Source organism: Burkholderia sp. NLJ2 (assembly GCF_049487195.1).
Lineage (GTDB): Bacteria > Pseudomonadota > Gammaproteobacteria > Burkholderiales > Burkholderiaceae > Burkholderia > Burkholderia pyrrocinia.
This window is the reverse complement of record NZ_CP137809.1, coordinates 574,118-802,518: the sequence shown is the minus strand read 5'-3', so window position 1 is coordinate 802,518 and position 228,401 is coordinate 574,118. Positions and strand designations below refer to the sequence as shown.

Below are 228,401 nucleotides of genomic sequence, written 5' to 3'. Positions count from 1 at the left end.
GCGCTGGTCGATTTTATCGAGGACGAAGGCTTCCCGATCGAGCGGATGGGCTATGACGCGTGGCTTGCCGCACTGGCAGAGCATGTACGACGCGACCCGTCGCACCCGCTGTCGATGTTGATTCCGGTGCTGAAGAAACTGAACCCTGCCGCGGATCCGACGGTCGGGCGCATTTTGCCGATCGACGTCACGCAACTGAGGCGGCTCGCGGGCGGCGTGCTGGCATCGAGTCTGCGGCCGACGAACGACTGGTTGCGCACCTTCTTCGACTACTTTTACGAATCGGGCTTTCTCGAACGGGCACACGCGAAGCTGGCCTCGGCGTGAGGAATTCGGGCGTGTCGGCCGCTCGCGCCGGCGCGTCCTTTCGAGGATCGATGCCTGCAACCGGCGATCGCGGGCTTCCGGCAAGCCGGTCGGGACGGGCCCGTCTTCGGGCCAGGTCCGCGTCGCCGGGCGTGAGCGCCGCCATTGTCGAGATTCATCGACGCGCGCGAACCCATGGAACCTCCAATCTCAAAATATTGCGTTAACCTGTTGAATTGGTTTATAAATGGTAATGATTCGCATTTTCTTTATCGTCTCTCGTCTTTAAAGCCGAAGGGGTTGTTCCATGTCCGTCGCCCAACTCGCCGTGTATCACGATGTGCAGGCTCTTTATCGCGACCACCATGACTGGTTGCAGGGCTGGCTGCGCAGGCGACTGGGTAACGCTTTCGATGCGGCGGACCTTGCCCAGGACGCATTTCTTCGTCTGATCCTCAAGTCGGCGCCGAAGCGCTTCGACAGTGATGCCGAGGCGCGGGCCTACCTGCGCGCGATGGCGCAGGGCATGTGCATCGACCTGTTCCGCCGCCGACAGGTCGAGCAGGCGTGGCTCGATGCGCTCGCCGCGCAGCCGGAGCCCTGCGAGCCTTCGCCCGAATCCCGTGCGATCGTCATCGAGACGCTGATGGAAATCGGCGCGCTCATCAGCCGGCTGTCGGACAAGGCGAGGGACGCGTTCGTCATGGCGCAGATTCATGGTCTGTCCACGCGCGAGATCGCCGACGAACTCGGTGTATCGGCTCGCATGGTGCAGAAGTATCTCGCTCAGGCGATGCTGCAGCTGGCCTTGGTCGACGCCGGCATCAATCACTGACCGATGGCCGCCTCGTCGTCTTCCTCCACCGTGGAGCCCGGTGCCCCGGCCGATTTCGAAAGCCTCGAGCAAGCCGCCAACTGGTTTGCGCTGCTGCATGCCGATGGCGGGAGCAGCGAGCATCGCGGCGCCTGGGCGGCGTGGCTGGCAGAGCGGCCGGAACATCGGCGAGCGTGGGCGCATGTCGAAGCGGTCAGCCGTCGATTCGCGCCGTTGAGGAGCGAGAGCCAGGGCGAGCGCGATGCTGCCGCGGCAGCCGTGCACGTTTCCGCGACACGTTCGGCGAGCCGGCGCCACGTGCTGGGCAGTCTCGCGGCGCTGGCCGGGACCGGTCTCGCCGGCTGGCTCGCCTGGCGTTGCACGCCGCTGCCGGCCCGCGTCATGGCATGGCGGTCGGATTACCGCACCGGTGTTGGCGAGCGACGGGATGTGCAGCTCGCCGACGGCACGCGAGTGTGGTTGAACACGAACAGTGCATTCGACGTTCACTACGACGATACCAAGCGGGCCCTGACGCTGACGATGGGCGAAATGCTCATCGATACGGCCAAGGACAGTCAGGGGCGTGCGTTCTTCGTCGACACGCCGAACGGCCGGATGCGGGCGTTGGGTACCCGGTTCACCGTCCGGCAATCCGGAGCGCACACGCTGCTGGCCGTATTCGACGGCCGGGTCGAGATTCGCAACCTGGCCGGGCACGTCGAAATCGTGCCGGCCGGCCAGCAGCGGCAGTTCACGGCGGAGGCGATCGACGCGCCGGAGCGAGTCGATCCCGCACGCGAAACGTGGTCGCGCGGCGTGATCCTGGCTGACGACGTCACGCTCGACGCGCTGATCTCCGAACTGGATCGCTATCAGCACGGGCACATCGGCGTCGATCCGTCGGTGGCGGGCATTCGCGTCGTCGGCCGTTTCCCTGCCGACAACCCCGGCCAGATGCTCGCGATGCTGGAACGCGACCTGCCGATCCGCGTACGTCGCACGTTGCCGTGGTGGGTCACGATCGAAGCCCGGTGACGGGCGCGATGCCGGCCGGAGTCCGGGCGTCGGAGGTGATCTCGTCCTGCAGCAAAAAAACGCCGGTTCCGGTTCGCGTTTCCGGGCGTCATCCGATTAACAGATGAAAGAGGACCATTCGGAGATCAAGCAGTGCTCTGAATGCCGACCCGGCGCCATCAGGCGGGGCATCTGCTCCGGCCGGACGCTGCCTGCTTCCCGGCGGAAACAGGCACCGTCGCGATGGCGACAGTCGCAGCCAGCATGGCACCGCCCGAACGACCGGGCGCGGCCGCTATCAAGCCAAGGTATCCGGCTCTGTTAGACGCGCGATGGACCTCCCCTTGGTCACTTCATTCTCAAGGAATGCCGTCCATGCATTGCCCGTCGTTTGCGTCGAATCCCGATTGTTCGTTGCCCGTGCGCAGCGGCGCACGGATGCGCACCGCGCGCCGTCCCGCTGCGCACGCCGTGCGCTGTGCCGTTGTCGGCATCGCGCTCGCCGGGAGCGGCGCGTGGCACGTGGCGTCCGCCCAGTCTGCCGCCGGCGCGGCGGCGCCGGCGGCCACCCGGCGTTACGACGTTCCGGCCGGCCCGCTGTCTGCGTCGCTGAACCGACTTGCCGATCAGGCCAACGTGATGCTCAGCGTGCCCGGCGACCTGACGGCCGGGAAGACCAGCGCGGGCGTCCATGGCACGTACTCGGTACAGGGCGCATTCCAGGCATTGCTGGGCGGCACGGGCCTGGAGCCGGTGCAGCAGTCCGACGGCAGCTTCTCGCTGCGTCCGGCTCCTGCCGCGGCTACGGGTGCCGAAGCCGCCGTGCTGCCGGCCGTGAAGGTGCTTGGCAAGCGGATCGATGACGCGGTTCCCGAGGTTTATGCGGGGGGGCAGGTGGCACAGGGCGCGAAAGTCGGCCTGCTCGGCAATCGCGACTATATGGACACGCCGTTCAGCATCTCGAGCTATACGGAAAAGCTGATCCGCGACCAGCAGGCGACCAGCGTTGCAGATCTGCTGACCACGACGGATCCCTCGGTCCGTGCGGCGATCGACAGCACCAACCGCTACGACGCGATTACGATTCGCGGGTTGCGTGTCGAGAACGGCGAGATCGCGCTCAATGGCCTGTACGGGCTCGTGCCGGCCTATCGCGTCGGCGCGGATCCGGTCGAACGGGTCGAAATCCTCAAGGGGCCGGGTGCATTGCTGAACGGGATGATGCCGCAGGGCAGCGTCGGCGGCAGCGTGAACGTCGTGACGAAGCGTGCCGACGACACGCCGCTCAACCGCCTGACCGCCGAATACGCGTCGAGCTCGGTGTTCGGCGGCCATGCCGACCTCGGCAGGCGCTTCGGCCAGGACGGCGAGTTCGGTATCCGCGTCAACGCGGCCCACCGCGAAGGCGACACGCCGATCGACGAACAATCGCGGCGCAACACGTCGCTGTCGGTCGGGCTGGATTACCGCGGCCGCCGCCTGCGCGTGTCCGGCGACGTGATCTACCAGGAGGACTTCATGCGGGCACCGGTGCGCGGCTACACGCCGATCGCCGGCATCGCGGTGCCGGAGGCGCCGAATTCGCGGACCAATCTCGCGCAGACGTTTTCCTATTCGAATTCCCACAGCCTGACGGCGCTCGGGCGCGCCGAGTACGACCTGTCGTCGAACGTGACGCTGTTCGGCGCGATCGGCGTGAACCGCTTTGGCTTCGACAAGATGGAAGACCCGGGCGCGACGATCATCAATGCGCGGGGCGACGCGAGGTCCACGTCGAGATACCAGTCGGGCGCATCGCATGCGCTGTCGGCCGAGGCGGGGGCGCGGACGCGTTTCAGGACGGGCCCGATCGATCACCAGCTCGTCGTGAGCGGCAGCTACCTTCAGCAGACGACGTGGTTCGGTCAGACCGCCTACGGCAGCTACGCGACGAACATCTACATGCCGACCCGCCTCGCCGGGCCGGGTGCGCCGGTCTCGGTGTCGCCTGAAGCGAAGGACAGCGCGCAGATCCTGCGCAGCATCGGCGTGGCCGATACGCTGTCCGCCGCCGGCGGGCTCGTGCAGCTCACGGTCGGCGTGCGTCGCCAGCAGGTGAGCAGCCGCAACTTCGACACGTCCGGCGCGGAAACGTCGCACTACGACCAGGGTGCGACGACGCCGTCCGTCGCGCTCGTCGTCCGGCCGCTCGACCAGTTGTCGTTCTATGCGAACTACATCGAAGCGCTGACGCCCGGTTCGGCACCGCCGCCCGACGCGGCGAACCCGAACCAGGTGTTCGCGCCGTTCAAGTCGAAGCAATACGAAGTCGGCACCAAGCTCGATCTCGGCAGGTTCGGCGCAACGCTCGGGCTGTTCCAGATCGACGTGCCGAGCGGGATCGTCGATCCGGTCAGCAAGCTGTTCAGCCTCGACGGGCTGCAGCGCAATCGCGGCCTCGAACTGTCCGGCTTCGGCGAAGTGACGCGCGGCGTGCGTCTGCTGGGCGGCGTCACGTGGCTCGATGCGCGGCTGCGCCGCACGCAGGGTGGCGTGTACGACGGCAATCATGCGGTCGGCGCGCCGTCGCTGCAGGCCACGCTCGGCGCGGAATGGGATACGCCGTTCGTGCCGGGCGTCACGCTGACGAGCCGGATGATCTACACGGGCAAGGCCTACGTGAGCCAGGACAACACGCAGCACGTGCCGAGCTGGACGCGCTTCGATCTGGGCGGTCGCTACGCGACGAAGGTCGCCGGCCGCGACGTGACGCTGCGCGCGAACGTGACGAACCTGTTCAACCGCGACTACTGGCAGGCGAACCCGACCGGGTATCTGTTCACGGGGGCGCCGCGCACGTTCTGGCTGTCGGTGTCGACCGACCTGTGACGGACGCCGGCAATCTGGTCGCATTCGCGAGCGGGCCGGCCGCCACCGCGACGATGCTGCTGCGCAAGTTCGCGTGCCGGCTGCGCGTGTGGGTGAAACAGGCCGGAGCGACACGATCGTGAACGAACGGCCCGTGGCGGCAAAACACCTGCGCGTTCTGCGGCCGGGTTCGGCGTCCGGGGGACGGGCACGTGTCGGCGTGATCGCGCTCGTGCTGATCGCCGGCATCGGTGCGATCGCGCTTGCGAGCCTGTGTGCCGGCAACCTCGTGCTCAGCCCTGCCGCCGCGCTCGATGCGCTGGCCGGCGGCGACACGCCCGCCGCACAGATCGTGGGCGCGCTGCGTCTGCCTCGCCTGATCGCGGCGTTGATGGTCGGTGCGAGCCTCGCGGTGTCCGGCGCGCTGATGCAGGGCATCACGCGTAATCCGCTGGCCGACCCGACGTTGACGGGTGTCGTCAGTGGCGCCGCGCTCGCGGTCGTCGCAGCGACCGTACTGGCGCCGGCCCGGACCGCGGGCATGCTGCCGTTCGTGGCGCTGGCCGGCGGCGGCATCGCGGCAACGCTGACGTTCGCGCTGGCGTGGCGCGCACAGCTGTCGCCGTTGCGTCTCGCTCTGGCCGGAACGACGATTGCCGCACTCGGCAGCGCGGGTGTCATTTCGCTGATGATCGTGGCGGGGCCGCAGGCCGGGCCGTTGTTCTACTGGCTGGCTGGCGGCTTCGCGGGTGTCGGCTGGCAGCAGGTCGCGATGGTCGCGCCGTGGACCGTCGCAGGTCTCGTTGCCGCCCTTGCCGGCGCACGCGTGCTCGACACGCTTGCGCTCGGCGACGAAGCCGCGCAGGGCGTCGGCCTCGACCTGTTGCGCTGGCGTTTGATTCTCGGCGGCATTGCGGTCGCCTTGTCTGCGTCGGTCGTTTCGATCGCGGGGCCGGTCGGCTTCGTCGGTCTGTGCGTGCCGCATCTCGCGCGCGTCGCAATCGGCGGCGGCTATCGGCGAACGTTGGCCGTGACGGCGCTTGGCGGCGCATTGCTCGTGTCGGTAGCGGATCTCGTCGCCCGCACGGTCGCGGCGCCACGCGAACTGCCGGTCGGCTTCCTGACCGCGCTGGTCGCGACCCCGCTGCTGATCGCGATGATTCGCCGCGACGAAGGTGTATCGACATGACGGGCGTCCCGATCCGGCCGATTCGTGCGACGCGCGTACAGGGCATCGCGACGTGGCGGACGTTTGCGCACGGCGCAGGGTGGGCGGCGATCCTGATGCTCGTGGTCGTGGTGTCGGTGTGTTTCGGCGCGGCCGACTTTCCGTTGACGTCGGCAGTGCAGGCGCTGATCCATCGTGACGGCGCGCGCGACGTCGCCTTCGTGATGTGGGCGCTGCGCATGCCGCGCGTGCTGCTTGCGCTGATGATCGGCGCGCAACTGGCAGCGAGCGGGCTCGTGCTGCAGGCTGCGCTGCGCAATCCGCTCGCGGAGCCCGGCGCGATCGGCGTGTCGTCCGGCGCGACGCTCGGCGTGATGTTGCTGCTGCTCGTCGCGAACTTCGCGGGTTCGCTCGACGGCAGCCGGCTCGACGCGTACGACATCACGTGGATGCCGCTCGTCGCGCAGGTGGGCGGCATCGGTGCGGCGCTGGGCGTCTACGCGCTTGCATGGCGCGACGGCACGGCGCCGTTTCGGCTGATCCTGATGGGCGTCGCCGTCAGCGCGGCGATGTATGCGGTCGCGATGACGATACTCGCGGGCTGGGGTTCGAGCCGCATCGAGGTACTGCTGACGTGGCTCGCCGGCAACCTCTACGCGCGCGGCTGGCAACACGTGCTGCTGCTCGCGCCGTGGACCGCGGCGACGATTGCGTTGCTGCCGGTCGTGTTGCCGGCGGTGCAGGTGCTGTCGCTCGGCGACGACGCGGCGGCGAGTGTCGGCCTGAACGTCGAACGCTGGCGCCTCGTCGCGATCGCCTATGCAGGCTTCGCGGCCGCCTGCGCGGTTGCGATCGCCGGGCCGGTCGCGTTCGTTGGCCTGATCGCGCCGCATCTCGCGCGGCTGGCCGTGGGCGGTTCGCTCGCGCGGCAGGCGCCGTTCGCACTCCTTTGCGGTGCGTTGATCGCGGCGCTTGCGGATCTGACCGGCCGCGTCGTCGTTGCGCCGGCCGAAATTCCCGTGGGAGCGGTCACGGCGCTGTTCGGCGCGCCGCTCTTTCTTTATCTGCTGTCCCGCTCCTCACGATGACACTCGTTGCCCGCGATCTCTCGCTCGGATATGGCCCGCGCCGCATCGTCGACACGCTGTCGCTGTCGATCGAGCCCGGCCGGATCACGATGTTGCTCGGTCCGAACGGCTCGGGCAAAAGCACGCTGCTGCGCGCACTGGCTGGCCTGCTCGCGCCGCGCGACGGCGATGCGTTGCTCGATGACGTGCCGCTGCGGCAGTGGCCGCGTCGCAAGCTCGCGCGACGCATCGCGTTCCTGGCCCAGACGCAGGACATTCCGTCCGGCCTGACGGTGCGGGCGCTCGTCAGCCACGGACGGTTCGCGCACCGGAACTGGCTGCGCGGAGAAACGGACGACGATCGGGACGCAGTCGATTGGGCGCTGGACATGACGGGGCTGGCCGCGATGCAGGATCGTTCGCTCGTCGCGCTGTCGGGCGGCGAACGTCAGCGCGTATGGATTGCGATGGCGCTCGCGCAGCGCGCGGACATTCTGCTGCTCGACGAACCGACGACCTATCTCGACCTCGGCCATCAGCTCGACGTGATGCAGACGCTGCAGCGGCTCAACCAGGCATTCGGGCTGACGCTCGTGATGTCGCTGCACGACCTGAACCAGGCGATGCGTTTTGCGGATCGGGCGATCGTGATGCGTGACGGGCGGCTCGTTGCCGACGGCGCGCCGGTCGACGTGCTGACGCCGTCGTTCGTTGCGGACGTATTCCATGTGCGCAGCGAACGATTGCATGGTGCGAGCGACGGCGTGCCCGTCTGTCATCCGCTCGGTTATGCCGCACCCGGCAGCGGAGAGGACGATGCGGGTCCACCCGTTCGCGACGCGGTGTCGTCAGTCGGAGAGGCCAGCGATGATTGATCGCAAGCGCCGCACGCTGTCGTTCGCGTTGCCGGCTTCGCTTGCATCGGTGCTCGCGCGGCCCGTTCGCGCGGCGGTGCCGGGGGCGCCGTACAGTGTCGTCGACGATCGCGGCGCGACGCTGCGCTTCGATGCTGCGCCGCGCCGGCTCGCGGCGATTTCGTACTTCGGCGCCGATACCGCACTGGCGCTCGGCGTGCAACCGATCGCGTCGACGTTTCTCGTGCGCGACCGGCGGCCCGCCTATCTGCTGGACAGAATGGATCGCGTGATCGACCTGGGGCAGCGCGCGAGTCCGAATCTGGAATTGCTGGCGAGCGCTCATGCGGATCTGATCGTTGCGATCCGGCGCTACACCGAAGCGAACGCGGCGCGGCTTCAGCAGATCGCGCCGTATCTTGCGCTCGATATCGAGGTTGGCGCCGACAGCGACCGCAGTATCGCGCTCGTCGGGGCAGCGCTGGGTCGTGCCGAGGCTGCTGCCGCACTCAACCGGCGCTTCGCCGACGTGCTGGCGGGATTCCGTGCGCGTGCAGCATCACGCGCCGCGCCGCGCTACCTGTTCGTCTGGGGGGCGGGGGTTGCGCCGTGGGCGTTCTACGACGAGAACATGACCTGCTCGCTACTGAACGCGCTGGGTGGCGTCAACATCGCCGGACGCAATCCGTTGCCGTCGCAACGCGACAATACGGCGTTCCAGATGAGCCTCGAGACGTTGTTGCTCGCGAAGCCTGACACGATTTTCGTCTACGACGACAGCGGTCGGCGCGCCTTCGAGCAGAACCCGGTCTGGCAGCACCTGGTTTCGACGCGCAGGGTGAGGATCGTGAGCGTGGGCGATCACTGGATCGAATCGTTCGGACCGATTGCACGGCATGCCGTGCTGGCTGAAGCGGCCGCGTTCCTGCATCCGGGCTTGTTCGCGCCCCCGGACTTGCGGGAGATCGCGTCACCCTATTTGAGACGTGCGGATTGATGCGCTGCCCTGGGGCGTGACGGTCGCGACGAGATCTTGCAGGTGCGTTTGCGACTACAGACGCAAAACGGCCTGACAACGACCGAGAGGCCGGTGGGGCGATCTGGATTTCTCGCGCTCCAGATGCGTTGAGGCAATGCGCTGCAGCGGAGCGTTGGGCGACGCAGCGATCCGTCAGTGCTTGCGTGTCGAGTGTGCGGTCGCCGGTTGATCGGATCGGCGGCACGCTCACGGGCGTTGCAGCGACGGGCCGCGGCGGTGCGCCACCGCAATGCCGATGCGCGCACGGTCGACGATGCGCCGCCCGTTCCTCCGGCGCGAAAAAACTTCGATTGCTGATGGAAATGGGCAGCCGCATGTGCTATGCACGGATTCAAGAATGAAACGCGTCGAAGGATGCAAACCCGTATCGCGCAAACCGGAAAGTATTCATAGGATAGGTAAACCGCGCGCGCATGCCGCGGCGATCGCCATCGATACGGGGTGTCGATGGCGCCCGGAACCTGGGTGGTGACGTTTGGTGGTGGCCGCGATGCATCGAGACAGGCGCGCGGCCGGTCGCGATTGCCCAATCCGGGTCCGTTCGTTTTTACGGGGGGCAGCATGGTGAACTGGATCAGCCGGTGGGCGATGCGTCACGCCCCGACGCCGGAAAAAACCGCCGCGTCGATGCTGGTGACTGCTCGCATGGAATTGTTTGCTGCCGAGCAGCGTGTCATCGATGCAAAATTGCGAGCAAGCTACTGGAGCACGCGCGTTGCGTTTCTCGAAGAAGTGCGTCAGCAGGGCATCGATCCTTGGGTACACGCGCTGCCGTCGCCACGGCCTGAAGCCGAGGTCACTCCGCTTGGCGCGGGCCCGCGTCTCGCCGCCGGCACCTGACGGCCATACGCTGCGTGATCGCTCGCGGTTTCTGGAAAAGTCGATCCGGTAAATGCGAATCGATCAGTCAGGACGCTGGTGGCGGACGTCGCGAAAGGTGCGCCCGCCGGCTCCGAGGCCGCCAGTGCGGCGCTGGATTCGGCGATTGCCGCCAAACGCGCTTTGCGCAACACTGCAACGAATCGGCCAACAGGCGGTCCAGGTCGCCCAAAGCAACCTCGACATCCATCAGGCGCGCTGTCGAGTCGGCCGCACAGGCCTCCAAGCGGTAACGGCTGACTGCCGTTGGAGAGGTGGCCAGGCGTGAGCGCTCGCGGCTAGGCTATAAGGCGCCAGGGGTACCGGCGCCTGCAGATCGCGGCGCGATTCGATCCTCTGGTTTGTTGCCATTGTTATTGTTGGAGCGTGCCGGAATGGGAAAGCACCTTGATATTCGCTTCCGTTATGCTTTCGTCGCTGCCGTCGGCTTGGCCGCTGCGGGCTTTGCGCATGCCGACGACGGCGCGCCGCAGACGTCGAGTGGGGCCGGCCCGGGGCAACACACGCTCGACGCGTTCGCCGTTTATGGTAATGGCCGTGCGACCGAGGGCGGCAACATGCACTGGCGTGCTTACGAAATCGGCTTTGGCCAGGCACTGAACGATTACGCGTCGGTGTTCGTCGCCTACCTGAACGAAGGCCATCCGACGGACAACCATCGCGACGGTTTCGCGCTGCTCGGCGCGGCACGCTTGCCGCTTGGCGGGAGCATGGCGCTCGAATTCGCAGCGGGCCCGTATTTCAGCATGAACACGACGCACGTCGACGATCAGGCGCACAACGAAAAACGTCTCGGGGTCCTCGCATCGGCTGCGTTGCGTTACGCGTTCACACCCAACGGCATCTACCTCAAGGCACAGTACAACCGTGTTCAGATGGCGGGTGGGCACGCCTCCGATATGGTGCTGTTCGGCATCGGCTCGGGATTCGGCGGCGACCCTCATCCGTCGTTTTCCGACGGCAGGACGCAGCTGAGCGTCTGGGCCGGAACGTCGCAAACGAACCGGCCGAGGGTTCCAATCCAGAAGGGTTACCTGGTCGAACTCAAACGGCCGATCGGCAATGCCTGGGCGTATTCGGCGAGCTTCGTTTACGAGGGTGTCAACGACGTCGCTGCCAGAAGGGGCGTCGCAGCTCAATTCTGGTACGTCGCGCCAATCGCGAGCAGATGGAGTCTCAGTGCCGGAGTCGGCCCCTATCTCGCCTACGACAAGAGTGTGCCTTCCGACAGGATGAAGCTGGCGGCGCTGTTCAGTGCGCAGGTCGGCTATGAATTCATGAAAGACTGGAGTGCGAATCTTCGCTTCAACCGGGTTGCGAGCGGCAACAACACCGACCAGGACATGTTCATGATCGGATTGGCCCACAATTTCTGAGGTGGGGTTGCCGCGCAGGAATCCTGGCAGTTCTGCAATCTCCGCGTCGGCGAGGGGCTGGCCGCGGGACCCGCGCAACCGATGAGTGGACGGGCCTCGCGGCGATCTTCGCTTCCGGAATGGACGCATCCGAGTATGTGGGGCGTTCGACGAAAGCGGTGCGAAAGTACGCTGATTTCGAGCAGGGGCGGCGTCCCTGGTCTTTGCTCAGGCGGACGTTCGTCAGTATTCGCGATGCTCGTGTTCGTGCATGCGCTCGTGCTCATGCTCGCGCCACGGATCACGGCCATGCGGATGACGATGCCTCCATTCGTCGTGCTCCCAGTAGCGATCGCCGTCCCAGTAGCGGTCGCCGTGCATGCCGAGTGTGATCGACACGCTGGGCGCCGGGGCGGGATATGGCTCTTCGTACCTCGGTGGCGGTGCAACGTAGACTTGCGCGAACGCCGCACCGGCCGCGACGAGTGCGCCGCCTGCCACGAGTGTTGCCAGCATCCGACGTATTGCAATTGTCATGGGTTTCATCGAGATGTCCTCCGTCAAATATCCGAGAACGAGCACGATTCGTTCCCATACGGAGCGGCAGACTCTTCGCTCGTTATTCCCCCATCAGCAGATCCGCTTCCTTCAGGTGTTCAGGGCGATTTCCTGGCGCCGCCCGAATTCGAGGCCGGCCCCGTGGGCGGCGGCACCGCACCGCTGGCCGCTTCTCCCGTGTGTCCAATACCTCGCGGCCCCAAGGCTCCGGAAGCCGCCTTCATGTACTCCGGCGTCCCTTTCGCCTTCTGTCGTACGCCCGGCGTCGGCGCGGTCGGCCGCTTTTCCATGTCGGCAAGCATCTGCTGGCACGGCAATGGTCGATTGTTGCTCGGCTGAAGCAACGCGACAAGCGACGCGAACGGATTGAGCAACCCCAATCCGACCGCCACCCCGCCGCGTGCAATCAGCGCACCTGGCTGAACGCCGACGTGCGGCTGCCTGAATGTCCCGCGCACATACAACGGCGAGCGCAGCGAAATCACCCGGAAGCCTTTGGTATGCGGGTGTATCCGCAGGTTCATCGACTCGTCGCGCATATTGATGTTGCCGTCCATGTCGATCACGGCGTCGTCGGTGTCGAGTGCGAATACGCGCGAATCAAACACGCCGTCGGTCGCAACCAGATCGGCCGCCGCACAATTGATCTTCACGTCCCGCTTGCCGAATAGTTTCTCGTAGACGACATTCGCGACATTCAATCCCGCCGCCTCCATCAGCAGCCGGCTGACTGCACCGTCCGTGACCAGTGTCTTCACCTCGCCGTTGGCGCTCGCCGCAAGTGCCGCCGGCGAATTGCCTGTCGCCGATAGCGCCATGTCGCCGTTGATTTCGCCCAGGCTCGTCTGCATCACCTCGAAGGTCGGAAAGAGCTGCTTGAGCCGCAGGTGCCGCGCTTGCATCGAGACGCGTGCCTTCAGGGGCATTGCGTTGCTGTCCAGATGCATCGTCATGGCAAGTGTGCCGCCGGCGACGCCAAATTTCAGCGGATCGAGCGTCAGCACGCCGTCGTGCAGGACAACGTGCGTGTCCAGCGCCGTGACAGGCAGGTTGGCGTTCTTGATGATGCGCCGGCCGGTGAACGCGACGTCCGCGTCGATCGCTTTCCACCGCTCGGTACGGAATGCCTCGACCGGCAATGCCTTGTCGGCGGGCTGGTTAGGAGCCGCGCCGCGACGGGTCTTGTTCGCATTCGAGTCTGCTCCAATGATCGGCGCGAGATCGGCGAACTGGAGCAGATTCGACGCGACCTTCCCGGACAACACCGGTCTCGGTTTGCGTGCCGCGTATGTCAAGGATCCGTTCAGGTCGCTGTCGCCCACCCGCCCGGTGAAATTCTCGTACTTGAAGACGTTCCCCGCTTCACGAAACTGGCCGATCAGCCGGCCCTCGGTCGCGAACGGGCGCGTTTCCGGCAGCGTGACGCCGCTGATCTCGTAGAGATGCGCCATGCTCAGTCCTGCCAACCAAAGGCGCAAGTCGAGCGCCGCCAGGTGTGCCGGATCGGTCAGTGTGCCGACCAGCGCGATACGCGTGTCGCCGATGCGTACACTCGCTTGCACCGGGATCGGCCGCCGCGCGTCCTGCAATGCCAGCACACCGCCAACCTTCCCGCTGCCGCTCACCGCCAACTTCCTGTACGTTCCATTGACGGTCCAGCCAATCGCATAAGCAGCGATCGAGCCTTGATCGGAAGCCGCGCCCGCACTGTTCGCGCCGAGTGCCGCGGCTGCGCCGGAGGTCTCGGTCGTCACCGAGGCCGCGGAAGGCGAGTGCGCCGGCGCTACCGACGATGCGCTGGCGGCAGCGGGAGCACCTGTTGCCTTCGACGCGCCGGGTGCGGCCCTGGCCTGCACTTGTGCGTTGAGCTTCGACATGTTTGCGCTACCGACCACCCCCGCTGATTCCTTGCGCGAACTTTTCTCCTGCTGCCTGAGCACTTCGCCGAACGGAATCGGCTGACCAAGCGTATCGATCGTCGTCTTCAGGTCGGCACGTTTGAACTCGTCGTAGTAGGCGACACTGCCCTTCATGAATGCGATGTCATGCAGGTCGAGTGTCCAGTTGCGCGGCTTGCCGGACGATTTCAGATTGAAAGTCCAATTCTCGCGCCCGTCCTTCAGGCGTTCGAGATCGACCGACGGATTCAGGAACTCGATCGTCGGAATGACGATGCGCCTGTCGATCAGCGGTAGCGCGGCCACGTCGAAGCTGATCGCGTCGAGCGTCGCGAAATCCTTCGAGCGAGCCCAGTCGGGGTTCGCGATTGCGATGTTGCGCGCGGTAAACCTCGGCCACGGTACCCATGCACGCCAACCGTGCTCGAACGGCGGCCGGTGCCAGTCCACGCGCAGATCCCCGTTGATCGAAAATGGCCGGCCGATGGCTTCGGTGACCTTGTCGTCAAGCCACGGGCGGGCGTGGTTCCAGTCAAACGTCTGCACAAAGAGCGCCAGCGCGCCGACCACCACGGCGACGGTCACGGCAAACCACGCGACTGCCTTGCCGAACGGGCGTGCGATGTGCATTGTCCACTCCGGGTCGCCCACGATGGTCAAGTACGCTGCAATCCGTGTTCCCGGCACCGGGCCGACATGCAGGCGCATGTGCAATGCGTGCCCGGCGGTTGCTTCCCGTGGCCGGGCCGGGATGCAGCCGTCCACGGTGGAACCGATCGAGCCGCGACGCCACGCGATACACGGACGATATTCCGGGCGGGAAATCGAGCACGACAACCCGCGAGCGAGGCCGTCCAACTTGCGCCGACGAGCCTGCTCGCCGCATTGCATCGTGACCTGTCCGTGCGCGGCCGCGAAACATAGGATGGATGCGACACCTGACTTGCTCGTGCATCAATCGCAGACGGGGCGAATTTACAGCGCGGTTATAAAAACGCCGTGACGCTCCCGGCGCTCGCGACGCAACGTCCATGCCGCCGCCGCGCAGTGCGTGGCGACCGACTGGCATGGAAATCGCTGATTCTCGTTCAGCGGCGCTTGCCTCGACAAACGTCGCATGTTGCGATCCTTCCACAGCGTTCTACCAGGTGCATGCGACTCGAACCCTTGATCCGGCGAGGTTGGCGCTCGACGGCAAGAACGTGCTCGTCACGGGCCGCGGGCGCTGCATTTCAGAGTACCTTTCTTATGACATTCGATCCTCCGTTGCCGGATGCCGTTGACCGGCCCCGCATCGCAGTGTTCCGGGCGCTGCAACTTGGCGACATGCTGTGTGCGGTACCCGCGCTGCGTGCGCTGCGGCGCGGTGAGCCGAACGCGCGCATCACGTTGATCGGCCTGCCATGGGCGCGCGAGTTCGCATCGCGATTCAGCGAATATATCGACGATTTCATCCGGTTCCCGGGCGGGCCGGGTCTCATCGAGCAGGCCGAGCCCGACGCCGCGCAAGCAGACGCGTTTCGCTCGACATGCTGCGCGCGCGGGTTCGATCTCGCGCTCCAGCTTCACGGCAGCGGCGAGCACGCGAACGCGGTCGTCGCGTCGCTAGGTGCGGAGCGTACCGCGGGTTTCGTGCCGCCCGGCGGCCGTGCCGCGGCGCTCGATCACGTGATTCCGTGGCCCGCCGACCAGCCGGACATCACGCGGTATCTGCAACTGATACGCAGTCTCGGCTACGACGACTGGGGCGACTATCTCGAGTTTCCGCTCGGGGGCCTCGACCATGCGATCTGGCAGGTGCTCGGCGAGCAGCACGGGCTGAGGCCCGGTCGCTATGCAGTCGTCCATCCGGGGGCGCGGATGCTGTCGCGGCGCTGGCCGGTCGAGCGTTTTGCCCGGGTCGCACGCTGGCTCGCGGAGCACGGCCTGCAGATCGTGCTGACCGGCACGCGCGGCGAAGCGGATCTCGCGGCCGAGTTCGTCGCAGGCCTCGGGCAGCCATGCGTCAATCTGTGCGGCGGCACGCCGCTCGGCGCGCTCGCGGCGCTGATCGGCCGCTCCCGGCTGCTCGTCTGCAACGACACGAGCGTCTCTTACATCGCAGCGGCGCTCGGCACGCCGAGCATCGTCATCGCGTGCGGCAGCGACGTCGTCCGCTCGGCGCCGTTCGATCGCGAGCGGCATCGCGTGCTGGCGGTCTATCCCGCCTGCCGGCCGTGCAGGTTCGATAGGTGTCCCTATGAGCACGTGTGCGCGACTGCAATCGGCGTCGACGAGGTGATCGGCCACGCCTGCCAGCTGCTCTGCAAGGAGGCGCGCCATGCACGGTAAGCGGCTGCGCGTGCTGACCTGGCACGCGCGCGGTAACTACCTGTACTACCTGTCACAGGCGCCGCACGAATTCTTCATCGTGACGAAGGCGCAGCGTCCGCCCGGCTATGCGGGGTGCATCGGTCATGTTCCGTGGGGCAACAACGTGCACGAAGTACCGCCGGAATGCGTGCGTGACACGGAGTTCGACTGCGTGCTCTATCAACATCACCGGCATTATCTGCATGATCGCCTGAATTTCCTGAGCGACGCGCAGCGCGCCTTGCCCGCGCTGTTCATCGAACACGACCCGCCACGCGGGCATCCGACGGATATGCTGCATCCGGTGCAGGATCCGAACGTGCTGCTCGTGCACGTCACGCCGTACAACGCGCTGATGTGGGACAACGGCATCACGCCGACCCGCGTGATCGAATACGGGGTGCTGATTCCGGACGACGTGGCATATCGCGGCACCTTGCCGAAAGGCGTGACGATGGTCAATCATCTTGCCAGCCGCGGGCGGCGGCTCGGCGCGGACCTGTTCGATATCGTGCGCCGCAGCGTGCCGCTCGATCTCATCGGCATGGGTTCGTCCGAATTCGGCGGTATCGGCGAGGTGCCGAATCCCGCGCTGCCGGGCTTCCTGTCCCACTACCGGTTCTATTTCAATCCGATTCGCTATACGAGCCTCGGGCTCGCGGTGATCGAGGCGATGACGATCGGGTTGCCGATCGTCGCAATCGCGACGACCGAAATGGCCCTGCTCGTGAAGTCCGGGCACAACGGTATCGCGGATACGCGTCCTGCAGTGCTGATCGATGCGATGCATACGCTGATTCGCAATCCGTCGCTCGCTCGCGCGTTGGGCGCTGTCGCACGCCAGGATGCGCTCGCGCGCTTCGGCATTGCGCGGTTCGTGCAGGATTGGGATACGGTGCTGCTCGAAGTCGCAGCGTGACGCGATGCACGCTCAGCGCGTGGTTGAAGGCACGTCGCGTTCGTGTTCGGGAATCAATGCAAGCCGGTTGTACAGGGTCTTGAGGCTGATTCCGAGCGCTCTTGCGGTGCGCGGTTTGTCGCCGTTGAAATGCCTGAGCGATGCAACGATGAAGCGCTGCTGGGATTGCAGCAGCTTCCTGCCGAATTGCAGCGTCATCGCGTTCTTGCGAACCTCGTCGCGCGGAAGCAGCCGGGGCGGCAGATACAGTTCGATCTGTTCGTCGGCGAGGATGAATGCGCGTTCGAGCACGTTGCGCAGCTCGCGCACGTTGCCGGGCCACGAGTAGGCGAACAGTGCCTTCGAGGCCTGGCTCGACAGCCGCTTGCGCGTGCAATGACGCGCGTTCAATCGGTCGACGAGTGCCTGCGCGATGTCGCCGACGTCCTCGTCGCGCTGCCGGAGCGCCGGGACATGTAGCGCGATCCCGGCGATCCGGTAGAACAGGTCCTCGCGCAAGCGACCTTCCCGGACGGCTGCCACCGGATCGTGATGGGTGGCCGCGATGATGCGGACGTCGAGTGGAACAGGTTCGGTGCCGCCCACCCGCATGATCATGTTCGATTCGAGCGTGCGCAACAGCTTCACCTGCAACTCGGCGGGCATTTCGGCAATTTCGTCGAGAAACAACGTCCCGCCACGTGCCGCTTCAAAAAAACCGACGTGTTGCGATATCGCGCCGGTGAAACTGCCTTTTTCGTGACCGAACAATTGCGATTCCGCAATATCGGGAGGAATGGCGCCGCAATGGATCGGAACGAACGGACCACGCCGCCGTGGACTCATGTTGTGCACGAGGCGGGCCACGATGTCCTTGCCCGCACCGCTCTCGCCGACCACCAGAATGCTGGCATGCGTCGCCGCAACCTTCGCTATTTTCCGTAACAGGGTCTGGATCGAGCGCGACGAGCCGAGCAGCCGCTCGCGATGATTGTCGGGTCTCGGCATGGCGAAATATCTGATGAAAAAATTAAGCGATTCTCTCGTGAAAAGCATAGTGATTTTCACGCTGCAACGCATTGAATCTTGCGATGCGTGACGCGCGAACGGATAGATTCAATCGATAGCCGCGAACGCATGGCGTGCGACGCGCGCAGGGAGCCGGTTGCGTGCCGGGGCGTGGCATGCGAATTGCGGCACCGTGACCGGATCGGCGCAATGCCGGCATGACGAAAGGAGGTCACGATGAATGCGAGACAGTTGCAAGCCTGGACCGAATGGCTGAAGCGTCATCCGTCGAAACGGCTCGGCGCGGCGGTCGCGCTCACGGCGGCCGCATTCTGCGCCGCCGCCGCGCCACACGTGGCGGTGGCCGCCGACAACGACAACGACGTGAAATCCACGCTGACGACGGCCGGCGCGAGAATCCACGACGCGGAGATCACGACCAAGGCGAAGGCCGCGCTCCTCGGCAAGGACAACCTGTCGTCCGGTGACATCCACGTGAGGACACGGCACGGCAACGTCGTGCTGACGGGCAGCGTGCCGGACCTGCAGCAGCGCACGCTTGCGGTCAATACCGTGAAGCAGGTCGAAGGGGTGCAGGACATCCACGACCAGCTGACGATCCGGCCTAAATGACGCTGAGTCGGGCAGGGCGTCCACTCATGAATGGCACGCTTGAATCAGTCTGCGGACAGACGATCCGGACTCCGTTGCAACCGTGACGGCTTGCGGCTGTCAACCGGCGTTGCCCGACCATTCGGGACCCAGGACGTGCTCGTGTCGTTCATGCGCTGCGCGCGCCCGAGCCGGCCGCACCGAATGTCCGCAGGAACGAGGCCGCACCGGCGGCGGTCCGGACGCCGCCGACTCCGCCGACGTTGACGGCCATGCCAAGGAGATATCGCATGAAGCCCAGCATCCGGATCCTCGCGGTGCTGGCGGCCGGCGCGCTTGGCGCGGCGGTTGCCGCGCACGCGCAAATGCCGAGCGAGCCGCCCGCGTCCGATTCGCGGGCACAGCGTGGCGTCATCAACCCGTCGCCGGGGCCGGACGATGCGCGAATCGCGCGGCCCCCGCAACGCGCCGATGTCGAATTCGTCGACCAGGCCGGGCTCGCCGGCAAGAGCGTCATGCAGGCGAGCCGGCTCGCACTCGAAAAATCGACGTCGTCGGACGTGCGCGCATTCGCGAAGCGGATGGTCGACGATCAAGGCAAGGCGAACGACCGGTTGCATCAGCTCGCGGCGCGCAAGGGCGTGCCGATGCCGGCGGCGCGCATCGTCGATCCTGACGTCGACGTGCTGCACGACATGAGCGGGCGGGATTTCGACGCTGCCTATGTCGCCGCAGTCGGGCCCGACGCGCAGCGCAACGCAATCCGGCTGTTCGAGGACGAAGCGCGCGCCGGTCGCGATCCCGACTTGCGCGCGTTCGCGGAGGCGACGCTGCCGGTGCTCAGGCACCATCTGACGATGGCGCAGGCGCTCGCACGCAAAGTGGGCGCGCCATAGCGTGTGCGTCGTTCAACCGGTGGGCGGCGCGCTGTTTTCGCGTCCCTTGCGAGCGATCCGGATGCGGATTGCACCGCGTGCGCCGCAGCGTCGGCACGCCGTTGGCGCCGATCGACCGTATGCCGCAATGAGGACCGACCATGAAGCTTGACCCCGTGACATCGCTGCATCGGCCTGAGCCGACGATGCCTGACTTCAATCCGGATCCCCTGCCGCCAGACTTGCCGAAGCCGTATCGACACCCGGAAGGCGATCCGCCGGAGCACCGGCCGCCCGAGCATGAACCGCCAGGTCGCAAGCCGCCGGTGCATGTGCCGCCGGCGCCGAGCGCACGCGTGCCCGCGTGCCCGGGCGGGTGACGGCCGCGCACACGCTACAGGGGAATTGTAAAAATGCGCACACGTGGCACGCGAAGTCCGTGCTCCAGCGCGTGCGCATTCACAGGGGCGGGACCGGCACGGAATTCGCTTGATCCCGGGCAGCGATCTTTGTCCCGACAGGCGTGGCCGATTTCGATCTTCCAGCAGGCGGCACACATGAATCAGACCCTCGATCCTGCCAGGACACCGCCGGCCGGCAACGACTACTCCTGACAGGCGATGGGCACGACGTTGGCGCGAGGCGTGACCGGCTGCGCGCGGAATCGAATCCTGCCATGCGTGCGCTCCCCCGGCGGATAGATTTAATCGATGATCGCGGATTGCGTGATATGCCTTCTATACTCGTAAGTAATCGTCATGTCCCAATCGTGCGGCACGCGGGAAGGCTGCGGCCCTCCTGCACGAGTCCGCCGTCGCGCACCGCTCGACGCCGGCACCGGCCTGACGCCGGTCGTGGCAGCGTGTACCGCAGCAGCCCACAGGAGTCCGGATGCCCTATGTCCTGATTGTCGAAGACGACGCCGATTCGCGCGCGATGCTCGCCGCGCTCGCGAAGTCGCAGCAGTTGGCGTGCGATACGGCGGCCACCCTCGAGCAGGCCCGCACGCTGATCGCCACGCACACGCCGGATCTCGTGCTGTGCGACCTCGTGCTCCCTGACGGCAACGGCATGGCGCTGTTCGACATGCTGCCGAAACATGCGCACTGCGAAATGGTGCTCACGACGGGCCACGCGAGTCTCGAAACCGCGATCGATGCGCTGCGTCGAGGCGCGACCGACTATCTCGTGAAGCCGGTCAACATGCAGCGGCTCACCAGCATTCTCGCGCGCGTTCCGCGCACGGGCGCCCTGCACGAGGAAATCGCGGAACTGCGCTCGGAGCTCAAGCGCCTCGGGCGCTTCGGTCGCATGCTCGGCCGTTCGCCGCCGATGCAGGCGATGTACGACGCGATCGGCCGCGTCGCGCGCACCGAGGCGTCGGTGTTGCTGACCGGCGAATCGGGAACGGGCAAGGAGTTGGCTGCCCAGACGCTTCACGATCTCAGCCTGCGCCGGCAAGGTCCGTTTCTCGCGATCAATTGCGGCGCGATCGCGGCCAACCTCGTGGAGAGCGAAATGTTCGGCCACGATCGCGGCAGCTTCACGGGGGCCGACCGCCAGCACAAGGGATTCTTCGAACGCGCCGACGGCGGCACGCTGTTTCTCGACGAAATCACCGAAATGCCGATCGAGTCGCAGGTGAAACTGCTGCGCGTGCTCGAGACAGGACAACTGACGCGGCTCGGTTCGACGCACGAGATCGATGTCGACGTGCGGATCATCGCGGCGACGAACCGCGATCCGGAAGCCGCGATGGAAGACGGCAAGCTGCGGCCCGATCTCTACCATCGGATCAATGTATTCCCGATCGCACTGCCGCCGCTACGGGAGCGGGGCGACGACATTCCGATGCTCGCCGATACGTTCCTGCAGGGCTTCAACGAGCAAAACGGACGCAATCAGCGCTTTGCGCTTGCCGCGCGCGAAGCACTGAAATCGTATCAGTGGCCCGGCAACGTGCGCGAGCTACGCAATTTCGTTCAGCGTGCCAGCATTTTCTGCGATGCCGACGTGATCGAAACGCTGCCGCCGCCAATCATGGAAGAGCTCTCGACGATGGTCGATCCGAACGACGATCAGGTTACCGTGCCGTTCGGCACGTCGCTGCAGGAAGTCGACCGCCAGTTGATCGAGGGGACGATCGCCCAGTGCGGCGGCGTCAAGGCACAGGCTGCCGAGTTGCTGGACGTCAGCCTGAAGACAATCTACAACCGACTCGCGCAGCTCGATGGCGCGTCGGCCGAATCCGCGGACAACAAGCCCGCGGACAAACCGGATTCATGATGGGGCGGTGCGCACACATGCCGCGGCGGTGTCGCCGGACGGATTGTCTACGACGATGACAGCCGGGCGCGCGCGGGCTGCGCACTGAGTGGAGGCAACACAATGATGCGGTTTTCACGAACGCAAGCCCGACATGGCGCGGTCGCGATCATGCTGGTGGCCGCCGTGACCGGGTTCCAGGCGGTCGCGATCCGGCTTGGCGGGGTGAACCTGCCGCTGCTGCTGTACTACCCGATGCTCGTGGTCGTCGTGTGGATGACCACGTTCCGGTTCGGGCTTGCCGCGACCGTGGTGAGCGGCGCGCTGGTCTGGACGCTGTTCCTGTCCGATCCATCCGCCTACACGTTGCCGCTGCCCGAGCGGCTCTTGCGACTCGGTTCGTTCGTGCTGTTCGGGGCGCTGGCATGCGCGCTTGCGTCGGCGCTGCGCCGCGCGCAGTTTCTCCAGCATGCGCAGCTGCGCCGCGAAACGGACGCGCGTCGGCGGGTCGAGGCCCTGCTGCAATCGCTCACGCTGGGCGTGCTGGCGACCGACCGGCAAGGCCGGGTCACCTACCTGAACGAACGGGCTGCGGAGTTGGTCGGCTGTGTGCGGGACGACGTGCAGGGCCGGCGCGTGAGCGACGTGCTGCGGGTGTACGACAGCGACGGACGGCGTGTGCCGCTTAAGTCGCTCGAGCACGCACTCGAAGGCGGTGGCGGCGCAGTGCCGGCGCAGCACTGGCTGCACACCGGCGGTCGTGAGGCGCCGCTGCCGATCGTGGGCACCGCGTCGCCGATTCGCGACACGAAAGGCAACCTCGACGGCGCCGTCATGGTGTTGCGCGACGCACGTGGAGAACGTGTGAACGACAAGGCGAACCGGATGCTGCGCGCGGTCGTCGACGCGTCGCCGGACGCGATCGTCGGCATTGCGGCCGATCGCCGGATCGTCAGCTGGAACCCTGCCGCGCGGCGGATGTTCGGCCACGACGCGCGCGACGTGCTGGGGCGCGACGTGGCGATGCTGGTCGCGGCACGCTGGTGGCGGCGGACTGCGGTTGCAGAAGCGTTCAGCAACATGCGCATTGCGATCGGCCCCGTCGACCTGCTGTGCATCGCGCGCAACGGCGAGCGGTTTCGGGCGACCGTCGCAGCGGAACCGGTGCGGGACTTCGCGCGCGAACAGGTCGCGCTGTCGATGACGCTGCGGCCTTCAAGCGATCAACGCCAGCGCGATCGCCGCGCGCAGCGCACACTGCGCGGTGCGCGTAGCGCGCGCAAGCAGGCCGACACGTCGAACCGGATCAAGGATGAGCTGATCGCGACCATGTCGCACGAGCTGCGTACGCCGCTCAACGTGATCTACGGCTGGGTCGAGGTATTGCGCCATTCCGTCGATGCGAACCTGCAGCAACAGGCGATCGACGCGATCGACCGTAGCGCGCGATCGCTGTCGCGGATGGTCGGCGACATCCTCGACGCGTCGTCGCTTGCGACGGGCAAGCTGCGCTTCGACGCGATGCCGGTCGATCTCGTGCGTATCGTCTCCGACGTCGCCAGCGCGTTCCGCTCCGCGGCAGAAACGGACGGCATCGTGCTCGAGACGGACTGCCCGCTGAATGTATGTGTCGTGACGGGCGACGGCGAGCGTCTGCGGCAGATGCTGTCGAATCTCGTGTCGAACGCGCTGAAGTTCACGCCGCATGGCGGGCGCATCAAGGTCGGCCTTGCATGGACCGACGCAAGCGCGGTGCTGACGGTCGCGGATACGGGGCAGGGCATTGCCGAGGATTTCATGCCGCACGTGTTCGAGGCGTTTCGCCGCGCGGACAATTCGCCGGCGTCGTCGCGCCGCGGTCTCGGTCTCGGACTGTCGATCGTCCGTCACATCGTGGAGCTGCATGGCGGCTCGGTGTCCGTGACGAGCGCCGGACGTGACCTCGGTACGACGTTCACGGTGACGCTGCCGGGCGGCTGGCGGCCGATCGGCCCGATGGCGTGGGCGGCCGCCGGATCGGCGGACATCGGCCGTCCGCCGGCGATGCTCGACGGGCAGCGTGTGCTGGTGGTGGACGACGACGCCGCGACGCGTTCGAGCCTGTCCGCCGCGCTCGTCACGCTTGGCGCCGAGGTCGATGTCGCGTCGTCGGGCCGCGAGGCGCTCAGGCGGGTCGCGCGCCAGTGCCCGACCGTCGTGCTGTCCGATCTCGCGATGCCCGACGGCGACGGATTCTGGCTGCTCGACGCGTTGCGGCGCGATTCGCAACCCAACGTGCACGACTTGCGCGTCCTGGCCGTGACTGCTCATGCGGGGCTGGCCGACGAGCGCCGCGCGCTGGCGGCGGGGTTCGACGCCTATCTGTGCAAACCGGTCGACCTGCAGCAGCTCGCACAGGCGATCTCGAGCGCGAAGAACGGCGACGGCTGAACGGCGTGGGCGGCAGACCTCGAGCGCCGCTGTCGGTCCTGCTACGTCAGCTACGTCAGACGGAAGCGAGGGGGTGTGTACGCCCTCAGCTTCGGTGGCCCTCGGAATCGCTCTCGCCGATGCAGCCGTTGCGCGTCAGCGCGGGTGTGCGTCGCGCGCAGGGTGGTCCGGCGGTAGCTCGTCTTTCGGCATATCGGAGCCGAACTCGTCATCGACGCTCCAGTAAGGCACGCTGCTGTAATAGTCGTGGATCGGCCCCGCCCATTGCGGATCGGCCAGCGTCGGCCAGTGATCCTTGTCGAATCCCGGTGCGCTGCGAATCTGTTCGATCGACACCGACAACAGGAAGCACTTGTGCTCGGTATCGAGCGTGAGCGCGTTCCATGGAACTGCGTGCAGCGTGTCGCCGATCCCCAGCAGGCCGCCGCTCGACAGCACCGCATAGGCGATACGACCGGACGCGACGTCGAGCATGATTTCCTTGAGCTTGCCGACATCGTCGCCGTCGGCGGTGAGCACCTTGTCGCCTGCGAGCGTGCTGGCGGCCATGACGTCGGGGCCGGGGCCGCGCGTTGTTTCGCGTCCCTTGCGGATGATGCGGGTTGTGCCTTGGTCGGGGGCGTTCATGATGATTCTCCTGGCTGGCGTGGCCGTCGCCCGTGTCGGGCAGCGTGTCGTGCGGGCGAATGTCCGGACTGTCGTGACGCGCCGCGCGTCGTCACGTCCGCTTGCGCTTCGGTATGCGTAGGTGCGCGTTGGATCGAGCAAGCGGCGTGCCTCGGCGCAAAGCGCGTTCGGGCGCCGCGCGAGCGTGCGTGCACCGTATCGGCGATTGCTTCCGGCCTGGCTTCGACGGATCGATGCGCGTGACGCCGCCGGTTGCCGGCGGATCGCTGGCCTGGAACGTGTTCTCGAGCGCGTCGTCGATGTGCTGCTCCGAATGACGCGAGTGCGTGTCGCCGTGCAGCTTCAGCGGCAGCGCCGAATGCGTGGCGCGCCGGCCGCGCGTCGGTACGTCGCCGCCGGTGCGGTGGAGCCTGGTCATGTCGGATGCTCGTTCAGGGATCGTAGGTTCGCCGGCGCAACGGACGTGCCGATGGCATCGCGGGTATGGCGCTTGCTCCAGGGAATTCACCGCAACGCGAAGCCGGCGTCGTGCGCGGCGGGAAGGACTGGCCTGCGGGCCGCACATGGCAAGACGGTGCAACGCACGCAACGACGGCGGCGAAAACGCAGGAGGGAGCCATGACTTCTCCTAAGCAGACACATCAGGTGCATTACGAAATCAACGTATGCGGCGGCGGATTCGATACCGTCGGGGTTCGCTTTGAGGCATGGAAGCTCGAGCCGCTGATTTCGCGGCCCGACAGGCTGATGTTCGAGGGCAAGACGGAGGTGCGGCAGCTCGGTGGTGCCGGGTTCGACGGTACCGACGCCGCGCGTCGCGCGCTGCAGCAGGCGAGCCGGCCGCAGGACGATTTCGCGCTCGCCGCCCACTCGTCCGATGACGGCTGCGAATTGTGGATTGTGCTGGCTGCCTACGAGGCGTGAGTGCTTCACGCCGGTTGAAAGTTTTGCCGTGCTCGAAGCAGGTATTTCAACGACCGGCGGCTTGCGGTTGCAGGTGTGCAGCCTCGCATCGCGCGGCGCAGGCGGCACGCCCTTGCGAATCGACGGGCATTCCGTGGCGGTGGCCAGCACGTTCGACGAGGACGTGTTCACGGCGTTCGAGCAGTGGGACATCGAACAGAAGCGCCTCGCGCTGAAATCAATCGCGGCGGAATTCGCTGCCACGATCGTGCAACGCAGCCCGAACGCAAATGCCGGGAATTTTCACGTTAACCGGTTCCGAGCGCGACAGGCGCATGGCCGGCTGCATGTTCTGGAGGACTTCGATGAAACCGATCCTGATACACGGCGCCGCCGTATGGGCGATCGCCGCGGCGTGCGGTGTCGCAGCGTGCTCGCAGGCGGGCTCCTATGAAACGCGTCCCGACGTTGCGTCGCAACAAGGCGGCGCGATGCAGTCACATTCGACGCAAGACGCAAACAGTCATTACGACACGGGACCTGCAGCAGGCGGGACTGCTTCGGCGCCATCGACGGACGACCGCCGCCCCCCTGGCTCGCAGCCGCCCATGATGTATTGACGGCTGCCGCAACAAGCGTTCTCGCGCGTCACGCATGATCGACGACGCAGTGCGCGGCCCGTAATGTGCGGTGCACCTGCACCGACCCGGTGCTCGCCGCCGCGCATTCGGGCAGGGCTCGCCGTTCGACTGCGTCGCCGTTGATTGCCACCCTCATCGCGTTGTTCGCGATCGCGGGCGTGACGGCTCAGGGCTGACGCGGCCGCCGGTGATACCTGCTCATCAACGGCGTTGCGGACACCCCGTGCACGATCACCGACGCGGCGACGATCGCAAGCACCGGCGCCGCAAGCGGACGCACCGCGTCGGCGGGCCCGTGTTCCAGTGCGAACAACAGGTAGTAGAACGAGCCGATGCCGCGGATGCCAAACCACGCCATCAACCGCCGCTGCGCACGCGTCGCGCGCGAGCCGGCGAGCGACAGGCAAACCGCGGCCGGCCGCACCACGAAGAACAGGATGGCGGTCAACCCGGCCGTGCGCCACGTGATCAGCGCACCGGGCTGTGTCGCGAGCACGCCGCCGACCATCGTCATCACGACCGCCTCCGCGATGCGCTCGAGTTCGATCGTGAAGGCCAGCACCGATTCGGCCATGTACGCATGTGCCTTTTCCGGATGCTGCTCGGTGGCGACGACGTCCGCCGAGTCAATCTTGCCGATCACTTCGCGCGGCGGGCGGTCGCCGCTCGCCAGGTGTTCGACGCGCCGCATCGCGACGCCCGCAGCGAACGTCGCGATGAAGCCGAACGTTTGCGCGAGCTGCGCCGCGCCGAACGACAGCACGATCAGCGCGAGCGCGAAGAATCCCTCGAGGCCAAGGGCCTGCGCGTGTTGCGTGCGCAGCCAGCCGATCAGCTTCGTGGTCGTCCAGCCGAGCGCGCCGCCGATCACGGCCGCGCCGGCGATGCCCCACAGCGCGGCCAGCGCGAACCCGGCGGACAGCGGCGGCATCCGGTGCGTCGCGTCGGGATTGCCGCACAGCGCGAGTCCCGCGAGCGCGAACGGCAGTGCGATGCCGTCGTTCAGACCGCCTTCGCCCGTCAGAGCGAAACGCACGAGATCGCGGTCGCCCGGGTCGCGCACCTGCACGTCGTGCGCGAGCACCGGGTCGGTGGGCGCGAGGATCGCCGCAAGCAGCATCGCGGGCCCCCAATCGAGCCGCAGCGCGAACACTGCGCAACCGGCAAGGAGCGGCACGGTGACGATCATTGCGAGCAACCCGAGCCGGCACGGCACGAGCCAGAGCGGGTCGAACCATGGCACGCGCAGCCGCAACCCGATCGCGAACAGCGACACGAGCAATGCGACCTCGACAACGCTGCGCAGCAACGGTGCGTCGCGTTCGAGGTCGAGGTGCAGCAGACCCGCGCCGGCCGGCCCCAGCAGCACCCCGAGCAGCAGATAGATCATCGCCGTGCTGCACGGCAGATGGCGCAGTGCCGAGGTGGCGATGCCCATGCCCATCAGCACCGCACCGACGATCAGGTACCAGAGGGTTTCGTGCATGTGCTGCCTCCGCGCGGACGTCCGCGGATCGTGTCAAGGCTTGCGGCCGAATGCCTCGCGCAGCTTCCGCTTCGCGTGCTCGAGCGTCGCCCGTCGCGATTTCGGCAGATTGCGGCCGGCACGGTTCATGTAGAAGTTCAGCATCGACATGGTTGACTGGAACGGCGTCGCCTTGCGGCGCCGGCTGCGCTCGGCGGAGCGCTTCAGCGACGCTGCGATCGCGCCCGGATCGTCGCTCTTGTAGATGTCCGGCTCGAGGTCGAGCGCCTGGCTGGTACGCGTGACCTCGCCGGACCAGCGCCCGCGATGTTGTGGATCGGCATTGCGACGTCGGCCCGGCCGCCTCGCCGGGCGTTTTCCATGGCCTTGCACTGCTGAAAGATGACTCATCGATCGTTCTCCGTCGAGGCGAGTGAAACGGACAGGCACGGTGACGCCTCGTCGCGTGCCGCAATTCGCATGCCGCGCGGCGTGCGGTGAGCCCGGTGCGAGGTAGCGGGCACGGCGATTGCGAAAAATTCAACGGATGCGCGTTTCCACGGAGGACATACACGGTGGTATTCGCAACCTGACCCGGGCAATGATCGAGCCCCCTGGCGAGTCGACGCAGGCACCTGCACGATGCAGCCGCCGACAGACGGGGCCGGCCAATTCAACGGAGGACATCATGCATTCGAATGCCGAAAGGGAACTGGACACAACCGTCCGCTTCGACCCTGAGACGGGCACGATCACTTTTCATGCAGCGTGGGCTGTCGCAGCCTGCGCCGCGCCCGGCGGTGCCCCGGGTCCTGCAATCGACCTCATATTCGATTGCTGGGCGATGGAACGCTATGCGAATCTCGATGCCGCCGCACGTGGGCGCGTCCACGCACTGCTGCAAGATGCCGTGGAGCAGACGGTCGACTGCCTGCCAGAGCAAGCGGACGAGTGCAAGCTGACCATTGAAATCACGGATGCGCTGATTGATGTGGCGACACGGCTGCATTGACGACTGACCGGGCGTCGCTCATGACATGCGTTTGAAAAGAATTGACGCTGTTCCGATCGCGTTGATTCATCAGGCACTTCGACTCGATGAAGATGTCCTCCGAACAGCGCGAACAGCCCGGTGACGATCAGGTATATCGCAACGATGTCGTTCAGCAGGCGGGGTACCGCGAGCATGAGAATGCCGGCGATCAGCGAAACCAGCGGGCCGGCGCTAGTGAGAATGTGCATGCCCCCTCCGCGAGATTGACAATGAGTGGGCACGGCCTGCCGTGCCTCCGGCACCCGTCTCGACGATGCTGGCCACAAAAGTGTCTACGGCTCGGCCGATGTCGTTGAGTACCCGTCCAAAACCGCAACTGAAAGCACGCGTGAAGTCCGCAGCCGTCGCGGTTGAGTATTTGTTATCGGATCCTGCGGCTAGCCGCTGGTGCAGCGCCGGCCGGTCGGCGGCACGGTGCCTGACGATGTCGCGCCGGCGCGGCGCTGAGGCCGCAAGCAGCGTGGATTCCGGTCCGGAATGCGCGGACTTGCGCCATCGCCGGGAACGTGCCGCGTTCGCCTTTTGGCGTTTATTTGGTGTTCGGGCGGGGTGACGCAAGATTCGTTTTAGGGGCTGGATCGGAAAGCCTTACGGACATTGGCTCACAGAACAGGCACGATCCAAAGTTAAACTAAATGTGATCACTTGCCGCCGCAAAATTTTGCACAATGGCGGCAGCGCGGGCTTCCGCCGCGATTCGACCCCGGCGACCGGCCGTCCGGACCGGGGACGGCCCGAACCGGTCACCGATCGCCTGCCGACTACCGACCACCGACCATCATTAACGAGCCCAATGTGCCGCCGCCCATCGCCATGGACCATCCGAAACGCATCCTGATCGTCGAGGACGACGCCGACATCGCCGACGTACTGAGCCTGCACCTGCGCGACGAGCGCTACGAAGTCGTGCACAGCGCGGACGGCGCCGAAGGGCTGCGCCTGCTCGAACAGGGCAACTGGGACGCGCTGATCCTCGACCTGATGCTGCCGGGCGTCGACGGCCTCGAAATCTGCCGGCGCGCACGCGCGATGACGCGCTACACGCCGATCATCATCACGAGTGCGCGGTCGAGCGAGGTGCACCGGATCCTCGGCCTCGAACTCGGCGCCGACGACTATCTGGCGAAGCCGTTCTCGGTGCTCGAACTCGTCGCGCGCGTGAAGGCGCTGCTGCGGCGGGTCGACGCGCTCGCGCGCGATTCGCGGATCGACGCGGGCACGCTCGACATCGCCGGGCTGTCGATCGACCCGATCGCGCGCGAGGCGAGCGTCGACGGCGCGCGCATCGACCTCACGCCGCGCGAATTCGACCTGCTGTATTTCTTCGCGCGGCATCCGGGCAAGGTGTTCTCGCGGATGGACCTGCTCAATGCCGTGTGGGGCTACCAGCACGAAGGCTACGAACACACGGTCAACACCCACATCAACCGGCTGCGCGCGAAGATCGAGGCCGATCCGGCCGAGCCCGTGCGGATCCTCACCGTGTGGGGACGCGGCTACAAGCTCGCCGCGCCGGGCCAGCGGGACGCATGATGAAACTCACGCTCACCCAGCGGCTGTCGCTCGTGTTCTCGATCCTGCTGCTCGCGTGCTCGGGCGCGTCGGCGTGGCTGCAGATCCGCGCAAACGACATGCGCGAGAAGGAAGTCGTGCAGGCGCTGTCGCGCGACCTGGCCGCCAACATCGCCAACAGCGCGCCGCTGATGGACGCGAACGGGCTGCGCCCCGACGCCGTGCGCACGCTGTTCGGCCAGTTGATGGGCGTGAACCCGAGCGTCGAGGTGTACCTGCTCGACAACGCGGGGCGGATCAAGGGCGACGATGCGCCGCCCGGCCACGTGAAGCGCGATCGCGTCGACCTCGCGCCCGTGCAGCGCTTCATCGCGGGCCAGCCGCTGCCGATCCTCGGCGACGATCCGCGCAGCCCCGACGCGCGCAAGGTGTTCAGCGCCGCGCCGCTACAGCGCGCCGGGCAGCCGCCGTCGGGTTATATCTACGTGGTGCTGCTCGGCGAGGCGCACGACCGGCTGGCCGCGCGCGTCGACGCCGGCAACGTGCTGCGCACGACGCTGTGGTCGATGGCGCTCGTCGCGCTGCTCGGCCTGCTCGCCGGTCTCACCGCGTTCAGCTTCATCACGCGCCCGCTGCGCCGGCTGACGGACGCGCTGCGCCGCTTCGACGCGAACGGCGCGCCCGACACGCAGCCGCCGATGCCGCGCTCGCTGCCGGGCCGGCGCGGCGACGACATCGCGGTGCTCGAATCCGCGTTCGCGCAGATGGCCGACCGGATCGGCGACCAGTGGCGCGCGCTGACGCACCAGGATCAGCAGCGGCGCGAACTGATCACGAACATCTCGCACGACCTGCGCACGCCGCTCACGTCGCTGCACGGCTATCTGGAGACGCTGTCGCTGAAGTCAGACGCGCTCGCCGAACCCGAACGGCGGCGCTACCTGTCGATCGCGCTCGCGCAGAGCGCGAAGGTCGGCAGGCTCGCGCAGGCGCTGTTCGAGCTCGCGCGGCTCGAGTCGGGCGGCGTGCAGGCCGAGCGCGAGCCGTTCTCGCTCGTCGATCTCGTGCAGGACGTGTTCCAGAAATTCGAGCTGGCCGCGCAGGCGCGAGGCGTCGCGCTGCATGCGCGGATTCCGCCGCGCGTGCCGGTCGTGTCGGCCGATCTCGGGATGATCGAGCGCGTGCTGACCAACCTGCTCGACAACGCATTGCGGCACACGCCGTCGCACGGCGAGGTCGAGGTCGCGCTGGCGCCGCAGGGTGACTGCGTGGTCGTGACCGTGTCGGATACCGGGGAGGGGATTCCGGTGGCGCGGCGCGAAGGGCTGTTCCAGCGGCCGCAGCGGCCGATGGGCGGCGGCGCCGTGACGAGCGGCGGGCTCGGCCTGCTGATCGTGCACCGGATGCTGGCGTTGAACGGCAGCAGCATCCGGCTCGTCGACCGGGCCGGACGCGGCGCGGTGTTCGAGTTTGCGCTGGCAGTTGCGGTGCCGGCGGCCGGCGACGCACGCTGAAATCCGTCAGCGGCGCCTGCGTTCAGCCGCCGCGCTTGCGCCGCACGTCGCTCGGCGTCGTGCCGGTCCAGCGCTTGAACGCGTGGCGGAATCCGACCGCATCGCTGAAGCCGAGCGTCAGCGCGATGTCCTCGGTGCTGAGCGTGGTCGTGCTCAGGTAGTCGATCGCGAGCGCCTTGCGCACGCTCGTCAGCAGTTCGCTGTACGACGTGCCTTCCGCTTCGAGCTTGCGGCGCAGCGTGCGCGACGTGATGCAGAGGATGTCCGCGATCGCGTCGATGTCCGGGAAGTGTCCCGGCGTGCGCGTGAGTTCCTGATAGACGCGGCGCGTGACGCCCGACTGGGTGCGAAGTTCGTCGAGCAGGCGCGCGCAATGCGACGACACCTGCGCGGCGGTGATCGGATTCGCGAGCTGCGGCGCGCGCGCGAGCCACGCCGCCGGGTAGTCGAGCACGTTGCGCGGCTGGCCGAACGCGAGCGGGCATTCGAGCGCGTCGGACAGCAACGCCACATGCGGCGGCTCCGGCTGCGTGAACTGCGCGCGCGCCGGCACGCACCATGCCCCCATCACGTCCTTGATGATCGTCACGTGCAGCGCGAACTGCATGTCGATCAGGAAGCGGTACAGCGGCGGGTCGAGGCAGGGCAGCAGCACCTGGTCCTGATTCGGAAACAGCCACGACGCCGTATCGCCGTGCGCGACCCAGTGGATCTCGAGCGCGCGGTTCGCGAGCTGGTGATATTTGACGGCCGAGTCGAACGCATGGGCCATCGACTCCGAGCACAGCATCGCGTAGCCGTACATCCCGTAGCTCGACGCATGCAGCAGGCGGCCGACGCGCACGCCGAGATCGGAACCGTCGTACCGGCCGATCGCATTGCGCGCGGCCGTCAGGAACTGCTGCGACGAGGTCAGCGTGAACGGATCGGCGACGGCGGCAGGATCAAGGCCGGTCTCGGCCAGCACGGACTCTGCGTCGAGCCCGAGGTCCGATGCGACCTGGAGCAGGACCGCGACCTTGGACGGCGAGAAGCGTTTCTCGCGCAGCAGGGCAGACAGCGTGGCGTCGGGCAGTCGATCGCCGGGCTGCCGTGTGTCCGTCGGTTTCATCAGCGCGTCACGCGGCATGACTGAGTCCTGAGTCCGATTCGATACCGTTTGCGGGCCCGCGATTCTGCGCCCGAACGTGCGGTTTCGCCACTGGGTTCACCCTGGGTGCAACCGCGACGCGCCGGGCCGGATCGCCCGGCGCATACGGCCGATCAGCGGTTCGATGAGAGATGGATACCAGCCCGCGATTATATCCAGCCCGAGTTGGCCCGGCGGCTCGAAGTGTCGGTGCGGCAACTCGAACGCCTGTTCACGATGGAAACGGGCAAGTCGCCTCGCGCATACGCGAGACAGATTCGAATCCGGATGGCGTCGTGGCTGCTGACGAGTTCGGATCGCACCGTGGCCGATATCGCAATGTCCTGCGGATTTTCGGATGCATCGCACCTCGGCCGGGAATTCAGGAAGGAATTCGGAGAACCGCCCAACGCGTATCGCACGGCGCGGCTGCCGAACGCGCCGGAGACGGCGGCACGTTGAACCCAAGGAGACGGACGACATGCACGGCGACAATGCACGCGACGCGGCACTACCCCTCGCAGGTTTAAGGATCGACGGCGCACGCCGCTCGTATTCGATCGACGAACGTGACTGGCGGCCCATGACGATCGGCGATACCGTCCTGCCGGGCTTTTCATGGATCCCGGTGGCCGACGACGAGAACGGTGCCTGGAGCAGTTACTGGATGCGACTCGACGCGGGTGCCCGCTCGCCGGTGCACCGGCATGACTCCACGGAGATGATCCTGATTCTGGAGGGGATTTTCAAGGACGAGGATGGCGCCTGTTTTCTCCCGGGCCAGACTGTGTCGTATCCGGCCGGTTCGACGCACAGCACGTCGTCGGAACGCGGCTGTACCGTGCTGGTTGTCGCGCAGGCCGGCGCGAGCATGGTTTCTCGGTGAGGTGTGACCGGTAGGCAGCTGTTTCTGGTCAGGATTGCGAAAAGTATGGGATTGGCCCCGGGAAATGTTTCCGGCATCCGGAATTTGGATGGATACGCTCCGGGTTGCTGTTGAGCCGAGAAGCGGCGATATCCCGGAACATAAGATTTGGAGACCTGAATGAAATGGAACGTTCTTGCCTGCACGATTCGTCCTCGACTTTGCCTATGTGCGTGGCGCCGATAACGCATCGTCGAACCGGAATCGGATCGTTGCACGGGTCGCGCGGCGTCACAAGTTCTGACCGGGTCCATCCGTGGACGGAGCGACTGGCACGCAGTGGCCGCTTATTTCTCTTTCATACTATATTGATCAATGCAACCGCCGTTTGCCGAACTGCTGTTCAGGGGGAGCGCCGCCTGGACGCCATGGCGGTGATCGGGGTCGAGTCTGAAGCCGATCGATGGCGACAGCCGACCGGGGTGCGTTGTCATCGGGGTCGAACCCATGCCCAATCTTCCACGCAGATTGCTCGCCGCAGGCATGAGCGTCGTCGCGTTGTCGTTCGCCTGCGGCCCGTCCTACGGGCAACAGATCGTCAGGATCGGCGTGTCCAGCCCGTTGACGGGCATCAGTGCCGCGAACGGCAAGGACCTCGAGAACGGGGTGCGCCTGGCCGTCGAGGAGGCGAACGCCAGGCACATAAGATTGGGCGGTCAGGATGTCCGTTTCGAACTCGATTCCGTGGACGACCAGGGTGACCCGCGCATCGGTGTCCAGGTTGCCCAGAAGCTGGTCGACGACGGCGTGGCCGCCGTGGTCGGTTACTACAACTCCGGCGTGGCACTGCCGTCGGCGCCGATATTCGCGAAGGCCGGGATCCCGCTGATCGACCCGGCGGCCACCAACCCGGCCATCACCCGCCAGGGATTGAAGACGGTGTTCCGCATCATCGCGACCGATACGCAGAATTCCGGCGATGCCGGAAAATATGCCGTCACCGTGATGAAGGCGCGCCGCATTGCAGTCATGGACGACCGGACTGCGTTCGGCCAGGGCGCGGTGGAGGAGTTCAAGAAGGCCGTGCTGGCTGCCGGCGGCACGGTCGTCGCATCCGAATACACGAACGACAAGGCGGTCGAGTTCAACGCGCAACTTACGAATATCAAGGCCGCAAACGCGGACCTGCTGTACTTTGGCGGCCTGGACAACCAGGCGGCGCTCATTGCGAAGCGGATGCGGCAATTGGGCATGCGCGTCCAGTTCGTCGGAAGTGGCGGCATCGCCGACAGTATCTTCATCAACGTGGCCGGCTCGGCGGCCGAAGGGGCGATGGCGTGGGAATACGGCCGGCCGATCGATACGCTCCCGCAAGGCAAGGCGTTCGCGCAGAAATTCAAACGGCGCTTCGGCCCGAACATGCTGACCTATGCGCCGTTCGCCTATGACTGCGTCTGGGTGGTGATCCATGGGATGCAGCAGGCGAATTCCTCGAAGCCCGCCGAGTTCCTGCCGGCGCTTCGTGCGACACGCTACGAGGGCGTTACCGGAATGATCGCGTTCGATGCGAACGGCGACCTCAAGAATCCGACGTCGACGCTTTATCAGGTGAAGGGCGGCCGCTGGGTTCCCGTCACGACGATCGGAGCGGAATGATCGCTGTGCCGCTTCGTACGATCCCGGGGCGATCGATGCGATTTGCCTCGCACGCCGGCTGCCTGTCCGTTTCGATCATCTTTTCGGCCGCGTCGATCATTTGCAAAGCGTGGCCGTCGGGCGATAGTCGGCGTTCGTGAGACGGTCCATGCCCGCCCGGGCGATGCGGCGTCGAACGAGCGGCGCCAGCATCGATCCGGGAGCGGTTCCCGCGATGCGCGAAGCCTGCGCGCCGGCCGCACAAGGATACCTACATGAACACGAGACACTGGACCGGGTCGTATGGCTCGATTCCCACCGAGATCGACGCCGATCGCCATCCTTCCGTCAGCGCGCTGCTGGACGACGCGATGCGCCGCTTCGCCGATCGCCCCGCGTTCCATTCGTTCGGCCGCACACTGACCTATGCCGATGTCGACCGCCTGTCGAGCGCGCTGGCCGCGTATCTGCAGCAGGTCGTCGGCGTCCGCAAGGGCGATCGCGTGGCCGTGATGCTGCCCAACGTGCTCGCGTTTCCGGTCGTGTTCGTCGCCGTCGCGAAGATCGGCGGGATCCAGGTCAACGTGAACCCGCACTACACCGCGCGCGAACTCGAGCATCAGCTCAACGACGCGGGCGTTGAAGTCGCCGTGGTGTGCGGCGGGTCGATGGGCACGTTCGCCGAGGTGGTCGGTGGCACGCGCGTGCGCACCGTGCTGAGCGTGGGGCGCGGCGATCTGGGCGTGGTCGATGCGCCGGCCGGTGCGTGCGACGCGCTGCCGCCCGGCTCGATTCCGCTCGCGGACGCGCTCGCCGCAGGCGAATCGCGTGCGGGCGAGCCGGTCGCGCTGGGCGGCGCGGACCTGCTGCTGCTGCAATACACGGGCGGTACGACCGGATTGTCGAAGGGCGCCGCGCTGTCGCACCGCAACCTCGTCGCGAACATCGAGCAGTTCGCGGCGATCGTGCCGGCCGCGCGTGAGCCGGGCGAGGAGGTCGTCGTCACGGCGATCCCGCTGTATCACATCTTCGCGCTGACGGTGAACTTCCTGTCCTACTTCGCGATCGGCGCGGCCAACTGGCTCGTCGCGAACCCGCGCGACATGGACGCGTTCATCGACGTGCTGAAGGCCGCGCGGCCGACCGTGTTCGTCGGCGTCAACACGCTGTACGCGGGGCTCGCCGGCCATCCGCGCCTGAAGGAAGTCGACTGGTCGCGGCTGAAGCTGTCGGCCGGCGGCGGCGCGGCGGTGATCGACGTGATCTCGTCGCGCTGGAAGGCGGTGACGGGCAACTTCATCCGCGAGGGCTACGGGTTGTCGGAAACGTCGCCGGTGGTGTCGTTCAACCCGCAGTCGATCGACGCATTCACGGGCACCACGGGCCTGCCGCTGCCGTCGACCGACGTGAAGCTGCTCGACGACCAGGAGCGCGAGGCCGCGATCGGCGAAGCGGGCGAGATCTGCGTGAAGGGGCCGCAGGTGATGAGCGGCTACTGGCAGAAACCTGAAGCGAACGTGGCCGCGTTCACGGCGGACGGCTATTTCCGCACCGGCGACGTCGGCGTGTTCGATGAAGCCGGTTTCCTGCGGATCGTCGACCGCAAGAAGGACATGATCATCGTGTCGGGCTTCAACGTGTATCCGAACGAGGTGGAAGCCGTCGCGACCGCGCTGCCGGGCGTCGCCGAATGCGCATGCATCGGCGTGCCGGATGCGCGCACGGGCGAGGCCGTCAAGCTGTTCGTGGTGCTGGCGCCGGATGCCGACGTGACGGAGGCGCAGCTCGTCGCGCATTGCCGCGAGAGCCTCGCGGCCTACAAGGTGCCGAAGCTCGTCCGCTTCGTCGACCGGCTGCCGAAGTCGACGGTCGGCAAGATCCTGCGCCGGGAACTCAGCCGCACCGACTGATGGCGCCGAAGCGCCGCGCGGCCGTGGCTGCGCGGCCCGGCGCACCGAAGGCCCCGAAGCAGACGCGCGGGCCGCTCAAGTACAATGCGAGCGGTTCGATCGACGGGGACGCGATGACCGGCTCAGATTCACTTTCCGCCCAGCCCGGGCGTGCGCTGCCGTCGCCGAGCGCGACGGTGCCGATCTCGCTCGTCAACGGCTTCCTCGCGAGCGCGGGTGCGCAGCGCGACGTGGTCGAACGCTACCTGCGCGGGGCCGGCATTCCGATCGAGCTGCTCGGCGAGCCGCATGCGCGCGTGACGGAGGAGCAGTTCTCGACGCTGTACCGCACGCTCGCGATCGACCTCGACGACGAGATGCCCGGCATCTTCTCGCGCCCGCTGCGCGGCGGCACGCTGAAGTATCTGTGCCTGAGCCTGCTCGATGCGCGCAACCTCGAAACGGCGCTGCATCGCTTCGGCCAGTTCTTCCATATCCTGCTCGACGACTTCTTCGTCGAATCGAAGCGCGACGGTCTCGTCGCGCAGGTGCTGCTGCGCCCGAACGAGGCCATCGGCCCGATCGGCGCGCTCGGCCAGGAGCTGATGCTCAAGCTCGTGCACGGCGTGTGTTCGTGGCTGATCGGGCAGAAGATCCCGCTGCTGCAGATCGAGTTCGCGTGCCCGCGGCCGCGCCATGCGGTCGACCACCTGTACTTCTTCACCGGCTCCGTGCAGTTCGACTGCGAGCGCACGCTGATGCGCTTCAGCGCGGACTACCTCGACGCGCCGATCCGGCAGAGCAAGCGCAACCTGCGCAAGTTCCTCGCGCGCGCGCCCGGCGACTGGATCTTCGAGACGTTCAGCGAACAGCTCGTGTGCCATCGCGTACGGCAGTACCTGTCGGCGGCGCTGCCCGACCTTCCCGTGATCGACCAGGCGGCCGAGCACCTGCATTGCTCGGTGCGCACGCTGAGCCGCCACCTGGCCGCCGAAGGGACGACGTTCCAGGTGCTCAAGGACGAACTGCGGCGCGACATCGCGATCCAGCGGCTGACCGATACGCCCGATACGATCGCGGCGATCGGCGCCGATATCGGCTTCGACGATCCGAGCGCGTTTCATCGCGCGTTCCGGCACTGGACGGGGAGCACGCCGGGGACGTATCGGCGGCAGACGTAGTGCTTGGGGAGCCGGTTTTCGAGGACGGCTCCCATAACAGGCTTCCATTGCTCGTTCCCATAACCGGCTTCCTTCGCTCGCTCCCATGGCCGGCTCCCTTCGTCGATTCCCATAATCGGCTCCCGTTGTGGCCGTCGACCGCCCGCCGACGGCATGCTCTGCCGCTTCGGCTGGCATACCGATTGCTCTCCGTTTTCGTCGAATCCGGATCCGGCCAAACCCTTATCCAGCCGACCGTTACCGGCCGCGCCCGCGCATCGCGTGGCCGGTTTTGTCACCATGTGGGCCGGATATGACAACGGGAATCGGCCATCGCGGCATTACGATGGGTCACTTCGTCGCCCGGGTCTGGCCGGTTTTGCCGTACCGGCCCGGTAGCGCGCCTCATTCACCGCCTGATTGGAACATCGACCATGAGCTATAACGCCCCCGTCAAGGACATGCTGTTCGTGCTGAAGGAACTCGCGGGCATCGACGCCGTCGCGCAGTTGCCGGGTTTCGAGGATGCCGGTTACGACACGGCGCAGGCCGTGCTCGACGAGTCCGCGAAATTCTGCGGCGAGGTGCTGGCGCCGCTGAACGTCGAAGGCGACCGCAACCCGAGCAGCTGGAAGGACGGTGTCGTGACCGCGACGCCGGGCTTCGCGCAAGCGTTCCGCCAGTTCGTCGAAGGCGGCTGGCAGGGGCTGCAGCATCCGGCCGAGTACGACGGCCAGGGGCTGCCGAAGCTGATTGCGACGCCGTGCATCGAGATGCTGAACGCGTCGAACCTGTCGTTCGCGCTGTGCCCGCTGCTGACCGACGGCGCGATCGAGGCGCTGCTGACGGCCGGCACCGACGAGCAGAAGCAGCGCTACGTGCCGAAGCTGATCTCGGGCGAATGGACCGGCACGATGAACCTGACCGAGCCGCAGGCGGGCTCCGATCTGGCGCTGGTGCGCTCGCGCGCGGAGCCGCAGGGCGACGGCACCTACAAGGTGTTCGGCACGAAGATCTTCATCACGTGGGGCGAGCACGACATGGCGGACAACATCGTCCACCTGGTGCTGGCCCGCACGCCGAACGCGCCGGAAGGCGTGAAGGGCATCTCGCTGTTCATCGTGCCGAAGTTCATGGTCAACGAGGACGGTTCGCTCGGCGCGCGCAACGACGTGCACTGCGTGTCGATCGAGCACAAGCTCGGGATCAAGGCGAGCCCGACGGCGGTGCTGCAATACGGCGACCACGGCGGCGCGATCGGCTACCTGATCGGCGAAGAGAACCGCGGCCTCGAATACATGTTCATCATGATGAACGCGGCGCGCTTCGGCGTCGGGATGCAGGGGATCGGCGTGGCCGACCGTGCGTACCAGAAGGCGGCGGAATTCGCGAAGGAACGCGTGCAGAGCCGCCCGGTGGACGGCTCGGCGAAGCAGTCGGTGACGATCATCCATCACCCGGACGTGCGCCGCATGCTCGGCACGATGCGTGCGCTGACCGAAGGCGCGCGGGCGCTGGCGTACGTGGCAGCCGCGCACAGCGACATTGCCCACCGCCATTCGGACGAGGCGACGCGTGGCCGTCATCAGGCAATCTACGAATATCTGGTGCCGGTCGTGAAGGGCTGGAGCACGGAGATGGTGAACGACGTGGCGAGCCTGGGCGTGCAGGTGCACGGCGGGATGGGCTTCATCGAGGAGACGGGCGCGGCGCAGTACTACCGCGATGCGCGGATCCTGGCGATCTACGAGGGCACGACGGCGATCCAGGCGAACGATCTGGTGGGCCGCAAGACGATGCGCGACGGCGGCGCGGTGGCGAAGGCGCTGATCGCGGAGATCGGTGAGACGGTGGCGGCGCTGGGCAGGCTGGACGGCGCGGCGGCCGCGTCGATGAAGGCGCAGCTGGAGAAGGGTGCGCAGGCGCTGTCGTCGGTGGTGGACTACGTGGTGGCGAACGTGAAGCAGGACCCGAACGCGGTGTTCGCGGGCAGCGTGCCGTACCTGAAGCTGGCGGGCGTGGTGCTGTGCGGGTGGCAGATGGCGCGCGCGCTGGTGGCGGCGCAGGCGAACCGCGCGAGCGACCCGGCGTTCTTCGACGCAAAGATCGCGATCGCGCAATGCTATGCGGAGCACATTCTCGTGCAGGCAGGCGCGCTCGAAGCGTCGATCGTCGGCGCGAAGGGCAACGAGAGCGTGCTCGCGTTGACGGAAGACCAGTTCTGACCGATTGACGGTCGGGACGCAGGAGGAGACAGGATTTTGACCACACAGGACTTGCTCGCGCAATACGGCCCGCGCGAATCGATGGAATACGACGTCGTGATCGTCGGCGGCGGCCCCGCCGGGCTGTCGGCGGCGATCCGGCTCAAGCAGCTGGCCGCCGAGAAGGGCACCGAGATCGGCGTGTGCGTGCTCGAGAAGGGTTCCGAGATCGGCGCGCACATCCTGTCGGGCGCGGTGATGGACCCGCGCGCGATCACCGAGCTGTTCCCCGACTGGAAGGAACAGGGCGCGCCGCTCAGCGTCGAGGTGACGGAAGACCGCTTCCTGTTCCTGTCCGAGAAGAGTGCGGTGACGACGCCGAATTGGGCGTTGCCCGAGAACTTCAAGAACCACGGCAACTACGTGATCTCGCTGGGCAACGTCACGCGCTGGCTGGGCCAGCAGGCGGAAGCGCTCGGCGTCGAGATCTTCCCGGGCTTCCCGGCTGCCGAGATCCTGTACAACGACGACGGCTCCGTGAAGGGCGTCGCCACCGGCAACATGGGCGTGGGCAAGGACGGCGAGCCGACCGAGAACTTCCAGCTCGGCATGGAGCTGCACGCGAAGTACACGTTGTTCGCCGAAGGCTGCCGCGGCCACCTCGGCCGCCAGCTGATCTCGAAGTTCAAGCTCGACGCAAACGCCGATCCGCAGGCGTACGGGATCGGCATCAAGGAACTGTGGGAAATCGATCCGGCCAAGCACAAGCCGGGCCTCGTGATCCACACGGCCGGCTGGCCGCTGAAGTCGGATACCTACGGCGGCTCGTTCCTGTATCACATGGACAACAACCAGGTCGTGGTCGGCTTCGTGGTGGGCCTCGGCTACACGAACCCGTACCTGTCGCCGTTCGAGGAATTCCAGCGCTACAAGACGCATCCGTCGATCCGCGCGTTCCTGGAAGGCGGCAAGCGCGTGTCGTACGGCGCGCGCGCGATCACCGCGGGCGGGCTGCTGTCGCTGCCGAAGACGGTGTTCCCGGGCGGTGCGCTGATCGGCGACGACGCGGGTTTCCTGAACGCATCGCGGATCAAGGGCAGCCACGCGGCGATCAAGACCGGCATGCTGGCCGCCGACGCCGCGTTCGACGCGGTGCAGGCCGGCCGTCAGAGCGACGAGCTCAACGCGTACCCGGATGCGTTCAAGCAGTCGTGGCTGTACACGGAGCTGTACCGCGCGCGCAACTTCAAGCAGTGGATGGCCAAGGGGCTGTACCTGGGCACGCTGATGGTCGGGCTCGAGCAGAAGGTGATGGGCGGCAACGTGCCGTGGACGCTGCATCACCAGCATGCGGACCACGAGATGCTGAAGCCGGCGTCGCAGTGCGAGCCGATCGAGTATCCGAAGCCGGACGGCAAGCTGACGTTCGACCGGCTGTCGTCGGTGTTCATCTCGAACACGAACCACGAGGAGAACCAGCCGGCGCACCTGACGCTGAAGGATGCGAACGTGCCGGTGAACGTGAACCTGCGCACGTACGCGGGGCCGGAGGCGCGCTTCTGCCCGGCGGCGGTGTACGAGTTCATGAAGAACGACGACGGCAGCGATCGCCTGGTGATCAACGCGCAGAACTGCGTGCACTGCAAGACCTGCGACATCAAGGACCCGACGCAGAACATCGTGTGGGTCACGCCGGAAGGCGGCGGCGGGCCGAATTACCCGAACATGTAACGCATCAACGCGCCTGCGTGCGCGAACGAACCGGAGCAGACGATGAGCAATGCAGCGAAAGAAGTCGTGGTGGTGAGCGGTGTCCGTACCGCGATCGGTGATTTCGGCGGCAGCCTGAAGGATTTCTCGCCGACGGATCTCGGTGCGAAGGTCGTGCGCGAAGTGCTGTCGCGCGCGAACGTGCCGGGCGATGCGGTCGGGCACGTCGTGTTCGGCCATGTCGTGAACACGGAACCGAAGGACATGTATCTCGCGCGCGTCGCGGCGATCGACGGCGGCGTTGCGCAGCACGCGCCGGCGCTGACCGTGAACCGCCTGTGTGGCTCGGGCCTGCAGGCGATCGTGTCGGCCGCGCAGACGATCATGCTCGGCGATGCCGACGTCGCGATCGGCGGCGGCTCGGAGAACATGAGCCGCGCGCCGTACACCGTGCCGGCCGCGCGCTTCGGCCAGCGCATGGGCGACGGCAAGCTCGTCGACATGATGCTCGGCGCGTTGCACGACCCGTTCCAGTCGATCCACATGGGCGTGACGGCCGAGAACGTCGCACGCAAGTACGACATCTCGCGCGACGCGCAGGATGCGCTTGCGCTCGAATCGCATCGTCGCGCGGCGCGCGCGATCGCGGAAGGGCGCTTCAAGGATCAGATCCTGCCGATCGCGATCCGCTCGAAGAAGGGCGAGGTGGCGTTCGATACCGACGAGCACGTGCGTCACGACGCGAGCGCGGACGATTTCACGAAGCTGCGCCCGGTGTTCGCGAAGGAGAACGGCACGGTGACGGCCGGCAACGCATCGGGCATCAACGATGCGGCCGCCGCCGTGCTGATGATGAGCGCGGACGCCGCGCGTGCGCAAGGCGTGAAGCCGCTCGCACGTCTCGTTGCCTATGCGCACGCGGGCGTCGATCCGGCCTACATGGGCATCGGCCCCGTGCCGGCCACGCAGAAGGCGCTCGAACGCGCGGGCCTGAAGATCAGCGATCTCGACGTGATCGAGGCGAACGAGGCGTTCGCCGCGCAGGCCTGCGCGGTCACGCAGGAGCTCGGGCTCGATCCCGCGAAGGTCAACCCGAACGGGTCGGGCATCTCGCTCGGTCACCCGATCGGCGCGACCGGTGCGCTGATCACGGTCAAGGCGCTGTACGAGCTGAAGCGCATCGGCGGACGTTACGCGCTCGTGACGATGTGTATCGGCGGCGGCCAGGGGATTGCTGCGATCTTCGAGAACATCTGATAATCGACGCTCAGCACCCGAACACACAGGAAAATTCATGGCCATCGAAATCGTCGGCGTCGTGGGCGCCGGAACCATGGGCAACGGCATTGCGCAGACTGCCGCCGTTGCGGGACTCAACGTCGTGATGATCGACGTCAGCGATGCCGCGCTCGACAGGGGCATCGCGACGCTGAAGGGCAGCCTCGAGCGGCTCGTGTCGAAGGACAAGCTCGACGCGGCCACACGTGACGCGGCGCTGGCGCGCATCACGACGTCGACCGACTACGCGACGCTCGCGTCGGCCGACATCGTGATCGAAGCCGCGACCGAGAACGTCGAGCTGAAGGGCCGCATCCTGAAGCAGATCGAGGCCGTCGCGCGGCCGGACGCGATCATCGCGACCAACACGTCGTCGATCTCGATCACCGCGCTCGCAGCGCCGCTCGCCGATCCGTCACGCTTCGTCGGCATGCACTTCTTCAACCCGGTGCCGCTGATGCCGCTCGTCGAGATCATCCGCGGGCTGCAGACGAGTGACGCGGCCGCGTCGGCCGTGCGTGAACTGACCGAGCGCTTCGACAAGTCGCCGATCGGCGTGCGCAATGCGCCGGGCTTCGTCGTGAACCGGATCCTCGTGCCGATGATCAACGAGGCGTTCTTCGTGCTGGCCGAAGGCATTGCGTCGGCCGAGGAGATCGACGCGGGGATGAAGCTCGGCGCGAACCACCCGATCGGGCCGCTCGCGCTGGCCGACCTCGTCGGCCTCGACGTGTGCCTCGCGGTGATGGACGTGTTCGTGAAGGACTTCGGCGATCCGAAGTATCGCGCGTGCCCGCTGCTGCGCGAGATGGTGTCGGCAGGGCGGCTGGGGCGCAAGACGGGGCGCGGGGTGTACGACTACAGCAAGTAAGCGGCACACCATGCCACTTCGCGCGGCCGCCTTCGGGCGGCCGCGTGCATTGAACGGTGCGGCTACGCGTCCAGCACCCCCAAATCCCGCGGCAACATCCGCTTGAACATCGCAAGAATCTGCCGCGCCGCCTTCGGCGGCAGCGTGATCGCATGGCGCACGGCCGCCGCGATCTGGATCATCATCAGCTCGGCGAACGCGCTCCGTTGTGCGCGTGTCGTGTCGGGCGCCACTTCTCCCAATGCATCCGCGAACAGCGCGGCCAGGAACTCGCCGTCGGCCCGGTCGAGTTCCTGCAGCGCGCGGTCGGCCTGCGTCGCGCGCCAGATGTCGCGCATCAGCGGCTCGTCGACGAACATCCGGTAGTAGCTGTCCGTGATGCGGGCAAGCGTGTCGTGCAGGTCGTCGAGCGTCTTCATCGCGGCCAGGTCGCGCCGCACGCAATCGTGCCCGACTGCGTTGTAGCGCTCCGCGAGCGTGCCGATCACGGCCGCCTTGTCCGGAAAGTACTGGTACAGCGAACCGAACGAGATGCCCGTGCGTTCGACGATGTCGCTCATCCGGAACGCGTCGCAGCCTTTCTCGATCATCACTTCCGACGCGCACGCGAGGATGCGCTCGAACCGCTCGCGGCTGCGCTGCTGCGTCGGCACGAGCCGCGCGCGCGCCGGCGCGTCCGCTGCCGCCGCTTCGGGCTCGTCGTTCTGCCCCGATTTTTGTCGGCCCATGCCGCCTCCAGAAAAACTTGACGTTGCCAATGCGAGAGTCTATCGTGTTTTTGAAACGCGAGACATTCTCGTATTTTAGTCAAAGGAGACGCTCATGTCGGCACTTCCCATCCTCATCGTCGGCGGTTCGGGCAAGACGGGCGCCCGCGTCGATGCACGGCTGCGCGCGCGCGGCATCGCTACCCGGCCCGTGTCGCGCACGTCGGCCGTCCGCTTCGACTGGACCGAGCCCGCGACATGGCCGGCCGCGCTCGACGGCGTGTCGGCCGCGTACGTGACCTACCAGCCCGACATTGCCGTCGAAGGCGCGGTGGACGCGATCGCCGCATTCGCGCGGCTTGCGCGTGAAAGCGGCGTCGAGCGCGTGGTGCTGCTGTCCGGGCGCGGCGAGCCCGGCGCGCAGGCGGCCGAGGCCGTGCTGCAGGCGTCGGGGGTGGGCTGGGGCGTGGTGCGCGCGAGCTGGTTCAACCAGAACTTCTCCGAGGGCTTCCTGCTCGACAGCGTGCTGGCCGGCGAAGTCGCGCTGCCGACCGGTGCGGTGCGCGAGCCGTTCGTCGATACGGACGACATCGCGGACGTGGCCGTGGCCGCGCTCACCGATGCGCGCTTCGCGAACCGTGTGATCGAGGTCACCGGCCCGCGCGCACTGACGTTCACCGAAGCCGTCGGCGAAATCGCGCGGGCCGCCGGCCGGCCGATCGCTTATCGCGAGATACCGCCCGATGCGTTCGTCGCGGGGCTGCGCGAGGTCGGTGTGCCGGAGCCGGTCGTCGAGTTGCTCGACGAACTGTTCGGCACGGTGCTCGACGGGCGCAACAGTGCGGTGACGCACGGCATCGAGCACACGCTCGGGCGGCCCGCACGCGATTTCGCCGACTATGCGCGTGCGACGGCCGCAACGGGCGTGTGGAGCGCATGACCATGATCGCGTTCATGACTTCCGCGTTGCTGTGGGGTTCGGCCATCGGCTGCGGGCTGATGGCCGGCGTGTATTTCGCGTTTTCGACGTTCGTGATGACGTCGCTCGGACGAATCGCGCCGCAGGCCGGCGTAGCCGCGATGAATGCGATCAACGTCGACATCGTGCGTTCGCCGTTCATGCCGCTGTTCCTCGGCACGACGCTGATGGCGCTCGTGCTGGTGGTGATCGCACTGTTCGATCGCGATCAGCCGGGCGCGATGGCGGCGCTCGCGGGCGGCGTGCTCTACGTGTTCGGCATGTTCGCGGTGACGATGGCCGTCAACGTGCCGCTCAACGATGCGCTCGCCGCGGCCGATCCGGTCACTACGCAAGGCGCGGCGCTGTGGACGCGCTACGTGCACGACTGGACGATGTGGAATCACGTGCGCACGGTGGCGTCGGCGGTCGCGTGCGTGTTTTTTATCGCGGGGATTGCGGCGCGGTAGCCCCGCGGTCGAGCCGGACTCGCGCTACGCATCGAACGCCGACTGGCGGGAGACGGGCAGTTGGCCGGGCACGATGACGTTCCGATTCACGCCGCGGTTCGAACCGCGGCTCCGTGATGTCGCGCAAGCCGTGCCGGAAGCGAAAACACCGGTTGCGTGCATGGCCGATGAAGGACGCCGGGAATCGGTGTCCGTGACGCAGCGATTTCGTTTTCTTCATCCCGGCATCCTGGACTCGCCAATGTGACAAGTGCCATGGAAGCTGCATTTATTTCGGGGTTTCCGGAAATTTATTTTAATACGACCCCCGGTTGCCAGAAAGAATGCAGCCCGGCCGATTTTTAGCTGATCGAGCCGATAACGACGAAACTGAAATTCCGGTCGCTATATTTTCCGTATGAGTCGCCGGTTTGAATCGTGGCTCCGCTGCCGGAAAGTCCCGGGAAAATCACGTTGTCCAGCGTGTTTTGCCCGCCGCCGTACCCCCATTGCGAGCCGACAATCGCGGGCGTCTTGATGAATGCGGTATTGAACGAGAGCTGGTACGTGCCGGCGCTTTCGCGTTTCACGATGAATCCGCCCGAGCCATCCACGACCGTGCCGTTGCCCTGGACGCTGCCCCACAGTGTAACTTGAGCCATGATCGTTTCTCCTTCGCTAATTTTTTGAAACAATATCGGGAATTGAAACGGAACGTCGATCTTATGTGGCCAGGATTCTCCGGATCGACAGCTGTATTGTATGTGATGGATTTTTAAAGTCAGGGTGGGCGGTAAATAATTTATTCGGATTTGTATTTTAAATAAATCGATCTTGTAGTGGGTTGCGTTAATTGTTGCGTAATATCGGCGGGTGGGCGCCGGACAGGCAATCGTCGGGTGTCGGCAACCGATAAAAGCCCGTATTTATCGGGATTTCCGCGCGACCCCGGCATTGCCGGTGTCGCGGCGCGAGACCGCTGCGGCATGAGCACGCAAGGGCCTGGCGACGCGTCAGGCGCCGCACGTCGAGTACGATGGCGGGCCCGCGCCGGCGCCCGCCCAAAGCGTGTTCGCGCACCCGGCCGTCGCTTGCAGCGCTCGCGTGCGAGAGCCGACCTCCGCGCGTCAGTAGCCCGAATCGCTGCGACCCTGATCGGTGACGATCGCCACCCCCGAACTCGTGCCGAGCCGCGTCGCGCCGGCTTCGAGCATCGCGAGCGCGGCCGCGCGGTCGCGCACGCCGCCCGATGCCTTCACGCCGAGATCCGGGCCGACCGTGCGGCGCATCAGCGCGACATCTGCGAGCGTCGCGCCGCCGTGTCCGAACCCCGTCGACGTTTTCACGAACGCGACGCCGAGATCGCGGCACATCTCGCACACGCGCACCTTCTCGTCGTCGGTCAGCAGCCCGGTTTCGAGGATCACCTTCAGCGGCACCGCGCCGCACGCATGCTGCACGGCCGCAATGTCGGCCTTCACGTCGTCGGCGCGGCCGCTCTTCAGCGCGCCGAGGTTGATCACCATGTCGATCTCGCCGGCGCCTGCCGCGATCGCGGCCGATGCCTCGAATGCCTTCGCGGCCGACAGCGCCGCGCCGAGCGGAAAGCCGACCACCGCGCAGACGAGCACGCCGGTATCGGTCAGCTCGCGTGCGGCGAGCGGCACGTTCGCCGAATTCACGCAGACCGAGTAAAAGCGATGCGCGGCCGCCTGGCGGCAGAGTTCGCGGATCTGCGCGTCGCTCGCGTCAGGCGCGAGCAGCGTGTGATCGATGGTTTGAGCGAGTTGGGCGTTGGAAAGCGGCATGTTTCAGGACTCCACGGATCGTGTGCCGGAAAGGCACACGGAAAGTTGATGTTTTCACATCGGTTTGTTACAAATACGACATTCCGGCCGGGCCCGCGCGCCCGGCACGACACGCGACGAGTGCGAATGGCAGGCAGGATACAGGCATGGAAACGAAGAAGGGTGAACGGATCAAGACGCTGATGAACGTGCTGCAAGGGCAGAACGCGATTCATCTGAGGGAAGTCGCCGAGCTGTTCGGCGTGTCCGAGATGACGATCCGCCGCGATCTCGCGGACAACCCGCACGGCCTCAGCCTGATCGGCGGCTACGTGACGCGCCATTTCGCCGCGCAGCGCAGCGACATCGGCGAGTACCTGATCAGTGCCGAGAACAACCGGCAGACCGAGGAAAAGCGCCGCATCGGCAAGCTGGCCGCGCAGTTCGTGACGACCGGCGACACGATCTTCGTCGACTGCGGCTCGACCACGCCGTTCATCGTCGACTTCATTCCGGACGACCTCGAATTCACGGCCGTCTGCAATTCGCTGAACGTGTTCGCGAAGCTGCAGCAAAAGCCGCACTGCAGCGTGATCCTGTGCGGCGGCACGTACCACCGCAAGAACATGGTGTTCGAGTCGGTCGCCGAAACCGGCATCCTCGACACGGTGCGCGTGTCGAAGGCGTTCATCTCGGCGGCCGGCGTGAGCGACCGCTGCGGCGTCACGTGCTTCAACTTCCACGAAGTCGACGTGAAGAAGAAGGTGATGGCGCGCGCGCAGAACCGCTTCCTGCTCGTCGACCACACGAAGTTCGACGAAGTGCGCGCGGCCTATTTCGCCGAACTGACCGACTTCAACTACGTGATCTCCGATGGGCAACTGAGCAGCCGCTACGAAACGACGATCCGCGAACACGGGATCGCGCTCGTGACCTGATGCAACGCGGCTGCGCATCGCCTTACGCATCGCGTGCTTCCGTCGCGCTCAGGTAGCCGGTGACCACGTCGAAGCGGCGCGTCGCGCCCGGCGCGAGTGCCGCGACGTGGCCCTTGCGGCGTTCGGCTTCATAACCCTCCGGCTCGCAGGTCGACGGCAGCGCGAACGCGGCGACCTGCTGGTCCGCGTTGTGCAGGATCCAGCGCGTCGCATGCGGGAACTGTTCGGGGCGGTACGCGGTGTGGAATGCGCCGCCGTCCGGATGCGCGAGCAGGAAATGCGCGACGCCGTCTGCGTCCGTTTCCGCACCGTGCATGAAAAACACGATCTCGGGGTCGTACAGCGCGGGCGTATCGAGTGTCGCGAGCCGTTCCGGTTCGCGCGCGAGCGTGGCCGTATAGTCGCGCCACGCGGTGGTCGGCTTCACGTGCGCGGGCACGCTTTCACGCAGCCGCAACCCGTCGCGCGACAGCGACTGCACGAAACGACCGCCCGGCACGTACGCATAGTTCAGGTGTGCCATGTACATCAGGTCCATCGGTGCGCCGCCGAGATTCGTCACGTCCATCGCGATCGTCATCTGCGCGTCGTGCTCCGCGAGCCGCACCGACGGACGCGCGACGTAGTGGCTGCCGAAGCCCTGCACGTATTCGTATTCGCCGGTCACTTCGACCGTTGCGCCGTGCGCGTCGGTACCGACGACCAGGCTCGCACGATCCATCGGCGCGCACGGCATCTCGCCGTGCAGTGCATGCGTGTCGTCCGGCCCCGGGCAGCCGTTGCGCAGCAGCCCGCTGTGGAACATAAAGCAGCCGTAGGTATCGATGATCGACGCCGCGCGCTTCGGCTGCCGGAACATGTGCTTCATCGTCAGGTCGCGGCCGTCGAACGCGGCGGCCCAGATCATCTGGCCGAGATACGGCAGCACGACGACGTGACCGCGACGGTTCTCGAGCTTCAGCGCCTCGACGCCGGACGGATACGCGAATGCGGTGACGGTGACGCCGTCGGTGCGGTACAGCGTGCGTGGTGCTTCGCGGAAGTCGTCGCGCCGCAGTTCGATCTCGCCTCGCATGGTCATGCTCCCGACGTGTTGCGCGTCGCGGCGTAGCGCGCTTGCGTGGCGGCGCCGGCCACCGCGTCGGGTGTCGCGGCCGGCAGGTGGCGCAGACAGTAGAAGCCGTAGTAGACGATCACGACGAAGCAAGCAAGCGGCACGACGAACGCGAGCTGCATGTTGCCGCCGGTGTGGTCGGAGATCAGCCCCTGGATCAGCGGCACGACCGCACCGCCGACGATGCTCATCACGAGGATCGAGCCGCCGTATTCGGTGTCCTTGCCGAGGCCGTCGATCGTGAGGCCGTAGATCGTCGGCCAGCACGGGCCAAGGAACACGCTCACGCACACGGCCGCATAAACGGCCGTGATGTTGTGCACGCTGATCGTGTACGCGAGCAGCGCGATGCACAGCACGCCGTAGCCGATCAGCACCTTGGCCGGGCCGACGCGCTTCATCACGAGCGTCGCGATCAGCTTGCCGACGAAGAACGCGAAGAACGTTGCGAGCAGGTAGCGCGATGCGCCGCGTTCGGTGAGGCCGCCGATCTGCATCGCGAGCCGGATCGTGAAGCTCCACACGCCGACCTGCGCGCCGACATACAGGAACTGCGCGACGACGCCCGCGACGAAGCGCCGGTTGCCGAACAGGCGTGCGAGCGTGCCGCGCGCGTCGATCTTGTGCGTCGCCACGCCTGGCCCGTTGCCCTTGCAGGCCGGGTAGGGCGTGAGCGCAAATACGATGAACACCGCGACGAGCACGACGATCAGCCACTTGTACGGCTCGAGCGTGGCCTGGATCATCGCGAGCTGGTGCACGTGCGCGTCGGCTGCCGACATCGCCGCGAGCTGCGCATGCGACGCGTCGCCTTCCTTGAAGATCAGGAAGCTGCCCATATACACGCCGGCCATCGCGCCGAACGGATAGAACGTCTGCGAGATGTTCAGCCGCCGCGTGCCGGTGTCGCGCGGGCCCATCAGCGTCGAATACGAGTTCGACGCCGTCTCGAGGAACGACAGGCCCGCGGCGATCACGAACAACGCGACGAGGAACATCCCGTACTTCGCCATCGACGCGGCCGGGAAGAACAGCAGGCAGCCGGTCGTGTAGAGCAGCAGGCCGACGAGGATCGTCGTCTTGTAGCTGAACTTCTTCACGACGGTCGCGGCGGGAATCGCGAGGAAGAAGTAGCCGAGATAGAACGCGGACTGCACGAACGCCGATTCGAAGTCGGACAGGAAGAACGATTTCTTGAACTGCGCGATCAGCACGTCGTTCAGGTTCGCGGCGGTGCCCCACAGCGCGAACAGGCAGCACAGCAGCGTGAATGCGAAAAGCGGCGTGCGGTTCAGATAATAACCGTCGGGTGTGTGTTCGATCCTGGCACGGCTCATGGGTGTCTCCTTCCCAATTGTCTCGTCGATGAAGGCGCCGTTCAGAAGCCGGCGTCGCGGAGGAAGCGTTCGAACGTCGCGGCGTCGGCGTACGACTTCTGCGTGCCGAGGCCCGTGACCGAATGCGCGGCGTACGCGGATGCGTGACGCATCGCGTCGATCACATCGCGCGACGCGGCATAGCAGCGTGCGAAGCAGCCGATATAGGCGTCGCCGGCGCCCGTCGTATCGCGCGCGTCGACCGGCACGCCCGGCACGTGCTGCACGCCGTCGCGCGACACGAGCAGCGAGCCCTTGTCGCCGAGCGTGACGAGCACGTGTTTCAGGCCGCGCGCGACCAGCGCCTCGGCGGCGCGCGCCGCGGTGTCGCGTGAATCGACCGGCATGCCGGACACGATCGCGAGCTCGGTTTCGTTCGGCACGAAGAATTCGACGGAGCGGATCCGCTCGAAATCGAGATCGGCCACCGCGGGCGCGGGGTTCAGCAAAACGGGGATGCCATGCCGCGCGCCGAACGCGATCGCGTGATAGACGGTGTCGAGCTCGATCTCGAGCTGCAGCACGATCAGCGCGCATTCGGCGAGCACCGGCACGGCCGCGTCGATGTCGGCCGGTTTCAGGTGGCGGTTCGCGCCCTTGACGATCAGGATGCTGTTGCTCGAATCGGGTTCGACGAAGATCGGCGCGACGCCGCTCGGCACGCCCGCGACCTTGCGCACGTGCGTGGTGTCGATCCCTTCGCGCTCGAAGTTGCGGATCGTGTTGTCGGCGAACACGTCGTCGCCGACCTTCGTCACCATCACGACGCGCGCGCCGAGGCGAGCGGCCGCGACCGCCTGGTTCGCGCCCTTGCCGCCGCAGCCGAGCTCGAAGTTCGGTGCTTCGAGCGTTTCGCCCCGGGCGGGCATGCGCGCGACATAGGTCACGAGGTCGACCATGTTGCTGCCGATGACGGCGATTGTCTCCATTTGCGTCTCTTCCTTGGTATGGGTGCGCCGCATGCGTGGTCGGCGGCCTGCAACAGGTGATAATAAAATCACATTAAATGTGATAATGCAATCTCCTGATGTTAGGCTGGTCACTGTCCGGGGCGTGGAAGTGGCGGTGGTTGCGCCGTCTCGTTGCGGCTTCTGATGAATTTTTGTCTGATGTCGTATAAGAATTGCCGACGTGAAACGAGCCTGGCGACCGGAGTTTCACGCAGGATTGGCGGACTTTGCGTGGCTCACGTTATCCGATGACGGACCACAGTGGCGACACGGCGTCAGGCAATCGATCGACTCGCGTCGCATATCGCCGGATCGGATATCCATCGCAAAAATGACCATTTGGGACACGCATCGGCAGGCATTACAGTCTCGCCTCCTGCCGGTTGCGACGCCGGTGATTCCGACGTTATTTCAGAAATCAGCCAAATGAATCGTTTGACGCATTCCCGGGCGCGCACCGCCGCGGCCGCGCTGTTCATGCTTGGCGCGGCGTCCGCCGCGCATGCGGCTCAACCGACGCTGCACGTCGGCATCGACGCCGAATCGTATCCGCCGTTCTTCTCGAAGGACGCCACGGGCAAGTGGAAGGGCTGGGAAATCGATGTGCTCGATGCCGCGTGCAGCAAGCTGAACGTGCGCTGCGAACTCACCGACATTGCATGGGACGGCCTGATTCCGGCGTTGCAGAACCGCAAGATCGACGTGATCTGGTCGTCGATGACGATTACCGGCGAACGGCAGAAGGCCATCGACTTCAGCCGTGCCTACTACGAATCGCCGACGGTATTCGTCGGCGCAAAAAGCGATCGGCGCCGCGTCGATTGCGCGGTGCCCGCGAGCTTCAAAGGCCGCGTGATCGGTGTCGAGGCGGGCACGAACTTCTCGGCGTTCCTCGACGCCCGGTTCAAGCAGGACGCGCAGATCAAGGCCTTCGACAAGTTCGACAATGCGCTCGCGGATCTGGTCTCCGGCCGGGTCGACTATGTGCAGGAAGCGAAGGGGCTGTTCACGGCGTTCCTGTCATCGCGCGACGGGAAGGATTACGAGGTCAAGACGGTGTGCGCGGACAATCCGGTGCTGGGCCTCGGCATCGGCGCGGGCGTGCGGCAAGGCGATGCGCTGCGCGGCAGGTTGTCGACCGCGATTGCGCAACTGCAGCAGGACGGCACGTGGGATGCGATTACCGCGCGCTATCCGAACCTGAAGGGCACGATCGAGAAGGGCCGCTGAAGCGATGGCAGTGGACGACTCGCTGCTGGCGCTGCTGGCGCTGCTCGCATTCGGCGAAGGCGGTTACGGGCGCATCTTCGCGGGTGCGTTTGCATTGACGCTTGGCGTCGCGGCGGCGTCGTTCTGCACCGGGACGCTGCTCGGCATCGCCGGCGCACTCGGGAAGCTGTCGCGGTACACGCCGCTCGCGTGGCTCATCCGGCTCTACACGACGCTCGTGCGCGCGCTGCCCGAACTGTTGTGCTTGCTGCTCGCGTTCTACGCGGTCGCACCGGCTGCCGAGGCGGCCCTGCGCCGCAGCGGCCTGGTGTCCGACGGCTTCGCATTCGATCCGTTCGTCGTCGCTGCGTTGTCGCTCGGTTTTATCCAGGGCGCGTATCTCACCGACATCTTCCGCGCGGCGCTCGTCAATGTTCCGGTCGGCCAGATCGAAGCCGCGTACGCGTACGGGATGACGCCGTGGCAGACGTTGATGCGCATCCGGCTCCCGGCCGCGGCGCGGCTTGCGCTGCCCGGTGTCGGCAACGTGTGGCTGAACGCGACCAAGGATGCGTCGTTCATCAGCGTGCTCGGATCGTTTACGGATCTGCTGAAGGCGAGCCAGCTCGCCGCCGGTGCGACCCGGCACTACGTGTTCTTCTACGTGGTCACGGCGGCATTGTTCCTGCTGCTGAGCATCACGTCGACGGGGCTCTTCGCCGCGCTCGAGCGATACGCGCACCGCGGTATGCGGAGCGCAAACACATGATCTTCTCGATGCCGTTCCTGCTCGATACGGTGATGCCGAAGCTGCTCGCCGCGGTGCCGACGACGGTCGCGCTGATGCTGTTGTCCGGCACGGCCAGCCTGCTGCTCGGCGTGCCGCTCGCGCTTGCCGCCGGCGCTCGCCACGCGCCGCTTCGCTGGTCCGCGCGCGGCTGGATCATGCTGATTCGCGGCACGCCGCTGCTGGTGCAGCTTTATCTGCTGTACTACGGATTCGGCCAGATCGTGCCGCGCGAATGGATGCGCGACAGCTGGGCATCGCCTCTGTTGCGCGACGCGTTCTGGTATGCCGTCGTTGCCTTGAGCGTAAACGAGAGCGCGTATGTCGCGACGATCCTGCGCGGCGCGATCGCCGGCGTGCCGGCCGGCGAGATCGAGGCCGGCTACGCGTACGGGATGACGCGCATGGGCGTGCTGCGCCGGATCGTCGGCCCGCGCGCGTGGCGGCTCGCGCTGCCCGCGCTCACCGGCGAAGCGATCCTGCTGCTGAAATCGACCGTCCTCGCGTCGACCATCACGGTGTTCGACGTGATGGGGACGGCCAACACGCTGCGCTTCGAGACGTTGCGCGTGTACGAACCGCTGACCGGCGCGGCGATCATCTATGTCGTGCTGGTCGCGCTGCTGACGATTCCTGCCGCCCGTCTCGAGAGACGCCTCAATCGCTACCTGACGCGCGAGTCGGACGACCGCGCACCCGTGCGCGCACGTCACGCGTCGTCGGGCGAGTGGGCGGCACCCAACTGATTCCCCTGTTCCGCATTGAGCATGACGATGTCCGATCCTCGACCCCTGCTGTTTTCCCTCTATGAACAGGCCAGCGTCGGCTGCGGCGGTGCGCCGAGCCTCTGGACCCATCCCGCCGACGAACGGCTGCGCGCCAATACGCTCGCGTACTGGTCGGACCTCGCGCGCAAGGCCGAGCAGGCCGATCTCGACATGCTGTTCTTCGCGGACGTGCTCGGCCTGTACGACGTGTACGGCGGGTCGGCCGACGCCGCACTGCAGTGGGCGGTGGAGTCGCCGGCCAACGATCCGATGATGCTGATCCCGGCGCTCGTCGCGCAGACCGAGCGGCTGGCGTTCGGCGTGACCGCGAGCACGACCTACGAACATCCGTTCGCGCTTGCACGCCGCTTCAGCACGCTCGATCACCTGAGCAACGGCCGGATCGGCTGGAACATCGTGACGTCCTACCTGACGAGCGCGGCGCGCAATTTCGGGCTCGACCGGATGATCGGCCACGACGAACGCTACGCACGCGCGGAGGAGTTTCTCGATGTCGTGTACAAGCTATGGGAAGGGAGCTGGGCCGACGACGCGGTGGTTGCCGACAAGCAGGCGCCGCGCTATGCGCGCGGCGACCGGGTGCGGCCGATCGCGCACGAAGGCGCGCACTATCGCGTGCACGGCCCGCACGTATGCGCGCCGTCGCCGCAGCGCTCGCCCGTCCTGATTCAGGCCGGCTGGTCCGGGCGCGGACGCGAATTCGCGGCAAAGCACGCCGAAGTGGTGTTCGTCGCGAAGTCGAATCCGCACGAGATCCGCACCGGTCTCGACGAGATTCGCCGGCTTGCAGTCGAAAACGGCCGTGCGGCGGACGACGTGAAGGCGTTGACGGTGCTGCGGATCGTGACGGCGCGCTCGTCGAGCGACGCGAAGGAGAAATACCACGCGCTGCAGCAGCACTATCACCTGCAGGCACAGCTCGTCAGCTACGCGGGCGACACCGGCATCGACATCGATCGTTATGCGGACGACGAGCCGCTGACCACGCAGACCGAAGGGCTGACGTCCTACGTGATGCGGCCGGACGGCAGCGGCAAGCCGCTGACGGCCGGCGACGTGCGGCGCAGGTTCGCGAGCGTGACGCGCGGCACCGACCTGATCCTGGTCGGCTCGCCGGACGAAGTCGCCGACCGGATCGCCGAGCATGCGCGGCAGTCGACGACGAGCGGCTACATGCTCAATCCGCTGATCAGCCCCGGCACATTCGACGATTTCGCCGAACTGATCGTGCCGGAATTGAAGAAGCGCGGCCTGTACCGGACGACGCCGCCGGACGGGACCTTCCGCTCGCGCCTGGGGGGCGGCGATCGCCTGCCGGACAGTGCTTACGGTGCGTCGTTTCGGCAATCGTGATGCCCCCCGGGGCCCAACGGACGTACGCTTGTCGCTCATCGTAGAGCAATCTCGACGCCGAGCAGCGGCCGGCGCTCGCGTACGTTATCGTCGGTCCTGAATCGATTCACTGGCGTGAGCGGCGCGCCCGTGGCCCGCCGCCCGCCGCTTGCCGATCGTGTTCGCGCGCGACGCGTCCGTCGCGCCGGACCATGTCGGACGGGCAAGGGTCGACCGCTCCGGGAGCGACGTGCGTGTGTAACATGCCGTAATCATGCGTCGTCAAGCTCGTTTCCATGATCGGCAGCCGGACGGGCTGGACGGGCCGATGCATGAGCCAACGATCCGTCGGTGCGCTCTCCCGCTACTACGGTATGCGCCGGCACAGCTTCGATCATGCGATCACGAAGCTGTTCTGATTTGCGGTAGAGACATGACGGAACAGCACGGGTATCGCGACGTCGCCGTGTCCGCCGCGCGATCAGCCGTTACCGTCGAAACCAGCCTGGACGCAGGTCCGCATCGCGTTACCTGTCGACTGCGACTTTCATGTGCCGAATACATCGTTGGCTCGACATTGGTGCACCGATCCGCGCATTCGTTCACGGGTAAATTCGAATTCAACGAGAACGTTTACCCGAAAATGTAACGAAATATTCAGCGACGCCACTGATATTCGATTGTCGATACAGGGCGGTTGCACGAATTTTCAATAACATCCGATGAATACTTCCGTGGCGAACGTTCGCGCAAAATCGACGCGTATACGATTCGCACGCGGCGCCGTCGATTCGTGTTCAGCGATCGTCGGGCAGAACTCACGAAATTTCCATTGATTGCCGTCTGCATTGCGTTTAACGCGCGGTGCGCTCGGTGTCGACTTAAGCGTGCTGAGGAAATGCACGAATAATGGGAATAGCTGCCCGGATTTGCGCGCGGCGGCACGCAAGTATCGCCGTTCTGTCAGTGGGCGCCGGTTTCAACCGAACGCGGGCGGTATCTGACGATCCACGGCCGAAACGGGCTCCGCATTGCTGGCGCATGGTCGCCGCGGCACCGTCCCTCATCAGTTCCTGCATTGCCGGCCGGCATTTGCAGCGGATTGGACGGCCCCAATTCCTTCACAATCGTCTGGAGCTGGACGGTCCTCGCACTATCCCATTCGATATCCCTGGTCAATGATTTACGTCAATTTTTCGTCGGGCCTTGTGAATGCATTTGCATCGGATTCGACGATTGTCAATAAATAGTGCCGTATCATCGGCTTGATTGATTCCGACAACAACACGTCGAAAACAGACATTGATAAATCGGCGGACGAGGGCCGCCGCATATGATGCGGCGCAGAAATCGAGAAATGTAAGAAATTGTCAAAGGGCCGTAAGATGCAAACAGTGTCGAATCATTCATCGACGGGGTTAAGCGTGAATCGTGGTAGAGGCCCCGGAAACGGGCATCAACGAGCAAGCGTAATCATACTGTTGCTCGAAGGTTTTTCGATTATGCAGATGGGCAAGCTGGCTGCGGTTTTCGAACTCGCCAATGAACTTGGTCGAGCGGACGGCGCATTCGCCGACCATTATGAATTACGGCTTTATTCGATTAATGGCGGCCCGGTTCGTTCGTCGTCCGGTGTCGGGATCTGGACGGACGCAGCCCGCACGCTCGAGGCAAGCACGCTTCACGCGATGTTCGTTCTGAGCGGTCAAGGCGGGATCGATGAACTCGACGAGCAGTTGATCGCGTGGCTCAGGCACGCGCATCAGCGTGCGCGTGTCGTCAGGGGCAGCAGTGGTGGCCGGAAGTTGCTGACGCAGATTCATCTGGCGCAAAAGGAGGTCGACAAGGCGTCGCCGGCGGTGGACGGCGGCGGTGCTTCGCACGCCGGACGCGACGACGTCGAACATGCCGGTGATGAGGACGATGGGCCGTTCTCGGATGCGTTGTCGATCGTGCGCGTCGACATGGGCTACGAAATCGCGCAGGAAATCGTGACGTGCATGGTGTCCGGTGCGAATCGCAAGCTGACCGACGTGCTGTTCGGCGCACGTGTCGCGCGGGCCAGCACGTTGATCCGGAGGGCGGCACATCACCTGCGTGTCAACAGCGAGAATCGAATCTCCATCGCGGACGAGGCGCAGGCCGCTGCCATGAGCGAGCGCAATTTCCTGCGTCGCTTCAAGAACGAGATCGGTGTCACGCCGACCGAGTTCGTGTTGAGAATCCGCCTCGAAAAGGCCTGCCGCATGCTGATCGAGACAGATCTTCCGGCCGACAAGGTCGCGAGACGAACCGGCCTCGGCAGTGGCGACCGGATGGCCAAGCTGTTTCGCCAGCACTTGCAGACTTCACCGACCGAATACCGGGCCACGGCTCGAAATGGCGGCGACGCTTCGGCGGAGATGCTGTATGCGTCGGACATGAGCGACTGGATGAACGGTGCGACATCCTAGGCGCGCGATCGCCGTTCGCCACTCGAAACCGATGTGCGGAAATTCATCGCGCTGAAAATAGTCGATATCCGGATAAACAGTATTTCGTTCGAATGACATGCTGGTCATTCCGGAATAAAAAATACGGATATCCGTCGATCGCCATGCGACGAAGGTGGATTCGGCCACAATCGTGGCGCGGTCCGACACCAGCCGTCCAGAACACGTTTCCACTCGATTAAGTTATCGACTGGCCTTTCGAGGAGGCGGCACCCCGGCTCTCCTCGGAATTTTGCCTGCCGTGTCGCCGTTAGCGCACCGTGCAGGCCTTTTTATTCCCCGAGCCAGCATTCGCGCCGACGTCATCCGGCCGATGCTCGCTCGCATATTCCGGGCGGTGACCGGCGATGCAATCGCTGCCCGGTGCGCCGGACAAGACCGGCAAGATGAATCACGCATTGGCGTGAAATGGCGTGTCGATATGGCGATCGGAATTCGGGAATCGCTCATCGAAATCGCACGTCATTTGGAATGGTATTTCACCGGACCAATCGTGAAATCACTCGAATAATTCCGCCACGGAATCGGCCTTGATTTCTTCCGCCATCAACAAGGCGAATTCGGACGCAAGCGATAAAAGCGCGAGTCGCGCCGAATATGCCGCACTGCGGAAACACTGAGGCAACGACGTCGCGACGAGCAAACGGCAAGCCATTCGAACCGGCAAGCCCCCGGCAGCGCGCCGCGGCATGACCGGACGTGTACCCCGGGCGAAATGAAATGTAGACGTGAAGCGCCGGTGCGCCGAGCGAACGGGTGTTGAATGATGAATTAGGAGTTCATATCAATGAATTCGTTGATCAATCGAGCGACCGATATCGGGCTGATCGTGCTGGGCGCGTTCATTCCGGCATTGATCGGCGCCACCGGCGGTGCGCGGGGATCCCTGTTCGACGGTGCGCTGGTTGCCTTTGCCGCCGCGCTGGCGTTGTCGGTATTTCCCGCCTGCGGCATCTACGAGATCACGCGCACGCGATCGCCGCTGCACGTGCTCGGCCGGACCGTGCTCGCGTGGATCGTCGTGCAGGGCATGAGCACCGCGCTCCTTTACATCCTGCATCGCGCACACGTGCTGTCGAGCGAATGGTTCGTGTACTGGACGCTCGCGAGCGGGATCGGCCTGATTGCGTTCCGCGCGCTGACGCTCGCGATCTTCGGGATGATCGAGCGTGCCGGCGGCCAGGTTCGAGCGGCCGCGATCGCGCACGCCGACCTGCGCGGCCAGCGCGAGCTCGGCCACCGCACGGTCGGACGAATCAAGCAGATGGTCAAGCGCAGCTTCGACCTGGTCGGCGCGTCGTTGCTGCTCGTCGTGCTGGCGCCGGCGCTGCTGGGCATCGCATGGACCGTACGGCGCGACGGCGGCCGGGCGATCTTCGGGCACGAGCGCGTCGGCCGCAACGGCCGGCCGTTCAAGTGCCTCAAGTTCCGCTCGATGGTGACGAATGCCGATGCGGTGCTCAAGGCGCTGCTGGAGCGCGACCCGGACGCCCGCGCGGAATGGGATCGTGAATTCAAGTTGAAGAACGATGTCCGCATCACACCCATCGGCCGCTTTCTCCGCAAGACGAGTCTCGACGAGCTGCCGCAGCTGGTGAACGTGCTGAAGGGCGACATGAGCCTGGTCGGGCCGCGACCGATCGTCGAGGCCGAGCTCGAACGCTACGGCGCCGACGTGCGCTACTACCTGATGGCGAAGCCCGGCATGACCGGCCTCTGGCAGGTCAGCGGCAGAAACGACACCGATTATTCGACGCGCGTATCGCTCGACGTTTCCTACGTTCGCGAATGGTCGCTGCGTCGCGACATCGGCATTCTCTTCCGGACGATCAACGTGGTGTTGCGCGGTTCGGGCGCGTACTAGCCGTCGCCGCGGGCCCGCCGGGGAATGCGCGCGGCGGGCCGTCGCGATGGCAGGCGCTGGATTTGTAGTGGCAGGACGCATGTCCGATCTTGACAGGGGTGCTGTACTCGCGCCGCACGGTGCGAGGCGATCGGAGCAATTTCAAATTAGAACAAGTGCGAGGTTGTAATGCAGAGGTTGCATCAAATCGAGTCGGCGCGCTTGTCCGCGCCGCGCCGACCGTCGCGTGTCGGTCCGCTGGCGATGATTCTGCCGCTGTGCGCATTGCTGGGCGCGTGCGGCATTGCGCCAGGCATGCGCATGCAGCAACCTCCGTCGATTCCGCTGCAGAGCGGAACCACGCCGGACGAGAATGTCGCGCTGCCGGTTCCGGTCACGAACATCGACCTGTCGCTGATTCGGCGGATGCGCGAGATGGAGCGCGGTACGCGCGGCGAAGCCCGCGACATCGTCGCGTCGCCGGACGCCTACACCATCGGCCGCGGCGACGTGCTGCAGATCACGGTATGGGACCACCCCGAACTGGCGGCGGCGCTCGGCGCGCCCGCACAGGCCGCTCCGCGGGCGGCGGACGCGCCGCCGGGTTTCGTCGTCGACCAGGACGGCACGCTGCAGTTTCCTTATGCGGGCCGGCTGCCGGTTGCGGGGCTGACGGCCGAGCAAGTGCAGACACAGCTCACGCGCCGTCTCGACAAGACGTTCAGGAATCCGCAGGTCACGGTGCGCATCGCGTCGTTTCGCGCAAAACAGGTTTATCTCGAGGGCGAGGTGCACACGCCGGGCTCGCAGCCGCTGAACGACATCCCGATGACGCTGTACGACGCGATCGGGCGGGCGGGCGGCTTTTCGGCGGCGGCCGACCAGAGCCGGATCGTCCTCGTGCGCGACGGCGTCGAGCGCCGGATCGACCTGACGGAGATGGCCGAGCAAGGCCGCAATCCGTCGAAGATCGTACTGCGGAACGGCGACCTGGTGCGCGTGCTGCCGCGCGACGAGAGCGGCGTGTTCGTGATGGGCGAGGTCAACAAGCCCGTGACGGCGTTGCCGATGCGCAATGGCCGATTGACGCTGAGCGAAGCGATTTCGCAGGCCGGCAGCCTGAACGCGAACACGGCCGACGCCGCGCAACTCTACGTGGTGCGCGGCACGCAGGACGAGCAGCCGCAGGTCTACCACCTCGATGCCAAATCGCCGGTCGCGATGGTGCTGGCGAACCAGTTCCAGCTGAAGCCGAAGGACATCGTGTACGTCGACGGCAACGGCCTCGTCCGGTTCAGCCGCGTGCTGAGCCTGTTGCTGCCGGCCATCAATGCCGGCCTGACCGCGGCAATTGCGACCAAATGATCGAATCCATTCTGATCGTCTGCGAGGGAAACATCTGCCGCAGCCCGATGGCCGAAGCGATGCTGCGCCAGGCGATGCCCGGGCGCCGCGTTGCGTCCGCCGGCCTGAACGCACTCGTCGGCATGCCGGCCGCGCCGTATGTGCAGGACGTCATGCGCCTGCGCGGATTCGACGTGTCGACGCATCGTGCGCAGCAGATCGGCCGGTCGCTGTGTACCGACGCCGACCTGATCCTCGTGATGGACAGGCGGCAGCGCGTATCGCTCGAGAACCAGTTTCCGTTCGTGCGGGGACGCGTGTTTCGCGTCGGCGAGTACACGGATTTCGATGTGCACGATCCGTACCGCCAGCCGAGGTTCGTATTCGAACGCTGCGCACGGCTGATCGAGCTCGGCGTAACCGAGTGGTCGAAGCGCCTTCGTATCGTTTGACGCGGCCGTTGGTCGATGCCCCACTGGAACTCATTCGCCTCATATCGTTATGACTCAACAATCCGCTCCGCCGCAGCAAACCGCCGAAGACGGCAGCGAGACCGATTTTGTCGCGGTGCTCGACATCCTGATGGAAAGTCGCTGGCTGATCGCGACGATCACGTGCGTGTTCCTGATCGCGGGCCTCGCGTATGCGATGCTCGGCAAGCCTGTGTTCGAGGCGAACATCATGGTCCAGGTCGAGGACAGTCCCGACACGTCGGCCGCCAAGTCGTTGCTGGGCGACGTGTCCGCGTTGTTCGACGTCAAGTCGTCCGCCGCTGCCGAACAGCAGATTCTCGCGTCGAGGCTGGTCGTCGAACGCGCGGTGGACAAGCTCAACCTCTTCATCGATGCATCGCCGAAGCGCTTTCCGCTGATCGGCGACTGGATCGCACGCCACGGCGACGGCCTGTCCGATCCCGGCGTGGCCGGGCTCGGCGGCTACGCATGGGGCCGCGAACGGATCGACGTGACGCTGTTCGACGTGCCGCGCAAGAATGAAGGCGACACGTTCAAACTGACGAGCCTGGGCGGCAAGCGCTATCGGCTCGAAGGCGGCGATCTCGATGCCGCGGTCGACGGCACGGTCGGCACGCTCGAGCACTTCCGGTCGCCGCGCGGCCCGATCGTGCTGCGCGTCGATGCGATCGTCGCGAAGCCCGGCGCCGCGTTCGTGCTGATCCGCAACTCGCGGTTGAAGACGATCGAGGATATCCGGGACCGCCTGAACGTCCAGGAGCGCGTGAAGCAGTCGGACGTCGTCGTCGCCAGCCTGCAGAGTACCGATCCGAAATGGGTCAGCGACACGATGAACGAGATCGGCCGCCAGTATGTGCGGCAGAACATCGAACGGAAATCGGCGGAGGCCGCGCAGTCGCTCGAATTCCTGACCGCGCAGCTGCCGCAGCTCAAGCAGCAGCTGACCGATTCCGAGGCGCGCCTGACGAAATTGCGCAACGAGCACGGTACGGTCGATCTCACCGAGGAAGCGAAGCTCGCGCTGGTCCAGACGGCCGACGCGAAGACGCGCCTGCTCGAACTGCAGCAGAAGCGGCAGGAGCTGATGTCCCGTTTCACCGACCGGCATCCGAGCGTGGCCGCGCTCGACGAGCAGATCGCGGCGCTGAACGGCTATCGGAACACCGCCGAGCTGCAGATCCGGCGCTTGCCGGACCTTCAGCAGGAAGCCGTGCGGCTGATGCTCGACGTCAAGGTCAACACCGATCTCTACACGGCATTGCTGAACAACATGCAGCAACTGCAACTCGTGCAGGCCGGCAAGGTCGGCAACGTGCGCCTCGTCGACGTGGCGGCGGTGCCGGAAGTGGCGGTGCGGCCGAAGAAGGCGCTCGTCGCGGTGGCGTCGCTGCTGCTCGGGCTGCTCGCCGGTTGCGGCGCCGCGATCGTCCGCTCGATGCTGTTCCACGGCATCTCCGATCACAACGAGATCGAGCGCCGTCTCGGCCTCGCGGTATACGCGACCGTGCCGATCAGCGAGCACCAGCGCGATCTGGCCGAGGAGGCCGCGCGCAAGAGCGGCCACAAGTCGGTCCTGTCGATCGACTTCCCGAACGAGCCCGCCGTCGAGTGTCTGAGAAGCCTGCGGACCGCGCTGCAGTTCGCGATGCTCGAGGCGAAGAACAACATCGTGATGATCGCCGGCCCGGCGCCGGCCGTCGGCAAGACGTTCATCTCGTCGAACCTCGCGGTCGTGATGGCCAGCGCCGGCAAGCGCGTGCTGCTGATCGACGGCGACATCCGCAAAGGCCGACTGCACGACTATCTCGGCTTTCCGCGCGACCGGGGCTTCACTGAACTGATCGCCGGCGGTGCGCGCGTGGAGGACGTGATGCATCGCGAGGTGGTCGACGGTCTCGATTTCATTTCGACCGGGACGATGCCGAAGAATCCCGCCGAACTGCTGCTGAACCCGAATCTCGCACCGCTGCTCGACGATCTGTCGTCGCGTTACGACATCGTCATCGTCGACTCGGCGCCGGTCCTCGCCGTGCCCGATAGCGGCATTCTCGGCGCGTTCGCCGGCACGGCGCTGCTCGTCACGCTGGCCGGCAAGACGAAGCTCGGCGAGATCGGCGAATCCGCGAAGCGCTTCGCGCAGAACGGCATTCGCCTGAACGGCGTGATCTTCAACGGCGTCAATCCGCGGCTCGGACAGTACGGGTACGGTTCGAAGTACGGCGGCTACCGGTATGTCGCGTACGAATACGGGGCGCACGATGCATGACGCGCGCGTTGCCGTCGGCGGCCCGGCACGCGATCTCGGCCGCGCGCCGCGCAGGGAGGCGCAATGATCAACCCCAGGGATTCGATCGTTTCGCTGGCCGGCGTCGTGATCGGGCAGATCGCGCTGTTCGTCTGCATCTTCGTGATCGGACGGCGGTTCGGGCCGGAGTCGCTCGGCCACTTCAACTACCTGCTCGCGCTGGCGACGTTCGCCGGCACGTTGCTCGCATTCCGCTTCGAACTCGCATGCGTCGACGACGCGCCGGGCGAGTCGTTCAACGCGTTCGTCAACGTGACGGCGCTGAGCCTGGTCGTCGTTGCCGTGTTCGCGATGGCGATCGCCATCGCCGGCCGTACCGACCTGTATCTCGTCGCCGTCTATGCGCTGGCAACGTTCGTGCAACTGGCCGCCGGCTCCTACCTGAACAGCCTGAGGCGCTACGGATGGATTGCGCTGTCGCGCGTGGTGGTCAACGGCGTGTTCCTCGCCGGCCTCATGCTGTCGCTCGCGTACCCCGCGTGCGGGCACGTCGACGTGTTCGCGCTGTACGCATGGGTGACCGCGGCGGTCTCGGTCGTGATGGCCGGTGCGATCCTGCTCACCGGTTATCGCGCAGGCTATTCGTTCAGGCTTTCGCGCGGGTTCTTCGTCAGGAACCGCCGCTTCGCGCTGTATATCCTGCCGTCGACGCTGTGCGCATCGGTGCTGACCTATGCGCTGTCGATCGCGATTCCGCACTGGTTCGATGCGCAGAGCGCCGGCTATTTTGCCGCCGCCTACCGGCTCGGCTTCTTTCCGGTGTCGCTGATCGCGCAGAGCGTCGGCGGCGTGTTCCGGCGCGACGCCATCGGCGCGATGGCGCGACCGGATGCGGGCACGACGGTGCCGCGGGTGTACCGGACCTACGCACGCGCGCTCGCGGGGCTCGCGGTCGTGTACATGGCGGGTGGGCTGCTGCTGTTCGCGCCGCTCGTCAACCTGTTCTTCGGCGAAAGCTGGCGCGGCTCGGTCGGGTTCTATCACAGCCTGATGCCGCTGTTCGCGCTGCAGCTGATCTACGTGCCGCTGTCGCAGATCTTCCTGGCCGCGCGCGCGCAGCGCACCGATTTCCTGTTTCAACTGACCTGCGGCGTGTGTCTGGCCGGCGCGCTGGGCATCGCGAGACTGATGAACCTGTCGGCCCCGACGAGCGTGCAGATTTTTTCGCTGACGGGCGCGGCGCTGATGGCGGCCGGCATCGCGCTGACGTACCGGGTACTCGGCACGAACCTGTCCCGATCCCGGGCGCTGGCGTGAGATCGCCGATACGACGAACGAGCACACCATGATCCTGATAGTCATCGATTCACTCGAGCGCTACTACTTCGCCACCCGCCTGGTAAGCGCGGTCCGGCACGAGTATGAGTTCGCATTCCTGACAAGCGAACCCGTCGCGCATCTCGGCCTGCTGCTGGGCGGCTACCGGTCGGTGTACCTGAACCGGCTGATGCCGATCGACGTGGCCGACGGCCAGCCGGCCGACCGCACGCCGTACCAGCTGTCGATCGAGGTGCTGAACGGGCAGATGACGGAGGCCCGCGCGAAGCGCGAGTCGGCGGCGATCTTCCAGATCGCGTCGGAAGTCCTGCGCGGCCTGCGGATCGAGCAGTGCGTGATGTGGAACGGGCAGCAACTGGTGTGTCGCGCGGTGCGACAGGCATGCACGGCGTACGGCGTGGCGACCCGCTTCATCGAGATCTCGAATCTGCCGGGCAAGCTGTTCGTCGACCCGCTGGGCGTCAATGCGCTGTCGACGATCAGCCGGAATCCCGATGTGATCGATCGCCTGCCGCTGCCCGACGCGCAGACGCATGCGCACTGGCTGTCGACCTACGAACGCGACAAGCGGATGCCGCTGCCGCAGGCCAGAACGTCGCTCGCGCGCAAGGCCACGTCCGCGACCAACTATGTGCTGAAGGCGCTCAGCGGTGGGGTCGCCCGGCGGCGCCTGGCCAGCGTGCGCGCGCGCAACGGGATGCCGGCGCCGCGACAGGCCACGTACCTGTCGGCCGACACGCTGTCGGCCTGCCGCTATGTGTTCCTGCCGCTTCAGGTGTCCGGCGACACGCAGATCAAGCTGCATTCGGACGTCGGCAATCTCGATGCGATTCGCCATGCGTTCGAGTTCGCGGCGAACGAGAGCGCCGACCTGTTCGTGAAGCTTCACCCGGCCGAGACCGACGCGGCCGAGATCGACGCGATCGTGCGCCTGCAGGAGACCTATCAGTTCGAAATCGTCACGTCGCCGACGACGGACCTGCTCAGGCACGCGTATGCGGTCGTCACGATCAATTCGACGGTCGGGCTGGAGGCGATGCTGTACGGCAAGCGCGTGGTGTCGCTCGGCCGCTGTTTCTACAAGGAGTTCGACCGCGACCGGCTGCTGAAGTACATCCATTCGTTCCTGATCGATGGAATCGATTACTTCGGCGCCGGGCGGATCCCCGCCGAGGCGGCGCGGCGCGTGTTCGCGAGGCGGCACTGACATGGCCGTCACGTTGCGACAGACCGCCGACGCGATCGCCGAAGACTGCCGCCGCAATGCGTTCGTCAAGACGCGCAGCGTCGTGGTCTTCTACCGGATCGTGCATTACCTCGCGTGCAGAAGCCCGCTCACGCTGCTGGCCGGCGCGCCGCTCATCCTGCTGTACATCGTGCTGTGCGACTGGCTGATGGGCATCGAGATTCCGGTGAAGACGAAGATCGGCAAGGGGCTCACGATTTATCACGGTACGGGCCTCGTGATCAACGGGTATGCGGTGATCGGCGACTACTGCACGCTGCGACACGGCGTGACCATCGGCAACACCCTCCTGAAGGACGGCACGATCAGCGGCGTTCCGACGATCGGCGACCACGTGGAGTTCGGCGTTCACAGCGTCGCGCTTGGCGCGATTCGGGTCGGCGACCGTGCGCGGATCGGCGCTGGAGCGGTGGTGCTGACCGACGTGCCGGACGGCCGCGTCGCCGTCGGCGTTCCGGCGCGCATCCTCGACAACGGACAGGAACCGAAATGAAAGTGTTCATTCTGCATCCCGGCAAGGCGAACTATCCGGAGATCGCCGCCTACGGGCGTTGCCTGCGCGCGCATGGATTCGAGGTATTCGACGGCGACCTCGATGCCTACGCGCGTTTTCCGGATCGGGACGGGTGCGTGCTGTGGTGCATCATGGGCTTCTATCGTGCGTTGCCGCCCGCGAAGTTCGTGATTCACGACTATCGCTCGCTGTCGGTCGGCCGGCTCGCGGCCGTCAAGGACTACATGAAGCGGATGCTCAATGTCCGGCCCGATCTGCGGATTTTCCAGAACGAGCGCATGCGCGACGCGATGGCGTTTCGCGACGACGTGCGATCGTTGCTGTTGCCGATGGGCGTGCCCGACTGGATCTTCGATCCGGCGGGCACCGATGGCGAGGTCGCCGCCCGGGGCGACGCCGGCGCCGATGCCGACGCCGTGCGTACACCGTCCGGAAGGTTCTGCTATATCGGTGAAATGAGCCGTGAACGCGGCTTTCACAAGGTGCTGGCCGCCTACCGCGACGCGCGGCGCGACGCGACGGACACGCTCGTGCTGGTCGGCCAGCCGGAACCCGAAATCCGCGCGGCGTTCAGCGATACGCCCGGCATCCGGTTCGTCGGCCGCGTGCCGCAGCCCGACGCGCTGCGCATCGTTCGCGACAGCGAATACGCGGTGTGCTTCTTTCCGTATCACCGGCCGCATTGCTTCCAGACGCCGACGAAGCTGCTCGAATACGCGTCGCTCGGCAAGAAGATCGTCTGCAACGACGCGCCGTCGAACGTGCGCACTGCGAACGAGCTCGGCATCCAGTGCCACGTCACCGGCGCGACGATCTTCGACGAACTGTTTCCGCTGTCGCGAATCCGCGCGAGCCGCCCCGACCCGGCCACGATGCAGTCGCTCGAATGGGGGCGCGTGATCGAGCGGTCGGGCGTGCTCGCGTATATCGATGCGGCCGCGGGGCGCGGGCCGGGTATCTGAGGGCGGGACATGAATGCGTTTTCATTGTTTGCGGTTCGCGGTCACGAGCGCGTGATACTGCCCGGTGCAATGGTGCTCGGCGGGGCGTTCGCGCTGCTGTTTTCGTTCGGCGCCTTCTATTTCTACCTGCTGTTTCTGGTGCTGGCCGGGGCTGAGCGAAAGCCGGACCGATTCCTGGTGCTGGTTGCGTGCGTCGGCGCCGTCATCGTGATGGGTCCGCTGATCGCGCTCAAGTTGCCGTTCCAGGACGGTGGCAACGACAAGCTTCAGTATCTCGACTTCATGTACAAGATGCAGTCGCTCGGAATCTGGCAGTACATGATCCGGCAACCGGAGATCGTGTCGTTCTCCGTTCTGCATGGTGCCGCGAGCCTGGTCGGCGTAACCGACACCGCGTTCCTGCTGATTTTCGTCGTGTTCTTCTCCTGGCTGCTGGTCGTGATCTGGCGTGAGCAATACCAGGCGATTCCGCTGTTTCTGGTGCTGTTGCTGTCTTCGTCGTCGTTTTTCGGCACGTACGGCAACCTGATGCGGCAATCGATGGCATTTCCGCTGCTGTTCATGGCCATGTTCTCGGCGAGCAGACGCAAGGCGAGTCTGGCCATCGTGCTGGCCGGCCTGACGCATATCCCGTCGCTGATCGTGGGCGTCCCGTTCTTGCTCTATCGGTGGTTCGGCCGGATCGCAATCTGGTGTTCGCTTGCGTTGACCGCGATCACGATCGTCGTATCGAAGCTGGCGCCGGGACTGTTCGCCGCGTCCGGCAACGACGATTCCTATCTGTCGAACAAGATCAACCTCTACTCGACGTGGGATACCTACAGCATTGCCGGGGTGGCGGCCGTGGCGTTCGCGATCTTCCTCCTTAGCAACGGACTGTGGCGTCGACGGGAAAAGTGGTGGCGGGGCAGTGCGGAAAGTGCGCATCACGGCCTGCGGCACTGCCTGGTCATGATGAACTTCGCCGCGCTGGCGCTGGTGGCGACCTCCGATCTGACGAAGGTGTTCGAGCGCATCTACATCTATTTCTTCGTGGTCGCGCTGATGTATCTGTCGTTATGCATGGTGCATGTGCGCCGGGGCCCGTTCAAGGCGCTGATCCTGCTCGTTGCCGTGGCCTACGGCGTGTACGGATTCGCGAAGAACCTGTCGATCCAGCCGTTGCTCTATGCGGGTGACCCGATCGCGTTCCTGACCGCCAGCCTGTTCGGGATGTACAGCCATTTCATGTAACGGATGCCAATGAAAATCGCTCATTTAGTCGAATCCAGCGCCACGGGCACATTGTCGATGGTGTGCCTGATAGCGAATCGCCTTGCTCGCGAAGGTCACGACGTGCATGTCATCTACTCGGTGCGACCGGATACGCCGCCCGGGCTGGCCGCGATGTTCGATGCGCGGGTTTCGTTGCGCCACGTCCAGATGAAGGGCGAGGGTCTGCTGCGGACCGTGGGTCGGCTGCGCACGACGCTCAACGAGATCGGCCCCGACGTCGTGCACCTGCATTCGTCGTTCGCCGGCTTTCTCGGGCGGCTGTCGACGCTGTTTGCGTTGCCGAAGGCGGCGTTCTTTTACAGCCCGCACTGCATTTCATTCATGCGCCGCGATATCTCGGCAGTGAAGCGTCTGGCGTTCGTCGGACTGGAGTGGATCGCGTGCGTCCGGAAGTGCCTTTACGTCGCGTGCTCGGAAAGCGAAGGCCGGGCAATCCGCGTATGGCTTCGTCAGCCGGTGGTGGTGGTCGAGAATGCCGTGGGCGACACCCCGTCGTCCGCGCGTTCGGGCGCCGCCGGGCGGTCGGTGGACGGCCCCCCGTGCGTGGTGACCGTCGGCGGCGTCCGCGCGCAAAAAAATCCCGGGTTGTTCGCGCAGATCGCGCACGGCATGCGCGCGAGCGGCACGCGCTTCGTCTGGATCGGCGACGGCGACGATGCATGGAAGGCGCGGCTGGCCGACGCCGGCGTCGAGGTAACCGGATGGTTGCCGCACGACGAGGTGGCGCGCCGGCTCGGCGGTGCGGACGTGTACCTGTCGACGTCGTCGTGGGAGGGCATGCCGGTGTCGGTCATCGAGGCGATGCTGGCCGGACGGCCCGTCGTCGTGTCCGACTGCGCCGGCAACGTGGATGTCGTGCGCCATCTGCAGACGGGCGCGATCTACGCGACGGCGGCCGACGCGGTCGCGTGGCTGGAGCGCCTCGCCGGCGACGCCGCGCTACGCCGGGAGCTGGGCCGGCGGGCGAGCAGCGAGGCGCGACAGCGTTTCGGCGAGGAACGCTTGTTCGGAGAGCTGGCGCCGCTCTATGCTGCACGGGCGACTCGCTGACAACAACCATCGGCTGCGATCGACCGACGCAATTGCGCGGCGTCCGCTGCGTCGCAACACGAACAAGGCCGATCCAATTTCGTGGAGAAATGTATGAATGTATCGATCACGCCTGACGTCACGGTCGGCAACAGCCTGCCGTTCGTCCTCTTCGGCGGCCTCAACGTGCTCGAGAGCGTCGAGTTCACGCTCGACGTCTGCGGCACGTTCGTCGAGGTCACGCGCCGTCTCGGCATACCGCTGGTGTTCAAGGCTTCCTTCGACAAGGCCAACCGTTCGTCGATCCACTCGTATCGCGGCGTGGGATTCGACGAAGGGCTCAGGATCTTCGACGAAGTCAAGCGCCGGTTCGGCGTGCCGGTCATCACGGACGTGCATGAAGTGTGGCAGGCCGAGCCGGTCTCGCATGTCGTCGACGTGCTGCAGGTGCCGGCATTTCTCGCGCGCCAGACGGATCTCGTCGTCGCGATCGCGCAGACCGGCAACCCGGTCAACATCAAGAAGCCGCAATTCATGAGCCCGACGCAGATCGAGCACGTCGTATCGAAGTGCCGCGAGGCCGGCAACGAGCGCGTGATCCTGTGCGAGCGCGGCTCGTCCTTCGGGTACGACAATCTCGTCGTCGACATGCTCGGCTTCCGCCAGATGCGCGATGCGACGGGCGACTGCCCGGTGATCTTCGATGTCACGCACAGCCTGCAGATGCGCGATCCGCGCGGCGCCGCATCGGGCGGCCGGCGGCGGCAGGTGCTCGATCTCGCGCGCGCCGGGATGGCGGTCGGGCTGGCCGGGCTGTTCCTCGAAGCGCATCCGGACCCCGACCACGCGCGCTGCGACGGCCCGAGCGCGCTGCCGCTCGCGCTGCTCGACCCGTTCCTGCAGCAGGTGAAGGCGGTCGACGATCTGGTCAAGCGGCTTGCGCCGCTCGAGATCCGGTGAGCGGCGCGATGTATTGCGGGGCGGTGCGCCTGGTGCTGTTCGACGTCGACGGCGTGCTGACCGACGGCTTGCTGCACGTGACGGCCGACGGCGAGTTCATGAAGAGCTTTCACGCGCACGACGGCGTCGCGGTCGCGCTGCTGCGCGCGCACGGCATCCGCAGCGGCATCCTGTCGGGCAAGCACAGCGGCGCGCTGACGTGGCGGGCGGCGCAGCTCGGCGTCGACGTGCTGGTGACCGGCTGCGACGACAAGGCCGCCGGTTATGCGGACATCAAGGCGCGGCAGCGGATCGACGACCGCGAGATCGCGTATGTCGGCGACGACGTGAACGATCTGGCGGTCATCGAACGCGTCGGCGTGTCGTATGCGCCGGCCGATGCGCATCAGCTCGTCCGCGCGCGCGTCGACCATGTCGCGCGCACGGCCGGCGGCCGCGGCGTGGCGCGCGAGGTGGCCGAACATCTGCTGACCGGTGCCGGGCTGTCGCTCGACGACGCCTATCGGCCGTTGCTCGAACAATGGAGCGGTCATGACGTCGTGCAATAAAGGGCGCCCCGTGCGCGTCGTGATTCCGGCCCGGTACGGTTCGACGCGACTGCCGGGCAAGCCGCTCGTCGATCTGGACGGCGAGCCGATGATCGTCCGCGTGCACGCGCGCGTGCGCCGCGCGCTGCCTGATACCGACATCGTCGTCGCGATCGACGACGCACGCATCGCGGCGGTGCTCGACGCACGCGGCATCCGTTTCGCGATGACCGATACCGGTCACGCGTCCGGCACCGACCGCGCGGCGGAAGTCGCGCGTGTGTTCGGCTGGCGCGACACCGATGCGGTGCTCAACGTGCAGGGCGATGAACCGCTGGTGCCGACGGCGCTGCTCAAGGCATTCGCCGGCTTCTGCGGCGCGGCGCCGGACCTCGGGGTCGCGACGGTGGCCTGCCCGGTCGGCGATACCGCGCTGCTCGACGAGCCGGCCATCGTCAAGCTCGTCGTCGATTCCCGCAGTCGTGCGCTGTACTTCTCGCGCGCCGCGATTCCGTTCTGCCGCGACGGCCGGCCGGTCAGCGCGAGCGGTTCGAACCGCGGCGCGTTCCTGCGGCATATCGGCCTCTACGGCTACTCGAACGCGGCATTGCAGGCGCTCGCGAGCGCGACGCCATGCGAACTCGAGCAGCTGGAAATGCTCGAGCAGTTGCGCGCGCTCTGGCTCGGCATGCCGATCGACGTGATGCGCTGGCACGATGCGCCGCCTGCCGGCATCGATACACCCGACGACGTCGCCCGTGTCGTCTCCCTTCTCAAACGGCAAACCCATGATGCAACAGAACCATATTGAGTCCGCCCGGCAAGTCTTCGAGATCGAGTCGCGCGCATTGGCCGGCGTTGCCGCGCGGCTCGACGCGAATTTCGACGACGCGGTCGGGATCATCCTCGGGTCGCGCGGCCGTGTCGTCGTGTGCGGCATGGGCAAGTCCGGCATCGTCGGCAGGAAGATCGCCGCGACGTTGTCCAGCACCGGAACGCCCAGCTTTTTCATGCATCCGGGCGAGGCCTATCACGGCGATCTGGGCATGGTGACGCCGGACGACACGTTTCTCGCGATTTCGAATTCTGGAGAAACGGACGAGGTGATCAAACTGATTCCGTTCCTGCGCAGCAACGGCAACGACCTGATCGCGCTGACGGGCAATCCGGCGTCGACGCTCGCGAGCGCCGCGCGCGCCCATCTCGACATCGGCGTCGAGCGCGAGGCGTGCCCGCTGCAACTCGCGCCGACTGCGTCGACGACGGCGACGCTCGCGATGGGCGATGCGCTGGCGGTGACGCTGATGCGGGCGCGCGGCTTCCAGCCGGAACACTTTGCCCGCTTCCATCCGGGCGGCTCGCTAGGCCGCCGGCTGCTGTCCACGGTCGACGACGAAATGGCGTGCCGGGATTTGCCGTTCGTGACGGAGGACACGTCGACACTGGACATGCTGGATGCGATGACGCGCGGGCGGCTCGGGCTCGCGATCGTGAAGCGGCGCGCCGGCTGGGGCATCGTGACCGACGGCGATATCCGTCGCGCGATCGAGCGGCATGGCGATGGCGTATTGCGGCGCACGGCAGCCGACATGATGTCGATCGAGCCGTCCACGGTGCGGCCCGGCACGCGGGTCGAGGATGCATTGCTGCTGATGCAGCAGCAGCGGATCGGCGCGTTGCTGGTGGTCGACGGCGGCGATGTCGTCGGTGTGTTCAAGAAATAGGCGCTGCCGTCATGACCCTACCCACGCTTGCCTTTCGAACGAAACGGGCTGCCGCAATCATGCTTGCCATGGCCGCGATGTGCTGCAGTTCGTGCGCGCAGTATCCCGCCCGGCCGCGACCGCAGTCCGCCCCGCCGGGCATCGTGATTGCGCACAGTCCGGCCTCGAGTCGGGTCTATCTCGGTTCGCCGACGCTCGCGATCCTGGCGGACGGAACGTACGTGGTCGCGCATGACACATTCGGTGCGGGGTCCGCGCAAAACACCGAGACGTTGTATGCGTCACGTGACCGCGGTCGTTCCTGGCGGAAGCTGGGCGAGCTCCGCGGGCAATACTGGTCCTCCCTGTTTGTCGATGGCCAGGGGCTGTACATCATCGGGACGAGCGGGTTCTCGGGTGTGCCGGTGATTCGGCGTTCGCTCGATGGCGGGAAGACGTGGAGCGTACCGCGCGATGGCGACAGCGGCGTGCTCGCGAACGCCGGCCGGTATTTCACCGCGCCCGTGCCGGTGGTGGTCGCGAACGGCCGCATCTGGCGGACGATGGAAGCGGTGGAGCAGACCGGCATCTCGCCGTTCATGATGTCGGCACCGGTCGGCAGCGATCTGCTGAAGGCCGACAGCTGGACATTCAGCAATCGCCTTGCGCCGAATCCGGGATGGCTCGGCGGAAAATTCGGCGGCTGGCTCGAGGGCAACGCGGTGGCGAGGCCGGACGGGAGCGTGGTGAATGTATTGCGCGTCTATTACAACGCGCTGCCCGAGCGCGCGGCGATCGTGACGGTCAACGCCGATGGCACCGCGGCCCGCTTCGATGTGGCCGCCGGATTCGTCGACATGCCCGGTGCCGGCAAGAAATTCACGATTCGTTTCGATCCTCGCACGAAACTCTACTGGTCGCTGAGCAACGCCGTCACCCATCTCTATCGGGGCAACAACTACGAACGCGCGCGCAATGCCGTGGCGCTGATTTCGTCGCCGGATCTCGTGCACTGGACAACGCGTCGCACGGTGCTGTCTCATCCGGACTGGAACAATCACGGCTTCCAGTATGTCGACTGGCAATTCGACGGGAACGATATCGTCGCGGTTGTGCGCACGTCGTTCGACGATCCGGAGGGCGGCGCGCATTCCCAGCACGATGCCAATTTCGTTACGTTCCATCGTATCGTCGATTTCCGTGACGGTCTGAGGGCCGACTAGCGCATGGCGATCCCGGCTGCACGGCGGATGCGGGCCGGGCAGGTGTCGCAGGCGGTCCGAACTTACCCCGCGATGCCGGGCAGGATAGTGCTTTCGTGCAAAGTGGCCAGGTGGAAGCGCCCACACAGAAACGGCGAATACAACTCGATCGCTGCCTGAATCGGCGCGTGACGGCCATACGCGACGGCCGACACGGCAAGCAGCGAACCGGCGGCGAGCGCGCGATACCGGGCGTCGATGCGCGGCACGCCATGTCGCAGCACGAACGACAGCGCGACCGCCGAGCCGACGATCCAGCCGGCGACGACTTCCGACGGCGTATGCGCTTCGTCGAATACGCGTGCGACGCCGATCAGCGCGCCGAGCGCGAGCCCGAGCGACAGCGACGTGCCCGGCCGCACGTTCGCGCAGCCGTGCAGTGCAAGCACGCATGTCATCGGCCATACCGCCGACGCGAGCATCGTGTGCCCGCTGATCACGCGGAAATCGATCGCGCGGATCTGTACGCCGCAGCCCGCGTACAGCATCTTGGTGACGCCGACCAGGACCATGCCCGCCGCGAGCATCAGCGCCCATGACGCCGCGTGACGCGGCCCGGTTGTCGACCGCGTCAGCCAGCCGATGCACACGACGGCAAGCGGCAACGTCATCGCCGCGTCGCCGAGATCGGAGACGGCTGTCCACATGAACGAGTCCACGCGTGTCGACCGTCAGGCGACCAGCAACGCCGACATGCGCGTCTCCAGATAGCTTTCGAAGTCCGCAGCCACTTCCGGGTGCCGCAGCGCGAACTCGACCGTTGCCTTCAGATACCCGAGCTTGCTGCCGCAATCGAAACGCGTGCCGTCGTAGCGGTGGGCGAGCACCTGCTCGTCCGTCAGCAGCGACTGGATCGCGTCCGTCAGCTGCAGTTCGCCGCCGGCGCCGGGCCGAAGCGCGCGCAGATGGTCGAACACCTTCGGCTTCAGCACGTAACGGCCCACGACGCCGAAATTCGACGGCGCCTTTGCCGGCTCCGGTTTCTCGACGATCCCGGACAGCTTGAACAGGTTGTCTTCCCAGCGTTTGCCGTCGATCACGCCGTACGACCTCGATTCGTCCGGCGCGATTTCCTCCACGCCGATCACCGACGCATGATAGTGATCGAATACGTCGATCATCTGGCGCAGCACCGGCGTCGGGCCGTCCAGCAGATCGTCGGCGAGGATCACCGCGAACGGCTGGTTGCCGACGAGCTTTTCCGCGCACAGCACGGCATGGCCGAGCCCCAGCGCTTCGGCCTGGCGAACGTAAAAGCAATCGACGTGGCTCGGCTTGATGCTGCGAACGAGGGAAAGCAGCTTGTCCTTGCCGCGCGCTTCGAGTTCGGCCTCGATCTCGTAGGATTTGTCGAAGTGGTCTTCGATCGCACGCTTGCTGCGGCCGGTCACGAAAATCATTTCGGTGATGCCGGCGTCGATGGCTTCTTCGACCGCATATTGAATGAGCGGCTTGTCCACGACAGGCAGCATCTCTTTCGGGCTGGCCTTGGTTGCAGGCAAAAATCGCGTGCCGAGACCTGCGACCGGAAATACGGCTTTCGTCACTTTCAACATGATTTCGGATTCCATCCGTTCAGGATTAGGACCAACGATACCGATGGCGGGCAATGCAGGAATGCAATCGTCGTTCGCCGGTGCTGTACCGCTCGCGCGAATGGTTCGCGCGTCGTCCGAAAATCGTATGGGCGTTCCGGTTTCGAATGGTGACCGAATCTAGGCTGAATCCGACAGCGATGAATCGCGAAATGAAATTGCCGATTTGTCGCGTGTCTGATGCCATCTAGGAATTGTCGGCATGAAGTCGACCGAATGACATAGATTCAGGCATCTATTACTGAACGGTTCGATAACGGCGCCGCGTTCGCGGCACACGGAATCGCCGTCGGCTCAGGAGCGGTCATGACCGGACAAGGCGATATCTTCGATGTAATTGCGGAATTCAACCGCGCGTATCTCGTGCTTGCACAGCGCATGCTGCGTATCGACCGCGAAGAGGGAAAGCGGCAATTAGGTATCTCGGATGAAATTGCCGCGTCCATCGTTTCGTTGACGCTGGAGCAGATCGATGAACTCGCGACCGGCGGCGAACTGGTCTGTGAATTTCGCGCCGAAAGCGCGCCGGGACGCGCGTGATCCGTTTTTCGGTTTCAAGCATGCGAGTTCCGGTCGTACCTTTTCATGACATTGCATCGTGAAAATCCGGCGGCCGTATTGTCGCGCCCGTTCGGTCTTTTATAACGCCGTAAAAATATGGAGGAATCGCATGACCGGTTATCGCGAATTGAAGGCGCAAGCCGACGAGTTGATGAAGCGCGTCGAGGAAGCGAGACTCGCCGAACTCGAGGCCGTCATCCACGAGGTTCGCACCCGGGTCGCCGAATATGGCCTGACAGTCGGACAGATATTCGGTCGCGCGGGCGGTGCCGGAAGACCGGCCGCGCGAAAGACCGCGGCAGCGCCGAAGTATCGTGATCCGAAGACCGGCGCGACGTGGAACGGGCGAGGTCGCGTGCCCGGCTGGATCAAGGGCGGGCGCCGCGAACGGTTCCTGATCGAGCGCAACCCGGCTTGAGCGCGTAGCGGCAAACCGGGCCGCGACGATCGGAGCGCGAGTCGTGAATCACGGGGATGCACCTATCGTCTGGATGCATCCACATCGATTCTGCACTGCGCGAACCGGACCGTGACACGGTACTCACGGTGCTCGCGCCCGATGCATGACCGGCGATCGTGCGACCGGCAATGGTCGAGAGGGCTGCTGGCCGTGCGACGGCGACGGCGCGTTGTGAACGACCGATCCTGGAGGCACGTTAGTCGAACGTGATGAACTGCGCCGACGACCAGACCTTGCTGTCGTTGCGCTGCCGTCCGAAGAAATACACGGGACGACATCCGAACGGCGCGTTGCCGGGGGCCACGTCGATGCTGCCTGCGAGATCGACGGGCAGCGGCTGGTCGGTCAGCCGCTCGACCGCGACGAACAGCTCGGTGCCGCCGAGCGCATGCGTTGCCGCGCCGCGCGCGAGCAGTTCCGCGCCGCTGATTTCAAAACGGAACGCAGGCGCATGCACGAACGGATTGCGCTGCAGCGGATCGCCGACCTTCGCGAAGCTGTCGATCGTGCCTTCGATGACGATCGTCGCGCCGGCGAGATTGCCGATGTCGAGCTCGATGCTGTCTGCGTCGCCATAGGTATCGCTGCGGAACTCGACGTCGGTCGCGCCGGTGCGCCATGCCGATTCCTCGACATGCTCGAAGCCGTGCGATCCAAAACGGTGAATCGTGCCGTTGCCGATGCGGATCCGGCCGCGCCACGCGGCCCAGCGGTAACGGTCGCGGATGCGCGCGCCGCCCCAGCGGATACGAATCAGGCGATCGGCGTAGCCGAGTTCCGCATGCAGGTTGCGTTCCCACAGCAGCCCTTCGTGATCGTACGCAGCCACGTATTCCCAGCCTGACTGGCCAAGCAACCGGTAGTCGAGCCGCGCCGGCCCGCGGTGCGTAAACGCGTCGCCTTGCCAGTGATCGCCGCAACGCACGAGCAGCGCGCTGTGCTCGCCGGTGGTCGCCCACGTGCGGCGCGCGCGCAGCGCTTCGCCGACGCTCTTCCGGTCGAGCGCGGGCGCGAGCACGCCGGTCAGCCCGCCGTGCACGCCGAACACCTGCACACCGGGCGCGCCGCCGCCCGGCCGGCCGCGATGTTCGTCGCCGCTGGCCGCTACGCCAAGCCGGTAGCCGCGCGCGATCACGTCCTGGTACAGCCAGCCGAAATGCCCCCATGACGACGCGATCTCGACGAGCCGCTCGAGCTCCGGATGGTGCCAGTCGGGGATGTAGCGGCGGCCGCCGACATGCGGCATCACCAGATGCTGCGCGGCATCGTCCGCATACGCGTCCCACAGTTCCTCGACGGGCCAGCGGCCGAGTTCGACCGTATGGCCCTTCATGTCCTCGTTCCAGACGAGCGTGCGGTTGTGCTCGCCGCGCGCGTTGTACGGGAAGTCCGGCCGAGCGTCGCCGAGAAACACGACGTTGTGGTCGCCGCCTGCGGTCGAACTCCCGCACCATTCCTGCACGGGATAGACAACGAAGCGGCCCGGCTCGTTGAAGCGCTCGACCGCCTCGACACCGAGTTGCCAGTTTTCGTCGGTGATCTGGAAATCGTTCGCGGTATAACCGAGCACGTCGATGCCGCCGATGTCGCGTGCGTAGCGTGCGTTGTACTCGGGGCTGTTGGTGCCGACCGTGTCATGCGCGTGCACATGGAGATCCGCATACAGCGCGCGCGGCGCGGGCAGCGACGCGTCGACCGTGAGCCACGCTTCGGCCGCGCGCACGTCCGGCCGCGCGGGCATGTCGGCCACGATGCGCAGCGTGCCCGCATCGGTCGGCAGGTCGTCGAGCGCGCCGCTCGCGAACTCCGCGTCGGGCAGCGCGTGCTCGCGCCGGTAGACGGTTTCGCCGCGTGCGTCGTACGCGGTAACGCGTACCGCGCCGCCGACGTCGCGGCACGCGTTACCCCAGCGGTCCTGCAGCGACAGCCGGAACGGCGCGCGCGTGCCCGGCTGTACGAAGCGCGGGCCGTTCAGCAGCACGTCGGACGGCGCGCCGGCGCGGATGTCGATCGATACGTCGCCGGGCACCGCGACGAAGCGCGACGTGCCGAGCGGATCGACGTAGAGCCGGAACCGGAAGCTGTCCTCGGCGAAGGTCTGCACGCGCGTGCCGGGGCCGCGCCGACGGTCGCCGAGGCGAATCACGATCCGGTCGCCGGCATTCACGTAGCCGTCGACGATGTCGACGATCACGGCCTTCTGGAACGGCCGCTCATGCCCCTTCTGGTCGAAGCGCACGTTCAGCGCCTGCACGGTGGCCGGGCTCTGCCCCGGCACGAGCGGTGCCGCATGGTATTCGGCGCTGATGTAGTTCGCGGCGCTCGGGTCGCTCGTCTGGAACAGCGCCCAGTCGGAATAGAACTTGAAGGTGGCCTTCAGCCAGCCGCCGTCGGCGATGCCCGATGAGCCGACTTCATAGTCGAGCACGATTTCGTTCCACTCACCGGCTTCGAGATGCGTGACGTTGCAACGCACGCGCCCTGCAAACGGCAGACGCTTGTGGCGTTCGTACAGTCCGTCGGGCGCAACATGCGGGCCCAGGCGGTCGCGCAGCGCGGCGGCGCGGGCATCGACGGTATCGAGGATGTCGTTGGATTCGTTCATGGGGAATTCAATAAGGATGGCGATGGAATACAGGCGCTTCAATGCGAGAATGGCCAGGGCGCGCTCGCGTCCCAGACGGGGATGCCCATGTACGCGTACCACGGCGCGATCACGCAGAGGCCATAGCCGATCGCGATCAGCACCGACACCACACCGACCTTCGCGTAGTCGGCCGTCGAGAACGCGCCGCTGCTGTACGCAATGACGCCGGCGGTGATCTGCGTGGGCAGCAGGTACGCGAAGCTGTCGGTGTCGCTGACCAGCATCGTGAACGCGACCGGATGCAGCCCGAGGCGCGGCGCGAGGGCAAGCGCGATCGGCGCGATCATCGTGACGGCCGCGACGTTGGACAGCATGCCGATGCGGATCACGTGCGTGCCGAGCATCACGATCGCGATGGCCAGCCACCAGCCGTGCCCGCGCGCGGCGACATAAATGTGATCCGCGGCCCAGCTTGCCAGCCCCGACGAACTGATTGCCGCCGACAGCGACAGCGCGCCGGCCAACAGGAACAACGTGCCCCAGATCGTGCGCTGCTCGACCTCGGCCCAGCCGAAACGCAGCACGCCGGGCGCGAACAGCAGCGCGAGCGCGATCAGCGCGACGATTTCCGATGGCAGATGATGGAGCGGTTCGGTTGCCCACAGCACGGCGACGCCCGCGAACAGCGCAAGCACGATCGCGTCGTTGCGCGTGGCTGGCGGTTGCGCGCGACGCATGGCCGCGATCGCGCCGGGACCGCCGGGAATCGCGACCGCGCGAGAGCGGAAATAAAACTGCACCCAGCCCTGTGTGATCGCGAACATCCCGAGGTATGGCCACTGCAGCTTCAGCCACGTCAGATACGAGATCCGGATGCCGAGCTGCTTTTCGAGCAGCCCTGACACGACCATGTTGGGCAGGTGGGCCGTCAGGATACACATGCCGCTGATCATCGCGCCGTACACGAGCGTCTGGATCACGATCGCCTTGCGTGCGGCGCGCTCGCGCGGCGATTCGCCGAACAGCCGGACGATGCCGTTCGTGACCGGCAGCAACGTGGCGGCACGTGCGTTCGCGGCCGGCACGACGAGCGCCATCACGCAGTTCACCGCGAACATCGCCCAGATCACGCCGTTAGCCGTGCGAACTTTCAGGCGATCGAGCAGCAGCAATGCAATGCGTCGGTCGAGCCCGCACGCCTGCATGATCGCGGAGAACAGGAAGGCGGCGAGACACAGAAACACGACGGGCGCGGCGAAGCCGCTTGCCGCTTTCGGAAACGACGGGCTCGCGTGCGACAGCACGAGCAGCATCGGCAGCAGGATGCCGCTTACGCCGACGGGAATCGCGTCGGTGATCCACACGATCGCGACCCATGCGACGACCGCGAGTGTCGCCTTGCCTTCGGCGGAAAGATGCGCGGGCGCAGGCAACCACCAGGCGATCGCGAAGAACGCCAGCCAGGCTGCGGCGAAGCCGATCGCAGCACGCCACCGCGCGCCATGCGATCGGCCCGTCGCGTGCGGATCGGCGTGTCGCGCCGCCGGTTCGGCCCGTGGCGGCCGGCTTGCCTGCGCACCGTCCAGCGACGGCGTGCCGATTGCGTTTTCGGTCACTGGTATGCTCCCCGTGCGTCGGGCCCTGAAATGGCAGACCCGACCGTCTGTCGAGATGTAATAATACGTATTAATACAAGTTGAGCGATCCAATTGCTTTTCATATCGATATCGAAGATCGCGCATAGCGCGAGCCGAGCACGGAGAGGAACGACCGATGACGCTGGTGCGTGACGACACGACGTCGCTCTACGAGCAGATCGCGACGGCGCTGCGCGACGAGATCGAACGCGGCGTGTACGAGCCGACCGGCAAGCTGCCGTCAGAGGCCCAGTTGAGCGAGCGTTTTCAGGTGAGCCGCGTGACCGTCAGGCTCGCGCTCGATCGCCTCACCGACGCGCGCATCGTCGAGCGCAAGCAGGGCAAAGGGACCTTCGCCGCGAAGCAGCGGCTGCGGCATCGGCTCGACGTGCTGCGCGGGCTTCACGATTCGATCGCCGGGCAGGGCGCACGGGCACGGATGGAATTGCTGCGCATGGAAGCGTGCGACGTACCGCCGGGCTTGCGGCAGGCATTCGCCGCCGACGTCACGCGCTGCATTTATCTCGAGCGCCGGCACTGGGTCGACGACGAGCCTGTCGCGCTCGCGCAGACCTGCCTGCTGCCCGATGCGCGTACCTTCACCTTCGAGCAGGCCGAGAGGATGTCGACCTACGAGGTGTTGGAGACCTTGCTTGGCTGGCGCATCACGGATGCCGATATGTCGGTGACGGCCGTGGCCGCGCCGGACGATATCGCTGCCCAGCTAAAAACCGGAAAACACGCGCCGCTGCTCGTGTTGCGGCGGACGTCGCATCTGGCCGACGGCCGTACGTGTGAATCCACGGTGTTTCATATTCGGCCCGAGCGCTTTGATCTGGTGGTCCGCAGCGGTGTCGAAGCACGGTTTGTCGGTTGAAGCGTGCTTTCAGTCACGGATTGCGACGATGGCCCTCAGCGCAGTCGATCGATCGGGCAAGGCGCCCGCGTGTTTTCTAAATCACCTTTCGATCTAGATTTCGCACTTTTTATTCTTTCTCGGAATTTCACGGTTCTGTCATATTTCTGTGCACCGAATTCATCGGACCAGAAAAATGTCAAAGACCACCATCATCGCGACGATCGGGCCGGCGTCGAATACCGCTGAAACGCTGCTTGCGTTGTACCGTTCGGGCATGACCGTCGCGCGCCTGAACGGCTCGCACGGTTCGCTCGACTGGCATCGGACCACCATCGACCTGATCCGGCGGACCTTGCCGGATCTCCCGATCCTGCTGGATATTCCCGGGCGAAAAATCCGCACCGTGCAACTGCGCACGGAGCCGTCGTTCGTGACCGGCGGCCGGCTCGTGCTGACCACCGATCTGTCACACGACGGCAGCAGCAAGGTGCCGGTCAACTACGACCGGTTTCATCTGCAATTGCGCGCCGGGGTGCGCATCTATGCGGACGACGGCACGCTGTCGTTCGTGGTCGAGGCGGTGCGCGGACAGGACGTCCACGTCGTCGCGGAGACAACCGGCACGTTGAAGAGCCGCAAGGGCATCAACGTGCCGGCGGTCGATCTCGGGCAGGAACTCGTCACGTCCCGCGATCGGGAAATGGTCGCGTTCGCGAAGCACGCGGGCGTCGACTTCGTCGGGATCAGTTTCGTCGAATCGGCGGCACACGTGGCGGCGATTCGGGAATTGATCGACGCGCCGTCGCCACGCATCGTCGCGAAGGTCGAGAATCAGGGCGGTCTCGATCATCTCGACGAAATCGCCGGGGCGACGGACGTCATCATGATCGATCGCGGCGATCTGTCGGTGGAGACCAGCATCGATCATGTGTCGCTGTACCAGAAGCGGATCATCGCGGCCGCGCGGCAGCAGGGCAGGCCGGTCATCGTTGCGACCGAGCTGTTGCACAGCATGATAGAGAGCCCGTTGCCGACCAAGGCCGAGATCGGCGACGTCACGAATGCGGTGATCGACGGCGCATCGGCCGTCATGCTGTCCGGCGAAACCGCAGTCGGCAAGTTTCCGGTGGAAGCGGTGGCTCGGCTGCGCAGCATCGTCACGCTCGCCGAAGCCCATCGGCATGCGACGCTCCCGGAGGCGGGCGGGTTTGCCGCGGCACCGAACGATCTGCGCGCCGCGACGCTCGCGCTGACGCGCACGCTGCCGATTTCGAAGGTCGTCGTGTTGTCGCGCACCGGCTACGCGGCTCGGCTCGTGTCGATGGCCCAGGTGCGGCAGCCTGTCATCGCGGTCGGCAGGGATGCGGCGCTCGCGCGCAGCTGGAACCTGCTGCCCGGCACGACGGCGGTATTCCTGCCGGAGCTCGATCTGGCTGCGGAAGGCGCCGGCACCGCCGCGCTGAAGGCACTGTGGGAGGGCGGCCGGCTTCAGGTCGACGACGTCGTGCTCGTGGTGCTGGCCGCCAGCGACGACGCACAAGCGTCGCTGAGTTCGCTGCAAACCGTGCGCGTCGGCCAGCTTGCCGCGCAACTCGCATGGTCCGTAGACAGCGGCGTGGAGGCCTGACATGCACGATCCGCACCTGTTGGCCGGCATCGTCGTGCTGCTTGCGGTCGTACAGTCCGTGTTCGGCATGGGCATCCTCGTGTTCGGCACGCCGACGCTGCTGCTGATGGGATACGACTTCACGTCGGTGCTCGGCCTGCTGCTGCCCGCTTCCGTATCGATCTCGGCGGTTCAGGCGTGGTCCGCGCGACAGCGTCCGGTGCCGGCTGCCGAACGGCTCACGATGGCCATTTGCGCGATCGCGGTGCTCGTATCGCTTGCGATGCTGGTGCGGTTGAATCTGAAGGCGCGGGTCGACCTGCTGATCGGCGTCGCCATGCTGAGCGCCGCCGCGGTGCGGTATTCGTCGCGGCTGCAGACCGGGCTGCGCAAATTCGTTCACGCGCGCAGCCGGCTGTATGTCGGTTCGATGGGCGTCGTGCACGGGCTCACCAACATGGGTGGCGCGTTGCTCGCCGTGTACGCGGCCAGCCGATACGACGACAAGCATGCGATGCGCGCCGCGATCTCGCGCTACTACCTGCTGTTCGGTGCGATCCAGCTCGGGACGCTGGCGCTGCTGCGTCCGGAGGCGCTCGGCGTCCGGGGCGCCGTGATGGCACCGGTCGCAGTCGCGATCTACTTCGCGGTCGGCAACGTGCTGTTCACGCGAGCCCGTGCGCCGCTGTACGAACGCGCAATGACCGCATTCATCGGCGTCTATGGCGCGGTCGTGCTCGCGAAGACGCTGGTCTTCGCGTGACGGGAGCGCAACCGATGCAGAATGTCCTGGCCGCGCTGGTTCCGATCTTCGTGCTGATCCTGGCGGGATTCGTGCTGCGGCAGCGCCGCCTGCTGCCGGACGAATTCTGGCTGCCATGCGAAACGCTGAACTACTACTACATGTTTCCCGCGCTGATGTTCAGCCAGGTCGCGAAAGCCAATCTGACGCAGTTTCCGGTGCGGCCGATCGCGGTCGCGATCCTCGGTGCGGTGGCCGCGAGCGCGGCGCTGCTGTATGCGTGGCGAGCGTGGAGCCGGCAGCCGGGGGCCGTGTTTTCGTCGGTGATCCAGGGGGCGTTACGGCCCAATACGTATGTGGGTGTTGCCGCAGCCGCGGCGCTGTACGGGAGCGTCGGTCTCACGCTCACGTCGATCAGCATCGCGGTCGCGATTCCGCTGCTGAACGTCGCATCGATCATTATCCTGATGCACCACGGCCGTGGTGGCGCACCGTCGGCATGGCAGATCGGCGGCGCGCTGCTGAGGAACCCGGTCATCATGTCGGTCGTACTCGGCGCCGCGTTCAATCTCGGCGGGCTGGGTTTGCCGGGCGTGATGTCGAGCGTGCTGTCGATTCTCGGCGCCGCGTCGCTCCCGCTCGGACTGCTCGCGGTGGGAGCGGGCCTTGACGTGAAGGCCGCGAAGGCGGCGCGCGGCCCCGTGTTCCAGTCGTCGGTGATCAAGTTGCTGCTCGTGCCGCTGCTGACCTTCTGGATCGGTTTCAGCCTGGGCATCCGGGGCCCGGCACTCACGACGATCGTGTTGTTCAATTCACTGCCGTGTACGCCGTCCGCGTACATCATGGCGAAGCTGCTCGGCGGTGATCACCGGTTGTCCGCTGGCATCATTACCGTACAGACGGCGCTTGCGGCCGTCACGATGCCGTTGGTGCTGCTCGTGTTCCACGGCTGAACCGGATTCGCCGGAGCTGGCGTGGCGAATTGCAAAGGGCCGGCCAGGTTGCACTGACCGGCCTTTTGCATTGCCGAACGGCGAATCCTGCGATCGGGACCTTCCGGCGCGCATTCCGGCAGTCCGCAGCGGCCGGAGGCTGACGGACGGATATCGATTCCTCAAAACATTGGTAGGGCCGCGCGATGCCGGGCGGTAGAGTCGACGATCCGGTCGTGGACCGACCGCATCGGGAGCAGCAGGCGCAGCATGCGTCCGTCCCGGCGGAACGACGAACCTGGGAGGTGCCCGACATGAGCCGCGATGTGCTGTTTTCGCCGGAAGCAGGGTGTGCCGGCCCGAAGCATGATGGCGAACGTTTCGTATCGGCATCCGGGAGCGCGATCGAAGGGCTGTTCGCGAGCGATGACGAACGCGGCTTCGAATGCGAACGGCCGGTCGGCCGGCAGGGTTCGCCTGACCGGCATGGATGCCGATGGGCGCGATCGTGAGCGCAGTACGCGCAAATCGACCGCGCCGATCGCCGGCGCCGCCCGTCCTGAGTGCCGCCGGCATCGCGAAACGGTTCGACGCGACCGTCGCGCTGGCGGCGCTGGACCTGTCGATCGGCGCCGGTGAAGTCGTCGCGCTGATGGGCGCGAACGGCGCCGGCAAATCGACTTTCGTGAAGATCCTGAGCGGCGTGATCCGGCCCGACAGCGGCACGCTGACGCTGCGCGGCGCACCCTATCGGCCGGCTTCGCCGCACGCGGCGAAGCGGCTCGGCGTTGCCACCGTGCACCAGTCGGTCGCCGACGCCGTCGTGCCGACGCTGTCGATCGCCGACAACCTGTTGCTCGACCGGCTGTGCGATCCGGCCGCGCCGTGGCGCGTGCCGCCGGCCGCGCGGCGCGCTGCGGCGCGACCGCTCGCCGAGCGCGTCGGGCTCGACGCCGACCTGTCGGCGCCGCTCGCGTCGCTGTCGCTGGCCGATCAGCAGCGTGTGACCCTGGCGCGCGCGCTCGCCGGGCAGCCCGGCCTGCTGATTCTCGACGAGCCGACCGCGAGCCTGTCCGCGCCGGAAGCGGACAGGCTCTTCGGGCTGCTGGATGCGTTGCGCGACGACGGCGTCGCCATCCTGCTGGTATCGCACCGGCTCGGCGACTTGCGCCGCATGGCCGATCGCGTGGCGATCGTCCGCGACGGCCGGATCGTCGCCGATCTGGCCGCGCCGGTCGACCTCGATGCCGCGGTGGAAACGATGATCGGGCGGCCGTTGCCGCATGCGCGCGCGGCGGACGCGGGCCGTGCCGCGTCGTCGCCCGAAGCGGGCCTCAGCCTGCGGAACCTCCGGCTGTCGCCGGCCAGCGCGCCGTTCGATCTCGACGTCCGGCGCGGCGAGATCGTCGCGATCGCGGGCCCGGTCGGCGGCGGCAAGTCGCGCCTTGCCGGCGTGATCTTCGGCGCCGCGCGCCCGGCCGCTGGCGAGATGACGCTCGACGGCCGGCCGTGGCGGCCGTGCTCGCCGGCCGACGCCATTCGTGCAGGCGTGTTCCTGGCCGGCGAGGACCGCTGGCGCACGTCGCTGTTTCCCGACAGTGTGCCGTTCGCGTCGATCGCCGGCACGATCAGCTTTCCGTTCCTGTCTCGCTGGTTTACGGGCGGCGCGGTGCGGCCGGCCCGCGAACGCGCCGCCGCCGCGGCCGCGATCGCCGCTTTCGGCATCCGCTGCACGGGTCCGGACGACCGGCTGGTGCGCCTGTCCGGCGGCAACCAGCAGAAAGTCGTGCTCGCGCGCTGGCACGCGGAACGCGCGCGGCTGTTGCTGCTCGACGAACCGTTTCAGGGCATCGATGCCGGCGCGCGCGCCGATATCGTCGATACGCTGCGGCGCCACGCGCACGAGCGCGCGACGCTCGTGTTCGTCAGCGATCTCGAAGAAGCGGCCGAAATCGCCGATCGCATCGTGCGGTTCGATCGCGCCACGCTCGACCATCGCTTCCGTCTTCCTCCTGAGTGACCGTGCCTCCCATGAAACCCGTTTCCTCTTCCCTGGCCCACGATGCATTGCCTGCCGAACGGGCGCACCGCCCCGCGGCGGGCCGCATCCGCGCGGCGCTCGAACGCACGGGTATCCTGCTCGTGCTGGCCGCGCTCGTCGTCGTGTTCGCGGTCAGGGAGCCCGCGTTCCTGAACCTCGACAACCTGTTCAGCATTCTTCAGGCGGTGTCGATCGTCGCGCTGCTCGGCATCGGCGTGACGATCACGCTCGCGGCGGGCGGCTTCGACCTGTCGGTGGGCAGCGTGGCCGCGTCCGCGCAGATGGCCGCCAGCTACGTGCTGGTCGTCTGGCACGGCGGCACGCTCGCGGCGGTGGCCGCCTGCGTCGCGCTCGGCGTGGCCGCCGGGTTGTTCAACGGCCTGCTGATTACGCGGCTGCGCGTGCCCGACCAGCTCGCGACGCTCGGTACGCTGTTCCTGCTGGCGGGCCTGCAATTGATCCCGACCGGCGGCCGGTCGCTCGCGACCGGTTCGGTGCTGCCCGACGGCACGGACGCGACGGGCGTGTTCCCCGCCGCATTTCTCGCGCTCGGGCGCTGGCGCCTGTTCGACGTCGTACCGTTGCCGGTGCTGCTGCTCGCGGTGGTGACGGTGCTGGCCTGCGTCGCGATGGAGGCGACGCGCTGGGGCCGCGTGATTTACGCGATCGGCGGCAACGAAACGGCCGCGCGACTCGCCGGCGCGCCGGCCGCGCGCTACCGGGTTGCGGCGTATGTCGTGTCGGGCGCGATCGCGTCGCTGGGCGGCGTGCTGATCGCCGCGCGGGTCGGACGCGGCGACGTGAGCGCCGGGCACTCGCTGCTGCTCGACGCGGTGGCCGCCGCGCTGGTGGGTTACGCCGTGTGGGGTGCCAAGCGGCCGAACGTGTTCGGCACGGTCGTGGGCGCGGTCTTCGTCGGCGTGCTGCTCAACGGGCTGACGATGCTGAACGCGCCGTACTACATGCAGGACTTCATCAAGGGCGTGTTGCTGGTGCTCGCGCTGGCGTTCACGTTCGGCATCGGTCGCCGTGCGGACGCGCGCGCGTGACGGGGTGGGGCGCGCAGCGCCACTGCAATCGGTTTGACATCCGAAGGAATATCCATTGCCGAATCGCTCGGTTTGAACGCGCGTGTCGCGCTGATAGATTGTGCGGATATCACCCCCCCCCCACGGAGACAGGAAGACCATGCGCTCGTTGCTTCGCCGCAAGTCACGCATCGACCGGAAGGCCGGCGCGCTCACGCTGTTTTTCGCAGCGGCATTGGCCGCACTCGCACCTGCGGCGCACGCCGGCCCGATCAAGGGCGCGCCCGCGCCGTTCGACAAGGGCGGCGTGAAAATCGCGCTCGTCAACTATCTGTCGACCGGCGACTTCTTCCAGGCCTACGAGGCCGGCGCGCAGAAGCAGGCGAGGGCGCTCGGCGTCGATTTGCGCATTTACGAGGGCCGGCAGGATGCGGCCGAACAGCGCGAGCAGATTCAGCAGGCGATCAGCATCGGCGTGTCCGCGATCATCGTCAACCACGGCTTGCCCGAATCGCTGAAGGACGTCGTCCAGCGCGCGCTGGACAAGGGGATCAAGGTCGTCGCGTTCGACGTCGATCTCGGCAATCCGAAGGTGCCGCAAATCGAGCAAAGTGATCGCGACCTGGCCAACCTGCTGCTCGGTCAGGCGGTCAAGGACAACGGCGACGCATTCGCGGCCGGTTATGTGTATGTCGCCGGCTTTGCGCCGCTCGACCGGCGCGATGCCGCATGGCGCGACTTCAAGCGCGCACACCCGAAGGTGCAGGAAAAGGCGCGCTGGGGCACCGTCGACAATCCGATCGCGCAATCGGTCGCGAATCAGGCGGCAGCGGCCTATCGCGCGAATCCCGACATCCGCGTCGTGTTCGCGCCTTACGACGAGTTCGCGCGCGGCGCAAAGCTCGCCGCGGACGAAGCGAAGCTGTCGTCGAAGATCCGCATCTACAGCGCGGATATCTCGACCGCGGACATCGAGGCCATCCGCGCGCCGAACAGCGCATGGGTCGCGACGGCCGCGACCAATCCCGCGATCGTCGGCGCCGTGTCGGTGCGGGCCGCCGCGCTGCTCGTCGCCGGTCAGGACCCGGGAGCGCGCATCGTCGTCAAGCCGACGCTGATCACGCGCGACGATCTCGTGAAAAACGACATCCGCACCGTCGCCGAACTCGGCGCGAAGTTCCCGGCGTTCCGCGCGAGCGACGCGGCGACCGCCGCATGGATTCCGAAGGCGGACTGACCGCCGCCGACAGCAGGCGGCGGACGCCGCGCTGCGCGACGCACAACCGACTGACGCACCGACACCCCGGCCATGACGACCCTGAACGACTATCTCGCCCAAAAACGCGACGCCTGGCGCGCGAAGCAGGAAGCGGCACGCAACGATCCCGATTTCAAGGCGACGCCGCTGAAGGCGACCGTGCGCGCGCTCGGCCGCAGCGGCGTGCGCGAGATCCGCATTCGCGACTTCCAGGTAATCAGCGACAGTCCGCCCGACTTCGCGGGCTACAACCTCGGGCCCGCGTCGCCGGAGCTGCAGCTCGGCGTGCTGGGCAGCTGCCTCACGCACATCACGCTGATCCAGGCCGCCGAGCGCGGCCTGAAGATCGATTCGATCGAGGTGGAGGTGACCGGCGACCAGCATCCGCTTGCGCAGCAGCCGGGCTTCGAGCATGTGCCCGTGTTCCCGCACAACCTCCGCTATACGCTCGATATCGTGTCGCCAGAGCCGCCCGACGCGATTCGCGCGCTGCATCAGGCGGTCGAAGCGGTCTGCCCGATCTTCAACCTGCTGAGGTTGCCGCAGACCATCGACGGCGAACTGCGGCACACCCGTGCGTAACGCGCCGGGGCCGTCTGTTCGGCAGGACTTGCCGGCTCATGCGAGGGAATGTCGAGACCCTCGGCTTCCGGATCCGGATGCCTGATGGTCATGCGGCTCGTGCCCCGTGCCGTCGGCACGATCGTGAAAGCGCTGGAACGCGTCCAGCAACCGCGCGCGTTGCGCGGCCAGCGACGGGTCGCGCCGATCGCGCGGCCGCGCGACCTCGACGTGGATCTCGTCGTCGACGCGGCCCGGGTTCGGCGCGAGCATCAGCACGCGATCGCCGAGATACAGTGCCTCGTCGAGATCATGCGTGACGACGATCGCGGACATCCGGTGCCGGTGCACGACATCGAGCAGCAGCGTCTGCAACCGCATCCGGGTGATCGCGTCGACTGCGCTGAACGGTTCGTCGAGCAGCAACAGGTCCGGTTCGCCGAACAACCCGCGTGCGATCGCGGCGCGCTGGGCCATCCCGCCCGATAACGTGGCCGGCAGTTGCCGCGCGACGCCGGCAAGGCCGACTTCGTCGAGCAGCCGTGCGACGGTCGGCTCGCGGCCGCCTCGCGCACCGGACGCAAAGCCGACGTTGTCCGCGATCGATAGCCACGGCAGCAGCCGCGGTTCCTGAAAAATGACGCCGATGCGCGGGGATGGCCCGTCGAGCGCGATTCCGTCCAGCTTCACGCTGCCGCGGAAGTCCGCGTCGAGACCGGCGACGATCCGCAGCAGCGTGCTTTTCCCGCACCCGCTCGGGCCAACCATGCAGACAATCTCGCCGCGCGCGACCTGCAGAGCGATGTCGGCGAGGATCGTCCGATCTCCGTAAAGCTTGCGGGCGATCCGCAGGTCGAGCAGCGGCGTATCGGCGCCCGCTGTCATGCGTGCAGAAGGGGACGTGCTCATTTCGATGCCTCGCGCGGCGTGTTGTCGAATGCGTCGCGCCAGCCAAGCCAGTGCAACTCGATGCGACGCATCGCACCGTCGGTCAGCTTGCCGAGCAACGCGAGCAGCAGGATCGCGCCGAACACGAGATCGGGGCGCCCGGTTTCCCGGCCGTCGCTCAACAGGAAGCCAAGGCCGCGCGTCGCCGCGATCAGTTCCGCGGCGACCATGAACATCCACGCAAGGCTGAGGCCGGTACGCAGGCCGGTAACAATCTGCGGCAGCGCGGCCGGCAGCAGGATTCGACGGAACAGCGCGACCGGGCCAAGCCGGTATACCGCGCCGAGTTCGACGAGCTTGCGGTCGACGTCGCGAATACCGGCGACCACCGCCAGGTGAACAGGAAAGAACGCGCCGATCGCGATCAGCGTGATTTTCGGCGCTTCGTCGATGCCGAGCCACAGCAGCAGCACCGGCACCCACGCGAGCGACGGAATCGCACGCAGCGCCTGGAATGTCGGCTCCAGCAGCGCGTCGATACGGCGGCTCAGGCCCATCGCCGCGCCGACGACGAGTGCGAGCCCGGCGCCGGCCGCGAAACCTGCCGCGACTCTCAGCGTGCTCGCACCGATATGGCGCGCGACACGGGTGATGCCCATCCGCGCGAGCGTATCGAGAATCTCGCTCGGCGCCGGGACGAGATGCTCCGGCAACCCGCCGTGCCGCACGCCATACTCGATCAGCGCGAGTGCGGCGAACGGCAGCGCGAGCCCCGCGACACGCCATGCGCGCAACGGATCGCGCCGCGCCGCGCGGGGTGAGGCGGCGTGGCCGGGCGCGAGCGCGTCGTCGCGGGTGGCGGTGTCCGTCATCGGCGGCATCTCAGTGCGACGCGGCGACCAGCGGGCGCGCAAATGCCGGATCGATCAGCACATCGACGACCTTCGCGGGATCGACGCCGGGCTTGGTCAACTGTTCGGCCGTCAGCACCGGCGCCGCTGCCTTCAGTGCCGCCCGCTGGGTATCGCCCGGCACCGGGTCGCTGAAGTCGTTGCGCTGGAGCTGCAGTTTCGCGACCTGCAGCGATACCTTCGATTCGTCGGCGACGATCTGCGCGGTGTCGGCCGGATGCGCGATGATCCATTGGCGCGCGCGATCGTAGACCTTCAGCACGCGCGTGACCGCCTGCGGGTACTGGCTGGCGAATGCGTCGCGGACGTTCAGGAAACCATAGGTGTTGAATGCGACGTTGCGATACAGCAGGCGCGCGCCGTCGTCGATCTGCGCCGCCGCCATGTGCGGATCGAGACCGGCCCATGCGTCGACCTGACCGTTCGCGAGTGCGGTGCGTCCGTCAGGATGCTGCAGGTTCACGATCTCCACGTCGTCACGCGTCAGGCCGGCCGTGTGCAACGCGCGCAGCGTGAACAGGAACGGATCGGTGCCGCGCGTCGCGGCGATTTTCTTGCCCTTCAGGTCCGCGAGCGAGCGGATCGGCGAATCCTTGCGGACCACGAGCGCGGTCCACTCCGGGCGCGAGAACACGTATACGGCGTGGATCGGGTTGCCGTTTGCACGGGCGAGTACCGACGCGAGCCCCGCCGCCGATCCGAAGTCGACCGCGCCGCTGTTCAGGTATTCCAGCGCGCGATTGCTGCCGAGGCTCAGCACCCAGCGAATCGACGTGCGGTCGGCCTTGAACTCGTCGTCGAGCCAGCCAAAGTGGCGGATCACCAGGCTTTCCGGCGAGTAGTACGCATAGTCGACGCGAATCTCCGCGGGTGTTGCCGCATGTGCGTGCATCGATACGAGGCCGGCGAGCGCGGCAACGACGAAAGCCGCGGATTGCCACGCGCGGGACCAGGACAGCTTCATCGGGGAATCTCCGGAAGAGCGGCAACGTGCCGCGAACAGGCAGGGTGACCGTCCAATGTACCGAAGCGCTGGCGATTCGATAACGAAGAAATCCGCGATTGCACATGCGCGCTGCTGCTAAGCGCACGTGACGAGCAACTTTATGACGCACACCGAATAATTTATCGCTTTATATCGCTTGGGATAACCGGATCGCGAGAACAGAATCTCCGCTGCCGGAACTCGACGACAGGACGTACCGTACGGTCGAGCATTCGCTCCACGCGCTGTCGACAGCGAATGCACGCGCCGCGTTCCCGGCTCCCTGTGGATCTCGCCGACCATTCGGCGCAACGAAGGCATGCGATGAGTTCGATCGATCTGAACGCTGTCACGCCGGTATCCGCGCCCATCCGCTCCGCGAGCGACGTGGCGCGCCTGATCAATACGACGGACAGCTCCGTCAGCGATGCGCGGATGATCGTGCTGCTGGCGCTCGGCGGTGTGTTTCTCGATGCGTACGACCTGACGACGTTGTCTTACGGCATCGACGACGTCGCGCGCGAGTTCGGGTTGACGCCCGCGCTGACCGGGCTGGTCGGTTCGGCGATCATGATCGGCACGATTTTCGGCAGCCTGATCGGCGGATGGCTGACCGACAGGATCGGCCGTTATCAGGTATTCATGGCCGACATGCTGTTCTTCGTGATCGCGGCGATCGCCGCCGGGCTTGCGCCGAACGTCTGGGTGCTGATCGGCGCACGCTTCGTGATGGGGCTCGGTGTCGGCATCGACCTGCCCGTCGCGATGGCGTTTCTCGCGGAATTCTCGAAGTTCAGCGGCCGTGGCAACAAGGCGTCGCGGCTCGCTGCGTGGTGCCCGATGTGGTACGTGGCGTCGTCGGTCTGTTTCCTGCTGATCTTCGGCCTGTATTTCCTGCTGCCGGCCGAGCATGCGGGATGGCTTTGGCGCGCGTCGCTGATCTTCGACGCAGTACCTGCGCTCGTCATCATTCTGGTCAGGAATCGCTTCATGAACGAATCCCCGCTGTGGGCCGCGAACCAGGGCGACCTGACCAATGCCGCGCGAATCCTTCGCGAGTCGTACGGCATTCACGCACACGAAGCGGAGGATGCGCCACGCAAACCGAGCCAGCCGCCCGTGCGGATTCGCGTGCTGTTCCAGCGTCCGTATCTCGGGCGCACGATCGTCGCCAGCGTGATGAACCTGTGCATCCCGTTCGAATACACGGCGATTGCGTTCTTCCTGCCGTCGATCCTGTCGCAGTTTCTCGGCGCGGGCGTGTTCGAGACGATCGCCGCATCGCTCGCGTTGAACGTTCTGTTCGCGTTTACCGGCGGCTTGCTGGGCATGCGCCTCGCGTATCGATACCCGTCGCGCCATGTCGCGATCGCGGGCTTCGCGCTGCAGTTCGTCGCGCTAGTCGCGCTCGCGCTGACGGGGCATCCGCACGGCGCACTCGCGGTCGGCCTCGTGCTGCTGATGCTCGGCACCTGGCTGTTCGCCGAAGGTTTCGGGCCGGGTGCGCAGATGATGATCTATCCCACCTTGTCTTACCCGGCGTCGATCCGCGGCACCGGTGTCGGCTTCGGGCGTTCGCTGTGCGGCATCGGCCAGGCGCTTGCGCTGTTCGTGCTGCCGATCCTGCAGGCTCGCCTCGGTACGGACATGTTCTGGGTCGTCGCGATCAGTGCGGTCACGCCGATCGTGTTTCTGTTGATCGTTCGCTACGAGCCGACGGCGCGCGACATCGACGACGAAAGCGCCGCGTAAACGCTGGCGGGGGAGCGTTCGCCGCCCCGGAAAATACCAACGGCTTCGTCGGACCGCACGAAGCCGTTTGCGCTGAAGCCGGTCGCCGCCGAATGCGGGCAAGCCGGCTTCGACGTTGCCGTCATGCGCTGACGGCCTCCCGCCCGGCATCGCGCTTGACCTGTTCGATATCGCGAAACTGCGCGGCCGGATGTTCGTCCGGCAGCCGCGCCGTGCCGCCGAACAGTTTCTCGCGCAGCGTGCCCGGCGCATACCGCGTCGGATAGACGCCGCGCCGCTGCAGCTCCGGAACGAGGAAGCGCACGATGTCTTCGAAGGTTTCATGCGCGACCGCATACGCGAGATTGAAGCCGTCCACGTCGGTTGCGGCAACCCATTCCTGGAGGATGTCCGCCACGGTCGCTGCCGACCCGACGAACACCGGGCCCATTCCGCCGATGCCGCCCCAGGCCGCCAGTGCCTCGATCGTCCACGCGGTGTCGCCGCCCGCCAGGTGCTCGACCGCCGAAACGATCGCATTGGTTTCGACGCGCCTGACGGGATCGGCCGGCGCATACTGGCCAAAGTCGATGCCGGTCCAGCCCGACATGAACACCAGCGAGCCGTCGTACGACACGTAGCGGCGGTACTCGTCGAACTTGGCCTGCGCCTTTTCGTCGGTTTCGTCGACGATCACCGTGACGAGGTTGTAGATCAGCACCTTGCGCGGATCGCGTCCCGCGGCGGCGGCCTGCGCGCGCACATCGGCCACGTAGCGCGCGAGCTGCTCGCGGGTCGGCGCGGCGACGAACACGCATTCGGCGTGCTGCGCGGCGAACGCCTTGCCGGGGCCGGACGCACCGGCCTGGAACAGCACCGGCGTGCGCTGTGGCGACGGTTCGCACAGGTGATAGCCGGGCACGTCGAAGAAGCGGCCCTTGTGGCCGATCTCGTGCACCTTCTCGGGATGCGTGAACACGCGGCCGTCGCGATCGCGCACCACCGCGCCGTCTTCCCAACTGCCCTCGAACAGCTTGTACAGCACCTCGACGTATTCGGCCGCGACCGCATAACGATCGTCGTGCGTGCGCAGGCCGTGATCGCCGACGTTCTTCGCGCCGCTCTCCAGGTAGGACGTGACGATGTTCCACGCGAGCCGGCCCTTGGTGTGATGGTCGGCGGTCGACAGCCGGCGCGCGAACGTGTACGGGTGCTCGAACGTCGTCGACGCGGTGATGCCGATGCCGAGATGCTCGGTCGCCATCGCGATCGGTGCGGCAAGCTGCAGCGGGTCGTTGACCGGGATCTGCGCGGCCTGGTGCAGCGCGTGGTAGTTGCTGCCCTGGTAGACGTCGTAATAGCCGATCACGTCCGCAATGAAGATCGCGTCGAAGATCCCGCGTTCGAGAATGCGGGCGAGGTCGGTCCAGTAGTCGAGATCCTTGTACTGCCATGAACGGTCGCGCGGATGCGCCCACAGGCCCGGCGACTGATGGCCGACGCAGTTCATCTCGAACGCGTTGAAGCGAATGATCCTGCTCATCGCGCGGCTCCCGGCTCCGTGCCGGCGCTCGTGCCGTCGCCGACGCGCCAGACGAACGGCGGCGTGCGGCCGTTGATGACCCAGTCGCCGACGATCCGGGCCTTGTAGACAAGCGGATTGTGCGACGACACCGTACGCGCGTTGCGCCAGTGGCGGTCGAGCGCGGTCGTGCTGCGCGTGGCGGACGCACCGAGTGCGTCGAACAGGCGCGTCGCGGCGCGCAGCACGAGTTCGGACACGACGAGCTGGCTCTGCGCGGATTCGATCTCGGCCGCGACGTTTGCGTCGTGCTCGGCCTGTTCGTCGCCACCGAAGCGCGCCTCGTAGGCGAGCTGAAGCGGCTGCGCGGCGCGCAGTGCGAGCGCGTCGGCCGCGTACGCCCACGATGCGATCTCGCCGATCACCTGTTGCAGCTGTGCGTCGTCGCCCGCGCGCGGCGCGTTGCCGTGGCTGTACACGCGGGTGCGGGTGCGCACGAGTGCGCCCGCGTCGCGCACGATCGCGTGGCCGATGCCGGCCAGCGTCGCGACGTGGAAGAGTTGGTAGAACGCGGTCTGGTACTTGAAGCGGCGTGCGAAGTCGATCACGTCGTGCGCGTCGACCGTCGCATTCTCGAAGCGCGTCGTGCCGCTGCCGGTGGTCGTCTGGCCGAAGCCGTCCCAGTCGTCTTCGCGGATCACGCCGGGCTGCGCGGTCGCGACGGCGACGATCACGTCGCTGCCGTCGTGGGCGCGCTGCGCGAACACGTCGATCCAGTCGGCGAACAGGCTGCCCGTGCTGTAGAACTTCCGCCCGTTCAGCACCAGCCGGCCGTTCTGCTCCGACACCTTCGTGATGGTCTGGCCGAGCGGCACGTCGCCGGCCTCCGACCACGCGTTGCCGACGAGCTGGCCGTTGGCGAAGCGGTCGAACCATGTCGTGCGTTGCGGCCCGGGCGGCGCGTTCAGCCAGTCCTCGACGAACGCGAAGTGTCCGCGCAACGCCTGCGGCAGATTGGAATCGGCGGCGGCGAGCTCGATCAGCAGCCGGAACAACTGCGGCAGCGATGCGCCGGCACCGCCGTCGTGTACTGGCAGCCGTACCGCGCCGAAGCCGGCCGCCTTCAGCCATCCGATCGCTTCGTGCGGCAGTTCGCGGCGACGTTCGCGCTCGGCGGTGCCTGTTGCGATGCGGTCGAATATCGGCCGGAACCGGCTCGCGAGTGCGTCGTAGTCGGTGCCGGTGGAAAGGTCGGTGTCTGCGTGCGACGAAGTCATGCGGATTTCCTCGAAGAGCGGGGCCGTTTGCGCCGGGAGGCCAGTATAGGAAGCGTGGGGCGGGCGTTCCAATAACGGATTCGCAGATCGTTATCGTCGATGGGCATTACGCGGACCGGCTGGGGACGCCCCGGCGCTCGGGCATCGATTGCGACGCAGAAGCACGATATCGCGTGCGAGCATCGCCATGTCGTTTGTGATCCGAAGGAATATCGTTCCGAGAATCGCTCGGTTTGACGACCTGCAACGCGCTGCTAGATTGAGTGCTTTCGCCATTCGACAGGAGAGCCCGATGTCAGATACGAGCGCCACCCTTCAGGAGCAGTCGGCCGATCGGAAACCGCAAGTGGCCCGCGTGATCGCCGACGATGCGCAAGCGATCGCGGCCGCGCATGCGCTGGCGCAGCGGCTTGCGGAAGGCGCTGCCGAGCGGGATCGGGAGCGCCGGTTGCCGCGCGACGAGATCGAATGGTTCTCGCAGTCGGGGCTATGGGCGATCACGGTGCCGAAGGCATACGGCGGCGCGGGTGTATCGCATGTGACGCTCGTCGAGGTGATCAGGATCGTCGCGGCCGCCGATGCGTCGCTCGGACAGTTGCCGCAGAATCATTTCGGGCTGGTCGACGTGATCGCGCTGGTCGGCACCGACGCACAAAAACGTCATTTCTTCGCGGAAGTGCTGAGCGGCAAGCGGTTCGGCAACGGCTTCTCTGAGAAGGGCACGAAGCACGTGCTCGATCTGAAGACGCGCGTGCGCCGCGATGGCGACGGTTATGTCGTCGACGGCACGAAGTTCTACTCGACGGGCGCGCTGTTCGCACATTACGTGCCAGTGCTCGGTCTCGACGACGCGCAGCACGCGTGGCTTGCGTACGTGCCGCAGCCGACGCAGGGGCTGACCGTGATCGACGACTGGTCGGGGTTCGGGCAGCGTACGACCGCGAGCGGCACGGTGGTGCTCGACGGCGTGCGCGTGCCCACGTCGCATGTGCTGCCCGCGCAGCGCGTGTCGGACGAGCCGACGCTCAACGGCCCGCTGTCGCAGATCATCCAGGCGGCGATCGATGCCGGCATCGCGAAAGCGGCCATCGACGATACGCTGACGTTCGTGCGCACCCGCACGCGGCCGTGGGTCGACAGCGGCGTCGAACGGGCGGCAGACGATCCGCTGATTCTCCGCGAGATTGGCCGTCTGCATATCCAGCTTCATGCGGCGGAAGCGCTGCTCGAACGGGCGGCGCGCACGCTCGACGAGATCGGCGCGCGCGGCACGGTGACCGACGACGATGTCGCGCACGCGTCGGTCGCGGTCGGCGAAGCGAAGGTGCTGACGACCGAGATCGCGCTGCTTGCGGGCGAGAAGCTGTTCGAGCTGGCCGGCACGCAGTCGACGCTCGCCGAGCATAACCTCGACCGGCACTGGCGCAATGCGCGCACGCATACGCTGCACGATCCGGTGCGGTGGAAATATCACCTCGTCGGCAACTACTACCTGAACGGCGTGCGTCCGGCGCGCCATGCGTGGAATTGAACCGCTCGCGTTCTTCAGCTTCAACGACGTGCTGTATTTCTTCCTGTCGTGGCTACCGAGTTACCTGAGCAACGATCAGCACCTGAATATCAAACAGATGATCGTCGCCGGCATCTTGCCGTGGCGGGGCGCGACGATCGTCTGCAGCGCGTAGAAGCCGTATGCCGGCAAGCCGGTCGCGATTGCGGTCGGCAAGTTTGATAACCGTTCGAGCAATATGCACGGCATCTTCTCGGACGGAATTGACCGACTCGGCGGTCACCGTTGCCCCACCCCGACGCACCTCAAATCGTGGTCGCGTACGCCGCCCGATGCCTTCACGCCGAGGTCGGGCCCGACCGTGCCGCGCATCGGCGCGATATCCGCGAGCGTCGCGCCGCCGTGGCCGAACCCCGTCGACGTCTTCACGAACGCGACGCCGAGATCGCGGCACATCTCGCCCACGCGCACTTTCTCGTCGTCGCTCGGCAGCCCCGTCTCGAGGATCACCTTCAGCGACACCGCGCCGCATGCGTGCTGCACGGCCGCGATGTCGGCCTTCACGTCGTCGGCGCGGCCCGGCGCGTCCTTCCGCGACCGCCGGCCGATTCGTCTGGTCAGACTGGTCGGATGGTTTGGTGCATGGACGCGCGCCGCGAACGGGCAACCGCGGCGTTCGGCATCGATTCATGCACCGAAATGAGGAATGCATTTCGGCACGCTTGGCGGCTATTGCTGACAATTGAAGCGTCAAGCGGGGGTGGCCCGGTTTTTGCTGAAGAGGGCATGGCCGCGCAACGGTTGCGCGCTGCCCGACGACAGACGAGACAAGGAAGACTCACCGTGAATTCGATCACCCGACCGTTCCCCCGACGCGCATGGCTGGCTGCGCTGATCGCCGCGCCCGTGATGGCGTTGTTTGCCGCCGCGCCTGCGCGTGCCGATGCGCTCGACACCATTGCGAAAAGCGGCGCGCTGCGCGTCGCGGTGCCGGAGGACTATCCGCCCTTCGGCTCGGTTGGTACCGACATGCAGCCGCAGGGCTACGACATCGACATGGCCGAACTGCTTGCGAAATCGCTCGGCGTGAAGCTGAAGCTGGTGCCCGTGAACAGTGCGAACCGGATTCCGTATCTGACGACCAACAAGGTCGACATGGTGATCTCGTCGCTCGGCAAGACGCCGGAGCGCGAGAAGGTCGTCGACTTCTCGACTGCCTACGCACCGTATTTCCAGGGCGTGTTCGGGCCGGCCGACGTGAAAGTGAGCACGCCCGCCGACCTGAATGGCAAGACAGTCGGCGCCACGCGCGGCGCACTCGAGGAGATCGCGCTATCGCAGCTCGCACCGAACGCGACGATCAAGCGCTTCGAGGACAACAACGCGACGATCCAGGCGTTCCTTTCAGGGCAGGTGCAGTTGATCGCGGCCGGCAACATCGTCGCAGCAGCGATTCTCGCGAAGAATCCGCCGCGCCGGCCCGAGGTCAAGTTCGTGATCAAGAATTCGCCGTGCTTCGTCGGCGTGAACAAGAACGAAGCACGCCTGCTCGCGAAGATCGATGACGCGATCGCACATGCGAAACAGGACGGCACGCTGAGCGCGATGTCGAAGAAGTGGCTCGGCCAGCCGTTGCCTGCCGGCCTGTGAGCGATCGCCGCCGTGCCTGCGACGGCGCGGCGATCGTCGTCTGAACCCGATCCTTCCCATCTGTCATGAGCTATCAGCTTCGATTCGGCGAGCTCGCCGAATACGCCGGCATGTTCGCGAGCGGCGCGGCGACTACGTTCGCGCTGACCGCCGTCGCGACCGTGCTCGGCGTTTCGATCGGCGTGCTCGGCGCGGCCGCGTACAGCGCAGACGCGCGCGCGGCCGTGCGGCTGCGCCCGTTGGTCGGCGCGTACGTCGAGGCGATTCGCAATACGCCATTCGTCGTCCAGCTATTCTTCATCTTCTTCGGATTGCCCGCGCTCGGCGTGCGCATCGACGAATACACGGCCGCGATTCTCGCGATGACGCTGAATCTCGGCGCGTATTCGGTCGAGATCGTGCGCGCGGGCGTCGCCGCCGTGCCGAAAGGGCATCTCGAAGCGGCCGCCGCGCTTGCGATGTCGCGCGCGCAGATGCTGCGCCACGTCGTGTTGCCGCAGGCGCTCGCGAAGGTGTTTCCGGCGCTCTCGAGCCAGATCGTCATCACGATGCTCGGCTCGGCCGTCGTGTCGCAGATCTCGGTGGCCGATCTCACCTATGCGGCGAGCTATATCCAGTCGCGCAATTTCCGCTCGTTCGAAACGTATTTCGTGATCGCGCTCGCGTATCTGGCGATGGCGCTGCTGCTGCGCGCCGCGCTTGGCTCGATGGGGCGTCGCCTGTTTTCCCGCCGTGTGCGAGGTGCGCGATGACCGATTTCACGTTCGGGCAGATTCTTGCAAACCTGCTGCTCGCCGCACGCTGGACGGTCATGCTGTCGATCGTGTCATTTCTGTCCGGCGGTCTCGTCGGCCTCGGGTTGCTCGTGATGCGGGTATCGAACTCGCGCATGCTGCGCAGCTGCGCGAAGCTGTACATCGAGGTGTTCCAGGGCACCCCATTGCTGATGCAGCTGTTCATCGTGTTCTTCGGCCTGCCGCTCATCGGTCTCGATGTGTCGCCGTGGGTTGCGGCCACGGCCGGCCTCACGTTCTTCACGAGCGCGTATCTCGCGGAAATCTGGCGCGGCTGCGTCGAGGCGGTGCCGAAAGGGCAGTGGGAGGCATCGGCAAGCCTCGCAATGAGCTACGTCGAGCAGTTGCGTCATGTGATCCTGCCGCAGGCCGCGCGCATCGCGATCGCGCCGACGGTCGGGTTCGGCGTGCAGGCCGTGAAGGACACGGCGCTGGTGTCGATCATCGGCTTCACCGAGCTGACCAAGGTCGGCGTCGCGATCTCGAACGCGACGTTCCGTCCGTTCGTCGTGTACGGGCTCGTCGCGCTCATCTATTTCGCACTCTGTTATCCGCTTACCCGTTACGCGCGCACGTTGCAAAGGAGATGGAATGCCGCTCGTTGAAACCCGTGGTCTCGAAAAGAATTTCGGTACCCATCATGTGCTCAAGGGCATCGATTTCTCCGTCGAACGCGGGCAAGTCGTGTCGATCATCGGCCGCAGCGGCTCGGGCAAGAGCACGCTGCTGCGCACGCTCAACGGGCTCGAGAGCATCGACGCGGGCACGATCGCGATCGATGGCGAACGCGTCGATGCGCGACACGCGGACTTGCGTGCACTGCGGCTCAAGGTCGGGATGGTGTTCCAGCAATACAACCTGTTTCCGCATCTGAGCGCCGGGCAAAACGTGATGCTTGCGCAGTCGGTCGTGAAGAAGTCGCATCGCCAGCAGGCGCGTGCGATCGCGGAGCTGATGCTCGAGCGGGTCGGCCTCGGCGACAAATTCGACGCGTTTCCGGAACAGCTGTCGGGCGGTCAGCAGCAGCGCGTCGCGATTGCGCGCGCGCTCGCGATGAAGCCGAGCGTGCTGCTGTGCGACGAAATCACGTCGGCGCTCGATCCGGAACTTGTCGGCGAGGTGCTGGGTGTCGTCGAGCAACTCGCGCGCGACGACATGACGTTGATCATGGTCACGCACGAGATGAACTTCGCGCGCGCGGTGAGCGACAAGGTGGTGTTCATGCATCAGGGCAGGGTCTGGGAGAGCGGGACGCCGGAGGAGATCTTCGTGCGACCGGGGACGGTGGAGTTGAAGCGGTTCCTTGGAGGGCTTCAGAAGACGGAAGCGTTCGTGAACTGACGCCGGTCCGCTCCGCGGATGTTCGTGACGGTGCTTGATCTGCTCCGAGCCGCGGCGGCGTGTTGCTCGCGTCGAACGTGCGTTCGCTCGGCGCGGCCGTCATGCTGATCGCGAGCCTGTTCGTGTTCATGGCGCCGCAAGCGTGGTGGTCGCTGCTGAAGAAGATCGTGCCGCGCAATCGCGTTCGTGCTGGCTGGCTGGCGCGTCGGCGCTCGCGGGTGCGGTGATTCTTGCGTTCGCGCTGCGCTCGCGCAGATGCACGACGCCGTCTGACGCAACTACGCGGCGGTGCACACGACGCTCACGCGTATGCGTGGATCAGCGTGTCGAGATTGCGTTGCGCGAGCGGCGTGAGCGGCGCGAATTCCGCCGATTGAAACAGCGGGACTTGCCCGCGCAGATGTTCGAGCGCCTGCTTGCGGCCGGCGCGGAAGGCCGCCGACGGCGCGTCCGGATCCTGCGCCCATTCGCGTGCGATCGCGCGGTCGTACTCGCGCAGCCGGTCGGGCGCGGCCGCGAGGATCGCGAGATCGGCGTCGAGAAAAATCCACCCGGCGCGCTGCAAGTCCGGATCGGACGCGAGCGATGCGGGCAGCCGGTGCGACTTCGTCGCGAGCACGAGCTCGTGTGCAGCGTACACATGCGATGCGTGCGCATGCAACCACGACTCGGTGCAGCGTTCGTTCGTGACCTGCACGAGCCAGTGCGCACTGCGCGCTTCGTTGTCCGCATAGTCCGGCAGCGTCGTCGTGTAGACGAAATCGTGTGCCCATACGGCGAGCTCGATGGCCGGCCACAGTGGTTCCGCGCGATACGGCGCGAGGTGCGCGAACAGTTCCGCCAGGTGCGCGAGCGTGTGGTAGAAGCGCTGCGGCTCGCTGTATGCATGCTCGACGAGCGGCCAGACAGCGGCCGTGCCGAAGCAGGCATCGCAGGATGCGCGCAGCGTGCGGGCGAGGTCGGGAGTGAGGGTGTTCATGTCGACGATCGGTTCGGGCGAGCGATGCGCGCAGCATAACAAACGCGGCGGCGCGTGCTGCGTCTATACGGTGACGGTACCGCGCCCGAGTTCGATCACGCGGCCCCCGACGCCGATTTCGCCGTTCGCGCTGACCGACAGCCGCAGCCGACAAGGCCGGCCCACGGCGTCGCCCTGCTCGACCTGAAAGGTCGCGGGCAGATCGTGTCGGGCGGCAAGCAGCCAGCCACCGAGGTTCGCACAGGCCGATCCGGTGCCCGGGTCTTCCGAAATGCCGCCGCCCTGTTTCACGAAGAAATAGCGGGAGACCACTTTCCCGGGGCGTTCGGCGTCGAACGCGAACACGTAGGCGGTCTTGCGGCCGAGACTGCTTGTCGGCCGGATGTCGAGGCACGCGCTGTCGGGCTGCGCGCGGCGCACGGCGTCGGTGTCCTTGAGTGCGACGAGCAGTTGATCGGCGCCTGTATCGATCCAGATCGGCGGTGCGAGCAAGTCGTCTTCCGTCAGCCCGAGCAGTGCCGCCGTCCGCGCATCGGACAACTCGCACGCTGCCGTCTTCGGCATGCCCGCATGCGGCGCGATGAACGTCCACACGTCGTCGTGTGCAGTGACGTCGACCACCGCGGCCTTGAATTCGAGCGCGAGATCGTCGCCTGCGTCGAGCAGATCCCGCACGACATGCGCCGTGCCGAGCGTGGGATGACCCGCAAAGGCCATCTCGTACCCCGGCGTGAAGATGCGGACCCGCGCATGTGCGCGGTCCGACGGCAACACGAAGGTCGTTTCGGACAGGTTGAACTGCACGGCGAGTGCCTGCATGGTTGCGTCGTCCATGCCGCGCGCATCTTCGAATACGCAAAGCGGGTTGCCGCCGAACGTCGATTCGGCGAATACGTTCAGCAGGCGGAAGGCATACGTGGTCATTTGAATCTCGCTTGGGTATAGCGAAAGGGCTCATCGGCTGTCGGTGCCGGCGCCGGGAATGCATGTCGTTGCGACGCAGTACGCTATTGTGCCTGCAAGATTCGATGAAAGGCGCAGCATGCGTGCCGTTTGCTTTTCATGCGTGATCGGGTTCTCCGATTGGTCGATGGCGATCCGATCCGGGAATCCACATTCCCGTAGCACCGGCGGATGTTCTTGCGTTGGAGAGTTCCTTGATGCGTTGGTGATCCGGCGTGATTGCGTTGCCCTGCGGCGTGACACCCTGACGTTCCATTTGAAGCTGATGCACTCAGCGCCGCAGCCCGGCGATGACCGCGCCGGGCTGCGGCGCTGAGTACGGTGCCGATCGGACCGGGCAATCGAGCCAACGACCGCGCCAGTTTCTGCGCCAGCGAGCGCGGCTGCCATGCCGCCCGTCGCCCCAGCAACGCTGCCGATTGTGCTGCCGGCCTCGCGGGCACGATTGCGCGTATCGATACGCGAGGACAGACAACGCGGACAGCGGATTGCCGGATTGGGCGACGACGGCGGGGCGGACTTGGCCGCAGCTGGATCGGGATTGCCCAGTTCGTCCATCAACGATTCGATCGCGTTATGCCGGTCGTGGCAGGCTTCGACCATAGGGGATGGGGCAGGTTCTTCGTACCGACCAAACGGCGGATAGCTATCGCCCGCTTCGGAACTGGCTTCATGCGCAGCGTGAACGACGTGATCGGGATACGGCGCGAACGCCTCTCATTCGTCGAATTCGTCGACATCGACGGAACGCTGGACGGTAGCGCTGTGAGTCGGCGGTGGAGCGACAGGCGAATGTGGGCGTGCCCGCCGGTCCAAGGTGGCGAGCCAATAGAAACCCGCCGCGAACATCGCGACGAGCGCGAGGCCCAGCCCGATCAGCACAAAGATAGGGGGATCAGCGATCACGGAAACTCCTCGGCGAAGTGCGCCAGTGCGGAAATGCTTCGACGGAGCGGCCGTAGCTGGCCGTGCTCAAGAAAGTGATATGTGGTTGAAAGAAAGTTGATTACGGCTCATGCGCCGATTCAACCTCGCAATTCTGTCAGGGATTTTTGAGATGTTTGGCGAGGTAATATTCGCGCCGATTGCCGTAACCAATACCGTCGATATTTGTGACTAACCGAATGCGCTGTTTAGTCTGCACGGTTGGGATTGCAGGTCAGCGAGCTCGCCGCTAATACGAGTGTGGAGCGGCCCCCAGTTCGTCGCTTCTCGGCAACGCTTGACACTTGTTGACGCTGTTCTATTGGATTCCGTGCGATGTTCGAGGCCCGTGAGAGCGGATCGGACGAATCGCGAGTAGACCAAGATCATGAATAAAAACCATTATCGGCTGGTATTCAGCCGCGTACGCGGCATGTTGGTTGCGGTGGAAGAAACCGCCAGTGCATCAGGTAACGCAGGGCGGGGCGAAATCGGTTTCGCCGTTCGTTCGCCGTACGTATTCGCAAGCTTCACGCTTCGTCATGTGGCACTCGCCGTACTTGTTGCGGCCGGCGTGATGCCGATATGGGCCAATGCCCAGGTTGTTGCGGGCGGCGCGCACGCCCCGTCCGTGATTCAGACACAGAACGGACTTCAACAGGTGAACATCAACCGCCCCGGCTCGTCGGGTGTGTCGATGAACACGTACAACCAGTTCGACGTACCCAAGCCCGGGATTATTCTCAATAACTCACCGATTAACGTCCAGACTCAACTAGGCGGCATTATCGGCGGCAACCCGAATTTCCAGGCGGGCGACGCGGCACGTCTGATCGTCAATCAGGTCAATAGCAACAACCCGAGCTTTATTCGTGGAAAAGTCGAGATCGGGGGCGCAGCCGCGCAGCTCGTGATCGCGAATCAGGCCGGCTTGGTTGTCGATGGCGGCGGTTTCATCAATACGAGCAGAGCCACGCTGACAACCGGCAATCCGAACTTCGGGCCTGACGGCTCGCTCACGGGTTTCAACGTCAACCAGGGCCTGATTTCGGTTGTCGGCGCGGGACTCGACACGGCCAATGTCGATCAGGTGGATTTGTTGGCCCGTGCCGTACAGATCAACGCCAAGGCTTACGCGAAGAACCTGAACGTGATCGCTGGATCGAACCAGATCGACTACAACAGCCTGAACGCGACGCCGATCGCCGGCAATGGCGCAGCGCCTGCCATCGCGATCGACGTGAGCCAGCTCGGTGGTATGTACGCGAACAGGGTGTTTCTCGTTAGTTCCGAGAATGGAGTCGGTGTTGCGAACGCGGGCGACATCGCGGCACAGGCGGGTGATCTGACGCTGCAGGCAAACGGTCGTCTCGTGCTCTCGGGCCACACCAATGCGGCCGGCAACATGTCGCTGTCGGCCTTGGGTGGCATTCAGAACAGCGGCGTCACGTATGGCAAGCAATCGGTCACGGTCAACACTGGCGCTGCTGATCTGACCAACAGCGGCGCGCTGACCGCCCAACAAAACCTGACCGCTAACGTCGGCAGTCTCAACTCGACGGGCACGCTCGGCGCAGGCATCAACGTCGACAGCACGGTCGGCACGAGCGGCGATCTGAACGTCACGAGCAGCGGCCAGTTGACCGCGACGGGGACCAACAGCGCGGCTGGCAACGCGACCTTCACCGGTAGCGGCGTCGATCTGTCGAACAGCGCAACGGCCGCCAACGGCAACCTCGCGCTGACCGCGACGACGGGCGATGTGAACCTGACTGGCTCGACCGCCAGCGCCAAGGGCGCCGTGAGCGCACAGGCGAGTGGCACGGTCATCAATGACCGGGGCAATCTGTCCAGCGGCGCGGGTATGACGCTTGGCGGCGGCAACCTGTCGAATCAGGGCGGCCGCGCCAATTCGCAAGGTCCACTGTCGGTGCAGATGGCCGGCACCGTGTCGAACCAAAACGGCATGCTCAGTTCACAGAGCACGGCCGACGTTCGCGGGAGTGCGGTCCAAAACAATGCAGGGCTGATTCAAAGCGCGGGCAAGCAAACGATTGCTGGCGCATCGGTCGACAATTCGGCAGGCCGGCTGATTTCCCTGAACGCAGACGGCCTGTCGGTGACTGCAACCGGCGCACTCACGAACGCGGCCGGCGCGAACGTGAGCGGCGATCCGGGCGGCGTCATCGGCGGCAAGGGCGACGTGACCGTACAGGGGAACACGGTCACGAACAGCGGCTCGATGTCGGCCGACGCGAACCTGCACGTGATCGGCCAGAGCGTCGACAACGGTAAACGGCACGATCTCGGGCAACGGCGTGAGCGTGAACAACACGGCGGCCAACGCGACCATTCCGTCGCTCGGCTTGCTGCCCGGTCAGGCAGTGCCTGGACTGACGATCGGGACGGTGAGCGGTAACGCGACCGGCACACAATCGGGAGCCGCCGCGATCAAGGGCGGTACGCCCACCTGGGTCGATCCGGTGATCGCGAGCGCGACCGCCGTGAACGTGCTGAACAACCTGACGATTCCGCAAGGCGGGCTGTACCGGCCGAATCCTGCCCCGAACCCGACGTACCTGATCGAGACGAACCCCGCGTTCACGCGGATGAACAATTTCCTGTCGAGCGACTATTACCTGAACCAGATCGGCGTGAATCCGCTGACGACCGAAAAGCGCCTTGGTGACGGGTTCTACGAGCAGCAGCTCGTGCGTAACCAGGTCACGCAACTGACGGGCAAGGCGGTATTGGGGCCGTATACGGACCTTCAGGGCATGTATCAGTCGCTGATGCTCGCGGGCGCTGAATTGTCGAAGTCGCTGAACTTGCCGCTCGGCATGAGCCTGTCGGCGCAGCAGGTGGCCGCGCTCACGAGCAACGTGATCATCATGCAGACGGAGACGGTCGGCGGCCAGCAGGTATTGGTACCGGTCGTGTATCTGGCGAAGGCGGATCAGCAGAACACGAACGGCCCGCTGATCACGGCCGGCAATATCGATTTGAAGAACACGCAGGTCTTCACGAACAGCGGCACCGTGAAGGCGGACACGACGCTCGCGCTTCAGGGCAAGCAGATCGACAACGCATTCGGTGCGCTGCAAAGCGGTGGGTTGATGTCGCTCGACACGACGGGCAATGTGGATCTCACCTCGGCTAACGTGAAGGCTGGCAGCCTCGACCTGAACGCAGGCAACAAGCTGATTCTGGATACCGCGACGCAGACGACGCACCTGGTCAGCCGCGACGGCGCGACGAGCGACAAGACGACGCTCGGGCCTGCCGCGAACCTGAACGTGGCTGGCGACGCGTCGATCAAGACCGGCGGCGACTTCCAGCAGAACGCGGGCAACCTGAACGTCGGCGGGAACCTGAACGCCAACATCGGCGGGAACTGGAATCTTGGCGTGCAGCAGACCGGCGAGCACAAGGTCGTGCAGCGCGCGAACGGGGTGTCGGATACGGACCTCAACAGCGCGACCGGCAGCACCGTGAACGTCGGCGGCAAGTCGGCCATCGGTGTGGGCGGTGACTTGACGGCGCAAGGTGCGCAGCTCGACTTCGGCCAGGGCGGCACGGTCGCGGCCAAGGGGAACGTGACCTTCGGTGCGGCGAGCACCACGTCGACCATCAACGCCAACAGCTCGGGCGACCAAGGGAATCGCAGCTATGCGGAAACCCGGCATGGGTCGGACCAGGCGCTGACGGGCACGACCGTCAAGGGCGGCGATACGCTCAATATGGTGTCGGGCAAGGACATCAATGTCATCGGCAGCACGATCGACCTGAAGAAAGGCGATGCGAACCTGCTGGCGGCCGGCGACGTGAACGTCGGGGCCGCGACCGAAACGCATGTGTACAACTCGCGTGAGACGCATAGCCGCAGCGGCGTCGTGAGCGGCACGAAGATCGCCAGTTCACAGGACGCCACCTCGACGGTCGCGAGCGGCAGCCTGATTTCGGCGGACGGTGTGTCGATCGGCAGCGGCAAGGACATCAACGTTCAAGGTAGTACGGTCGTCGGTACGCACGATGTGGCGCTGAACGCGACGCACGACGTGAACATAACGACGTCGCAGGACACCAGCCAATCGTCGACCACCTATCAGGAACAGCACTCGGGTTTGATGTCGGGCGGCGGCCTGTCTTTCTCGGTCGGCAACAGCAAGCTCGCGCAGCAGAATCAATCCTCGAGCGTCACGAACAACGCCAGTACGGTCGGTTCGGTCGACGGCAATCTGACCGTCAACGCGGGCAATACGCTGCATGTGAAAGGCAGCGATCTGGTCGCTGGCAAGGACGTGACCGGGACGGCCGCAAACATCGTGATCGATTCGGCCACCGACACCACGCATCAAGCGCAACAGCAGCAGACGAGCAAGAGCGGGCTGACTGTCGGCCTGTCGGGCTCGGTGGGCGATGCGATCAACAATGCGATCAGCGAGACGCAGGCCGCGCGCGAATCGGCGAAGGACAGCAACGGCCGCGCGTCGGCGCTGCATAGCATCGCCGCGGCCGGCGACGTGGCATTCGGCGGCATGGGTGCCGCAAAGCTGCTGGATGGTGCCAAGGGGCCGCAGGCCCCGAGCATCGGCGTGCAGGTCAGCGTCGGTTCGAGCCATAGTTCGATGCAGTCGTCCGAAGACCAGACGATTCAGCGGGGTTCCAGCATCAATGCAGGCGGAACCACGAAACTGATTGCGACAGGCAACGGCACGCCGAAGGACGGCAACATCACGATCGCGGGCTCGAACGTGAACGCCGCCAACGTGGCGTTGATCGCGAACAATCAGGTCAATCTCGTCAACACGACCGATACGGACAAGACGCAAAGCTCGAACTCGTCGTCGGGATCGAGCGTCGGTGTGTCGATCGGCACGAACGGCATCGGTGTGTCCGCGTCGATGCAGCGCGCGCACGGCGACGGGAATTCGGACGCGGCGATCCAGAACAATACGCACATCAATGCCAGCCAGACTGCGACCATCGTGAGCGGCGGCGACACGAACGTGATCGGCACGAACGTGAACGCGAACAAGGTCGTGGCTGACGTGGGCGGCAACCTGAACGTGGCGAGCGTTCAGGATACGACCGTGAGCGCCGCACATCAGTCGAGCGCGGGCGGCGGCTTCACGATCAGCCAGACCGGCGGCGGAGCGAGCTTTAGTGCGCAGAACGGCCATGCAGACGGCAACTATGCGGGCGTGAAGGAGCAGGCAGGCATCCAGGCCGGCTCGGGCGGATTCGACGTGACCGTGAAGGGCAACACCGATCTGAAGGGCGCGTATATCGGCAGCACGGCCGATCCGTCGAAGAACAGCCTGACGACGGGCACGCTGACGACGAGCGACATCGAGAACCACTCGCACTACAGCGCGAACAGCGCGGGCTTCAGTGCGGGGGCATCGGTCGGATCGAGCGGCAAGTCGGTCGGTCCGTCGTCGGTGTCGGGCTCGGGCGGCGTCACGCCGATGGTGTTCCAGAACGACAGCGGCGACCAGAGCGCGACGACGAAGAGCGCGGTGAGCGCGGGCACGATCAACATCACGAAGCCGGGTGAGCAGACGCAGGACGTCGCGAACCTGAACCGTGATGCGACGAATCTGAACGGAACCGTTTCGAAGACGCCCGATGTGCAAAAGACGCTGTCGCAGCAGGCCGATACGATGAACGCGGCGCAGGCGGCCGGGCAGACGGTTTCGCAGGGGATCGGGCTGTACGCTGACGGCAAGCGCAAGGATGCGATCGACGGGGCGAAGGCCGCCTACGAGCGCGGCGACCTCGTTGCGATGCAGTCGTATATTGATCAGGCGCAGAGCTGGGATGAGGGCGGTGCGTCGCGCGCGGGCTTGCAAGCAACTGGCGGTGCGCTTATCGGCGGGCTCGGCGGCGGTAGCGCGCTCACGGCGATCGGCGGCGCAGCGGGAGCCGGCACGTCGTCATTGCTGGCGAACCAGGCTGAGAAGATCAGTAAATCGGTCGGCGAAACGACCGGCTCATCGCTGGTCGGCAACATCGCTGCGAACGTGGCGGCAACGGTCGGCGGCGCACTGGTTGGCGGCAGCGCCGGCGCTGCCGCTGCATCGAACGTCGAGCTTTACAACGCCAGCGAAGACAAGAACCGAGGCGAGGATCAAAAGGAAATCTCGGAGCTTAAGAGGGAGCTGGATAAAAAGCGCGCGATGATAGGTCAAGTCGATCTGACGCAACGCCAAGAGGACGGACTGACAACTGTGCCAGTCACGGCTGTGGCGGGTGTATTGGGTGGCGGAAAGAAAGGAAACGCGATCGCGCCTCCCCTAAACACGTACGCTGTTTATCCAATGGGCTCAGGAGCCGCAAATGGGCCTTTGCCGCCGGGATATGTTACGGTTTCGCGGTGGGTATCTCCAGCGGAAGCATCACTTTGGGTTCAAAACCAAGGGACGGCGATTCCCTCAGGGATACCGCGAAATGGTACGTCGCAGGTATATGTGGCTACAGCAGGAGCGCCATACCCTCCAGGTGCGAACGGGACGGTGCGAATCGATTTCGCCGTGCCCAGCGGTATGCTGCAACCTGGAAATGCATCCAATAATTTCCAGATACTGCAACCGTCAACAAGTCGACCGATCTACAACGTCACGATCAACGTGCCGAATGGTGTGATCCTTCCCAAGGCTAAGTAGGAGAGAAGCATGCAGGTTTCTTCGGATTTTGGAATTGTCGTGCGCCGTCAGGCTTTGGAGGAAAAGCAGGTGGATTTGTCTCCTGTTCTGATTGAATTTCATTTCGAACAGTACTTTGACCAATCCAATGAATTCGTGTCACTGGGCCCGTTTTTTGGTGGTGATGCGGCTGATGACTGCATGAGAAGCCTCGAGAGGTTGGGGCTTAGTTACATAGACGACTTCTTCATTTTCATGGGTGATTTTCCACAATGGTGTCGTTTCGAAGTGTTTTCTCCGACTTACAAGTCGTGAAGCCTGGGGCAGAAGGCAAGTCGGTGATTCGCGAGCCAAGGAATTTCAAGTGGCGGGAGTGATTAAATGAAGAGTTCCTTGATAGATATGAAAGAGCGTCTCACTGACGACCAATTGGCGAGGTGCATCGAGAATTGTTTTTTGGAGCTTGGGCGGCCACGCCCAACCATTACGCCGAGAAATTACGGGGATTCCAGTAAAGCCCTATACGCACATGGCCAGCGAGAAAGCGAATGGTGTTGGATCAACGTAATAGAATGGCCGCCGGGGCAGCGAATCGTTAATGAATATCCCTACGCATGCTCGATCGAGAGTCGAGGGGATGCATTGTTTTCGGCTATTGTTGTTTCTGCAATCTCGTTGATAACAGGTGGAAAAATTTACGATGATGCGGGATATCTATGTCCCGGGCATGAATTTTCTCCTGATGAATTCAAGGAGAAATTACTGGTTGAGGTTAGTCAAAAATATTCCTGACCAGGAGTGACCAATCTTAAAATTGAAATTATGAGGAAATTTGCGTTTTGGTCACTTTTTGTCTTGCTTGGACTATTGATTTATCTAAGAGCGCAGTAGGAGATACGTACAATCCTGAGATCAAATTTATTAATGGTGAGGGCGCATTGAAACCGATCGAACATGTTGAAGAAATTATCACGGATTCGTTCGGACTGTGGGCCACTGGACTGTTTAGTTCGATCGGTTCTTGGAATCCAATATTTTCATTCGATGACCGCAAGGACGCTTTTTTTGGGTTGATTGACCGGTTGCTCCGAGACGAGAAAATTAAGTTTATCGCTCCAGGATTGGATTGTTATGTGTCGCCTGAAAATCCCAATCCGCGATATACAATTTACGATAAAGAGGCGCATTGGTCCGATGTGCCGGAGGTAATTGTTGAGAATCTCCGCTCCCAGTGGCCGGAGGGCGCGCGTGATGAAAATGATTTGGATTTGATGACTTACTTCTATAGTATCCCTGGGATAGTCTGGGTCGGAGATGATGGGTCGCTCGTCGTATCATAGGACGGTTTTCGAATCTGTCACCCTCGTCAGCGAAACCGAAGATTTCGTATGCCACGACCGGCGTGCAGGCCGACTTTGAATCAAAGCTCACGCCGGATAGTACGCCTATTGGTAGTGGATATCTGAATATCGCATCATGAAAGCTGAGATCAAGTTGCTGCAGTCGTTGCAGTTGGAAGATCGGTTAATCAACTACTGGCCAGACAATGTGTCGAATTTTGGTACGTGGATTCGTGCCTACATTGGTCCGCAAGGCGAGGCCGGTTCGGAAGCGTTCGACATCGAGGTTTGCACGCCAGAGTGGCTTAAATCGCAATGTGCCATCAAGGGGCCAATATGGGGTAGACACATGCTGATTGTTGAAGCCTATGATTACGAGGCCATCAAAGCGATCCTTGAGCACTACGTCGCAACTAGTGATGGTGATAATTGGCCTGTGATCGCCGAAAAATTGAGTCGAATGGGGGCGTGGGAATTTGAAGATTATCACGAGTGATGGTGTCTCGTGACCAGTGTTGAGTGTGTGGTGACTGATTGCCCCAAGCAACAAGACAGATTAATGCTGAAAATCTTGGGGTAACAAACATTGCGATGAGTGTGGTTTCGCTAAATGAAAAGTAATTGCTTTGCAAGAGTTGTTGTTGATGTTTCGATATTTCTGGAGTATTCCGGAGATAGCGTCATCGATCCGGACGCGTCCATAGAGTTGCTGGAGCAAATTGGTAACGAATTGAAAAAAATGTCCGGATCAGAAAGGGCGTCTCTTTCGAGAAGTATTCGTGAATTGGCACCCCAATACGGTCCTCGGGCGAATTTCGTATCTGATCTCCCGTCAAATTTGGGGATTTCAGAGTAGCGATAGCGCGCATAAACTCACCCGCGCCGATCGCTATGTGATCGGAAAATATTTTTGCGGTTTATATATAAATGATTACGACTACGCGGTTTGCGGTCTTGCCAATTACTGCCTTGATTACGCTTGCCGCGCAGGCACAACAGACCCCCACTCCGAACGACCAGGCTGCTGCTGCCCGCGCGAACGCGGAGCAGAATCAGCAGGTTCAACAGCGCCGTGACGCCCAGCAGCGCGACGCCACCGTGCAAGCGCCGGGCGTACGCTCAGACGTGCCGCGTCCGGAAGCTTACCCGGTATTACCAACCGAGACGCCGTGCTTTCGGATCGAGCGTTTCGCGCTCGACGTGCCTGACTCGTTACCGGCGGCTGCGAAAATGCTGGGTGCAACAGCGTTGCCAATGGATCGCTTTGCCTTTGCGCGCGACTGGCTTGCGCACTACGCCGGCCAGTGTGTCGGCAAGCAAGGCGTCGACCTGATCGTCAAAGGGCTGTCGCAGGCAATCCTCGCGCGCGGCTACATCACAACGCGAGTGCTCGTTCCTGAGCAGGATTTGTCCAGCGGCACGTTGAAGCTGGCTCTAATTCCAGGCGTGATTCGTCACGTTCGCTTTGCCGACGAAAAATTGCGCGGCACGTGGAAGACCGCTTTCCCGACCCGCGACGGCGACGTGTTGAACCTGCGCGACATCGAGCAAGGGCTTGAGCAGATGAAGCGCGTCTCAAGCCAGGATGTGTCGATGCGGATCGCACCGGGCGACATGCCTGGCGAGAGCGACGTTGTGCTCGACGTGAAGCGCGGCAAGCCATGGACCGTTGTTGCGTCCATCGATAATTCCGGCACGCGCTCGACCGGCAAACTGCAAGGCAACGTATCGCTTGGCATCGACAACCCGCTGGGCCTGAACGACATTTTCAACGTCGGTTTCAACCAGGACCTGGAATTCGGCGACAAGCGTTTCGGTTCGCACGGCTGGAACGCGTTCTACTCGATTCCTTGGGGCTACTGGACCGGCACGCTCTCGGCCTATACGAGTACATACTTTCAACCGCTCGCGGCCGTGAACCAGACATTCGTTGCGAGCGGCAACATGAAGACGGTCGACTTCAGACTCAATCGCGTGCTGATGCGCAGCCAGGACGATGTGTTCGGCGCACAGGTTCGCTTGACTCGCCGCTTCGGCGACAGCTTCATCGAAGGCACGACGATACCGTCGTCGCACCAGAACGCGACCTTTCTCGAATTCGGGCTGAACGACCGGCATTATTTCGGCTCGTCGCAGTTCGACGGCTCGCTTGCCTATCGTCAGGGCTTGGGCTGGCTCGGTTCGACCGACAGCATGTTCGCGGCGGACGGCGGGCAGACCTACCGATTCAAGATGGTTGTGCTCGATGCGAATCTGTCGACGCCGTTCGCCATCGGTACGCAGCCGTTCAAATACGTGACGACCTTTCACGGTCAGTACACGGGCAACACGGTTTCGTACCTTGACAGCGTTACGATCGGCAGCCGTTATACCGTGCGGGGATTCGACGGCGAAAGGCTGCTGGCGGCATCACGTGGATTCTACTGGCGCAATGAGTTGCAGGCCTCAATCGCTCGGACCGGGCTATCAGCCTATGCGGGTCTGGATTACGGCCGCGTGTGGGGACCGGAACCGGTCGCGTTGGTCGGCACGCAGCTCGCCGGAGCCGTGATCGGCGTGAAGGGCAGCGTATCGACGCGCTTCGGCGCATACGCTTACGACCTCTTTGCTGGTACACCTGTCTACAAGCCGTCAGGTTTCGAGACCGCGCGCGTCACGCTTGGATTTCAGCTTACGGCGCAATTCTGAGCGAGGCGTGTAAAAGCAAATAGCCATTCGCGTGAGGTGGCATGCATACAGAGCCGTTGGGGAGATTCAATGCTGAAGAATGCTTGTGCCGGTAATGAACCACTCTGGAAGGTCTGGTGGGGACTCGGTATCCCCATGGGAGCAACCATGGTTCTGATCAATGCCTGTGTCAGGTACGTGGTTCAATTACCGACGCCGAATATCTTTTTGGTGCCGCTACTCTGTGTGCAGATCGCATTGGTTGCAGCATGGGTGCGCACGGCTTGGATTTGTGCCCCGAACGTGAGGCATCGTTCGTGGATGTATCTTGCATGAATCTGGCTTGTGCTTTGGCTGCTTTCACAGGTTCAGCAAGCGTTGCAGCATGGGTAAGCACTAGTGACTCTGCGTGACGTTACAGTGGCAGTCTGCGAGAGGTGCTTTGGCTTGGGTTGTCGAAGTCCGGTTACTTTGCCGTCGAAAACTGGTTTGTCGAATGGCTTGAGCGCTTTGACTTGTTTGTCGGTTAGCATTGTTTTTCGGCCCATCATGCAGCCCATCGAGAGGCACTGGATTGCGCTGGATGGTGTTAGAGGGAATTGGACGGGTTGATGATGTAAGCGGCTGATTTGTCGGGGGGTACTTGGATTTTGATGGATGTTCCTAGACATTGATCTGGTGGAAGACATGGCACCCGACAGCAGCGCCCTGGAGACGATCGTACGCGGCGTGGAACGCTTCCGGATCCCGGCCGAAACGGATTGGCCCACGGCGAGGCAAACCCTCGCGGACAACGACGGACAGTGGAAATTCTCGGCCGTCCTGGTGGCGATCGTCGCGCGGCGCGAGCCGACGATCCTGTTGACCAAGCGTTCGTCAGGGCTCAGCGAATATTCATCGCACGTGAGTTTCCCTGGCGGACGTCCGGCGGAGTCCGACAGCAACATCGGCGCGACTGCATTGCGCGAAGCATTCGAGGAAATTCGCCTCGAGCCCGGCGCGATCCGGGTGGTCGGGTGCCTGCCGATTCATAAAACCAGAAAGCGCCATCACGCGATCTTTCCCGTGATCGGCATCGTGCCGGAAACGGCCGAATGGGAAGCGGCGCCGGCCGAAGTCGAGGAGATCTTCGAGTTCCCGTTCTCCGCGCTGCTGAATCCGGATCTGCCACGGCAATACAGCGAAGGCGAACGCGCGGGCGCCTGGTACTGGGCGGATCAGGCGCAGGACATCTGGGGCGTGACCGCGTTCATCCTGAAGTCGCTGGCTGGTCTGGTTCTCGACGCTGCGTGACTAAAGCGTGCGCCGGGGTCAGGCGCTGACGCACTTCAATGCGACGACACATAAACCGCATCCTCGAACGCCTCCGGAATCGCGAAACTCGCGCGCATGCGCTGCGTTTCCTTTGCCGGCGTCAGGCCGAACAGACGTTTGAATTCCCGGCTGAACTGCGACGGGTTCGTATAGCCCACCGCATAACCGGCCGCCTCGGCCGTCAGGTCCTGGCGCACCATCAGCAGCCGCGCGTGATGCAGGCGCGTCGACTTCAGGTACTGCATCGGCGACACCTGCGTGATCGCCTTGAAGTGGCTGTGAAAGCTCGGCACGCTCATGCCGGCTTCGTCGGCCAGTTGCGACACGTCGAGCGGCTGCGCGTAATCGGCATGGATCACGCGCAGCGATCGGCCGATCCGGCCGAACTGCCCGCGCATCGCCAGCGCGCTGCGCATCGCGCTTCCCTGCGCGCCGGTCAGCACGCGGAAATACAGCTCGCGAAGCAGCGCCGGGCCGAGCACCGCGGCTTCGAGCGGCCGCTGCATCGCCTCGACGAAGCGCAGCACCGACGCGTGCATCGCTTCATCCATCGGCGTGGACATCATGCTCCTGGGTGCCTGCACATGTTCCGCCACGCCTTCGCGGTCGATCTGCGCCGCGAGCTCGGCGGCCATCGTGAAATCGAGGTGCAGATACAGCGCGAGCAGCGGGCGCTCGGGCGTTGCGTCGGTTTCCATGCTGAACGGGACGGGCACGGACACGGCGAGGTAGTGGTGTTCGTCGTACAGATAGCGTTCGCCGCCGAAATAGCCGCGCTTGCAGCCCTGGCAGACGATCACGATTCCCGGGTCGTACAGGACCGGCGTGCGCGACAGCGCGCGGTTCGAACGCAGGATGCGCACGCTCGGCAGCGCCGTCAGGTTGTAGCCTTCGTCGGGCGCCAGCGTGCGCAGCAGCGTGACCAGGCGTTTCCGGTTTCGCGGTGATGACGACAGCGACGGATGTCGGGCGGAGGTGGACTCGGCGCTCATAGTTTTGTGCAAGAAAATCAGCGGAATCTGGCTTATTCGGTGTGGATCGTCAGACTAGTATGCATGCTTCAATCGACATTCGGGAGAAGCGAACATGGCATCCGGCAACATCATGCTCATCACCGGCGTCAGCAGCGGCTTCGGCCGTGCGCTGGCACAGGAGGCGCTCGCGGCCGGCTACACGGTGGTCGGCACCGTGAGAAGCGCGCAGGCCGCGCAGGAATTCGAAGCGCTGTCCGCGCAGGCGGCTTTCGCGCGTGTGCTCGACGTGACCGACTTCGATCGCATCGACGGCATCGTCGCGGAAATTGAAGCGAACGTCGGGCCCGTGGACGTGCTGGTGAACAACGCCGGCTACGGGCACGAAGGCATCATGGAAGAAGCGCCGCTGGCAGAGATGCGCCGGCAGTTCGACGTGAACGTATTCGGCGCGGTCGCGATGATGAAGGCCGTCGTGCCGTTCATGCGTGCGCGCCGGCGCGGCCGCATCCTGAACATCACGTCGATGGGCGGCCACATCACGATGCCGGGGATCACGTACTACTGCGGCAGCAAGTTCGCGCTGGAAGGCATTTCCGAAACCCTCGGCAAGGAACTCGAGCCGTTCGGCATTGCAGTGACGGCCGTGGCGCCCGGTTCGTTCCGCACCGACTGGGCCGGCCGCTCGATGGCGCGCACGCCGCGCTCGATCGCCGACTACGACGCGATCTTCGACCCGATCCGCAAGGCGCGCGAGGAGAAGAGCGGCAAGCAGCTGGGCGATCCCGCGAAAGCCGCGCGGGCGATGCTCGCGGTCGTCGCGGCGGAACATCCGCCCGCACATCTGTTGCTCGGCAGCGATGCGTTGCAACTGGTGCGAGACAAGTTGTCGGCACTGGAACAGGAAATCCGTGCATGGGAGGCCGTGACGGTGTCGACGGACGGCTGACGGCTGACGATCGGCCGGGCGGGGCGCACGAATCCGGATGCCCCGTTTCGCACGGGGCGTCGTCGACGCGATGCAGCACGGCAAGAAAACACCTTGATGGACAGTCGGTCCGACTTGCCGTGCATCTCGTCCGGGCGCACCGGCGCGGTGCGCATTCCAGGCGTTCATTCACCGTCAGTGGATGGTCGGCAGTGCGGTGCACCGTCGCATCACGGTTTCACAAAAATGCTGATAATGGCTTTCGGCCGTACGCCGTGTTCGTCCAACTCACCACAGGAGTCAATCGCGATGCCATACGTCACAACGAAGGATAACGTCGAGATCTTCTACAAGGACTGGGGCCCGAAGGATGCACAGCCCATCGTCTTCCATCATGGCTGGCCGTTGTCTTCCGACGACTGGGACGCGCAGATGCTCTTCTTCGTTCAGAAGGGCTATCGCGTGATTGCGCACGACCGGCGCGGCCACGGCCGGTCGGCGCAGGTGTCGGACGGCCATGACATGGATCATTACGCAGCGGACGCGTTCGCGGTCGTCGAAGCGCTCGACCTGCGCAATGCGGTGCATATCGGTCATTCGACCGGCGGCGGCGAAGTGGCCCGCTACGTCGCGAAGCACGGCCAGCCGGCCGGTCGTGTCGCGAAGGCGGTGCTGGTCAGCGCGGTGCCTCCGCTGATGCTGAAAACGGAATCGAACCCCGAAGGCTTGCCGATCGAGGTGTTCGACGGTTTCCGGAAAGCGCTCGCCGACAATCGCGCACAGTTCTTCCTGGACGTGCCGAGCGGCCCGTTCTACGGTTTCAACCGGGAGGGCGCGACGGTGCATCAGGGCGTCATCCGGAACTGGTGGCGGCAGGGGATGGAGGGCGGCGCGAAGGCGCATTACGACGGTATCAAGGCGTTTTCGGAAACGGATCAGACCGAGGACCTGAAGTCGATCAGCGTCCCGACGCTCGTGCTGCATGGCGAAGACGACCAGATCGTGCCGATCGCGGATGCCGCGCTGAAGTCGATCAAGCTGCTGCAGAACGGCACGCTCAAAACATACCCGGGTTATTCGCACGGCATGCTGACGGTGAACGCGGACGTTCTCAACGCCGACCTGCTGGCGTTCGTGCAGGCGTAACGGTGTCGGCGCATGCCCGCTTCGGCGGGCTGCGTCGTGATCGACGGCAGGCGACGTCCGGCAGCGCCGTTGGAAACGGCTGCCGGATCGCCGGCCACATGCTTCAGCCCAAACCGTTGAAACGAATGCCCGGATACGTCAGCCGCGGCATCCGGCTGCCGAGGCATGCATGCAGTTCGCGCACCGGCGCGGCCTTGCCGGAATCCTCCGGCCTGACGAGGTAATACGCGTCGCCGGTGCTGACCGCCATCTTGAACGGCAGCACGCGTTGCTTTTCATCGATTGCGCTGGCACACGGCGCGAGGTCGCCAATCGAGATGCCGTAGTGGGCGATGACCCGCTTCAGCGTTCGCGCGATGTCGGGCGTCGCGGAAAGAGCCGGCTACCATTCAAGCCGATGAATTTTTCAAGTTCCCATCGTCGCGCCAGCGCAAATCCATTATCGACAGCTCGCGGAAGCGGAGTTGATCGACGACTCCGGATCGCCGCAATACAGCAAGTGGTAGTGTTGCGGATCACTGTAGAGTGCATGGAAACCTGTCTCGACGAACACCGACACAAGGTTCCCGACCACCAATGCGGCAAACAGCGCGACTGCCAGCTTGACGAAAAGTGACCGTGCCGCACCGCTCGAAGGCGTGCCGACGTCGATCGTCTGCAAACGCTGCTGGAACGCGAGCATCAGCACGCAATAGATAATGCTCGCGGTCAGCACGACGTAAGACGCGGTATACATGTGCATCCCGAGCACTGCCCCGCCATAGGGGAGTGTGCCGGGCAACACATGCAGAAACATCTGCATCAGACCGATGAGACTGCCGACCAAAGCGCCGACTGCGCTCAATGCGTAATTGGCCGGTGAAGGTTTTTCTCCCCATACGTTCAGCAGCAGCCCGGCGCCGAGGATCATGAACGCGACGCGCTGCAGATTGCAAAGCGAACACGGTAGCTCGCCGTGTGCCAACTGAAAATAAAACGCGATCAGCAGCACGGCATTCACGCCGCACAACGCGAGCAGATCGATAAAACGATTGGCTTTCATTGTTGACCTCTTACCAGGAGCCGTAGGTGGCGAACTGCGGAATATGATGCGAGCCGTGATGAGCGGCCCAGACCGCAACCAACAAGGTGGTGAGCCACCATGCCGCGCTGGCGGATTTGTCGCGCCCCAGCAAGGCAAGCAGAAGTGCAACGGTGGCGGAAAGAAATGGAAGAAACCCGATGAACATGATTAGCCTCGTTATTTGGAAAGGGTGGCCAGGCAAGGCGCATGGAACAGACTCCCACGTAAGAATCCGCGGCAAGTCCTGGTCATCACCATCGCCCACAACCCGCCGAGCAGCACGGCGAGCAACGTGCCGAACACCGCGAACCCCTCGAAACCGGTGGCGTGATACAGGCTCAGCGTCGCCGCACAGTAGACGCCCAGCGGAAACGTGAATCCCCACCAGCCGAGATTGAACGGCAGGCCTTCCCGGCAATAGCGCAGCGTGAAGAGGATCGCGCAGGCGAGCCACCAGAGTCCCGCTCCCCAAAGCAGCAGCGAGCCGACGATGCCGAGATCCCGCGCCATCGCTGCCGTGCTGGCCAGCTGCGTGCCCGCAAACGCCGCGGGTGCGGCTTGACCGAGCGTCAGCAGCCCGAGCGCACCGGTGCCGATCGGGCCGAGCGTCAGCCAGGTCGACGGACCGAGATCGCGATGCGGCAGCTTGTGAATGACGAACCGGAAGAACACGATCGTCAAAATGGCGAATGCGAGCGGCACCGATATTGCCCACAGCGCATAGCCTGCGCCGATCAGCACGCGTGCTTGCGCACCGGCGAAATGAGGCGCGAGCGTGGCCGCGCTCGACGCTGCCACTTCCGGTGCGACGATAGGCAGCAGCAATACCGCTGTCACGCGCTCGAGCGCATGCGCCTGCTCGGTGAACATCATGAAGGGCACACCGATCGCGACGACGACGGACAACAGTGCATCGAAGCACCACAGCGCGTATGCAAGTGCATAGGCATCCGATCCGAAGCGACCGCCCGCGAACAGGACGATACCGTTGATGATCGGCACGAGCCCCATCGGCAACGTACCGAGAAACATCGATTGGATCGGATGGCGAAGCAACGGCCCGATCGTTTCGGGAAAGCGGATCGCGCGCGCGGCGAACAGTGTTGCGAATGCGAGGTAAAGCACGATGTCGATGGCCCACAGCGTCGATGCGAGCGCGCGCTGTCCGCCAAAGTGCAGCGGCAGGCCGGCGAGCACCAGCGATACGATGCCGTTTCCCATGGTCACGGCGAACCAGTTCGGCGTGAATTGACGGATTTTTTCGGACAGGCCGTGCGGAGCCGTGATGTGCACTGGCCCGGTCATTTTCGTCTTGTTCATTGAACGCTCCCATATCGAGAAACTGCTGAATTGAATTTTAGGTAGCGGTGATCCATAATAAAAATACATTGTTCATATCGTCGGCATATCATTTTTATATATCTATGAACTTCACTCATCTGACTGCATTCTTTGCGGTCGTCGAAACGGGCAGCGTCACCGGGGCGTCGGAACAGTTGCACGTCAGTCAGCCTGCACTGACCCGCGAGATCCGTGAACTGGAGGAGCGGCTGGGCGCGACGCTGTTCGATCGCATGCCGCGCGGCATGCAGCCGACCGAGGCGGGTCGGCTCCTCGCCGACTATGCGGCACAGATCTTTTCGCTGGCCAATGCGGCCGAGGCGGCAGTCGGCGAATTCGCGGGGCTGACGCGGGGGCAGTTGAGCGTCGGCGCCAGCCGGACGATCGGTGTCTATCTGTTGCCAGCCGTGCTGAACGAATTTCGTGCGCGCTACCCGGGCATCACGATCGATTTGGGCATTTCGAACAGCGAGAGCATTGAGCGTGCCGTTCTTGCCAACGACCGTCAGATCGGCATGATCGAAGGCCCTTGCGACGATGCGACATTCGATGCGACCGTCATCGCGAGGGACGAACTGATACCCGTTGCCGCACCGACCCACCCGCTCGCGCGCAAGCGACTACTGACCGCCGACGCGATCGGCCACGCCGATCTGGTGATGCGCGAACCGGGCTCGGGCACACGAACCATGGTCGAGCAGGCTTATGCGAAGCAGGGATTGACGTTGTCACCGAAGCTGATTGTGGGTAGTACCGAGGCGATCAAGCATTTACTGCAATTCGGCAACGCAATCTCGTGGGTGTCGCGTGTCACGGTCGCAGAAGAACTCTCGTCTGGCGCGCTGGTGCAATTGCCGGTCAAGCAACTGCGGATTGAACGGAATCTGAACATGATCTGGAGGAAAGGCCGCAGCCTGAGTCCGAGCGCGCGTGCCTTTCACGACCTCGCGACGGAACTGTTCAAACGCAAGTCACGATAGCCGTCGGAAAACCGTCGGAACGTTTCGATTCGCCGCGCGCCCGATCGCGGCGCGCATCAAGTCCTCGTTCGGAATGGACGGAACGCTCGCATTGACGCGCCGCTCGGGCGATTGCATCAACGACCGGCGTTGACGACATCGTGACGTGCGGCATGCCGGGCCGCGATTTTTGCTTCGGCCGCCTGGATGTCGTCCGGGTAGTGCGGATCGTCGCCTGCTGCGGGTCGGTAGCCCGCCTGCTCGACGCGCACCAGATCCGCATAGACTTCTTCGCGAGTCAAGTGTGTCGACGCGGTCTGAGCGAAGCTTGCGGTTGCGCCGGTAAGCGTGGTTGCGGCCAGCGCGATGATGATGAGCGATTTCATGCAATTCTTCCGTGAAAATAGTGGATCGATGTTCGCCGACTCGGCGATGGATGCTCAAGAACCTGTTCAACTGCCGAAGTAGACGTTGCAGAAACTGGCAGGACCGACACAGGGGTCCGGTGCGTCATCCTGTTGTCCGGCACCCACGTCGCCATGTGTGTTCGTGGCGACAGCTGCTTGATTTGCCGACCGCAATCTGGCGACTTCGTGGGCATACATGGGGCTCACTTCGGGATACGACGTGTCAGTCACGAAGCGGGCGCCGTTATTGACTGATTCAATCAATTCCTGCCGAACTTGGTCACGCGTAATTTCATGGGCAGAGACATTCATTGCGCAGGTTGCCAGCGCGAGCATGACGAGAGTACTTCCGATGGATTTTCTGGATTTAATTTTGGTATCCATAATGTTGTTCTGGATAAAAATATCGATTCCGAAATTGCAAGGATTCTGACCGTTATCGACAATCGCCGGGGTGGGGAGGGCAGCGCACTGACAGGTTGGCTTGATCTAAAGAATCAGGGCCTGTCAATATCGTTCTGCGTGTCGATGGAGGCATCTTAAGGTGTGCCGTGGTATTTGATAAATATATTGTTAATATTGATGAAATACCATTTTTATATATCTAGCTGGCGCGCTGTATCGACCCGGTGAATTCCCGCTCACGCCATCGTGGACGTAGACATCAAGCGATGGACGGCGAAGGGTAGGAGCGTGATCGCGCTCGGCGCTGCGTAGGGAATCGGCGATCCGGGTTACGCTGCGTTTGCGCCAATCCTTTTATCGAGATCATCATGTCCAGCATCCAACAGACTTTCTCCGAACACCTGTTTTCGTATGGCACGCTGCAACTCGAACCGGTACAGCTCGCCACCTTTGGCCGCAAGCTCGACGGGCACGCAGACGCGATGCCGGGATATGCGATGACGATGCTGAAGATCGACGACCCCGAAGTCGTCGCGACGAGCGGCAAGACCCATCATCCGGTGGTGGCCTATACGGGCCAGTCCGGCGACCGTGTGACCGGCACCGTGTTTGTGATCACCCGTGAGGAACTTCAGCACGCGGACGACTACGAAGTCGACGCGTATCGCCGCGATCGCGTCGTACTCGAGTCGGGTGTCGCGGCGTGGGTGTACGTGGACGCCAGTTCGCCGCACCCGGGCTGAATCCGGTTCGCGGGCAGGATCGACTTGGCGCGTGTTCGCCCGCTAGTTGTTGCGCAGGAACACAACGTAGCCGCGGAACCACGGATTCGCCGCGAGGTAGGGCGGCGCGTCCCATTCGCCGCCCTGGATCACGCCGACCCGAAACGGCAGTTGCAGCCGCGCGACGCGCGGCAGGTAGGCCGCGTAGTCGGGGATCGTGCTGCGCCCCTGGTAGGTCTGCACGACCACTTCGTCGACGATTCCCCTGAGCTGGTTGACCTGGTCGGTATCGATGCGGCTGCTCCAGTCGAGCAGCCCCGTGATGCTCAGCCGGCAATCGGCGGGCAGGGTCTCGCGCAGCGTGCGCAGGAATTCCAGGTAGTCCTGCAGATGGCGCGTACGCGCATCGAAGTCGATCTGGATGCCCGCGATCGTGCGGCCCGACGCGCGCCAGCGCGTGAGCTGCGCCAGCATGATCTGCGTGACGCGCGGCGTCCAGCGCAGCGTATGCGCACGATAAACGAGCCAGACGTGCGCGTTCGGCGCGGGCGGCAGTGCGACACCCTGCGCGATGACGCGCACCTGCGATTCGTCGCGCGGCGACGCTTCGATCTGCCCTTGCAGCACATAGACGGCACGCGCGCCGCGTACGACCGCCTGCGGCTTCACACCGGCCCACAGCCAGAACGTGTCGTACTGTGCGGGATCGACGGTGCCGGCCAGCGCGACGCGCCCGGCCAGCAGCAGCGCGACGCACGTTATGCGCTTCACGCGGTGCTCACCAGTAGTAGCGGAGCTTTTGCGTCCACGGGCTGCCCGGATAGGTGGCCTTCAGCGTATCGAACCAGCGCTTGCGCGTGTTCTTCGGCACGTCCTTGCCGCCGCAGTCGTTGCTGCCCGACGGCGCATAGCACTTGATCGCGCGGTAGAACGCGTATGCGCGGTCGTTCGGGTCCGCCTGCGCATCGGCCATCACCGTCACGTAGCTCGACATCCGCTCGTACGGCTTGCCCGCGAACTGCGACGGCAATTTGCCGAGCGTCGGCGGTACGCGCGTGCCGGTCGTCGACGACGCGTTGCGCATCCACAGCGGCACCGGATCGCTTTCGAGGCCGGCCGCGGGCGGATGAAGGCGCACGAAATCGGCGAGGCAGTTCAGCCCTTTCGCGTTGCCCGGACTCTGCTGCAGCGTCGCGGCGAGGTCGCGTGCGGGCGGGCACGTATAACCGTCTTCGTTCTTGGCGCCGGGCGCGATGAACGGCTTCAACGGATCGGCAGGTGTGCCCGACACCAGCGCGGCGTCGGCGATGAAGTCGGCATAGTGCGAGCGCGTGAGCTCCTTGTACAGCAGCGTGTACAGTGCGGTGTCGCGCAGCGCGGCGCCGGTCGCCTGGTTCTGCGCCTGCGCGCGCAGCAGGTCGGCACCGGCCGTGCTCTGCAGCAGGATCGCCCGGAGCGCGGCGTTCTGCACGAGCGAATCGTCGGCGAACACGTCGTTGACGAGCCCGGCCTGCTCCAGGTTGATCGCGAGCGCGAGTTCCAGCGCCTCGCGCTGGAAGCGGAATTTGGCGAGCGGGATCAGGTCGCGCCACAGCTGGCGGGCCTTGTCGCTCTGGCCGCTGTCCTCCAGTGCGAACGCGCGCAGCGCCTGCTGGCTCAGGCCGAAGTAGTCGAGCGGCGCGGCGGGCGTCTGCGGCAGCAGTTCGAGCGCGGCATCCGGCTTGTGCCCGATCTGGACATACCAGGTCGCGAGCAGGTAGTCGTAGAGCGCGGGCGCGTTCGCGAAGCGCGGCTTCTGCGCCTGCAGGTCGTCCAGCGTCAGCGGCTTGCTGCGGCTTGAATTGCTGCTGTCCGACGTACGCATGCGCAGCAGGTCGACGGTCGCGAGCACGGTCGGCGACTGGATCTGGGCCGCGGCGAGGTCCGACCCGAACAGCAGCTTGCTGTCGAGTTCGTTCGCCAGTTGCATCAGCGGCACGTTGGACGTCGCCGGCGACCAGCGCGCGAGCGCGTGGCCGTATAGGTCGGCCTGCTGCGTGACGTTGCCGCCGAGCCACGCGACCCGCCGCAACAGCCCGGTCGCGGAGGTCGCATAGCGTCCCTGCGGATAGACCTTCAGGTAAGTGCGGAACACCGTGTTCGCGGCGTCGAGCGACACCTTCGTCACGCGCGCGCGCGACGGGGTCGGGCTGTCGTTGTCGAACACGTTGGCCTGCGCGGCGTTCAGCTGCGCGCGCCCGACCATGTAGAGCCCGGTCTCCTTCAGCCACGGGTTCGCGCTGTGCGATGCGTTCGCGAAGGCTTTGGTCGCGGTGAGGAAGTCGGCACGGTAGAACGCGTTCGTGCCGTCGAGGTAGGCCGCGAGCTGCTGGCCGAGCGGCGACTTGACCGGCGGCTTCGTCCAGGCGGCGCTCGCGCCGCCCGCGGCACAGGTCTTCTGTGCGATGTCGGCGCGCGCCGCGCGCAGGCGTGCGGCTTCGTCGGCGGGGACGCCGCTCGCGCCGTTCAGTGCGTCGTTGAACGCATCGGCGCCCGCGTTCATGCTGCGGCAGATGCTGCCTTCGCCGTCGGCATACCGGTTCGACGGCGTATCGGCATCCGTCGCGCTGCCGGTCTTGTCGGGCTGCTTCTGGCCGATGTCGATCCACCCGGAAAAGTCGAGCGGAAACGGCACGATGATCTGGTTGATCCGGTCCTTCGCCGGGATCGTCTTCGGGTCCGGAAACACCTGCGCGACCTTGGCGCTGTCGACCATCATCAGCATCGCGTTGATGCGCGTGTCGTTGGCGGGGCTCAGCATCGGCATGTTGCTGCACGAGTACGTATTCTGGCGGAGCGTGGCCGGCGCGTAGCAAGTGTCGTCCGAGCTGGCGTGGGCGCCGGGGATCCAGAGCAGGCTGGCCGCCAGCGCGGCGAACAGGTGTCGGTGCAGCAATGGGTTTCTGGGCATTTTTTTCTTGTGCCGGGTGTGGGGCCGCAGCGGCCGGGTCTCTCAGGTGAGGCGTTTCGCCCCGGCGCGTATCGTACCGCACCGGCCGCCTTGGCCGCGAGCGCGCGCAGGCCGGCCGGCGATCGCGTCGAATGCGGGCCGGCGAAATGGAAGTCCACTCAGTGTAGACGCAACGCCACCTTGAATCCGGACTGCCTGAATTAAGATGCAGCCGGCAGTGACGGACCTCCGACGACAGGCACCTGTCGTCGTCCTCGCTGCCCGACGGGGGCGGTCTGCCGAAAGCGGTGTTCGCATCGATCCGCACGACGGAGTCGATCATGACGGGAGCGGACGGATGCCGGTTTTCATGCCTGTTCAATAGTATTGCTTATCAATCGGCCGATCGATGCGATGCAGCGTATCGGCGAACGGCAGACGAGAGTACGCCGGAAAGCGAAAAAAGAGGATTCCGATGAAACCCTTTGCATGGATGGTCATGGCAGCCGCGCTCGCGCTGTCCGCATGCGGCGGCGACGACGTCGCCACGAACGGCGGCGCGTCGTTGTCGACGCCGAACAATCCCGGTTCACCTTCCGGCCCGACCTCACCCGGCGGCGGTTCGAACGGCGGGCCGACGGGCGGCGGGACCACGCAGCCGCAGGCCGGATGGTCGAAGGCCGCCGCCGTGGACGGCAAGGGGCCGGAAGCGCAGCCCAGCGTGACCATCGACGCGAGCGGCAACGCGCTCGCCACCTGGATGACCAATGGCACGGCCGGCACGACCGGCAACGAGATGTGGGGCGCGCGCTATGTGTCGGGCTCGGGCTGGGGAAGCGCGACGCGGCTCGACACGAGCGACGGTTCGCATGCGATGAACGCGCTGACCGGGGTGCAGCCGCAACTGGTCGGCAACGCGAGCGGGCAGGCGGTCGCGTTCTGGACCGAGTGGACGCCGGGCCCCAACACGTACGCCCTGTGGGCGCGCCCGTACACCCCGAATGGCGGATGGGGCACGCCGGTCGCACTGGTGCCGGACATGGCCGGTTCGTCCTATTCGGCCGGCATGGACAGCCAGGGCAACGCGCTCGTGACATGGACACAGTCGATCAGCCTGCTCGATACGCGCATCGCGTGGACACGCTATACGCAGGCCGGACAGTGGTCGCCGACGGCGCTGGTCCAGATGCCGGTGCAGACCGGGCCGGGCGCGGTGACCGGCGATACCGACAACGTGAGGCCGATGCTGTCGGTCCTGTCGTCCGGCCGGGCGGTGCTGGCGTGGCGACAGACCAACCATACTCACTCGGCGCTCTGGACCGCGACATACGACGCGACCAACGGCTGGACCAACGTCAACCAGGCCGTATCGAACACGAGCCTGTTTACGACGATCATCTCGCCGGTCGCCGGCATGGACGCGAAGGGCAACATCACGCTGATCTGGGGGCAACTCGACGTGACCGGCGGGAAGATCTACACCGCCACGATGTCGCAGCGCTACGCCGCCGGAACCGGATGGCAGCCCGCGCAGCCGGTGGCGCCGGCGATCGTGGAGCCGACGGGTTTCATCGCGACGCCGATGCTGACCGTCAACGAAAACGGCGCGGCCGCCGCGATGTGGGCGGAAGGGGGCGCGGTCCTGCAGGCGAGCGTGTCCGATGCCAGCGGCAACTGGGGGCCGCTGCAGCGGCTGACCGAACACCTGAACGGGGCGGCGCTCCAGTACCCGCCGCTGGTGATCGACCCAGCCGGCAACGTGACCGTCGCCTGGCAGGACACGGGCACACCGAACGCGTTGGTCCTCCTCGTGGCCGGCTATCGGAACGGTGCGTGGAGCACGTCGACGCAGGATCCGCAGGACGGGTCATGGCCGGCGCTGGCCGTCAACGCCGCGGGGGCGATGGCGCTCGTCTGGCAATCGTTCGTCACGAACGTCGGCAGCCAGATCCAGTCCAGTTTTTACACGCCGGGCTCGTAATCGTGCCGCGCCGGGAATTCGAAGGAGAAGTCATGAAGCAGGTCTTGCAGTGCGCCGTCACCTTGCGGACCGCGCTGGGCGCGGCGGCCGCCGGCCTCGTGTTGTCCGCGTGCGGCACGACGCAGATGAACATGGTCGACGTCCAGACGTCGACCGCGAAGACGCTCGGGCTGGCGTCGTCGGACGAGATCACGATCGCCAACGTGCAGTACGGGAAGAAGGACGGGCTGGGTGGCCAGAAGGTGAGTTACGACGCGACGACCGGCAAGGGGCGGCGTTTCGGCTGTACGGTGTTCATGATTCCGGGGCTCACGCCGATCGATCGGCCGACGTACAACAACTGGGAATGCCATCCGCAGCGCTGATGGCCGCGATGACGACGACGCCCGTTGCCGGGCGTCGGTCGACCGCTTCGGTGGACGATATGCCGCGTCGGCCTTGCACCGGCGCAATTTGGTCCGATAATCGACGAACCGATTCATCCTTTCCCGTCGGCTCGATAAAAAAACTGTCATGGATCAAGCGGCATTCGTCCCTGTTTTCAAGTTTCGCACGATCGACTACCCCGAGCCGGACCGGTTCCACGTCTGGGTCAAGGACATGCTGTGCGACTACCGGCTCGATGACGACGGCGGCCACGGCGCATTCGACGCGGAAGCGAGCGGCGCGGCGCTCGGCCCGTTGATCCTGTCGGGCCGGCGCTGGCGGTCGCGTGCGCCGACCTATACGGTCCACCGGACCACGCGGCGGATCCGGCTCGACGGGCAGGATTCGATCCGGTTCACGCTGCTGCTCGGCGGGCGCGTTGCGAGCCGCATCGGCGGGCCGGAACTGGTCAAGGGCGCCGGCGACCTGTTCGTCTATGACGTCGCGCAGATCAACGATTGCAAGGTCGATGCCGGCGACGTGATCAGCCTGGTCGTGCCCAGATATCTGCTGCCGAGCCACGCGGCGCAGTTGCACGGCCAGACGCTGACGAGCGGCGTGAGCCGCCTGCTCGGCGACCAGATGCTGTCGCTGTTCCGGAACCTGCCGAGCCTGCGCATGCTCGAGGTGCCGAGCATCGTGCAGTCGATGTTGCTGCTGCTGGCCGCGGCGGTGTCGCCGACCGCGCAGGCGCTGCACGACGCGCGCGGCCCGATCGACAACGCGCTGGTCGAGCGGGTCCGGCGCTACATCGACACGCATCTGCTGGAGCCCGACCTCACGCCCGACCGGATTTGCCGCGACATCGGCGTGTCGAGAGCGCGGCTCTATCAACTGTTCAAGGAAGACGGCGGCGTGATGCGGCAGATCACGCGCAGGCGGCTGCGTCACGCGTACCACGTGCTGGGCGATCCGCAGCGCAGGCATCAGCGCATCGCGGAAATCGCGTGGGCGCACGGCTTTCCCGACGAGAAGTATTTCCACCGGTTGTTCAAGGCGGAGTTCGGCCATACGCCGAAGGAAACGCTCGAGTGTGCGGCCGCGCCGATTCTGCTGCCTTGCGACGCGGCCGACGCCCGATGGGCCGACGGCGGCCGGCTGGCGGGGTGGACGCTGCCGTTCGGCGTGCTCACCAACTGAGCGGGCGGCGCGTTGCCGTTGCGCGACGGCCCGGCTCGTGCATCACGCGTACACGCTGCTCGCGACACCATCGTCGGCGACATCGTCGATCGCGGCCCGCAAGTCGTCGATCGCGACCATCAGTTCGCGAACCTGCCGCAACGACGGGTATTGATGCAGCACGGCATGCCATTGCGGCAGCGTCAGCAGCGCGTGCCAGATGACGCCGAGGCCGCCCGGATCGGCATCCGGTTGTTGCGCGAGCGCGCTTGCGTATTCGAGGCTCGCCTGCGTCGACAGCAACTGCATCCGGCTCGCGGCGCCCAACAGGCGCGGCGTCGCGTCCGCGGACGCATCGCAGCAATAGAGCACTTCCCGTTGCAGCGCGGCGTCGTCGGCCGTCAACGCGCGGAGCGACGCACCGTGCACGCGCACCGTGCCCTGGTGCGTCTCGAACGAATAGATCGTGTCCGCGTCGGCCTGCGCGAGCAGGTTCAGGCCGCGCAGCAGCCGCGGCAAATCGGTTGTCGCCGCATCGGCTGATGCCTTCGCTTCGACGAGGAAGCGGACGTTCCATGCGGGCGCCGGTTCATCGCCGAGCGCGCGTTCGAGCAGGATCGCGTCCCATTCGGTCTTTGCGCGATCGTGCCGGCCCGGTATCGATGACGGCACGCGCATCGATGTGACCACACGGTATGTGCGCCGCTCGTCCACGGCTTCGAGCCTGCCGGCCAATGCGTCGAGTACCTGTGCGGCCAGCGCTTCGACGGCCGCGCCGCGCTGCTGCGACGCGGCGCCTTGCGCAACCGCGATCGTGCTGCCTTCGAGCGGCCCCTGGCGCACCCACAGTGCACGGTATCGACGAACGTGCTCGTCCGACGCCAGCGCATCGAGACGCAGCAGGCGTTCGAGCGCCGCACCATCCTTCAGCTTGGCGATGTCCTGCGCGAAAGCGGCGTCGGTCGCCATGTCGGGCAGCGCGAGCAGGTGCTGCAGCGTCGCATGGAGATCGGCCCACGACGCGGACGTTGCGGCCGCATGCAGCCGCGCGAGCCCGTCGCGTTGCCACGCCTGGGCACTGCGCTCGAGTTTGGCCGGGTGCGCGATCGCATTGACGGCCGAGTGCAGCGCGCGCCGGTCCTGCTCGGCGTGCGCGTGCAACGACGCGTATTCGCGCACGCTCGGCGCATCGTGCCGCAGCACGGCGGCCTGGAAGGCGGGATCGCCGGATTGCCTGTCCATCGCGTCGCGGATCATCCGTGCGAGCGCATCGATGAAGCGCTGCTGCAGTTCCGCACCGGGCGCTTGTCCATCGCTCCGCATCCGGCGCGCTTCCTCGATCACGATTGCAAGGGTGGCGGCCGGGTTCGCGGCGTCGGTCGGCGACGACGCGCGGTCGAGCGGCGGCAGCCGGTAACGGCGAGCGACGGTGCGCAGGACTTCGTCGAGCAGGGCGGGCAGCGGTGTCAGCGACATGGCAGGTACCGGGATGAATGCGGTTCGCGTGATCGGGGTTCGGGCCGGCGCGCGCGATGATGTGCAACGTTATCACGCCGGGTCGGGTGTGCACGATCGCGTGGTCGAAGGCGCGGCGGGATTCGATCCATCAGGGTGCCGAGCGTCGCCTACGACGTGCGCATTCCCGGCTGCGGATGCTCGCCGGGATCCAGCAAATTCGTGTTGAAGTTGCACGACTGCGCGGCGAGCCGCGCGATCTCGGCATTCAGCGAATGCGGCCGGTTGGCCCGGTGCAATGCGACGTAGCGAACGGGCGGCAGCGCGGGGCGCGTCTGCACGATGTCGAGCGCGCCGCACGCGACCATGCGCGACAGGCACGCCTTCGGCAGATAGCTGACGCCGAGCCCGGACAGCACGAGGCCGATCTGTGCGATCAGGCTGTTGCTGGCCAGAATCCGCTGCATGCCGACACCGTGTTCCTCGAGAAAGCGCGTGTACAGATGGCCCGTACCCGACAGGCTGCCTTGCAGGATCAGCGGAAATTGCGCGATGTCCGCGAGCGGGATCGCCGTCTTCCGCTGCGGGGCGAATCCGGTTGCGCACATCCACGCATTGTCGACCTCGCCGACAGCGGTCGACACGAACGACTCGGTGGCGTGGATCTGCGGCACGACGATCAGATCGATCGTATCGGCTGCCAGGCGCTCGCGCAGCGTCGCGTTCAGGTCCACCTCGGCTTCCACGCGCACTTTCGGATAGGCGGCCTGGATGGCCGCGATCAGGCGCGGCAGCCACGTGAGCGCGGTCAGTTCGGTCACGCCGATCCGGACCTGCCGCACCAGCGCCTCCTTCGAACTGATGCGCTCGACGATCTGGTCGCGCCGTTCGAGCAATTCCTTCGCGTGATCGAAGAGTTCGGCCCCCTTGTCGGTGAGCCTCGCGCTACGGTGCGCGCGATCGAACACGGTCAGGTCGAAGGCGCGCTCGAGCTCCTGGATGCGCTTCGATACGGCCGACTGCGTCGTGTTGAGCCGGGTCGCCGCCGCTTCGAACGAGCCGAGCTGCACGATCCAGTACAACGCCTCCATCTGTTTGAACGTCAGCATCTCGCCCGCCGATTCATGAATTAAAGCGATAGTTTGACATATAAAAAAATCGCTTTTTTCGCTTATTTAGGCTGCTTAAGGTGTCGATGTCGTGTCGCCCGGCGTGTCCTGCGCGGCCCGAACCGGCCGGAAAACCCGTGGCCGGAACGCGCGGCGCACGATGCGCCGCGTGCAATCGTTTGGACCCCAGTTATGGAGAGAGACATGGACACCGTCATCGAGAACCCGCCGGCCGAGCACGCCGTGCGCAAGCCGCGCGTCGGGCTGGCGTGGCAGATCGTCATCGGGCTCGTCGTGGGCATCGCGGCCGGACTCGTGCTGAACCGCTTTCCGCAGATGCGCGATGCGGCGGTGTCCGGATTCCTGCAGCCGGCCGGCGACATCTTCATCAAGCTGATCCGGATGATCGTCGTGCCGATCGTATTCACGAGCATGGTGATCGGCATCGCGGGCGTCGGCGACGGCAAGTCGCTCGGGCGTATCGGCCTGAAGACGCTGATCTACTTCGAAGCGGTGACGACCGTCGCGATCGTGCTCGGCCTCGTGATCGGCAACGTGCTGCAGCCCGGCGTCGGCACCGACCTGTCGCAGCTCGGCCACGCGGACATGTCGCATTACCGGCAGGCGGCGCAGCAGGCGCAGGCCCACCACGGGCTGATGGCGCTCGTGCTCGGCGTGATTCCGGACAACATCGTCGCGTCGATGGCGAAGGGCGACCTGCTGCCGGTGATCTTCTTTTCGCTGCTGTTCGGACTCGGGCTGCAATCGGTGCCGGACGAATACCGGATGCCGGTCCTCGCCGTGCTGAAGGGCATTGCCGACGCGATGTTCAAGGTAACGAACATGGTCATGCACTACGCGCCGGTGGGGGTGTGCGCGCTGATCGCGGTGACCGTCGCGAGCTTCGGATTCGGTTCGCTGTTGCCGCTGCTGAAGCTGGTCGCCGTGACCTACCTCGCGATCCTGCTGTTCGCGATCGGCGTGCTCGGCGTGGTCGCGCGGTTGTGCAGTTTCCGCATCCTCACGCTGCTGCGCGTGATCAAGGATGAACTGATCATCGCGTTCTCGACCTGCAGTTCGGCGACCGTGCTGCCGCAGTTGATGAAGAAGATGGAGGACTACGGCGTGCCGAAGAGCATCACGACGTTCGTGGTGCCGACGGGATACACGTTCAATCTCGACGGCGCGTCGATCTATCTCGGGATCGGCACGCTGTTCGTCGCCCAGCTGTACGGCGTGCACCTGGGCTGGCAAGAGCAGATCGTGCTGACGCTGACGATGGTCGTCACGTCGAAGGGCGCGGCGGGCGTGCCGGGTTTCATGTTCGTGATCCTGCTCGCGACGCTGGCGAGCGCGGGGCTGCCGCTCGAGGGGCTCGCCTTCATCGCCGGGGTCGATCGCGTGATGGACATGGGGCGCACCGCGCTGAACGTGATCGGCAATGCGCTCGCGCCGCTCGTCATCGCGAAGTGGGAAGGCCGATACGACGCGGAAAAAGGCCGCGCGTATCTCGCGTCGCTCGACGCATGACCCGGGCCGCACGACACCGACCGACAACCTTACGAAGCAAACAGGAGCATCGCAGATGAGCAGTATCCGTGGAGCCTTCTTTCCCGACGCGCTGATGCGCGAAATCCGGTCGCGCTTTCATCACATCGACCGCGACATCGACGGGCGCGAGCGCCTGTTCCTCGACAACGCCGGCGGTTCGTTTCGGCTGAAGGCGGCGCTCGATGCGCATTCGCGTGTCGATGCGCTGCCGGATTGCCCCGAGCGCATTCACGAACGCGCGCTCGACCTGCAGGCGATCCAGGCACGCGGCGAGGACGACGTGCGCACGATCCTTAACGCGCAGGGCGGTTCGATCTACGCGTCGCTGACCGCATCGGGCGCGATGTTCGACATGGTGAGGGCGATCATGGAGAACGTGCCGGGCACGAACGCGGTCACGACCGTGCTCGAGCATCCTTCCTCCTACGACGCGATGACGTATTACGCGGAACGAACCGGCAAGACGTTGCGCATCGCGCCGAGCAATCCGCGAACCGGCGGCGTGGACGTCGACGCGATCGTGGCGCTCGTCGACGCGGATACCGCACTGCTCAGCGTGATGGCCGCGTCGAACATTTCCGGCGCGAAACTCGACATCGACGCGATCGTTGCGCGGGCGCGCGAGAAAAAGCCGGATCTGTTCATCGTCGTCGATGCGGTCCAGCATGCGCCGCACGGCGCGATCGACCTGCAGAAAACACCGGTCGACGGCATCAATTTCGCGCCGTACAAATTCTTCGGCTGCCGCGGTTCCGGGATCTCGTGGCTGTCGCCGCGCGCGGCGTCGTTGCCGCATCACCGGCTGGCGGCGAAAGAGTCGGGCGAGTGGGAACTCGGCAGTCCGGCGCCGGCGCAATTCGCAGTCGTCACGGCGATCGTCGATTACGTTGCGTGGATCGGCGCGTATTTCAACGATTCGGACGATCGGCGCGCGCTGTTCGCCGAAGGCATGCACCGGATCGAACTGCACGAACGTGCATTGCTGGCGGCGCTGCTCGATGGTCACGGTGGCCGGCGCGGGCTCAGGGCGATGGAAGGCGTCCGCGTGTTCTGGGACCATGACGAACTCGCGGAGCGCGATCTGATCGTCGGCATCGGGTTCGCGAATCTCGATGCGACGCGGGCGGTGCGCGAATATGAGCAGCGCGGCGTGATCGTCTACGAGCGGGTCGCGTCGAGCCTGTATTCAGGCCGGATGCTGAAGTCGTTCAATCTCGACGGCGCGGTGCGCGTGTCGCCGCTTCACTGCCATACGGGCGACGAGATCGAGCGGTTTCTTGCGATTACGGAAGCGATGGCGGCGCGTTGATCGTCCGATCGACCTCGATGGTGAAACCGGCGACGGCTCGCCAACAAGCCGATTCGGCACGCGCCGTCGCCTTGAACCGGTGCTACAGGCCGCGGTGTTCGAGCGGGATGCCGGGCGCATGCGGATTCGCGTCGTCCGTGGCGTGGCGACGCAGGTTGCCGTCGTCGAACTGCGCGTCGGCGCGCGCCGTTTCCGGATAGCGCTCGGGGTACAGGTGGCGCTGCGCGATGGCCTCGTCGAACGTGCCGGACCACTTCGCGACGACCACGGTAGCCAGGCTGTTGCCGATCGTGTTGCACGTCGCGATCGCCATCGACATGAAGCGGTAGACACCGAAGATCAGCGCCAGCCCCTCCACCGGCAGCAGGCCTGTCGACGTCACGGTCGCCGCGAACACGACGAACGATCCTCCCGATACCGTCGCGGCGCCTTTGGACGTCAGCAGCATCAGCAGCAGGATTCCGAGCTGGTGCTCGAACGTGAGCGGCACGTTGTACGCGTGTGCGATGAACATCACGCCCATCGCCATGAAGATCGACGTCCCGTCGAGATTGAATGCATAGCCGGTCGGCAGCACGAGCCCGACGGTCTGCTTCGCGCAGCCCAGCCGTTCGAGCTTGACCAGCAGGCGCGGCAGTGCGCTTTCCGACGACGCCGTGCCCAGCACGATCAGGATTTCGTCCTTGATGTAGCGCATGAAACGCCACATGCTGAAGCCGGCCAGTTTCGCGGCGAGGCCCATCACGACGACGATGAACAGCACGACGACCGCATAGAAGCTGAGCACGAGCTGCGCCAGCGCGACCAGCACGGCCGTCCCGTTGCTGCCGACCGCAAAGGCGATCGCGCCGAAGGTGCCGATCGGCGCGAGCTTCATCACGAGATTGATGAACGAGAACAACACCTCCGAGATCCGGTCGAGCCCGTCGTTGACGCGCGCGCGCCTCGCTTCGGGAATCGCGAGAATGCCGATGCCGACCATCACCGCCAGGACGACCACCTGCAGCAGCTCGCCTTTTGCGAATGCGCCGATGAAGTTGTCCGGCACGAGATGCATCACGAACTCGGTGAACCCCTGCGGCGCCGCCTTGACCGCGGCGACCGGCACCTTGCCGACCGCAACGGACGTCATGCCTTGACCGGTCCGCAACAGGTTGCCGGCGAACAAGCCGAATGCCAGCGCGATCGTGGACACGACTTCGAAGTACACGATCGCGCGCCATCCGACCCGGCCCGCGCTTTTCACGTCGCCGGCGGACGCGATGCCGTGCACGATCGTCAGGAATACGAGCGGCGCGACGCCGGCCTTGATCAGCGCCAGGAAAACGTCGCCGAGGATCTTCAGTTGCGTGGCGAATGCCGGGAACAGCAGCCCGGCAACGATGCCGAGCACCAGCGATGCGAGGACCTGCATGCCGAGCTTGCGATACCACGGGCGCTTCGGCACGGCGGGGGCCGATGCGTCGCGCGAGGTCGGTGCCTGATTCATGATCGTGTCTCCTCCACGGCGTGCATTCAGATATCGCGGGACAGTGCGACGGCCCGATCCACCATTTGCGGTGCGAGCCCCAGATAATTGGCCGGATCGGTCATGCGATCGATCGCGTCGCGATCGAAATGCCGCGTCACTTCGGGGAGCGCGGCGAGCGCTTCGGCGAGCGTCCCGCCCTGTTCGTTGACCGTCCGGCACGCGTCGTACACGATGTCGTGCGCCTGCTGGCGCCCGGTGAACGGCGCCATCTGCATCATCGCGGCTTCGGCGACGATCAGCCCCTTGCTGATGCCGAGGTTCTGCTTCATCCGTTCCGTGTCGACGATCAGCCCGCCGAGCGCGAACTTCGCCTGATGCAGCGCGCCGGACGTCAGGATGAAGCTCTCCGGGATCGCAATCCATTCCGCGTGCCACGGGCCCGTCGCGCGCTCGAAGTCCTGGATCATCGCGTCGACCATCAGGCCGGCGTGCTGCCGCACCGCCTTGGCCGCCGCCAGCATCAGCTCGCTCGAGATCGGATTGCGCTTCTGCGGCATCGTGCTGCTCGCGCCACGCCCCTTGACGAACGGTTCGTAGACCTCAGCAAACTCGTTCGACGCCATGATCATGATGTCGGTCGCGATCTTGCCGAGCGAGCCGGTGATCAGCGCGAGCAGGTTCACGGCCTCGGCGAAGCCGTCGCGCGCAACGTGCCATGTCGTCGCCGGTACGCCGAGCTTCAGTTCTTCCGCGAGTGCCTTCTGGACATCGAAGCCCTTGTCGCCGAGCGACGCCAGCGTGCCGGCCGCGCCCGCGAACTCGACGACCGCGACACGCGAGCGCAATTGCGCGAGCCGCTGCTGGTGCCGGTCGAACATCGCCAGCCAGATGGCCGCCTTGTATCCGAACGTGACCGGCAACGCCTGTTGCAGATGGGTCCGGCCGGCCATCGCGGTATCGCGGTGCCGCTGCGCCAGATCGGCCAGGATCCCGCGCAGCGCGCGGATGTCGCCGTCGATCGAATCGAGCGCATCGCGCACCTGCAGCGCCACAGCGGTATCCATGATGTCCTGCGTTGTCGCGCCCCAATGGACGTAGCGGCCCGCTTCGCCGCACATCGCGACGAGCTGGTGGACGAGCGGCAGGATCGGATAGCCGACGATGTCCGTCTCCTCGCGCATGTGCTCGAAATCGATGCGCTCGATGCGCGATTCGTGTGCGATCACGTCGGCGGCGTCGGCCGGAATCACGCCGACCCGCGCCTCGGCCTTGGCCAGCGCGACTTCAACATCGATGTAGCGCTGCACGAGCGCGTAATCGGAAAAGATCGCGCGCATCTTTGCGGTACCGAATGCGTCGCGAAACAGGATCGAATCCACGACGGTGCTGGAGACGGGGAGGGGGCTGCTGGGCATGGCGACCTCGAAAACGGGGCAAGAGGAATCGGATCTTCGATGCAGGGTTGCGCCGATATGTCCGGACATATTGAAGCGTATTATGTCCGGACATATCGCTCAAGCGATGTTTACCCTTAAACTGTCGGCGACGACCGATTCGCCGAGAAAATGAACAGACCCCACTTTGCCGAGATTGCGCGCGACCTGACCGAAGGCATCGCGTCGGGCCGCTTCCCGGTTGGCTCATACCTGCCGACCGAGCTCGAATTGCGCGATCTGTACCAGACCAGCCGGCATACGATCCGTGCGGCACTGCACGAGCTGCAGCAGCTCGGTTTCGTCTCGCGCCGCAAGAACGCCGGGACGCGCGTCGAATCGGCGCAGCCGAAAAACGACTTCCGGCCGTCGCTCTCGTCGGTCGAGGATCTCGTCCAGTTCGGCTCTGAGAATTTGCGTGTGGTGCAGTCGGTCGAGCAACTCACCGTTGCCGGCAAGCTCGCGAAGGTGCTGAAGTGCGAAGAGGGAGCACGCTGGCTGCGTATTTCGAGCTTGCGTGTCGAACACGACGCATCGCGTCCGCCGATCGGCTGGACGGATGTCTATATCGATCCCGGCTATGCCGAAATCGTGGAGACGGCTCGCAGCGAGCCGGACACGCTGATCAGTTCGTTGATCGAGGCCCGCTACGGAAGATGCGTCGCGGAAATCCAGCAGAACGTGCAGGCGGTGAACGTCTCGCCGGACATGGCTGCGCGGCTGAAGATCCCGGCGGGAACGGCCGCGCTTGAAATCGTGCGACGCTATATCGATTCGGCGGGCATTGCGTTCGAAATCTCGATCAGCATTCACCCGGCCGAACGATTTTCCGTATCGATGAAGCTGAAACGGTCCGACAGCTAGCCGGGTGGAGCGATGAAGACGTCGACGTCCCGCTTGTTCGACGTCAGGTCGCAGGCAGCGCCCTTGATCGGACCAGTCGTTTCGACCATTGAATACTGGTGCTCGCGGCCTTCTCGACCGCACTGGCGTTCGTCATCGACTTCCGGCTCGTCCAGACGCTCGGGTCGGTCGGTACGATGGCGCCAGCCTATCTGCGCGTACCGATCGGCGTCGGCATCGGCATCGTGCTGCTCGGCGAGTCGCTGTCGGCGTCGGCATGGCTGGGGCTCAGGTGCGGGGTCGCCGGCGTGGCGGCGATGACGCTGCCGTCACGCAAGATCGGGCAGCAGCGCGCGTGACGATAAAGCGGGCCGCGCGTCTATCGCGCCCGTCGCACCGCGGCAAGCGACCGGCCGGGTCTGGCCTGTCCGCATGCCGCGCGCACATCACGCCGTCAACGTCACCGACAAACTGCCGAGCTCGCCGAAGCGGACCGTCAGCGCATCGCCGAGCGGCACGTCGATCGCGCCCGCGTACGAACCGGTCGTCACGATCTGGCCGGCGCGTACCGCATCGCCGCGCGACGCGAGGAAATTGACGAGCCACACGAGCGGCTTCAGCGGATCGCCGTCTGGATGGCGGCCGTCGATCGCGCGATTCAGCGCGCCTTCGAACGACAGCGCCAGCGTCGCGAGCGGCACGTTCAGCCCGTCGTGCACGACAGGGCCGACGCACAGCCCCTGGTTGAATTGCCCGTCGGCCAGCAGCTCGAACTTCGACGCACGCGCCGGTTCCGCATAACGACAGCCGAGCACTTCGAGCACGATGCGCACTTCGCGGATCGCGTCGCGCACGTCGTTCTCGTCGTACGGCTGCTCGCGCGCGGGCAGGTCGCGATCGAGCACGAACGCGATTTCCGGCTCGATCCGCACGATCGGCCCGCCAACGACGCGGTACGGCGCATCGGCTTCGCGGATCGTCGACGCGAAGATCGGCGCGAGGATCACGCGGTCGGGCGGCGGCAGTGCGCATTTCCATCCGCCGACGGGTTCGCCGAGCAGGTCGGCGACGCGCTGCTGGATCGCCAGCGCGGTGTCGACGTCCTCGGGGCGCAGCGCATCGGGCAGCAGCGGGCCGGGCGAGCCGGCATGGCGGGCGGCGACGAGATGCTGGGCGGCGCCGTCCACGCGTTCGGTAGTCGTTGTCATGTCGGTTGAGCGAGTTGAAAGTGAGCCGGCAAAAAAGGGCCGGACGAAGGTTGAAGCTCCGATGATAGCGCCTTCGGCGCGGTCGCAGCGCGGCAGCCTGTCGCCGGCCACGCGCGCACCACCGGCAGCAGGCACGAAGTGCGGACACGTGCGGCGTGTCGCTTTGCCGCATGGCCAGGTTCCCGCGACGCTTGATTGCCGTCAACAACCGAACCGGTCGTCGGCCGATGATGGTGACATGGTCGCGCGATAGGGCGCGCGGCAGTTCACCCCAGCGAGGTTCGCATGTACGAGAGGATCATGGTCGCCGTCGACGGCAGCGCATCGTCGAAACTGGCGCTTGCCGAGGCAGTGAAGGTGGCACTGGCGGGCGACGCGCACGTCGGCGTCGTGTATGTGGTCGACAAGTCGGTGCTGTTCACTTACGCGGGCCGTTTCGACCCGCATGCGCTCGTCGAGGAAATCCGCGAAGACGGCTTCAAGGTGCTGCGCGAAGCCGAACAGATCATCGCGTTGGCCGGCGCGAAGGGCGAAGCCGAACTCGTCGAGACCGAGAGCATCGGCGAGGACATCGCGGAACGCCTGCAGCGCTACGTGAAGGAGCGTGGCATCGATCTCGCGGTGGTCGGCACGCACGGGCGGCGCGGCATCCGGCGCGTGCTGCTCGGCAGCGTCGCCGAGCGCTTCGTGCGCGGCTCGAAGTGCCCGGTGCTGCTGATTCGCGGCGACGATGCCGATGTGCCGGCTGCCGCCGCCGCGGCGTAACGCGGCGGGCGCGCGATGATACGCCGCCAGTACCGGATCGTCGTCGCGGCGATCGCCGTGTTCGTATCGCTCGCCGGGATGATGGCCGTCGTGACGGGGCTGTTGTTCGATTCCGAGACGGCGCTGCGCGGCGGCGCGATCGCGTTGGTTGTCGGCGTGGCCGGCTTCGTCGTGATGCTCAATCCGGGCGCGAAAGGCGAGGAGTGACGCACCAGCGACGCGCTTTTACACAAACGTCGGCGTTCTTGCGGTAACGATATTTGCCCGAGTGTGTTCTGCTGGTGTTGTCACCGGCCATTCCCTACGCGGGTGAATCATCCCGGAATTGCGTAGGTGATTTGCCGGTCCATCGCTTGAATGCGCGGGCGAAATTGCTGGTGCTGGTGAATCCGAGCAAGAAAGCGATCTCGGTTACCGAGCCTGTTCGCTGTTGGATGTAATTGCAAGCCAGTTCCCGGCGCGTGACGTCCATGATCTGCAGGAAATGGGTGCCGCGCTGCGCCAACCGCACCTGCAACGTAGCCGGGCTCACGCATAACGCTTCGGCTACCTTCTCCCTGCTGCAGTCGCCGGAGGGCAGCAATTCGATGATCTTCTGCGTGACGCCGGTCACCACGTCGCTCTTGTCCAGACGTGCAAGATATTGATTCGCGATGTTGTCGTTGACTTGCGCCAATTCCGGGCAGGCTCCGCCGAGCGGCTGCATCAACTCATGCCTGTCGAAAGTCAGCGTAATGGCCTGATTCGAAAAACTGACCGGTGCTCGCATCAACGCGCGGTACGGCTCGTCGCCCTCACGCGGCATGGGACGATGGAATTCCACGGACAGCGGGTTGAATCCCGGTTTGTACAACATGCGCATCGTGTGCACCAGGAAGCCGACGAATGCGTCTTCGGTTTCGCCGCAGACCTCGATCTTGATATCGGTGGCGCGCACGGCGATTGTGTCGCCTTCTTCAATGACATGAACGGTCGCCGCCTGCGACACCAGCCGGAAGTGCCGCTCCAGCCGGCGACAGAAGTCGAGCAGCGTGCTGCTGGCGGCGAGCGCATAGCCGAGCGCATGCAAATTGGAGATATGGATGTGCCGGGCGACCGACAGGCCGAAATACGGATTGTTGGTGGCCTCGACGCACGCGCGGTATAGCCTGGTCAGGGTCGCGACAGGCAGCCGGACCATCGGGCCGTTCACCAAGTGGGGTTGCACGCCGACGGAGCGAAAAATGCGCTCGCTGTCCATTCCGCTGGCTTCCAGAGTCTTGGCGATTGCCGTGCAGTACCCCCCTATGGTCGTCGCTTCTTGCGTTGTGACGAGGGGCGGTTGGCGGTCGGGTTTCAAGGCGCGGTGATGTCGACAGGCGGTGGTGCTGCCGATTCTACACCGCCGCTGAATCGCCCAACGCGCGCTCACGCCGGCCGCCATTCGACCGCGCCGGAACGGCCACGTCCCCCCGCAGTCACTGCTCACCGGCATGTTCCGCGAGTGTTCACCGCGGATCGCTTTGCGGAATGTACTTTTCGTTCCAAAGAGCCGCGCGGTCATTTCCCCCTGCCTATGATCACTTCCTAGCGCGGACAGGTCTGTGCCTCTCCGCCACGACATCATTCCAAGATAAACCGGAGACGTCATGACCGACGAAGCCTTGCTGTTTGAAACAACCGGCGCGGTTGCGCGCTTGACGCTGAATCGCCCCAAGGCGATGAACGCGATGAATATCGCGCTGCTGACCGAACTGGACCGTCGGCTGGCGCAGATCGCCGCCGACGATGGCATTCGCGTCCTGGTCTTGACCGGCGCCGGCCCAGCATTCTGTGCCGGCGCGGACTTGAAGGAGGTGCTGGCAAGTCAGAAGGCGGAGGTGGGTGAAGCAGATTTCCTCGACCGTGCCGACGCAACGCTTGCGCGCCTGCGCAATTTCTCCAAACCGGTGATTGCCGCACTCAACGGCGTCACCATGGCAGGGGGCCTGGAGCTGGCCATGTGCGCCGATATCGTCATCGCTGGGGAAAGCGTTGCCATCGGGGACGCCCATGCCAACTTCGGCGTCTATCCCGGCGCTGGCGGCGCAGCGGTCTTGCCGCGCCTGATTCCCCAGAACATCGCCATGTATCTGCTGTTGACCGGCAAGACGCTTTCGGCGGCCGAGATGAAGGCTTACGGGTTTGTATCCGAAGTACATCCCGACGCTGAATTGTCCGATGCAGCGATGAAGCTGGCCGGCCAGATTGCCGGAAAGAGCCCTGTCGTGTTGCGGCGCATGAAGGAAGTCGCGCGCACCTCCGCCGACAAGAGCCGGGACGACGCCCTGCTGCACGAGCAAGTCATGTTGCGTCGCCATCTGCGCAGCTTTGACCTGCAGGAGGGCTTGCAGGCATTTGCCGAAAAGCGCGCACCGCGATTCCAGGGCCGTTAAGCCGCCCCGATTTCTTCATACCGCATTTCTCATTCCTCTTTCTGGAATTACATGAACGATATCTATGTTGCCGGTGTCGGCATGACGCCGTTCGGACGCTTGCTGGAGCGCAGCGTATACGACATGGTCGGCGAGGCCGTCACCCTGGCATTGAAAGACGCCGGCGCAGAGGCCGCCGACATCGGCTCGGCATTCTATGCGACGCTGACCAATGGTCAGTTCCAGGGGCAGACCGCGATTCCCGGGCCGATCGCCATGCGCCGACTCGGCATCGCGGGCATTCCGGTGTTCACCGTCGAAAACGCCTGTGCGTCCGGCGCTTCGGCATTCAACCTGGCGGTGCAGGCGCTGCGGGCCGGCGCCTGCGACATCGCGCTGGCCGTCGGCGCGGAAAAGATGAACATTGCCGACAAGGCCAAGATGTTCGCCGCGTTCGATGGCGGCTGGGACGTCTCGACCGTCGAGGAAAACAAGAAGACGCTGCTGGCATTGGGCGAAGGCGTCGAGCCCCCGCCTGGCACGATGTCCGATCGCCCTTACAGCGTGTTCATGGATGTCTACGCGGCCATCGCTCGCAACCATATGAAGCGCTATGGCACCACGCAGCGCCAGATCGCCGCGGTCGCGGCCAAGAACCACCAGCACTCGGTGCATAACCCGCTGGCGCAATTCCAGCAGCCGATGTCGATCGAGCAGGTGCTCGCTTCGCCGCCGATCACCTACCCGCTGACGACGGCCATGTGCTCGCCGATCAGCGACGGCGCCGCCGCTGCCGTGCTGTGCACCGCCGCTGGCCTGAAGCGCCTGCAAGGCGAGGCTGGACGCGCAGTGCGCGTGCTGGCCAGCGTCATTCAGACCGGCATGACGCGCAGTGTCGACGAGCCGCACAAGATCATCGCCCACCTCGCGGCGAGGAAAGCCTACGACCAAGCCGGCGTTACGCCGCAGGACGTCGACGTTGCCGAAGTGCACGATGCGTCGGCGATCGGCGAGATCCTCAACGCCGAATCGCTGATGCTGGTGCCGTTCGGCGAAGGCGGCCCGGCAGCCGAGCGCGGCGACTTCACGGTCGGCGGACGCATCCCGATCAATCCATCCGGCGGCCTCGAATCGAAGGGCCATCCGATCGGCGCGACCGGTCTCGGCCAGATTCACGAACTGGTGACGCAGTTGCGCGGCGAAGCCGGACAGCGTCAGGTTCAGGACGCGCGCATCGCAATCCAGGAAAACGGCGGCGGCCTGTACGGCATCGAAGAGGCCGTGGTCGGCGTCAACATCCTGGCGAAACAATAAGGAGTCCGCTATGGGACACGTATTTCGCACCGAAGAGCAGCAGGCTGCCGTCGATGGACTGAAACGCTTCCTCGACGCCGAGATCGATCCGATCTTCAGCAAGCAATACCGCGACAAGTTCGTGCCGCGCGACAAGATGGCCGACATCATGCGGCGGCTGACGGAATTCGGGCTGGTGTCGGGCATCGCGAGCGAAGCCAACGGCGGCATGGGCCTGGATTGGCTGACGTCGCTGATGCTGTTCGAGGAGGTGGCGACCACCTCGGCCGACCTGTCGGTGCCGGTGCTGATCAACTCGTTTGGCGTCGTGCTGCTCGAGAAGGTCGCGCCGCCGCATTTGCGTGAACGCTACCTGCCCGGCCTGTTGAGCGGAGACAGTTTCGTCTCGATGGGCATTTCGGAACCCGACGTCGGCTCCAACGTGCTGGAGATCAGAACGCGTGCGCGCCGCGATGGCGACCATTTCATCATCAACGGCGAAAAGACCTGGATCAGCAACGGCGAGTACTCGGATTTCCTGATCTGCACTTGCCGCACCAGCGACGATCCGCGCAAGGGGCTGACCCATTTCCTGCTCGACCGCAACGAGCATCCGTACGAAGTACGCGGCATCCACAAGATCGGCTTCAACAGCCAGTCCACCGCGCAAATCTTCCTGACCGACGTGCGCGTGCCGGCCTCCAACATGATCGGCAACGAAGGCGAGGGGCTGCGCAATACGCTCTCGCTGTTCGAACGGTCGCGCGTATTCGTCGCCGCCCAGGGGCTGGGCATCGCTCGCCGCGCGCTTGAAGAAGCGGTTCGTTATGCAACGGAGCGGCGCCAGCACGGCAAGGTCATCGCGGGTCACCAATTGATCGCGGCGATGTTGGCCGAAATGGCGACCAACGTGGACGCTGCGCGCCTTTTGACCTACCGCGCGGCATCGATGATCGAAGCAGGCGTGCCGGCCGAGATGGAAGCGGCGATGGCCAAGTATTTCGCCTGCGAAGCAGCCGTGAAAATCGCCCGCCAGGCCGTGCAGATCCACGGGGGTAATGGCGTCACGACCGAATTCCTCGTCGAGAAGCTCGCGCGCGAGGCGATCATCGCGCCGATTCCGGAAGGCACGACCCAGATTCAGCAACTCATTATCGGCCGTGCCTTGACCGGCGTGCCGGCGTTCTAAGAAACATAGCCACAGGAACAATCATGCGCATTGAAGGAAAAGTCATCGTCATTACCGGCGGCGCGTCGGGCCTCGGCCTCGCCACGGCGCGCTATCTGGTACAGGACAAGGGCGCGCGCGTCGCCATCTTCGATCTGAACGCCGAAGCCGGCGCCAAGGCTGTCGAAGAGATCGGCGCCGAACACGCCATGTTCGTGCAAACCGACGTCGCCAGCGAGGAGTCGGTGCAGAACGCGGTCGCAGCCGTGACTGCCCGCTTCGGCACGGTTCACGTCTGCATCAATTGCGCGGCGCTGCCCACGCCGTGCAAGGTGTTGGGCAAGGACGGCAAGGCCACGCCGCTGGCGAAGTTCGCGCAAGTGACGACGGTCAACGTCAACGGCGTGTTCAACGTCATGTCGAAGTGCGCCGAGCAGATGGTCAAGAACGAGCCGGAAGCCGGGGAGGAGCGCGGCGTAGTGATCAACATCTCGTCGGGCGCCGCCTACGAGGCGCAGATCGGTCAAGTCGCCTATGCCGCCTCCAAGGCGGCGCTGCTCGGCATGAACATGCCGGCGGCGCGGGAACTCGGTGACGTCGGCATCCGAGTCAATGCCATTGCGCCGGGCCTGTTCCTGACGCCGATGGTGAAGTCGCTCGACGAAAAGATCGTCAATGCGTTGACGTCGCAGATCGAAGCCCCGCGGCGCCTCGGCGACATGCGCGAGTTCGCGCACTGCTGCGCTTTCATCATCGAAAACGCGTACCTCAACGCGGACACTATCCGTCTGGATGCAGCGTCGCGCCTGCGCGCGCGCTAAACGCGCGGCGCCGGCGGCAGGGCAGCCCTTCCTCTGAGACGAGGGGGGCAAAGTACAAAGGAGACAAATCCGTGAAGATGAACTTTTGCCGCATCATGCGCCTGATGACGCTGCGTTTTCGCGATCGGCAAGCGATCGTCAATGTGGAGCGCGGCCGCAGCTACAGTTACCACGATTATCACCTGTTGACCAACCGCATTGCCGACGCGCTGCGCAACGCGCTCGGGGTCGGCAAAGGCGACAAGTTCCTGCTCATCCTGGATAACGACAGCCTGAGCCTGATGATGCTGCCGACTGTCCTCAAGCAGGAAGGCACGGTGGTCATGACCAACCTGCGGGACGCGCCGGAAGAGCACGCGCGCCAGATCGAACTGGTCAAGCCGAAGGTCGTATTCATTGAAACCCGTCTGCTCGATGGCTACTACGCCATGTTGCGCGCGGCGGGTTGCGAGATCGTCGTCATGGACGACCCGACGCCGGAGCAGGCCGCGCGCCCCGGCGTGCATGCGTTCTGGACCCTGGTCGGCGCGGCTTCCGAACTCGACGCTAACGTCGAGCTGGACGACGATGAGCACATCTGCATGTTGCGCTTCACCGGCGGCACGACCGGTCACGGCAAATGCGCGATGTACTCGATCGACAATCTGATGGCTTGCCGCGACGGCGGTTTCAGCAACCCCGATTTCGGCTTCAACAGCCGCACGCGCATGTTGCACGTGGCGCCGCTCTCGCATGGCACGCTGGTCGCTTTCATCCCGACTTTCTATGCCGGCGGCACCAACCTGACGCTCAATCAGCTCGACCTCGAGCAATGGCGGCAAACGGCCGAGCAGCAGCGCGTGACGCATTCGTTCCTGGTGCCGACCGTGCTGTACCGTCTGCTCGAATTGCAGCACGCCAACCCGCGCGATCTGTCTTCGCTGAACACCCTGATCTATGGCGCCGCACCGATGAGTCCCGCCAAGCTCGAAGACTTGATCAAGTGCTTCGGTCCGATCTTCGCGCAGGTCTACGCCGCCACCGAAGTTCCGATGTTCGTGTCGACGCTCGACAAGGCGGAACACGAGATCGGACAGACGATCGAGGGCGCCGTCGAACGTCTGTCGTCGGCCGGTCGGCCGACGCCGGGCGTCGAAGTCTATGTGACCGATGAGCAGGGCAATCCGCTGCCAACCGGCCAACGCGGCGAAATCCGCATCCGCAGCCGAGCCATCATCAAGGGGTATTACAACAATCCGGAAGCGACGGCCGCCGAGTTTGCCGACGAATCCTGGAAGTCGGGCGACCTCGGCTACATCGACGAGGGCGGCTACCTGCACATCGTCGACCGTTTGAAAGACATGATCATCAGCGGCGGTTTCAATGTCTACGCAATCGAGGTGGAAGCTGCGTTGGCCTCGCACCCGGCCGTCGTGATGTCTGCCGTCGTCGGCATTCCCCATCCCGAGTGGGGCGAGGCCGTGCACGCGGAAGTGATGCTGCGCCCCGGCGCCTCGGTCGACGCCGCCGAACTTATCGCGCACGCCAAGGAAAAGCTCGGGAGCTATAAGGCGCCGAAGTCGGTTGTGTTTGTCGAACAATTGCCGACCTCGGTGGTCGGCAAGGTGTTGCGGCGCGCGGTCAAGGAAAAGTACTGGCAAAACATGCAGCGCAAGGTCAGCTAGACAGTTCCATATGGCATGTAAGCGGGAGTCAACTCAGGGTGATGCCGTTCTGATCCCGTCCTTCATAACGACCGGAGTTTTCGATGAAAAGTATTCAGGTACGCGCGTTGGCGATTGCCGCATTGATTCTGGCCGCGTCCAGCAACGCATGGTCGCAGTCGGGCCAGTCTGCCAGTGCACCTGCAGGTATGCCTGCTGCATCCGCTGCGGAAAGCGTGGTCGCTCCCGTCAGCACAAGGAAGGCCAATCGCGCGCTGCGCCGGAAGGTGTATGCCGCCATCGGCAAGCACAAGAAGATCAGCGCCGGCAATATCAGCATCGTCGCAAGAGGCGGCGCGGTGACGTTGAGCGGCACGGTCACGGACGCTGCGCAGGTCAATGAGGTTGCGGAGATCGCGAAGGGGGTTCCAGGCGTCACCTCCGTGACCAACAAGCTCGTCGTGCAAAAGCCGTTCGGCGGTTCGTAACAAGCTCGCGCCTCGGGGGAAGTGAGCGCGAAGGCGTGACGCGACAGACTTCTTTCGCGTCCGAACTTTTCCCATCCAAAAGACCGAATGTTGATCGCGAATGACCGGCGAGCTGCCGCCGCGCTGGAATCGTGTTTTGGCCAAGGGACTGCATTGCATGGGTGGCCTGTACCGGCCGCTGCGTACGCATGCCCACCTTGTCCTCCTCACCATCAATGGCAGGGTTTCTCGGAGCTACTGATGAAATGCATTCAGCTGACTAGCCGAATCGATTTGGCCAGAACGGCGATCCCGATTGGTGCCGTCACCAGGTTTATCGGGCACTTGTATTTGCACGGGCAGTAGATGGGCAACTCTGCTTCCAGTGCCACACCGAACTAGTAGCAAAACGCGACTAGGAGACCCTCGACGAGCGCAGTTGGCGTCGAGGCGAAGCATCCGATGTGTTCAGTACGTACGGCGGTCGCAACAGGCCGCTTCAAAGCAAAAAACCGGAGACGCAATGAAATTGAAATGGATCGCTGCGGCCGTTCTGGCGGCAACAGGTAGTGCAGTGCACGCACAGTCTTCAGTGACGCTGTATGGTGTCATCGATTCCGGGATGTTGTATCAAAGCACGTCGGCGGCCACGTTGAGCCCGACGGCGCCGAACCGTGGCAAGGTCTATCGCTACAAGGATGGCGGTATCTATGCGAGCGCCTGGGGACTCAAGGGATCGGAGGACATCGGCGGCGGGTATCACATCAATTTCAAACTGCAGGGCGAGTTCGACAGCGGAACCGGCAAGTTCAACCTGGCCGATACGCCGGGCGCGGTGGCCCAGTTCAACCAGATCGCGATGGTAGGCGTGTCGGGACCGTTCGGTACACTGAATTTCGGTCGACAGATCGTGCCGATTGCCTATGCAATGGCCGAGACGGACGTACGGGGGGCTCACTATTTCGGCAGCACGCTGACTGCGTGGCTCGGCATGAACCAGGCTGCCGGCTGGCAGGGCATCAGCACCAACGCGCCGATCGGCGCGTTGTACGACAGCAATGCGATTGTCTATGAATCGCCGAAGTTCGCCGGCGTGTCCGCGGCACTCGAGTATGCCCCCGGAGGGGTAGCGGGCAGCTTCCAGGGCGGTACGCGGGAGTCCGCCGTACTGAAATATTCGAACTATGGCCTTCGTCTTGCGGCTGGCTATTACATTGGCCACGACACGAACCCCGGCCCGACGACAGTGGCCACCGGACTGGCCAATAACCGCCTTCTCTACGTGGGTGCGCTATACACGTACCGCGCATTCTCGATTTCCGCATCGTATTCGAACGGCAGGAATTCGGCGCATTCCGACCTGGTCAACCTCGACCTGTATTCGGTCGGCCTCGGCTACCAGTTCTCGCCTGCCTTCAAGGTGACCAGTGGCGTGTACTACCTGAAGGACCGCAACAACTCGACCAACAAGTCGACCGAAGTTGCAGTCGGTGCGGAGTACAGCCTGTCGAAATCGACGCTCCTCTACGGCCAGGTGGGGCATGTGAACAACCGGGGAACGATGAACCAGCCAATCACGTTTGGCCAGCCCGTGGCGCCGGGCACGAGCACGACAGCGGCGATGCTGGGCATCCGTCACGCTTTCTAGCGACTGCCTCATCGCCAGGTTCGACGAATGAGCGCACCGTGACGTGGGACCGATTCACGTGATTGACTTCGAGCCGACGTCATGGTTGATCCGCACGCGCGGCACGCGGTGAGCGTCCGCGCCGCTGTGCTCGATCGCGCGCAATCGTCAGCGAGTGGCTTGCAATGACACTTGGTTGACTCGGGGCGACGAAGGAGGAAGAAAAAACGGGGAGGGCTACATCCCGTGAGTCATCTCAGACATGCGCCGCAGCGCTGACGAGAGGGAACGCCGGGACGCTGCACGGACCGGCGAATTGGCTCCACGGACGGGTGTGCGCACGATGTTCTCCCCATCATCGACCACCATGCGTGACACCTCCGTCGACATCATCGATGACGATCCGTCGGATATGCACCGGGCGCACCGAACAACGTCGGTGCGGTCTCTTTACTCTGTATTCCTGAGTCCGGCTACGGGAGTGCTCGAGCCACGCTCCGTACGGATGGACTCATGGGAATTTGACTCTCTCGATCGACGCCATGACACTTCTCTACCCGCTCGCCCCTCCTTTGCCGCACCACACTGTCGAGGTTGCCACCGGTGTGCACTGGATCCGGCTGTCCATGCCGTTCAAGCTCGATCACATCAACGTATGGGCCATCGACACCGCCGACGGCTGGGTGCTGGTAGACACCGGCCTGAACGCCCCCGACACCGTGGCCGACTGGTTGGCGCTCATGGCGCAGGGGCCGCTGGCGCGGCCGCTTCAAGGGGTGTACGCCACACACATGCACCCGGATCACATCGGCTTGGCAGGCTGGTTCACGCGGCGCACGGGTGTACCGCTGTACATGAGCCGCGTCGAATACCTGTCCTGCCGAGTATTGCATGCCGACACGAACCGCGAGGCCCCTCGCGACGGGGTGCTGTTCTATCGGCGCGCGGGGTGGTCGGAGGCTGCCATCGAGAGCTATCGCAGCCGCTTCGGCAGCTTCGGCAAGCATATTCACGCGCTGCCTGAGAGCTATCGGCGCCTACAGGACGGCCAACAGGTTCGACTGGGCGAGCACGACTGGCGGATCATCACAACCGGTGGCCACTCACCCGAGCATGTCTGCTTGTACTGCTCCGATCTGAAGCTACTGATCTCCGGTGATCAGGTGCTACCGAAGATTTCGTCGAATGTGTCGGTGTTCGCCAGCGAGCCGCAAGCCAATCCGCTGCAGGAGTGGTACGAGTCGCTCGGCAAGCTAATGAACGGCGTGCCGGATGACGTGCTTGTGCTGCCTTCTCACAACGAGCCCTTCTACGGTCTGCATGAACGCTTGGCCTCGCTCAAATCGGGACAGGACCGTGCCCTGGATCGATTGCGCCAATCGTTGGCGGCCGGGCCCCGACGGATCGTCGACGCGTTTGCCCCTCTGTTCGGCCGTCCCATCGGGGAACAGGATGCGCTGCAGCTGAGTCTTGCGACCGGCGAAACGGTGGCCTGTATGAACTACCTCATTGCCAGGCGCGTCGTGAAGTGTGCGATGGACGACGACAACGTCGCTTGGTATTCCCTGGAAGCTTGAATCGGAGGCATGCTTCGAATTGTTGAATCGATCAACTGGTTGGTTACTTTGCGAGTATTGATCGACCCGTTGCGTTCTCTCGTGTCGCCGGTGTCACGGCGATCCGGGGCCACACCTTCAGAAGGAGTCATCGTCCCATGCCTCATCCCATTTCCTCTTTGGGCGCGGGTCACACCATTGTCAGCTTGGTGACGGTCGCCGCAGGCCTATATAGCTTCGCCCGATATCAGAAGATCGATAGCACAACCCGGTCCGCCAAGATTTACCTGGCAGGGATGGTGGTGTCCGTGTTCACGTCGTTTGGTTTGTCCAGTACCGGCGGTTTCAATGTCGGGCATGCACTCGGTATCTTGGCGCTGCTCGCAACATTGGGCGGACTACTCGTCCCGCGGATCAAAGTCCTGGGGCCTGCGCGACTGTACCTGTCCCAGTTCGCATTCACGTTCAGCTTCTTTCTGCTGTTGGTCCCCGGGATCAACGAGACGCTGACACGACTGCCGGTTAGTCATCCCCTCGCGAACGGCCCCGAATCCCCAATCGTGCGCGGATCACTCGCAGTGTGGCTAGGTGTTTTTGTGCTGGGAGCGATAGTCCAGTTTTTGTGGCTTCGTTCGTACCGCAGTCGCACATGAATTTGCGAGGAGCCGCCTGGCTATCGTCGTGACGCTTTCGGAGGTTCGTAAATCAATGTTTTAAAAGACATCTCGTGAATGATGTCGAATCTTCTGGAGCTTCGCTGGGCGGTTCTGGGGCAGCGTGAGACGACACCGGCGACCGCGCGCTTCTGTCAAACTGGCGCCCATGAAACCGCGCCTCGCCTTACCGCCTTCCTCCGATTCCGCGCCTGCACCCGCAGGCTTTCCCGACGCCGACGAACTGGCCGCGCTGCGTGCGTGGTACGCGGGCATGACCGTGCGCCAGGCCGTCGAGCGCTACCTGCCCGATCGTCTCGGCGAAGGGCGGTCCGCGCGCGGCGTGATCGGCGGCATTCGCCGCCGCCTCGTGCGCGTCGCGCGGCAGGCCGGCCGGCCCGATCTCGCCGAGCGGCTCGGTCATCCCGACGGTGAGCGTTTACGGGAGGCGAAGGCCGCAACCGAAGCGATCGGCCTGCTGCGTCATGCGCGCGCGCCGATCCCGCAGATCAGCGACGACGTCGGGCTATGGCTGCCCGCACGCGCGGTTGCTGCGCTGCGTACGCACGGGATCGCGACGCTCGCCGATCTGACCGTGCGGATTCCGCGCCGGCGCCAGTGGTGGAGTGCGATTCCGGGCCTCGGCATGGCCGGCGCGCGACGCATCGAGGCGTTCTTCGCCGCACATCCGGACCTGACAGAACGGGCGCGCGCGCTGATCGCCGCGACGCCGCGCGGCAGCATCGTGCCGTGGGAGCAGTTGAAGCTGCCGCATGAGGTCGACGGCTCGGCCGGCACGTTTCGCGCGCCGCGCGCGACCAGCACGCTCGACGCGGACAACGATTACGCGGCCGTGCACGCATGGCTGTCGCTGCACGAATCGGCCGCGACGCGGCGCGCGTACCGGAAGGAAGCCGAGCGCCTGATCCTGTGGGCGATCGTCGAGCGGGGCCGCGCGCTGTCGTCGCTGACGACCGAGGATGCAGTCGCGTATCGCGCATTCGTGCGCCGCCCGACGCCGTACGAACGCTGGGTCGGGCCCGTGCGGCCGCGTGGCGCGCCCGACTGGCGGCCGTTCTCGGGCGGGCTGTCCGCGCGCTCGGCGGCGTACACGCTGTCGGTGCTCGGCGCGCTGTTCCGCTGGCTGATCGAGCAGCGCTACCTGCTCGCGAATCCGTTCGCGGGCGTCAAGGTGCGCGACACGCGCGGCGCGAACGCACTCGACACGTCGCATGCGTTCACCGAAGGCGAGTGGCTGCTGGTCCGCACGATCGCCGACGGGCTCGAGTTCCGCAAGGACGCGTCGTCCGGCTGGACGCTCGCCGCCGCGCAACGGCTGCGCTTCATCCTCGATTTCGGCTATGCGACCGGGCTGCGCGCGAGCGAGCTGGTCGGCGCGACGCTCGGCGACATCGAGACGGACGCGCACGGCGACGCGTGGCTGAAAGTGATCGGCAAGGGGCACAAGGCCGCGCGCGTCGCGCTGCCGCCGCTGGCGCGCACGGCGCTCGATCGTCACCTGGTCGCGCGCCGGTTGCCGGTCACACCGGCGCGCTGGCGGCCCGATACGCCGCTGATCCCGAGCCTCGCGGAAGACGGTGCGGCCGCGATCACGAGCGTGCGGCTGTGGAAGGTGATGCAGCGCTTTTTCGCGCAGACGGCCGACGTCGTCGATGCCGACAACCCGGCGCTCGCGCAGAAGTTGCGGCAGGCGAGCCCGCACTGGATGCGTCATACGCACGCGACGCACGCGCTCGCGCGCGGGGCCGAGTTGACGACGGTGCGCGACAACTTGCGGCATGCGTCGATCTCGACGACGTCGATTTATCTGCATGGCGACGATGTGAAGCGGGCGCGGCAGATGTCGAGTGCGTTTGCGGCCGACAAGTAGGCGGAATGTGCGGGGGCGTCACGTCTGCGCCATTTTTCGTGAAGCGCTATCGGACGATTCATCGGGCCGCGATGTAACTGTCAGGTGTGTCAGGGGATTGTTGGCCGGGAAGGCCCGCACACGCGTGCCTGTATACGCTTTCGGTCGACGGATGGATGACGCGCCGCAGCGTATCTGCCGACAGGACGGAACGGTCCGGCGTACACAGCGGTCATAAACTTTTTCACCAGGAGCAGCGGATGGCATCGAGCCAGGGAACGGTCGATTTCATCGTCGAGCAGATGGCGGCGGCCGGAACGGTATCGGCCCGCAAGATGTTCGGCGAATACGGCATTTATTGCGACGGCAAGATGGTCGCGCTTGTCTGCGACGACCGGCTGTTCGTCAAGCCGACACCCGAAGGCCGCGCGTTTCTCGGCACCTGCGAAGAAGGCCCGCCGTATCCGAGCGCGAAGCCGCACCTCGTCATTACCGGCGATCGCTGGGACGACCGCGAATGGTTGTCGGCGCTGATCCGGATCACCGCCGCGCAGTTGCCGGTGCCGGTGAAGCGAAGCCGATAGCGGCCGGGCACCACGCGTAACCACGCGTAACGCCATGCAGCGTGCAGGCGTATTCTGTGACACATGCGTGCGACCACCGCGCGCCCGGAGGGAGCACAAGAATGGAGACATCCGGACATCCGCGCGGCAGGTGGCTTGCCCGTCGCGCCTGGCGCGCGCTCGTCGCGGCCGTTTGTGTCGGCTGGAGCGCGCTGTCGTTCGGCGCGGAAGGCGCAGGCGGCGCGGCGGCGCTGCTTGACCGTTACCACAGCCTCGGCGCGCAACTGAAGGACAACGCGTTTCACCGGCCGCTGTACCTCGAATCGTCGGAGGCGTCGTCGTCGCTGAAGGGCGACATCTACGCGCTGGTCGACTATCCGTTCGCGGTCGTGAACGGCCAGCTCAACGATCCCGCGCAAGGCCCCGCGAACTGGTGCGCGGTGCTGATCCTGCACCTGAACACGAAGTACTGTCATGCGTCGAGCGGCAGCAACGGCCCGGTGCTCGACGTGAACGTCGGCCGCAAGATCCAGCAGAAGCTCCCGGATACCTATCGCCTGCAGTTCCGCTATCGCGTGGCGGCCGCGACGCCCGACTATTTCCAGGTCGACCTGACCGCCGACAGCGGCCCGATGGGCACGAAGGATTACCGGATCGCGCTGGAGGCCGTGCCGGTCGGCGCATCGCGCACGTTCCTGCATCTCACGTATTCGTACGGCTTCGGCACGGTCGGCCGGATGGCGATGAAGACCTACCTCGCGACGGTCGGCAGCGACAAGGTCGGGTTCACGGCCGTCGGCGGCGCATCGGCCGCGCAGCCGCAGTACATCGGCGGCGTGCGCGGGCTGCTGGAGCGCAACACGATGCGCTACTACCTCGCGATCGACACGTATCTCGCGACGCTCGACAAGCCGCTCGACCAGCGCCTCGCGCGCTGGTTCGACGCGACCGAGCAGTATCCGCAGCAACTGCACGAAGTGGAAAAGAGCGCGTATCTGCAGATGAAAGCGCAGGAGGTGCAGCGACAGCAGGCGGAGCGGTAGGCGGCGCCGTCCGCCGGCTTGCCGCTCAGTTCGACGCGCCGCCGACCGTGCGGATGCTGTGCCACTGCCCCTGTTCGACGCGGAACAGCGTGTAGGGCGGCTTGATCAGGTCGCCGCGCTCGTCGAACGAGATCTTCCCGGTCACGCCCGTGACCGACACGCCCGGCAGGCTCGCGACGACCTTGCCGCGATCGACCGAATCGGCCTTGCGGATCGCCGCGATCATCGCGAGCGCCGCGTCGTACGCGAACGGCGCATACAGCTCGACATCCTGGTTGAAGCGCGCCTTGTAGCGCTGCGCGAACGCGACCGCGGACGGCAGCTTGTCGAGCGCCGGCCCCGGTTCGAGATCCTGCGTGCCTTCGCCCGAGTTGCCGGCGATCTTCAGGAATGCATTGCTTTTCAGCGCGCCGGCGCCGAACAGTTGCGCGCGGATGCCGAGCGAGCGCATCTGCTTGACGAGCATCGCACCCTGTTCGTCGAGCCCGCCGAAGAACAGCAGGTCGACGTTGTTGCTCTTCATCGTCGTCAGGATGCCGCGGAAATCGACAGCCTTGTCGTTCGTGTATTCGCGGTCGACGACGCTGCCGTGCGCGTCCTTCACGCCTTTCTCGAACGCGTCGGCGAGGCCCTGGCCGAACGCGGTGCGATCGTCGATGATGCCGATCCGCTTCGCCTTCAACTGCTCGACCGCGAAGCGGCCGGCCACCACGCCGCCGATGCCGTCGTGCCCCATCGTGCGGAACACGTTCTTGAAGCCCTGCATCGTCAGTTGCGGATTGGTCGAGCCGGGCGTGATCATCGCGACGTTCGCCTGCCGGTAGACGGCCGACGCGGGGATGCTGCAGCCCGAGTTGTAGTGGCCGATCACGCCGATTACGCCGTCGTCGACGAGTTTCTGCGCGACCTGGATCGCGATGCGCGGATCGGCCTGGTCGTCCTGCACGTCGAGCACGAACCGCACCGGCTTGCCGCCGAAGGTCGGATGCTTCGCGTTCTCCTCGTCGAGCGCGAGTTGCGCACCGTATTGCAGGTCCTTGCCGACGCGCGCGACGGGCCCCGTCAGCGGACCGGCGAAGCCGATCTTGACGGTTTCCGGGTCCGCGGCCTGCGCGGACGCGGTGGCCGTGCCGATCGAGCAGACGGCCAGCCAAACCAGCCAGTTACGACGATTCATGATGCATGCCTCCTTGCAGTGGTTGAAGTCGCGGCGCGCGTCAGAATCGCGCGGCCCGGTATGGCGTGAGGTCCAGCGGCGGTGCGCGCTGGGCGACGAGGTCGGCGACGATCCGCCCGGTGATGCCGGCGAGCGTCACGCCGAGATGCTGATGACCGAATGCGTGGATCACGCGCGCGTTGTCACGTGCGTGGCCGATGACCGGCACGCCGTCCGGCAGCGTCGGACGAAAGCCGAGCCAGCTGCGCGTTGGCGCGCCGAGCGACGGCAGAGCTTCGCGTGCCGAGCGCGTCAGCAGCGCGACGAGCGAGCGGTTCATTGGGGCGTCGAAGCCGCCGAGTTCGACGGTGCCGGCCGCGCGCAACCCTTCGTCGAGCGGCGTCATGTAGAAACCGCGCTCGGCCCAGCCGACCGGCCGCGTGACGATCTGCTCATGCGCGGCGAACTGCACGTGATAGCCGCGCTCGGTATCGAGCGGCACGGCATCGCCGCACGCAGCGGCGAATTCACGCGAGCGGGCGCCCGCGGCAATGACGACGTGATCGAAGGCGCGCACCGAGCCGCCCGCATGCACGTTCACGCCGTCGCCGACGGGCTCGATCCGCGTGACGCGCTCGCGTTCGAGCGTCGCGCCGCCGGTTGCCAGATGTGCGAACAGTTCGCCGAGAAACCCGTGCGGATCGGAGAAATGCCAGCTTCCGACGAACAGCACGCCGCGCGCGAAGATCGGCGCGAGCGCGGGCTCGAGCCGGCGGATCGCGCTCGCGTCGAGCAGCTCGAACGGCACGCCGAGCCGGCGCCGCAGCGCGAGCGACGGTTGCGCGGCATCGAACGACGCCTGCCGCGCGTACAGGTACAGGCATTCGCGCGGCCGCACGAACGCCGCGAGCCGCGGCGAGGCGAGCAGCGGCGCATAGCCGTCGGCGGCGCGCGACAGCAGCGCGGCCAGCGCGCTCGCGCTGCGTACGTGGCGCGTGGGCGTCGATGCGAGCAGGAACCGCGCGAGCCACGGCGCGCCGCGCAACAGGTAGGGCCAGCGGATGCGCAGCGGGCTGTCGGCGGCGAACAGGAAGTGCGGGATGTTGCGGAACACGGACGGGCCGTTCACCGGCACGCAGCCGTACGGCGCAAACGTCGCGGCGTTGCCGAACGACGCGCCGTGGCCGACGCCGGCCGGATCGAACAGCGTCACGCGATGCCCGTCGCGCTGCAGCCATGCCGCCGCGCCGAGCCCGATGAAGCCTGCACCCACGATGGCGACGTTCGCCATGACGCATCCCCTCCGGCACACATGGTTCACACAAAGTTGAGATTAAGAATCACACAGTAATTTTTTGTGTGCAATCAAAATGAGATTGTGTGGCGCTAGTGTTTACCCGATTTCAACTGGCTGATTCAACAGACTTTTCCGCCAACGTTTGACGGGGAGGGGATGTCATATACAATCGCTGGGCAGGTCAAAATGACAGACAAACGCTTTTTGTGTGGTCACAGGCGATAAATGGCATCAGACAAACTTTCCGGCGAGCGCGACGGCGGCGCGCCGGTGCAGGCGAAGCGGCCGACTTATGTCGAGGTATCGAGCTCGATCGAGGAGGAAATCCGCAACGGCACGTATCCGCCGGGCAGCCGCCTGCCGCCGCAGCGCCAGCTCGCGACCGAGCTCGGCATCAACGTGTCGACCGTGTCCCGCGCCTACAAGGAACTGCAACTGCGCGGCCTCGTGATCGGCAGCAAGCGCCGCGGCTCGCTCGTCACCGGCGGCGCGATGCCGAGCATCGCGCCGGCCCGTGCATGGCTCGCGGCGGGCAACGGCGTGATCGACCTGACCGTGAACCGCCCGGCGACCGGCGAATTTCTCGCGAGCCTCGCGCGGACGTTCGGCACGCTGCCGAACGACCCGCGCTTCGCCGCATTGCAGGAATACCAGCCGCCGCAGGGGCCCGACTGGGCGCGCGCGGCCGGCGCGCAGTGGCTTGCCGCGCCCGGCTTCGCGCCGTCGAGCGACCAGGTGGTCGTCACGAGCGGCGCGCAGCACGGGCTGTATGCGGTGCTGAACAGCCTGATCGGCACCGACGGCGTGATCGTCGCCGATCGCCTCACGTATTACGGGCTCAAGGCGCTCGCGCCGGTGTTCCAGTTCGAGATCGTCAGCGCGCCGGCCGACGACGACGGCCTGCTGCCCGACGAGATCGAGCGGATCTGCCAGCGCATGCCGGTCAAGGCGATCTTCGTCGTGCCGAACCTGCAGAACCCGACCGTGACGACGATGAGCCTCGCGCGCCGGATGGCGCTCGTCGACATCGCGCGGCGCCATCACGTGACGATCATCGAGGACGATGTGTACGGCCCGCTCGTGCGCGACCGGCTGCCGGCGATCGCGGGGCTGTGCCCCGAGCTGACGTTCCATATCGGCGCGACGTCGAAGATCCTCGCGCCGGGGCTGCGCCTCGGCTACCTGAGCTGCCCGCGCGACAGCGTCGCGCTGTGTGCGGAAGCGGTGCGCACGACCGCGTGGATGCCCGCGCCGATCTCGATGCTGATCGCGACGGTATGGATCGAGGACGGCACCGCCGAGCGGATCATGGCCGCGCAGCTCGCGGAGATCCGCGCGCGCGTCGATCTCGCGCGGGAACTGCTGCCGGCCGGGCAGTTGAAATCCGATCCCGCGTGCATGTTCGTGTGGCTGCGGCTGCCGCCGCCGTGGCGCGCCGACGACTTCGCCGCGAACGCGAAGGCGCGCGGCGTGATCGTGATGCCGTCGTCGACGTTCGCGGTCGACCGCGCGGAAATCGAGCACGGCGTGCGCATCAACCTCGCGTGCCCGGCCACGCGCGACGAGCTCGTCAACGGGCTGCGGATTCTGTCCGGCACGCTGAAGGACCGGCCGCGCGCGCTGTTCGGTTCGATCTGACGGCGGGTGCTCAGTCGAGCAAGCCCGCGACGACGTCGACGATCCGCTGCAGCAGCGCTTCGTCGTAAGGCAGCCACTGCACCGCGCGCAGCGGCGACGGCGGCGGCTCGGTCGCGGGTTCGACGGGCTCGCCGTCGCGCGTCACGCGTCCGGTCGCGCAATGTACCGACCACGCGCCGACGCGCACATGGCGTTCGTCGATCGTCATCCTTCCTTGCGCAATCGCGTCGGCGAACACGAGCGACAGCACGTGCTTGCGATGCCGCGCCATCACGCCCAGCGGCAAATCCGACAGCCGGTTCAGGCGCTGCCAGCGATCCGCGTCGATTTCGCGCTGGCGAACCGGATCGACCGCGAGCGCGGCGGTGGCCGCGCGCGTCGCGTCGTCGTCGAGCGCGAATGCGGATACGCTGACGAGCAGGTCGACCGCGCGCGCCACTTCCGAGAACACGACGCGATCGATCTCGCCGATCGGCAGCGGCACCCAGCGCCGTTCGTGCCGGCGTTCGACGTGCAGCCGGCGCGACGTACCGTGGCTTTCCGAACCGGGATAGAGCCGCGCATCGACGAGGAAGGTTGCACGCACGTCGCCGAATTCGCGGACGAGCCCGTCGTCGTAAGCGCGGATCGACCAGCCCTCGCGGCGCGCGACGCCGAGCAGCGGCCGGCTCGACAGCACATGACCTTCGAACATCGCGGATTCGCTGGCCGAGGCGTCGCTTTCCTCCGGCACGTAGTACTCGCGGAATGCCTGCCTGACCGGCTGCCGGAGCGCGCGGCCGACGATCGTGCGCTGCCACGCGAGCCGCTCGTCCGCATCGGCCAGCAGCGGGTGCCACAGGCGGATGTCGCTGTCGTCGGCGATGTCGCACGCGTGCCCGGCCGCGTCGCGCAGCACGACCTTGCCCTTCGCGATTTCAGGCATGAACGAAAGCGTCGTCCCGTCATTGCCGCGCGCTTGCCAGATCATGCGCGTCGAGAACGCGGCGCCGGCCGGCGCATCGACGAGCCGCTCGCGCCATTCGGCATGGCCGAGCGTGATCGGCTGCCAGAAGCCCGCTTCCATGCACGCGGCGAGCATCGCGAGCTGCTTCTTGTCGGGCTTCGCGTCGAGCGTCATGCGCAGCGCGGTATGCGGCTGCTCGCCGAGCGCGCGTTCGGCCGGCTTCAGGTTGCGCGCGAGCTTCTTCTGCACGCCGGCATGACGTACGGCGGCCAGCGCATCGCGCAGCGCGCGCACGCTTTCGGGTGTCGGGATCGTCTCGACCGCGTGGCCGAGCGCGATCGCGAGCGACTGCGACGGCGCCGTCTTCGCGGCGGTCGGCGCGACGCACACGCCCGTCAGCAGCGGCCCGATCAGCGGGCGCAGCCACGCTTCGTCGCGATAGGCGGCCACGCGCGCCGCGCGGGCGACGACCTGCGCGTCGTCGGTCGTGAACGCGCGATCGGCCTCGTACGGAACGGTGCCGGCATGAATCTCCGAGACTTGCCGCGCGGCCTCGGTCAGCGCGTTGCGCGCGAATTCGACGTACGCGGCGTCTTCCGCGAGCGTGACGGCTGGATCGCTGAAGTCGATCCACAGCCGCTTCGGCGCGAAATAGCCGTCGTGCGTCGCGGCCAGCGCGAGCAGCGCGGCCGGCCCGAGTTCGGGCAGCACGTCGAGTTCGCGCACCCGAAACGGCGAATCCGCCAGCGCTTGCGCATACGCGTCGCGTCGTGCCGAGAAGTCGCGGCGTCCGGCGAACCAGTCGAGCGCATACGCGCCGTACGCGGACGCGGCACGCAGGCCGCCTTCCTCCGGCTCGCCCGCGATGCGCGCAAGCTCGGCCTGCAGCGCGGGCGACGGCAGCGCGTCGAGGCAGGGCAGTTCCTCCAGCGCACGCTGCCACGCGCCGGGCGGGATGTCGCGGAACAGTTCGAGCGCGGCATCGCCGTCGACGAGCGGCACGAGGCCGAGCGCATCGATCTGCCCGCGCAGCCAGCGCGCGAATTCGGCGCGCGGGTCGTCGTACGCGAAGTCGCGCTGCATGATCGCGCGCTCGGTGCGACGCAGCGCCGGCCACACCGTGCCGAGCGTGTGGGCGTCGAGCGTCGACAGGTCGATCGGCGCGCCGGTGAAGCGCGGATGGTCGGCGGTGCCGGTCAGCCGCGCGACGAGCAGGGCGGCGAGCGCGCGGTCAGTCATACGCGTTCTCCTTGCCGGCGGCGCGCGATGCGCGGATGTCGGCGCGGCGGCTCGCGCGCGCCGATTCGCGTTCGAGCGAAGCGCCGTTCCCATCGGGGAGGCCGACGACGATCCGCGCATCGAGCCCAGGCAGGACCTGGAACACCTTGCCCCAGTGGACGGTGCCCGCGCCGCGTTCGGCCTTGACCATGAACGATTCGCTGACGACGAGGCGGCCGGTCGCGTCGTTCTGGCGCCATTTCTGTATTTTCCGGGCCGCGCGGGTCACGCCGCCGACGTCGGATGCCTGTTCGATCATGTGCTGCATGGCCTGACTCCACCCGTGAAAACCGTGCGATCGCACAGTATTGCACCCCATTTGCGCTAGTCGGACGAAAGGCCGTGCGGCCGTCGCTTCGGGCCGGCGGCGGCCGCGCCGCGCAAGGCTTCCGGCCGCCCCGGCATTTCATAAGACGTACAGTTTTCACGTCATACGCGATTCGCGCCGAACTGTACTCTTGTTCGCACGATCGATGTGTGTACTCGTCGCCGACTGTTCTGCTTTTAAGATTCAACCATCAAGTGCACAGTGCCGCAGATCCAGTCGTACCGGAACCCTGCCGGCGCATCTTCAAGAGAGAGCCAGTGCGATGGAAAAGGCAAAACCGGAGGGAAAGATCAGGAATCACGACGGCCCGGTCGGCGGGTGGAACACGCGCGTGTCGGACGCGCACGGCAAGGCGGCGCAGCGGCGCATGCCGGCGGGAGACGCGCGATGAAACTCTATGAAAAACTCGCGGACGATATCGAGCGCCTGATCCGCCAGGGCGTGTACCGGCACGGCGACCGGATTCCGTCGGTGCGGCAGGCGAGCCAGCAACACCGGATCAGCATCACGACCGTGCTGCATGCGTACCTGCTGCTCGAAAGCCGCGGGCTGCTGGAAAGCCGGCCGCAGTCGGGTTATTTCGTGAACCTGCGTCGCGACGACAGTCATGCGCCGGTGCGCGAGCTGCGGCCATCGAAACCGATCGCGATTTCGTCGTCGGTGGACGTGAGCCGGCTCGTGCTGTCGACGCTGCGCTCGATCGGCACCGACGACGCGGTGCCGCTCGGCTCGCCGTACCCGGACCCGAGCCTGTTCCCGTTCGAGAAGCTGAACCGCTACGCGTATGCAGCCGGCCGCGACAAGTCGCTGTCGGGCGTGACGGACGGGCTGCCGCCCGGCCACCCGCGGCTGATCCGGCAGATCGCGCGCCGCTACCTGGAAAACGGGATGTCGGTAGACCCGAACGAGATCATCGTGACGGTCGGCGCGACGGAGGCGATCAACCTGTGCCTGCAGGCGGTCGCGAAGCCGGGCGATACGATCGCGGTGGAGTCGCCGACGTTCTACGCGATGCTGCACGCGATCGAGCGGATGGGGATGAAGGCGATCGAGGTCGCGACGCATCCGGAATACGGGATCGACATCGCCGCGCTGGCGGCGATTGCCAAGTCGCAGCCGATCGCTTCATGCATGGTGATGCCGAACTTCCAGAACCCGCTGGGCTTTCAGATGCCCGACGAGCGCAAGCGCGAGCTGGTCGAGTTCGCCACGAAGGCCGGCATGCCGATCATCGAGAACGGTGTGTATAACGAACTGTATTTCGGCGATACGCATCCGAGTTCGCTGAAGTCCTACGACCGCAGCGGGATCGTGCTGCATTGCTCGTCGTTCTCGAAGAGCCTGACGGCTGCATATCGGATCGGCTGGGCGTTGCCGGGCCGCTATCGCGATCAGGTCGAGAAGCTGAAATTCCTGAACACGCTCGCGACGCCGTCGTTGCCGCAGCTCGCGATCGCGGAGTTTCTCGAACGGGACGGCTACGAGCATCACCTGCGGCGCTTGCGCAAGGCATACGCGCAGCAGGCGAACCTGATGCGTGCGATGGTGTCGCGGTTCTTTCCGGAGGGCACGCGCATTTCGAGCCCGGCCGGCGGGTACGTGCTGTGGGTCGAACTGCCCGGGCAGGTCGATGCGATGCGGTTGTATCAGCTCGCGCTGGAACAGGGGATCACGATCGGGCCCGGCTACATGTTTTCGACCACGGATAGCTACCGGAATTTCATCCGGCTGAACTACAGCAGCCCGTGGTCGCCGGAGATCGAGCAGGCGGTGATCGCGGTCGGGAAGCTGGCCGCGGCGTGCATGCGGTGAAGGGGCGTGTGTGGTGTCTTGCGCTTCTGCGACGAAGCCGGCCTTGGGCCGGCTTTTTCTTGGTTCTTCGTGGATTCCCGTTGCTGCCGCTCGAGCCGTTGCATCTCCTGGGGCAGGTGTCAGCGCACAACGGTCACGCGTTCCGAAGATCCGAAAGCTTGTCCTCCCTTAGCGGATCGGTTGCAGCAACTGAGAGCCCGGCGTACCACGTGACTGACCTGACTCTAGCCCCGCATCCAACACGACTTGAGACCCCAATGGCAAGCAATGATCAGAGATCTCCGCGCACTTCACCGGTTCCCAGCGCGCTCCGCTGCCGGTTGACTTCCGCCCAAAGCTCATCGCTGTCGTCATTGCGCAGCAGGACCATCCAGTCCAGTTGATTGTCGGTCACGCCGAAGTATTCCAGGATTTCCCGGCGAACCCCGTCGATGAACTGCGCGTATTCCGGGGTTGCCTGGGCCTGCGCGTGCAAGGCATCGTATGCTGCATCGTCCGCGCCGCCGCCGTGTTCGTCGATATAGCGCGAGATCCACTGGTCTCGTTCGCGATCGTAATCGGCCTCGGCGCGCATCGCTTGCACAGCCGTGTAGAAATCCAATTGGGCAAACGCGGCGATCGCCGCCGTTGTCGCCTCGTCGAATGTAGTCGTCATTCCATCTCTCATGTTGGTCATGGCACATCATCGCACGGTCGCACCCCGGGCAGGCGCCTCGAATCCGGACGGTGCAACACGCCGCCTGGCGCCGACGTTTGGCTCGTGCAAAGGCACCATGATCGGAAGGTTGACGCCTTCGAGTGCGCCACTCATCAGGGCCGCGCGGGCGACAGGACACTCATTTAGCGATGAAAACGACCGGGCGCGGCAGATCGCAGAACAAGTTTCGAGCGTATCGACGCGAGCGTCACGCCGGCACTTAAGCGCCAATGCGGGCGCTGGTCGTGAATTGCGCATAATGGCCGAACTCCGCAGGATACCTCCCCGGTGATACGTTACCGGCTCAAAACGACCCGGTGCCGCCACCCGGTCCACACGGACAGCGAGGACCGTTCTCAGTACTTCATCAGCCATTCACCTTGGGGGAGCGTATGCTGCTCTTCGGCCAGATCAGTTACCTCACGCAGGACTTGCCGCTGCGGCCGTGGCCGCCATCATTTCTCTTCTCGCATCGATGGCGTATAGGTGATTCCTACCAGCAATCCTTCAGGCCCGATGAAGCGACTGACGGTCTGGCCCCACGGCTCATTCCGGTTCCTGACCAGCATCCGATACCCTCGTGATTCGAGTTCGGCCGTAGCTGCTTCGACGTTGTCGACATCAAACTCAATCCACGCTTGCGGGATGGGCACGTCACCACGCCACGAATCCGAGCCGAAGCACGACTGAGCGGCCTGAGAGAGCGGCCACAAGGCGAAAGTGTTTGCGCCTTTCAGACTCTCCGTATGGAGGTAGCCGCCATTCTCTTCCTTGAAGGGGATGCAGAAAGCCCCACTGTAGAGCTCGCGGCTTGCCTGGGCTTCAATGACAATCGGGCCAAAGCCTGCGATGAACAGGGCCGTGGCTTTTCGGATCTTTTCCATGGCTTCTCCTTCGCCGCGAATAAGCGGCGCCACGAGGAACGAACATATCCGCCCGCGCCCGTAGAAGTAGAAATATCGGAGCGGCCTGTATTCAGGTAGCGCGGGGCATGGATGAGTGTAGGCTTGTTTGAGGTGCCCGGCAGGCATCGCCACCCAGCAGCGAATGGCGACCGAGCGGGTTCGGGAGTACTCGCGGCATCGACTGTGTGCGTCACGTCACAAGCGCACCGCCGACGAGCGAATGTCCTCCTCCGACCGTGGTTGTGCGTCCGAAACTGGCCGCCTAGCGACCGACACCGGCCGCCCTGTACCGGTGGCCTCCGCTTCCCGACGTAGCGCCTACGTCGGTGACTTCCACTCGCCCGCCCAGAGGTCGAAATACTTAAAGGCGGAGATGCGGCCGAGCACAACTTGCTCCCCGATGTCGTCGACGACCTTGAATGGGACGGATATTCCGAAATTTCTTTCCGGCAGGGGAAATATCTCGGCGAACGAAGCCACGCTGCCCAATTTCTCAACCACTTCCGCATGGCTCCCTGCCACAACCACTACTTGAATGCCCATCAGCGCTTGAACTCCACCGTGGCCACATCACAGAGTCGCGCTCTGACTTGAACAATTGTCGGCTCGCTCACCGATTGCCCACGGACATCATAGACAAGTCTACATTTCCAAGACTCTGAAGGCAGGTGCGGCCGACCATGCAGAATTCGCGCACGGTTGTACTCGACGCTTAGCCGCGCGGCTTCAGTTGATTCCAAGCTGTGGTTGGCTACCAAAACGAACTCGCCCAGATCCGGGCTTACCATTTCCGGTGTGAACATTTAAGTCCTCTCCGCCACAAAAATGCGATTCTACTAGGACCATCCGTGCGTGACGCGCCGACGAGAAGCCGGGACTGCGATATGTGGCGTACCGGCGCACTGGGATGCGGCTGATTGCCAAGGGCGATTGTCGACAATCTAGCCACGCAAGTTGGGCGACCGAAACTGGCCGAATGCCGACGCGTCGGCCGCGTGTTCCCCGCGGTAATCCACGATGAACCTTTTCGTTTGCGAGAAGGGTGTGCCCCATCGACCCGTACCAATCACGCCGCAGATATCGACGCGCATCGGCGCCGCCGCGATGGCCGTGTTCGCCACGAAAGCCATGAAGTGGCTGCATTGAAGATCACAGCCACGTGATCCGCGTTACCCGCCCGTCACCGGCGGAAAAAACGCCACCTCGCTATCTTCCCGCACGACGAATCCGCCCGTCACCATCTCGAGATTCACTGCCGCCCGCACGGGCCGGTCCATCCGCAACGCTTCCGCGCTGCGCGCATCGCGCGCGGCGAGCGTACTGCGCAGCGCATCGACGGTAAGTTCGCGCGCATCGATCTCGACGATTTCCTCGTCGGTTTCGAGTTGCTCGCGAATGCTTGCAAAGTATTTGATTGTCAGTTTCATCGCGATGTCTTGAGTGGAATCGGCGGAATCGAAAAACGCGAAGCGGGCGTGGTCAGCCCCAACGCCGCATCGCCTGGTCGTCGTGCGCCTTCGCTTCGACCCAGCCGGATTCGCCGTCGTGGCGGATCTCCTTCTTCCAGAACGGCGCATGGGTCTTCAGGAAGTCCATCAGGAATTCGCACGCATCGAACGCGGACCCGCGATGCGCGGCGGCCACCACGACCAGCACGACCGCCTGGCCGAGCGGAATGCGCCCGACGCGGTGCACGATCTTGACCGCTTCGAGCCGCCAGCGCGCGCTCGCTTCCTCGACGATGCTCCACAGGGCCTGTTCGGTCATCGTCGGGTAGTGCTCGACCTCGAGCGCGACGACATCGTCGACATCGCCTTCCTTGCGCACGACACCAAGAAAATTCACGACCGCACCGACATTCGGATTGCGAACGATCGGCGCAAGCTCGGCACCCGCGTCGATCGCCGCATACTGCACGCGTACTTCGAAGCCGGCAGAAATTGCCGGGGGCGGCTCGGTGTGCGGTTCGGTCGTGTCGGCGGATTGGGAGTGGCTGCCGCTGCGTAACGGATCGTCCGGCAGCCCGGCGCGGGATTCGGTGAAGCTCGTCATGACGGTTCTCCTGTAGGCGGTGCGTCCTGTGTCGCGCGGCGGCCCGTCAGCCGCCGACGAGCGACATGCGCACGGTCGGATAGGTCTTGCCCGGCGTACGGGCCGACCGTGCGGCCCGACGCTCGGAATAGCGGTCGTCGCGCCGCGTCCAGCGATCGCGCACGGCGGCGGCGAGCGCGTCGACCGGCGCCGCATCGTCGAGCCACGGCCGCAGGTCGGTGCCCTGGGTTGCGAACAGGCACGTATAAAGCTTGCCGTCGGCCGACACGCGTGCGCGCGAGCAGGTGCCGCAGAACGGATGCGAGACGCTCGCGATGAAGCCGACCTCGCCCGCACCGTCGATGTGCGCGCAACGGATCGCGGTTGCGTCGTGCCCCGGTTCGCCGACGAGCACGAGCGGATAGTGCTCATCGATCAGCTCGCGCATCTGCGCAGCCCGCACGACCTTGTCGCCGGACCAGAAGCTCGCGCCGCCGACGTCCATGTATTCGATGAAACGCACGGCCACGCCGCTATGCCGGAAGTGACGCACGAGCGGCAGGATCTGGTCGTCGTTCGCGCCGCGTTCGATCACCGCATTGACCTTGACCGGCGCGAGCCCGGCCGCATGCGCGGCTTCGATGCCGGCCAGCACGCGCGACACGGGCACGTCGGCGTCGCTCATGCGGCGGAACACGGCGTCGTCGAGCGCATCGAGGCTGACGGTCACGCGCGACAGCCCCGCGTCGCGCAGTGAGCGCGCTTTCGCGGCGAGCAGCGAACCGTTGGTCGTCAACGCGATTTCGACGGGCTTGCCGTCGACGGTCGTCAGTGCCGCGAGCCGTTCGATCAGCGCTTCGAGATTGCGGCGCAACAGCGGCTCGCCGCCGGTGATGCGGATTTTCTCGACCCCGAGCGACGTGAACGCGCGTGCGATCTTTTCCAGTTGCGCGAACGACAGCCGCTCGGACGACGGCATGAATGCGTAGTCGGCGCCGAAGCTTTCGCGCGGCATGCAGTAGCCGCAGCGGAAATTGCACTGGTCGATGACGGACAGGCGCAGGTCGCGCAGCGGGCGGCCGAGCGTGTCGGTTGTGCGGGGGAAGGCGCCGGGCGATGCGCCGCCGGATGAAGCGGCGGCGGCCGGCGTGGCGGAGACGATGGCATTCACGATCGGTTCGTCGGCCTGCATGAAGTAAGCGGGTGGGCGTCGCCGATCGGCCGCGTGCGTGCCGACGTATCGGTGCACAGGTCGTGGCGAGCCTCATCGTGAGCATAGTCCGCCGGACTTTTCCGGCAGGGACACAATCGCGCCCGAATTGCAGGAATACAGTTCGCCGTGCGGCATGCGCGGCCAAGGCGTCGCATCGGGCGGGTGTACGGCGTCGCGCTCATCCGAGCCAGGGCGCGAATTCGTAATACGGTACCGTGTCGCCGCGCGCGATGCGCGTTCCGGCCGGCAGCCGCGCGAGCCCGCTCGCCTGCACGAGCGATTGCAGCGTGCCGGCGCCTTGTTGCCGCAACGTGTCGAGCACGGCCGTGCCGTCGGTGTTGATGGTGCAGCGCACGCGCACGAAGCGCTCGCGCTGCGCATCCGGCTCGAAGTCCATGTCGATCGGCAGCGACGGCACGCGCGGCACGCACGCGTCGCGCCCCTGCAGGCAGCGGATCAGCGGTGCGACGAACAGCGCGAACGCCGTCATCGCGGCGCCCGGATTGCCTGGCAGCAGCACCACGGGCCGCGCGTCGAGCCGCGCGAGCGCGACCGGCTTGCCGGGTTTCATGCGCACGCCGCTGACGACGAACGATGCGCCGAGTGCAGCCAGCGCGGGGCGCAGCAGATCCTTGTCGCCGACCGACGCGCCGCCGACGCAGATCACCAGGTCGCAACACGCGTGCAGGTCGCGCAGCGCACGATCGACGGCGGGCGCCGTATCGGCTGCATGCAGGCTCATTGCCACGCCGGCACCGGTTCCCGATGCCAGCGCGGCCAGCATCGGCGCATTGCTGTTGTAGATCTGCTGCGGTGCACGCGGCTCGCCGCACGCGACGAGTTCGTCGCCGGTCGTCAGGATGCCGACGCGCAGCGCCGGGCGCACGTCGATGCGCGCGAAACCTTGCGCGGCGGCCACGCCGACGTGCATCGCGCCCATCCGCACGCCGGCCGGCACGAGCAGGTCGCCGGCACGCACTTCCTCGCCCCGGCGGCGGATATGCGACCCGCTGCGCTGCGGCGCGTCGAATGCGACCCAGCCGTCCTGTTCGCGCGCATGCTCCTGCATCACGACGGTGTCGGCGCCGGGCGGAATCAGGCTGCCGGTGAAGATGCGTGCGGCCGTGCGCGCGGCCAGCGGCGCCGGCGTGTCGCCCGCATAGCAGCGCTGCGCGACGCGCAGCGGCTCGCCGTGCGCGAGATCCGCATGACGCACGGCGTAGCCGTCCATCGCGCTCTGGTCGGCCGGCGGCTGGTCGAGCACGGCGCTCAGCGGCGCGGCCAGCACGTGGCCGGCCGCGGCTGTCACCGGAATGGAGGCGGCCGCAGCAAGCGGCGCAAACGCGCCGGCGAAATGCTGCTGCGCGGTATCGAAATCGATCAGTTGTTTCATGACGAGAGAGCCGGATGCGCTTGTGAAGGCGCCGGTTGGTCGGGATGAGCGGCGTCGGGCGACACGTATTCGACGAAGCCGTCGTTGCGGCAGAAGCCGAGCAGCCGCACGCCGGCTTCGCGGGCGACGTCGATCGCAAGCGACGTCGGTGCCGAGATCGTCGCGATCATCGGGATGCCGACCCGCGCGGCCTTGCGCACCAGTTCGTAGCTCGCGCGGCTCGACAGGAACACGAAACCCGCGCGCAGGTCGGCGTGGCGCCGCGCGAGCCGGCCGATCAGCTTGTCGAGCGCGTTGTGGCGGCCGACGTCCTCGAACACGTCGAGCACGGCGCCGTCGCGGTCGCACCATGCGGCCGCGTGGATGCCGCCCGTCTCGCGCATCAGCGTCTGGTGGGCCGGCAACGCGCGCGCGGCGCGTGCGATCGCGGCGGCGCCGATGTCGGCGGCCGCACCGGCGGCATCGATGCGCGCCGGGTGCAGGTCGAGCTGCGCGATGCTTTCGATTCCGCATACGCCGCAGCCCGTGCGGCCGGCCAGCGCGCGGCGGTGCGCCTTCAGCGCCATGAACGCCTGCTGCGACACGGTGAGCCGCACTTCGGCACTGCCGGGCCGGGTTTCGCTCTCGATGTCGAACACGTCGGACGCGCGCTCGACGATGCCTTCGCTCAGCGCGAAGCCGAGCCCGAATGCGTCGAGGTCGATCGGCGTCGCCATCATGACCGTGTGCGAGATGCCGTTGAACACGAGCGCAACCGGCGTTTCGTCGACGACGCGATCGACGGTGTCGCGCGCTTCGCCGGCACGATGACGCGTCACATGACACGCGGTGCTGCCGGTCGGATCGTCGCGGCGGATGCAGGACTCCATGCGGTTTTCTCCAGGCGGATCGGCCGGCGTGCCGGCCGGGCTCGGCGCGTACGCCGAACGACGGGAATCGATGCTGCCGGGCGGGCGCCGAAGGGCGCGCCGTCGCCGCGGGCAGGCGTTGCATCACATGTTAAGGGCGCTGAACAGCGCGCCGGAGGCACAGCGTCGCAACGCGGAAAGCAGTACAGACGGCGATGCCGCGGGCATGAAATGTGTTTTCCGTACACACATCTTCGGCAACGGAAGCAGCACAGTTTCAGCGCACGTTCGAGTGATTGCGAGTATCGTGGCAAACGCGATATCGTCATTCACGCTTCGATGCCATGCGAGTGACCGTAGGTGTTCGCATGTGTTGTCGCCAGGCCGTCGCGCGATTTCCTGCTTCGGGCGGACGTTCTCACAACCACGAGCAAATTACGGTCATGGAAATCTTCGATGCGTTCCATCTCGCACGATTGCAATTCGCATTCACGGTGTCGTTCCACATCGTGTTTCCCGCGATCAGCATCGGCATGGCGAGCTTCCTGGCGGTGCTGGAATGGCGTTATCTCGTCACCGGCGACGCCGCCTACAAATCCATGTTCCAGTTCTGGTCGAAGATCTTCGCGATCGGCTTCGGGATGGGCGTGGTCTCCGGCGTCGTGATGGCGTACGAGTTCGGCACGAACTGGGCCGGCTTTTCACGCATCGCCGGCAACATCACGGGCCCGCTGCTCACGTATGAAGTGTTGACGGCGTTCTTCCTCGAAGCCGGTTTCCTCGGCGTGATGCTGTTCGGCTGGCAGCGCGTGAGCCCGCGCGCGCACTTCTTCGCGACGCTGATGGTCGCGGTCGGCACGCTGATCTCGACGTTCTGGATCCTCGCGTCGAACAGCTTCATGCAGACGCCGCAGGGCTACAGGATCGAGAACGGCCTGGTCGTGCCGGTCGACTGGTTCAAGGTCATCTTCAATCCGTCGTTTCCGTACCGTCTCGTGCACATGACGATCGCGGCGTTCATCGTCGCGGGCTTCATCGTCGCCGCGTGCGGCGCGTGGCACCTGCTGAAGGGGCGCCGCGACGAGCCGGTGAAGCGCACCTTCTCGATGGCGCTGTGGATGCTGCTGCTGCTCGCGCCGATCCAGATCGTCGTCGGCGATGCGCACGGGCTGAATACGCGCGAATACCAGCCGGCGAAGATCGCGGCGATCGAGGGGCTGTGGGAAACCGAGAAGGGCGGCACCGCGCTGAACCTCGTCGGGCTGCCGGACATGCAGGCCGAAACCACGCGCTATTCGATCCAGGTGCCGCACCTCGGCAGCCTGATCCTCACGCACAGCTGGGATGGCGAAATCCGCGGGCTGAAGGAATTCCCGCCGCAGGACCGCCCGTATTCGCCGATCGTGTTCTGGACGTTCCGGATCATGGCGGGCCTCGGGATGCTGATGCTGCTGACCGCGCTGCTCGGGCTGCTGCTGAGAAAGGGCGGGCGCCTGTACGAAACGCGCTGGTTCCAGTGGTTTGTGGTGGCGATGGGGCCGTCGGGCATCGTCGCGCTGCTGGCCGGCTGGATCACGACCGAGGTCGGACGGCAGCCGTGGACCGTGTACGGCGTGCTGCGCACCATCGATTCGGTTGCACCGGTCAGCGCGCAGCAGGTCGGCGTGTCGCTGCTGATCTTCGTGGTCGTGTACTTCCTGGTATTCGGATCGGGTATCTACTACATGATGAAACTGATGAGGCGCGGGCCGGCAGCACAGGCCGGGTACATCGAACTGCACCGGCATCCGGGGCTGCGCAAGAGCGCGCTGTCCACGCCGCTGAACGTCACCGAAGCGGAGTAAGCCATGCAAATCGATCTTCCTGTCGTGTGGGCCGCGATCATCGGCCTCGGCGTGTTCATCTACGTGATGCTGGACGGCTTCGATCTCGGCATCGGCCTGCTGTTTCCGTTCTTCGATGCGAAGGCGGAGCGGCAAGTGATGCTCGATACCGTCGCGCCGGTGTGGGACGGCAACGAGACGTTCCTGGTGCTCGGCGGCGCGGGGCTCTACGGTGCGTTCCCGGTCGTGTATTCGACGCTGCTGCCCGCGAATTACCTGCCGCTGGTGCTGATGCTGGTCGGGCTGATCTTCCGCGGCGCGGCGTTCGAACTGCGCGCGAAGGCCACCCGCACGCAACACATGTGGGATCTCGCATTCATCGGCGGCTCCGCGCTCGCGGCGTTCTGCCAGGGGATCGTGCTCGGTTCGCTGCTGCAGGGCATCAAGATCGAGCACAACCAGTTCGCGGGCGGGCCGTTCGACTGGCTGTCGCCGTTCAGCCTGCTGTGCGGGATCGGCGTACTCGTCACGTATGCGACGCTCGGCTGCGGCTGGCTGATCCTGAAGGTCGACGGCGAGCTGCAGCGCAAGATGCGGCAGCTGATGAAGCCGCTCACGGGCGTGCTGCTCGGCGTGATGGCCGTCGTCAGCCTGTGGACCGTGATCGGGCTGCCGGCCGTCGCGCACCGCTGGTTCGGCAGCGGCAACCTCGGCTGGTTCCTGCCGGTGCCGATCCTCGTCGTCGCGTGCGTGTGGGGCATCTTTCACACGGTGAAGCGCGAGCACGAAGCCACGCCGTTCCTGCTGACGCTCGCGCTCGTGTTCCTCGGCTACACCGGGCTCGTGATCAGTATCTGGCCGAACATCGTGCCGCCGTCGCTGACGATCTGGGATGCGTCGTCGAGCCATTCGAGCCAGCTGTTCGCGCTCGTCGGCACGGTGATCGTGCTGCCGATCATCCTCGTGTACAACGCGATGCAGTACCGCGTGTTCCGCGGCAAGGTGCGCGAGGGCGATATCGGCTATCACTGAGCGGCGCGCGATGTGACGGGGCACGGCGTGCGCGGGCGTATCATCACGCGCAACGCGGCCCCGGCACGGAACCTGTCCGAAAGCGGCCCGCCACGCGCGGGCCGTTGTGCATCGGGCACGGGCGGGTCGCTTCAGGTATTCCCCAGGCAGTCGAGACAACATCATGATCGTCAGACCACGACAAAACTGGCTCAGGATGCTGTTCGTATGGAACGGCTCCGTGCTGCAATCGATCATTCCGCAACTGATGTTCATGGCGATCGTCAGCACGCTGGCGGTCTTCACGAACGGGCGCATCTTCGGCGAGAAGATCCCGCTCAACACCGCGCCGTTCACGCTGTTCGGGCTCGCGCTCGCGATCTTCCTCGCGTTTCGCAACAACGCGAGCTTCGAGCGTTTCAAGGAAGCGCGGCATCTGTGGGGCAACCTGCTGATCGCGGCGCGCACCTTGACGTCGCAACTGAATCGCTACCTGCCCGACGGCGTCAGCGATGCCGAGCGCAACCGGCTCGCGGATCTGCTGATCGCGTTCACGTATGCGCTGAAGCATCAGCTTCGCCATACCGATCCGACCGAAGACCTGCAACGGATCCTCGGCACGGAGCGTGCCGGCGAGTTCGCGCGCAAATGCTTCAAGCCCGTCGCGATCCTCGACGATCTGCGCGGCGGCATCGTCGGCGCGCTGGGCCGCGCGCCCGGCAGCGACGTGACCTGCTGGATGTTCGACGCGCAGCTCGACGAACTGGGCAAGTCGGTGGGTGGTTGCGAGCGCATCCTGTCGACGCCGATCCCGTTCTCGTACAGCGTGCTGCTGCACCGTACCGTTTATGCGTACTGCGTGCTGCTGCCGTTCGGCCTCGTCGATTCGACGGAATTCTTCACGCCGCTGATCTGCGTGTTTATTTCGTACACGCTGATCGCGCTCGAAGCGATCGCGAACGAGGTCGCGGAACCGTTCAGCCTCGCGCCGAATGCACTCGCGCTCGATGCGATGACGCGCACGATCGAGCGGTCGGTGCTCGAACTGGGCGACCGCGAGATGCCGGAGGAATTCGTGCCGGCGTCGACGTACCAGATCACGTAAGCGGGTGCTAGAGCCAGCATCGCCTGCCTTGCATCAAACGGCAGCACGACCACGACATCCGGCGCGTCGGGAGGGTCGACGGAAATGAACGCATTCAGTTCGCGCCCGTCGTGCGCAACGATCGATCTTCGATGCATGTCGGGAAACCGCGTGAGGTTGCGGACCGAGGGAGCAGGGTGCAAGCGCGTCAGGTCGGGCGCAACGCACCGCGCCGCCACAATCTGACGAAGGGCGACGTCATGGCGGTCGTGCCCAGCGCGACCAGCAGCAGAACCGCGTACGAGCTCCGCGACAGCGCGTGGATCTGCAGGCCGGCGGCCAGCACCACCAGTTCCACGAGCCCGCGCGTGTTCATCAGCGAGCCGACCAGCGCGGCGTCGTGCCGGGTCAGTCCGCACATTCTTGCGCCCAGGTAGGCGCCACCGAACTTGCCGACGAACGCAACGCACAGGAACGGCAGGAACCACAGCCACAGCGACGATCCGTCAAAATTCTCGAAGGTCACGGACAGCCCGGAATAGACGAAGAACACCGGCAACAGCACGGTGTTCACAAAGCCTTCCATCCTCGACTCCCACTGCTCTCGCAGGCCCGGCACATTGCGCAGCATCACGGCGGCCAGCAACGCGCCGAACGCCGAGTGGGTGCCGATCTCCGTGGTCGCCCATGCCGACAGCAACACATACGGAACGACCACACTCAACAACTTCGCCGACGACGCGTTCTTCACGGCATCGGCTGCCATCGGCAACACGATGAAGCGGACGACGATCTTCGAGATCAGCAGGAACACGGCGATGCCGGCGACGATCTTCCATGTCCCGGACGCATCCGGTCCCGCCATCGCCACCGCGGAGACGAACGCCAGCATTATCCAACCGACCAGATCGGTCAGCATCGCAGCGGACAGCGCGAGCATCGAGGGCGGCGCGTCGACGAGATCCATGTCGACGACGATCCTGGCCATCACCGGCAGTGCGGAAACCGACAGGGCGACGCCGCAGAACAGCACATAGGGCAACTCGGCGATCTGCGGCGCGAGCGCGTCGTGCGACAGATAGCCGATCGCCATGCCGCCGACCAGGGGCAGCAGCATGCCGGCCAGCGCGACCACGGCGGCGTCCGGCACCTTCTTCAGCGATCCGGGGTTCGACATCTCGCCGAGGTTCATGTGCAGACCGATCTGGAACATCAGCGCGATCACGCCGAGCTCGCCGAGATGGGACAGGCCGACGGACGCGGCCGGCCCGAAGATGGCCTGATAGAAGGGCATATCGAGCGCTCCCAGTACGGCGGGCCCGAGTACGATGCCCGCGGCCAGTTCGCCGACGACCTTCGCCTGCCCCATCCGTTGCGCCAGCCAGCCGAAGCAACTGCAAGCGGTGAGAATCAGGGCCAACTGCATTAACCACATAACCATCCGAAACCTCCTCGGCTCGATCGAAATGAAGGCGGGCAATCCATCCCGGGAATGCATTCGCACCTGCACGGCGGCGCGCGAAGCATCGCCAGGGCTCCGTCACGTTGGCAGGCGTAGGTTACCTGTGTAGCTCAAGGAGTAGTTATCCGTATCAGATAGCGTTCTCGACTGCGCCAGTAGCAGTTCAACCATGCCATGTGGCGAAGCGTTCCTGGCGTACGGCACGATGACATGCCGCATTCATTCGATGTCCGGGCAACGCGAATTGCTGTCGGCTGGTGGCCGTGAGCCCGAGCGGGCCCGCCGCGCCGTACGCCGCGATGACCGTGACGCCGCTCGCCAGGTTCGCGAACACCTGGCGGAACGACGCGGCCAAGACCGGCGCGGCTACGGCCGCCGACTCACGCATCGCCGCTCACTCGCGGCGGCGCGGTCGAGCGGTCGCGTCGGCGACGCGGTCGACCCAGCCCCGGTAGAACGCGCGGTACTTGAGCACGAGCTTGTCGTACTTGCTGTACGCGCCGCCGCCGTCCGGCTTCATCCCGTTCCAGATCTTGACGTCGTACCCCGCGGCCTGTCTGGTCTGCAACCCGAACAGCACGTAGTCGGTCGCGCGGCGCAGGGCGCCGCCCACCTTCTTGATCGAGATGAGCATGTGCATGACGTTTTTGCCGTCGCTCACCGGCGTCACACACTGGAGCAGTTTGTATTTGAAGTCTCCGTCCAGGGCGACGGTCATGACGCACCCGCCGGGGTAGCCGTCGAAATGCAGGTTCATCTGCGACATGTTCAGGCCGAGCGCGCGCGACAGCATGCCGAGGGGCCCGAAGTACCGGTCCACGGTGAAGTCGATCCCGGCACCGAACCACGCGCCCGCCCGGGCCAGCGACTCGACCTCCGGCCACGGGCGCCAATCGTCGAAGAGCTTGAGCTCGAAGGCCGAGATCGGGAGCGCGTGCACGGGAGTCGCGTGCTGCGCGTCGTAGAAGTTCTCGACGATGCGCAAGACCGCCGTCGTCGTCTCGAACGCGAAGTGCAGGTGCATGAAGTCGCCGTTGTCGACGTCGGCCGCGGCGATTTCGGGCAGCGGGTGCAGCGGCTGCGGGGAGCCGTACCAGACCCACACGTAGCCGTATCGCTCCGCGGTGACCAACGTGGGCTGGCGCGCCCCGCGCGGGACGGGCTCCAGCTGGCGCACCGCCTGGCTGTGGCCGGGGATGTGAACGCACCGGCCCTGCTCGTCGTACCGCCAGTGGTGAAACGGGCACTGGATGCACCCATCCTTGACCTGCCCGTCGGCCAGGTTCGCGCCGAGGTGCGAGCAGTGGCGGTCCATCACCACGGCCCGCCCCGTCGCGCCGCGCCACGCCACGCACGGACGGCCGAAGAGCGTCAACTCCGTCGGCTTGTCCTTGAGGTCGTCCGAGCGCATCGCGACGTACCAGCTCGCGGCCAGGCGCGTGGTCGCGTCGTACACCCCCGGGGCATGCTCCGGGGCGACGGCTTGATCCAATTGAACGTCGTTCATCGTTTTCCTGCCGATGTCGGCCGGCTACTTCAGCGCCAGGCCGATGCGGGTCGTGATGTACGCCTTGAGCAGCGCGAACATCGGGTTGTAGTCGAAGTACTTTTTCACCTCTGCGGGTGCGCTGGTTTGCGTCCAGTGCATCAGCTTCAGCGCCGGCAGCAGGCTGTACTTCGAGTTGTTGAGCTGCGGCCTGGCCCCGGTGATGCAGTACCCGAAGCCGAACATCGGCCTCGCGAAGTCCCGTTCGTCGATGAGGGCGTGAATCCGCGCCGCGGCCTCCTCGGCCGGCTTGCGCCCGGCGCTCACGGCCTCGACCTCGGCTTTGGCGTCGTTGAACAACTGGTAGTACCCCTCCATGTCCGCGCACAGGTAGCCGAGGTACGGAGGATCGTTGTCGAGGTGATCGAGGTCGCCCTCGTCGCGCGACGCGCGGAACCTCGCGTGGGCTTGCACGAGCCGGAACTGCCCGAGGATCGTGCCGACCGCCCACAGCCGGTGGAACGCGTCCCACAGGCGGAAGTCCGAGAATGCCGTGTAGCAGCAACTGACGAAATCGTCGTTGTGGTCCAGAAGCTTCTGCTGCAGGCGCTCGATGTACTCGAAGCGCTCGGGGGAGAAGTCGTCGTCGCGCAGCGCCTTGATGAGGCGCGCCGCGAGCGCGTGGATGGTCACCGCGGTGTTCTCGAGCCCCCGGGAGAACAGCGGGTCGATGAACCCGTTTGCGTGCAGCATCAGGCAATAGCGGTCGCCGATGCACGCGCTCGACGAGAATTGCAGGCGGTCGGTCTTGACCCAGTCGCGCACCGGCACGGCGTCCCGGAACTGCGCCGCGATGCTCGGGAATCGCGCGAGAAACGCGTCGAATTCCTGCTGCGCGGAGATGTCCGTTTTCGGGTAGACACGCGGGTCGAGCTGCAGGCCGACGCTCACCAGGTTGTTGGTCGATCGCGGGTGATTGTTGAACGGAATCACCCAGAGCCAGCCGCCCTCGAACATGTGATGCAAGGTTCCCTCGTGCCAGCGCCAGCGCTGCCCCTTGACCTTGAAGATGTCGTCGAACGGCTTGACCCCGAGCATGTGCGTGTAGAGGCTGCGCGAGTGCGTCTTAAAGCGGCACGGCTCTTCGCGGAGCTTGAACTTGGTCGCGAGCGGCGCGCGCGGGCCTCCGCAGTCGATCATGTACCGGCCGGTGAACCGTTCGCCCTGGGCGGTGGTCACCGCGACGCCGTCCTTGTCGGCGTGGTATTCGGTCACGTTCGTCTTCTGGCGGACCGTGCAACCGTATTTGATGGCGGCCTGCAACAGGTAGGCGTCGACGTCTTGCCGGTAATAGTGGCTCTCCGGGCCCCACGGCAGCTCGGGAATGACGCACTGCGTGAATTCCTTCGGGTCGTGCTCCTGGCCGGGCTTGTGGAACACGAAGCCGAAGTTGCGCTTGATGCCCGTGCTCGACGCGACGTAACGCTGCGTCGAGTAGAACGACGTGATGCGGTCGAGCTCCGGAATGCCGTAGCGATCGGCGATGATGCGATTCATCAGAGACGTCTCGGGGATCGACGATTCGCCGATCGTGAAGCGCGGGTGCGACGACTCCTCGATGATCAGCACACGAAACTGTTGATTGGCCAGAATGGCCCCCATCTGGGTGCCGGACATGCCCGAGCCGAGGATGATCACGTCGAAGTGGTTGCTGTCGCGCCCGTTCGCGGGGCTGTTTTGAGTCATGGGGGCACACTCTCCTTGTGAGATGGAACACATGGCTGCACGCGTCGGGCGTCAGGTGTCAGGGCTCGTCGAGCGCGGCGCGAAGGCGGAACCGCGCGGTACGCGTGAGCGTGAGTAGATCGCCGAGCATGCTGGGCGCGTACCCCCCGCTGCCGATCGTGGGGCCGCTTCGGCCGACTTCGTACGCGCGCTCCGCCAATTTGACGTGAGGTGCCCGGAAGCGCAGCAGGACCTCGAAGACCCGGTCGAGGGCCGCCAGCCCGGCCCCGACGGGCCCGCCCCGCGCGCCGGCCGCTTGCGCCTCGTCGAGCACGCGGTCGACGAGCGCCGGCTCCCCGGCGAACCGGGCGTAGATCGCCCTGAACGCGGGAAGCACATAGGGCAGGTACGTCTCTTTGAATTCTCGATAACCTCGGTGGTCCGATTGCGAACCCCACAGCACGTGCTCCAGCACGAAGAGGGGCATTTCCACCGCACCGGGGCCGAGGTAGCTCTGGCCCCCGACCCGAATCGGTTCGTAGTAGGGGCGAAGCTCGTCGTAGAAGACCTGCACCGAGATATAGCGGTAGGCGTAAACGATCGATTCGACCATTTTATGGAGATAGTCCGCCAGCTCGTCGCACCCTTCGGCGAACGCGGGCGATCGCAGGGGCACGTCGTACAGCTCGACGGTCAGCGCGATGGCCGCCTCGAGGGCCGCCATCGAGATGCGCACGCTCTCGAGCAGGTGCGCTTCGTCGCGCAGCCCGGTGTAGCTCCGCTGCGCGTCGGCTGCCGCGGGGTTCCAGACCGTCACATGCAGGAGCGTCTCGCGCGGCGGCAGGTCGGTCGCGCGCGCCAGGTCGAGCAGCACCGGCTCGAGCCCGGGCACCGCGTCCGCGGGCTCGTGTCCGTGCCGCTTGAGCGACCCCAGGAAGAACCCGATGTCGCGCATCGCGGCGGCGGCTTCGACGAAGCCCCAGCCGGAGGGCACGCCGCGCGCCGGGAGGAACTCGCGCAACAGGCCGACGATGCCGGGCACGTCCTTTTTACGGTTCAGGCCCGGCAACTGCAGAACGAGCGCCCGCGCCTGCAGCGGATCGCAGGCCGCCACCGCAGCGTGCATGGCCGCGAATGCGCATACCCGGTCCAGGGTGCGCTCCACTACAGGATTTCCGGCGCCGCGAGCGTCGGCCCGGGCTGGCTGAGAGGCCGCCCCGCGTCGCCGTCACGCAGCGAACGCAGGTAGTCGTAGTTCGTCGGCAGGCTCGTCCGCAGACGCTCGGCTTCGCGCCGGATGCGGGCGAACATCGCCTCGGCCTTGTCGATCGACTCCGGTCGGTGCCGCAAGAGCGGCAGCGACCGGTCGGGCAGCATGCCCAAGCCGGCAAAGATGCAGTAGTAGTTTCCGTTCAACCAGAAGTTCTTGAATTCGTAGTCGAACGTTTCGTAGTACGTGGAATCGTCGAACGACGTGGTGGTCAGCGGCAGCCCCGCCTTGTAGCGCTGAACCTTGTCCTTGATGGCGTCCGAGAGCCGCAGGTCGTGCCGGTTCGCGAGCCAGAACGGCGTGTCGTCGCGCGACGCGGTGAAATAGTGCGCCTGGACGAAATCCCGGCAGTCGTCGAACATGTGGACGATCTCGGCGTTGAATGCGTCGGTCAACCGCGGGTCGAACGAGGTATCGGGGAAGTGCTTCACGAGCTGGTAAAGCGCCGCGTAGATGAAGTAGATTCCCGTCGATTCCAGGGGCTCCAGAAAGCACGACGACAGCCCGATAGCGACGCAGTTGTTGACCCACGCCCGCCCGTTGCGCCCGACCCGGAACTTGATCTGGTTGAGCGGCTGCTTGTCCGAGAGGCCCCAGAGGTTGAGGAAGTCGGCGGTGGCCTGGTCGCGCGAGGTGAACTTGCTCGAGAAGACGTAGCCGCTGCCGAACCGGCCCAGCATCGGAATCTTCCAGGTCCACCCCGAATTCATGGCGATCGCGGAGGTGTACGGCTCGACCCCGACGCGCGCGTCGGCGTTGGGCACGGCGCTGGCGACCGCGCTGTCGCACAGGAGGTAGTCGGACATGTCGATGAAGGGCTCTTTCAGGGCCTGGTTGATCAGGAGCCCCCGCATGCCGGAGCAGTCGATGAACAGGTCCGCCTCCAGCGTCCGCCCCTCCTTGGTGGACAGGCTGGAGATGTAGCCGCGGTCGTTCAGGCGAACCTCCACGACCTCGTCGACCACCCGTTTCACCCCGCGTTCGACGGCCCAGCGCTTCAGGAAGTCGGCCACCAGGTGCGCGTCGAAGTGCCACGCGTGGGACATCTGGCGAGTGCCGTCGGACAGGCACGGTGCCAGCTTGCCGTCGAGCGCCCCGGGCTGCGGGTAGCAGGCGTACTCCATCGGCTGCTGGAAGCCCTGTTCGCGCTTGCGCAGCCAGTAGTGGGTAAGCGGCACGCCGTCGCAGTTCGGCACGTTGCCGAACAAATGGTAGAAGTGATCGTTGCGCGAGCGGTCCGGAGACTTCCTCCAGTTCACGAACTTGATAGCAGACTTGAACGCGCCGTTCACCTGGGGCATCCACTCCCGCTCAGGTATCCCGAGGAAGTCGAAGAACACCTTCTGCAAACTCGGGATGGTCGCCTCGCCCACGCCGATCCGGGGGATCGCCGCAGACTCGACGAGCGTAATGTTCGTGTGCTGCTGGAGCGCACGGACGAGGTACGAGGCGGCCATCCAGCCCGCGGTGCCGCCGCCCACGATGACGATATTCTTGATCGGGTTGCTCATGAAAATCTTCTCATAGGATTTAAAACCTGAATGGATAGTGCTGCCTTATCGAGCTGAACTCGAAAATCGTCCGGTAACGCGCCAAAACGTGTCTGGCGCATCACGACAAATGACACCGGGAAGGCACATTGAATCGCAGCGAGGTTCGGCAATTCTCCGTGAAAAGACCTTTCAATCGCCCCATCGCCTGACGACAGCATCGAGATGCTCAGATAACGTCAGAGTCCCGAGGCTTGCCATGAAATGCATGTAACCATTCCGATACACCATAACAGTGTTCGCGAGGGCACACCTCGCAAAATTTCATATCAATCTCAATTGATCCAGAGGAATACTCAATCCCGGCAATATTGGCGAATATTTTCCGGAAAACTATTTACTCTTTTAAGAAGAAATTTTTACTTTAATTGGGGATGCTTGCGTCGACGAATTTACCGTATAAAAATGAGAAATGAACGGCTGAATTAAAATAAGATAGCCATAATCGTCCCCCTTTTTGAAACAAAGATTTCGACCTTTGCGCATTTCGGCGGTCTTGACCTGCTCCCCGCGTTTAGAGGGCGTTATGAACGGTGCATTTAGCGGCCGATACTCCGAGTCAGTTGCTGGCACTGCATGTGACACCGGCCAATGAGCAGGATCGCGCTCAGGTCGAGCAATTGGCCCATGCGGTACAGGAATTGACCGGCCAGGGCGTGGCGCTTGCGTACGTGGATCAGGGCTCGTCGATCCGCGCATCGACATCGCATTGCCGATGAACCGGCGCCTGTGTTTCTCGCATTGCATGAACAACGGCGGCACGTCGCAGCTCTACATCGATTTCGAGCCGGTGCCCGGCGGCATGGTGGGGCAGGTCATGCGCTTCCTGCACGATCCCGACAGCTACGCGGTGATCGCCGACGACTTCGACGGCTACCTGCGCAAGCCGAGCGACGACGGTTACGCATTTGTCATCGATTTCGACGAACAATAGCGGCAGAGGCGTTGCCGGTTACCGGCGACGCGGCATGAGCGGGCGAACGGCGATTGCCGGCTGCCGCTTCAGGAGAGACTGACATGCGAATCTACGTGACGAGTATTTTTGTCGACGACCAGGACAAGGCGTTGACGTTCTATACCGACAAGCTCGGCTTCAGGCTGAAGAACAACATCCCGGTGGGCGACTACCGCTGGCTGACCGTCGTGTCGCAGGACCAGCCGGACGGCACCGAACTGCTGCTCGAGCCGAGCAACCATCGTGCGGTCGGGCCTTACAAACAGGCGCTGTACGAGGACGGCATTCCGGCGGCTTCGTTCCAGGTCGACGATCTCGATGGCGAATTCGCGCGGCTTACTGCGCATGGTGTTCACTTCACGCTGGCGCCGATGGATGCGGGGCCCGTTCGCGTCGCCGTCATCGACGATACGTGCGGGAACCTCATTCAACTGATGCAGATGAAGTAACGCGTTGCGCGGGCCTGCTCAGAGCGCCGCGACCGGCGGCGCGTCGTGCATCCAGCTACGCTCCTGCATGCGGCTCCGGATACGCCACCCGCATTCGGTTCGCACCAGCAGGTCGCGATACCACAGGCCGACGAAGCGCACGCGTTCGTCGCCCGCTTCGTCGGCCGAGATCATCATCACCTGGCCGGCGGTGCGCGCGGTCGCGGCGTCGCCGTCGACGATCAGCAGCGACGTCGAGATCGTGTGCTGGGTGCCGCGCATTGTCGACGTCACCTGTTCCAGATAGGCCGCTATCTCCGCGCGGCTGCCGACCGGGCCGCCGAACGCCGCGTAGTCGAGCATCGCGTTGCTTGCGAACAGCCGCTCGAATTCGCGCCAGTCCTGGCGGTCGACCGCGTGGCAATAGCGCGTCAGCAGATCCTGGATCTCCAGCCGGTCGATCGTTTCCTGTGGCGTCATGGTGTCGTGGGTGGGCATGGATGACGGGGAAACGATAGCGGGTGCGCGTGGGGGTGACATCGGCGGAGTGGACTAAGGGCCTGTCCGCAATCGGCGGGAACGGTTAGCGGCGGTCCGTGCCAGGACGATCGCCGGTCGTCCGTCAGCGGCCGGGGGCTCCGGTGCGATACGCCACGCTTGTGTAGACTCATGCCCGTTCAACGGAGCAAACACCATGCAACTTCTCGATCACGTTTCCATCAGCGTGCCGGATATTGAGCAGGCACGCCCTTTCTACGATGCCGTCATGACCGCGCTGGGCGCAAGCAAGGTCTACGACCGGCCCATCGCGCTCGGCTACGGCGAACGTTGCAATGCCAACGACATCGCATCGACCTTTCTGGCGGTTTATCTGGATCCCGCCGAAGTCGGGACGAGCAAGCGGCACTGGTGCTTCAAGGCCGCTTCCCGCGAGCAGGTGCATGCATTTTTCGAGGCCGGCCTGTCTGCAGGCGGTCAGTCCGACGGCGACCCCGGATTGCGGCCGCACTACCACGGGGATTACTACGCGGCCTTTCTGGTCGACCCTGCCGGAAACCGGATCGAGGCAGTGTGTCACGCTGCTCCGTCGGAGCGCGAGCGGGCATGACGGCGCCGATCGGTGATTGACCGCCTGCGGGTTGGCCTTGTGCCGTTCGGGACCTGACAAACCGCTCCGAATTTCCGCCGCGCATCGTCACCGAATCGCGTTTGCCGCCTGCGCCGCTCAATCGAAATACGTGAGCCCCAGCGCACCCTTCACATCCGCGAGCGTCGCGCCGGCCACTTCCCGCGCGTGCATCGTGCCGCGCTTCAGGATCGCCATCACCTCGGCCTTGTCGGCCTCGAACTCGCGGCGGCGCGTGCGGATCGGCTCGATCAGCGCCTGCAACCGTTCGTTCAGCACGCGCTTGACCACGCTGTCGCCGAGCCCGCCGCGCCGATAGTGCACCTTCAGCTCATCGACCTTCTGCACGTCCGGCTCGAATGCATCGAGGAACGTGAACACGACGTTCCCCTCGACCTGCCCAGGATCGCTCACGCGCAAGTGATTCGGGTCCGTGTACATGTCCTTCACGGCCTGCGTGATTTCGTCCGGCGTCGAGCCGAGCGTGATCGCATTGCCGAGCGACTTGCTCATCTTCGCCTTGCCGTCGATGCCCGGCAGTCGCGTGACAGCCGACAGCACGGCCTCGCATTCGACCAGCACCGGCTGGTCGACGGTCGCGTTGAAGCGGCGCACGAGTTCGTTGGTCTGCTCGATCATCGGCAACTGGTCGTCGCCGACGGGCACGTGCGTGGCCTTGAACGCGGTGATGTCGGCGGCCTGGCTGACCGGGTAGGTCAGGAAGCCGGCCGGGATGTCGCGCTCGAACCCGCGCAGGCGGATCTCTTCCTTGATGGTCGGATTGCGTTCGAGGCGCGCGACCGTGACGAGGTTGAGCAGGTATTGCGACAGCTCGGCGAGCTCGGGCACCTGCGACTGCACGACGATCGTCGAGATCGCCGGATCGATGCCGACGGCGAGATAGTCGAGCGCGACCTCGATCACGTTCTCGGTGACGCGCTGACGGCGGCCCATGTTGTCGGTCAGCGCCTGCGTATCGGCGAGCAGCAGGAATTGCCGGGCTTCGTGCTGCATCTGCACGCGTGCGCGCAGCGAGCCGATGTAGTGGCCGAGGTGCAGCGGGCCGGTCGTGCGGTCGCCGGTGAGGATGGTCGGTCGGTTCGGGTGGGTCATGGGGGGCGTTGGCTCCGGGTTGTCGAAGCCGCCAGCCATGACGTCAGCGCAGAAACGCGAATGCCGCCCTGGCTGGCGGCATCACGTTTGGGACATGCAAAAGGAAACGGGCCGCCTGGGTCAGGCGCGCCACCAGCAATGCAGGTTCGGCAGGGCGGGTTTCGTTTTCATCGCGGCAGTATAGCGTATGGCGTGGCGTCGGGCCGGCCGTGCGCGTCAGCGCAGCACCGACTCCATCGCGAGGTACGCGGTTTCGGCGGACGGCCACAGCAGGTACAGCAGGCCGGCCATCATCAGTAGCGCGCCGGCACGCACCAGCGGCGTGCGGTCTTTGTCGCGCAAGGGGCGGGTGGGCTGCTTCGAGTTCTTCATGCTTGCTGGCGCACGATGCGCCACTCCAACGGTTACGGCAACGGGTCGGGTGGGGCGACGCCGGGGTGTTGCGGGGAAACGGGCGGTGCACAGCGGCATGGGCGGCTGCGCGACGCAAAAAAGGGGGGATCGGAGGGCCGCTCGGATTCCGGAACGCACGCTGTGCATCACACATATTGCGAGGCGACGCGCATGTTATCAGTTTGGCGGTTCGCGGACCGTCAAGAATTGTCGGGCAATGGCCGGGTTAAAGAGCGGTCGGACGCGAGGATGTTTTCCGTCGGGTATCTGAAATATTAATAAATCTCAATAAAATCAGTTGGTTGCTTCTTTTTTTTGAAGGGGTCAAGTGACTTGGCGAAATCTTGTGCATTCATCGCGCCTTCCTTCTTGCGATCGTGCGGCGACTACCATAATGCGATTGTTTTTGTGTGAACGTTGCATTTAAAATCGACGACTAACCAATTAAGCGCGCAGGTGACGTGGCGGTCTGAGAGCGTCGTCGCCGAATGCCCATCGACAAGTGAACGTGACCGAAATGCTGCGCGCCTTCGTTGGCGCGCTCGATCAGAACAATCGTGCGATCCGGTTTCATTGGGGCCGCCATCAGGATGCGCTGGGGCATGTCCTCGTACCGCAGAACGTGGATTTGACGGAAGGCCTTTGTACCGGTATCGAAGGGCACTTGACCTGCCTGTCTGCGCGCCCGGACCTTCCGCTGTCTGCTTTTCTGGGGCTGCCGCTCTCGGTTCAACTGGTAACGGACCGAAGTGAGCCGTATCCGATCAACGGGATCATCACCGACGTGCGCGCCGGCCAATCGGACGGCTCTCTCACGTGCGTCCAGCTGACGTTGCGAGATGCGCTGAGTATCCTCGAGCAGCGTGTCAACAGCAGAACGTTCCGTTCGATGAATGTCCCGGACATTCTGGAAACGCTTTTGCATGAATGGCAGCAACGCAGCTCCGCGTTGGCGCAGGCTTTCGATTTCGAACTCGTGCTCGATCGCAATCAGTATCCAAAGCGCGAGCAGACGCGCCAGGCGGATGAGTCGGATGCGGCCTTCATTCGCCGGCTGTGCCGGCGCGACGGCATTTTCTGGTATGCCCGGGCCGGCAAGCATGATGGCGCGTCGACCGATACGCCAGTCCATACGCTTGTGTTCTGCGATGACCCGACGAAGTTGCCTCAGGCGGCAGCGGGTCGCGTTTCGTACCACCGCGGTGCGCAGTCCAGGGAACGCGATTCGGTCACGCTCTGGTCCACAGCCCGTGCGCTGACGCCAGGAAGCGTGCGGCGCTCCAGCTGGGATTACAAGACCGGCAGGATGGCCCAATCCGAGCAGGAGACGATCGTCGATCAGGGTGAAACCGGCAACGATCTCGCGAAGTTGCTGGCTGACTCGGTCATCGACGTCCCGCATGCGGGTGATTCGGACGCCGATCAGGAACGCTTGGCGAAGGCTCGCATTCTGGCGCACGAACGTCGCGCCGAGTGCGTGTATGCATCGAGCGATGTCCGGGATGTCTCGCCGGGTTTTTGGTTCACGCTGCTCGGGCATCCGGAGGTCGACACCCGGCCTGAGGAGCAGCGGCAATTCGTCGTTACGAGTCTTCACCACCGGGCCACCAACAATTTTTCCAAGGCACTCGACGAGCGGGCTCAAGCATTGTTTGCCGCGAGTCGCTGGAGCTTCGAAGCGTTGCCGGCCGAAGAGGGTGTCGGGGTCCGCTACGAAAACACTTTCATATGCGTGCGCCGTGGCGTGCCGCTGACGCCCGCCTACGATCCGCGCGTCGATTTGCCGCCGGTGCATCCGTTTACCGCGAAGGTGGTTGGGCAGGATGGTGAGGAAGTGCACTGCGACGAATTGGGTCGCATCAAGGTGCAGATTCTCGGTTTGCGCGCCGACGACCATACCCATGCGCAAGGTGCCGGCACCAGCGGAACCGAGCGGGACAGCGCGTGGGTGAGATGGGTCAGCCCCTGGGCAGGCCCGAACTACGGCATGGACATGCTGCCGCGCGCCGGGATGGAGGTGCTGATCGACCATCTGCATGGCGATCCCGACAAGATGATCGTGACAGGGGTGCTGCACGGTGGCCCCAACATGCCGACCAAGTTCAGTCATACGGGCGCGCTTCCCGGCAATCGTTATCTTTCCGGCATCAAGACCAAGGAAGTCAAGGCGGATCGCTATAACCAGTTGCGTTTCGACGATACGCCCGGCCAGATCAGCAGTCAGCTTGCCAGCGAGCATACCTATACCCAACTGAACCTGGGCTACCTGACGGAGCCTCGCGATGACGGCAAAGGGGAGCCTCGCGGTGACGGCCTAGAGGCCAGAACCGATGCCCAGGCCGTCATTCGTGCCGCGAAGGGTGTCTATGTGACCGCGCAGCAGCAGGGGCGTGCCGAAGGCAAGATGCTCGAACGCACGGCGTTGCAGACGTTGATCGAGCAATTGCAGGAACTGGTACGGAACCTCGGTGATGCATCCGCTGCGAACGACGCCGCCAACACCGACCTCGCACGCATCGAGAAGATCGCATCGCAGATCAAGGGTTGGGATGCCGGGAGCAACGTCGACCAGGGCAGTGGCGCCGGCGCCGGCGGCGCGCCGATGGTTGCGATCGAGGGGCCGGCTGGCGTGACCGTGGTCAGCCAGGATGCGATGGTGCTCGGTGCGCAGACCAACATCGATGCCGTGAGCACGGGCAATACGCAGATCAGCGCGGGACGTCGTCTGCTGATGCGGGTCGGAGACTGGATGAGCGCCTTCGCGGCCAAGGGTATGACGCTGGTCACGGCAGACGGCAAGCTCCGGATCGAGGCGCACAAGGAGGATGTCGTCGTGAAGGCCGCCAAACGCATCATTCTGGAGGCTGGTGAAGAAATTGTGTTTCGCTCGCCGAAGGTCAATACGCAGGCAAGTGACGAGGCATCGATCAATGGCGGTTCGAGCTACAGCCAGTGGAATGGTGGTGGCGTCGCGCACGGTACGAGCGGCGTATGGCGCGAACATGCTGCGTCGCACAGTCTCGTCGGGCCGGACAACAAGCCGGTGAAAGTGCCTGATCCCCTGACCTTCAAGGAATTGGAGCAACAGGACAGCCTCGCGGTGGTGCTCCGTTCACACCCGAACGACGGCCGGCCGCTCGCCTACGAGCCGTACACGCTTTACAAGGGAGCGACCAAGGTTGCGGACGGCGTGACCGACGAGCATGGTCAATTAATCATTTCCAATCACCAGAAAGGCACGTCTTCCTATACGGTCAAGCTGCACAACGGACATGAGATCGAGGTGCCCGTGATGGAAGGTGGGTTGACCGACGATGATCAATTGGCCGCGCAGGGATGGCGGGCAGTCGACGGCGATCCGGAATCGCGCCAGCGTCACGCACAAGGCTGACGTGCGATTTGCCACGGTTTTCGACGAGAAACTTGATGTCCGACACCAATACCCAAAACAAATCGAAGGCGCCGGTCGACGTTTGCAAGCGTCAGACGGTCGCCAGTGCGCAGTGGTTTCTGGAGAAAAAGGAGGACTACTATGCGCCGCCGTTCGAAAAGAACAATCTCGACGTATTTATCTGCGGCGAGGATGCGTTCAAACAGATTGCGGCCGATTTGAAGGCGGCCAAGCACAGTGTCGAGATCATCTGTTGGGGTTTCGATCCCGGGATGGAGTTGATCCGGAACGGCAAGGTCTGGCCGCGAGGAGATACCTGGGGCGGGTTGTTGCGCGATGTGGCGGCCGGGAAGTTCAACAACGGCAAACCGGTGCAGGTTCGCTTGCTATCGTGGTACGGCGTGATCGGAAGTTCCCTCTCGAACAACATGCCGGGCCACAGCGGCGGCCGCCTGAACTACGAACAGAAGATGGCCAGGGCGGTCGGCATGGCGGGCGGTATCTATTTGCCGACGGACAATCCGCCCCAGCCACAGACTCCCCAGGAGCGGCGTGAGGATTTCAATGCGCGATGGTACGACGATGCGTTTGCCGGCCGGCTGCCCAACCTGTCGCTTCGCACGCGGGACGGCAGCAGCAAGGATGTTCACGAAAGTCTGGAAAACGAGCCGGGCAAGCGCGATTACGTGGAAGTGCTGGGTCTGGAGAAATTAGCCACCGACCACCAGAAAACCATTCTGATCGACTACGACCACGAGGGCGGTGCGCACGCGGTCGGCTATGTGATGGGGCTGAACAGCGTGACGGACTATTGGGACACGCAGCAGCACCTCTTCAACGATCCGCGTCGCGGCGAGGCATGGGAGGGCGCCAATGATTCGCAACCGGGGCTGAAGCCTTATCAGGACTACGCAAGCCGGATTCGGGGCGAAGCGCTGGTGGCGGTGAGCAAAAACTTCACCGACGCGTGGAGCCGGGCCAAGGGCAAGGGCGCCAGCCTGTCGCGAACGCACGATTTCAACAGAGTGCCTCCGGGCTTGACGCAGAATCTCGGCACCCCGTGCCAGCGTGCGCAAATCGTCCGTACCCAGCCCGAAGAAAAGGACAAATCCGTCAAGGCCTTGTATGAGCAGGCGACGTCCTTTGCGCGCAGCTATATCTACATCGAGAACCAGTATTTTCAATATACCGAGTGGCCGAAGAAGCTGAAGGAATTGCGAGCCGATTTTCTCTCGTGCAGCCAGGCGGCCGGCAAGAGTCCAATTGACATACCGAATTTGCACGTGATGACTGTCATTCCCACGCCTGAGCGGATACAGATGGTGCCACGCACGCACGATACGGTTAAGGTGCTGGGCTATGGCACTTCGATGCCCAATCAGGACAAGGCTGTGGAGGACGAACTCGCGCGCAACCGGCAGCAACAGGCGACCTGGGACGCCTACGTCAAGCGGCAAAAGGCGAGCGGCGCGAGGATCGACCCCGACCTTTACCCTGCACCGCTGTCGCCTGCGGCGCAAAGCGCCAAGGATCTCGGCGACAAGGCATCCTTGGCAAAATCGCTTGATCAAATGGGTATCCGCGCGCTGGTCGGTAGTCTCTGGACTTTTGACCACAATTGGCGCAGTTCCAAGCTGAACATCGAGACGGAAAGGAAGCAGACTCGCTGGGATGAATATGTGAAGAAGCAGCAAGCCAAAGGCGAACTGCCCGACCCGGATCTGGCGCCGATGCTACCGCTGCCAACGCAATCATTCGCGGCCCGGTATCGGGAGATATACATCCACAGTAAACTGCTGCTGATCGACGACAGCTTCTTCACGTTGGGCAGCGCCAACCTGAATTTGCGGAGCATGGCGGTCGATGCCGAGATCAACGTGGGAACCGACGACCCGACGAAGAGCGAAGATCTGCGCAAGCGGGTGTGGAAGCTTCACACCGGAAATGCAGCGGATTGCAACCCCTCGTCGCTGACTCCGCAGGCCATGTCGAAGGCGTTCCGCAACTGGGTGCAATTGTTGCGGGCCAATGAGATTGCCCGGAAGAAGGGAGACGCGCCAACCGGCTTCCTGCATCCGTTCTATGATGAGCGCGAGACAGGCGTTCGCTTTTCCTGAGTAGGCTTCCTATATCGTGCGAAATCAATTGCGTTCGACTCCCGCCAACCGTATCCGCTTTACCCGGTTAGTGTCTGCTTTCCTGTTCCTTGCATGTGCCGCCTGCTCAATGAACGATTCTCTTCCTCGCAACATGTCGTTGACTGCCTTCAACCCTCACCGCGAAGCATTTGAGTGCAAGCACGAGGTTGACGTTGTTCCCCCGGTCGATCCGGAGGCCGATCGATGGAACCAGCAAGCAATGGCGCTTACCAGTGCGCTGTTGTGGCCGAACCAACGCGATTACAAGGGCGCTGTCGATTTGTGGACGAAGGCCGCCGAACGCAAGCACTGGAAGGCAATGCTGAATCTCGCGAATGCCTATGCCCAAGGGCAGGGCGTGGATCGCGATTCCGAACACGCCGTGCAGATCACCGAACAGGCAATGAAATTGGGTATTCCAGCGGCCTACGATCTGATGGGTACGTATTACATGAACGGCATGGGCGTAAAGCAAGATGCGAGTCGGGCCTATGCATTCTGGCAACTCGCTACTGATATGGGCAGCCCGAGTGCGATGGCGTATCTGGGCGGCAAGATGGACGCGCTCTATGACGATCCGAAAGCAGGCTTCTGGGGCAACCGCAAGATCGCACTCCAAATGCTTGAATGTGCCGTCGCACAAGGAAGCGGACGTGCGGCATATGAGTTGGGGACGACAATTGTGGGCGATCGAGCCGAGTTGAGCGAGAACAACGAACGCGCACTCAAGACTTTGCACGCGGGCGTGAAATTCGGCAGTGCCGAGAGTGCTGGATGGTTAAGTGCGTCGTTCGGCAAGGGGGATGCGCTGGTCGGTCATGTCAAGGATGAAGCACGCGCCGAACGCTACGGAGTTCTTGCGGATCGTCTCGAGCGCGACCCGGATCTACGTCTGCCGAATCTGGACAAGGCGGTGCCGCTGCCACCGGCCAAATTGCCCAAGTGGGATGGCAACAAGGAAACTTTGATCGATGCGGCGAAGGCGGTGACGTCGGCACCGGTGTCGCCGGCCAAACCCGCCACGCACCCCGTGTCGCTGCGTACCGGTCGCACGCACGTGCCTGATGGCTACACGTTGCCGGAGAAGCCGCCATTTGCCGTTCCTCCGCAGGCAGAAACGACCGCTGCCCCTGTCGGCGGCTACTGGCTTGCACAGCTGAAGTATCCCAGCGCCGAACGGCACTTTGCGTGGAATACGGAACAGGTGCCGATGCATTACCGGAAGGATGAATTGTTCGATCGGAGCCGCCCCGGCCTCGTGCCGGAAGATGGTCGTATCTTCTTCCATTACGTCGGCGATGCGATCCCCATGCCGGCGCAACAATCGGAATCGCATCCCCGCGTAGCGCAAGGCATTGCGCGCGCCGTCGAATTTCCCGATCCTGCCGTTCAGTGTCGTGGTGCGCGCGCGTGTCCGGTGACGGGCGTCTGGCAGGCCAGCGTGACGGACGATCATCCTCGGGCGGCCACGTTCAATCAATGGTATCGCCAGGCCTATGTCATGCAGGGGGACACGTTCCCCGATCCGCGGGCCATGCATCTGGAAGTATCGCCGACCGACGTGACGTGGACGTGGTGGAACGAGGCCAATCGCCTCGGGTTCGCGAAGCTGCCTCAGGTCAGCGTCGGCACCTTTTCCGACGACGCGTGACGGGAGGGAAGGTGCGTAAAACGACGATGGCCGCGATCGTGGTTGCCGGAGGTCTGATATTGGCGGCCTGGGGCGTGCTCGCGCTCGTGGGAGCCGCGGCCCAGGTCAGCGGAGGTAGCTACGGTTCGCACGATGTGAGCGATTTCGCGATCGAGAATTTCCTGTTTCTCGGGCCGCTGATTGCATTGGGCGGCTTGGTCGCATGGTTCGCCAGCCGTGACTCGACAACGCCCGGCGATGCCGACAATCCTCCGTCGGGTAACGACGAGAGCGATTCGTCTGCTCCCGCGCATCGGGATGCCGACTCATGAGCAGTACCGAAATCATCTACAAGCATGACCAGTGGCGCAAGGGCGCGGGTGGCATGCCTGCAGGGCTGTCCGGTCAGTCGGACAGTTCGACCTATGCCGGTCTCGATCTGGGTCTTGCGCAGTTTGTCGGCAGCAATTTCAGCGGCAGTCGCTTCACCGGAACGTCGTTCCGGCAGGCCGGCTGGAAGGAATGTCGGTTTTCAGCCTGTACGTTTGTCGGTTGTGATTTCGCGGGGATTGCAATTTCCGGGTGCACGTTCGTCGATTGCAGTTTCGATGAAGCCGCTTTTCACGGCAGCACTTTCAATGACGTCAAGTTTCTGAGATGCAAATGGAACGGCATCCGGTTCGACGGCAACACGTGGCATTCGGTGCAAGTGCTGGACTGCACCGGGACCACGGTCGAAGCTCACGGGCTCAAAGGGCTGGATGTGGATTTCACGGGGAGCTATTTCGAGCATCTGGCGTTCGAGGACACGGAAATCAACGGCGGACATTGAATCAACGTTGTATCCCTCATCGCGGTTACGAACGCCATTGAGTCGCTGCGCATGCCGCTTCGGAAGATCATCAAGGCACGAGGCCACTTCCCGTCGGACGAGGCCGCGCTCAAGCCGATCCGGCTGGCTCTGCGTAACGTCGTTGCCAAGTGGACCGGCTCCCGGCACGACTGGAAAAGCGCGATGATGCAGTTTGCGCTGCTTTACCCAGAGCGATTCAACATCGGAATCTGAGTCCGAACCCACCTCACACACGGCATTCCGAATACCTCCGAGTGCTGCCGCCGCTTCCCGCTCGCCTTCGGCGAGCAGCGTGAGCGCGCCGGCCGATTCGCGTCCGAAGTATGCGAGCAGGCCCCAAGCGTCGCCTTTCGCCTCGCGCGCGAGCGACACGCGCATCCCTTCCTCGTGCAGCAGATTGTCGAAGAACCACTGGATCGGGCGATCGGTCGACGAATCGATGAACGCTTCCACCGCAGCCTGAACGTCGGCGACATCGGGTACCCGACACACGCAGCCGGCGCGCGGCGACGACTGACTTCACAGACCCATCGCACGGTTCGTCCCTGCAGCGGTCCTGCCGAAATTTCCGGCAAGGCCGTCGCGCATCCATTTCCGGGAGAACACCATGCGATATCCATTGCAGCACGCTGACCAAGGCGCCTCGGCACTGCGTCGATCCGAACCCGAACCGCACGCAACGGCGCCGCGGGCGGACATCGAGGAGGTGTGAGCCATGAGCAACGAAGCCCTCGACCCCCTGCTGCGGCAGCTCGCAGAGAAGCGATTGGGACGGCCCCTCGAGCCGGGCGAAGAACAGGCGCTGCTGGAGCGGCTGTCGAACAGGCACGGGAACCAGTCGGCGACAGCCGCGCAGGCGAGCGCCGCGAACCCGCCATTGCCGCGGTTGAAAACCCGGCAGGAGGCGCGCGAGCAGGTCAAGCATTTTCTGCAGCTCAACCAGCAGAAGGCGTACGAGAAGATGCGCGGCATCCTGCAGACGATCGACGCGCAGAACGAGACGACCCTCGGCATGCTGGCATCGGAACAGCAGAAAGTGTCCGGCGTACTCGACGCGCACGAGCCGCCGGGCGACGCGCAGGCATCCGGCGCGGCCGAGATCCAGGACAGCACCCGCCAGGCGCTGGCGATGATCGGCGAACAGCTGACGGGCCTCATCCGGCAGGAAATCGAAGCATGCTTCCAGCAATACGTCGATTCGCTCGCCGAACGGTTCGCCGTACGGCTCGACGCGATAGACGACCGGCTGCGAAGCGTCGGCGCCGGTCCGGCCGAACGGTCCGAACCGGCCGCGCCGGGTGCTGCCGCCACCGCTGCCGTTCACGATATCCCCGGCCCAGCGTCCATGGAGTAGCACGCGGGGCATGTGGCTGAACTCAAGCGGCCGAACGCGAAACCGGCCGGCCCTGATGTGCGACCTCTCAACTACGTGAATCAAGGAGCAAAAAATGGGTGATACGTGTCAAGTGTGCCAGGTCAATCCCGCGATTACCGATGCGGTCACACAGGTCAACGTCAAGGTGGTCGCCGAAGCGCCGGCAATGGCGATGGGCTCGCTGTACCAGGCCCAGAGCCATTCGCTCAGCATCCTGTTCGAGAACGCGGTGCAGCAGCAGTCGCAGGCCGCGATCCAGTCGCAGACGTCGACGAACGTGGGGACGATGCAGCTCTACACGATCGGGCCGGAAAGCGCGGGTGCGGCCGCGACGGAAATCGGCGCGAACGGGATCATCTCCATTCTGGCCGACGTGATCGCGATCGGGAAGGCGGTGACCGGTCACTAAGGCGTCAACGCCGTGGTCGAGCGGCGGCGCAAGCGGCACGAGCCGCCCATGCCGCCGCCGTGCCGCGGATCCGCAGCACGGCCGCCGGCGCCTGAACAGCGGTGCCGCGCGGTGTTCCGGAGCAACCGACAGAACGGGCAGAGCCGATTCGATGCTGCACCCGTTCGCAAACCAGGAGAAATACGATGGCTGATGATGCAAACGCGAATGCCAACGCCAACGACACGAAGGACCCCTGCAACTGCAAGACGTGCGCGGTCAATGCCGCGATCACCGACGCGGTCACGCAGACCAACGTCAAGGTGGTGGGCGAAGCACCCGCGATGGCGACGGGATCGCTGTACCAGGCCCAGAGCCATTCGCTCAGCGTGCTGTTCGAGAACGCCGTGCAGCAGCAGTCGCAGTCCGCGGTGCAGCTGCCGACCTCGACGAACGTGGGCACGATGCAGCTCTACACGCTCGGGCCGGCAAGCGCCGGCGCCGCCGCGACGGAAATCGGCTCGAACGGCGTGCTGTCCGTGCTGGCCGACGTGCTCGCGCTCGGCAAGGCGCTGGCCTGACGCGTAACCCGGCGTCTACGCCGGGCGGCGGCCCCGATTCCCGCGGCTGCCGCCCGGCGCCTGTCGTCATGCCGACGCCCGCGACGGCGAGCGCTCGCGGCGCATCGACAGCGCCGTGCGGCGCGCGTCGCCGACCGACCCACTCATGCTTTCGCCGCGACTGCACCGCAGCGGCGAGCAAACCAGGAGCAACGACATGCCGGAACGGGTTTCCGCCGCGATGACCGATGCGGTCACGCAAGCCAACGTCAAGGTGGTGGGCGAAGCACCCGCCGTGGCCTTGGGCACGCTCATGCAGTCGAACAGCCATGCGTCCGCGATCCTGCTTCACAACGCGGTGCAGATGCAGGCGAACCAGGCGATGTCCAACCTTGCCGCCACGACCGTCGGCATCATGCAGCTCTATGCCGGCTCGCCGGTGGCGGCGGCCGCCGCGGCGCGGTCGGCGAACGACAACTTTGCGTCGCAACTGTCCGCCGTCGCGCAGTTGCTGAACGCCATCGGCCACTGGCGCGGCTGACCTTCACCGCGCGCCGCGCAACCCGGCGCGCGCAACTTCCTCCCGCCGCGGCGCCGCGCGGCGCACGCGCTTGCCGGCGCGTCAATTGGCGTTGACGATGGTCCGGAGCTGCTCCGGTTTCTCGATCGTCACACCGTGCTCGTGAAGCCGGATCAGGCCGTCGCGCTGCATCTTCTGCAGGCTGCTGTTCAGTCGCGGCCGGCTGACGTTGAGCATCGCGGCGAGGATGCTCTGGTTCTCCGGCAACTGCACCTCGAGATCGTTCCCTTGCATGCGGTTCAGCAGATGACGCGCGAGCCTGGCTTCGAGCCGGTACAGGCACGCCGATTCGACGAAGTCGCTCAACTGGTGGATGTGCCGGCACAGCTGCTCGTGGATGCGCTCCATGAAATCCGCATCGGCCAGCAGCGGTGCGAAGTACTGGCGATGCAGCAGCGACACGCGGCAGTCGGGGCTCAACTGGGCGGTGAAGCTGCGCCGGTGGGCGCGAACCAGCGTGTTTTCGCCGATGAGTTCGCCCGGCAGCGAGTGGCCGAGAATGATTTCGCGTCCGCCGGGTTCGTGCAGCGTCTTGTAGACGCGGCCGCAGTGTACGAAGGCGACGAAATCTCCCGGATCGCCCTTGAAGAACAACAGGCGATTGCCGTGTTCGGGCCAGGGCGCGAGATGCCGTTCGATGTGAGCGAGAAGGCTTTCCGGAAGATCGGCGAGTATCGGTATATCGCACAGCGTTCGACCGTTAGCAAGGGCAGGCATGTTTTCCGTGCAAGGTTGTTTGACGATGCGGCCACCTAGCGAAAAACGTTGCCTTTTGCACTGCGTGAAAAATGGATGATGAAAATAACCAGATAATGGGAAAGCAGTCCCGATATGGCTGTGCTTCGGCGCCAAGAACGTTTGGTCGACCGACATCGACAGCAGCGTGCCGGCGCGCGAACGCATCGCGGCGGCAGTCGTTGTTTTTCATCGAAATGCCATTGTTCACGCTCGACAGCGCGCCCGAAACGACGGATGAGGAGATGCCAGGGTATTAAAGTTTCCGTTCATAATAATCAAGAAAATTTACAGAAGCCGATTATCTTGATAACGGTGTTACGCGGGTAACAGCGCCATTCTCGGCATCGAATCGATTCTGTGTTTTCCATAAAAAAGGAAGGCACGGGATGACAACCTCGAACCAGCATGCTGTTTCGACGCCTGAGTCGCCGGCGCAGCAGCTCGATCACACGTGGCGGGAAATGCAGGGGAAATTGCGGCGCCGCGCGCGCCTGTTGTGCAAGGGCGATATTCACCGTGCCGACGAACTGCTCTCCGATACCGCACTCAAGGTCCACATTTACCTGCAGCGTTCGCCCGAGCGCGTTCGGAACCTGGCCGGCTTTCTCTTTCTGGCGCTGAACCATGCGTTCCTCGATGGCGCGCGCCGTCGTCTGCGCGAAAGCGGCATGCTCGAATTCGACCCGGGCTGGGACGACGATCACACCGTCGAGCTGGCCGGCCACGCGCCGTCGGTGGAGCAGCAACTGCTGCTCCGGCAACAGCTGCTGCGTCTCGAGCAGGTGCTGTCCACGCTCCCGCCGCAGCAGCAGATGCTGTTCACGCTGAAGTTCGAGGAGGACCGGCCCTATCTGCACATCGCGGCGACGCTCGGGATCAATGAGCCGCTGGCCAGAAAGCGCGTCGAGCTGCTGCGCAAGAAGTTGCGCGAGGAACTCGCCTGAGCGCGTTCACGAACGCTGGCACGCAGCGTTCCTAACGGCATGCGCGGCGTCGATGGCCTGCCGGCCCGCCGTTCCTTCAATCGCATGCCGGAGCCGAGATCCAAGGAGGCCTCGTGGCAGACAAAGTCAATGAGCAGGTTACCGACGCGCTGACGCAGACCAATGTCAACGTCGTCGCGGGCTCCCCGGCCCAGGCACTGGGCATGCTTTACCAGATGTTCAGCCAGGCCGTCGGCATCTCGGCGCAGAACATGACGCAGCAGCAGGCGGCGCTGAACCAGATTTCGAACGCGGTCGTGTCGAAGGCGGTGGCCATGATCCTGTCCGTCGAAGCGTCGCCGAAGCCGGCCTCGGGCGGCGCGGCGCATGCCCCGACGGCCGGGCCGCAGACGGGTTCCACGCATTAGCACGCGATGACTCTCGGGATACCTGAACCATGAACATGAAAGGCCTGTTGGGCGGACGCGGCGACGGCGCGCCGCAGACGCCGGGCGATACCGCAGACGCTGCAGACACCGTAGCTGGAGCAGCCGAAGCAGCAACGCCGGCCGAGGTCGCACCGCACGCCGCGGCGTCGAAGGCTGGCCCGCGCACGTGGCCGGCCAACCGGCTGCGCAGGCTCACCGATGCGCTGAAGGCGCCGAACCAGATCGCCGATGCGGCCGGGCCCGGCGGCTCGGCGCTGCAGACCGTGCAGGCGATCAACGCGGAGACTGCGTCCTACGCGACGACGCAGATCGCCGTCGGCCCGAACATGATGATCACGCAGGCGGGCGGCCTGGTCGCGCAGGCGGCGGCCAACTACTTCGAGGCGTCGACGTCGCTGGCGATCGCGGGCAAAAGCGTGCTGATGAAGGATCTGGCGCAGAAGACCATCGACGAGAACGAGCGCGGGATGGCGATGGATGCGGTGGGCCTGCTGTTGACGGACCTGTTCGTCGCGACCGCGGCGCTCGTCGCGGGCGCCGCGGAGGCGATCGAAGGGGAGGCCGCGAGCATCGCGCTCGACAAGATCGACGAGAGCCTGCAGAAGTATCAGGCGCTGCTGGACAAGAAGGGCGCGTAGCGCGCGCCGCGGCGCATCGCCGCTTCACGTCCGGTGGCTGCGGACGTTCTTGTGGAAGCAGAGCGAAGGCGTGCCGGCGGCGCAGGACGATGCAGCCGCCGGCAGGGCGGACGACGTCGATGACGGCCCGGAGCGAAACGACCTGCATTGAATCGATGCGCGCGCAATCGTTCGTGCGGTGGTGTCGAGTGCGTCGATGACGAACGTCGCGAGCAATCAGTCCGTGAACGCATCTCGTTTGACTTCCGCGCGCGCAGCGACAAAGAATCAATCGACACGACCCGCCGGGCTATCGGGCCCGACGCGGGATGTGAGCGGCGGGACCGACGCACGTCCGTTGCCTCGAACGCGTCGCGGCCCTGCCAGGCACCAGCAGTCCCATCGAGTCATGCGAGGAACCCATGCCCTACATCATTCAGCAAGTACAAGGTCCCGCGCCGCTGGCGGTTGGCGAGCGCAACTGGGGAGATGCGACGGAAATCGATTTCGGCGCGATGACGAGCTGCATCGCGCTCGTCGAGCAGACGCCGGGCCAGCCGGCGTCGGTGCGCGCAATCCACCTGTCGATCGTCAGCGGCGACGGCACGCCGGTCTACGATGCGGCGTCGGATGTGGCCGGACAGGTCGACACGATCATGCAACAGAACGGCAACCTGCGCGCGTGCCTCGGGCGTATCGACCTCTGGCAGGCCAGCCAGTCGCCAGAGTTGCAGGCGTTCTTCGTCAACCTGATGCAGGGCCTCGACATGCTGACCTGGGTACAGTTGCCGGACGGCAACCTGCGGGTGCGGCTCAGCGGCGGCGCGATCCAGTATCGGCAGGGCACCGGCGCGTGGACCGACGTGTAGCCGGCACGACCCGTTGAAGCCGGCGCCCGCCACGCGAGCGGGCGCCGGCGCAATACCGGTTGATGGTTTCGAATCTCCGCTCAATCGCATCGAAAAATCCATTCTTCGAAACTGAAGCGCAGGGGGCGAACCGCTCCCGGCCATCGTGCTGTCGAGGCGATTCGAAGCGGCGCGCCGTCCTGCGCCGCTCGCCATCCACGCCACGCCCAGCTTTTTGCTCGTCAACACCAACAAAAAACATCATTTCGCGCGCGCCGGCGTGTCAGCAGAATGTCTCCATTCCAACTCGCGCGACAGCATGAGCGTCGCGGCGAGCCGCACTTCAGAAGGAGACAGCCGTGGCAGTCGAAACAACCTCAATCGATACGCTCGTCGTCGGCGCCGGGCAGGCCGGCGTGGCCATGAGCGAGCACCTGGGCAAGCTGGGCGTGCCGCATCTCGTGCTCGAGCGCAGCCGCATCGCCGAACGCTGGCGCACGGGGCGCTGGGATTCGCTGGTCGCGAACGGCCCCGCGTGGCACGACCGCTTCCCGGGGCTCGAATTCGACGGCCTCGATTCCGATGCGTTCGCGTCGAAAGACCAGGTCGCGGACTACTTCGAAGCGTATGCGCGCAAATTCAATGCGCCGATCCGCACGGGCGTCGACGTGAAGAACGTCGTGCGCAATGCGGGCAAGCCGGGCTTCATCGTCGAAACATCGGACGGCACGATCGAGGCGAACCGTGTGGTTGTCGCGACGGGGCCGTTCCAGCGCCCGGTCATTCCGCCGATCGCGCCGGACGACGCGCGTCTCGTGCAGATCCATTCCGCCGACTATCGCAACCCGGGCCAGCTCCCGGAAGGCGCGGTGCTGGTGGTCGGCGCGGGTTCGTCGGGCGTGCAGATCGCCGACGAGCTGCAACGCGCGGGCCGGCAGGTCTACCTGTCGGTCGGGCCGCACGACCGCCCGCCGCGCGCATATCGCGGCCGCGACTTCTGCTGGTGGCTCGGCGTGCTCGGCGAATGGGACAAGGAAGTCGCGACGCCCGGCCGCGAACACGTGACGATCGCGGTGAGCGGCGCGCGCGGCGGCCATACGGTCGATTTCCGCGCGCTCGCGAACCAGGGCGTGACGCTCGTCGGGCTGACGAAGTCGTTCGACGGCGGCGTGGCCGCGTTCGAACCCGACCTCGCGATCAATCTCGCACGCGGCGACGAGAACTACCTGTCGCTGCTCGACGCGGCCGACGCGTACGCGGCACGCAACGGCCTCGACCTGCCGGAAGAGCCGGACGCGCGCCGCATCCTGCCGGACCCCGAATGCGTCGCGCATCCGATCCTCTCGCTCGACCTGGCCGGCGCCGGCGTCACGTCGATCGTCTGGGCGACCGGCTATGCGCTCGACTACGGCTGGCTGAACGTCGACGCGTTCGCGGCGAACGGCAAGCCGCAGCACCAGCGCGGCGTGGCGAAGGAGCCGGGCATCTATTTCCTCGGGCTGCCGTGGCTGTCGCGGCGCGGTTCCAGCTTCATCTGGGGCGTGTGGCACGACGCAAAGCACATCGCCGATCACATCGTGACGCAGCGCAAGTACCTCGAATACCACGACGCGTCGCAGCATCGCTCGACATCGCGCCCGGAGCAGGACGGCGCCGCGGCGCACGCCGACGCGCAGCCGCTTGTCGACGCGGTGAACTGACCGAACGCATGCTGCCTGCCGCGCCGCGTTCGCGTCCGGTGCGGCGGCGTGACCATTGACGACTGAAGGATTTCGATGAGCCAACCCACCCATACCCGTATCCGCATGTTCAACACGAAGGATACCTATCCGAACCAGACGCTCGACAACGACCTGTGCCAGGCCGTGCGGGCCGGTAATACCGTCTACGTGCGCGGCCAGGTCGGTACCGATTTCGACGGCAAGCTGATCGGCCTCGGCGACGCGCGCGCGCAGGCCGGGCAGGCGATGAAGAACGTCAAGCAGTTGCTGGAGGAAGCCGGCAGCGACATCACGCACATCGTGAAGACGACGACCTACCTGATCGACCCGCGTTACCGCGAGCCCGTGTACCAGGAAGTCGGCAAGTGGCTGAAGGGCGTCTATCCGATCTCGACGGGGCTCGTCGTGTCCGCGCTCGGCCAGCCGCAGTGGCTGATGGAGATCGACGTGATCGCGGTGATCCCGGACAACTGGCAGCCGAACCGCGCACAGGAGGCGACATGACTTTCTCCATCGTCGGGCGCTGCCCGGAAACGGGCCAGCTCGGGATCGCGATCAGCTCGTCGAGTATCGCGGTGGGCGCGCGCTGCCCGTGGGTGCGCGCGGGCGTCGGTGCCGTCGCGACGCAGAACATCACGCTGCCGGCGCTCGGCCCGCAGATTCTCGACCTGATCGAGCACGAACAGCTCGCGCCCGCCGCGGCGCTCGACCGCGCGCTCAGCGCGAACGGCTGGAGCCAGTACCGGCAGGTCACGGTGATCGACGGGCAAGGGCAGACGGCGTGCTTCACCGGCAAGGAAGCGCTCGGCACGCATCACGCGGTGCAGGGCGAGCAATGCGTGGCGGCCGGCAACCTGCTGGCCGCGCCGGCCGTGATCGATGCGATGGTGGAAGCGTTCGAACAGGCGCCCGGCCTGCTCGCCGATCGCCTGCTGGCCGCGATGCACGCGGCAATGGCAGCCGGCGGCGAGGCGGGGCCGGTTCATTCGGCCGCGCTGAAGGTGGCCGGCGACGTGACCTGGCCGGTGGTCGACCTGCGCGTCGATTGGGCCGATGCCGACCCGATCGGGCAGCTCGACACGCTGTGGCGCGCGTATCGCCCGCAGATGCAGGATTACCAGACCCGCGCGCTGAACCCGACCGCCGCACCGAGCTACGGAGTGCCGGGCGATGAGTGACACATCGAGCCGCGCGCTGCTCGAACGGCTGATCGGTTTCGCGACGGTCAGCCGCGATTCGAATCTCGAGATGATCGAGTTCGTCCGCGACTATCTCGCGGGCTTCGGCGTCGCGAGCGAACTGTTCTACAACGCGGACCGCACGAAGGCGAGCCTGTACGCGACGATCGGGCCGCGCGATCGCGGCGGCATCGCGCTGTCGGGCCATACCGACGTGGTGCCGGTCGACGGGCAGGCGTGGACGGTCGAGCCGTTCCGGCTGACCGAGCGCGACGGCCGCCTGTACGGTCGCGGCACGGCCGACATGAAGGGCTTCATCGCGTCGGTGCTTGCGGCCGTACCGACGTTCGTCGCACGGCCGCTGAGCGTGCCCGTGCATCTCGCGTTCTCGTACGACGAAGAAGTCGGCTGTCTCGGCGTGCGGCCGATGCTCGCGGAACTGGCCGCGCGCGAGCACCGGCCGCGCCTGTGCCTGATCGGCGAGCCGACCGAACTGAGACCGGTGCTCGGTCACAAGGGCAAGCTCGCGATGCGCTGCCACGTGAAGGGCGCTGCGTGCCACTCGGCGTACGCACCGTCGGGCGTCAACGCGATCGACTATGCGGCGAAGCTGATCGGCCGGCTCGGCGAGATCGGCGCGACGCTCGCGCGGCCCGAACGGCACGACAGCCGCTTCGATCCGCCGTTCTCGACCGTGCAGACGGGGCTGATCAAGGGCGGCCGCGCGCTGAACATCGTGCCGGCCGAATGCGAGTTCGATTTCGAGGTGCGTGCGCTGCCGGATTTCGATGCGCACGACGTGCCGAGGAAGCTGCGGGACTATGCGGAATCCGAACTGTTGCCGAGGATGCGCGCGGTGCAGCCCGATACCGACATCCAGCTGCAGCCGCTGGGTGCGTACCCGGGGCTCGCGACCGCGCCGGATAGCGAAGCCGCGCACCTGCTCGCGATGCTGAGCGGGTCCGAGGCGTTCGGTACGGTTGCGTTCGGCACCGAGGGCGGGCTGTTCGGGCAGGTCGGCATCCCGACCGTGGTGTGCGGGCCCGGCAGCATGGACCAGGGGCACAAGCCCGACGAGTTCGTCACGCTCGAACAACTGCACGGATGCGACGCGATGCTGGGCCGTCTGGTCGCGCATCTGTCCGCGGCCGCCTGAACGGGCCGCCGGCACGCACGCGCCCGTCCTGCGGTGCGTGCGTTTTCTGCGTCGTTATCGCGCCGATTCCGCGACGATCTGCGCGAGCCGCTCGCGGCAGAAATCGACGAACGACTGCGCCTGCTTGGTGAGCTGCCCGCGTTTCAGGCGCGCGCTCACGAGCCCGGACGGGCTCACCGTTTCGCTGAGGCCGATCGTCACGACGCGCCGGCCGTCGTACGTGTATTCCGAATGCGGGCGCGTGACGAGCAGCGAGAAGCCGAATCCCTGGCCGACCATCCCGCGCACCATCTCGATCGACGGCGAGCCGAACACGATGTTCGGCGTCAGCCCGAGTTCATGAAACAGGCTGACGAAATACGTGCGGCTCGGCTGCACGTCGAGCAGGATCATCGGCTCGACGCAGAGGTCGCGCAGCGACACGTGCGGCTGGCCCGCGAACCGGTGGTTCTCCGGCAGCAGCACGTACGGCTGCTGCGGCGGCATCAGCGGCTCGGTTTCGATCGTGCCGTCGAGATCGTGGTCGTACATCAGCGCGAGATCGAAGGTGCCGGACGTCAGGCCCTGCACGAGTTCCTGCTGGTCGCCGTCGCGCAGCCGGATGTTGACGCCCGGGTAGCGTTCGCGAAACCCCGCGATCAGTTGCGGCAGATAGAGCGGCGCGACCGTCTCGAAGCAGCCGATGTCGATCTGCCCGGTAATCACGTCGTTGTCGGCGAGCGCGTTCTGTTCGAATTCGTGCGCGATGCGCAGCAGCTCCTGCGCTTTCCGGTAGAAGCGCGTGCCGCTCGGCGTCAGCGACACGCCCTGCGCGTGATGGCGGATGAACAGCTTCACGCCGAAGCTTTCCTCGAGCCCCTTGATCGCACTGGAGATCGACGGCTGCGCGATGAAGAGCTGGCGCGACGCCTCGGCGACGCTGCCGGATTCCACCGTCGTCACGAAGTATTTCAGTTGCCGCAAAGTGTAGTGAGCCACAAGCACCTCTGATGCCCGGCCCCCGGCGTGCTGCCGCGGGCGCATTCTGTCCATTTCGCGTAGCACCTTACCTGAAGTCGATTGGCGCCGAAATTTCCGCTGCAGAGCTTTTTCGTATGTCCCGGAAATATTTTTAGTATTTTCCGGCCCCGGCGCGCGTGGCGCACCATCGTCTCCAATCTGGATCGCAACGAGGCCGCACACGTGCCGGTGTGACATGTCATCCGTCCCCGCACGCCGCGCATGGTCCGCTTCGGCCGGCACCGTCGCGCGTGCACGCGGTGCGTCGTCGCTCGCGTATCCGGACCCGATTGCCGGCGCGCACCCCAGCGCGCGCCGGCTGAAACGGCAAGCGCGCATCGCCGCGCAGGACAGGAGACTTCACCATGACGAACGTGGACCGCAACGCGTCCCCGATGATAGAGAAACACACGATCGGCTACGTGCCGCCCGCGGAACGCCACGGCAAGGTGCGCGACCTGTTCACGCTCTGGTTCGGCGGCAACATCGCGCCGCTGCCGATCGTGACCGGCGCGCTCGGCGTGCAGCTATTTCACCTGAACCTGATGTGGGGCATCGTCGCGATCGTCGTCGGCCAGGCGGTCGGCGGCGTGCTGATGGCGCTGCATTCCGCGCAGGGGCCGCAGATGGGCATCCCGCAGATGATCCAGAGCCGCGCGCAGTTCGGTTCGTGGGGCGCGCTGCTCGTCACGGTGATCGCGGCCGTGATGTATGTCGGCTTCTTCGCGTCGAACATCGTGCTCGCCGGCAAGTCGGTGCACGGCATCGCGGCGTCGGTGCCGGTGCCCGTCGGCATCGTGATCGGCGCGGTGGGCTCGGGGCTGATCGGCATCGTCGGCTACCGCTTCATCCATATCCTGAACCGTATCGGTACATGGGTGCTCGGCATCGGCATTCTCGTCGGCTTCTGGATGATCCTCACGCACGTGACGACCGACGATTTCCTGACGCGCGGCGGCTTCAACTTCGCGGGCTGGCTCGCGACGGTATCGCTGTCGGCGTTGTGGCAGATCGCGTTCGCGCCGTACGTATCGGACTATTCGCGCTATCTGCCGGAGGATGCCGGCGTTGCGTCGACGTTCTGGGCGACCTACCTCGGCTGCACGATCGGCTCGACGCTCGCGTTCATCTTCGGCTCGGTCGCGGTGCTCGCGGTGCCGGCCGGCGCGGACACGATGGATGCGGTCAAGCAGGCGACCGGCCCGCTCGGCCCGCTGATGCTCGTGCTGTTCCTGCTGAGCGTGATCAGCCACAACGCGCTGAACCTGTACGGCGCGGTGCTCGCGGTGATCACGTCGGTGCAGACGTTCGCCTGCAAGTGGATTCCGACTGCGAAGACGCGCGCTGTGGTGTCGGTCATGATCTTCGTGGCGTGCTGCTACGCGGCGATCGGCGCGTCGACCAACTTCGTCGGCAACCTCGTCGATCTCGTGCTCGCGCTGCTGGTCGTGCTGGTGCCGTGGACGGCGATCAACCTGATCGACTTCTACGTGATCCACAAGGGCAAGTACGACATCAAGTCGATCTTCATGGCGGACGGCGGCATCTACGGCCGTTTCAATCCGCAGGCGCTGCTCGCGTATGCGATCGGCATCCTCGTGCAGATTCCGTTCATGAACACGCCGATGGTTGCGGGCCCGATTCCCGCGCATCTCGGTGGTGCGGACCTGTCGTGGCTCGTGGGGCTGCTGCTGACGTCGCCGCTGTACTACTGGCTCGCGTCGCGCGACAGCGCGTATCGGCGCCGGCAGGGCAGTGCGCATCTGCCGCCGACGGCAGCGCAGTAAGCGGGGCGTTTTCGAGGAAGTGAAGAAGGAAGGGCGGGGCCGCCGCAGCGGTTGCGATGCGGTGGCCCGTGAAAGCGTTTCGGTGTGACGAGGGCAGGCCCGCGGCCGGTGATGCGCCGCAAGCCTGCCCGCGCATCAGACGACCGCCGAGCGCGCGACGCGTACCGGCACCGACTTGTACGACGGCGTGCCGCTTTCCTTGTCGATGTAGTCGAGCGGCACGAGCACGTTCGCCTCCGGGTAGTACGCGCCGACCGAACCCGGCGCGATGTCGTACTCGATCGCGGTGATCTTCTCGAGACGCAGCGTGCGACCCGACGCGGTGATCGTCTCGATGTCGACGAGGTCGCCGTGTTCGAGCCCGTACTTCGCAAGATCCGCCGGGTTCATGAACAGCACGTCGCGCCGCCCGAACACGCCGCGATAGCGGTCGTCGAGCCCGTAGATCGTCGTGTTGTACTGATCGTGGCTGCGCAGCGTGATCAGCCGCAGCACATGCTCGCCGCCGAGCACTTCCGCGTCTTCCGCGACGCCCTTGTACACCGAGAACATCGCCTTGCCGGTCGCCGTGGGCCACACGCGCTCGGTGGGCGGCAGCGGCAGCCGGAAGCCGCCCGGCGTGCGGATGCGCTCGTTGAACGCCTCGAAGCCGGACACCGTGCGGTCGATCAGGTCGCGGATGCGGTCGTAGTCGGCAATCAAATCGAGCCACGCGACCTTGCTGTTCGGCAGCGTCGCATGCGCGATCCCCGCGACGATCGCGGGCTCCGAGCGCAACTGGTCGGACGCGGGCTTGAGCTTGCCGGCCGACGCGTGGACCATCGACATCGAATCCTCGACCGTGATCGATTGCCGGCCGCTCGCCTGCATGTCGAGCTCGGTGCGGCCGAGCACGGGCAGGATGAAGGTTTCCTTCCCGACCAGCAGGTGCGAACGGTTCAGCTTCGTGCCGAGGTGCACGCTCAGGTCGAGCTTCGCCATCGCCGGGAACGACAGCTCGGGATCGGGCAGTGCGACCGCGAAGTTGCCGCCGAGGCACAGCAGCGCCTTCGCGTTGCCGTCGACCATCGCCTGCATCGCCTGCACGGCGTCATGCCCGTGATGCGCGGGCGGCGTGAAGCCGCACACGTCCTCGATCTTCTTCAGGAACTCGGCCGACGGCTTCTCGGTGATGCCGACCGTACGGTTGCCCTGGACGTTCGAATGGCCGCGCAGCGGGCACACGCCGGCGCCGGGCTTGCCGATGTTGCCGCGCATCAGCAGCAGGTCGGCGATCAGGCGTACGGTTGCCGTGCCCTTGTTGTGCTGCGTGACGCCCATCCCGTACGTGACGATCGTCGCATTCGACTTCGCGTAGGCGAGCGCGACCTGTTCGAGTTGCGCCTGGCTGAGGCCGCTCGCGCGCTCGATGTCGTCCCACGACGTGACCTGCAGGTCGGCCGAGAACGCGTCGAAGCCGTTGGTGTGCTGCGCGATGAAATCGCGGTCGAGCACGTCGCCGCGCTCGGCTTCGAGCTGCAGCAGCGCCTTCATGATGCCCTTCAGCGCGGCTGCGTCGCCGCCCGCGTCGAGCTGGTAGTACGTCGACGCGATCCGCGTCGAGCCGAACGACGCCATCTCGATCATGTCCTGCGGATCCGCGAAGCGTTCGAGCGCGCGCTCGCGCAGCGGGTTGAACACGATGATCGGCACGTTGCGCCGCGAGCATTCGTGCAGGGTGCCCATCATCCGCGGGTGGTTCGTGCCGGGGTTGTGGCCGATCGAGATGATCAGCTCGCAGCGGTCGAAATCCTCCAGCGACACGGTGCCCTTGCCGATGCCGATCGACTGCGGCAGGCCGACGCTGGTCGGCTCGTGGCACATGTTCGAGCAGTCGGGGAAGTTGTTGGTGCCGAGCTCGCGCGCGAACAGCTGGTACAGGTATGCGGCTTCGTTCGACGCGCGGCCCGATGTATAGAACTCGACCTGCTCCGGTGGCAGCGCGCGCAGCACTTCGCCGATGCGCGCGAACGCGTCGTCCCATTCGACCGCGCGGAACGTGTCGGTCGCGCGATCGTAGACGAGCGGATGCGTGAGCCGGCCCATGTTCTCCAGTTCGTAGTCCGACATGCGCAGCAGCGACGACACGGTGTTCGCTGCGAAGAACTCGGGCGTCACGCGCTTGGTCGTCGCTTCCCACGTGACGGCCTTCGCGCCGTTCTCGCAGAACTGGAACGTCGACTTGTGTTCCTTGTCGGGCCAGGCGCAGCCGGGGCAGTCGAAACCGTCAGGCTGGTTGGTCCGCATCAGCACGATCGGCGCCTCGATGGTTTCCATCTGCGTGCGCACGGCCTCGGCTGTCGCGCGAAGCGCGCCCCAACCGCCGGCGGGCCCATCGTACTTCCTGATGCCTGGCACTTCGCGTCGATTTGTCATGAGAATCTCCATGAGCCGGGCCCGGTGCGGGTGGCTCGGGTTGCGCCGTGTCGCGGCGTGGTGCGGCTCCGTCCGGTGGACGGAGCCGGTCATGCGTGCCCCGGGGTGCAGGGCAGGCGGGGTTTCAGTGTGCGTCCTTCTTCGCGCCGGACGACTTCTTGCCGGACGATTGCTCGGTGGGCGGCACGTCGGCGGGCGCAGCGCCGTCCTTCGCTTCGCCGGATGCCTTGGCGGCCGCCTTGCCGTTCCCCTTGGCCTTGCCGTCGGCGTCCTTCTTCGCGTCCTTCGTGTCCTTCGCTTCAGGCGCGGCGAGCTTGTCGAACTTCACTTCGTCGCTGTCCTTGTCGTAGTCGACCCCGACGCGGTCGCCCGATTTCAGCCGGTCGGCGAGGATCTCCTTCGCGAGTTTGGTCTCGATGGTCTGGCGGATCTGGCGCTTCAGCTCGCGCGCACCGAACTCCGGCTGGTAGCCGGCTTCGGTCAGGTGCTCGACGAGCGCATCGCCCATCACGAGCGTGATGTCTTGCGCTGCGGCCGTGCGCACCACGCGGTCGAGCTGGATCTGCACGATCGCGCGGATGTTCTCCTTCGACAGCGCGTGGAAGACGATCACCTCGTCGATCCGGTTCAGGAACTCGGGGCGGAAATGGCCCTTCAGCACCTGCATCAGCGCCTCGCGGATCGCCTTGTCGGTCTTGCGCGCGGCTTCCGGCTGCGTCAGGTTGTCCATGATGATCGCGGCGCCGAGGTTGCTCGTCGCGATGATGATCGTGTTGCTGAAGTCGACCACGCGGCCCTTGCCGTCGGTCAGGCGGCCGTCGTCGAACACCTGCAGCAGCACGTTGTAGACGTCCGGGTGCGCCTTCTCGATCTCGTCGAGCAGGATCACGCTGTACGGGCGGCGCCGCACGCGCTCGGTGAGCTGGCCGCCTTCGTCGTAGCCGACGTAGCCGGGCGGCGCGCCGATCAGCCGCGCGACCGCGTGCCGTTCCATGTACTCGGACATGTCGATGCGGATGATCGCCTGCTCGTCGCCGAACACGGTCTCGGCCAGCGCCTTCGCGAGCTCGGTCTTGCCGACGCCCGTCGGTCCGAGGAACAGGAACGTCGCGATCGGCCGGTGCGTCTGGCCGAGCCCCGCGCGCGACAGCCGCACGGCATCGCTGACGGCCACCACCGCGTCGCTCTGGCCGACCACGCGCTCGCGCAACTGCTCTTCCATCTTCAGCAGCTTCTGGCGTTCTTCCTGCGTGAGTTCGGACACGGGGATGCCGGTCAGGCGCGACACGACTTCGGCGACCGATTCGACCGTCACCTCGAGCGTCTCGGAGCCGGTCTTGCGCTGCCACGCCTCCATCTTTTCGTCGACCGCCTGCTGCTTCGCGTTGATCTGCTCCTCGAACTGCTTCGCTTCGTCGAAGCGCTTGCGCGATGTTGCGTAGTCCTGCTCGCGCTTCAGTTGCGCGATCTGCGCTTCGCCTTCCTGAATGTCGACCGGGCGCGACGTCGCGCCGATCCGCACGCGCGCGGCGGCCTGGTCGATCAGGTCGATCGCCTTGTCGGGCAGGAAGCGCGACGTGATGTAGCGGTCGGCGAATTCCGCGGCCGCGACGAACGCGTCGTCGGCGAACGTCACCTGGTGGTGCGCCTCGAGGCTGTCGCGCAGCCCGCGCAGGATCACGATCGTCTGCTCGACGCTCGGCTCCGGCACGAACACCGGCTGAAAGCGCCGTTCGAGCGCCGCGTCCTTCTCGATGTACTTCTGGTATTCGTTGAGCGTCGTCGCGCCGATCAGGCTCAGCTCGCCGCGCGCGAGCGCGGGCTTCAGCACGTTCGCGATGTCGAGGCCGCCTTCGCCGCCGCCCTGGCCGGCGCCGACGATCGTATGCAGCTCGTCGATGAACAGGATCAGTTCGTCCTGCTTCGCGGTCACTTCGTCGATCAACTGCTTCGCGCGCTCCTCGAATTCGCCGCGATACTTGGCGCCGGCCACCATCGAGTTGATGTTGACTTCGACGAGCCGCTTGTTGCGCAGCACCTCGGGCACGTCGCCGTTGACGATCCGCTGCGCGAGCCCTTCGACGATCGCCGTCTTGCCGACGCCCGGCTCGCCGATCAGCACCGGGTTGTTCTTCTTGCGGCGCGCGAGCACTTCGATCGTGCTCTCGATTTCCTGCGCGCGGCCGAGCACTGGGTCGAGCTTGCCCTGGCGCGCGATCGCGGTGAGGTCGCGGCCGAACTTGTCGAGGTTCGGCGTGCCGGTCGGTGCATCGACGCGGCCGTCCTCGGCGCCCTTGCCGACCACCTTCACGACCTTCTGGCGCAGCGCCTCGGGCGTCACGCCGTATTTCTTCAGCAGCGTGCCGGCGATGCTGTCCGGCACGGATGCGAGCCCGATCAGCAGGTGCTCGGGGCCGATATACGAATGGCCGAGATCGCGCGACGCCTGGAACGCGTATTGCACGGCCTTCTTCACGCGCGGCGAGATCGACAGCTTGTCGAGCGGCGCATCGGGGGCGGCCGTGCCGGTGTGCGCATGCTCGTCGATATACGACTTGATGTCCTGCGGCGACAGCTTCAGTTCCTTCAGCAGCGCGGCGCACACGTCGGTGTCCGCGAGCGCGTAGAGCAGGTGTTCGGAGTCGAGTTCGCTGCGGCGCAGCTCGTGCGCCTTCTCGGCCGCACGCTGCAGCAGTTCGAGCGTCTGTTCGCTGAACGCGTCGGTAGGGTCGACCGATTCGCGCGGGATCTCGGCGGCGAGCGGCGATTCGTCGCCGAGCTCGCCGAACAGCGACGACGAGCCGCCGCCGCCGAGCAGCGAATCGAACGGGTTCAGCATGCTTTGATGCCGCATCAGCTGACGGAAGTGGTAATCGCAAATCGAGATCGTCTTGCGCTCGCCGTCCTGCATCACGGTTGCGCGCGCGACGGCCGGCCGGGCGTGGCAGATATCGCAAAGTGCGGGCATGGTGGTCTGGCTCCTGTCTGTGAAGGTGGATCGAAGGGTGAAGTCCCGATGCGGTGCGGCGCTCGCGCGTCCCGACCGCGAACACACGACGCGCGGCGCACGACGCGCGGCGCGGCGGTGCGCGTGCTGCGCCCACGCTGTCGCGCAGCGCGCGCCGGCGTGTCACACGGCCGCGGTCGGGGCGGGAAGCGCGAGTGCTGCGAGGAGCCCACGGCATCGCTTCGACTGCGTTCAAAATAGCGAATCGGCGGGGGCCATCCAAGACACAGTTCCATGCCGGACCGACCGCGAATTGCACCCTCACATGCGCGCGTGCACGAGCGACAAGGAGTACAGACGGGCGCACACGCGGCGGCACGGGCGTGCGCGGCGAGCGCCGCGTGCGGTGACTGGCGGCAGGGGGGAGCGGAACGCGAACGGAGCGCGGTGCGACATCGGCGCGCAGGGCGCCGGTTGCCGGCAAACGGAGGGCGATGCGGGTGGGCCAGCGCGGCAGACGTGCCGCAGCGCGAGCGCGCGTGCCGGTGGCGTGCGCGAACCGGTCATGGCCGGCCGCGCGCGCACCGCAGCCGATGCGTGCGTGGCGGCCGAAGGAGAAGTCGGGTTGCACGGTACGGGCCGGACATGGCGCCAACCGTGGCGAACCGCGATCAGTCGGACAGTGTCATCGCGAGCCGCTGTCGCGCGATTCGCTTCACGTCCGTCGACAGTGCCGCATTCGGCAGACCATTGGCCCAGACGGAGAACGAATCCTCGATCTGGTTGCGCGTGTCGGGCGGCAACTCGGCCAGCATCAGCGACACGACGGTAAACAACACGGCGGCGTCGCCGGCCTCGCTGCCCGCGTTCGCGTCGACGGTCTTCTTCAGGCTGTCGACCGACGCTTGCAGTGCCTGCAGTGCATCATTCGTATCGCTCATGACAATCTCCATGCAAGATGGGTTCGATCGGCGACGAACATGCGGCCGGCAGCGCGGCAGGCCGCGCGCGACGCCCGGGCGGGCAGCGCGCGCAGGCAACTGCTGTCAGGCCACCGGATTGCCCTGCGGCGCCACGGCCACCGATGCTTCGCTCGTCAGCATCAGGAACGTGAACGTCTCGCGCAGGTACAGGCGGACGGCCTTGTCGGTGTGGCTCGTGTAGCCGATCGATACGTCTTCCCCGAGGTGCAACGCGTAATCGCCGCCGCGCATCGACAGCACGCAGCCGCCGCTGAGCGCCGGCGCCCAGATGATTTCGCCGCTGACGATCCGCTTGATGTGGCCGAGGACCGGATAACCCTGGTCGCGCGCCTCGCTGAGCGCGGTATACGCGTCCGAGCCGAGCACCACCGAGTACGGACCGTCGACGCCCGCGAGCCGCAGCGCTTCGAGCGCGTCGCTGATCGCATCCGGGTACGCGCTGACGTCCGCCGGCAGTGTGAGCTTGCGGTTCGACGTGCCTTCGCGGATCCCGACGATGCCGGCGGCCGGGTAACCGTCGAAGATCGCGTTGTCCTCGGCGAACGCGAGCCGCTGCGCGGCCTCCTTCGCCGGTTGCCAGTCTGCATCGCGCGCGCCGCGCTCGACGCTGTCGATCGCATCGCGGCTCAACTCGAACGGCGCCGTCAGCTCGACGATCGTGCGGACTTCGCGCAGCCGCGCGTTCACGTGCTCACGCGGCGCGCTGACCTCCACCAGGTGCCCGGTGCCGACGGCCGACAGCTCGGGGCCCTCGGGGCCGTCGACGTCGACGACGCGGCGGCCGGCCACCGATCGTTTGAAGGTGCGCGCCACTTCCTCCTCGATTTGTTCCCAGGCGGACGACGAGATCGGGGCGAGTTCGCGGTGCAGGTTATTCATAGGCTTGGGTTCCTTTCAGCGAGCCGATTTTCAGCGAGCCGTCGCGCTGCGGCGCGGACGACGAGGATTCCGGTTGCGCGGCGTCGGCGGCCGGTGCCGCGCGATCGGCGAGCGCTTCGAGCAGGTCGGCCGACGGCACGAAGAACAGCGAGCCGGTGACCGCGCGGCTGTAGTCGAGCAGGCGGTCGTAGTTGCCGGGCGGGCGGCCGACGAACATGTTCTCGAGCATCTGCTCGATCGGCGCCGGCGAGCGCGCATAGCCGATGAAATAGGTGCCGAATTCGCCGGCGCCGGGGCGCCCGAACGGCATGTTGTCGCGCAGGATCTTCACTTCCTGGCCGTTTTCGTCGAGCGTGGTCAGCGAGCTGTGCGAACACGACGGCTTCACGTCCGGCGCGAGCTCGATGTCGGACAGCTTGGTGCGGCCGATGATGCGCTCCTGCGTCTCGACCGCGAGCGCGTTCCAGCCGGCCATGTCGTGCAGGTATTTCTGCACGATCACGTAGCTGCCGCCCGCGAACGCCGCGTCTTCGTCGCCGATCACCGTGAAGTCGACCGCCTCGCGGCCTTCGGGGTTCTCGGTGCCGTCGACGAAGCCGATCATCGCGCGCTGGTCGAAATTGCGGAAGCCGTGCACCTCGTCGACGACCGTGACGGCGCTGCCGAGCGCGCCGAGCAGTTGCGTCGCGAGTTCGAAGCACAGGTCCATCGCTTCGGCGCGGATGTGCAGCAGGATGTCGCCGGGCGTCGCGACCGCGACGCGCTGCCCGGCGCCGAATTCGCGGAACGGATGCAGCGACGCGGGGCGCGGATCGCCGAACAGCGCATCCCACGCGTCGGCGCTGAAACCGCACACGCAGGTCAGGTTGCCGCCCGGCACGCGCTTGCCGACCGAGCGCACGAGCGCGGCGATGTCGCCGCACCATGAACGGATCGTGTCGGCGTGATCGGCACCGGGATTGATCGTCGCCACGAGGAAGATCGCGCTGCGCGTGATCGTGCTGTGAACGGCCTGGGAGAGTGGGGGAGGTGTCTGCATCGCGGCCTGCCGGTCAGTCATGTCGGGACGGACGGGCCGCGGCTGCCGCGGCGCGCGATGGCGTTCGGTTGAACTGTGTCATGCGACTGTTCTCTTTGTGACATGCGGATGAAGGACGTTGCGCGGGCATCGCGCAACGGGCCGCAGCAGCGGCGGCCGGCCGCCCGGCGCGTGACCTGCGCGCACCGCGTAACGTCGTCGAGCATGCAATCTAGCAGCTTCGGCGGGTGTTTGCACTCATGGCGGCAATCTGTCATTCGAATGCGTCAAACGGGGCCGGATTTTGCGCGGTGGTCGCGCAGCTGTACTCCTGGCATGCGCGGCGCTGTGCTCTTGAGCGTGCGTGCCGCGTGCAGTAGATTAGGTCCCGCTGCGCCGCCGACGAGGAGCGTCACCATGAACCTGCTGGAAGCGATGCGTGTTTACGTCGCGGTGGTCGAGCATGGCGGCCTGTCCGGCGCCGCGTCCGAGCTGAAGCTTGGCGAGGCGCAGGTGCGCGAGCGGATCGACTGTCTCGAACGGTATCTCGGCTGCCGGCTGCTGCTGTGCCGCGAGCACGACGAGGTGGCATGTACCGACGCGGGCGTCGCGTTTCACGTGTGCTGCCGCCGGACGTTGTCCGCGGTCGAGCAGGCGACCGGCGCGGCCGGTGCGACTCGCGCGCCGGTGCCGGATGCGCTCGATGCCGCGCATCGCAGTGCGCATTGCACCGATTTCGTGCCGCTGCCCGGCACCGCTCATCCATCGTCACACCGATTGTCACCTTGAATACGTCAACCGTTTCCTGTTCGCCGTCCGAGCGCATCCGTCGCCGGTTCGGCCATTTCCTTCACGCGGCCGAACTGGCCGGGCTGGTCGTGATCGGGCTCGCGACCGCGTTCGCGATGACGCAGGAAGCGTGGAAGGTCGTGCTCGCGGGCGAGGTGTCGCTGACCGACCTGCTGCTGATGTTCCTGTATCTGGAAGTGCTCGCGATGAACGTGCGCTACCTGCGGCTCGGCCGGCTGCCGGTGCGGTTTCCTCTGTTCATCGCGATGACGTCGCTCGCGCGCGACCTGATCCTGCGCGGCGCGACCGACAGCCCCGAGCGGATGCTGATGACGACTTTCGGGATCGTGCTGCTCGCGGTGGGCGTGCTGATCCTGAGTTTCGGCCAGCATCGTTTCCCGGCCGATGTCGACGATGTCGAAGAGGACGCGCATGTGGGCCGGTGACGCGCGAACGATATGCACCCTGTCTCTACAGGAGGGGCCGGATGAGCACGCATTCCGTCGAAACGACGCAGGCGATCGAATTGCAGCAAGCGTCGTCGGATGCCTGCCGGCTGGCGCGCGACGTGCGTGACGCCGATACGGCGCGCACACGTGCGCAGTCCGTCGTCGCGATGCAGCTGGCGGCTGCGCAAGCGTATGTCGATGCGGCCCGTGCACGTGAAGCGGCAACAGGCGTCTGAATTGAACTCCGGGGTGCCCGCGCACCGCGCGTGCGCGGCCCCGGACCGTCTTGCCGCGCGATGTGCGGCAACCGGTATGTCCATCTACACGAGAGAGGTGTCGAATGACCAAGCAACTGATCGTCGCCGTGTTCGGCAGCGTCGACACGGCCCGGCAGGCCGCGAACGATTTCGACGCGCTGTCGGAGAAGAATGAAGGATTCCACATCGAGAACGGCGTCGTCGTCGAAAAGGACGCGGCCGGCAAGCTCGCGGTGCTCGACGCCGAGTCGCGGCCGTTCAAGGGCGGCGTGATCGGCGCGATCGCGGGCGGCCTGCTCGGCATGCTCGCCGGGCCGCTCGGCGTGATCGCCGGCATGGCGGCCGGCGCGGGCGCCGGCATTCTCGCGGAAGCGGCCGGCAACGCGCTGCTCGACGGCACGTTCGTCGAGACGGTGGCCGCGCGGCTCGTGCCCGGCAGCGTCGCGATCATTCTCGAGGCGAAGGAAATCACGCCGTTCTCGGTCGACAACGTCGTGACGGGATTCGGCGGCAAGGTCTTCCGCCAGTCGCTCGGCTGAGCGCCGCCTTCCGACCGCTTCGGGAGAACCGCATGCGCATCGATCAATCGTACCGCCGCTTCGATATCGCGGCGACGCTGTCGCCGCTGCCCGGCAACCGCGCGATCGCGACCGTCGACGTGACGACTGACGATCCGGCCCGCATCGCCGATCTCGGCACCGGCTACTTCCTGCAGATCCGCAAGTGGGTCGAGTCGAACGACGTCGCGCAACTGACGGTGGTGTTCGACGAGTGCAAGGTCGCGATCGACCACTACGCGGACAACGTCGACGACGCGTGAGTTCGCGCGGGCCCACGCATTGTCGGGCCCGCCATGTGCCGAGTCGTCGCCGGGCGACGGCAGTCGGAAAACCGAACTGCCGTGCGATGGCGCAGCGCGGGGCGAATGACTGCCGCGCGATCGCGCGGTGCCGTGCCGTGGCGTTTGAATCTGTTCACCACGCCAACCGGATTTGGCGTTTCACCGCCAAACTGTCACTTACATTCGTCGAAATGACGCAGTAGGATGCCGATCCTTGTCTCGATGGAATCCGCATTGCTACTCGCCTTCAATTTCGGTAACGGACCAGGCTCGAACCGGGACGCCCTCGGCCGGCCAAGGCTGTCCGGCTTCGTGCATCGGCGCGGCCGGGACGCGCATGCGTCGCAGGTCGGTTCACCGCTGGCGGGGCGAGGCGGATGAAGCTCTACGAGAAATTTGCAAACGACATAGAGAGACTCATCCGGCAGCGCGTGTATCGACACGGCGATCGTGTGCCGTCGGTGCGGCAGGCGAGCCAGCAACACCGGATCAGTATCACGACCGTGCTGCATGCGTACCTGCTGCTCGAAAGCCGCGGGCTGCTGGAAAGCCGGCCGCAGTCGGGTTATTTCGTGAACCTGCGCCGCGACGACAGTCATGCGCCGGTGCGCGAACTGCGGCCGTCGAAGCCGATCGCGATCTCGTCGTCGGTGGACGTGAGCCGGCTCGTGCTGTCGACGCTGCGCTCGATCGGCACCGACGACGCGGTGCCGCTCGGCTCGCCGTATCCGGACCCGAGCCTGTTCCCGTTCGAGAAGCTGAACCGCTACGCGTATGCAGCCGGCCGCGACAAGTCGCTGTGGGGCGTGACGGACGGGCTGCCGCCCGGCCATCCGCGGTTGATCCGGCAGATTGCGCGCCGCTACCTGGAAAACGGGATGTCGGTGGACCCGAACGAGATCATCGTGACGGTCGGCGCGACGGAGGCGATCAACCTGTGCCTGCAAGCGGTCGCGAAGCCTGGCGATACGATCGCGGTGGAGTCGCCGACGTTCTACGCGATGCTGCACGCGATCGAGCGGATGGGGATGAAGGCGATCGAGGTTGCGACGCATCCGGAATACGGGATCGACATCGCCGCGCTGGCGGCGATTGCCAAGTCGCAGCCAATCGCCGCGTGCATGGTGATGCCGAACTTCCAGAACCCGCTGGGCTTTCAGATGCCCGACGAGCGCAAGCGCGAGCTGGTTGAGTTCGCAACGAAAGCGGACCTGCCGATCATCGAGAACGGCGTGTACAACGAACTGTACTTCGGCAACATGCATCCGAGCACGCTGAAGTCGTTCGACCGCAGCGGAATCGTACTGCATTGCTCGTCGTTCTCGAAGAGCCTGACGGCCGCGTACCGGATCGGCTGGGCATTGCCGGGCCGCTATCGCGAACAAGTCGAGAAGCTGAAATTCCTGAACACGCTTGCAACGCCGTCGCTGCCGCAACTGGCAATCGCGGAGTTTCTCGAACGCGACGGCTACGAGCATCACCTGCGGCGCTTGCGCAAGGCATACGCGCAGCAGGCGAACCTGATGCGCGCGATGGTGTCGCGGTTCTTTCCGGAGGGCACGCGCATTTCGAGCCCGGCCGGTGGGTACGTGCTGTGGATCGAATTGCCCGTGCAGGTCGATGCGATGCGGTTGTATCAGCTCGCGCTGGAACAGGGGATCACGATCGGGCCCGGGTACATGTTCTCGATCACGGACAGCTATCGGAACTTCATTCGGCTGAACTACAGCAGCCCGTGGTCGCCGGAAATCGAACAGGCGGTCGTCACAGTCGGCAAGCTCGCCGCGTCCTGCATCGGCTGACCGCGCGGCCGCGTGCAACGGCACGCAACCCGCGCGTCGCGTTACGTCAGGTCAGCCGGTACGATTGCGCACCCGTTCCCGCGAGCGTGCCGCCGTCGACGATCAGGTATTCGTTCCGGATCGGCTTGCCGTCGAACCAGCATTGCAGGATTTCCAGCGTGCCGGCCGCATAACGCGCCTGCGCGGACAGCGACGTGCCCGAGATGTGCGGCGTCATCCCGTTGAACGGCATCGTGCGCCACGGATGGTCGGCCGGCGCCGGTTGCGGAAACCACACGTCGCCGCCGTAGCCCGCGAGATGCCCGGACGTGACGGCGCGCACGACCGCGTCACGGTCGACCAGCTTCGCACGCGCGGTGTTGATCAGGTATGCGCCGCGCTTCATCCGCGCGATCATCGCCGCGTCGAACAGATGCTCGGTCGACGGGTACAGCGGGATCTGCAGGTTCACGATATCGACTGTGCCCGCGAGCGACGCGGCATCGGCGTGATACGTGAGCGCGAGTTCCTGCTCGATCGCAGCGTCGAGTCGGTGCCGCTGCGTGTAGTGCAGATGCAGCCCGAACGGCTTCAGCCGGCGCAGCACCGCGAGGCCGATGCGCCCCGCGCCGACCGTGCCGAAATGCATGCCTTCGACGTCGTAGCTGCGCGACACGCAATCGGCGATGTTCCAGCCGCCTTGCTGCGCGATCGCATGCGACGGCAGGTAGTTACGCACCAGCGTGAGCGTCGTCATCACCACGTGTTCGGCGACGCTGATGCTGTTCGAGCCCGTGACTTCGGCGACGGTGATGTGCGCGCGCGCCGCGGCGTCGAGATCGACGTGATCCGAGCCGATGCCGGCCGTCAGCGCGAGCTTCAGCTTCGGCGCGCGGGCGATCCGTTCGGCCGTCAGGTACGCGGGCCAGAACGGCTGCGAAATCACCACGTCCGCTTCGGGCAGCCGGCGCTCGAACTCGGAGTCGGGGCCGTCCTTTTCGCTCGTCACGATCAGCGTGTGACCGTGCGCTTCCAGATAGCCGCGCAACCCGAGCGCGCCGGATACCGAGCCGACGAGTTCGCCGGGCCGGAAGCCGAGGGGGCCGGCCGGCGTCGGCGCGGTTTGTCCGTCGGCGTAGCGCGTGATGACCGGAATCGCGTCGCGCACGTAGCGCGGCGGATAGCCGTCGACGGGATCGGGGTAGAGCACGCACAGGACGGTGGCCATCGGGAGCGCTCCTGGTGATGGAATGAAGGCGGGGCGGCATGCGAATTGCGCGGGCCGCGCGGAAGTCCGGACGCGCCGCGGCCGGCGTGTTGCGCCGCAACGTCGATGACGTTCTACGCCGGTCATGGATCGCGGACAAGCTACAGTCGGTGTTTGCGTGCGCTGCGGGGCGTCTGTGCCTGTTCTTTTCATGAGGGACGCCGATAATGGGATCGTTACCTGACTCTGCGGGAGCGACGTCATGTCCGGAAGCGACTCCTCGTCTTCACCCCCCGATCTCGCGCAGGGCATCGCGCTCGACGATCTCGCCGACGGCGCGATGATCGAGGGCCATGTCGGCGAAGCAGCGGTGCTGCTCGTGCGCCGCGCCGACGAACTGTTTGCCGTGGGTGCGCACTGCACGCACTACGGCGCGCCGCTGGCCGACGGCCTGCTGGTCGACGACACGATCCGCTGCCCGTGGCACCACGCGGCGTTCTGCCTGCGCACCGGCGCCATGCTGCGTGCGCCGGCGCTCGACGGGCTGCCGTGCTGGCGCGTCGAACGCCGCGACGGCCGAGCCGTCGTGCTCGATGCGCGGCCGGCCGCCGCGCCGACTGTGCTGAATGCGCCCGGGTTGCCCGCCTCGGTGGTGATCGTCGGCGGCGGCGCCGCTGCGATCGCAGCCGCCGTGACGCTGCGGCAGGAAGGCTATCCGAATCCAGTCACGCTGCTGAGTGCCGACCGCGATCCACCGTATGACCGGCCGAATCTGTCGAAGGACTATCTCGCGGGCACGGCCGATGCCGACTGGCTGCCGCTGCGCGCGCCGTCGTTCTATAACGATCATCAAATCGACGTGCGGTGCGACACGCGTGTCGCACGGATCGATCCCGCGCAGCATGCGGTCGAGCTGGCCGACGGCAGCCGCGTCGGATACGGCGCGCTGCTGCTTGCGACGGGCGCCGAGCCGAACCGGCTGACCGTGCCCGGTGCCGACTTGCCGCACGTATGCGTGCTCCGCTCGCGCGCCGACTGCGATGCGCTGATCGGCAAGCTGAAAACGGCGCGCCGTTGCGTCGTGATCGGCGCGAGCTTCATCGGGCTCGAAGTGGCCGCCGCGTTGCGCACGCGCGGGCTCGACGTGCATGTCGTCGAGCCGGAGGCGCAACCGATGGCGCGCGTGCTCGGCGAAGCGCTCGGCGGCACGATCAAGGCGCTGCACGAATCGCATGGCGTCGTGTTCCATCTCGGCTCGACGCCCGCGCAGATCGCACCGGACAGCGTGACGCTGTCGACCGGCGACGTGCTGCCCGCCGATGTCGTGGTGGTCGGCATCGGCGTCCGTCCGAACGTCGCGCTCGCGCAGGACGCGGGTCTTGCCGTCGAGCGCGGCGTGACGGTCGACCGTTTCCTGCAGACGAGTGCACCCGGCATCTACGCGGCCGGCGACATCGCACGCTGGCCCGATCCGCTGACGGGCGAGCACATTCGCGTCGAGCACTGGGTCGTCGCCGAGCGGCAGGGCATCGTCGCGGCGCGCAACATGCTCGGGCAGCAGCGGCCGTTCGACGCGGTGCCGTTCTTCTGGAGCCAGCATTACGACATGACGGTCAACTATGTCGGGCATGCGGAGCGTTGGGATCGTGTCGAGATCGACGGCGACCTCGGCGCGCACGACTGCTCGATCGCGTACTGGCGCGGCGACACACGGCTCGCGGTCGTGACGATCGGCCGCGATCTCGCGAGCCTGACAGCGGAAGCGGCATTCGAGGGGGCGATTGCCGCCGCGTGACAGCGGGCCGGCTACGTGTGCGGCGATGTGCCGCGCGATGGCATGAGCATGCGCAGTCGCGGGGCACGCCGAACCCGATGCTCGACGCGCTGCCGCGCTCACTGATTCGGTGCGCCCGGCGGCGGGGCTGCGCTCGCGCTGGTGGTGGCGATGGTGGCGTCACCGGGGTTCGGCGCTGCTGCGCTGCTGCGCTGCTGCGCCGTTCGCCGCGCTGCGCTCGTGCTCGTGCAGCAGCGCGAGACGGTTGTACAGCGTCTTCAGGCTGATGCCGAGCGCCTTCGCGGTGCAGGGCTTGTCGCCGTTGAAGTGCTGAAGCGACGCGACGATGAAGCGCTGCTGCGTGTGTGCGAGCGTCGTGCCGATCAGCAGCGTCATCGCGTTGCGACGCACTTTCTCGCGCGGAGGCTGGCGGCGCGGCAACGGCAGCTCGATCTGCTCGTCCGCGAGGATGAATGCGCGCTCGAGCGCATTGCGCAACTCGCACAC

Annotated in this window: 205 protein-coding genes and 16 pseudogenes (2 of these 221 running past the window's edge); 144 read left to right on the top strand and 77 right to left on the bottom strand. The window is 65.4% G+C overall.

All coding sequences use genetic code 11. From position 1 onward, the window contains the following. The 11 genes from R9B84_RS20275 to R9B84_RS20225 all read left to right on the top strand — a co-directional run. Positions 1-327, top strand: partial view of a thioester reductase domain-containing protein gene (locus R9B84_RS20275; RefSeq protein WP_423760150.1) — the 3' end only. The gene continues 4,035 nt to the left of window position 1, outside the view; 327 of the gene's 4,362 nt are visible here — the last part of the coding sequence; its start codon lies beyond the left edge, outside the window; its stop codon occupies positions 325-327. Between the two features lie 286 nt (positions 328-613). Continuing rightward, complete coding sequence (locus R9B84_RS20270) at positions 614-1,141, top strand: sigma-70 family RNA polymerase sigma factor (RefSeq protein ID WP_423760149.1); 528 nt, start codon at positions 614-616, stop codon at positions 1,139-1,141. A 3-nt stretch (positions 1,142-1,144) separates the two neighbouring features. Then, positions 1,145-2,158 carry a FecR domain-containing protein gene (locus R9B84_RS20265; RefSeq protein ID WP_423760148.1) on the top strand — a complete coding sequence of 338 codons (1,014 nt, stop codon included), beginning with the start codon at positions 1,145-1,147 and terminating at the stop codon, positions 2,156-2,158. 354 nt (positions 2,159-2,512) lie between these two features. Continuing rightward, on the top strand, positions 2,513-5,005 hold the full coding sequence (locus R9B84_RS20260; RefSeq protein ID WP_423760147.1) for a TonB-dependent siderophore receptor: 2,493 nt from the start codon (positions 2,513-2,515) through the stop codon (positions 5,003-5,005). Then, a complete protein-coding gene (locus tag R9B84_RS20255) occupies positions 5,002-5,127 on the top strand; it encodes a hypothetical protein (RefSeq protein WP_423760146.1) in 126 nt (41 codons plus the stop codon). Before R9B84_RS20260 ends, R9B84_RS20255 begins: the two co-directional genes overlap by 4 nt. 11 nt (positions 5,128-5,138) lie before the next feature. Continuing rightward, positions 5,139-6,173 carry a FecCD family ABC transporter permease gene (locus tag R9B84_RS20250; RefSeq protein ID WP_423760145.1) on the top strand — a complete coding sequence of 345 codons (1,035 nt, stop codon included), beginning with the start codon at positions 5,139-5,141 and terminating at the stop codon, positions 6,171-6,173. After that, positions 6,170-7,240, top strand: a complete 1,071-nt coding sequence (locus tag R9B84_RS20245) for a FecCD family ABC transporter permease (RefSeq protein ID WP_423760144.1) — start codon at positions 6,170-6,172, stop codon at positions 7,238-7,240. The genes R9B84_RS20250 and R9B84_RS20245 overlap by 4 nt, the downstream gene beginning before the upstream one ends. Beyond that, positions 7,237-8,094, top strand: a complete 858-nt coding sequence (locus R9B84_RS20240; RefSeq protein WP_423760143.1) for an ABC transporter ATP-binding protein — start codon at positions 7,237-7,239, stop codon at positions 8,092-8,094. Before R9B84_RS20245 ends, R9B84_RS20240 begins: the two co-directional genes overlap by 4 nt. Beyond that, on the top strand, positions 8,087-9,070 hold the full coding sequence (locus R9B84_RS20235) for an ABC transporter substrate-binding protein (protein ID WP_423760142.1): 984 nt from the start codon (positions 8,087-8,089) through the stop codon (positions 9,068-9,070). Before R9B84_RS20240 ends, R9B84_RS20235 begins: the two co-directional genes overlap by 8 nt. A gap of 603 nt (positions 9,071-9,673) precedes the next feature. Beyond that, positions 9,674-9,952, top strand: coding sequence for a hypothetical protein (locus tag R9B84_RS20230; protein ID WP_423760141.1), 279 nt, complete (start codon positions 9,674-9,676; stop codon positions 9,950-9,952). 413 nt (positions 9,953-10,365) lie between these two features. Continuing rightward, positions 10,366-11,367: a hypothetical protein gene (locus R9B84_RS20225; protein ID WP_423760140.1), complete on the top strand. Its 1,002-nt coding sequence runs from the start codon at positions 10,366-10,368 to the stop codon at positions 11,365-11,367. A gap of 222 nt (positions 11,368-11,589) precedes the next feature. On the opposite strand, the gene R9B84_RS20220 is transcribed toward R9B84_RS20225, so the two are convergent. Further along, positions 11,590-11,745, bottom strand: coding sequence for a hypothetical protein (locus tag R9B84_RS20220; protein ID WP_423760139.1), 156 nt, complete (start codon positions 11,743-11,745; stop codon positions 11,590-11,592). Positions 11,746-12,002: 257 nt separating this feature from the next. After that, positions 12,003-14,432: an AsmA family protein gene (locus tag R9B84_RS20215; protein WP_423760138.1), complete on the bottom strand. Its 2,430-nt coding sequence runs from the start codon at positions 14,430-14,432 to the stop codon at positions 12,003-12,005. A gap of 618 nt (positions 14,433-15,050) precedes the next feature. On the opposite strand from R9B84_RS20215, the gene R9B84_RS20210 reads away from it, so the two are divergent. Together R9B84_RS20210 and R9B84_RS20205 are read left to right on the top strand one after the other, a co-directional pair. Further along, on the top strand, positions 15,051-16,133 hold the full coding sequence (locus R9B84_RS20210; protein ID WP_423760137.1) for a glycosyltransferase family 9 protein: 1,083 nt from the start codon (positions 15,051-15,053) through the stop codon (positions 16,131-16,133). Beyond that, entirely contained in the window at positions 16,123-17,073 is a 951-nt protein-coding gene (locus R9B84_RS20205) for a glycosyltransferase (protein WP_423760136.1), read from the top strand. The genes R9B84_RS20210 and R9B84_RS20205 overlap by 11 nt, the downstream gene beginning before the upstream one ends. Positions 17,074-17,085: 12 nt before the next feature. Here R9B84_RS20205 and R9B84_RS20200 read toward each other — a convergent pair whose 3' ends face one another. Continuing rightward, entirely contained in the window at positions 17,086-18,060 is a 975-nt protein-coding gene (locus R9B84_RS20200) for a sigma-54 interaction domain-containing protein (protein WP_423761002.1), read from the bottom strand. Between the two features lie 237 nt (positions 18,061-18,297). Here R9B84_RS20200 and R9B84_RS20195 point away from each other — a divergent pair, with 237 nt between their 5' ends. The 4 genes from R9B84_RS20195 (at position 18,298) to R9B84_RS20180 (ending at position 24,242) form a co-directional block, all read left to right on the top strand. Then, positions 18,298-18,693 carry a BON domain-containing protein gene (locus R9B84_RS20195; RefSeq protein WP_423760135.1) on the top strand — a complete coding sequence of 132 codons (396 nt, stop codon included), beginning with the start codon at positions 18,298-18,300 and terminating at the stop codon, positions 18,691-18,693. 269 nt (positions 18,694-18,962) lie between these two features. After that, positions 18,963-19,568 (top strand): DUF4142 domain-containing protein, encoded by a 606-nt coding sequence (locus R9B84_RS20190; protein ID WP_423760134.1) that lies wholly within the window; start codon positions 18,963-18,965, stop codon positions 19,566-19,568. Between the two features lie 870 nt (positions 19,569-20,438). Next, positions 20,439-21,833, top strand: coding sequence for a sigma-54-dependent transcriptional regulator (locus R9B84_RS20185; protein ID WP_423760133.1), 1,395 nt, complete (start codon positions 20,439-20,441; stop codon positions 21,831-21,833). 102 nt (positions 21,834-21,935) lie between these two features. Further along, entirely contained in the window at positions 21,936-24,242 is a 2,307-nt protein-coding gene (locus R9B84_RS20180; RefSeq protein ID WP_423760132.1) for a PAS domain-containing hybrid sensor histidine kinase/response regulator, read from the top strand. 135 nt (positions 24,243-24,377) lie between these two features. Here the strand turns inward: R9B84_RS20180 and R9B84_RS20175 are convergent, their stop codons facing one another. Next, entirely contained in the window at positions 24,378-24,869 is a 492-nt protein-coding gene (locus R9B84_RS20175; protein ID WP_423760131.1) for a PRC-barrel domain-containing protein, read from the bottom strand. A 178-nt stretch (positions 24,870-25,047) separates the two neighbouring features. Further along, positions 25,048-25,287: pseudogene (locus tag R9B84_RS20170) on the bottom strand (hypothetical protein); the annotation flags it as partial. Positions 25,288-25,487: 200 nt separating this feature from the next. Here R9B84_RS20170 and R9B84_RS20165 point away from each other — a divergent pair. Beyond that, positions 25,488-25,793 carry a hypothetical protein gene (locus tag R9B84_RS20165; RefSeq protein ID WP_423761001.1) on the top strand — a complete coding sequence of 102 codons (306 nt, stop codon included), beginning with the start codon at positions 25,488-25,490 and terminating at the stop codon, positions 25,791-25,793. Positions 25,794-25,821: 28 nt separating this feature from the next. After that, positions 25,822-26,226 (top strand): hypothetical protein, encoded by a 405-nt coding sequence (locus tag R9B84_RS20160; protein WP_423761039.1) that lies wholly within the window; start codon positions 25,822-25,824, stop codon positions 26,224-26,226. 353 nt (positions 26,227-26,579) lie between these two features. On the opposite strand, the gene R9B84_RS20155 is transcribed toward R9B84_RS20160, so the two are convergent. Continuing rightward, positions 26,580-27,899, bottom strand: coding sequence for a cation:proton antiporter (locus R9B84_RS20155; protein WP_423760130.1), 1,320 nt, complete (start codon positions 27,897-27,899; stop codon positions 26,580-26,582). 33 nt (positions 27,900-27,932) lie between these two features. Further along, positions 27,933-28,289 carry a DUF3175 domain-containing protein gene (locus tag R9B84_RS20150; protein WP_423760129.1) on the bottom strand — a complete coding sequence of 119 codons (357 nt, stop codon included), beginning with the start codon at positions 28,287-28,289 and terminating at the stop codon, positions 27,933-27,935. Positions 28,290-28,566: 277 nt separating this feature from the next. Here R9B84_RS20150 and R9B84_RS20145 point away from each other — a divergent pair, with 277 nt between their 5' ends. Then, a complete protein-coding gene (locus R9B84_RS20145) occupies positions 28,567-28,890 on the top strand; it encodes a DUF3022 domain-containing protein (RefSeq protein ID WP_423761000.1) in 324 nt (107 codons plus the stop codon). Positions 28,891-28,976: 86 nt separating this feature from the next. Here the strand turns inward: R9B84_RS20145 and R9B84_RS20140 are convergent. Next, positions 28,977-29,120: pseudogene (locus R9B84_RS20140) on the bottom strand (DUF3096 domain-containing protein); the annotation flags it as partial. A gap of 625 nt (positions 29,121-29,745) precedes the next feature. Between R9B84_RS20140 and R9B84_RS20135 the strand changes: the two are divergent. Together R9B84_RS20135 and R9B84_RS20130 are read left to right on the top strand one after the other, a co-directional pair. Then, complete coding sequence (locus R9B84_RS20135; protein WP_111021077.1) at positions 29,746-30,465, top strand: response regulator transcription factor; 720 nt, start codon at positions 29,746-29,748, stop codon at positions 30,463-30,465. Continuing rightward, on the top strand, positions 30,465-31,958 hold the full coding sequence (locus R9B84_RS20130) for a HAMP domain-containing sensor histidine kinase (protein WP_423760128.1): 1,494 nt from the start codon (positions 30,465-30,467) through the stop codon (positions 31,956-31,958). The genes R9B84_RS20135 and R9B84_RS20130 overlap by 1 nt, the downstream gene beginning before the upstream one ends. A 22-nt stretch (positions 31,959-31,980) precedes the next feature. Here the strand turns inward: R9B84_RS20130 and R9B84_RS20125 are convergent, their stop codons facing one another. Continuing rightward, a complete protein-coding gene (locus R9B84_RS20125; RefSeq protein WP_423760127.1) occupies positions 31,981-33,087 on the bottom strand; it encodes an AraC family transcriptional regulator in 1,107 nt (368 codons plus the stop codon). 183 nt (positions 33,088-33,270) lie between these two features. On the opposite strand from R9B84_RS20125, the pseudogene R9B84_RS20120 reads away from it, so the two are divergent. From R9B84_RS20120 to R9B84_RS20080, 9 genes and pseudogenes are all read left to right on the top strand, one after another. Then, a pseudogene (locus R9B84_RS20120) lies at positions 33,271-33,549 on the top strand (helix-turn-helix domain-containing protein); the annotation flags it as partial. Between the two features lie 19 nt (positions 33,550-33,568). After that, the gene (locus tag R9B84_RS20115; protein ID WP_423760126.1) at positions 33,569-33,973 is read left to right on the top strand and encodes a cupin domain-containing protein; all 405 of its coding nucleotides are present in this window, start codon (positions 33,569-33,571) and stop codon (positions 33,971-33,973) included. A gap of 486 nt (positions 33,974-34,459) precedes the next feature. Continuing rightward, on the top strand, positions 34,460-35,608 hold the full coding sequence (locus R9B84_RS20110) for a branched-chain amino acid ABC transporter substrate-binding protein (RefSeq protein WP_423760125.1): 1,149 nt from the start codon (positions 34,460-34,462) through the stop codon (positions 35,606-35,608). A 254-nt stretch (positions 35,609-35,862) separates the two neighbouring features. Then, entirely contained in the window at positions 35,863-37,497 is a 1,635-nt protein-coding gene (locus tag R9B84_RS20105) for an AMP-binding protein (RefSeq protein WP_423760124.1), read from the top strand. After that, on the top strand, positions 37,497-38,657 hold the full coding sequence (locus tag R9B84_RS20100) for an AraC family transcriptional regulator (RefSeq protein WP_423760123.1): 1,161 nt from the start codon (positions 37,497-37,499) through the stop codon (positions 38,655-38,657). Before R9B84_RS20105 ends, R9B84_RS20100 begins: the two co-directional genes overlap by 1 nt. 413 nt (positions 38,658-39,070) lie before the next feature. Beyond that, a complete protein-coding gene (locus tag R9B84_RS20095; RefSeq protein WP_423760122.1) occupies positions 39,071-40,861 on the top strand; it encodes an acyl-CoA dehydrogenase in 1,791 nt (596 codons plus the stop codon). Between the two features lie 81 nt (positions 40,862-40,942). Continuing rightward, positions 40,943-42,571, top strand: coding sequence for an electron transfer flavoprotein-ubiquinone oxidoreductase (locus R9B84_RS20090; protein WP_423760999.1), 1,629 nt, complete (start codon positions 40,943-40,945; stop codon positions 42,569-42,571). Positions 42,572-42,613: 42 nt separating this feature from the next. After that, on the top strand, positions 42,614-43,807 hold the full coding sequence (gene bktB / locus R9B84_RS20085; RefSeq protein ID WP_423760121.1) for a beta-ketothiolase BktB: 1,194 nt from the start codon (positions 42,614-42,616) through the stop codon (positions 43,805-43,807). Between the two features lie 37 nt (positions 43,808-43,844). Then, a complete protein-coding gene (locus R9B84_RS20080) occupies positions 43,845-44,699 on the top strand; it encodes a 3-hydroxybutyryl-CoA dehydrogenase (RefSeq protein WP_423760120.1) in 855 nt (284 codons plus the stop codon). Between the two features lie 62 nt (positions 44,700-44,761). On the opposite strand, the gene R9B84_RS20075 is transcribed toward R9B84_RS20080, so the two are convergent. Further along, positions 44,762-45,427: a TetR family transcriptional regulator gene (locus tag R9B84_RS20075; RefSeq protein WP_423760119.1), complete on the bottom strand. Its 666-nt coding sequence runs from the start codon at positions 45,425-45,427 to the stop codon at positions 44,762-44,764. A gap of 94 nt (positions 45,428-45,521) precedes the next feature. Between R9B84_RS20075 and R9B84_RS20070 the strand changes: the two genes are divergently transcribed. Both R9B84_RS20070 and R9B84_RS20065 read left to right on the top strand, forming a co-directional pair. After that, positions 45,522-46,346, top strand: coding sequence for an NmrA family transcriptional regulator (locus R9B84_RS20070; RefSeq protein WP_423760118.1), 825 nt, complete (start codon positions 45,522-45,524; stop codon positions 46,344-46,346). 2 nt (positions 46,347-46,348) lie between these two features. Beyond that, positions 46,349-46,834 (top strand): DUF1772 domain-containing protein, encoded by a 486-nt coding sequence (locus R9B84_RS20065; protein ID WP_423760117.1) that lies wholly within the window; start codon positions 46,349-46,351, stop codon positions 46,832-46,834. 97 nt (positions 46,835-46,931) lie between these two features. Here the strand turns inward: R9B84_RS20065 and R9B84_RS20060 are convergent. The 3 genes and pseudogenes from R9B84_RS20060 to deoC form a co-directional block, all read right to left on the bottom strand. Then, positions 46,932-47,054 (bottom strand): annotated as a pseudogene (locus tag R9B84_RS20060) (IS6 family transposase); the annotation flags it as partial. Positions 47,055-47,175: 121 nt separating this feature from the next. After that, a complete protein-coding gene (locus tag R9B84_RS20055) occupies positions 47,176-47,508 on the bottom strand; it encodes a hypothetical protein (protein WP_423760116.1) in 333 nt (110 codons plus the stop codon). 432 nt (positions 47,509-47,940) lie between these two features. Then, a complete protein-coding gene (gene deoC / locus R9B84_RS20050) occupies positions 47,941-48,621 on the bottom strand; it encodes a deoxyribose-phosphate aldolase (protein ID WP_423760115.1) in 681 nt (226 codons plus the stop codon). 146 nt (positions 48,622-48,767) lie between these two features. Between deoC and deoR the strand changes: the two genes are divergently transcribed. After that, positions 48,768-49,538, top strand: coding sequence for a DNA-binding transcriptional repressor DeoR (gene deoR, locus R9B84_RS20045; RefSeq protein WP_423760114.1), 771 nt, complete (start codon positions 48,768-48,770; stop codon positions 49,536-49,538). Positions 49,539-49,560: 22 nt separating this feature from the next. On the opposite strand, the gene R9B84_RS20040 is transcribed toward deoR, so the two are convergent. The 3 genes from R9B84_RS20040 to rbsK are packed head-to-tail and all read right to left on the bottom strand — an operon-like array spanning position 49,561 to position 52,957. Beyond that, the gene (locus R9B84_RS20040) at positions 49,561-50,613 is read right to left on the bottom strand and encodes an aldose 1-epimerase family protein (RefSeq protein ID WP_423760113.1); all 1,053 of its coding nucleotides are present in this window, start codon (positions 50,611-50,613) and stop codon (positions 49,561-49,563) included. 2 nt (positions 50,614-50,615) lie between these two features. Continuing rightward, a complete protein-coding gene (gene fucP, locus R9B84_RS20035; RefSeq protein ID WP_423760112.1) occupies positions 50,616-51,989 on the bottom strand; it encodes an L-fucose:H+ symporter permease in 1,374 nt (457 codons plus the stop codon). Positions 51,990-52,030: 41 nt separating this feature from the next. Next, the gene (gene rbsK / locus R9B84_RS20030) at positions 52,031-52,957 is read right to left on the bottom strand and encodes a ribokinase (protein ID WP_423760111.1); all 927 of its coding nucleotides are present in this window, start codon (positions 52,955-52,957) and stop codon (positions 52,031-52,033) included. A gap of 447 nt (positions 52,958-53,404) precedes the next feature. On the opposite strand from rbsK, the gene R9B84_RS20025 reads away from it, so the two are divergent. The 21 genes from R9B84_RS20025 (at position 53,405) to R9B84_RS19925 (ending at position 76,268) form a co-directional block, all read left to right on the top strand. Then, the gene (locus tag R9B84_RS20025) at positions 53,405-54,208 is read left to right on the top strand and encodes a transporter substrate-binding domain-containing protein (RefSeq protein ID WP_423760110.1); all 804 of its coding nucleotides are present in this window, start codon (positions 53,405-53,407) and stop codon (positions 54,206-54,208) included. Positions 54,209-54,212: 4 nt separating this feature from the next. After that, complete coding sequence (locus R9B84_RS20020; RefSeq protein ID WP_423760109.1) at positions 54,213-54,956, top strand: ABC transporter permease subunit; 744 nt, start codon at positions 54,213-54,215, stop codon at positions 54,954-54,956. Beyond that, positions 54,953-55,720, top strand: a complete 768-nt coding sequence (locus tag R9B84_RS20015; RefSeq protein WP_423760108.1) for an ABC transporter permease — start codon at positions 54,953-54,955, stop codon at positions 55,718-55,720. The genes R9B84_RS20020 and R9B84_RS20015 overlap by 4 nt, the downstream gene beginning before the upstream one ends. 27 nt (positions 55,721-55,747) lie before the next feature. After that, a complete protein-coding gene (locus R9B84_RS20010) occupies positions 55,748-57,115 on the top strand; it encodes an LLM class flavin-dependent oxidoreductase (RefSeq protein WP_423760107.1) in 1,368 nt (455 codons plus the stop codon). Between the two features lie 1,460 nt (positions 57,116-58,575). Continuing rightward, positions 58,576-59,547 carry a GlxA family transcriptional regulator gene (locus tag R9B84_RS20005; protein ID WP_423760106.1) on the top strand — a complete coding sequence of 324 codons (972 nt, stop codon included), beginning with the start codon at positions 58,576-58,578 and terminating at the stop codon, positions 59,545-59,547. Between the two features lie 154 nt (positions 59,548-59,701). Continuing rightward, positions 59,702-60,097: a hypothetical protein gene (locus tag R9B84_RS20000; RefSeq protein WP_423760105.1), complete on the top strand. Its 396-nt coding sequence runs from the start codon at positions 59,702-59,704 to the stop codon at positions 60,095-60,097. Between the two features lie 276 nt (positions 60,098-60,373). Beyond that, complete coding sequence (locus tag R9B84_RS19995; RefSeq protein ID WP_423760104.1) at positions 60,374-61,450, top strand: sugar transferase; 1,077 nt, start codon at positions 60,374-60,376, stop codon at positions 61,448-61,450. Positions 61,451-61,618: 168 nt separating this feature from the next. Continuing rightward, entirely contained in the window at positions 61,619-62,794 is a 1,176-nt protein-coding gene (locus R9B84_RS19990) for a polysaccharide biosynthesis/export family protein (RefSeq protein WP_423760103.1), read from the top strand. Further along, the gene (locus R9B84_RS19985; protein ID WP_423760102.1) at positions 62,791-63,225 is read left to right on the top strand and encodes a low molecular weight protein-tyrosine-phosphatase; all 435 of its coding nucleotides are present in this window, start codon (positions 62,791-62,793) and stop codon (positions 63,223-63,225) included. Before R9B84_RS19990 ends, R9B84_RS19985 begins: the two co-directional genes overlap by 4 nt. A gap of 49 nt (positions 63,226-63,274) precedes the next feature. Continuing rightward, the gene (locus R9B84_RS19980; RefSeq protein WP_423760101.1) at positions 63,275-65,512 is read left to right on the top strand and encodes a polysaccharide biosynthesis tyrosine autokinase; all 2,238 of its coding nucleotides are present in this window, start codon (positions 63,275-63,277) and stop codon (positions 65,510-65,512) included. A gap of 63 nt (positions 65,513-65,575) precedes the next feature. Next, entirely contained in the window at positions 65,576-66,808 is a 1,233-nt protein-coding gene (locus R9B84_RS19975) for an oligosaccharide flippase family protein (RefSeq protein ID WP_423760100.1), read from the top strand. Between the two features lie 28 nt (positions 66,809-66,836). Next, on the top strand, positions 66,837-68,036 hold the full coding sequence (locus R9B84_RS19970; RefSeq protein ID WP_423760099.1) for a capsular biosynthesis protein: 1,200 nt from the start codon (positions 66,837-66,839) through the stop codon (positions 68,034-68,036). 1 nt (position 68,037) lies between these two features. Further along, a complete protein-coding gene (locus R9B84_RS19965; RefSeq protein ID WP_423760098.1) occupies positions 68,038-68,568 on the top strand; it encodes a serine O-acetyltransferase in 531 nt (176 codons plus the stop codon). Next, positions 68,565-69,551 (top strand): glycosyltransferase, encoded by a 987-nt coding sequence (locus R9B84_RS19960; RefSeq protein ID WP_423760097.1) that lies wholly within the window; start codon positions 68,565-68,567, stop codon positions 69,549-69,551. The genes R9B84_RS19965 and R9B84_RS19960 overlap by 4 nt, the downstream gene beginning before the upstream one ends. Positions 69,552-69,560: 9 nt before the next feature. Continuing rightward, positions 69,561-70,784, top strand: a complete 1,224-nt coding sequence (locus R9B84_RS19955) for an EpsG family protein (protein WP_423760096.1) — start codon at positions 69,561-69,563, stop codon at positions 70,782-70,784. A 9-nt stretch (positions 70,785-70,793) separates the two neighbouring features. Then, positions 70,794-71,876: a glycosyltransferase gene (locus R9B84_RS19950; RefSeq protein WP_423760095.1), complete on the top strand. Its 1,083-nt coding sequence runs from the start codon at positions 70,794-70,796 to the stop codon at positions 71,874-71,876. A gap of 93 nt (positions 71,877-71,969) precedes the next feature. Next, positions 71,970-72,815, top strand: coding sequence for a 3-deoxy-8-phosphooctulonate synthase (gene kdsA, locus R9B84_RS19945; RefSeq protein WP_423760094.1), 846 nt, complete (start codon positions 71,970-71,972; stop codon positions 72,813-72,815). Beyond that, entirely contained in the window at positions 72,812-73,363 is a 552-nt protein-coding gene (locus tag R9B84_RS19940; protein WP_338641659.1) for an HAD-IIIA family hydrolase, read from the top strand. The genes kdsA and R9B84_RS19940 overlap by 4 nt, the downstream gene beginning before the upstream one ends. After that, positions 73,347-74,153: a 3-deoxy-manno-octulosonate cytidylyltransferase gene (gene kdsB / locus R9B84_RS19935; RefSeq protein ID WP_423760093.1), complete on the top strand. Its 807-nt coding sequence runs from the start codon at positions 73,347-73,349 to the stop codon at positions 74,151-74,153. The genes R9B84_RS19940 and kdsB overlap by 17 nt, the downstream gene beginning before the upstream one ends. After that, positions 74,131-75,066 carry a KpsF/GutQ family sugar-phosphate isomerase gene (locus R9B84_RS19930; RefSeq protein ID WP_423760092.1) on the top strand — a complete coding sequence of 312 codons (936 nt, stop codon included), beginning with the start codon at positions 74,131-74,133 and terminating at the stop codon, positions 75,064-75,066. Before kdsB ends, R9B84_RS19930 begins: the two co-directional genes overlap by 23 nt. A 59-nt stretch (positions 75,067-75,125) precedes the next feature. Continuing rightward, complete coding sequence (locus R9B84_RS19925; protein ID WP_423760091.1) at positions 75,126-76,268, top strand: exo-alpha-sialidase; 1,143 nt, start codon at positions 75,126-75,128, stop codon at positions 76,266-76,268. A gap of 62 nt (positions 76,269-76,330) precedes the next feature. On the opposite strand, the gene R9B84_RS19920 is transcribed toward R9B84_RS19925, so the two are convergent. Continuing rightward, entirely contained in the window at positions 76,331-76,954 is a 624-nt protein-coding gene (locus tag R9B84_RS19920; protein ID WP_423760090.1) for a phosphatase PAP2 family protein, read from the bottom strand. A gap of 24 nt (positions 76,955-76,978) precedes the next feature. Beyond that, entirely contained in the window at positions 76,979-77,863 is an 885-nt protein-coding gene (galU, locus tag R9B84_RS19915; RefSeq protein WP_047904644.1) for a UTP--glucose-1-phosphate uridylyltransferase GalU, read from the bottom strand. A gap of 345 nt (positions 77,864-78,208) precedes the next feature. On the opposite strand from galU, the gene R9B84_RS19910 reads away from it, so the two are divergent. After that, positions 78,209-78,442 carry a flagellar transcriptional regulator FlhD gene (locus R9B84_RS19910; protein ID WP_423760089.1) on the top strand — a complete coding sequence of 78 codons (234 nt, stop codon included), beginning with the start codon at positions 78,209-78,211 and terminating at the stop codon, positions 78,440-78,442. A gap of 130 nt (positions 78,443-78,572) precedes the next feature. Then, positions 78,573-78,881, top strand: coding sequence for an H-NS histone family protein (locus tag R9B84_RS19905; protein ID WP_423760088.1), 309 nt, complete (start codon positions 78,573-78,575; stop codon positions 78,879-78,881). 238 nt (positions 78,882-79,119) lie between these two features. Here R9B84_RS19905 and R9B84_RS19900 read toward each other — a convergent pair whose 3' ends face one another. Beyond that, entirely contained in the window at positions 79,120-81,528 is a 2,409-nt protein-coding gene (locus tag R9B84_RS19900) for a hypothetical protein (RefSeq protein ID WP_423760087.1), read from the bottom strand. 38 nt (positions 81,529-81,566) lie between these two features. Then, on the bottom strand, positions 81,567-83,126 hold the full coding sequence (locus R9B84_RS19895) for an SLC13 family permease (protein ID WP_423760086.1): 1,560 nt from the start codon (positions 83,124-83,126) through the stop codon (positions 81,567-81,569). A 157-nt stretch (positions 83,127-83,283) separates the two neighbouring features. Here R9B84_RS19895 and R9B84_RS19890 point away from each other — a divergent pair, with 157 nt between their 5' ends. The 8 genes from R9B84_RS19890 to R9B84_RS19855 all read left to right on the top strand — a co-directional run bounded on the left by R9B84_RS19890 (position 83,284) and on the right by R9B84_RS19855 (position 92,195). Next, on the top strand, positions 83,284-84,024 hold the full coding sequence (locus tag R9B84_RS19890; protein WP_423760085.1) for a GntR family transcriptional regulator: 741 nt from the start codon (positions 83,284-83,286) through the stop codon (positions 84,022-84,024). Positions 84,025-84,199: 175 nt separating this feature from the next. After that, positions 84,200-85,633 (top strand): pyruvate kinase, encoded by a 1,434-nt coding sequence (pyk, locus tag R9B84_RS19885; RefSeq protein WP_423760084.1) that lies wholly within the window; start codon positions 84,200-84,202, stop codon positions 85,631-85,633. A 1-nt stretch (position 85,634) separates the two neighbouring features. Further along, the gene (locus R9B84_RS19880; protein ID WP_423760083.1) at positions 85,635-86,375 is read left to right on the top strand and encodes a TSUP family transporter; all 741 of its coding nucleotides are present in this window, start codon (positions 85,635-85,637) and stop codon (positions 86,373-86,375) included. A gap of 14 nt (positions 86,376-86,389) precedes the next feature. Then, positions 86,390-87,307, top strand: coding sequence for an AEC family transporter (locus R9B84_RS19875; RefSeq protein ID WP_423760082.1), 918 nt, complete (start codon positions 86,390-86,392; stop codon positions 87,305-87,307). A 487-nt stretch (positions 87,308-87,794) separates the two neighbouring features. After that, positions 87,795-89,306 (top strand): sugar ABC transporter ATP-binding protein, encoded by a 1,512-nt coding sequence (locus R9B84_RS19870; protein WP_423760081.1) that lies wholly within the window; start codon positions 87,795-87,797, stop codon positions 89,304-89,306. An 11-nt stretch (positions 89,307-89,317) separates the two neighbouring features. Further along, positions 89,318-90,376 (top strand): ABC transporter permease, encoded by a 1,059-nt coding sequence (locus R9B84_RS19865; protein WP_423760080.1) that lies wholly within the window; start codon positions 89,318-89,320, stop codon positions 90,374-90,376. A 139-nt stretch (positions 90,377-90,515) separates the two neighbouring features. Further along, complete coding sequence (locus tag R9B84_RS19860) at positions 90,516-91,592, top strand: substrate-binding domain-containing protein (RefSeq protein ID WP_423760079.1); 1,077 nt, start codon at positions 90,516-90,518, stop codon at positions 91,590-91,592. A 72-nt stretch (positions 91,593-91,664) separates the two neighbouring features. Further along, positions 91,665-92,195, top strand: a complete 531-nt coding sequence (locus R9B84_RS19855) for an OsmC family protein (protein WP_338641645.1) — start codon at positions 91,665-91,667, stop codon at positions 92,193-92,195. A gap of 36 nt (positions 92,196-92,231) precedes the next feature. Here R9B84_RS19855 and R9B84_RS19850 read toward each other — a convergent pair whose 3' ends face one another. From R9B84_RS19850 to R9B84_RS19840, 3 genes are read right to left on the bottom strand one after another with little or no spacing between them, the layout of a single operon-like run. After that, positions 92,232-93,083, bottom strand: a complete 852-nt coding sequence (locus R9B84_RS19850; protein ID WP_423760078.1) for an ABC transporter ATP-binding protein — start codon at positions 93,081-93,083, stop codon at positions 92,232-92,234. Further along, a complete protein-coding gene (locus R9B84_RS19845) occupies positions 93,080-93,934 on the bottom strand; it encodes an ABC transporter permease (RefSeq protein WP_423760077.1) in 855 nt (284 codons plus the stop codon). Before R9B84_RS19845 ends, R9B84_RS19850 begins: the two co-directional genes overlap by 4 nt. A gap of 10 nt (positions 93,935-93,944) precedes the next feature. Beyond that, the gene (locus tag R9B84_RS19840; protein WP_423760076.1) at positions 93,945-94,937 is read right to left on the bottom strand and encodes an aliphatic sulfonate ABC transporter substrate-binding protein; all 993 of its coding nucleotides are present in this window, start codon (positions 94,935-94,937) and stop codon (positions 93,945-93,947) included. Between the two features lie 345 nt (positions 94,938-95,282). Between R9B84_RS19840 and R9B84_RS19835 the strand changes: the two genes are divergently transcribed. Beyond that, positions 95,283-96,710, top strand: a complete 1,428-nt coding sequence (locus tag R9B84_RS19835; protein WP_423760075.1) for an MFS transporter — start codon at positions 95,283-95,285, stop codon at positions 96,708-96,710. Between the two features lie 121 nt (positions 96,711-96,831). Here R9B84_RS19835 and R9B84_RS19830 read toward each other — a convergent pair whose 3' ends face one another. Continuing rightward, positions 96,832-98,232, bottom strand: a complete 1,401-nt coding sequence (locus R9B84_RS19830; RefSeq protein WP_423760074.1) for an LLM class flavin-dependent oxidoreductase — start codon at positions 98,230-98,232, stop codon at positions 96,832-96,834. Next, positions 98,229-99,488 (bottom strand): monooxygenase, encoded by a 1,260-nt coding sequence (locus tag R9B84_RS19825; protein WP_423760073.1) that lies wholly within the window; start codon positions 99,486-99,488, stop codon positions 98,229-98,231. Before R9B84_RS19825 ends, R9B84_RS19830 begins: the two co-directional genes overlap by 4 nt. A 292-nt stretch (positions 99,489-99,780) precedes the next feature. On the opposite strand from R9B84_RS19825, the gene R9B84_RS19820 reads away from it, so the two are divergent. The 3 genes and pseudogenes from R9B84_RS19820 to R9B84_RS19810 all read left to right on the top strand — a co-directional run. After that, positions 99,781-101,019 carry an SfnB family sulfur acquisition oxidoreductase gene (locus R9B84_RS19820; protein ID WP_423760072.1) on the top strand — a complete coding sequence of 413 codons (1,239 nt, stop codon included), beginning with the start codon at positions 99,781-99,783 and terminating at the stop codon, positions 101,017-101,019. Between the two features lie 4 nt (positions 101,020-101,023). After that, a pseudogene (locus R9B84_RS19815) lies at positions 101,024-101,158 on the top strand (MFS transporter); the annotation flags it as partial. A 15-nt stretch (positions 101,159-101,173) separates the two neighbouring features. Next, positions 101,174-101,278, top strand: a pseudogene (locus R9B84_RS19810) (curli production assembly protein CsgG); the annotation flags it as partial. A 35-nt stretch (positions 101,279-101,313) separates the two neighbouring features. On the opposite strand, the pseudogene R9B84_RS19805 reads toward R9B84_RS19810, so the two are convergent. Next, positions 101,314-101,577, bottom strand: a pseudogene (locus R9B84_RS19805) (2-deoxyribose-5-phosphate aldolase); the annotation flags it as partial. Positions 101,578-101,841: 264 nt separating this feature from the next. Between R9B84_RS19805 and R9B84_RS19800 the strand changes: the two are divergent. From R9B84_RS19800 to R9B84_RS19780, 5 genes are all read left to right on the top strand, one after another. Beyond that, positions 101,842-102,648, top strand: a complete 807-nt coding sequence (locus tag R9B84_RS19800) for a transporter substrate-binding domain-containing protein (protein ID WP_034184581.1) — start codon at positions 101,842-101,844, stop codon at positions 102,646-102,648. 65 nt (positions 102,649-102,713) lie between these two features. Next, positions 102,714-103,400: an amino acid ABC transporter permease gene (locus tag R9B84_RS19795; protein ID WP_423760071.1), complete on the top strand. Its 687-nt coding sequence runs from the start codon at positions 102,714-102,716 to the stop codon at positions 103,398-103,400. After that, positions 103,397-104,047 carry an amino acid ABC transporter permease gene (locus R9B84_RS19790; protein WP_423760070.1) on the top strand — a complete coding sequence of 217 codons (651 nt, stop codon included), beginning with the start codon at positions 103,397-103,399 and terminating at the stop codon, positions 104,045-104,047. The genes R9B84_RS19795 and R9B84_RS19790 overlap by 4 nt, the downstream gene beginning before the upstream one ends. Next, on the top strand, positions 104,034-104,783 hold the full coding sequence (locus tag R9B84_RS19785) for an amino acid ABC transporter ATP-binding protein (RefSeq protein ID WP_423760069.1): 750 nt from the start codon (positions 104,034-104,036) through the stop codon (positions 104,781-104,783). The genes R9B84_RS19790 and R9B84_RS19785 overlap by 14 nt, the downstream gene beginning before the upstream one ends. A gap of 59 nt (positions 104,784-104,842) precedes the next feature. Beyond that, positions 104,843-105,010: a hypothetical protein gene (locus R9B84_RS19780; RefSeq protein ID WP_423760068.1), complete on the top strand. Its 168-nt coding sequence runs from the start codon at positions 104,843-104,845 to the stop codon at positions 105,008-105,010. Between the two features lie 74 nt (positions 105,011-105,084). On the opposite strand, the gene R9B84_RS19775 is transcribed toward R9B84_RS19780, so the two are convergent. The 4 genes from R9B84_RS19775 to R9B84_RS19760 all read right to left on the bottom strand — a co-directional run bounded on the left by R9B84_RS19775 (position 105,085) and on the right by R9B84_RS19760 (position 107,631). Beyond that, complete coding sequence (locus tag R9B84_RS19775) at positions 105,085-105,762, bottom strand: hypothetical protein (protein ID WP_423760067.1); 678 nt, start codon at positions 105,760-105,762, stop codon at positions 105,085-105,087. Between the two features lie 63 nt (positions 105,763-105,825). Continuing rightward, complete coding sequence (locus tag R9B84_RS19770; protein WP_423760066.1) at positions 105,826-106,686, bottom strand: PhzF family phenazine biosynthesis protein; 861 nt, start codon at positions 106,684-106,686, stop codon at positions 105,826-105,828. A 30-nt stretch (positions 106,687-106,716) separates the two neighbouring features. Then, positions 106,717-107,283, bottom strand: a complete 567-nt coding sequence (locus R9B84_RS19765; RefSeq protein ID WP_423760065.1) for a hypothetical protein — start codon at positions 107,281-107,283, stop codon at positions 106,717-106,719. A gap of 159 nt (positions 107,284-107,442) precedes the next feature. Then, a complete protein-coding gene (locus R9B84_RS19760) occupies positions 107,443-107,631 on the bottom strand; it encodes a hypothetical protein (protein ID WP_423760064.1) in 189 nt (62 codons plus the stop codon). A gap of 406 nt (positions 107,632-108,037) precedes the next feature. On the opposite strand from R9B84_RS19760, the pseudogene R9B84_RS19755 reads away from it, so the two are divergent. From R9B84_RS19755 to R9B84_RS19715, 9 genes and pseudogenes are all read left to right on the top strand, one after another. Next, positions 108,038-109,738, top strand: a pseudogene (locus tag R9B84_RS19755) (filamentous hemagglutinin N-terminal domain-containing protein); the annotation flags it as partial. A 202-nt stretch (positions 109,739-109,940) separates the two neighbouring features. Continuing rightward, positions 109,941-113,822, top strand: a pseudogene (locus R9B84_RS19750) (hemagglutinin repeat-containing protein); the annotation flags it as partial. 504 nt (positions 113,823-114,326) lie between these two features. Continuing rightward, positions 114,327-114,611: a hypothetical protein gene (locus R9B84_RS19745; protein ID WP_423760063.1), complete on the top strand. Its 285-nt coding sequence runs from the start codon at positions 114,327-114,329 to the stop codon at positions 114,609-114,611. A 66-nt stretch (positions 114,612-114,677) separates the two neighbouring features. Next, complete coding sequence (locus R9B84_RS19740; protein ID WP_423760062.1) at positions 114,678-115,088, top strand: hypothetical protein; 411 nt, start codon at positions 114,678-114,680, stop codon at positions 115,086-115,088. Positions 115,089-115,234: 146 nt separating this feature from the next. Further along, a complete protein-coding gene (locus tag R9B84_RS19735; protein ID WP_423760061.1) occupies positions 115,235-115,636 on the top strand; it encodes a hypothetical protein in 402 nt (133 codons plus the stop codon). Between the two features lie 136 nt (positions 115,637-115,772). Continuing rightward, positions 115,773-116,132: an immunity 8 family protein gene (locus R9B84_RS19730; RefSeq protein WP_423760060.1), complete on the top strand. Its 360-nt coding sequence runs from the start codon at positions 115,773-115,775 to the stop codon at positions 116,130-116,132. Positions 116,133-116,563: 431 nt separating this feature from the next. Continuing rightward, positions 116,564-118,324 (top strand): ShlB/FhaC/HecB family hemolysin secretion/activation protein, encoded by a 1,761-nt coding sequence (locus R9B84_RS19725; RefSeq protein ID WP_423760059.1) that lies wholly within the window; start codon positions 116,564-116,566, stop codon positions 118,322-118,324. Between the two features lie 69 nt (positions 118,325-118,393). Next, complete coding sequence (locus R9B84_RS19720; protein WP_423760058.1) at positions 118,394-118,639, top strand: hypothetical protein; 246 nt, start codon at positions 118,394-118,396, stop codon at positions 118,637-118,639. Positions 118,640-118,960: 321 nt separating this feature from the next. Further along, on the top strand, positions 118,961-119,596 hold the full coding sequence (locus R9B84_RS19715) for an NUDIX hydrolase (RefSeq protein ID WP_423760057.1): 636 nt from the start codon (positions 118,961-118,963) through the stop codon (positions 119,594-119,596). Between the two features lie 35 nt (positions 119,597-119,631). Here R9B84_RS19715 and R9B84_RS19710 read toward each other — a convergent pair whose 3' ends face one another. Beyond that, on the bottom strand, positions 119,632-120,609 hold the full coding sequence (locus tag R9B84_RS19710) for an AraC family transcriptional regulator N-terminal domain-containing protein (RefSeq protein ID WP_423760056.1): 978 nt from the start codon (positions 120,607-120,609) through the stop codon (positions 119,632-119,634). Positions 120,610-120,703: 94 nt separating this feature from the next. On the opposite strand from R9B84_RS19710, the gene R9B84_RS19705 reads away from it, so the two are divergent. Next, entirely contained in the window at positions 120,704-121,537 is an 834-nt protein-coding gene (locus tag R9B84_RS19705; RefSeq protein WP_423760055.1) for an oxidoreductase, read from the top strand. Between the two features lie 288 nt (positions 121,538-121,825). Beyond that, positions 121,826-122,662, top strand: coding sequence for an alpha/beta fold hydrolase (locus tag R9B84_RS19700; RefSeq protein WP_423760054.1), 837 nt, complete (start codon positions 121,826-121,828; stop codon positions 122,660-122,662). 103 nt (positions 122,663-122,765) lie between these two features. Here R9B84_RS19700 and R9B84_RS19695 read toward each other — a convergent pair whose 3' ends face one another. From R9B84_RS19695 to R9B84_RS19680, 4 genes are all read right to left on the bottom strand, one after another. Beyond that, positions 122,766-122,927: a hypothetical protein gene (locus R9B84_RS19695; protein WP_423760053.1), complete on the bottom strand. Its 162-nt coding sequence runs from the start codon at positions 122,925-122,927 to the stop codon at positions 122,766-122,768. A gap of 174 nt (positions 122,928-123,101) precedes the next feature. After that, a complete protein-coding gene (locus R9B84_RS19690) occupies positions 123,102-123,704 on the bottom strand; it encodes a disulfide bond formation protein B (RefSeq protein WP_423760052.1) in 603 nt (200 codons plus the stop codon). 10 nt (positions 123,705-123,714) lie between these two features. Beyond that, a complete protein-coding gene (locus tag R9B84_RS19685) occupies positions 123,715-123,891 on the bottom strand; it encodes a DUF5993 family protein (RefSeq protein WP_423760051.1) in 177 nt (58 codons plus the stop codon). An 11-nt stretch (positions 123,892-123,902) separates the two neighbouring features. Continuing rightward, entirely contained in the window at positions 123,903-125,045 is a 1,143-nt protein-coding gene (locus tag R9B84_RS19680; protein WP_423760050.1) for a TDT family transporter, read from the bottom strand. Between the two features lie 104 nt (positions 125,046-125,149). On the opposite strand from R9B84_RS19680, the gene R9B84_RS19675 reads away from it, so the two are divergent. Beyond that, entirely contained in the window at positions 125,150-126,046 is an 897-nt protein-coding gene (locus R9B84_RS19675; RefSeq protein ID WP_423760049.1) for a LysR family transcriptional regulator, read from the top strand. Positions 126,047-126,162: 116 nt separating this feature from the next. Here the strand turns inward: R9B84_RS19675 and R9B84_RS19670 are convergent, their stop codons facing one another. After that, positions 126,163-126,411, bottom strand: a complete 249-nt coding sequence (locus tag R9B84_RS19670; RefSeq protein WP_423760048.1) for a DUF4148 domain-containing protein — start codon at positions 126,409-126,411, stop codon at positions 126,163-126,165. 66 nt (positions 126,412-126,477) lie between these two features. Then, positions 126,478-126,768: a DUF4148 domain-containing protein gene (locus tag R9B84_RS19665; protein WP_423760998.1), complete on the bottom strand. Its 291-nt coding sequence runs from the start codon at positions 126,766-126,768 to the stop codon at positions 126,478-126,480. Between the two features lie 437 nt (positions 126,769-127,205). Here R9B84_RS19665 and R9B84_RS19660 point away from each other — a divergent pair, with 437 nt between their 5' ends. After that, the gene (locus R9B84_RS19660) at positions 127,206-127,580 is read left to right on the top strand and encodes a gamma-glutamylcyclotransferase family protein (protein ID WP_423760047.1); all 375 of its coding nucleotides are present in this window, start codon (positions 127,206-127,208) and stop codon (positions 127,578-127,580) included. 42 nt (positions 127,581-127,622) lie between these two features. On the opposite strand, the gene R9B84_RS19655 is transcribed toward R9B84_RS19660, so the two are convergent. Both R9B84_RS19655 and R9B84_RS19650 read right to left on the bottom strand, forming a co-directional pair. Next, complete coding sequence (locus R9B84_RS19655; protein ID WP_423760046.1) at positions 127,623-128,330, bottom strand: DUF3142 domain-containing protein; 708 nt, start codon at positions 128,328-128,330, stop codon at positions 127,623-127,625. A gap of 7 nt (positions 128,331-128,337) precedes the next feature. Then, complete coding sequence (locus R9B84_RS19650; protein WP_423760045.1) at positions 128,338-130,509, bottom strand: hypothetical protein; 2,172 nt, start codon at positions 130,507-130,509, stop codon at positions 128,338-128,340. A gap of 454 nt (positions 130,510-130,963) precedes the next feature. Here R9B84_RS19650 and R9B84_RS19645 point away from each other — a divergent pair, with 454 nt between their 5' ends. The 3 genes from R9B84_RS19645 (at position 130,964) to R9B84_RS19635 (ending at position 134,035) form a co-directional block, all read left to right on the top strand. After that, the gene (locus tag R9B84_RS19645) at positions 130,964-132,469 is read left to right on the top strand and encodes a hypothetical protein (protein WP_423760044.1); all 1,506 of its coding nucleotides are present in this window, start codon (positions 130,964-130,966) and stop codon (positions 132,467-132,469) included. A gap of 32 nt (positions 132,470-132,501) precedes the next feature. Beyond that, a complete protein-coding gene (locus tag R9B84_RS19640; protein ID WP_423760043.1) occupies positions 132,502-132,834 on the top strand; it encodes a hypothetical protein in 333 nt (110 codons plus the stop codon). 148 nt (positions 132,835-132,982) lie between these two features. Continuing rightward, positions 132,983-134,035: an AraC family transcriptional regulator gene (locus R9B84_RS19635; protein ID WP_423760042.1), complete on the top strand. Its 1,053-nt coding sequence runs from the start codon at positions 132,983-132,985 to the stop codon at positions 134,033-134,035. Between the two features lie 42 nt (positions 134,036-134,077). Here the strand turns inward: R9B84_RS19635 and R9B84_RS19630 are convergent, their stop codons facing one another. Together R9B84_RS19630 and R9B84_RS19625 are read right to left on the bottom strand one after the other, a co-directional pair. Further along, the gene (locus tag R9B84_RS19630) at positions 134,078-135,490 is read right to left on the bottom strand and encodes a 3-deoxy-D-arabino-heptulosonate 7-phosphate synthase (protein WP_423760041.1); all 1,413 of its coding nucleotides are present in this window, start codon (positions 135,488-135,490) and stop codon (positions 134,078-134,080) included. A 149-nt stretch (positions 135,491-135,639) separates the two neighbouring features. Beyond that, positions 135,640-136,578 (bottom strand): LysR family transcriptional regulator, encoded by a 939-nt coding sequence (locus R9B84_RS19625; RefSeq protein WP_423760040.1) that lies wholly within the window; start codon positions 136,576-136,578, stop codon positions 135,640-135,642. 204 nt (positions 136,579-136,782) lie between these two features. On the opposite strand from R9B84_RS19625, the gene R9B84_RS19620 reads away from it, so the two are divergent. Together R9B84_RS19620 and R9B84_RS19615 are read left to right on the top strand one after the other, a co-directional pair. After that, positions 136,783-138,108 (top strand): cation:dicarboxylate symporter family transporter, encoded by a 1,326-nt coding sequence (locus R9B84_RS19620; protein ID WP_423760039.1) that lies wholly within the window; start codon positions 136,783-136,785, stop codon positions 138,106-138,108. Between the two features lie 55 nt (positions 138,109-138,163). Continuing rightward, positions 138,164-139,438: an aminotransferase class V-fold PLP-dependent enzyme gene (locus R9B84_RS19615; protein WP_423760038.1), complete on the top strand. Its 1,275-nt coding sequence runs from the start codon at positions 138,164-138,166 to the stop codon at positions 139,436-139,438. 82 nt (positions 139,439-139,520) lie between these two features. Here the strand turns inward: R9B84_RS19615 and R9B84_RS19610 are convergent, their stop codons facing one another. Continuing rightward, positions 139,521-140,927, bottom strand: coding sequence for a cation:dicarboxylate symporter family transporter (locus tag R9B84_RS19610; protein WP_423760037.1), 1,407 nt, complete (start codon positions 140,925-140,927; stop codon positions 139,521-139,523). A 26-nt stretch (positions 140,928-140,953) separates the two neighbouring features. Beyond that, entirely contained in the window at positions 140,954-142,324 is a 1,371-nt protein-coding gene (locus R9B84_RS19605; protein ID WP_423760036.1) for a class-II fumarase/aspartase family protein, read from the bottom strand. 150 nt (positions 142,325-142,474) lie between these two features. Here R9B84_RS19605 and R9B84_RS19600 point away from each other — a divergent pair, with 150 nt between their 5' ends. Together R9B84_RS19600 and R9B84_RS19595 are read left to right on the top strand one after the other, a co-directional pair. Further along, the gene (locus tag R9B84_RS19600; protein WP_423760035.1) at positions 142,475-143,206 is read left to right on the top strand and encodes a GntR family transcriptional regulator; all 732 of its coding nucleotides are present in this window, start codon (positions 142,475-142,477) and stop codon (positions 143,204-143,206) included. A gap of 92 nt (positions 143,207-143,298) precedes the next feature. Continuing rightward, positions 143,299-143,544 (top strand): annotated as a pseudogene (locus R9B84_RS19595) (EamA/RhaT family transporter); the annotation flags it as partial. Between the two features lie 87 nt (positions 143,545-143,631). Here R9B84_RS19595 and R9B84_RS19590 read toward each other — a convergent pair. After that, positions 143,632-144,393: a 2-keto-4-pentenoate hydratase gene (locus R9B84_RS19590; protein ID WP_423760034.1), complete on the bottom strand. Its 762-nt coding sequence runs from the start codon at positions 144,391-144,393 to the stop codon at positions 143,632-143,634. Positions 144,394-144,678: 285 nt separating this feature from the next. On the opposite strand from R9B84_RS19590, the gene R9B84_RS19585 reads away from it, so the two are divergent. Then, positions 144,679-145,158: a universal stress protein gene (locus R9B84_RS19585; protein WP_423760033.1), complete on the top strand. Its 480-nt coding sequence runs from the start codon at positions 144,679-144,681 to the stop codon at positions 145,156-145,158. Between the two features lie 15 nt (positions 145,159-145,173). Continuing rightward, a complete protein-coding gene (locus tag R9B84_RS19580) occupies positions 145,174-145,365 on the top strand; it encodes a DUF2964 family protein (protein ID WP_423760032.1) in 192 nt (63 codons plus the stop codon). Positions 145,366-145,459: 94 nt separating this feature from the next. On the opposite strand, the gene R9B84_RS19575 is transcribed toward R9B84_RS19580, so the two are convergent. Beyond that, positions 145,460-146,701, bottom strand: a complete 1,242-nt coding sequence (locus tag R9B84_RS19575; RefSeq protein ID WP_423760031.1) for an AraC family transcriptional regulator — start codon at positions 146,699-146,701, stop codon at positions 145,460-145,462. An 85-nt stretch (positions 146,702-146,786) separates the two neighbouring features. On the opposite strand from R9B84_RS19575, the gene R9B84_RS19570 reads away from it, so the two are divergent. The 12 genes from R9B84_RS19570 to R9B84_RS19515 all read left to right on the top strand — a co-directional run bounded on the left by R9B84_RS19570 (position 146,787) and on the right by R9B84_RS19515 (position 160,255). Further along, positions 146,787-147,572 (top strand): enoyl-CoA hydratase/isomerase family protein, encoded by a 786-nt coding sequence (locus tag R9B84_RS19570; RefSeq protein ID WP_423760030.1) that lies wholly within the window; start codon positions 146,787-146,789, stop codon positions 147,570-147,572. Positions 147,573-147,623: 51 nt separating this feature from the next. Continuing rightward, complete coding sequence (locus tag R9B84_RS19565) at positions 147,624-148,865, top strand: thiolase family protein (protein ID WP_423760029.1); 1,242 nt, start codon at positions 147,624-147,626, stop codon at positions 148,863-148,865. Between the two features lie 10 nt (positions 148,866-148,875). Then, positions 148,876-150,033 carry an acyl-CoA dehydrogenase family protein gene (locus R9B84_RS19560; RefSeq protein WP_423760028.1) on the top strand — a complete coding sequence of 386 codons (1,158 nt, stop codon included), beginning with the start codon at positions 148,876-148,878 and terminating at the stop codon, positions 150,031-150,033. Between the two features lie 23 nt (positions 150,034-150,056). Further along, entirely contained in the window at positions 150,057-150,833 is a 777-nt protein-coding gene (locus tag R9B84_RS19555) for an SDR family NAD(P)-dependent oxidoreductase (protein ID WP_423760027.1), read from the top strand. A gap of 77 nt (positions 150,834-150,910) precedes the next feature. Then, positions 150,911-152,497, top strand: a complete 1,587-nt coding sequence (locus tag R9B84_RS19550) for a class I adenylate-forming enzyme family protein (protein ID WP_423760997.1) — start codon at positions 150,911-150,913, stop codon at positions 152,495-152,497. A gap of 83 nt (positions 152,498-152,580) precedes the next feature. Next, positions 152,581-152,964 (top strand): BON domain-containing protein, encoded by a 384-nt coding sequence (locus tag R9B84_RS19545; protein WP_423760026.1) that lies wholly within the window; start codon positions 152,581-152,583, stop codon positions 152,962-152,964. Positions 152,965-153,466: 502 nt separating this feature from the next. Further along, the gene (locus tag R9B84_RS19540) at positions 153,467-154,591 is read left to right on the top strand and encodes a porin (protein ID WP_423760025.1); all 1,125 of its coding nucleotides are present in this window, start codon (positions 153,467-153,469) and stop codon (positions 154,589-154,591) included. Between the two features lie 521 nt (positions 154,592-155,112). Then, positions 155,113-156,147, top strand: a complete 1,035-nt coding sequence (locus tag R9B84_RS19535) for an MBL fold metallo-hydrolase (protein WP_423760024.1) — start codon at positions 155,113-155,115, stop codon at positions 156,145-156,147. A 137-nt stretch (positions 156,148-156,284) separates the two neighbouring features. Next, on the top strand, positions 156,285-156,779 hold the full coding sequence (locus R9B84_RS19530; protein ID WP_423760023.1) for a hypothetical protein: 495 nt from the start codon (positions 156,285-156,287) through the stop codon (positions 156,777-156,779). Positions 156,780-156,948: 169 nt separating this feature from the next. Continuing rightward, a complete protein-coding gene (locus R9B84_RS19525; RefSeq protein ID WP_423760022.1) occupies positions 156,949-158,670 on the top strand; it encodes a phage integrase family protein in 1,722 nt (573 codons plus the stop codon). 239 nt (positions 158,671-158,909) lie between these two features. Then, a complete protein-coding gene (locus R9B84_RS19520) occupies positions 158,910-159,233 on the top strand; it encodes a TfoX/Sxy family protein (RefSeq protein WP_423760021.1) in 324 nt (107 codons plus the stop codon). A gap of 101 nt (positions 159,234-159,334) precedes the next feature. Further along, the gene (locus R9B84_RS19515) at positions 159,335-160,255 is read left to right on the top strand and encodes a hypothetical protein (RefSeq protein ID WP_423760020.1); all 921 of its coding nucleotides are present in this window, start codon (positions 159,335-159,337) and stop codon (positions 160,253-160,255) included. Positions 160,256-160,280: 25 nt separating this feature from the next. On the opposite strand, the gene R9B84_RS19510 is transcribed toward R9B84_RS19515, so the two are convergent. Both R9B84_RS19510 and R9B84_RS19505 read right to left on the bottom strand, forming a co-directional pair. Next, entirely contained in the window at positions 160,281-161,432 is a 1,152-nt protein-coding gene (locus tag R9B84_RS19510) for a branched-chain amino acid ABC transporter substrate-binding protein (protein ID WP_423760019.1), read from the bottom strand. A gap of 40 nt (positions 161,433-161,472) precedes the next feature. Next, entirely contained in the window at positions 161,473-162,702 is a 1,230-nt protein-coding gene (locus R9B84_RS19505) for an NAD(P)/FAD-dependent oxidoreductase (protein ID WP_423760018.1), read from the bottom strand. 231 nt (positions 162,703-162,933) lie between these two features. Between R9B84_RS19505 and R9B84_RS19500 the strand changes: the two genes are divergently transcribed. After that, entirely contained in the window at positions 162,934-164,346 is a 1,413-nt protein-coding gene (locus R9B84_RS19500; RefSeq protein WP_423760979.1) for a PLP-dependent aminotransferase family protein, read from the top strand. Between the two features lie 10 nt (positions 164,347-164,356). Here the strand turns inward: R9B84_RS19500 and R9B84_RS19495 are convergent, their stop codons facing one another. Then, the gene (locus R9B84_RS19495; RefSeq protein WP_423760978.1) at positions 164,357-166,531 is read right to left on the bottom strand and encodes a DUF4132 domain-containing protein; all 2,175 of its coding nucleotides are present in this window, start codon (positions 166,529-166,531) and stop codon (positions 164,357-164,359) included. Further along, on the bottom strand, positions 166,524-166,838 hold the full coding sequence (locus R9B84_RS19490) for a transcriptional regulator (protein ID WP_423760977.1): 315 nt from the start codon (positions 166,836-166,838) through the stop codon (positions 166,524-166,526). Before R9B84_RS19490 ends, R9B84_RS19495 begins: the two co-directional genes overlap by 8 nt. A gap of 447 nt (positions 166,839-167,285) precedes the next feature. On the opposite strand from R9B84_RS19490, the gene R9B84_RS19485 reads away from it, so the two are divergent. Further along, entirely contained in the window at positions 167,286-168,710 is a 1,425-nt protein-coding gene (locus R9B84_RS19485) for a PLP-dependent aminotransferase family protein (RefSeq protein ID WP_423760976.1), read from the top strand. Positions 168,711-168,981: 271 nt separating this feature from the next. On the opposite strand, the gene R9B84_RS19480 is transcribed toward R9B84_RS19485, so the two are convergent. The 3 genes from R9B84_RS19480 to R9B84_RS19470 all read right to left on the bottom strand — a co-directional run bounded on the left by R9B84_RS19480 (position 168,982) and on the right by R9B84_RS19470 (position 170,855). Continuing rightward, positions 168,982-169,365 (bottom strand): ATP-dependent protease, encoded by a 384-nt coding sequence (locus R9B84_RS19480; protein WP_423760975.1) that lies wholly within the window; start codon positions 169,363-169,365, stop codon positions 168,982-168,984. A gap of 497 nt (positions 169,366-169,862) precedes the next feature. Further along, entirely contained in the window at positions 169,863-170,291 is a 429-nt protein-coding gene (locus tag R9B84_RS19475) for a VOC family protein (RefSeq protein WP_423760974.1), read from the bottom strand. A 339-nt stretch (positions 170,292-170,630) separates the two neighbouring features. Further along, positions 170,631-170,855 carry a hypothetical protein gene (locus tag R9B84_RS19470; protein ID WP_423760973.1) on the bottom strand — a complete coding sequence of 75 codons (225 nt, stop codon included), beginning with the start codon at positions 170,853-170,855 and terminating at the stop codon, positions 170,631-170,633. Between the two features lie 474 nt (positions 170,856-171,329). Between R9B84_RS19470 and R9B84_RS19465 the strand changes: the two genes are divergently transcribed. Continuing rightward, complete coding sequence (locus tag R9B84_RS19465; RefSeq protein WP_423760972.1) at positions 171,330-171,458, top strand: hypothetical protein; 129 nt, start codon at positions 171,330-171,332, stop codon at positions 171,456-171,458. A 23-nt stretch (positions 171,459-171,481) separates the two neighbouring features. On the opposite strand, the gene moaD is transcribed toward R9B84_RS19465, so the two are convergent. The 5 genes from moaD to fdhD form a co-directional block, all read right to left on the bottom strand. After that, positions 171,482-171,739 (bottom strand): molybdopterin converting factor subunit 1, encoded by a 258-nt coding sequence (gene moaD / locus R9B84_RS19460; RefSeq protein WP_131947243.1) that lies wholly within the window; start codon positions 171,737-171,739, stop codon positions 171,482-171,484. Between the two features lie 52 nt (positions 171,740-171,791). Beyond that, the gene (locus R9B84_RS19455; RefSeq protein ID WP_423760971.1) at positions 171,792-172,364 is read right to left on the bottom strand and encodes a molybdenum cofactor biosynthesis protein MoaE; all 573 of its coding nucleotides are present in this window, start codon (positions 172,362-172,364) and stop codon (positions 171,792-171,794) included. A 46-nt stretch (positions 172,365-172,410) separates the two neighbouring features. Next, positions 172,411-173,535 carry a GTP 3',8-cyclase MoaA gene (gene moaA / locus R9B84_RS19450; RefSeq protein WP_423760970.1) on the bottom strand — a complete coding sequence of 375 codons (1,125 nt, stop codon included), beginning with the start codon at positions 173,533-173,535 and terminating at the stop codon, positions 172,411-172,413. 199 nt (positions 173,536-173,734) lie between these two features. Then, positions 173,735-174,949, bottom strand: coding sequence for a gephyrin-like molybdotransferase Glp (gene glp, locus R9B84_RS19445; RefSeq protein ID WP_423760969.1), 1,215 nt, complete (start codon positions 174,947-174,949; stop codon positions 173,735-173,737). Then, a complete protein-coding gene (fdhD, locus tag R9B84_RS19440; RefSeq protein WP_423760968.1) occupies positions 174,946-175,818 on the bottom strand; it encodes a formate dehydrogenase accessory sulfurtransferase FdhD in 873 nt (290 codons plus the stop codon). Before fdhD ends, glp begins: the two co-directional genes overlap by 4 nt. Positions 175,819-176,240: 422 nt before the next feature. Between fdhD and R9B84_RS19435 the strand changes: the two genes are divergently transcribed. The 3 genes from R9B84_RS19435 (at position 176,241) to R9B84_RS19425 (ending at position 179,736) form a co-directional block, all read left to right on the top strand. Then, entirely contained in the window at positions 176,241-177,641 is a 1,401-nt protein-coding gene (locus tag R9B84_RS19435) for a cytochrome ubiquinol oxidase subunit I (RefSeq protein ID WP_423760967.1), read from the top strand. A gap of 3 nt (positions 177,642-177,644) precedes the next feature. After that, the gene (cydB, locus tag R9B84_RS19430) at positions 177,645-178,652 is read left to right on the top strand and encodes a cytochrome d ubiquinol oxidase subunit II (RefSeq protein WP_423760966.1); all 1,008 of its coding nucleotides are present in this window, start codon (positions 177,645-177,647) and stop codon (positions 178,650-178,652) included. A 163-nt stretch (positions 178,653-178,815) separates the two neighbouring features. Next, positions 178,816-179,736: a bestrophin family protein gene (locus tag R9B84_RS19425; protein ID WP_423760965.1), complete on the top strand. Its 921-nt coding sequence runs from the start codon at positions 178,816-178,818 to the stop codon at positions 179,734-179,736. 14 nt (positions 179,737-179,750) lie between these two features. On the opposite strand, the pseudogene R9B84_RS19420 reads toward R9B84_RS19425, so the two are convergent. The 7 genes and pseudogenes from R9B84_RS19420 to R9B84_RS19390 form a co-directional block, all read right to left on the bottom strand. Continuing rightward, a pseudogene (locus R9B84_RS19420) lies at positions 179,751-179,873 on the bottom strand (alpha/beta hydrolase); the annotation flags it as partial. A 50-nt stretch (positions 179,874-179,923) separates the two neighbouring features. After that, positions 179,924-181,156, bottom strand: coding sequence for a cation:proton antiporter (locus R9B84_RS19415; RefSeq protein ID WP_423760996.1), 1,233 nt, complete (start codon positions 181,154-181,156; stop codon positions 179,924-179,926). Between the two features lie 184 nt (positions 181,157-181,340). Further along, a pseudogene (locus R9B84_RS19410) lies at positions 181,341-181,430 on the bottom strand (IS6 family transposase); the annotation flags it as partial. Positions 181,431-181,571: 141 nt separating this feature from the next. Next, on the bottom strand, positions 181,572-182,684 hold the full coding sequence (locus tag R9B84_RS19405) for a Rieske 2Fe-2S domain-containing protein (protein WP_423760964.1): 1,113 nt from the start codon (positions 182,682-182,684) through the stop codon (positions 181,572-181,574). A 24-nt stretch (positions 182,685-182,708) separates the two neighbouring features. Beyond that, positions 182,709-184,409, bottom strand: coding sequence for an NAD(P)/FAD-dependent oxidoreductase (locus tag R9B84_RS19400; RefSeq protein ID WP_423760963.1), 1,701 nt, complete (start codon positions 184,407-184,409; stop codon positions 182,709-182,711). Positions 184,410-184,467: 58 nt separating this feature from the next. Further along, complete coding sequence (locus R9B84_RS19395) at positions 184,468-185,514, bottom strand: monodechloroaminopyrrolnitrin synthase PrnB family protein (protein ID WP_423760995.1); 1,047 nt, start codon at positions 185,512-185,514, stop codon at positions 184,468-184,470. Between the two features lie 38 nt (positions 185,515-185,552). Beyond that, the gene (locus R9B84_RS19390) at positions 185,553-187,169 is read right to left on the bottom strand and encodes a tryptophan halogenase family protein (protein ID WP_423760962.1); all 1,617 of its coding nucleotides are present in this window, start codon (positions 187,167-187,169) and stop codon (positions 185,553-185,555) included. 572 nt (positions 187,170-187,741) lie between these two features. Between R9B84_RS19390 and R9B84_RS19385 the strand changes: the two are divergent. The 3 genes and pseudogenes from R9B84_RS19385 to R9B84_RS19375 all read left to right on the top strand — a co-directional run. Then, positions 187,742-187,891, top strand: a pseudogene (locus tag R9B84_RS19385) (IS5/IS1182 family transposase); the annotation flags it as partial. Between the two features lie 32 nt (positions 187,892-187,923). Further along, entirely contained in the window at positions 187,924-188,142 is a 219-nt protein-coding gene (locus R9B84_RS19380; RefSeq protein WP_423760961.1) for a hypothetical protein, read from the top strand. Between the two features lie 83 nt (positions 188,143-188,225). Beyond that, positions 188,226-188,612 (top strand): VOC family protein, encoded by a 387-nt coding sequence (locus R9B84_RS19375; RefSeq protein WP_423760960.1) that lies wholly within the window; start codon positions 188,226-188,228, stop codon positions 188,610-188,612. 18 nt (positions 188,613-188,630) lie between these two features. Here the strand turns inward: R9B84_RS19375 and R9B84_RS19370 are convergent, their stop codons facing one another. Beyond that, positions 188,631-189,071, bottom strand: coding sequence for a nuclear transport factor 2 family protein (locus R9B84_RS19370; RefSeq protein WP_423760959.1), 441 nt, complete (start codon positions 189,069-189,071; stop codon positions 188,631-188,633). 214 nt (positions 189,072-189,285) lie between these two features. Here R9B84_RS19370 and R9B84_RS19365 point away from each other — a divergent pair, with 214 nt between their 5' ends. Next, the gene (locus R9B84_RS19365; RefSeq protein WP_423760958.1) at positions 189,286-189,699 is read left to right on the top strand and encodes a VOC family protein; all 414 of its coding nucleotides are present in this window, start codon (positions 189,286-189,288) and stop codon (positions 189,697-189,699) included. Between the two features lie 117 nt (positions 189,700-189,816). On the opposite strand, the gene trpS is transcribed toward R9B84_RS19365, so the two are convergent. After that, positions 189,817-190,830 (bottom strand): tryptophan--tRNA ligase, encoded by a 1,014-nt coding sequence (trpS, locus tag R9B84_RS19360; RefSeq protein WP_423760957.1) that lies wholly within the window; start codon positions 190,828-190,830, stop codon positions 189,817-189,819. Positions 190,831-191,046: 216 nt separating this feature from the next. Beyond that, the gene (locus R9B84_RS19355) at positions 191,047-191,202 is read right to left on the bottom strand and encodes a hypothetical protein (protein ID WP_423760956.1); all 156 of its coding nucleotides are present in this window, start codon (positions 191,200-191,202) and stop codon (positions 191,047-191,049) included. Between the two features lie 538 nt (positions 191,203-191,740). On the opposite strand from R9B84_RS19355, the gene R9B84_RS19350 reads away from it, so the two are divergent. The 6 genes and pseudogenes from R9B84_RS19350 to R9B84_RS19325 all read left to right on the top strand — a co-directional run. Next, entirely contained in the window at positions 191,741-194,614 is a 2,874-nt protein-coding gene (locus tag R9B84_RS19350) for a type VI secretion system Vgr family protein (RefSeq protein WP_423760994.1), read from the top strand. Positions 194,615-194,649: 35 nt separating this feature from the next. Beyond that, positions 194,650-196,731: a phospholipase D-like domain-containing protein gene (locus R9B84_RS19345; RefSeq protein WP_423760955.1), complete on the top strand. Its 2,082-nt coding sequence runs from the start codon at positions 194,650-194,652 to the stop codon at positions 196,729-196,731. 340 nt (positions 196,732-197,071) lie between these two features. Further along, on the top strand, positions 197,072-198,403 hold the full coding sequence (locus tag R9B84_RS19340; RefSeq protein ID WP_423760993.1) for a DUF6396 domain-containing protein: 1,332 nt from the start codon (positions 197,072-197,074) through the stop codon (positions 198,401-198,403). 11 nt (positions 198,404-198,414) lie between these two features. After that, positions 198,415-198,714, top strand: coding sequence for a hypothetical protein (locus tag R9B84_RS19335; protein WP_423760954.1), 300 nt, complete (start codon positions 198,415-198,417; stop codon positions 198,712-198,714). Beyond that, positions 198,711-199,214 carry a pentapeptide repeat-containing protein gene (locus R9B84_RS19330; protein ID WP_423760953.1) on the top strand — a complete coding sequence of 168 codons (504 nt, stop codon included), beginning with the start codon at positions 198,711-198,713 and terminating at the stop codon, positions 199,212-199,214. Before R9B84_RS19335 ends, R9B84_RS19330 begins: the two co-directional genes overlap by 4 nt. A gap of 15 nt (positions 199,215-199,229) precedes the next feature. After that, positions 199,230-199,448 (top strand): annotated as a pseudogene (locus tag R9B84_RS19325) (transposase); the annotation flags it as partial. Positions 199,449-199,487: 39 nt separating this feature from the next. Here the strand turns inward: R9B84_RS19325 and R9B84_RS19320 are convergent. Further along, positions 199,488-199,732: pseudogene (locus R9B84_RS19320) on the bottom strand (HipA N-terminal domain-containing protein); the annotation flags it as partial. Between the two features lie 218 nt (positions 199,733-199,950). Here R9B84_RS19320 and R9B84_RS19315 point away from each other — a divergent pair. From R9B84_RS19315 to R9B84_RS19300, 4 genes are all read left to right on the top strand, one after another. Further along, a complete protein-coding gene (locus R9B84_RS19315; RefSeq protein WP_423760952.1) occupies positions 199,951-200,589 on the top strand; it encodes a hypothetical protein in 639 nt (212 codons plus the stop codon). A 94-nt stretch (positions 200,590-200,683) separates the two neighbouring features. Next, positions 200,684-201,019, top strand: a complete 336-nt coding sequence (locus tag R9B84_RS19310; RefSeq protein WP_423760951.1) for a RebB family R body protein — start codon at positions 200,684-200,686, stop codon at positions 201,017-201,019. A gap of 185 nt (positions 201,020-201,204) precedes the next feature. Next, complete coding sequence (locus tag R9B84_RS19305) at positions 201,205-201,579, top strand: RebB family R body protein (protein ID WP_423760950.1); 375 nt, start codon at positions 201,205-201,207, stop codon at positions 201,577-201,579. Positions 201,580-201,775: 196 nt separating this feature from the next. Then, the gene (locus R9B84_RS19300) at positions 201,776-202,099 is read left to right on the top strand and encodes a RebB family R body protein (protein ID WP_423760949.1); all 324 of its coding nucleotides are present in this window, start codon (positions 201,776-201,778) and stop codon (positions 202,097-202,099) included. Between the two features lie 81 nt (positions 202,100-202,180). On the opposite strand, the gene R9B84_RS19295 is transcribed toward R9B84_RS19300, so the two are convergent. Beyond that, complete coding sequence (locus R9B84_RS19295; protein ID WP_423760948.1) at positions 202,181-203,041, bottom strand: Crp/Fnr family transcriptional regulator; 861 nt, start codon at positions 203,039-203,041, stop codon at positions 202,181-202,183. 296 nt (positions 203,042-203,337) lie between these two features. Between R9B84_RS19295 and R9B84_RS19290 the strand changes: the two genes are divergently transcribed. The 8 genes from R9B84_RS19290 to argE all read left to right on the top strand — a co-directional run bounded on the left by R9B84_RS19290 (position 203,338) and on the right by argE (position 209,768). Further along, a complete protein-coding gene (locus R9B84_RS19290; RefSeq protein WP_423760947.1) occupies positions 203,338-203,820 on the top strand; it encodes an RNA polymerase sigma factor in 483 nt (160 codons plus the stop codon). Between the two features lie 113 nt (positions 203,821-203,933). Beyond that, positions 203,934-204,227 (top strand): RebB family R body protein, encoded by a 294-nt coding sequence (locus R9B84_RS19285; protein ID WP_048250024.1) that lies wholly within the window; start codon positions 203,934-203,936, stop codon positions 204,225-204,227. 29 nt (positions 204,228-204,256) lie between these two features. Then, positions 204,257-204,886, top strand: a complete 630-nt coding sequence (locus R9B84_RS19280) for a hypothetical protein (RefSeq protein ID WP_423760946.1) — start codon at positions 204,257-204,259, stop codon at positions 204,884-204,886. 401 nt (positions 204,887-205,287) lie between these two features. Next, complete coding sequence (locus R9B84_RS19275) at positions 205,288-205,734, top strand: hypothetical protein (protein WP_423760945.1); 447 nt, start codon at positions 205,288-205,290, stop codon at positions 205,732-205,734. Positions 205,735-206,072: 338 nt separating this feature from the next. Beyond that, the gene (locus R9B84_RS19270; protein ID WP_423760944.1) at positions 206,073-207,413 is read left to right on the top strand and encodes a flavin-containing monooxygenase; all 1,341 of its coding nucleotides are present in this window, start codon (positions 206,073-206,075) and stop codon (positions 207,411-207,413) included. 75 nt (positions 207,414-207,488) lie between these two features. Next, complete coding sequence (locus R9B84_RS19265; protein ID WP_423760943.1) at positions 207,489-207,938, top strand: RidA family protein; 450 nt, start codon at positions 207,489-207,491, stop codon at positions 207,936-207,938. Further along, positions 207,935-208,612: a DUF1028 domain-containing protein gene (locus R9B84_RS19260; protein WP_423760942.1), complete on the top strand. Its 678-nt coding sequence runs from the start codon at positions 207,935-207,937 to the stop codon at positions 208,610-208,612. Before R9B84_RS19265 ends, R9B84_RS19260 begins: the two co-directional genes overlap by 4 nt. Then, positions 208,605-209,768 carry an acetylornithine deacetylase gene (gene argE / locus R9B84_RS19255; protein ID WP_423760941.1) on the top strand — a complete coding sequence of 388 codons (1,164 nt, stop codon included), beginning with the start codon at positions 208,605-208,607 and terminating at the stop codon, positions 209,766-209,768. The genes R9B84_RS19260 and argE overlap by 8 nt, the downstream gene beginning before the upstream one ends. 54 nt (positions 209,769-209,822) lie before the next feature. On the opposite strand, the gene R9B84_RS19250 is transcribed toward argE, so the two are convergent. Then, positions 209,823-210,746, bottom strand: a complete 924-nt coding sequence (locus R9B84_RS19250; protein ID WP_047904165.1) for a LysR substrate-binding domain-containing protein — start codon at positions 210,744-210,746, stop codon at positions 209,823-209,825. 386 nt (positions 210,747-211,132) lie between these two features. Between R9B84_RS19250 and R9B84_RS19245 the strand changes: the two genes are divergently transcribed. Beyond that, positions 211,133-212,554 carry a purine-cytosine permease family protein gene (locus tag R9B84_RS19245; protein WP_423760940.1) on the top strand — a complete coding sequence of 474 codons (1,422 nt, stop codon included), beginning with the start codon at positions 211,133-211,135 and terminating at the stop codon, positions 212,552-212,554. A gap of 135 nt (positions 212,555-212,689) precedes the next feature. Here the strand turns inward: R9B84_RS19245 and R9B84_RS19240 are convergent, their stop codons facing one another. The 5 genes from R9B84_RS19240 to R9B84_RS19220 form a co-directional block, all read right to left on the bottom strand. Continuing rightward, positions 212,690-214,969: an FdhF/YdeP family oxidoreductase gene (locus tag R9B84_RS19240; RefSeq protein WP_423760939.1), complete on the bottom strand. Its 2,280-nt coding sequence runs from the start codon at positions 214,967-214,969 to the stop codon at positions 212,690-212,692. 124 nt (positions 214,970-215,093) lie between these two features. After that, positions 215,094-217,937 carry an ATP-dependent Clp protease ATP-binding subunit gene (locus tag R9B84_RS19235; protein WP_423760938.1) on the bottom strand — a complete coding sequence of 948 codons (2,844 nt, stop codon included), beginning with the start codon at positions 217,935-217,937 and terminating at the stop codon, positions 215,094-215,096. A 650-nt stretch (positions 217,938-218,587) separates the two neighbouring features. Further along, positions 218,588-218,857 (bottom strand): hypothetical protein, encoded by a 270-nt coding sequence (locus tag R9B84_RS19230; protein WP_423760937.1) that lies wholly within the window; start codon positions 218,855-218,857, stop codon positions 218,588-218,590. 105 nt (positions 218,858-218,962) lie between these two features. Further along, positions 218,963-219,778 (bottom strand): family 1 encapsulin nanocompartment shell protein, encoded by an 816-nt coding sequence (locus tag R9B84_RS19225; RefSeq protein WP_423760936.1) that lies wholly within the window; start codon positions 219,776-219,778, stop codon positions 218,963-218,965. Continuing rightward, complete coding sequence (locus tag R9B84_RS19220) at positions 219,771-220,838, bottom strand: Dyp-type peroxidase (protein ID WP_423760935.1); 1,068 nt, start codon at positions 220,836-220,838, stop codon at positions 219,771-219,773. The genes R9B84_RS19225 and R9B84_RS19220 overlap by 8 nt, the downstream gene beginning before the upstream one ends. A gap of 375 nt (positions 220,839-221,213) precedes the next feature. Between R9B84_RS19220 and R9B84_RS19215 the strand changes: the two genes are divergently transcribed. From R9B84_RS19215 to R9B84_RS19190, 6 genes are all read left to right on the top strand, one after another. Beyond that, positions 221,214-221,585: a helix-turn-helix domain-containing protein gene (locus R9B84_RS19215; RefSeq protein WP_423760934.1), complete on the top strand. Its 372-nt coding sequence runs from the start codon at positions 221,214-221,216 to the stop codon at positions 221,583-221,585. After that, on the top strand, positions 221,582-222,031 hold the full coding sequence (locus tag R9B84_RS19210; protein WP_047904171.1) for a phosphate-starvation-inducible protein PsiE: 450 nt from the start codon (positions 221,582-221,584) through the stop codon (positions 222,029-222,031). The genes R9B84_RS19215 and R9B84_RS19210 overlap by 4 nt, the downstream gene beginning before the upstream one ends. 41 nt (positions 222,032-222,072) lie before the next feature. Continuing rightward, on the top strand, positions 222,073-222,270 hold the full coding sequence (locus tag R9B84_RS19205; RefSeq protein WP_423760933.1) for a hypothetical protein: 198 nt from the start codon (positions 222,073-222,075) through the stop codon (positions 222,268-222,270). Positions 222,271-222,374: 104 nt separating this feature from the next. Beyond that, positions 222,375-222,830: a DUF1269 domain-containing protein gene (locus R9B84_RS19200; RefSeq protein WP_423760932.1), complete on the top strand. Its 456-nt coding sequence runs from the start codon at positions 222,375-222,377 to the stop codon at positions 222,828-222,830. Between the two features lie 32 nt (positions 222,831-222,862). After that, positions 222,863-223,111, top strand: coding sequence for a hypothetical protein (locus R9B84_RS19195; RefSeq protein ID WP_072437826.1), 249 nt, complete (start codon positions 222,863-222,865; stop codon positions 223,109-223,111). A gap of 398 nt (positions 223,112-223,509) precedes the next feature. Continuing rightward, a complete protein-coding gene (locus R9B84_RS19190) occupies positions 223,510-224,934 on the top strand; it encodes a PLP-dependent aminotransferase family protein (RefSeq protein WP_423760931.1) in 1,425 nt (474 codons plus the stop codon). Between the two features lie 46 nt (positions 224,935-224,980). Here the strand turns inward: R9B84_RS19190 and R9B84_RS19185 are convergent, their stop codons facing one another. Next, complete coding sequence (locus R9B84_RS19185; RefSeq protein WP_423760930.1) at positions 224,981-226,141, bottom strand: NAD-dependent formate dehydrogenase; 1,161 nt, start codon at positions 226,139-226,141, stop codon at positions 224,981-224,983. A gap of 241 nt (positions 226,142-226,382) precedes the next feature. Between R9B84_RS19185 and R9B84_RS19180 the strand changes: the two genes are divergently transcribed. Then, a complete protein-coding gene (locus R9B84_RS19180; RefSeq protein ID WP_423760929.1) occupies positions 226,383-227,915 on the top strand; it encodes an FAD-dependent oxidoreductase in 1,533 nt (510 codons plus the stop codon). A gap of 98 nt (positions 227,916-228,013) precedes the next feature. Here the strand turns inward: R9B84_RS19180 and R9B84_RS19175 are convergent. Then, a pseudogene (locus tag R9B84_RS19175) lies at positions 228,014-228,401 on the bottom strand (sigma 54-interacting transcriptional regulator) (its annotated part continues 264 nt past the right edge of the window); the annotation flags it as partial.

Excerpts from the sequence above, each read along its gene's own strand:
- R9B84_RS20270 (WP_423760149.1), top strand. The coding sequence starts at position 614 with ATGTCCGTCGCCCAACTCGCCGTGTATCACGATGTGCAGGCTCTTTAT.
- R9B84_RS20265 (WP_423760148.1), top strand. The coding sequence starts at position 1,145 with ATGGCCGCCTCGTCGTCTTCCTCCACCGTGGAGCCCGGTGCCCCGGCC.
- R9B84_RS20260 (WP_423760147.1), top strand. The coding sequence starts at position 2,513 with ATGCATTGCCCGTCGTTTGCGTCGAATCCCGATTGTTCGTTGCCCGTG.
- R9B84_RS20245 (WP_423760144.1), top strand. The coding sequence starts at position 6,170 with ATGACGGGCGTCCCGATCCGGCCGATTCGTGCGACGCGCGTACAGGGC.
- R9B84_RS20240 (WP_423760143.1), top strand. The coding sequence starts at position 7,237 with ATGACACTCGTTGCCCGCGATCTCTCGCTCGGATATGGCCCGCGCCGC.
- R9B84_RS20235 (WP_423760142.1), top strand. The coding sequence starts at position 8,087 with ATGATTGATCGCAAGCGCCGCACGCTGTCGTTCGCGTTGCCGGCTTCG.
- R9B84_RS20230 (WP_423760141.1), top strand. The coding sequence starts at position 9,674 with ATGGTGAACTGGATCAGCCGGTGGGCGATGCGTCACGCCCCGACGCCG.
- R9B84_RS20225 (WP_423760140.1), top strand. The coding sequence starts at position 10,366 with ATGGGAAAGCACCTTGATATTCGCTTCCGTTATGCTTTCGTCGCTGCC.
- R9B84_RS20215 (WP_423760138.1), bottom strand. The coding sequence starts at position 14,432 with ATGCACATCGCACGCCCGTTCGGCAAGGCAGTCGCGTGGTTTGCCGTG.
- R9B84_RS20210 (WP_423760137.1), top strand. The coding sequence starts at position 15,051 with ATGACATTCGATCCTCCGTTGCCGGATGCCGTTGACCGGCCCCGCATC.
- R9B84_RS20205 (WP_423760136.1), top strand. The coding sequence starts at position 16,123 with ATGCACGGTAAGCGGCTGCGCGTGCTGACCTGGCACGCGCGCGGTAAC.
- R9B84_RS20200 (WP_423761002.1), bottom strand. The coding sequence starts at position 18,060 with ATGCCGAGACCCGACAATCATCGCGAGCGGCTGCTCGGCTCGTCGCGC.
- R9B84_RS20195 (WP_423760135.1), top strand. The coding sequence starts at position 18,298 with ATGAATGCGAGACAGTTGCAAGCCTGGACCGAATGGCTGAAGCGTCAT.
- R9B84_RS20190 (WP_423760134.1), top strand. The coding sequence starts at position 18,963 with ATGAAGCCCAGCATCCGGATCCTCGCGGTGCTGGCGGCCGGCGCGCTT.
- R9B84_RS20185 (WP_423760133.1), top strand. The coding sequence starts at position 20,439 with ATGCCCTATGTCCTGATTGTCGAAGACGACGCCGATTCGCGCGCGATG.
- R9B84_RS20180 (WP_423760132.1), top strand. The coding sequence starts at position 21,936 with ATGATGCGGTTTTCACGAACGCAAGCCCGACATGGCGCGGTCGCGATC.
- R9B84_RS20175 (WP_423760131.1), bottom strand. The coding sequence starts at position 24,869 with ATGAACGCCCCCGACCAAGGCACAACCCGCATCATCCGCAAGGGACGC.
- R9B84_RS20165 (WP_423761001.1), top strand. The coding sequence starts at position 25,488 with ATGACTTCTCCTAAGCAGACACATCAGGTGCATTACGAAATCAACGTA.
- R9B84_RS20155 (WP_423760130.1), bottom strand. The coding sequence starts at position 27,899 with ATGCACGAAACCCTCTGGTACCTGATCGTCGGTGCGGTGCTGATGGGC.
- R9B84_RS20150 (WP_423760129.1), bottom strand. The coding sequence starts at position 28,289 with ATGAGTCATCTTTCAGCAGTGCAAGGCCATGGAAAACGCCCGGCGAGG.
- R9B84_RS20145 (WP_423761000.1), top strand. The coding sequence starts at position 28,567 with ATGCATTCGAATGCCGAAAGGGAACTGGACACAACCGTCCGCTTCGAC.
- R9B84_RS20135 (WP_111021077.1), top strand. The coding sequence starts at position 29,746 with ATGGACCATCCGAAACGCATCCTGATCGTCGAGGACGACGCCGACATC.
- R9B84_RS20130 (WP_423760128.1), top strand. The coding sequence starts at position 30,465 with ATGAAACTCACGCTCACCCAGCGGCTGTCGCTCGTGTTCTCGATCCTG.
- R9B84_RS20125 (WP_423760127.1), bottom strand. The coding sequence starts at position 33,087 with ATGCCGCGTGACGCGCTGATGAAACCGACGGACACACGGCAGCCCGGC.
- R9B84_RS20115 (WP_423760126.1), top strand. The coding sequence starts at position 33,569 with ATGCACGGCGACAATGCACGCGACGCGGCACTACCCCTCGCAGGTTTA.
- R9B84_RS20110 (WP_423760125.1), top strand. The coding sequence starts at position 34,460 with ATGCCCAATCTTCCACGCAGATTGCTCGCCGCAGGCATGAGCGTCGTC.
- R9B84_RS20105 (WP_423760124.1), top strand. The coding sequence starts at position 35,863 with ATGAACACGAGACACTGGACCGGGTCGTATGGCTCGATTCCCACCGAG.
- R9B84_RS20100 (WP_423760123.1), top strand. The coding sequence starts at position 37,497 with ATGGCGCCGAAGCGCCGCGCGGCCGTGGCTGCGCGGCCCGGCGCACCG.
- R9B84_RS20095 (WP_423760122.1), top strand. The coding sequence starts at position 39,071 with ATGAGCTATAACGCCCCCGTCAAGGACATGCTGTTCGTGCTGAAGGAA.
- R9B84_RS20090 (WP_423760999.1), top strand. The coding sequence starts at position 40,943 with ATGGAATACGACGTCGTGATCGTCGGCGGCGGCCCCGCCGGGCTGTCG.
- bktB (WP_423760121.1), top strand. The coding sequence starts at position 42,614 with ATGAGCAATGCAGCGAAAGAAGTCGTGGTGGTGAGCGGTGTCCGTACC.
- R9B84_RS20080 (WP_423760120.1), top strand. The coding sequence starts at position 43,845 with ATGGCCATCGAAATCGTCGGCGTCGTGGGCGCCGGAACCATGGGCAAC.
- R9B84_RS20075 (WP_423760119.1), bottom strand. The coding sequence starts at position 45,427 with ATGGGCCGACAAAAATCGGGGCAGAACGACGAGCCCGAAGCGGCGGCA.
- R9B84_RS20070 (WP_423760118.1), top strand. The coding sequence starts at position 45,522 with ATGTCGGCACTTCCCATCCTCATCGTCGGCGGTTCGGGCAAGACGGGC.
- R9B84_RS20065 (WP_423760117.1), top strand. The coding sequence starts at position 46,349 with ATGATCGCGTTCATGACTTCCGCGTTGCTGTGGGGTTCGGCCATCGGC.
- deoC (WP_423760115.1), bottom strand. The coding sequence starts at position 48,621 with ATGCCGCTTTCCAACGCCCAACTCGCTCAAACCATCGATCACACGCTG.
- deoR (WP_423760114.1), top strand. The coding sequence starts at position 48,768 with ATGGAAACGAAGAAGGGTGAACGGATCAAGACGCTGATGAACGTGCTG.
- R9B84_RS20040 (WP_423760113.1), bottom strand. The coding sequence starts at position 50,613 with ATGCGAGGCGAGATCGAACTGCGGCGCGACGACTTCCGCGAAGCACCA.
- fucP (WP_423760112.1), bottom strand. The coding sequence starts at position 51,989 with ATGAGCCGTGCCAGGATCGAACACACACCCGACGGTTATTATCTGAAC.
- rbsK (WP_423760111.1), bottom strand. The coding sequence starts at position 52,957 with ATGGAGACAATCGCCGTCATCGGCAGCAACATGGTCGACCTCGTGACC.
- R9B84_RS20025 (WP_423760110.1), top strand. The coding sequence starts at position 53,405 with ATGAATCGTTTGACGCATTCCCGGGCGCGCACCGCCGCGGCCGCGCTG.
- R9B84_RS20020 (WP_423760109.1), top strand. The coding sequence starts at position 54,213 with ATGGCAGTGGACGACTCGCTGCTGGCGCTGCTGGCGCTGCTCGCATTC.
- R9B84_RS20015 (WP_423760108.1), top strand. The coding sequence starts at position 54,953 with ATGATCTTCTCGATGCCGTTCCTGCTCGATACGGTGATGCCGAAGCTG.
- R9B84_RS20010 (WP_423760107.1), top strand. The coding sequence starts at position 55,748 with ATGTCCGATCCTCGACCCCTGCTGTTTTCCCTCTATGAACAGGCCAGC.
- R9B84_RS19995 (WP_423760104.1), top strand. The coding sequence starts at position 60,374 with ATGAATTCGTTGATCAATCGAGCGACCGATATCGGGCTGATCGTGCTG.
- R9B84_RS19990 (WP_423760103.1), top strand. The coding sequence starts at position 61,619 with ATGCAGAGGTTGCATCAAATCGAGTCGGCGCGCTTGTCCGCGCCGCGC.
- R9B84_RS19985 (WP_423760102.1), top strand. The coding sequence starts at position 62,791 with ATGATCGAATCCATTCTGATCGTCTGCGAGGGAAACATCTGCCGCAGC.
- R9B84_RS19980 (WP_423760101.1), top strand. The coding sequence starts at position 63,275 with ATGACTCAACAATCCGCTCCGCCGCAGCAAACCGCCGAAGACGGCAGC.
- R9B84_RS19975 (WP_423760100.1), top strand. The coding sequence starts at position 65,576 with ATGATCAACCCCAGGGATTCGATCGTTTCGCTGGCCGGCGTCGTGATC.
- R9B84_RS19970 (WP_423760099.1), top strand. The coding sequence starts at position 66,837 with ATGATCCTGATAGTCATCGATTCACTCGAGCGCTACTACTTCGCCACC.
- R9B84_RS19965 (WP_423760098.1), top strand. The coding sequence starts at position 68,038 with ATGGCCGTCACGTTGCGACAGACCGCCGACGCGATCGCCGAAGACTGC.
- R9B84_RS19960 (WP_423760097.1), top strand. The coding sequence starts at position 68,565 with ATGAAAGTGTTCATTCTGCATCCCGGCAAGGCGAACTATCCGGAGATC.
- R9B84_RS19955 (WP_423760096.1), top strand. The coding sequence starts at position 69,561 with ATGAATGCGTTTTCATTGTTTGCGGTTCGCGGTCACGAGCGCGTGATA.
- R9B84_RS19950 (WP_423760095.1), top strand. The coding sequence starts at position 70,794 with ATGAAAATCGCTCATTTAGTCGAATCCAGCGCCACGGGCACATTGTCG.
- kdsA (WP_423760094.1), top strand. The coding sequence starts at position 71,970 with ATGAATGTATCGATCACGCCTGACGTCACGGTCGGCAACAGCCTGCCG.
- kdsB (WP_423760093.1), top strand. The coding sequence starts at position 73,347 with ATGACGTCGTGCAATAAAGGGCGCCCCGTGCGCGTCGTGATTCCGGCC.
- R9B84_RS19930 (WP_423760092.1), top strand. The coding sequence starts at position 74,131 with ATGATGCAACAGAACCATATTGAGTCCGCCCGGCAAGTCTTCGAGATC.
- R9B84_RS19925 (WP_423760091.1), top strand. The coding sequence starts at position 75,126 with ATGCTTGCCATGGCCGCGATGTGCTGCAGTTCGTGCGCGCAGTATCCC.
- R9B84_RS19920 (WP_423760090.1), bottom strand. The coding sequence starts at position 76,954 with ATGTGGACAGCCGTCTCCGATCTCGGCGACGCGGCGATGACGTTGCCG.
- galU (WP_047904644.1), bottom strand. The coding sequence starts at position 77,863 with ATGTTGAAAGTGACGAAAGCCGTATTTCCGGTCGCAGGTCTCGGCACG.
- R9B84_RS19910 (WP_423760089.1), top strand. The coding sequence starts at position 78,209 with ATGACCGGACAAGGCGATATCTTCGATGTAATTGCGGAATTCAACCGC.
- R9B84_RS19905 (WP_423760088.1), top strand. The coding sequence starts at position 78,573 with ATGACCGGTTATCGCGAATTGAAGGCGCAAGCCGACGAGTTGATGAAG.
- R9B84_RS19900 (WP_423760087.1), bottom strand. The coding sequence starts at position 81,528 with ATGAACGAATCCAACGACATCCTCGATACCGTCGATGCCCGCGCCGCC.
- R9B84_RS19890 (WP_423760085.1), top strand. The coding sequence starts at position 83,284 with ATGACGCTGGTGCGTGACGACACGACGTCGCTCTACGAGCAGATCGCG.
- pyk (WP_423760084.1), top strand. The coding sequence starts at position 84,200 with ATGTCAAAGACCACCATCATCGCGACGATCGGGCCGGCGTCGAATACC.
- R9B84_RS19880 (WP_423760083.1), top strand. The coding sequence starts at position 85,635 with ATGCACGATCCGCACCTGTTGGCCGGCATCGTCGTGCTGCTTGCGGTC.
- R9B84_RS19875 (WP_423760082.1), top strand. The coding sequence starts at position 86,390 with ATGCAGAATGTCCTGGCCGCGCTGGTTCCGATCTTCGTGCTGATCCTG.
- R9B84_RS19865 (WP_423760080.1), top strand. The coding sequence starts at position 89,318 with ATGAAACCCGTTTCCTCTTCCCTGGCCCACGATGCATTGCCTGCCGAA.
- R9B84_RS19860 (WP_423760079.1), top strand. The coding sequence starts at position 90,516 with ATGCGCTCGTTGCTTCGCCGCAAGTCACGCATCGACCGGAAGGCCGGC.
- R9B84_RS19855 (WP_338641645.1), top strand. The coding sequence starts at position 91,665 with ATGACGACCCTGAACGACTATCTCGCCCAAAAACGCGACGCCTGGCGC.
- R9B84_RS19850 (WP_423760078.1), bottom strand. The coding sequence starts at position 93,083 with ATGAGCACGTCCCCTTCTGCACGCATGACAGCGGGCGCCGATACGCCG.
- R9B84_RS19845 (WP_423760077.1), bottom strand. The coding sequence starts at position 93,934 with ATGACGGACACCGCCACCCGCGACGACGCGCTCGCGCCCGGCCACGCC.
- R9B84_RS19840 (WP_423760076.1), bottom strand. The coding sequence starts at position 94,937 with ATGAAGCTGTCCTGGTCCCGCGCGTGGCAATCCGCGGCTTTCGTCGTT.
- R9B84_RS19835 (WP_423760075.1), top strand. The coding sequence starts at position 95,283 with ATGAGTTCGATCGATCTGAACGCTGTCACGCCGGTATCCGCGCCCATC.
- R9B84_RS19830 (WP_423760074.1), bottom strand. The coding sequence starts at position 98,232 with ATGAGCAGGATCATTCGCTTCAACGCGTTCGAGATGAACTGCGTCGGC.
- R9B84_RS19825 (WP_423760073.1), bottom strand. The coding sequence starts at position 99,488 with ATGACTTCGTCGCACGCAGACACCGACCTTTCCACCGGCACCGACTAC.
- R9B84_RS19820 (WP_423760072.1), top strand. The coding sequence starts at position 99,781 with ATGTCAGATACGAGCGCCACCCTTCAGGAGCAGTCGGCCGATCGGAAA.
- R9B84_RS19795 (WP_423760071.1), top strand. The coding sequence starts at position 102,714 with ATGAGCTATCAGCTTCGATTCGGCGAGCTCGCCGAATACGCCGGCATG.
- R9B84_RS19790 (WP_423760070.1), top strand. The coding sequence starts at position 103,397 with ATGACCGATTTCACGTTCGGGCAGATTCTTGCAAACCTGCTGCTCGCC.
- R9B84_RS19785 (WP_423760069.1), top strand. The coding sequence starts at position 104,034 with ATGCCGCTCGTTGAAACCCGTGGTCTCGAAAAGAATTTCGGTACCCAT.
- R9B84_RS19775 (WP_423760067.1), bottom strand. The coding sequence starts at position 105,762 with ATGAACACCCTCACTCCCGACCTCGCCCGCACGCTGCGCGCATCCTGC.
- R9B84_RS19770 (WP_423760066.1), bottom strand. The coding sequence starts at position 106,686 with ATGACCACGTATGCCTTCCGCCTGCTGAACGTATTCGCCGAATCGACG.
- R9B84_RS19765 (WP_423760065.1), bottom strand. The coding sequence starts at position 107,283 with ATGGACGAACTGGGCAATCCCGATCCAGCTGCGGCCAAGTCCGCCCCG.
- R9B84_RS19745 (WP_423760063.1), top strand. The coding sequence starts at position 114,327 with ATGCAGGTTTCTTCGGATTTTGGAATTGTCGTGCGCCGTCAGGCTTTG.
- R9B84_RS19740 (WP_423760062.1), top strand. The coding sequence starts at position 114,678 with ATGAAGAGTTCCTTGATAGATATGAAAGAGCGTCTCACTGACGACCAA.
- R9B84_RS19730 (WP_423760060.1), top strand. The coding sequence starts at position 115,773 with ATGAAAGCTGAGATCAAGTTGCTGCAGTCGTTGCAGTTGGAAGATCGG.
- R9B84_RS19725 (WP_423760059.1), top strand. The coding sequence starts at position 116,564 with ATGATTACGACTACGCGGTTTGCGGTCTTGCCAATTACTGCCTTGATT.
- R9B84_RS19720 (WP_423760058.1), top strand. The coding sequence starts at position 118,394 with ATGCTGAAGAATGCTTGTGCCGGTAATGAACCACTCTGGAAGGTCTGG.
- R9B84_RS19715 (WP_423760057.1), top strand. The coding sequence starts at position 118,961 with ATGTTCCTAGACATTGATCTGGTGGAAGACATGGCACCCGACAGCAGC.
- R9B84_RS19710 (WP_423760056.1), bottom strand. The coding sequence starts at position 120,609 with ATGAGCGCCGAGTCCACCTCCGCCCGACATCCGTCGCTGTCGTCATCA.
- R9B84_RS19705 (WP_423760055.1), top strand. The coding sequence starts at position 120,704 with ATGGCATCCGGCAACATCATGCTCATCACCGGCGTCAGCAGCGGCTTC.
- R9B84_RS19700 (WP_423760054.1), top strand. The coding sequence starts at position 121,826 with ATGCCATACGTCACAACGAAGGATAACGTCGAGATCTTCTACAAGGAC.
- R9B84_RS19690 (WP_423760052.1), bottom strand. The coding sequence starts at position 123,704 with ATGAAAGCCAATCGTTTTATCGATCTGCTCGCGTTGTGCGGCGTGAAT.
- R9B84_RS19685 (WP_423760051.1), bottom strand. The coding sequence starts at position 123,891 with ATGTTCATCGGGTTTCTTCCATTTCTTTCCGCCACCGTTGCACTTCTG.
- R9B84_RS19680 (WP_423760050.1), bottom strand. The coding sequence starts at position 125,045 with ATGAACAAGACGAAAATGACCGGGCCAGTGCACATCACGGCTCCGCAC.
- R9B84_RS19675 (WP_423760049.1), top strand. The coding sequence starts at position 125,150 with ATGAACTTCACTCATCTGACTGCATTCTTTGCGGTCGTCGAAACGGGC.
- R9B84_RS19670 (WP_423760048.1), bottom strand. The coding sequence starts at position 126,411 with ATGAAATCGCTCATCATCATCGCGCTGGCCGCAACCACGCTTACCGGC.
- R9B84_RS19665 (WP_423760998.1), bottom strand. The coding sequence starts at position 126,768 with ATGCTCGCGCTGGCAACCTGCGCAATGAATGTCTCTGCCCATGAAATT.
- R9B84_RS19660 (WP_423760047.1), top strand. The coding sequence starts at position 127,206 with ATGTCCAGCATCCAACAGACTTTCTCCGAACACCTGTTTTCGTATGGC.
- R9B84_RS19650 (WP_423760045.1), bottom strand. The coding sequence starts at position 130,509 with ATGCCCAGAAACCCATTGCTGCACCGACACCTGTTCGCCGCGCTGGCG.
- R9B84_RS19645 (WP_423760044.1), top strand. The coding sequence starts at position 130,964 with ATGAAACCCTTTGCATGGATGGTCATGGCAGCCGCGCTCGCGCTGTCC.
- R9B84_RS19640 (WP_423760043.1), top strand. The coding sequence starts at position 132,502 with ATGAAGCAGGTCTTGCAGTGCGCCGTCACCTTGCGGACCGCGCTGGGC.
- R9B84_RS19635 (WP_423760042.1), top strand. The coding sequence starts at position 132,983 with ATGGATCAAGCGGCATTCGTCCCTGTTTTCAAGTTTCGCACGATCGAC.
- R9B84_RS19630 (WP_423760041.1), bottom strand. The coding sequence starts at position 135,490 with ATGTCGCTGACACCGCTGCCCGCCCTGCTCGACGAAGTCCTGCGCACC.
- R9B84_RS19625 (WP_423760040.1), bottom strand. The coding sequence starts at position 136,578 with ATGCTGACGTTCAAACAGATGGAGGCGTTGTACTGGATCGTGCAGCTC.
- R9B84_RS19620 (WP_423760039.1), top strand. The coding sequence starts at position 136,783 with ATGGACACCGTCATCGAGAACCCGCCGGCCGAGCACGCCGTGCGCAAG.
- R9B84_RS19615 (WP_423760038.1), top strand. The coding sequence starts at position 138,164 with ATGAGCAGTATCCGTGGAGCCTTCTTTCCCGACGCGCTGATGCGCGAA.
- R9B84_RS19610 (WP_423760037.1), bottom strand. The coding sequence starts at position 140,927 with ATGAATCAGGCACCGACCTCGCGCGACGCATCGGCCCCCGCCGTGCCG.
- R9B84_RS19605 (WP_423760036.1), bottom strand. The coding sequence starts at position 142,324 with ATGCCCAGCAGCCCCCTCCCCGTCTCCAGCACCGTCGTGGATTCGATC.
- R9B84_RS19600 (WP_423760035.1), top strand. The coding sequence starts at position 142,475 with ATGAACAGACCCCACTTTGCCGAGATTGCGCGCGACCTGACCGAAGGC.
- R9B84_RS19590 (WP_423760034.1), bottom strand. The coding sequence starts at position 144,393 with ATGACAACGACTACCGAACGCGTGGACGGCGCCGCCCAGCATCTCGTC.
- R9B84_RS19585 (WP_423760033.1), top strand. The coding sequence starts at position 144,679 with ATGTACGAGAGGATCATGGTCGCCGTCGACGGCAGCGCATCGTCGAAA.
- R9B84_RS19580 (WP_423760032.1), top strand. The coding sequence starts at position 145,174 with ATGATACGCCGCCAGTACCGGATCGTCGTCGCGGCGATCGCCGTGTTC.
- R9B84_RS19575 (WP_423760031.1), bottom strand. The coding sequence starts at position 146,701 with ATGACCGCGCGGCTCTTTGGAACGAAAAGTACATTCCGCAAAGCGATC.
- R9B84_RS19570 (WP_423760030.1), top strand. The coding sequence starts at position 146,787 with ATGACCGACGAAGCCTTGCTGTTTGAAACAACCGGCGCGGTTGCGCGC.
- R9B84_RS19565 (WP_423760029.1), top strand. The coding sequence starts at position 147,624 with ATGAACGATATCTATGTTGCCGGTGTCGGCATGACGCCGTTCGGACGC.
- R9B84_RS19560 (WP_423760028.1), top strand. The coding sequence starts at position 148,876 with ATGGGACACGTATTTCGCACCGAAGAGCAGCAGGCTGCCGTCGATGGA.
- R9B84_RS19555 (WP_423760027.1), top strand. The coding sequence starts at position 150,057 with ATGCGCATTGAAGGAAAAGTCATCGTCATTACCGGCGGCGCGTCGGGC.
- R9B84_RS19550 (WP_423760997.1), top strand. The coding sequence starts at position 150,911 with ATGAACTTTTGCCGCATCATGCGCCTGATGACGCTGCGTTTTCGCGAT.
- R9B84_RS19545 (WP_423760026.1), top strand. The coding sequence starts at position 152,581 with ATGAAAAGTATTCAGGTACGCGCGTTGGCGATTGCCGCATTGATTCTG.
- R9B84_RS19540 (WP_423760025.1), top strand. The coding sequence starts at position 153,467 with ATGAAATTGAAATGGATCGCTGCGGCCGTTCTGGCGGCAACAGGTAGT.
- R9B84_RS19535 (WP_423760024.1), top strand. The coding sequence starts at position 155,113 with ATGACACTTCTCTACCCGCTCGCCCCTCCTTTGCCGCACCACACTGTC.
- R9B84_RS19530 (WP_423760023.1), top strand. The coding sequence starts at position 156,285 with ATGCCTCATCCCATTTCCTCTTTGGGCGCGGGTCACACCATTGTCAGC.
- R9B84_RS19525 (WP_423760022.1), top strand. The coding sequence starts at position 156,949 with ATGAAACCGCGCCTCGCCTTACCGCCTTCCTCCGATTCCGCGCCTGCA.
- R9B84_RS19520 (WP_423760021.1), top strand. The coding sequence starts at position 158,910 with ATGGCATCGAGCCAGGGAACGGTCGATTTCATCGTCGAGCAGATGGCG.
- R9B84_RS19515 (WP_423760020.1), top strand. The coding sequence starts at position 159,335 with ATGGAGACATCCGGACATCCGCGCGGCAGGTGGCTTGCCCGTCGCGCC.
- R9B84_RS19510 (WP_423760019.1), bottom strand. The coding sequence starts at position 161,432 with ATGAATCGTCGTAACTGGCTGGTTTGGCTGGCCGTCTGCTCGATCGGC.
- R9B84_RS19505 (WP_423760018.1), bottom strand. The coding sequence starts at position 162,702 with ATGGCGAACGTCGCCATCGTGGGTGCAGGCTTCATCGGGCTCGGCGCG.
- R9B84_RS19500 (WP_423760979.1), top strand. The coding sequence starts at position 162,934 with ATGGCATCAGACAAACTTTCCGGCGAGCGCGACGGCGGCGCGCCGGTG.
- R9B84_RS19495 (WP_423760978.1), bottom strand. The coding sequence starts at position 166,531 with ATGACTGACCGCGCGCTCGCCGCCCTGCTCGTCGCGCGGCTGACCGGC.
- R9B84_RS19490 (WP_423760977.1), bottom strand. The coding sequence starts at position 166,838 with ATGCAGCACATGATCGAACAGGCATCCGACGTCGGCGGCGTGACCCGC.
- R9B84_RS19485 (WP_423760976.1), top strand. The coding sequence starts at position 167,286 with ATGAAACTCTATGAAAAACTCGCGGACGATATCGAGCGCCTGATCCGC.
- R9B84_RS19480 (WP_423760975.1), bottom strand. The coding sequence starts at position 169,365 with ATGACGACTACATTCGACGAGGCGACAACGGCGGCGATCGCCGCGTTT.
- R9B84_RS19475 (WP_423760974.1), bottom strand. The coding sequence starts at position 170,291 with ATGGAAAAGATCCGAAAAGCCACGGCCCTGTTCATCGCAGGCTTTGGC.
- R9B84_RS19470 (WP_423760973.1), bottom strand. The coding sequence starts at position 170,855 with ATGGGCATTCAAGTAGTGGTTGTGGCAGGGAGCCATGCGGAAGTGGTT.
- R9B84_RS19465 (WP_423760972.1), top strand. The coding sequence starts at position 171,330 with ATGAACCTTTTCGTTTGCGAGAAGGGTGTGCCCCATCGACCCGTACCA.
- moaD (WP_131947243.1), bottom strand. The coding sequence starts at position 171,739 with ATGAAACTGACAATCAAATACTTTGCAAGCATTCGCGAGCAACTCGAA.
- R9B84_RS19455 (WP_423760971.1), bottom strand. The coding sequence starts at position 172,364 with ATGACGAGCTTCACCGAATCCCGCGCCGGGCTGCCGGACGATCCGTTA.
- moaA (WP_423760970.1), bottom strand. The coding sequence starts at position 173,535 with ATGCAGGCCGACGAACCGATCGTGAATGCCATCGTCTCCGCCACGCCG.
- glp (WP_423760969.1), bottom strand. The coding sequence starts at position 174,949 with ATGAAACAACTGATCGATTTCGATACCGCGCAGCAGCATTTCGCCGGC.
- fdhD (WP_423760968.1), bottom strand. The coding sequence starts at position 175,818 with ATGGAGTCCTGCATCCGCCGCGACGATCCGACCGGCAGCACCGCGTGT.
- R9B84_RS19435 (WP_423760967.1), top strand. The coding sequence starts at position 176,241 with ATGGAAATCTTCGATGCGTTCCATCTCGCACGATTGCAATTCGCATTC.
- cydB (WP_423760966.1), top strand. The coding sequence starts at position 177,645 with ATGCAAATCGATCTTCCTGTCGTGTGGGCCGCGATCATCGGCCTCGGC.
- R9B84_RS19425 (WP_423760965.1), top strand. The coding sequence starts at position 178,816 with ATGATCGTCAGACCACGACAAAACTGGCTCAGGATGCTGTTCGTATGG.
- R9B84_RS19415 (WP_423760996.1), bottom strand. The coding sequence starts at position 181,156 with ATGGTTATGTGGTTAATGCAGTTGGCCCTGATTCTCACCGCTTGCAGT.
- R9B84_RS19405 (WP_423760964.1), bottom strand. The coding sequence starts at position 182,684 with ATGAACGACGTTCAATTGGATCAAGCCGTCGCCCCGGAGCATGCCCCG.
- R9B84_RS19400 (WP_423760963.1), bottom strand. The coding sequence starts at position 184,409 with ATGACTCAAAACAGCCCCGCGAACGGGCGCGACAGCAACCACTTCGAC.
- R9B84_RS19395 (WP_423760995.1), bottom strand. The coding sequence starts at position 185,514 with ATGCACGCTGCGGTGGCGGCCTGCGATCCGCTGCAGGCGCGGGCGCTC.
- R9B84_RS19390 (WP_423760962.1), bottom strand. The coding sequence starts at position 187,169 with ATGAGCAACCCGATCAAGAATATCGTCATCGTGGGCGGCGGCACCGCG.
- R9B84_RS19380 (WP_423760961.1), top strand. The coding sequence starts at position 187,924 with ATGAACCGGCGCCTGTGTTTCTCGCATTGCATGAACAACGGCGGCACG.
- R9B84_RS19375 (WP_423760960.1), top strand. The coding sequence starts at position 188,226 with ATGCGAATCTACGTGACGAGTATTTTTGTCGACGACCAGGACAAGGCG.
- R9B84_RS19370 (WP_423760959.1), bottom strand. The coding sequence starts at position 189,071 with ATGACGCCACAGGAAACGATCGACCGGCTGGAGATCCAGGATCTGCTG.
- R9B84_RS19365 (WP_423760958.1), top strand. The coding sequence starts at position 189,286 with ATGCAACTTCTCGATCACGTTTCCATCAGCGTGCCGGATATTGAGCAG.
- trpS (WP_423760957.1), bottom strand. The coding sequence starts at position 190,830 with ATGACCCACCCGAACCGACCGACCATCCTCACCGGCGACCGCACGACC.
- R9B84_RS19355 (WP_423760956.1), bottom strand. The coding sequence starts at position 191,202 with ATGAAGAACTCGAAGCAGCCCACCCGCCCCTTGCGCGACAAAGACCGC.
- R9B84_RS19350 (WP_423760994.1), top strand. The coding sequence starts at position 191,741 with ATGCTGCGCGCCTTCGTTGGCGCGCTCGATCAGAACAATCGTGCGATC.
- R9B84_RS19345 (WP_423760955.1), top strand. The coding sequence starts at position 194,650 with ATGTCCGACACCAATACCCAAAACAAATCGAAGGCGCCGGTCGACGTT.
- R9B84_RS19340 (WP_423760993.1), top strand. The coding sequence starts at position 197,072 with ATGCTGAATCTCGCGAATGCCTATGCCCAAGGGCAGGGCGTGGATCGC.
- R9B84_RS19330 (WP_423760953.1), top strand. The coding sequence starts at position 198,711 with ATGAGCAGTACCGAAATCATCTACAAGCATGACCAGTGGCGCAAGGGC.
- R9B84_RS19315 (WP_423760952.1), top strand. The coding sequence starts at position 199,951 with ATGAGCAACGAAGCCCTCGACCCCCTGCTGCGGCAGCTCGCAGAGAAG.
- R9B84_RS19310 (WP_423760951.1), top strand. The coding sequence starts at position 200,684 with ATGGGTGATACGTGTCAAGTGTGCCAGGTCAATCCCGCGATTACCGAT.
- R9B84_RS19305 (WP_423760950.1), top strand. The coding sequence starts at position 201,205 with ATGGCTGATGATGCAAACGCGAATGCCAACGCCAACGACACGAAGGAC.
- R9B84_RS19300 (WP_423760949.1), top strand. The coding sequence starts at position 201,776 with ATGCCGGAACGGGTTTCCGCCGCGATGACCGATGCGGTCACGCAAGCC.
- R9B84_RS19295 (WP_423760948.1), bottom strand. The coding sequence starts at position 203,041 with ATGCGTTCGCGCGCCGGCACGCTGCTGTCGATGTCGGTCGACCAAACG.
- R9B84_RS19290 (WP_423760947.1), top strand. The coding sequence starts at position 203,338 with ATGCAGGGGAAATTGCGGCGCCGCGCGCGCCTGTTGTGCAAGGGCGAT.
- R9B84_RS19280 (WP_423760946.1), top strand. The coding sequence starts at position 204,257 with ATGAACATGAAAGGCCTGTTGGGCGGACGCGGCGACGGCGCGCCGCAG.
- R9B84_RS19275 (WP_423760945.1), top strand. The coding sequence starts at position 205,288 with ATGCCCTACATCATTCAGCAAGTACAAGGTCCCGCGCCGCTGGCGGTT.
- R9B84_RS19265 (WP_423760943.1), top strand. The coding sequence starts at position 207,489 with ATGAGCCAACCCACCCATACCCGTATCCGCATGTTCAACACGAAGGAT.
- R9B84_RS19260 (WP_423760942.1), top strand. The coding sequence starts at position 207,935 with ATGACTTTCTCCATCGTCGGGCGCTGCCCGGAAACGGGCCAGCTCGGG.
- argE (WP_423760941.1), top strand. The coding sequence starts at position 208,605 with ATGAGTGACACATCGAGCCGCGCGCTGCTCGAACGGCTGATCGGTTTC.
- R9B84_RS19245 (WP_423760940.1), top strand. The coding sequence starts at position 211,133 with ATGACGAACGTGGACCGCAACGCGTCCCCGATGATAGAGAAACACACG.
- R9B84_RS19240 (WP_423760939.1), bottom strand. The coding sequence starts at position 214,969 with ATGACAAATCGACGCGAAGTGCCAGGCATCAGGAAGTACGATGGGCCC.
- R9B84_RS19235 (WP_423760938.1), bottom strand. The coding sequence starts at position 217,937 with ATGCCCGCACTTTGCGATATCTGCCACGCCCGGCCGGCCGTCGCGCGC.
- R9B84_RS19230 (WP_423760937.1), bottom strand. The coding sequence starts at position 218,857 with ATGAGCGATACGAATGATGCACTGCAGGCACTGCAAGCGTCGGTCGAC.
- R9B84_RS19225 (WP_423760936.1), bottom strand. The coding sequence starts at position 219,778 with ATGAATAACCTGCACCGCGAACTCGCCCCGATCTCGTCGTCCGCCTGG.
- R9B84_RS19220 (WP_423760935.1), bottom strand. The coding sequence starts at position 220,838 with ATGACTGACCGGCAGGCCGCGATGCAGACACCTCCCCCACTCTCCCAG.
- R9B84_RS19215 (WP_423760934.1), top strand. The coding sequence starts at position 221,214 with ATGAACCTGCTGGAAGCGATGCGTGTTTACGTCGCGGTGGTCGAGCAT.
- R9B84_RS19205 (WP_423760933.1), top strand. The coding sequence starts at position 222,073 with ATGAGCACGCATTCCGTCGAAACGACGCAGGCGATCGAATTGCAGCAA.
- R9B84_RS19200 (WP_423760932.1), top strand. The coding sequence starts at position 222,375 with ATGACCAAGCAACTGATCGTCGCCGTGTTCGGCAGCGTCGACACGGCC.
- R9B84_RS19195 (WP_072437826.1), top strand. The coding sequence starts at position 222,863 with ATGCGCATCGATCAATCGTACCGCCGCTTCGATATCGCGGCGACGCTG.
- R9B84_RS19190 (WP_423760931.1), top strand. The coding sequence starts at position 223,510 with ATGAAGCTCTACGAGAAATTTGCAAACGACATAGAGAGACTCATCCGG.
- R9B84_RS19185 (WP_423760930.1), bottom strand. The coding sequence starts at position 226,141 with ATGGCCACCGTCCTGTGCGTGCTCTACCCCGATCCCGTCGACGGCTAT.
- R9B84_RS19180 (WP_423760929.1), top strand. The coding sequence starts at position 226,383 with ATGTCCGGAAGCGACTCCTCGTCTTCACCCCCCGATCTCGCGCAGGGC.